We start from the raw sequence: 230,686 nt of genomic DNA, 5'->3' as shown, positions 1-230,686 counted from the left end.
CACCACCGACCCTGCCACGTGCGCGGGCGCCATCACGGCGAACGGCGTCGCCCGGCCGGTGCGGCCGACCGACACGACGATGTCGAGCAGCTTCGTCTGCACTTCCTCCGGCGGGTATTTGTAGGCGATGGCCCACCGCGGCGCGCGGCTGGTCTGTCCGAGCTCGGCGTGCAGCGCGAGCTCATCGACCTTCACGACGATCCCGTCGAGCTCGTGCTCGATGTCGTGCCGATGCTCGCCGTAGTGCGCCACGAACTCGATGACCTCGTCGATCGTGCGGCAGACCCTCGTGTGCGGGCTCGTCGGCAGACCCCACTGCGCGAGCAGTTCGTAGACCTCACTCTGGCTGGCGACGGGTGGGTTCTCCCAAGCGCCGATGCCGTGCACATACAGCGAGAGAGACTCGACCCGCAGCATCCCCGCCTCGTGCTCGAGGCCCTCCTTCTTGTCGAGCTGCTGACGCAGTCCGCCGCTGGCGGCGTTGCGCGGATTGGCGAACGCCGGAAAGCGCCGCGCTGCCGCCGCCCTCGCCTTCTCTTCGTCGAACGGCCTCATCGCGCCGCCGCGAGCCGTCCAGCGTGCCAGGGCGTCGTCGTGGGCGCGGTCGCGGAACACCGCCTGGGCGGCGTTCAGCCGCTCGAACGCCGCCACCGGGATGAAGACCTCACCGCGCACCTCCACGATCGGCGGGTGCCCCGTGCCGGACAGTCGCTGCGGGATGTCGGCCAGGCGCAGCGCGTTCTCCGTGACGATCTCGCCGACCCGTCCGTCGCCGCGGGTCGCTGCCGAGGTGAGCACGCCGTCCTCGTAGCGGAGGCTGATCGCGAGGCCGTCGATCTTCAGCTCGGTCAGCCAGGCCACCTCACGACCGGCCGCCGCCTGCGTCTTCACGGCCCAGTCACGCAGCTCCTCGACCGAGAACACGTTGTCCAGGCTCAGCATCCGCTCTGCGTGCTCGATCGTGTCCAGACCCGTCGCCTCTGCGGCCCCCACCATCTGCGTCGGCGAATCCTGGCCCTGCAGTTCCGGGTACAGCCGCTCGAGCTCGGCGAGCCGACGCATCCATCCGTCGTACGTCGCGTCGTCGACGAGTGAGGTGTCGCGCCCGTAGTACGCGTCCTTAGCCTCGAGGATGCGGGTGGTGAGGTCTTCCGCCTCGGTGCGAGCGTCGTCCCGTGAGATGTTCTGCGCCACGGCTCGAGTCTACGAGCGGCCGCCGACGTTCACGCGTCGACGGGGACGGCCGAGACCGTGCGGTCGATCGTGAACTGCCCGATCACCCGAGTGCCGTCGTAGAGCACCGCCGTCTGCCCCGGTGCGACGCCGTCGAACGGATGCGTCGGTCGCACGGTGAGCACGCCGTCGGCGAGCTCGGCCTGTGCGGGCACCGGGTCGGCGTGCGCGCGGATCTGCACGTCGCAGTCGAATGTCCCCTCGGCCGGCGCGCGACCGGCCCAGCTGAACCGCTCCCCCGCGATCTCGGCGCACGCGAGCGCCTCCTTCGGTCCGACGACGACGGTGTTCGAGACGGGCCGCACCTCGAGCACGAAGCGCGGCTTGCCGTCCGCCGCGGGCACACCGATCTTCAGGCCGCGCCGCTGCCCACCGTGTACGCATGCGCGCCCTCGTGCCCGCCGACCACGGCGCCGGTGCGGTCCACGATCTCGCCCGGCTCGGCGCCGACCTTGTCGGCGAGCCAGCCCCGCGTGTCGCCGTCCGGGATGAAGCAGATGTCGTAGCTGTCGGGCTTGCGCGCGACCGCGAGCCCCCGCCGTTCCGCCTCGGCGCGCACCAGCTCCTTGGACGGGGTGTGCCCGAGCGGGAAGTACGTGTGCGCGAGCTGCTCGGCGGTGAGCACGCCCAGCACGTACGACTGGTCCTTCGCAGCATCCGACGCGCGGTGCAGCTTCCGGCCCTGCGGGCCGTCGACCAGCGAGGCGTAGTGGCCGGTGCAGACGGCGTCGAATCCGAGCTCGAGCGCCCGCTCCAGCAGGGCGGCGAACTTGATGTGCTGGTTGCAGCGCATGCACGGGTTCGGGGTGCGCCCGGCCTGATACTCGGCGATGAAGTCGTCCACGACATCCTGCCGGAACCGCTCGGAGAAGTCCCATACGTAGAACGGGATGCCGAGCACGTCCGAGACGCGGCGCGCGTCTATTGCGTCCTCGATCGTGCAGCAGCCGCGGCTGCCGGTGCGCAGCGTGCCGCCGGCGCGGGAGAGCGCCAGGTGCACGCCGACGACGTCGTGCCCCGCCTCGACCGCGCGTGCCGCGGCGACGGCGGAGTCCACGCCGCCGCTCATCGCCGCCAGAATCCGCATGGGCTCCAGTCTAGGAGCGGCCGCCTGGGCGCGGGCCGGGTTCCGTCCCGCGGTCAGCGCCGGGCCGCTGCCCGTGCGCGCTCCACCGCGTCCGGCAGCACAGCGAGGGCGGCGTCGACGTCCGCCTGCGTCGAGGTGCGACCCAGCGTGAACCGGAGCACCTGGCGGGCCTCGGTATCCGTCCGCCCCATCGCTGTGACGACGTGCGACGGCTCGGGGATGCCGGCCTGGCACGCCGATCCGGTGGATGCGCAGACGCCGGCCTCGTCGAGCAGGAACAGCAGCGTCTCGCCGAGCGCGCCCGGGAACAGGATGTGCGCGTTGCCGGGCAGCCGCTCCTCCGGGTCGCCGAGCAGCGCGGAGCCGTCCACGGCGTCCCGGATGCCGCGGACCAGCCGGTCGCGCAGCGCGGCCAGGCGCACGCCCTCCGCGTCGCGCTCGGCCTCGGCGCGCTCGGCCGCGACCGCGAACGCGGCCGCCCCGGCGATGTCCTGGGTGCCGCTCGCGAGCGCGCGCTGCCGCCGCCGCCGTGCAGCAGCGCCTCGGGTGCGGCGGCCCGCGAGATGACCAGGGCGCCGATCCCGACCGGCCCGCCGAGCTTGTGCGCCGAGACGCTGAGCGCGCACAGGCCGCGCTGTCCGCGCGCATCGCCCCGCCACCGCCGGAACGAGACCGGCAGGTGTCCGAACGCGGCGATCGCGTCCAGATGCAAGCGGCACTCCGGCGCCGGCGGATGCCGCGGCCAGCCCGGCCGCGTCGTTGATCGTGCCGACCTCGTTGTTGGCGACCAGGGCGGTCGCCACCGCCGCGCCGGGCAGCGCCCGCGCGAATGCGTCGACGTCGATCGCGCCCTGCGCATCCAGCCGCACCGGCCGCACCGGGGCGTCCTCGTGCGTGCGCAGCCACTCGACCGCGTCCATCGTGGCGTGGTGCTCGCCGTCCGGCAGGACCACGGTATCCGTTCCCGTCGCCCGCGCCCACCACAGGCCCTTCACCGCGGCGTTGACCGACTCGGTGCCGCCGGAGGTGAACACCACCTCGATCGGATCGCAGTCCAGCACGGCCGCGAGCCGCTCCCGGGATTCCTCCAGCACCCGGCGGGCGCCCTGGCCGTCCCGATGGATCGAGGACGCATTGCCGCGGTGCTGCGCGGCGGCCAGCCACGCATCGCGCGCCTCGGGGCGCAGCGGCGTGGTGGCCGCGTGATCGAGGTAGACCGTCACCGGTCCACTCTGCCACGCCGCGACGCCGGTCAGGCCGCCGGTGCGCCGCGGCCGGCGACCGCGCGCACCCGCAGCGCGCCGATCAGGCCGAGCACGAGGAACGCCATGGCCACCAGCAGCGAGCTTGCGCGTGGCATCCGCGAACCCCGCCGACAGCGCCGCCACGAGCGCGTCGGAGTGCTGCGCACGCAGCTGCGCGATCGTGGCGCCGGCGCTCTGCCGGGTGGCGTTGACGAGCTGATCGATCTTCGGGCCGGTCAGGCCCGCGTCGGATGTCGCCGCCGGGAGCGTGAGGGCCAGCGCGATCGCCAGCGCGGCCCCCGAGACGGCGGTGCCCAGTGCGCTGCCCACCTGCCGGACCGTGCTCTGGGTCGCCGAGCCCTGCCCGGACTGGGCGGGCGGAACGTCGCGCAGCACCGTGCCGGTCAGCTGCGCCGACGCCAGCCCCAGGCCGAGCCCGTAGACGACCAGGGGCGCCGCGATCAGCCAGGCCGCGGCATCCGGTCGCACCACCAGCGCGACCACCAGGATGCCCACCACCTCCAGCGCGAGCCCGAGGATCACGACGCCCGGGGCGCCCAGCCGCGCGGCGAGGTGCCGCGCGAGGGCACCGGACACGAACGCGCCGACCGCCATCGCGGCCAGCACCAGCCCGGCCGTCATCACAGGCAGCCCCATCGCGTTGACCAGGAAGAGCGGCAGCACGAACACCAGCGCGAACTCGCCGACGGCGACCGTTCCGGCGGTGACGTTGCCCCAGGTGAAGGTGGGCAGGCGGAACAGCGTCAGATCCAGCAGCGCCTGCCGGCCCGCGCGTGCCCGCGACCGCTCCCATCCGATGAAGCCGACCAGCGAGACCGCCGCCACCACGATCAGCACCGGCACCGGCGAGATCGCCGCGGTCTGCGGCCAGGTCAGCCCGAACACGGTGAACGACTCCTGCGGTCGCCACCACCCCAGATCGGGGCCCTCGATCACGACGAACACCAGGGACGCGAAGCCGACCGCGCTCAGGACGGCGCCGAGGATGTCGGGGCCGCCGCGATCGCCGGAGTCGGCCGCCGGGGCGCGGGTCTCACGGACGGTGAAGACCGCAGCGACGAACACGATCGCCCCCAGCGGCACGTTCACCAGGAAGATCCACGGCCACGACGCGTACTGGGTCAGCGCCCCGCCAGCCAGCGGGCCGATCGCCGCCGCCCCCGAGATCACCGCCCCCCAGACGCCGAACGCAGCCGCGCGCGACGGCCCGCGGAACGTGGCGTTCACGCTCGAGAGCGTCGTGGGCAGGATGAGCGCGGCCCCGAGCGCCTGCACCGCGCGCGCGGCGATCAGCACCCCCGCGGCCCCGGCAGCACCGGCCCACACGCTGCCGGCGACGAACACTACGATCCCGGCCAGGAAGAGCCGCTTGCGCCCCCATCGGTCCGCGAGCCGACCGGCCGACAGCAGCAGGGCCGCCAGGACCGCGGCGTACAGGCTGCCGACCCACTGGGCGTCGCTGAGGGTGAGGTGCAGATCCCGGACGATGTCGGGCAGGGCGACGCCCACGATCGTCCCGTCCAGGACGATCATCCCGAGCCCGGAGGCCAGCGTGGCAAGGCCCAGCCAGTCCCGCCGCGTCGGGCCCGACTCGACCGCGGTCTCGACCGTGCGTGCGCCGGTCATCGCGAGTGCGCGACCATGGTGAGACTCCCAACCTTCAGCAATACTGAGATGGCTTCAGTGTAGCTGAAGGATGGCGATGTGTCATCCCAGTGTGATGTCGAAGAGCGGCCCAGCCCGTAGGTGACCGCCGCGGCGGCGAAGCCGATGAGCAAGCTGCCGCAGCGCACGGCGCAGCGGCGGCGCGCCGGACAGCAGCCCCACCATCGCACCGGTGCCCAGAAGGGCCAGTCCCACCAGCACCAGCGCCAGCACCACCGCTGCCGGGCCGGTCAGTCCGAAGATCCAGGGCAGCACCGGGATGATCGCGCCCGAGGCGAAGCAGAGGAAGCTCGAGATCGCCGCCCGCCATGCCCCGCCCACGACCTCGCCGATGTCGCCGGTCGAGACCGGGCCGGTGCCCGGCGCGGCCGGCTCCGCGGCGCGGGCGCGGTCCAGCACGCGCTCCGCACGCTCGATCGCGTCCTCCTGGGTCATCCCCCGACTGCGGTACACCAGGGCGAGCTCGTTGGCGTCGAGGTCGAGGTCCGGAAGGACGCCGTCGGCGAATTCCCCCGGCTCGGTGGCCTCCAGCAGCTCGCGCTGCGAGCGCACCGACACGTACTCGCCGGCGCCCATCGAGAGGGCCCCGGCCAGCAGCCCGGCCACCCCGCTGAACAGCACGAAGGACGAGGGGACCCCGGTCGCGCCGATGCCCATCACCAGGGCGAGGTTCGAGACCAGCCCGTCATTGGCGCCGAACACGGCGGCCCGGAACCCGCCGGAGAGCCGCCGCCGCCCGCGGGCGGCGAGGCCCCGCACGACCTCCTGATGCACCTTCTCGTCGGCGGCCATCGCCGGGGTCGCGTGCGGGTCGGTCTCATACGGCGAGCGCCCCTCGGCGTTCTGGGCCAGTGCCAGGACGAAGATCGAGCCGAAGTGCCGGGCCATCCAGCCCAGCAGGACGGTGCGCGCGGACGCACGCGGGAGCGAGGCGGGCTCTGCGCCCAGCAGCTCGAGCCAGTGGGCCTCGTGCCGCCCCTCGGCATCCGCCAGCGCGGTGAGGATCTCGCGCTCCTCGCCGGTACGGCGACCGGCCAGTTCGCGATAGACGCGCGCCTCGGCCCGCTCGTTGACCAGGTACTGCGCCCAGCGTCGGCGATCGCGGCTGCCTGGGCTCGGCGCGGGGCGCGGTCACATCTTCTCCCGGGGTCGACAACCGTTCGAGGCTATCGGCGACGGATGCCGCGCCCGGGCGATTCCGCGGGATTGCCAGCATTTCGGAGCTCCGAACGGGACGCGGCCCGCGGCATCGGGGCCCGGACGGGCGACGGCCCCGCGGCTACGAGTGCACGCGGCCCCGGAGCACCTCGATCCGCTTCTGCAGCTTGCGCGACCGTGGCCTGGGCGACGGCGGGTCCGCCGCAGACCCGCCGCAGTTCGGCATGCACGGCGCCGTGCGGTTCGCCGGACTGGCGGGCGTACAGCCCGACCAGGCTGTTCAGCAGCTGACGCTGCTCCTTCAGGGTGCGGTGCAGCGCCTGCGGCGGCACCGCGTCCCGGGCGTCGGTGGAGCCCTCACGCGCCTCGCGGGTGGCCCGGTGGCGCCCCTGGCGGGCCTGACGCTGCATCAGCAGCTCGTGCACATGCTCGGGTTCGAGCAGACCGGGAAGGCCGAGGAACTCCTCCTCCTCCGGGGTGCCGGGGACGGCGAGCTGGCCGAACTCCTTGCCGTCGTACAGCACCCGGTCGAAGTGCGCGAGCGATCCCAGGGCCTGGTAGCTGAACTCCTCGGTGAGCGCGTCCGAGGCCTTCTCCTCGCGCTCCGCGGCATCCATCAGGTCCTCTTCGGCGTCCCACTCGTCGCCGTCGGACTCGCGGTCCAGCGCGTGGTCGCGCTGTCGCTCCAGCTCGCCGGCCAGCGCGAGCAGCTGCGGCACGTTCGGCAGGAACACGCTGGCCGTCTCGCCGCGACGCCGGGCCCGCACGAACCGGCCGATCGCCTGCGCGAAGAACAGCGGCGTCGAGGCGCTCGTCGCGTACACCCCGACCGCCAGGCGCGGGACATCCACCCCCTCCGAGACCATCCGGACCGCCACCATCCATCGAGCCTCGCTCTGCGCGAACGTCTCGATCCGGGCGGATGCCTCGGCCTCGTCGGAGAGCACCACGGTGGGCGCCTCCCCGGTGATCTCCCTGAGGATCGCCGCGTAGGCGCGGGCGGCGGTCTGATCGGTCGCGATCACCAGCCCCCCGGCATCCGGAACCTGCTCGCGCACCTCGGTCAGTCGGCGGTCAGCGGAGCGGAGCACCGCCGGGATCCAATCGCCCTCCGGGTCGAGCGCGGTGCGCCAGGCCTGCGCAGTGATGTCCTTCGTGTTGTCCTGGCCGAGCTGGGCCTCCATCTCGTCGCCGGCCTTGGTGCGCCACCGCATCTGCCCGGCGTAGACCATGAAGATCACCGGCCGGACGACCCCGTCCAGAAGCGCCCGCCGGTATCCGTAGGAGTAGTCGGTACGCGAGATGCGGATGCCGTGCTCGTTCGGGTGGTATTCGACGAACGGGATCGGCGCGGTGTCGCTGCGGAACGGGGTGCCGGACAGCAGCAGTCGGCGGGTGGCACGTCGGTACGCCTCGCGGAGGGCGTCGCCCCAGCTGAGCGCGTCGCCGCCGTGGTGCACCTCGTCGAGGATCACCAGCGTGCGCTTGTCGAGGATGAGACGCTCGTGGACGGATGCCTTCACCGCCACCTGCGCATAGGTGACGGCCACGCCGTGATAGTGCCGGGCCGGGGCGGCGTGGCGGTTGGAGAATGCGGGATCGAGCCGGATCGATGCCCGGGCCGCGGCATCCGCCCACTGCGTCTTCAGATGCTCGGTCGGGGCGACCACCACGATCCGGTCGACGACATCCCGCCGCACGCCTCGCTGGCCAGACGCAGCGCGAACGTGGTCTTGCCGGCGCCGGGGGTGGCCGCCGCGAGGAAGTCGCGCGGGCCCTTGCCCGGACCGTCCGGGCCGTCCAGCTCGAAGTAGCGGTCCAGCGCCTCGGCCTGCCAGGCGCGCAGGCGCTGGGCCGTGCCCCAGGGCGCGCGCTGCGGGTAGGTCGGTGAAAGGTGTTCGGCGGCGAAGCTGCCCAGAGAGGTCTGCTCCTCCACCCGCACCCCTTCCCGCCGCCGGACGAGATTCCAGCCTAAACCGAGCGTGCGACCCTGCCCGAGATTAGTCTGAATGTCGGTCACGAATCGGAAGGATGCTGATGCCCGCCACCGAGGATCGCCGCACCCCGTATGTCGACAACGCCGGCCCGCACCCCTGGCGCCGGTTCGTCGCCCTGGGCGACTCGTTCACCGAGGGGGTCGGCGATCCCGATCCGACCCAGCCGGGCGCCTTCCGCGGCTGGGCCGACCGGGTCGCCGAGGTGCTCTCGAGCCAGGTCGACGACTTCGCTTACGCGAACCTCGCGGTGCGCGGCAAGCTCATCCGGCAGATCGTGGACGACCAGATCGAGCCCGCGCTCGCGCTGAAGCCGGATCTGATCACCCTGTGCGCAGGCGGCAACGACGTGATCCGGCCGCGGTCCGATCCGGACGCGGTCGCCGCGCTGTTCCGCGACGCCGTGGCCCGGCTGGCCGGGAGCGGCGCGACCCTGGTCGTGTTCACCGGGATCGACACCGAGTTCACCCCGGTGTTCCGCGGCATCCGCGGCAAGGTCGCCATCTACAACGAGAACATCCGGGCGGTGGCCGAGGAGTTCGACTGCGTCGTGGCCGATCAGTGGGCGCTGAAGACCGCGCAGGACCCGCGGTTCTTCGCCGACGATCGGCTTGCACTTCAACGTGCTCGGACACCACGAGGTCGCCCGCATGGTGCTGCGAGCGCTGAACGTGCCGAACGATCTCGCCCCGATGCAAGCCCGACCCGCTGCCGGTGCGCACCTGGCGAGAGGCGCGCACCGAAGACCTGGTGTGGGCGCGCGCGTACCTCGTGCCGTGGGTGCTGCGTCGGCTGCGGCACCAGTCCTCGGGCGACAACATCACCGCCAAGCGGCCCGACCCCCTGCCGGTGCAGGTGGTCGCGCCGGGCGCGGATCCCGGGGCCGGTCGGGGCGAGGAGGCGTAGCTGCTCGTCGCGGAGGATGACAGCGCCGTCGTCGCCGCTCGGCGTCAATGGGTGAGATCAGTCTTCGGCATGCCGTTGCCGCGCACGAGCGTCGCGATATCTCCGAGCGTCTTGAACTCCACCCCATCCGGGCACAGCTGTGCGATCAACTCGTCGATGCGGCTCACGATGCCTCTTCCGTGAGCATCCTGGCCACCAGTGCGATCATGACGTCCTTCTCCTTCGGGTCGCTCATCGCCACCATCAGAGTGATGGCCGCCAGCGCGTTGTTCGAGATGCGGGCTGTGCCCGCGGCATCCGCCAGCGCGCCGTTGTGAGCAAGGAAGTGCACGAACAACGCAGCTGCGCTGCGCTTATTGCCATCGCTGAGGGGGTGGTCCTTCACCACGAGGTAGAGCAGATTCGCCGCCTTCAGCTTGCACGGTCGGGTACAGCTCCAGCCCACCGAAGCCCTGGTAGATCGTGGCGACGACACCGCGCAGCGCATCGCCGCGCTCTACGCCGAACAACGCGTCGTTGGGAAACTCGGCACGGATCGTGTCGATGACCGCGCGTGCGTCGTCGTAGCTGAGCGTCCATGTCGCGGTGGCGCCCGAAGGTGCGGCATCCAGCAGCCCTCGTCGTAGTCGCGAAGCACACGGAGGCTCGGCATGTAGCCCGAGAGCACTTCGGCGACACCCGCGAGGACCGTGTCTGATGATCGTGCGAGCACCCGCACGATAGATCCCACCTGTTCGAGGCGCCGCTCGTTGACCACGACACCGTGGACGACATATTGCTTGAGAACAGTGCTGGCCCACCGCCGGAACATGATCGCACGACCCGAGTTCGCACGGTAGCCGACCGCGAGGATCACGTCGAGGCTGTACAACGTGACCGGCCGGTCCACGCCGGCAATATGCACTTTTTGCATATTGCTCTCCGGCTCGACCTCAGCATCGTGAAAGATGTTGCGGATGTGCCGTGACACGCCCGACTGGTCTACACCGAACAGCTCCTGGATCTGTGCCTGCGAGGCCCACACGGTCTCACGCTCAGGATCCATCGGCAGCGCCAACTCGACACCATCGGCGATGTAGACGACGATCTCCTGCTCGTTCACGGCGTCACCTCCAGGTCGGCGACGATCGCCCACCCGTCGACACAAACGCGGAGGTCGTTCACGATGCGCCGCATCGTCTTGTGCAACTGAGCGCGCTGCGCCTCTTTGGTGGTCGGTGCCATGTTGTCGTTCTCCCGAGCCCGAAGGCGTGCCTCAGTTGCGACTGCGTGTCGATCTCAACGTACCGGTGCGCACAGACACGGCCTGGGTGCCATACCGGACGGAGGAGCACAGCATCACTACCTCGTCGCGTAGAACGCCACCGCCGACGAGGCCGCCACGTTGAGCGAGTCGACGCCGTGCATCATCGGGATCGTCACCCGGCGGTCGAGCAACCGGTCGGTCGCCGGCGTCAGGCCATGGCCCTCGGCGCCGAACACCAGTGCCAGGTCGCCGTGATCCTCGGCGACCAGCTCGTCGAGGGTGATCGAGTCCTCCCCCAGCGACATACCCGCCACGACGTAACCGGCGTCTTTGAGCAGCTGCATGCCGTCGCGCGGCCAGCCGTCGATCCGCGTCCACGGCACCTGGAACACCGTGCCCATCGACACGCGCACAGCTCGCCGATAGAGCGGGTCCGCGCAGCCAGGCGTCACCAGCACGGCGTCGACGCCCATCGCTGCGGCGTTCCTTATTGCACCACCGACGTTCGCGTGGTCGGTGAGATTCTCAAGGACGGCGATTCGTGAATGTGGTCGCCGCCGCGCGCCCGCGAGCACGTTGCGCACCGTCGGCAGGTCGGGCCGGTGCATCGCCGCGAGAACACCCCGGTGCACGGGGTAGCCGGTCACCTGTTCGGCGACGGAAGCGGGCACCACATACACCGGGACATCGGGCAGCGAGCCGAGCAGGGCCGCAGCATCCGGCACCCACTTCTCCTGGACGAGCACCGACCGCGGGCGGTGCCCGGCCTCCAGTGCCCGGGCCAGGACCTTCGCCGACTCGGCCATGTACAGGCCCCCGGCCGGCTCGAGCGCGCGGCGCAAGCGCGACATCCGTCAGATCGCGGTAGTCCGCCAGGCGCGGGTCGTCGGGGTCGCCGATCGGGATGGTGATCACCGTCCCAGGATGCCGCATGGCGGGGCGTAGCCTGGTGCGGTGCGGATGACGGACGCGATCGACGACGCGACGGCGGCGCTGTCGGGGCGCCGGGTGGCGGTCCTGACCGGAGCCGGCGTGTCGACCGACTCCGGCATCCCGGACTATCGCGGCGAGGGGGCGCCGGTGCGCACGCCGATGACCGTGCAGCAGTTCCTCGGTTCGGACCATGCCCGTCGCCGATATTGGGTGGGCAGCCACCTCGGGTGGCGGCGCATGTCGTCCGTGCATCCCAACGCCGGGCACGCGGCACTGGCTTGCGCTCGAGCGGCGCGGGGTGGCGAACGGCGTGATGACCCAGAACGTGGACGGCCTGCATCTGCAGGCCGGCTCCGGGCGGGTCGTCGAGCTGCACGGCACGCTGCGGCGGGTGGTCTGCCTGCATTGCGGGCAGGTGTTCGACCGGCGCGACCTCGCGGCGCGCATCGACGCCGACAACCCGTGGCTGGTGACCTCCGAAGACGCGATCCTGCTGCCGGACGGCGATGTGCGCCCCGATTCGGTCGACGGCTTCCGGCTGCCCGTGTGCACGATCTGCGGGGGATGCTCAAGCCCGAGGTGGTCTTCTTCGGCGAGACCATCCCGCCGACGCGGTTCGCCGCGGCCGAGCGGCTGCTGGCCTCGGCCGAGGCGCTGCTGGTGGCCGGATCCTCGCTCGCGGTCAACTCCGGGATGCGGCTGGTCCAGCGCGCCCAGCGTCGCGACCTGCCGATCGTCATCGTCAACCGGGGACCGACCCGGGCCGACCCGCGTGCCACCGTGCGGATCGAGGCGGGCACCAGCGAGGTGCTCGGTGCGCTGGCCGAGCGGCTCCCCGTTCCCTGATCCCGGCACACAGGGCGCCGGGCGCCCAGCGTCCTGTGATCCGGCGCCCGGTACCCTCGAACAGTGACCTCCCTCATCTTCGTGCGCCACGGCGAGACCGACTGGAACCTGACCGGACGCATCCAGGGCAGCTCCGACATCCCGCTCAACGACACCGGTCGGCGGCAGGCCCGCGAGGCGGCCGCCGATCTGCGCGAGCAGGCTGCACGGGCCGGTGGCGATCGTGGCCAGCGACCTGTCGCGGGCGGGCGAGACGGCCGAGATCATCGCCGGCGAGCTCGGACTCGAGGCGCCGCGGCTGTATCCGCAGCTGCAGGAGCGCGCCTACGGCGAGGCCGAGGGCAAGACCGGCGAAGAGGTCGCGGCTCTGTGGGGTCCGTGGGTGACGGCACGGGTCCCGGGCGCCGAGACGCCCGACGAGATGCGACGCCGCGGACTGGCCGGCGTGCGCCGGGTCGTGCGCGACGTGCGCCGCGCGACGGCCCCGGCCGCGACATCCGTCATCGTCGTCTCGCACGGCGGACTCATCCGCGAACTCGTCCGGCACGCGACCGGCGGCAGCCTGCCCGAGCCCGGCACCTACCTGCCCAACGGCGGCGGCTACTCGATGCTGTACGAACGCGAGCGGCTGCGCCTGGTCGAAGCGGCGCGCAGCGCGGCGTTCGCCCCGGCGACCCGCTGAGTCGGCACCCTCCGCGGCCGCGCCGAGGACGGATGCCTCAGGCCCGCGTGAGCACCGCGCGGGCGTGCCGCAGGCACGGGCTCGTCGACCATCCGCCCCTCGAAGGCGAACACGCCCCGCTGCCCGGATGCCGCGGCCAGCACGGCCCGCGCCCACTCCACCGTCGCGGCGGAAGGCCGATATGCGGCCCGGATCAGCTCGACCTGCCCGGGGTGGATGCAGGCGGTCGCGGCGAATCCGCTGGCCACCGCATCCTCTGCTTCCCGGGTCTGCCCCTTCGCATCGCCGATGTCCAGGTGCACCGCGTCGATCGCGGCCTTGCCGTGCGCCCCCGCGGCCAGCAGCACCCGCGAGCGCGCGTAGCGGGTGACATCGCGGTAGCGGCCGCTCTTCCTGCGGCTGGACGTGCCTCCGAGCGAGGCCACCAGGTCTTCGGCCCCCCACATCAGGGCGACCACGTTCTCGAGCGCCGCGATCTTCTCGGCATGGGCCACTCCGCGCGCGGTCTCGCACAGGGCGATCACCGCGAAACGCGGATCGAGCCGCCCGATCTTCTTGGCCGACTCGCTCTTGGCCACCATCACGGTGCGGTAATCGGTCTGCGCCAGGGTCGACAGATCGGATGCCGTGTGCTCGGTGTCGAGCGGATTGATGCGCACGATCGTGGTGGCGGGGTCCAGCTCCGACTCGATCAGGTGCCCGCGGGCGGCGGCCTTGGCGGCCGGCGCGACCGCATCCTCCAGGTCGAGGATGACCGCATCCGCGCGTGCGGCGGCCTTCGCATAGCGCTCGGGCCGGTCGGCGGGGCAGAACAGCAGAGCAGGTCCCATGGTGAAGCTCATGCGTCCCCCTCGGGCAGACACCACATCAGCGCGACCCGGGTGGCGGTGGCCACCACCTCGCCATCCTGGTTGCGCCCGGTATGGGTCATCGTGACAAGTCCCTGGCCGGGGCGCGAGTTCGACAGGCGCTTCGCGACGATCTCGGTCTCGGCGTACAGCGTGTCGCCGGCGAACAGCGGATGCGGGAAGGCGATGTCGCTCAGCCCGAGCTGGGCGACGAGCGTGCCCTGCGTGATCTGGGTCACCGACATCCCGACGATCGTGGCCAGCGTCCACATCGAGTTCATCAGCGGCTTGCCGAACGGCTGCGTGGCCGAGTACGCGGCGTCCACGTGCAGCGCCTGGGTGTTCATCGTCAGCGCGGAGAAGAGCGTGTTGTCGGCCTGCGTGATGGTGCGGCCGGGGCGGTGCAGATACCTGGCCCCGACCTCGCACTCCTCGTAGTACAGCCCGCGCTGGACGATCTCGCTCATACCGTCACGCTAGCCCGAGCGCGCGGGCGATGACCAGCAGCTGCACCTCGGTGGTGCCCTCGCCGATCTCGAGGATCTTCGAGTCGCGGTAGTGCCGCGCCACCGGGTACTCGTTCATGAACCCGTTGCCGCCGAAGATCTGGGTGGCGTCGCGCGCGTTGTCCATCGCCGCGTCGCTCGCGGTGAGCTTCGCGACGGCGGCCTCGGTCTTGAACGGCTTGCCCGCGTCGCGCAGCCGGGCCGCGTGGTGCCAGGCGAGCCGGGCGGTGTGCACCCGGGCGTGCATCCGCGCGATCATGAACTGGATGGCCTGCCGGGTCGCCAGCTGCTCGCCGAACACCGTGCGCGAGTGCGCATACTCGGTGGCCGCCTGCACGCAGCCCTCGGCCGCCCCGGTGGACAGCGCGGCGATCGCGATGCGCCCCTCGTCCAGGATGTGCAGGAAGTTCGCGAACCCTCGGCCCCGTTCGCCGAGCAGATTGCCCTCGGGCACCCGCGCATCGGTGAACGTGAGCGGGTGCGTGTCGGACGCGCGCCACCCCACCTTGTCGTAGGCCGGCTCGACGGTGAACCCGGGCGTGCCGTTCGGGACGACGATGGTGGAGATCTGCTTGCGACCGTCCTGCTCGCCGGTGACGGCGGTGACGGTGACGAACCGCGTGATGGCCGTGCCCGAGTTCGTGATGAACTGCTTGGCGCCGTTGATCACCCATTCCCCGCCGTCCAGGTGCGCGTTCGTGCGGGTGGCCCCGGCATCCGAGCCGGCCTCCGGCTCGGTCAGGCCGAAGCCGGCCAGCGCACGGGCCGCCAGCAGGTCGGGCAGCAGCTCCTGCTTCTGCGATTCATTCCCGAATCGGAATACGGGCATCGCGCCGAGGCTCACGCCGGCCTCGAGCGTGATCGCCAGCGACTGGTCGACCCGGCCGATGGCTTCGATGGCCAGGCAGAGCGCGAAGTACGTGCCGCCCTGCCCGCCGTACTCCTCCGGGAACGGCAGACCGAACAGCCCCAGTTCGCCCATCTGCGCGACCACGTCCAGCGGCAGCGTATGGGTGCGGTCGGCCTCGTAGGCGATCGGGGCGATGACGTCGTCCGCGAACCCGCGCACCAGGCCGGCCAGCTCGCGCTCGTCGTCGCTGACGTCGTAAGAGGAGTAGGTGTCCATGGTGTCCTTCATTCGGCGTTCATTCGGTGGATTCGGGGGTGACGCGAGCCAGCACCTGGTCGCGGCGCACCTGGTCGCCGGCGGCGGCCGCCAGCGTCACGATGCCGTCGTGCGGGGCGGCCAGCGGATGCTCCATCTTCATCGCCTCGATGGTGATGATCCGGTCGCCGGTGACCACCCGCGCACCGTCGGCGACGTGGACGGCCGCGACGGCGCCGGGCATGGGGGCGCGCAGCTCCGGGTCGGATGCCGCATCCGCCCGCTCGCGCTGGGCGAGGCGACGCTCCATGGCCTGGCGGCGGGTGACGGGCTCGAGCGCGCTGGTGACGCCGTCCGCATGCACCCAGACGATGCCGTCCGGAGCGCATTCCGCCTCGCCTGCTCGGTCGATGCCGCCGGCGCCGGGCGCGGCCCCGGCCGTCGCGGGGCGCAAGCGGGTCACGACGACCTCACCCGCAGCCGTCCGGAACCGGATCGTGGGTGCCGCGGCATCCGCACCCATCCGCCAGCCCGAGCGGGCCCGCCACAGCGCCGAGGCGTGCGGCGGTGCCGGGGATGCGGTGTCCCCGGCGGCTGCGACCCGTGCGGCCGGAGCCAGCGCCGCGGTCGTCGGGGCGGGATCGACGAAGGGCGGCATCCGGTCGATCAGTCCGGTGTCCATGGTCCCGGCCTGCACGGCCGGGTCGGCGATCAGCGTGCGGAGGAAGTCGATGTTGGATTCCACCCCGAACAGCACCGTGTCGGCCAGCGCGGCGTCCAGCTTGCGCGAGGGCGTCGGCGCGGCCGGCTGCGTGGGCGATGACCTTCGCGATCATCGGGTCGTACTCGGCCCCGACGGTGCTGCCGGTCTCGACCGCGGCATCCGTCCGGACGGTGCCCGCAGAGGGCCCGGAGGCCGGCTCCCACCGCAGCACGTCTCCGGTGGCCGGCAGGAACCCGCGGGCCGGGCTCTCGGCGTACACGCGCGCCTCGATGGCATGCCCGGTCGGTGTGATCTCGCCGAGGGTGAGCGGCAGTCCGGCCGCGATGCGCAGCTCTTGCTCGACCAGGTCGATGCCGGTGACCGCTTCGGTGACCGGATGCTCGACCTGAAGGCGGGTGTTCATCTCCATGAAGAAGAACTCGTCGGGGCGGTCGGCCGACACGATGAACTCGACGGTGCCCGCCCCGGTGTAGTCGACGGATGCCGCGGCCGCACAGGCCGCCTCGCCCAGACGGGCGCGCGTGGTGGCATCGATCAGCGGCGACGGCGACTCCTCGATCACCTTCTGATGCCGACGCTGGAGCGTGCATTCGCGCTCGCCGAGGTGGATCACCCGGCCGTGCGCGTCGCCGAGCACCTGCACCTCGATGTGCCGCGGGTGCAGGATGAGGCGCTCGAACAGCAGCGTGTCGTCGCCGAATGCGGCCTTCGCGACCCGGCGCGCCGTGGCCACGGCGTCGGGGATCTGCGCGGCGGAGTGGACCTCCTCCATGCCCTTGCCGCCGCCGCCGGCGGACGGCTTGATGAGCAGGGGGAAGCCCGCCTGTTCAGCGGCGGTCGCGATCTGATCGTCCGTCATGCCGGCGGCGCTGAAGCCCGGCACGATCGGCACCCCGGACGCGCTGACGTGGTCCCGGGCGCGGATCTTGTCGGCCATGACCTCCAGCGCCTGCGGGCCGGGCCCGATGAAGACGATGCCGGCCGCGGCGCATGCGGCACCGAACGCGGCGTTCTCGGAGAGGAAGCCGTAGCCGGGGTGGATCGCCTGGGCCCCGGTGTCGCGGGCGGCGGCGATGATCGCGTCGATGTCCAGGTACGAGCGGGATGCCGCGGCCGGGCCGATGCGCACGGCGACATCGGCCTCGCGCACATGCGGCGCGGCGGCGTCGGCGTCGCTGTAGACGGCGACCGAGCGGATGCCGAGGGTCCGCAGGGTGCGGATGACCCGGCGTGCGATCTCGCCGCGGTTGGCGACCAGGACGGTGTCGAACACTTCGTCTCGCTTCGCTCGCTCAATGACCGGCACGGGTCACATCCGGAAGACGCCGAAGCGCGGGTCGGGCAGGGGCGAACGGGCGACGACATCGAGTGCGAGGCCGAGCAGGTCGCGGGTGTCGACCGGGTCGATCACGCCGTCGTCCCACAGACGTGCGGTGGCGTAGTAGGGATTCCCCTGCTCCTCGTACTGCGCACGGATCGGCGCCTCGAACGCGGTCTGGTCCGCGGCATCCCACTCCTGCCCGCGCGCCTCGTACTGGTCGCGCTTGACGGTGGACAGCACGGAGGCGGCCTGCGGGCCGCCCATCACCGAGATGCGGCTCGCCGGCCAGGTCCAGAGGAACCGCGGCGAGTACGCCCGGCCGCACATCGAGTAGTTGCCGGCGCCGAACGATCCGCCGATCACGACGGTGAGCTTGGGCACCCGCGTGGTGGCAACGGCGGTGACCATCTTGGCGCCGTCCTTCGCGATGCCGCCGGCCTCGGCATCCCGCCCCACCATGAACCCCGAGATGTTCTGCAGGAACAGCAGCGGGATGCCGCGCTGGTCGCACAGCTCGATGAAGTGGGCGCCCTTCTGCGCCGACTCGCCGAACAGCACGCCGTTGTTGGCCACGATGCCGACCGGATGGCCGTGGATGCGGGCGAATCCCGTGACCAGCGTGGTGCCGTACTCCTTCTTGAACTCGTGCAGCTCGCTGGCATCCACCAGGCGGGCGATCACCTCGCGCACGTCGTAGGGCTGGTTCACATCCACCGGCACCACGCCGTACAGCTCGCCCGGGTCGGCGGCCGGCGGCTCGGCCGCCAGCACCTCCCAGGCCGGCTCGGCGGGCGGCGGCAGCGTCGCGACGATGTCGCGCACGATCTCGAGGGCGTGTTCGTCGTCCTCGGCGAGGTGGTCGACCACCCCGGAGCGGCGCGCGTGCAGCTCTCCCCCGCCGAGCTCCTCGGCGGTGACGATCTCGCCGATCGCGGCCTTCACCAGCGGCGGCCCTCCGAGGAAGATGGTGCCCTGATTGCGCACGATGACCGTCTCGTCGCTCATCGCCGGCACGTAGGCGCCGCCGGCCGTGCACGATCCGAGCACGGCGGCGATCTGCGGGATGCGCGCGGCCGACAGACGCGCCTGATTGTAGAAGATGCGGCCGAAGTGGTCGCGGTCCGGGAACACCTCATCCTGCATCGGCAGGAATGCGCCCCCGGAGTCGACGAGGTAGATGCACGGCAGCCGGTTCTGAAGCGCCACCTCCTGCGCGCGCAGGTGCTTCTTCACCGTCATCGGGTAGTAGGTGCCGCCCTTGACTGTGGCGTCGTTGCACACAACCATGACCTGACGGCCGTGGACCAGGCCGATCCCGGCGATGACGCCGGCGGCCGGAGCCTGACCGTCGTAGAGACCGTCGGCGGCCAGCGGCGCCAGCTCGAGGAACGGGCTTCCCTCGTCCAGCAGCCGGTCCACCCGGTCTCGGGCAGCGCTTGCCGCGGGCGACGTGCCGCTCCCGCGAGCGCTCCGACCCGCCGACCGCGGCGACGGCGAGTCGCTCGCGCAGGGTCTGCGCCAGCTGCTGCTGGGCGACGCGGTTGCGCTCGAATACCTCGTCATGCGCCGGTGCGGTGCCGATCGCGGGTGCCCGACCGCTCATCTCATCTCCATCGACTGTCACGTCCTGTTAATGTGGACTAACTGAGTTTCAATGTTAGCGAGGACTAACCGAAATGGCAACGGCATCCACCGACCGCGCGCGCGCCAAGTCGCGCCGCCGTGCCGAGCTGATCGCCGCAGCGGCCCGGCTGTTCGCCGAGCGCGGCTTCACCGGGGTGAGCCTCGAGGACATCGGCACCGCCGTGGGCATCAGCGGGCCCGCCGTCTACCGCCACTTCGCCAGCAAGCAGGCGCTGCTGGCCGCCATCCTGGTGGGGGTCAGCGAGCACCTGCGCGACGGCGGAGCCGCGGTCCTGGCCGCCGAATCGGATGCCGCGGCCCGCCGGGACGCGCTGATCCGATTCCACGTCGACTTCGCGCTCACCGACGCCGACGTCATCCGCGTGCAGGACCGCGATCTGTCCTCGCTTCCCGACGCCGACCGGCACCGGGTGCGCCGACTGCAGCGCGAGTACGTCGAGGTGTGGGTGGGCGTGCTGCGTACGCTCGAGCCCGGTCGCACGGACGCCGAGCTGCGGGTGCGCGCGCACGCCGTGTTCGGCCTGATCAACTCCACGCCGCACAGCGTGCGCGCACTGCGCTCCGCGCCGTCCGACGACGACGTCCGGACGATCCTCGAGCAGCTGGCCCGGGCGGCGCTGGCCGCCTGAACGCCCGCTCTGGTCCGGGCTCAGCGCATCAGCATCGCGCGGCCCGGCTCGACCAGGATGCTCCCGACGTCGGCGAGGAACCGCGATCCCTCGGCGCCGTCCACCAGCCGGTGGTCGAACGACAGGCTGAGGGTCATGACCTCGCGCAGGGCGATCCCGCCCTCGTGCTCCCAGGGGCGGCGCTGCACCGAGCCGAGGCCGAGGATTCCGGCTTCGCCCGGGTTGAGGATGGGAGTGCCCGCCTCGATTCCGAACACGCCGAAGTTCGTGATCGAGAACGTGCCGCCGGTCATCGCCGACGGCGGCGTCTTCCCGGAGCGCGCCGTCTGCGCGAGCTCGGTGATCGCGTCCGCGAGCTCGACCAGCGTCAGGGCGTCGGCATCCGGGATGACCGGCACGATGAGCCCCCGGTCGGTGGCGGCGGCGATGCCGAGGTTCACATAGTGGTGCTCGACGATCTCGCCGGCAGCAGCATCCCACTTCGCGTTCAGGCTCGGGTTGCGCCCGAGCGCAAGGCACACTGCCTTGGCCGCGATCGCCATCACGCCGATCCGGTGGTCGGCCAGCGCGCGGTCGGACTTCAGCGAGGCGACCAGTTGCATCGTGGCGGTGACGTCGACGGTGTGGAACGTCGATACGTGCGGTGCGGTGAACGCGCTGGCGACCATCGCCTCGGCCGTGGCCTTGCGCACGCCGCGGATGGGCCGGCGGGTGGTGCGATCGCCGTCCTGAGCGGCGCGGGCGGATGCCGCATCCGCCGCCTGCGCGCGTTCCCGACCGGCCTCGGCCGCCGCGGTCGCGTCGGCGACACCGACCCGGGCCGCGTACGCCTCGACGTCGGAGCGCGTGATCAGCCCGGCCTGTCCGCTGCCCGACACGAGCGCGAGATCGACGCCCAGATCCTTCGCGAGCTTGCGCACCGGCGGTGTGGACCGCGGGCGCTCCATCGGGCGCTCCGGCGGCTGCTCCACGATCGCGTCGTGCGGCGCGGCCTCCAGCACGGCGGTGTCGGGGCCGCGTGCGTCGTCGGCACGGGCGACCCGCGTCCGCCGCTGCGGACGGGCCGAGCGCCGGGGTGCGGCGCCGTAGCCGACGAGGTTGGGGGTGGCCTTCTCGGTCTCCTCCTCTCCTTCGGCGGTCGCCTCGGAAGCCGCAACCGCAGCATCCGCCGCATCCTGCCCGCCGAACGTGATGAGCACCTCGCCGACCTCGACCACGTCGCCGGCGGCGTGGTGCAGCTTCTGCACGGTGCCGGCGAACGGACTGGGCAGTTCGATGACGGCCTTGGCGGTCTCGACCTCGGCGATGTTCTGGTTCAAGGCGACCTCGTCGCCCTCGGCGATCAGCCACGACACCAGTTCGGCGTCGGGAAGCCCCTCGCCGAGGTCGGGAAGTCGGAAGTCCTGGCCCATCACAGCGCTCCCCCTTCCGCGGCCGCTTCGCGGCCGGGGCCGACGCCCGTCACAGTTCCACCCCGGTCAGGCTGTTCGGGCGGTCCAGCACCCGGTCGACGGCATCGAGGATCCGGTCGAGGTCGGGCACGTGGTGCTTCTCCAGCTTGGCCGGCGGGTACGGGATGTCCCATCCCGTCACCCGGACCGGCGGCGTCTCGAGGTGGTAGAAGCAGCGTTCGGTGACGCTGGCGATGAGCTCGGCGCCCATCCCCGCCTCGCGGGCGGCCTCGTGCGTGACCACGAGCCGCCCGGTCTTGCGCACCGAGGCGGTCACGGTCTTGTAGTCCACCGGAGACAGCGAGCGCAGATCGATCACCTCGATCGAGATGCCCTCGTCCTCGGCGGCGGTGGCGGCATCCATCGCCGTGGACACCTGCGCGCCGTACGTGAGCAGCGTCACGTCGTCGCCGGGGCGCGCCACCCGGGCGAGTCCCATCGGCGGCGCATCGGCGATGTCACCGTCCAGGTCGACCTCGCCCTTGGCGTGGTAGAGGCGCTTCGGCTCGAAGAAGACCACCGGGTCGTCGCAGGCGATGGCCTGGCGCAGCACCGTGTACGCGTCCTGCGGGTTCGAGACGGCGACCACCCGCAGTCCCGCCGTGTGCACGAAGTACGCCTCGGGCGACTCGGAGTGATGCTCGGCGGCGCCCACGCCGCCCGCCCACGGGATGCGGATCGTGATGGGCATCTTCACCGTGCCCTGCGAGCGGTAGTGCAGCTTCGCCACATTCGAGACGATCTGGTCGAACGCCGGGTAGACGAAGCCGTCGAACTGGATCTCGACCACCGGCCGGTACCCGCGGTAGGCCAGGCCCACGGCGGTGCCCATGATCCCGGACTCGGCCAGCGGCGTGTCGACGATGCGCTGCGCGCCGAACTCGGACTGCAACCCGTCGGTGATGCGGAACACGCCGCCGAGCTTGCCGATGTCCTCCCCCATGATGAGGACCTTGTCGTCGTCGCGCATCGCGCGGCGCAAGCCCTTCATTCAGGGCCTTCCCCATGGTGAGCTCGGTCATCGTCCGGCCTCCTGCCCGGCATCCGCGAACCCGTCGAGGTAGGCCGAGAACCACGTGCGCTCCTCGTCGAGGCCGGCATGCGGCTCGGCGTACACGTCGTCGAGGATGCTGAGGGCCGGTGCCGTCGTCATGGCCAGGCACGTGCTGCGCACGGCGGCGGCCGTCTCGTCGGAGGCCGCGGCAACCTCGGCCTCGAACGCCTCGTCGAACGCGCCCTGGGTGCGCAGGTAGGCCTCGACCCGGGCGAGCGGGTCGCGGGCGCGCCAGCGCTCCAGCTCGTCCTTGTCGCGGTACCGTGTGGGGTCGTCGCTGGTGGTGTGCGGGCCCATCCGGTAGGTGACCGCCTCGATGAAGGCCGGACCCTTGCCGCTGCGGGCGTGCTCCAGCGCCCACCGCATCGCGGCGTACACCGCCAGCACGTCGTTGCCGTCCACCCGCATGCTCGGGATGCCGAAGCCCGGCGCACGCCCGGCGATCGGCGCCTGCGCCTGCACGCCGACCGGCTCGCTGATCGCGTACTGGTTGTTCGTGCACACGAACACCACCGGTGAGCCGTACGAGGCGGCGAACACGAGCGCCTCGCTCACGTCGCCCTGGCTGGTGGCGCCGTCGCCGAACCAGGTCGCGACGACCTGGTCGGTTCCGTCGCGCTGGATGCCCATGGCGTAGCCGACCGCGTGCAGGGTCTGCGCGCCGATGATGATCTGCGGAATCGCGGCGCCGATCTCGTGCGGGTCGTAGCTGGAGTGGGCCTCGCCGCGCCAGGCGCGGACGTACCCCTCCGGCCCCGCACCCCGGGCGTAGGTCACGCCGGTCTCGCGGTAGCTGGGGAAGGCGAAGTCGTCGTCGCGCAGTGCGCGTGCGCTGCCGATCTGGGTGGCCTCCTGGCCCTGGCAGGGCGCCCACAGGCCCACCTGCCCCTGGCGCTGCAGGGCCATTCCCTCGGCGTCGATGCGCCGCAGGATCACCATGTCGCGGTAGAGCGCCCGCAGCGCGGCGGCGTCCACGTCGCGGACCCAGGGGTCCAGGTCGGCGTTGGGGATCCGCTCCCCGCCGGCGGTCAGCAGGCGCGCGACATCGTCGATGTCCGTCTCGAGGTCGGCGGCCGGGGTCAGGGTGTGCACCATCGTCATCCCTCCTTCTCGCGGGTCCCTCGTGGGGCGTTCCGCGTGATGAGCCCGGCGTCTTCGCCGGATGCTCTGAGGCTACGTCGATCTTGCACCTAGCTCAAGCATCCCAAAAGACACTGAGCATGTTGCGCAGATTTCCCCACCTGGGGCGTGCTAGTGTTTCGCACTATGGCCCACCTGGACAGCGTCGATCTGGAGCTCCTGGCGACTCTCTCGCACGAACCCCGCGCGACGGTGGTCGCCCTGGCCGACAAGCTCGGGATGAGCCGGAACACGGTGCAGGCCCGGATGGCGCGGCTGGACAAGTCCGGCGTCTTCCTCTCCTACGAGCGCGCGATCTCCTCGAGCGCGCTGGGCTTCCCGATCGAGGCGTTCATCAGCGTCACCGTCCGCCAGGCCGACCTGCCGTACATCACCGGCGAGCTGCACCGGATCCCCGAGGTGCTGCAGGCGCACGGGCTGAGCGGCCAGATCGACCTGCTCGTGCGGGTGGCCTGCCGCGACACGCAGCATCTGTTCGACACGGATGCCCGCATCCTCGCGATCGAGGGCGTCGAGCGCACCGAGACGTCGCTGGTGATGGGCGAGGTCATCGGCTACCGGGTGCGGCCCCTGATGGAGATGGCGCGCGAGACCGCCTGATCCGCTACCCGACGAATCGGCGGATCGCCGCGGCGGCCGGCTTGCGGCGTCTCGTAGTGGATGAGGTGGCCGACCTCGGGGATCTCGACGAGCTCGGCATCCGGGAAGATCTCCGCCAGTTCGCGCTCCTTCTCGATCGGCGTGATGTCGTCCCGCTGGGCGGCGATCAGCAGCGTGGGCTGCGCGATCCGCGCCGCCGACTCGCGCACATCGTGCGAGACGCTGGTCACGAACGCCTCGCGCAAGCACGTCCCGGTCGGCGAAGCGCGAGAAGTAGGTGTCGTGCTGGCCGTGCACGAAGCGTCGCAGGTCCGGGTCGCGGGTCTTGACCATGGCGATGCTCATCACCCGCACGATCAGTCGGTTGCGCGAGCGCATCGCCGATCCGGGCGGGCAGCTTCGCCCCCATCCAGTAGTAGAAGACCGCCAGTCGGGTCAGGATGCCGCGCGGACCGGCCAGTGCGGGCGCGCCGATCGGATTGATCAGGATGAGGCGCGGGGTCGGCAGCCCGGCCGCGACGGCGGCGGCGGCCACGATCGAGCCGAAGCTGTGCCCGAGCACCACCGCGCCCGGCGCGACCTGCGCGGCGAACGCCGTGAGCCAGTCGACGTAGGCGGCCAGGTCGTGCGCGCGACCCGGCAGCGGCGGAGTCTCGCCGAAGCCGGGCAGATCCGGCGAGACGATGCGGACGTCGGGCAGCTGGGCGACGATCGGCTCGAGCCCGTGATGCTCGCCGCGGAATCCGTGCACGGCCAGGATCGTCACGGCGGCGTCATCCGGTCCGTACACCCAGTAGGCGGTGGTCGATCCGGCGACCGCCGCCTCCTGCCGGCGCACCGGGATGACCGCCAGCTGCGCGGCGTACGGGCTGTCCACACTCACCCGTCGAGTCTACGGACGATGCCGCGCGTCGCGATCACGGATGTCGGCGGGTGCGCATACCGTGAACGGCATGGACATGCTGCCGCTCTTCGACTCGCCGGAATGGTCCCGTCGGGTGGGCGTCTTCGACCTGGAGACGACCGGCATCGACGTCGCCTGCTCCCGCGTGGTCACCGCGCATGTGGGGGTGCTGGACGACACCGGCGCCGTACGGGGCGCGCAGGACTGGCTGGCCGACCCCGGCATCGAGATCCCGGATGCCGCGACCGCCGTGCACGGGGTGAGCACCGCCCACGCCCGGGCGCACGGGCGCCCCGCCGGCGAGGTGGTGGCCGAGATCACCGCGGCGCTGCGCGGGCTGTTCGCGGCGGGGATCCCGGTGGTGGCCTACAACGCGCCGTACGACTTCTCGCTGCTCAAGCACGAGGCGATCCGGCACGGCGTCGCCCCGATCGCCGACCCGTCCCCGGTGATCGACCCGCTCGTGCTCGACAAGGCGGTGGACCGCTATCGACGCGGCAAGCGGACCCTTGCCGCGGTCGCCGAGCACTATGCGGTCCGACTGGACGACGCCCACGCCGCTGCAGCAGACGCCGTCGCGGCCGGACGGGTCGCACTGGCCCTGGCCGAGCGCTTCGGCACCGAGCTGCCGACATCCGCCGGCGAGCTGCACACCCGCCAGATCGGCTGGGCGCGCGACCAGGCCGACAGCCTCACCGACTACTTCGTGCGGATCGGCCGGATCGACCCCGCCGACCCGGTGGACGGCAGCTGGCCCATCCGCTGACCCGACCGCACGGCAGGTCTCCGGGGTGACACCCCGGAACGACGAAGACCCCGCTGTGCGCGGGGTCTTCGCAGGGAGAACGACTACTTGCCGCCGCCGAAGCCCTTGAAGCGCTGGTTGAACTTCTCGACGCGGCCGGCCGAGTCCATGATGCGCTGCTTGCCCGTGTAGAACGGGTGCGACGCGGACGAGATCTCGACGTCGATGACGGGGTACTCGACGCCGTCGAGCTCGATGGTCTTGTCGCTGCCCACGGTCGAACGGGTCAGGAAGGTCTCGCCCGAGCCGAGGTCGCGGAACACGACGGCGTGGTAGTCGGGGTGGATGTCAGTCTTCATTGGGTTTCCTTGCGAGTGCGGAAGGGAAATCTGCGGTGCCGTGGCACCTGCCGTGGCGCCGACCGGGGCGCCAAGGATCGATTCTATCAGTCGTCGGCGTGATCCTGCGACGCCGCCCGCGCGGCATACCGGCCGTCCGCGACGGTGAGCACGATCGGCATGCCGAACGTGCTGCTCAGGTTCTCGGCGGTCAGGGTCTGCTCCAGCGGGCCCGCGGCGATCACGGCGCCGTCCCGGAGCAGCAGCACGTGCGTGAATCCGACCGGGATCTCCTCGACGTGGTGGGTGACCATGACCATCGCCGGCGTGGTCGGCGCCTGCGCATAGCCGCCCAGCAGCTCGCAGCTCCTCGCGTGCGCCGAGATCGAGGCTCGCGCTCGGCTCGTCCAGGAGCAGCGCTCGGGGTCGGTCATCACCGCCCGGGCGATCTGCACCCGCTTCTGCTCCCCCTCCGACAGCGTCCCGAACGTGCGGTCGGCGAGGTGGTCGAGCCGCCACTCGGCGAGCACCCGCAGCGCGCGGCGCTCGTCGATGTCCTCGTACGCCTCGTTCCAGCGGCCGAGCACCGAGTACGCCGCCGTCATCACGACGTTCAGCACGGTCTCCTCCGGCGGCACCCGGCGGGCCATCGCCGAGGACGCGAAACCGATCCGCGGGCGCAGCTCGAACACGTCGGTGCGGCCCAGGCGCTCGTCCAGGACCGTGACCGCGCCGCTGGTGGGATCGCAGCGTGGCCGCCAGCTGCAGGATGGTGGTCTTGCCTGCGCCGTTGGCGCCGAGCACGACCCAGCGCTGGTTGTCATGCACCGACCAGTCGACGCGATCGACGATGTTCCGGGCGTTCCTGCGGACGATGACGTCGGAGAACTCGAGGACCTGGGCCATGGCACCAGCCTAACGGCCGGAGCCGGTCACCTCCGCGTACAGCGCCGCGGTCTGGGCGGCGATCGTGTCCCAGCCGAAGTCCCGTGCGGCGCGCTCGCGTCCGGCGGCGCCGTAGGCGGCGGCGCGCTCCGGATCCCGGACGACCTCGGTCAGCACGGCCGCCATGTCGGCGGCGAACTGCTCCGGATCGTTCGGCGTCCCGGTGCCGTCATCGGACTGGTCGATCGGCACCAGGCGTCCGGTGACCCCGTCGATGACGACCTCGGGGATGCCGCCCGTCGCGGTGCCGACGACGGCGGCACCGCAGGCCATCGCCTCGAGATTCACGATCCCCAGCGGCTCGTACACCGACGGGCACACGAACACGGTCGCCGCCGTCAGCACGGTGCACAGCTCGTGCCGACTCAGCATCCGGTCGATCCAGATCACCCCGTCGCGGGTGTCCTGCAGCTCGTGCACCAGCTCGGTGACCTCGGCCATCATCTGGGGAGTGTCCGGGGCGCCGGCGCACAGCACGACCTGCACGTCGGGCGGCAGCATCCGCACGGCCCGCAGCAGGTGCGGCAGTCCCTTCTGCCGGGTGATGCGGCCGACGAACACGACCGACGGGCGCGCGGCGTCGACTCCGAGTGCGGCCAGCAGCTCCGGATCGACGGTGGGATGCCACTCGTCCACGTCGATGCCGTTGTAGATCACGCGCACGGCCCGGGGGTCCAGGGACGGGTAGCTGCGCAGGATGTCGGAGCGCATGCCGTCGCTGACGGCGACGATCGCGGCGGCGGACTCGTAGGCGGTGCGCTCGACGAAGCTCGAGACGGCGTACCCGCCGCCCAGCTGCTCGCTCTTCCACGGGCGCAGCGGCTCGAGGCTGTGCGCGGTGATGATGTGCGGGATGCCGTGCAGCAGCGAGGCGATGTGCCCGGCGAAGTTCGCGTACCAGGTGTGCGAATGCACGAGATCGGCCCCGGCGACGTCCGGGATGATCTCCAGGTCGATGCCCAGCGTCTGGATCGCCGCGTTCGCCTCCCGCAGTGTGTCCGGCACCGGATACGACGTCGTGCCCTCCTCGTCACGGGAGGCGCCGAACGCCCGCACCCGCACCTGTGCCGGCTCTTCGCCGTCCCGGGCCCGCAGTGCCTTCACGAGCTTGCGCGACGTGCACGCCCGCCCCGCCGTAGATCTCCGGCGGGTACTCCTTCGTGACGATGTCGACGCGCATGTCACGAACGCTAGTACAGGCGCGCACCCGGGCATAGTGTGGTGGCATGCCCGCGGCACCCAAGGTCTTCGGAATCATCCTCGCCGGCGGCGAGGGCAAGCGACTCATGCCGCTGACGGCCGATCGGGCCAAGCCCGCGGTGCCGTTCGGCGGGCAGTACCGACTCATCGACTTCGCGATCTCGAACCTCATCAACTCGGGCCTGAGACAGATCGTGGTGCTCACCCAGTACAAGTCGCACAGCCTCGACCGGCACGTGTCGCAGACGTGGCGGATGTCGGCGCTGCTGGACTCGTACGTCGCCTCGGTCCCCGCCCAGCAGCGGCTCGGCAAGCGCTGGTTCTCGGGGTCCGCCGACGCGATCCTGCAGAGTCTGAACCTGATCACCGACGAGCAGCCCGACATCGTCATCGTCATCGGGGCCGACCACGTGTACCGGATGGACTTCCAGCAGATGCTGGACGCGCACATCGCCTCCGGCGCCCGCGCGACGGTCGCCGGCATCCGTCAGCCGATCTCGCTGGCCGACCAGTTCGGCGTGATCGACGTCGACCCGGACAATCCCGACCGCATCCGCCGGTTCCTGGAGAAGCCGCAGAACCCGGACGGCCTGCCCGACGCGCCGCACGAGGTGATCGCGTCGATGGGCAACTACATCTTCGACACCGAGGCGCTGATCGAGGCCGTCACCACCGACGGCGAGGAGCCCACCAGCAACCACGACATGGGCGGCGACATCGTGCCGTACTTCGTGGACCGCGGCGAGGCCGGCGTCTACGACATGAAGCTCAACGAGGTCCCCGGCTCGACCGCACGCGACCGGTCGTACTGGCGGGATGTGGGGACGATCGACTCGTTCTTCGACGCGCACATGGACCTGATCTCCACCCTTCCGGTGTTCAACCTCTACAACACGGACTGGCCGATCCACTCGCAGACGGTGAACTCGCCGCCGGCGAAGTTCGTCCGCGACTCGGTCGGCCGGATCGGCAACGCGATCGACTCGATCGTCTCGCTCGGCTCGGTGCTGTCCGGCACCCACCTGGAGCGCAAGCGTCGTCGGTCCGTGGACGCTCGCCGCCGGCGGTTCGACCATCACCGATGCGGTGCTGTTCGACCATGTGCGGGTGGGGCAGGGCGCGCGCGTGCATCGCGCGATCCTGGACAAGAACGTGGTGCTGGCCGACGGCGCCACCGTGGGGGTGGACCGCGAACGCGACCTGTCGCGGGGCTTCACCGTCACCGACTCGGGCATCACCATCGTCGGCAAGGGCGTGCACGTCGACCTCTGACCGCGCCGGTACTGTGGACGGGTGCCCGCGCGTCTGCTCGTCGTCCTCGATGCCGATTCCACGCTCATCCGCAACGAGGTGATCGAACTCATCGCCGACGAGGCCGGCCGCGGCCGGGAGGTCGCGGCCGCGACGGAGGCCGCGATGCGCGGCGAGGTCGACTTCGCCGCGAGCCTGCGCTCGCGCGTCGAGGCGCTGCGCGGGTGCCGGTGTCGGCGTTCACGCGGGTGCTGGCGCGGATCGAGCCGACGCCCGGCGTGCGCGAGCTGATCTCCGCCGTGCATGAGCGCGGTGGGGTCGTCGGGGTCGTCTCGGGCGGTTTCCACGAGATCCTCGACACCGTCGCGCCGCGGCTCGGCGTCGACGTCTGGCGGGCGAACCGGCTCGAGGTGGACGCGGGCGCGCTGACCGGGCGGGTCGACGGCCGGATCGTGGATGCCGACGGCAAGGCCGCGGCGCTGCGGGAGTGGGCGACCGCTCACGATGTCGCCCCCGCCCGCACGATCGCCATCGGCGACGGCGCGAACGACCTGCGGATGATGGCGGCGGCCGGGCTGGGCATCGCCTTCAACGCGAAGCCCGCAGTGCGGGCGCAGGCCGACCTCGTGGTCGGTCCCGTCGACCTGCGCGAGGTCATCCCGCTGCTGCCGTGAAGCCGACCTCGGCTCGTGGGCGCGCTGCTGATGGGCGACTCACTCCGGACGGGTTCGCGATCCGAGGCGTGCCGGCGCGATGAATGCCGGTCAGTGGCCCATGCCCAGTCCGCCGTCGACCGGGATCACGGCGCCGGAGATGTACGCGGCGTCCTCCGACGCCAGCCAGGTCACGACGCCGGCGACCTCGTCCGCGCTGGCGTACCGTCCGGCGGGGATCGCCTTCTTGTACTCGGCCTTCTTCTCCTCGGGCAGCTCGGCCGTCATCTCGGTCTCGATGAAGCCGGGGGCCACGACGTTGGCGGTGATGCCGCGGGCGCCCAGCTCGCGGGTGAGCGACCGGGCGAACCCGACCAGCCCGGCCTTCGAACTGGCGTAGTTGATCTGACCGGCCGAGCCGTACAGGCCGACCACCGACGAGATGAGGATGACGCGACCCCAGCGGGCCTTCAGCATCCCCTTCGATGCCCGCTTGACCACGCGGAACGTGCCGCCCAGGTTGGTGTCCACGACACTGTCGAAGTCGTCCTCGGTCATGCGCAGCAGAAGGGTGTCCTTGGTGATGCCGGCGTTGGCCACGACCACGGCCACGGGCCCGAGCTGCTGCTCGACCTCGCTGAACGCGGCGTCGACGGACGCGGCGTCCGTGACGTCCGCACGCACCGTCAGCGTGCCCTCGGGGCCCTGGCCGGAACGGGCGGTCACGGCCACCGGGTATCCGGCGGCCACGAAGCGCTCGGCGATGGCGCGGCCGATGCCGCGATTCCCGCCGGTGACGAGGACGACGCGGTCTGCGGACATGAGGCACTCCCGGGGTTCTCGGTCGGATGCTCGCACCAGCCTAGTGGCGACCGTTCCGCACACTCGGCGTAGGCTGGGAGCACCGTGAAGACCTCCTCGCATCCGCAGTCGGCGACCTCTCTGCCGCGTCCCCCGCGCGACGAGCTCGGCGCGCGCTCGCAGCGCTATCTGATCACCATGGGCGTGCGCGTGGTCTGCTTCCTGCTGATGGTGTTCGTGCAGCCGTTCGGCTGGTACACGTGGGTGTTCGGCGTCGGCGCCGTCTTCCTCCCCTACATCGCCGTGGTGCTGGCCAACGTCGGCCAGGACAGCAAGACCACTGATGCGGTGACCCCCGAACGCGCCCTCGATGCCAAGCCCGACACCGAGCCGGCAGAGCCGGTGATCCGCGTGCGGGAGACCCCCGCCGTCACGTCCTCGACGCCCGACGCGGCCGGGCAGGACGCGGCCGGGCAGGACGCGGCCGGGCAGGACGCGGCCGGGCAGGACGAGACCGGGCAGGACGAGACCGACCAGGAGACGGCCGAACAGCGGCGCACGCCGGACGAGCGGTCATGAGCGATCGCGTGCCGCCTCGCGAGGCGGCCGATGCCGACGTGCGCGCAGTCGACGTGCGCGCAGTCGACGTGCGCGCAGTCGACGTGCGCGCAGTCGAGGTGTGCGCACGAGCGGGCTGTCGTGCGCCGGCGGTCGCGCAGGTGGTCTGGCGCAACCCGCGCATCCACGACGCCGCCCGGCGCAAGATCTGGCTGGCCTGCGACGAGCACGTCGAGTACCTGCGCGACTACCTCGCCTCCCGCCGGTTCCCGGTCGCGGTGCACCCGTTCCCGTCGCCGCCGACCGATCCCCCCGTCACCGACCCGGTCCCCCTCGAGGAGCCCCGATGAGCCGCCGACAGACCGCCCCGGCCGCGGTGCGCTGGACCGCCTACGTGGGGGTGGCGATCGTGTTCGCCATCGCCTGCGCGTTCCTCTCCCACTGGCAGCTGAGCAAGAACGCCGCCCGCACCGAGCAGCTCGACCTGATCGCGCGCAACTACGACGCCGCACCGGTGCCGCTGGCCGACCTGCTCGCACCCGATGAGCACCTCCCCGCCGAGGCGAAGTGGCTTCCGGTGACGATGACCGGCACATATCTGACCGATCAGGCAAGCCTCGTGCGCAACCGCGTGCACGGGGGCACGGCCGCGTACGAGATCATCGTCCCGCTGCGGATGGACGACGGGCGGGTGTTCCTCGTCGACCGAGGCTGGAAGCTGCCCGGCAACCGGCAGCCCACCCCCGACAGCATCCCGTCCGCACCGTCGGGCACGGTGACCGTCGTGGCCCGGCTGGTGCCGGGCGAGACGCTGCCCGGCTCCGGACCGAACGCCCCCGAGGGGCAGGTGCCCTCGGTGAACCTGCCGCTGATCGCCGAGAAGATCGGTGGGGCCGACGGCGCCGCGCTCGATCAGGGCGCCTACGGTCAGCTCGTCTCGGAGGATCCCGCTCCGGCGACCTCGCCGCAAGCCGTTCGAGGCGCCCTCGGCCGATCCGGGCCCGTTCCTGTCGTACGGCATCCAGTGGATCATGTTCGCGGTGATGGGGTTCATCTTCATCTGGTACGTCATCCGCTCCGAGCGGCGGGCACGGCGCGAAGAGGCGGAGGATGCCGCGGCCATCGCCGCGCTCGCGGTCACGGATCCCGAGGCCGCGCAGCGGCTGCGCGACGAGACGACCGTGCGCCGGGCGCGCGCCAAACGGGCGGCCCACGACGACCGGGACTCCCAGGACGAGGACGCCCTGCTGGATCGCGCCGGCCGCTGAGGCTAGGCCAGCGCGACCAGGTCCGCGTAGTCGCGACCCCAGATGTCCTCGACGCCGTCGGGCAGGATGAGCACGCGCTCGGGGTTCAGCGCCATCACGGCGCCCTCGTCGTGCGAGACCAGCACGACCGCGCCCTCGTAGTGCGCGAGCGCGTCCAGGATCTCCTCGCGCGAGGCCGGATCGAGGTTGTTGGTCGGCTCGTCGAGCAGGAGCATGTTCGCCGACGAGACCACCAGCGTGGCCAGCGACAGGCGGGTCTTCTCGCCGCCGGAGAGCACCCCGGCCGGCTTGAGCACGTCGTCGCCCGTGAACAGGAACGATCCGAGCACCTTGCGCGCCTCGGTGGCGGTGATGTGCGGGGCCGCGCCCATCATGTTCTCCAGCACCGTGCGCGAGATGTCGAGGTTCTCGTGCTCCTGCGCGTAGTACCCGATCTTCAGGCCGTGCCCGGGCTCGAGCTGTCCGGTGTCGGGCTGGTCGACCCCGGCGAGGATGCGCAGCGCGTGGTCTTCCCCGCGCCGTTCAGACCCAGCACGACGACCTTCGATCCGCGGTCGATCGCCAGGTCGACATCCGTGAAGATCTCCAGCGATCCGTACGACTTCGACAGTCCCGAGGCCATCAGCGGAGTCTTCCCGCAGGGCGCCGGCTTGGGGAACCGCAGCTTGGCGACCCGATCGACCTGGCGCACCTCTTCCAGCCCGCTGAGCAGCTTCTCGGCCCGGGCGACCATCTGGTGCGCGGCAGCGGCCTTGGTGGCCTTGGCCCCGAACTTCGCGGCCTGCTGCCGAGCGCGGTCGCCTTCTTCTCGGCGTTGGCCCGCTCCTTCTTGCGACGCTCCTCGTCGGCGACCCGCTGCCGCTGGTAGTTGCGCCAGTTCATGTTGTAGATGTCGATGAGCTGACGGTTCGCGTCCAGGTAGAACACCCGGTTGACCGTCTCGCCGACCAGCTCGACGTCGTGGCTGATCACGATCAGCCCGCCGCGGTAGCCCTTGAGGAACTCGCGCAGCCACACCACGCTGTCCGCGTCGAGGTGGTTGGTCGGCTCGTCCAGGATCATCGTCTCGGCGTCCGAGAACAGGATGCGCGCCAGCTCGATGCGCCGGCGCTGGCCGCCGGACAGCGTGCGCAAGCGGCTGGTCCAGGATCCGGTCCGGGAGGGCCAGGTTGTGCGCGATGGTGGCGGCCTCGGCCTCGGCGCCGTAGCCGCCCAGGGCCTCGAACCGCTCGGTGAGGTTCGCGTAGCGGCGCATGGCGCGGGCGGCGGCATCCGCGTCGTCGTCGGCCATCGCGAGGGATGCCTCGTGCATGCCGATCGCCAGGCTCCCCAGTCCCCGCGCGTCCAGGATGCGGGTGCGGGCCAGCATGTCGGGGTCGCCCGAGCGCGGGTCCTGCGGCAGGTACCCCAGCTCTCCCGTGCGCTCGACCTTGCCCTCGGACGGCAGCACGTCGCCGGCGAGCACCTTGGTGAGCGTCGTCTTGCCGGCGCCGTTGCGGCCGACCAGCCCGATCTTGTCGCCGGCGCCCACGCGGAACGACACGCCCGACATGAGCGTGCGAGCGCCCACGCGGATCTGGAGGTCGTGCACGGCAAGCACAGCGGAACGTCCGTTCTCTCGGGGAAGGCGGCCGAATGGCCAGCCACCCAGTATACGACGCGGACCGGAAAGACCCCTCCAGGGTATGACCCGGACGATACCCCGGAGTGATGTGCACGGCGGCACCGCCCACCTACGGTTCGGGGGTGGACATGATCAACGCCTTCATCCTGACCGCCGCCGCCTCGCCGTGGGTGCTGCTGGTGATGTTCGTCGTGGCGGCGGTGGACGCCGTCTTCCCGCCCGTGCCGAGCGAGACGGTGCTGGTGGCCGCGGCCGCGGCAGCCGCGGCATCCGGCCAGCTCATGATCGTGCCGCTGCTGTGCCTGATCGCCGCCTGCGGCGCGGTGCTCGGCGACAACCTCACCTACGCGCTGGGCCGGGTCGTGGGCACCCGGCGCTTCGCCTGGATGCGCCGTCCGCGCGTGGCGGCCGCGGTCGAGCGCGCACAGAGCTCGCTGAGCCGCGGCGGGGGCGCGCTGATCATCGGCGCACGCTACATCCCGGTCGGCCGGGTGGCGGTCAACATGACCGCCGGCGCCGTCGGCTACCCGTGGCGCCGGTTCCTGCCGATCAGCGCGCTCGGCGGGATCACATGGGCGGTGTACGGAACGGGCATCGGCCTCGTGGCCGGCAGCTGGTTCGCACGGCAGCCGCTGCTGGCCGCCGCCATCGGCGTGGCCGTGGCCGTCGCGGTCGGCATCGCGGTCGACCGCGTCTCGGTGGCCCGCCGTCGCCGCCTCGAGGCGCACACCGCCACCGCGGGTGACGAGGACAGCGCGGTCGCGGTGCGCGAGATGGCAGGATGAGCCCCATGCGTGCGAAGCCGGCGAGACGTGGGGCGCGTGCGGAACGGGTGAAGCAGCGGCGGCCCCGGCGGCCGCTCCCGCCCTGGCTGCGCGACCAGCGCACGGTGATGCTGATCGTCCTGGGCGTGGTCGCCGCGGCGCTCTACGCGGTGCTGGTCCCGGTGCACGCGACCGTCTACGGCGCCCCGGTCCCGGCCACCATGCTGCTGGGCGCGGGCGCGGTCGCCGCCCCCCTGATCGCCCTGAAGCGCCCGACCATCGCGATCGTGGTGTTCACGGCATCCGCCGCCCTCAGCCCCCTCACCGTCGCCCGCGATCACCCGCTGGGCGCACCGTGGCCCTGGTCGGTGCCGATGATCATCGCGTTCGCCGTCTGCCTGCTCGCCGTGACCGTGCCGCACGGGTGGCGCCTCGGACTCATCCTGCTGGGGGCCGGCACGGCTGCCGGGCTGATCGTCGCGCTGATGATCCCCTCGATCCCCAGCGCGAACGACCTCATCGTCACCACCTCGATCTCGGCCGGCGTCTACCTGATCGCCGTGCTGCTGGCCGGCCGGCTGCGCCTGGGCGCCGAGCTGAGCAGCCAGCGCGCCCTGACCGCGCAGGAGCAGGGGCGGCGCGAGCTCGTCGAGGAGCGCACCCGGATCGCCCGCGAGCTTGCACGACGTGGTCGCCCACGGCATGTCGCTGATCCAGGTGCAGGCCTCCACCGCCCGCTACCGCCTTCCGGATCTGGCGGACGAGCCGGCCGCCGAGTTCGACGAGATCGCGGCGACCGCGCGCACATCGCTGGCCGAGATGCGGCGGATCCTCGGCGTGCTGCGCACCGAGGACCACGCCGTCCCGCTGGCCCCGGCAGCGCGGACTCGGCGACATCCCTGCGCTGGTGGAGACGACCCGGCGCGCCGGTGCCGAGATCGCGCTGACCGAGATGCCCGACGACGGGGCGCGCGGCGATGTCGACGCCGCCACTCAGATCGCCGCCTACCGGATCGTGCAGGAGGCCCTCAGCAACGCCGTCCGGCACGCGCCGCGCGCCCCGATCACGGTGTCGGTGATCGCGGATGCCGCCGATGTGACGATCCGCGTCCGCAATGCGCAGGCAACCGCGGTCGCCGGCGTCCCCGGCGGACACGGACTGCGCGGCATGACCGAACGCGCCCACCTGCTCGGCGGTAGCCTGGAGGCGGGAGCGGACCCGGACGGCGGGTGGACCGTCACGGCACGCCTGCCGCGGCATCCGGCACCCGAGGCCTCGGAGGGCACGCTGTGAGCATCGACGTCCTGGTCGCCGACGATCAGGCGATCGTGCGGGCCGGGTTCGCCGCGCTCCTGGACGCGCACGAGGGCATCACCGTGGTCGGGCAGGCCGCGACCGGCGCCGAGGCCGTCGCGCTCTCTGCCCGGGTCGACCCGGACGTGATCCTGATGGACGTGCGGATGCCGGAGATGGACGGGATCGAGGCGACCCGGCGGATCGTGGGCCCGTCCTACCCCGCCGCGAAGGTGCCGCGGATCATCATGCTCACCACGTTCGACATCGACGACTACGTGTACGACGCGCTGCAGGCCGGTGCCAGCGGGTTCCTGCTCAAGGACGCCCTGCCGGACGAGCTCGTCAACGCCGTGCGCGTGGTCGCCGCCGGAGACGCGCTGCTGGCACCGCGGGTCACGCGCCGGCTCATCGCGCAGTTCGCCGCGCAGAAGCCGAGGGCCTCCCGCACCGGGGCGGTGGAGGGTCTGACCGAGCGCGAGCGCGAGGTGCTCACCCTCATCGGCCAGGGGCGGTCCAACGGCGAGATCGCCGCCGCCCTGTTCATCGCCGAGCAGACGGTGAAGACCCACGTCGGCAAGATCCTCGCCAAGCTGTCGCTGCGCGACCGGGTGCAGGCGGTCATCCTCGCCTACGACGCCGGACTGGTCGAGCCCGCCTCCTGAGCGGTTCGCACCGGCTCGTCGCCGACTGGCATCCGCGAATGATTCCGAGTGCTGTTCAGGGTAGCCTTACCAACCCCCGCACCCCGAAGGAGTCCTCCGTGCCCATTCGCCGCGCGCTGTCACTGGCCGCCCTCTCCGTGGTCGCCGCCTCGACCCTCCTGCTGGCCGGCTGCGCGAGTGGGGCCGACGCCCCCGCCTCCGCCAACCAGCAGGGATCCGAGGCCGGCTTCCCGGTGACCATCGACCACGTGTACGGCACGACGACGATCCCGAGCAAGCCGAAGCGGGTCGCGACGGTCGCCTGGGGCAACGGCGAGGTGCCGCTGGCGCTCGGCATCGTGCCCGTCGGCATGGCGAAGTCCACGTGGGGCGACGACGACCATGACGGCATCCTGCCGTGGTCCGAGGATCGGATCGCCGAGCTCGGCGGCAAGACCCCGGCGCTGTACGACGAGACCGACGGCGTCGACTTCGAGGCGGTCGCCGACACCAAGCCCGATGTGATCCTGGCCGCATACTCCGGCCTGAGCCGCACCGAGTACGACACGCTGTCGAAGATCGCCCCCGTCGTCGCCTACCCCGGAACCGCGTGGGGCACCTCCTACGAGGACATGATCCGGATGGACTCGAAGGCGCTCGGCCTGGCCACGGAGGGCGACGCCCTCATCGACACGCTGCACGGAGAGGTCGATGCCGCCCTCGCCGACTTCCCGCAGCTGAAGACCGCGAAGGTCCTCTTCTCCTACATCGATCCCTCGGACTTCAGCAAGATCGGCTTCTACACCGACCACGACACCCGCCCGGGCTTCCTGCACAGCCTCGGGATGCCGGAGCCGCAGATCGTGCAGGACGAATCGGCCAAGACCGACCAGTTCTACATCACCGTCAGCTCCGAGCAGGCCGACCGGTTCAAAGATGTCGACCTGTTCGTCACCTACGGCGATGACGCGGCGACCATGATCAGCAAGCTGCAGGCCGATCCGCTGCTGTCCAAGATCCCGGCGATCAAGGCGGGTCACATCGCCGTCCTGCAGAACGACACTCCGCTGGCGGCGTCGGCGAACCCGTCGCCGCTGTCGATCGGGTGGGGCATCCACGACTACTTCGCACTGTTGGCGAAGGCCCTCGGCTGATGACCGCGACGGCGCAAGCGCGGCGCGACGCTCGCAGGGGCGGCCCCGACCGAGCGCAGCCACGCCGCGACGGCGCGCCGGCACGGGCCTCTCACGCGTGGGCTGTGGCTGCTGGTCGCCTTCTGCGTCCTGGCCGCGCTGTGCGCGGCGTCGGTGGCGCTCGGCGTGCGCGTCGTCTCGCCGGGCGAAGTGGCGGCGGCCCTGGCCGGACACACCGACACCATCGGCGAGGCCGCGGTGATCGCACGGCTCCCCCGCACGGCGCTGGCGGTCCTCGTCGGCGCGGCACTGGCGCTGGCCGGCGCGTCGATGCAGGCGGTGACCCGCAATCCGCTCGCCGACCCCGGCATCCTCGGCGTCTCCGGCGGCGCCGCGTTCGCGGTCGTGGTGTGCATCGCCCTCCTCGGGGTGTCGTCGCCGGGCGTGCTGATGGGCGCGGCCGTGATCGGCTCGGCGGTGGCCGCCGTCTTCGTCTATGCCGTGGGCTCGCTCGGCTCGGGCGGGGCGACGCCGTTGAAGCTCACCCTGGCCGGAGCCGCGACATCCGCCGCCTTCGCCTCGCTGGTGCAGGCCGTCCTGCTCCCTCGCGCCGATGCGATGGAGAGCTTCCGCTTCTGGCAGATCGGCGGCGTCGGCGGCGCCACCTGGGACCGGATCGGCCTCGTGCTGCCGGCGCTGGCGCTGGGCGCGGCGATCTGCCTGCTCAGCGCGCGGGGCATGAACGCGCTCGCCCTCGGCGACGACCTGGCCGCCGGGCTCGGCGCCCATGTCACCCGGACCCGCCTGGTGACCGCCGCGGGCGCCGTGATCCTGTGCGGCGCCGCGACCGCCGTCGCCGGCCCGATCGGCTTCGTGGGCCTGATCGTTCCCCACCTGTGCCGGCTGCTCGTCGGCACCGATCACCGCTGGCTGCTGCCGTTCTCGGCGGTCGCCGGCGCCGGGCTCCTGGTCGCATCCGACGTGATCGGCCGACTCGTGGCACGCCCGAGCGAGCTCGACGTCGGCATCGTCACCGCGCTGGTGGGCGCGCCGTTCTTCATCTGGATCGTCCGCCGGCAGAAGGTGCGTGAACTGTGAGCGTCACCGGGACGGCGGCGGATGCCGCAAGCCGTGCGCACGATCGCCGACGGCCGGAGCCGGCGCCGCGGACGTCGCGCCGCGGTCGTGGCGATGCTGGCGGCCGCGGTCGTGGTCGTGTTCGCGGTCAGCCTGATGATCGGCGAGACCTTCTACCCGCCGGCCGAGGTGCTGCGCGTCCTGTCCGGGCAGACGGTCCCGGGAGCCTCGTTCACGGTCGGCGATCTGCGCCTGCCCCGCGCCACCCTTGCCGTTCTCGCCGGCTTCGCCTTCGGCGCCGCCGGGGTCACGTTCCAGGGCATGCTGCGCAACCCGCTGGCCTCGCCCGACATCATCGGCATCAGCGCGGGAGCCAGTGCCGCCGCCGTCGTCGGCATCGTGCTGTTCGCGCTGGACACGGTCGCGGTCTCGCTGCTGGCCCTGGTGGGCGCGCTCGTCACCGCCGCAGCCATCTTCCTCCTCGCCCATCGCGGCGGGTTCGCCGGCACACGGCTGATCCTCATCGGCGTCGGGGTGGCGGCCATGCTCGACAGCGTCATCACGTACGCGCTCTCCCGGGCCGCGTCCTGGGATCTGCAGGCCGCCATGCGCTGGCTCACCGGCAGCCTGAATGCGGCCGACTGGACGGCCATCGCCCCGCTGGCGATCGCGTCCGTCATCCTCGTGCCCGCGCTGCTGTCCCAATCCCGGGCGCTGGACACGCTGCGCCTGGGCGACGACACCGCCGCCGGCCTCGGCGTGCATCCGCAGCGCACCCGCATCGTCGCGCTGGTGACGGCCGTCGCCCTCCTCGCGTTCGCCACCTCGGCGGCTGGACCCATCGCGTTCGTCGCCTTCATGTCCGGCCCGATCGCGGCGCGGCTGGTCGGCCCCTCCCGGGCGCTGCCGGCGGCATCCGGACTCGTCGGCGCGCTGCTGGTGATGATCGCCGACCTCATCGGACAGTTCGCGTTCGACAGCCGCTACCCCGTCGGGGTGGTCACCGGTGTCCTGGGCGCGCCGTTCCTGATCTTCCTGCTGATCCGCCTCAACCGTTCGGGAGCATCCCTGTGACCGCATCGCACACCCTGACCGCCGCATCCCTCACCCTCGGCTACGGCGACCGCACGGTCGTCCACGATCTCGATCTCGAGGTGCCCGCGGGCCGGATCACCGCCGTCATCGGCGCGAACGGATGCGGCAAGTCCACCCTGCTGCGGGCGATGGCCCGACTTCTCAAGCCCCGGGCCGGCGAGGTGCAAGCTGGACGGCGTGCCGCTGCACCGTCAGCACACGAAGCAGCTCGCCCGCACGCTCGGCCTGCTCCCGCAGAGCCCGGTCGCCCCCGAGGGCATCGTCGTGGCCGATCTCGTCGGCCGCGGACGTCAGCCTCATCAGCGGCTGCTGGCGCGATGGAGCGCCCACGACGACGAGGTGGTCGCCCGGGCGCTGGAGACGACGGGGATCACCGACCTCGCCGACCGGAGCATCGACGAGCTGTCCGGCGGGCAGCGACAGCGGGTGTGGATCGCGATGGCGCTGGCCCAGCAGACCGACATCCTCCTGCTGGACGAGCCGACCACCTTCCTGGATGTGGCCCACCAGATCGAGGTGCTCGATCTGCTCACCGATCTCAACCGCGAGCACGACACGACGATCGTCATGGTGCTGCACGACATGAACCTCGCCGCGCGCTACGCCGATCACCTGTTCGCGATGCGCGACGGCCGGGTCGTGGCTGCCGGAGCGCCCGCGGACGTCGTGACCAGCGCACTGATCCGCGAGGTGTTCGACCTGGACTGCCTGGTGATCGAGGATCCGATCTCCGGCGCGCCCATCGTCCTCCCCGCGGGCGGCACCGTGTGCGGCACCCGCTCGATGCCCCGACCGGAGCCGTCCATGTCTGAGAGTCGCTTCTTCCGCGCCCGGGTGAGTGCGATCGCCGACCTGACCCCGAGCTTCCGGCGCTTCACGTTCTCCGGCGACGAGCTCGACGACTACGGCGACCCCGGGTTCGACCAGCGGATCAAGATCGTCTTCCCCTCCTCGGCCGTCGGGATCGATGCGATGCCGACCGGCGACGACTGGTATGCGCAATGGCGTGCCCTGCCCGAGGAGGAGCGTCCGCCGTTCCGCACGTACACGACGCGCGCCGTGCGCCCCGCAGCGCAGGAGGTGGATGTCGACATGGTCGCGCACGCCGTCACCGGGCCGGCGTCGGCGTGGATCGCGCGAGCGGAGATCGGCGACGAGGTGCTCATCTTCGCGCCGGCCGCCGCCCGCTCCGAGGCACCCGCGGTCAGCCTCGGCATCGACTTCGTGCCGCCCGCGCAGTGTGCCGGCATCCTGCTGGCCGGTGACGAGACCGCCGCACCGGCGATCGCCGTGATCCTGGAGAGCTGCCGGATTCGGCGCGCGGCACCGTGGTGCTCGAGGTCCCCCATCCCCGCGACGTCGCGTACCTCCCCCGGCATCCCGGCTTCGACTACCGGGTCGCCGCCCGCGCGGGACGCGACCGGCACGCGCACCTGGTGCCGGCGGGCCGGGATGCCGCGGCCGCCCTCGTCCCGCCGGGGCGCGGGTCCGAGGTCGAGGAGGTGGACATCGACTCCGGCCTGCTGTGGGAGGTGCCGCGGACCGCGAAGGGCGGCGCGGCCCTGAAGAGCGCACCCCTGTACGCCTGGCTGGCGGGCGAGGCGGGCGCCATCAGGCAGCTGCGCCGCCACCTGGTCGCCGAGCACGGGGTGGACCGCCGCGCGGTCGCGTTCATGGGCTACTGGCGGCTCGGGCGCGCCGAGAACTGAGCTCAGCCGACGAGCGCGCCGATCCGCCGCACCGCCTCGCGCAGCACCTCCGGCGCGCAGCCGATGTTCACCCGCACGTGGCCGTTCCCCTCCTGCCCGAAGTGGGGGCCGAAGTGCAGGGCCACCTTCGCCTCGCGCAGGATCTTCACCGCGGGGTTGTCGCCCCAGCCGAGCGCCGACAGGTCCACCCAGGCCAGGTAGCCGGCATCCGGGATCCGGTAGCGCGCCCCCGGGACGTGCGCCTCCAGCAGCTCGGCGAGCAGGCGACGGTTGCCGTCCAGGGTCGCCAGCAGCCCGTCCAGCCACGGATCGCTGGCCTCGTCGAACGCCGCCACGGCCGCCATCGCGCCGAACAGCCCGGTGCGCCACTCCACCTCATCCGGCAGCGACGCCACCACCGCGGCCGACCCGGCGCCGGCGGTGACCATGAGCGCGCACTTCAGCCCGGCGAGGTTGAAGGCCTTGCTCGCACTGGTGACCGCGAACCCGATCTCCCCGGCGGCCGCGGATGCGTCCAGGAACGGCGTGAAGACGGCATCCGGCTGGGTCAGCGGCGCGTGGATCTCGTCGCTGATCACGCGCGCGCCGTGCCGCAGCGCGATCTCGGCCAGTGCGGCCAGGCTCCCACGCGCATGCACGGTGCCGGTGGGGTTGTGCGGGTTGCACAGCAGGATCGCCCGCGCCCCGTCGGCGAACGCCGCCTCGATGCCGTCCAGGTCGAGCTCCCAGCCGTCGCCGGTGGGCCGCAGCGGCACCCGCTCGACCACGCCGCCGGCCTCGGGCACCGTGTCGTAGAACGGCGGATAGACCGGCGGAGTGACGACGACGCGGTCGCCCGGTGCGATGACCGCACGGAGGATCTCGACGACCCCCATCATCACATCGCACGTGGTGCGCACGCGGGCGGGGTCGATCTCGGAGCCGAACCGGCGCTGGGCGAAGGCGACGTACGCGTCGCGGACGCCGGGGTCCGGCGGGGTGTAGCCGGTGTCGCCGAGCGCCACCGCCTCGGTCAGGCGGGCGGTGATCGCGGGGGCAAGAGGGAAGTCGGTCTCGGCGACGAACAGCGGCAGGATCTCGGCGGGGTACTTCCGCCACTTCGTGCTCGAGCGCTGACGCAAGCTGATCGATCGGCAGGGCCTGAAGCGGGGTGACACTCACCCGTCGAGCCTACCGATCGCGCCCACCGGAGGCGTCTCCGGCGTCACGCTTCGTCAGATGGCGAAGCCGAGGGCGCGCATCATGTCGCGCCCGTCGTCGGTGATCCGCTCCGGCCCCCACGGCGGCATCCAGACCCAGTTGATCCGGAACCGCTCGACCACCTCGTCCAGCGCCTGGGCGGTCTGCTCCTCGAGCACGTCGGTGAGGGGGCATCCGGCGCTCGTGAGCGTCATGTGGATGACGAGGGCATCGTTCTCGTCGTCCCAGGCCAGATCGTAGATCAGGCCCAGGTCGACGACATTGATCCCCAGTTCGGGGTCCATGACGTCCTTGAGCGCCTCGGTGACCTCGTCGAACTTCTCGGGTGACAGCGTCGCGGGCATGTGTCGAGTCTACGCGTCGATCACGGCGTCGGGCTCGGGCTCGCCCGCGAGGTAGCGGTCGTAGCCCTCCTCCTCGAGGCGCTCGGCCAGCTCCGGCCCGCCCTCTTCGGCCACGCGGCCCTGGACCAGCACGTGCACGAAGTCCGGGTGGATGTAGCGGAGGATGCGGGTGTAGTGGGTGATCAGCAGCACGCCGAGGTTCGTCTCGTCCTTGGCGCGGTTCACGCCCTCGGAGACGATCTTCAGCGCGTCCACGTCCAGCCCGGAGTCGGTCTCGTCCAAGATCGCCAGCTTCGGCTTGAGCAGCTCGAGCTGAAGGATCTCGTGCCGCTTCTTCTCACCGCCGGAGAAGCCCTCGTTCACGTTGCGCTGGGCGAACTTCGGGTCCATCCGCAGATTCTTCATCGAGACCTTGAGGTCCTTCATCCAGCTGCGGATGGCGGGCGCCTCGCCGTCGATCGCGGTCTTCGCGGTGCGCAGGAAGTTGGTGACCGTCACCCCGGGGATCTCGACCGGGTACTGCATGGCCAGGAACAGCCCGGCACGGGCGCGCTCGTCGATCGTCATCGCCAGCACGTCCTCGCCGTCGAACGTGATCGAGCCGCCGGTGACGGTGTACTTCGGATGGCCGGCGATCGTGTAGGCCAGCGTGGACTTGCCGGAGCCGTTGGGCCCCATGATGGCGTGGGTCTCGCCGGTGCGGATGGTGAGGGTGACGCCGTTGAGGATCGGGGTGACCCCGGCCTCCGTCTCCACGCTCACGTGCAGGTCGCGGATCTCAAGGACAGACATTCAGGATTCCTTCGTCAGGCTTGCGGTTCAGGGGCGACGGCGGCGGCTATTGCGCCGGCTTCGTCACGGTGGGGTCGATGAGCACGTCGTCGCCGTCGATCTGGACGACGTACACCGGCACGGGCTCGTAGGCGGGCAGGTTCAGCGGCTGGCCGGTGCGCAGCGAGAAGCGGGAGCCGTGCGCCCAGCACTCCACGGTGTCGTCCTCCACGAACCCTTCCGAGAGCGAGACCTCGCCGTGGGTGCAGGTGTCGCCGACGGCATGCACCTCGGCGGCGGAGTCCAGCACGACGCAGATCGGCACGTCGTCGACCACCACGCGCAGGGGCAGGTCCTGCTCCAGCTCGCTCAGCGCGCACACGCGGGTCGCGCTCATGCGGGCGCTCCCGCCTGCTCGAGCACGCCTCCGGCCAGTTCCCGCTCGATGTTCGCGATGAGCTCGGTCTCCAGCTCCGGGATGCCGATGCGCTGCACGACCTCGCTGAGGAAGCCGAGCACGACCAGCCGGCGCGCCTCGTCCTCCGGGATGCCGCGCGCCTGCAGGTAGAACAGGTGCTCGTCGTCGAACCGGCCGGTGGCGCTGGCGTGGCCCGCGCCCCGGATGTCGCCGGTCTCGATCTCCAGGTTCGGGATCGAATCGGCCCGGGCGCCCTCGGTGAGCACGAGGTTGCGGTTGGCCTCGTACGAGTCGGTGGCCACGGCATCCGGTCCGATCAGCACGTCGCCGATCCACACCGTGTGGGCCGACTCGCCCTGCAGCGCGCTCTTGTAGAGCACGTCGGCGACCGTGGACGGTCCCTCGTGGAACACGTACACCTGACTCTCCAGGTGCTGGTCGGCGTCGCAGAAGCCGATGCCGTAGACGTCGGCGCGCGAGCCGGCGCCGGACAGCCGCACGCTGGGGTTGACCCGGACCACCGAGCCGCCGAAGCTGACGACGAAGTGCCGGAGTGTGGCATCCCTGCCCACCGTCGCCTGGTGCGTGGCGAGGTGGACCGCCTCATCCTGCCATTCCTGGATCGTCACGACTTCGAGGTGCGCCCCGGCGCCCACGATGATCTCGACGTTCTCGGCGAGCGAGGCGCTGCCCGTATGCCGGAGCACGACGATGCCGTGCGCGTTCGGGCGCGCTTCGATGACGATGTGCTCGTGCGCGACGCCGCCGTGGCCGGCGACCTCCACGAGGATCGGCTTGCGCGAGCTCGCCGTCGACCAGGATGTGCCGGGCATCGGATGTCCGGGCCCAGGCGATCGCCGCGGGCAGGTCCTCCGGCTCGAACGCGCTGCCGCGCGGCGCCTGCCCGATCGGCAGGGTCGGCGCGGCGCCGCCGTCGACACGGACCGACACCGCACCGTCGTCGCCGGCCGCGGCATCCAGCAGCGCCCCGATCCGGCTCATCGGCGTGTGCTTCCAGTTGACCTCGCGGCCGGTGGGCGTGCCGAAATCGGCCGGATCGTACGAGCGCGGTCGGTCCGAGCGGGTCTGGACCGGTGCGTCGTACCCGCGCAGGCGCGCCGCCGGGTCGACGTGCGCGTGGGAGTTCTCCGTCTGCGCGGCCGAGGCCTGTGCAGACGCTGTCGTCGGGGCCGCCATCTAGCCGACCGATCCTTCCATGCCCATCTCGATGAGCTTGTTCAGTTCCAGGGCGTATTCCATCGGCAGTTCTCGTGCGATCGGCTCGATGAAGCCGCGCACGATCATCGCCATCGCCTCGTCCTCGGGCATGCCGCGCGACTGCAGGTAGAACAGCTGCTCGGCGCTCACCTTGGAGACAGTGGCCTCGTGCCCGAGTTCGACGTCGTCGACCCGGATGTCGATGGACGGGTAGGTGTCCGAGCGCGAGATGGTGTCCACCAGCAGCGCGTCGCAGCGCACCGTGTTCGCCGAGTGGTGCGCGTTCGGCTCCACCCGGACCTCGCCCCGGTAGCCGCTGCGGCCACCGCCGCGGGCGATCGACTTCGAGATGATCGAGGACTGCGTGTACGGGGCGAGATGGATCATCTTCGCGCCGGCGTCCTGGTGCTGTCCGGGGCCGGCGAAGGCGACCGACAGGGTCTCGCCCTTCGCGTGCTCCCCGGCGAGGTAGATCGACGGGTACTTCATCGTCACCTTCGAGCCGATGTTGCCGTCGACCCACTCCATCGTCGCGCCCTCGTGGGCGATGGCGCGCTTGGTGACGAGGTTGTACACGTTGTTCGACCAGTTCTGGATCGTCGTGTACCGCACCCGGGCGTTCTTCTTCACGACGATCTCGACGACCGCGGAGTGCAGCGAGTCCGACTTGTAGATCGGCGCGGTGCAGACCCTCGATGTAGTGCACGTACGAGTCCTCGTCCGCGATGATCAGCGTCCGCTCGAACTGGCCCATGTTCTCGGTGTTGATCCGGAAGTACGCCTGCAAGCGGGATCTCCACGTGCACGCCCTTGGGCACGTAGACGAACGAGCCGCCCGACCATACGGCCGTGTTCAGCGCGGCGAACTTGTTGTCGCCGGTCGGGATGATGGTGCCGAAGTACTCCTCGAAGAACTCGGGGTGCTCCCGCAGCGCGGTGTCGGTGTCCAGGAAGATCACGCCCTGGGCCTGCAGGTCCTCGCGGATCTGGTGGTACACCACCTCGGATTCGTACTGCGCGGCCACACCGGCGACCAGTCGCTGCCGCTCGGCGTCGGGGATGCCCAGCCGCTCGTAGGTGTTGCGGATGTCCTCCGGCAGGTCCTCCCACGACTGGGCCTGCTTCTCGGTCGAGCGGACGAAGTACTTGATGTTGTCGAAGTCGATCTCACTCAGATCGGCGCCCCAGGTCGGCATCGGCTTGCGCTGGAACAGCTCGAGCCCCTTCAGCCGGCTCTTCAGCATCCATTCCGGCTCGTTCTTCATCCGCGAGATGTCGCGGACGACCGCCTCGGTGAGGCCGCGCGTCGCGCTGGCCCCCGCGGCGTCTTCGTCGTGCCAGCCGAACTCGTAGACCCCCAGGCCGTCGAGTTCCGGACGTTCGATCAGGACATCGGACATGACGTCACACACTCTCCTCTATTGGGCCGCTACGGTGTCATCCGTCCCGGCATCCTGCTCCCCACGGGAGTGCTGGGGGAAGGGTGCCGCTTTCCGGGCCCGCTCATTCGGCGCATCTCGCACGCCTAGACTGTCAGTGATGCGACGCGCTCGCACGGCGCATCCGACCCCTCGATTCTATAGGGTCCGCATGACGGGCGGGCCGGGCTCCGCCGGCATCCGATCCGCAGGCGGATCCGAGACCACCATGCGGCGGCGCAAGCGCGCCGACAGGAGACGATCACCCGACATGTCCGCGAACGAGCCGGCGACGGCCGCCCCCACCCTGTGGCAGCGATTCCGCAACTGGCTCCCGGACCACGTGGATCGCCGCGTGCGCGTGGCCGCGTGGATCTCGCTCGTCCTCGAGATCGCGATCGTCGGCAGCGGCGGTGCCGTCCGCCTCACCGGTTCCGGGCTCGGCTTCGAATGGCCGCTGTGCACGCCGGATTCGCTGTTCCCCACCGCAGAGCAGAGCTATCACAGCCTGATCGAGTTCGGGAACCGCGCGCTGTCCTTCTTCGTGGGGCTGGCCGTGGTCGTGCTGATCGTGCTCATCTCCCGCCTGCGCCGGCAGCGGCGCGAGCTGTGGACCATGGCCTGGATCGTGTTCGGCGGAGTGCTCCTGCAGGGCATCGTCGGCGGCATCCTGGTCATCTTCGATCTGCGCCCGAACCTGGTGTCGTTCCACTACATCGTCTCGCTGGTGCTGGTCGCCGTCTCGGCCGCCTTCGTGGCGCGGATGCGGCAGCCCGTGGGTCCGCGGGAACGCGTCGTGCCGCGCTGGTTCGGGATCGTGACGCACGTCGCGTCGGTGGTGCTGGCACTGACGGTCGTGGTCGGGGTCCTCACGACCGGGGCCGGGCCGCACTCCGGCGATCCGGCGGTCACCCTGCGCAACGGCTTCGATGCGACCCTGCTGGAGCACGTGCATTCGTGGCCCGCCTACGCGCTGTTCGCGCTCACCGTGGTCCTCGTGATCGGCGCCGAGCTGATCCGTCCGCGCGTGCCCGCCCTGCGCCGCTGGACGATCGCGCTGCTGGTGATCGAGCTCGCACAGATCGCCGTCGGGCTCTACCAGGCGCGCAACGCCCTGCCGCCGCTGGCGGTCGGAGTGCACATGGTGCTGGCGGCGATCGCCGTCGCGACGATGACCGCCCTCATCTTCCAGCTCAAGCGGCCGGTGGCGATCCAACCGGCCGCCTGACGGGACCACCCGCCGGCTCATAGCTCGCTCATCGGCGGCGCACACGCGTCTGCCATGCCGGCGCGAGAGGATCGGGGACACCGCGGTCGCCTCGTCCCGAGGATGCAGCACCGCTCCCCCACCCCCAAGGAGAATCCACGTATGTCCGCACGTCCCCGTCTTGTCCGCAGCATCCCGTTCTGGTTCCTTGTGGCGGGCTCGCTCGCCGCTGTCGCCGTCGGCGGCTGGCTGGTCCTGGAGAAGCTGACCACGATGATCGTGGGCCTGGACGCGAACAGCGCGACCGCTGCCGACGTGTACGGCGGACAGTCGTGGATCGTCGTCGGCGCGGCGTTGGCGGTCGCCGGACTGGTCGGCCTGGTGACCGTGCTGGCGCTGGCCGTGCTGCGCTCCTTCGTGCCTGCCACCGCGACCGCCGCGGATGCCGAGGCCGCGGATCCGATCGTCGATGCGAGCGGCGACGCCCCGGCCGAGGGCGAGCCGCGGGCCGTCGACGGACCCGCCGAGTCCGAGGCCGAGCCGGTCACCGCCCGCTAGGGCGAGTTGCTGAACCCGCCGGGGCATTGCGGTGAGATGGATGCCGGAGTGGTAGTGGGGCGCGGTGTTGTCTGAGCACACTGCGATGCCGCGCTGCTGCTCGAGCTTGGTGAAGCATCGCTCGACGAGGTGCCGCCCGCGCTAGGGCGTGTCTCCCAATAGGCGTTGCCAGGTGAGGATGGCGCAGAGGGTGACGCCGGCGCGGTAGGTGATTGCGAGTTTGTCGTAGCGGGTGGCGATGCCGCGCCATTGCTTGGCGAGGGCGAAGAATCGTTCGACGACGTTGCGGCCCTTGTATGCCTCGGCATCGAGCGCGGGCGGGCGACCACCGTGGCGGCCGCGGCGTTTGCGCGCTGCGGCTTGGTCGCGCTTGTCGGGAATGACCGCCTTGATCGCCCGCCGCCGCAGTTCGCCGCGGATCACGCCGGTTGCGTACGCGCGATCGGCGAGCACCGCGTCGGGGCGGGTGCGTGGCCTGCCACGGCCGAGTCGGGGAACGTGGATCTGGGCGAGCACCTCGATCAGCATCGCGCCGTCGTTGCGCTGCCCGCCGGTAACGATCATGCCCAACGGTCGGCCGTGCCCGTCGACGGCCTGATGGATCTTCGTGGTCAGGCCGCCGCGGGAGCGGCCGATGCCGTGACCGGGCGGCTCAATCTCCTGCCAGGGCAGATTCTTGTGATTCGATCCCGCCCCCTGTGTCCTGCTCGGGGCGGGTGGTGTTCGTCGCGTGCTGATGTGCGCGGGCGATCGTGGCATCGATCGAGACTGCCCAGTCGATCTTGCCGGCCGCGTCGGCCTCCGCGAGGATCTGCGTCAGCACGCGATCCCACGTGCCGTCGCCGGCATAGCGGCGGTGCCGTTTCCACACCGTCTGCCACGGACCGAACTCATCGCGGGGCAGGTCACGCCACGGGATCCCGGTGCGGAACCGATACGCGATCCCCTCGACGATCCGCCGGCTGTCTCCGAACGGGTGCCCACGCCGGCCTGAGTTCGAGGGCAGCAATGGCTCGATCCGCGCCCACTGCTTGTCCGTGAACACCCGATACCGCGACCCCGTCGACCTCACCCAGCCAGCATCCCGCGAGCCTCACCAAACATATGGGAGACACGCCCTAGCGGGTTCACTGCGTGTCGCCGAAATCGATGGGTCGCCCCTCTTGCAGCCCACCCGTTGGAGCTCGTGTGCGTCGGTCACCGGAGCGCGCTGATGATAGCCAGCGCCGCCGCGGTGCCGTGCTCTGCCCGCATCCGCCGCGCCGCCGCATCGACCGGGTCGCGGTATTGCGGCGCCGCGTCGAGTGCCATTCCGATGCGCGCTGCGGTCGCCCGGCCTTGCGCCACGGGGCGGGGCGCGAGTCCGCGTCGATGCAGCATCGCGGCCCAGAACGGCTGGTCGGCGATGAATGGGATGACGACGGACACCGTGCCCGCCCGTGTCGCGGCCTGCACGGTCCCGACTCCGCCGTGGTGCACGGCAACGGCGGCGTGCGGCAGCACGAGGTTGTGAGGCGCGGAGCGCACCACGAGCACGTCGTCGCCACGCAGTTCAGGGGCGATCTCGATGCCGCCGAGTCCCGTCGCGACGAACAGGCGCTGCCCACGGGCGCGCGCAGCGTCGACGAGGGCGCGTCCGCGCGCGGCCGGGTTGCCCGACACCATGGAGCCGAACCCGGCGTAGACGAACGAACCACCGGCAATGAACGCTGCGACATTCGGTTCGAGAGCCGTGCCTGAATCGGAGCCGACCCAGGCTCCGGTGAGGTGCACGCTGACCGGCCAGTCCTCGGGTCGCTCCAGCAGTGCGGGGCTGATCGGCATCAGCGTGGCCGTCGGCGGCGGCATCCGGTCGCTACGCGGCACGCCAAGCAGGCGGGCCGCCTCGTCGAGGGCGACGCCGAACATCGACGACGCGGCCGAGGCGGCGAGGTAGGTGAGTCTATTGAGCGGTCCGAGATCCGCGGTGACCGTGCCCGCCGCCGGGAATGCCCGCGTCGGCGTGACCGCCGGCACCATCTCGACGCGCACGTGCGGGATGCCGAGCGAGGCGGCGATAAGCGGCGCCGAGAGGACCTTGGGGTGCGCCACGATCATGTCCGGCTGGAACACAAGCGCCGCACGCGCGGCACCCACGATGACGCCACGCATGATCGGCTTTACCACCGTGCGGTAGTTGCGCAACGCTGCGCCGAATGAGACTCCCTGGTCCTCGATCATGGCGGAATAGTCGACGCCGAGGCTGATGAGGCTGATGCCGTCCGTCGCGACGCCCGAATTGTCGGGGGCGGCGACTCGCACCTGATGCCCCGCCGCTTTGGCTGCCCGCGCGAGCGTGACGAACGGCTCGACATCGCCGCGTGATCCGGCTGTGACGAGCAGCAACCTCACGAGCGGCCGCCGACCGCGGCCGCCGCGTTGAGGAGCGCGTCATTCACAAGCAACCCTGCTCCGCTGCTGGCTCAGAACGGCAGCAGGGTCGGCGGCGACCGCCAGGAAGAGCAGCGTCAAGTAGGTGATCGACGCGTGGAACACGCGCATCGGCTTCGGGTCCTGCCCGCGGACGGCGCGGTTGTACAGCAGGTGCGACTCCCAGACGAACCAGCCGCCGAACGCCACCGCCGACACGGTGTAGACCAGGCCCATCTGCGCGATCGGGATCAGCAGCAGAGAGCAGATGACCGTCGCCCAGGCGAACAGGATGACCTGGAGGCCGACCTGCGCGCCGGCGCGGGTGGCGCCCAGCATCGGGACGTGCACGTCCTCGTAGTCGTCCTTGTACTTCATCGACAGCGGCCAGTAGTGCGGCGGAGTCCACAGGAACACCACCGCGAACAGCACGAACGGCGCCCAGTCCAGCGTGCCGGTCACGGCGGTCCAGCCGATCAGCACGGGGAAGCAGCCGGCGATCCCGCCCCAGACGATGTTCTGCTCGGTGCGGCGCTTGAGCAGCATCGTGTAGATCACGACGTAGAAGAAGATCGCGACCGCCGACAGCACTGCCGCCAGCCAGTTGGTGGTCAGCCAGAGCCAGATCGTGGAGACGACCGCCAGCGTCCAGGAGAAGATCAGTGCGCCGCGCGGCGAGACCTCGCCGGTGACCAGCGGGCGATTCTCGGTGCGATGCATGTGCACGTCGATGTCGCGGTCCAGATACATGTTGAACGATGCCGCCGAGCCGGCCGACATCGCGCCGCCGAGCACCGTGGTCAGCACCAGCCAGAGATCGGGCAGCCCGCCCTGCGCCAGGAACATGACCGGCACCGTGGTGACCAGCAGCAGCTCCATCACCCGGGGCTTGGTGAGCTGGAAGTAGCCGCGCACGGTGCGTCCGAGCGTCCGCGGACGGCGGGGAGAAGCTGACGGCACCGGAATGGCGCGGGACGTCGTGGTGATGGCGATCGCCTCCTGAAAAGCCGCCGCGGGAACCTCACAAGTCTATGGCATGCGGCCGGGTCGGCGGCCGACGTCACGCCTTGTCACGAACAGCGATGCGACGCAGCGTCGATGGGTATGCTGAAAGCAGACGCGCGCCCTGCGCCGAATCCCTGCCGTGGCGACGTTCTCGCTCACCGGTCGCCGGGCGCCCCTACCTGTTGAAAGGCGGCCCCGTGTCGGAACTGCGTTGGGAAGAGATCGATGAGCGTGCAGTGGACACCGTGCGTGTCCTCGCCGCCGATGCGGTGCAGAAGGTGGGCAACGGCCACCCGGGCACCGCGATGAGCCTGGCGCCGGCCGCCTATCTGCTCTACCAGCGCGTCATGCGCCATGACCCGGCCGACACGCACTGGATCGGGCGCGACCGCTTCGTCCTGTCCTGCGGCCACTCCTCGCTCACCCAGTACATCCAGCTGTTCCTGGGCGGCTTCGGCCTCGAGCTGGAAGACCTGGAATCGCTGCGCACCTGGGGGTCGCTGACCCCGGGGCACCCCGAGTACCGGCACACCAAGGGCGTGGAGATCACCACCGGTCCGCTCGGCCAGGGCCTGTCCTCGGCGGTCGGGTTCGCGTACGCCGCACGCTACGAGCGCGGGCTGTTCGACCCGGATGCCGCGGCCGGCACCTCGCCGTTCGACCACTTCGTCTACGTCATCGCCTCGGACGGCGACCTGCAGGAGGGCGTGACCAGCGAGGCGTCGTCGCTGGCCGGGCACCAGCAGCTGGGCAACCTGGTGGTGATCTACGACGCCAACCAGATCTCGATCGAGGACGACACGAACGTGGCGTTCACCGAGGACGTCGCCGCCCGGTACGAGGCCTACGGCTGGCACGTGCAGACGGTGGACTGGAAGAAGACCGGCCAGTACGTCGAGGACGTGCACGAGCTTGCACGCGGCCATCGAGGCGGCGAAGGGCGAGAGCGATCGCCCGTCCATCATCGTGCTGAAGACGATCATCGGCTGGCCGAGCCCGGGCAAGCAGAACACCGGCAAGATCCACGGCTCGGCCCTCGGCGCCGATGAGGTCGCCGCCACCAAGAAGGTGCTCGGCTTCGACCCCGAGCGCAGCTTCGACCTGCCCGACGGCGTGCTGGACCACACCCGCGAACTCGGCGAGCGCGGCGCGGCCGCGCACCGGGAGTGGCAGGAGTCGTTCGACGCATGGGCGTCGGCCAATCCCGAGCGCAAGGCGCTGCTGGACCGCCTCGAGGCGCACGAGCTGCCGGCGGACATCGCCTCCGTGCTGCCCGTGTTCGAGGCCGGCACGGATGTCTCCACCCGCGCCGCCTCCGGAAAGGTGATCAACGCCCTCGCCGGCGCGCTGCCCGAGCTGTGGGGCGGCTCGGCCGACCTCGCCGAGTCGAACAACACCACCATCACCGACGGCGGATCGTTCAACCCGGCCGAATGGTCCACGCATGAGTGGACCGCGAACCCGCACGGCCGGGTGCTGCACTTCGGCATCCGCGAGCACGCGATGGCCGCCATCCTGAACGGCATCACGCTGCACGGGCCGACCCGCGCCTTCGGCGGCACGTTCCTGATCTTCTCGGACTACATGCGCCCGGCCGTCCGCCTGGCCGCGCTGATGGACATCCCGTCGACGTTCGTGTGGACGCACGACTCGGTGGCCCTCGGCGAGGACGGCCCCACGCACCAGCCAATCGAGCAGCTCGCCGCGCTGCGGGCGATCCCGAACCTCACCGTGGTCCGCCCCGCCGACGCGAACGAGACCGCGCACGCGTGGCTCGAGATCCTGCGCCGGCACGGCGGCCCGGCCGGCATCGCGCTGACCCGCCAGAACGTGCCCACGTTCGAGCGCGGCGAGGGCGAGGCATCGGGTGAGGTGCTCGCGTCGGCGGCCCACACGGCCCGGGGCGCCTACATCCTGGCCGAGGCGGCCGGCGGCGCGCCGGATGTCATCATCATCGGCACCGGCTCCGAGGTGCAGCTGGCGATCGCTGCCCGCGAGCGGCTGCAGGCCGAGGGCGTGGCGGTGCGGGTCGTGTCCGCTCCGTCGCTGGAGTGGTTCGCCGAGCAGGACGCGGCGTACCGCGAGAGCGTGCTGCCCTCGACGGTCACCGCGCGGGTGTCGATCGAGGCCGGCATCGCGCTGACCTGGCGCGGAATCGTCGGCGACCGCGGGCGCTCGGTCTCCATCGAGCACTTCGGCGCATCCGCCGACTACAAGACCCTGTTCGAGAAGTTCGGCATCACCGCCGACGCCGTCGTCGAGGCGGCACGCGAGACCATCAAGGAGAACGCATGACCACTCCCACCCAGCAGCTGTCCGACCAGGGCGTCAGCATCTGGCTCGACGACCTCGCCCGCCGCCGCATCACCACCGGCAACCTGGCTGACCTGATCGTCAACCGCAATGTCGTCGGCATCACCACCAACCCGACGATCTTCGCGAACGCCATCAGCCACGGCGAGGGCTATCAGGAGCAGATCGCCCAGCTCGCCGCCGACGGCGCGTCTGCCGATGAGGCGATCTTCCAGATCACCACCACCGACGTGCGCGACGCCTGCGGGATCATGCGGCCGGTGTACGACGCGACCGACGGGACGGACGGGCGCGTGTCGATCGAGGTCTCGCCCGAGGTCGCGCACGACACCGCCGCCACCATCGCGCAGGCCGCGCAGCTGGCGCAGGCCGTCGACCGGCCGAACGCCTACATCAAGATCCCCGCCACCAAGGCCGGCCTCGAGGCGATCACGCAGACGATCGCCGCCGGCATCTCGGTGAACGTGACCCTGATCTTCTCGCTCGCCCGCTACGCCGAGGTCATCGACGCCTACCTGGCCGGTCTCGAGCAGGCGCGGGCGGCCGGCCGCGACCTGTCGCAGATCTTCTCGGTCGCGTCGTTCTTCGTGTCCCGCGTGGACACCGAGGTCGACAAGCGGCTCGCCGCCATCGGCACGGATGCCGCGGCCGCCCTGCGCTCGAAGGCGGGGATCGCGAACGCCCGTCTGGCCTACGAGCTGTTCGAGCAGACGTTCGCCGGCGATCGGGCCACGGCGCTCGCTGCAGGCCGGGGCTCGTCTGCAGCGTCCGCTGTGGGCCTCGACCGGGGTCAAGGACCCGGCCCTGCCGGACACGCTGTACGTCACCGAGCTGGTCGCGCCCGGCACCGTGAACACGATGCCGGAGAAGACGCTCGAGGCGGTGTACGACCACGGAGTGATCGGCGGCGACGCCGTCACCGTCAACTACGCGGACGCGCACGGCGTGATCGACGGCCTCGCCTCGGTCGGCGTCGACTTCGACGACGTCACCCAGGTCCTGGAGGACGAGGGCGTGGAGAAGTTCGTCGTGTCCTGGCACGAACTGCAGGACACCGTCTCGCAGGCGCTGTCGGACGCGCAGGACGACGCGCGGTGAGTTTCGACATCCGCGTCAGCGGGCACGTCAAGGCGGTCGTCGACGAGACCCTGACCGAGCTCGTCGGCAGCCTCGTCGCCTCCGGCATCACCGCACAGGACCCCACGCTGTGGGGCGCGGACGCCGAGGCCGAGGCATCCCGTCGCCTCGGCTGGGTGCAGGCGGTCTCGGTCTCGCGCCCGCTGGTCGACGAGATCGCCGGTCTGCGGGCCGAGCACCGCGCCAAGGGACTGACCCGCGTGGTGCTGGCCGGCATGGGCGGCTCGTCGCTGGCGCCCGAGCTCATCGCCCGCACGGCCGCGGTCCCCCTGACGATCCTGGATGCGACCGCGCCCGGGCAGGTGCTGGCCGCGCTGGACGGGGACGACCAGGGCACGCTGGCCCAGACGGTGCTGGTGGTCTCGTCCAAGTCCGGGACCACGGTGGAGACGGATGCCGCGCAGCGGGCGTTCGAGGCGGCGTTCCGCGACCTCGGGATCGACCCCGCCGAGCGCATCGTGGTGGTCACCGATCCCGACTCGCCGCTGGACCGCTCGGCGACCGCGAACGGGTACCGGGTCTTCCGCGCCGACCCGACCGTCGGCGGCCGCTACTCGGCCCTGACCGCGTTCGGGCTCGTCCCGGCGGGCCTTGCCGGCGCCGACCTGGGCGAGCTGCTGGACGAGGCCGACGCGACCCTGCTGGAGGTCGCGATCGACAGCCCGGAGAATCCGGCGCTGGTCCTGGCGGCCGCCATCGCAGGCGGCTCGCCGCGGCGCGACAAGCTCGGGCTGATCTCGGACGGCACGCACATCGAGGGGCTGGAGGACTGGATCGAGGCAGCTGCTGGCCGAGTCCACCGGAAAGGACGGCACCGGCATCCTGCCCGTCGTCCTGCTGTCGGTCTCGCCCGAGCTGGACACGCGGCCGGACGACCTGCAGATCCTGCGTCTGGTCGACGAGGCCGACGAGTTCCACCTGTTCGACCGCCATGAGGGCGAGATCCTGGTCAGCGGGTCGCTCGGCGGCCAGTTCGTGGTGTGGGAGTTCGCCACCGCCGTGGCGGGGCGGATGCTGGGGATCGATCCGTTCGACCAGCCCGATGTGGAATCCGCCAAGGCCGCGACCCGGGCGCTGCTGGAGCGCCGCCCGGCACCGTCCGCCCCGGCGTTCGTTGTCGACGGCGTCGAGGTGCGGGTCACCGATCCCGCGCTGGCGGCATCGGGCACGATCGCGGGGGTGCTGGACGCGCTGTGGTCCCGGCTCGGCCCGGACGGCTATGTGGCGGTGCAGGCATACGTCGACCGCCTGCGTCTGCCCGAGCTTGCGCGGACTGCGCGAGATGGTCGCGGCCGATTCGGGCCGCCCCGCCACCTTCGGCTGGGGACCGCGCTTCCTGCACTCCACCGGGCAGTACCACAAGGGCGGTCCGGCCACCGGCGTGTTCCTGCAGATCACCGAGCGCACCGAGGTCGACGTGCAGATCCCGGGCCGCCCGTTCACGTTCGGACAGCTCATCGCCGCACAGGCCGCGGGCGATGCCTCCGTGCTCGCCGCGCACGGGCGACCGGTGGTCACCCTCACCCTGACCGATCCGCAGGCCGAGGTGCTCTCGCTCTTCGAAGCCGCCCAATAGGAGGCCACCGATCCATGACCGTGGAGATCACGCGGGACCACAATCCGCTGCGCGACCCGGATGATCGCCGTCTGCACCGCATCGCCGGCCCCAGCGCGCTGGTGATCTTCGGCGTCACCGGCGATCTGTCCCGCAAGAAGCTGATGCCGGCCGTCTACGACCTGGCCAACCGCGGCCTGCTGCCGCCGGGGTTCGCCCTCGTCGGCTTCGCCCGCCGCGACTGGGAGGATCAGGACTTCGCCCGCGTCGTGTACGACGCCGTGAAGGCGAACGCGCGGACGGAGTTCCGCGAGGAGACCTGGAAGGCTGCTGGCCGGGATCCGGTTCGTGTCCGGCGAGTTCGACGACCCGGATGCGTTCCGGCGCCTGCGCGAGACCGTCGAGAAGCTGGACGTGGAGCGCGGCACGATGGGCAACCACGCGTACTACCTGTCGATCCCGCCGCGCGCGTTCGCCGTGGTCGCCGAGCAGCTGAAGAGCTCGGGCCTGGTCGATGACACCGCCGATCAGCCCGACCGCTGGCGACGTGTGGTGATCGAGAAGCCGTTCGGGCACGATCTGGCCTCGGCCCGCGAGCTGAACAGCGCGCTCGCAGCGCCTTCCCGGCCGACTCGATCTTCCGCATCGACCACTACCTGGGCAAGGAGACGGTCCAGAACATCCTGGCGCTGCGCTTCGCCAACGAGCTGTACGAGCCCATCTGGAACCGCAACTACGTCGACCACGTGCAGATCACGATGGCCGAGGACATCGGCGTGGGCGGCCGTGCCGGCTACTACGACGGCATCGGCGCGGCGCGCGACGTCATCCAGAACCACCTGCTCCAGCTGCTCGCGCTGACCGCGATGGAGGAGCCCATCTCGTTCAACGCCCGCGACCTGCGGACCGAGAAGGAGAAGGTCCTGGCGGCCGTCACCCTCCCCGACGACCTGTCCCTGGCCACCGCCCGCGGCCAGTATGGCGGCGGCTGGCAGGGCGGCGAGCAGGTCCGCAGCTTCCTCGAGGAGGAGGGGATGGACCCGCAGTCCACCACCGAGACCTACGCGGCCATCAAGGTCGGCATCAACACCCGGCGCTGGGCGGACGTGCCGTTCTACCTGCGCACCGGCAAGCGCCTGGGACGCCGCGTCACCGAGATCGCGGTCGTGTTCAAGCGGGCCCCCGAGCACCTGTTCAGCCGCAACCAGACCTCCGGCCTGGGGCAGAACGCGCTGGTGATCCGGGTGCAAGCCGGATGAGGGGGTCACCATCCGCTTCGGTTCGAAGGTGCCCGGTGCGGGCACCCAGGTGCGCGACGTGACGATGGACTTCGGCTACGGGCACGCCTTCACCGAGGCCAGCCCCGAGGCGTACGAGCGGCTCATCCTGGATGTGCTGCTGGGCGACCCGCCGCTGTTCCCCCGGCACGAGGAGGTCGAGTTCAGCTGGAAGATCCTCGACCCGATCGAGGAGTACTGGGCCGCGCAGACGGGTCCGCTCGAGCAGTACACGCCGGGCGGCTGGGGTCCGCGCTCGGCCGACGACCTGCTCACCCGCGACGGCCGCACCTGGAGGCGCCCATGATCATCGATCTGCCCGACACCACCGTCAGCAAGATCGCCAAGTCGCTGGTCAGCGTCCGCGAAGAGGGCGGTGCGGTGGCCCTCGGCCGCGTGCTGACCCTCATCATCCTCATCCGGCACGGCGCCGAAGAGGAGGTCATCGAGGCCGCCAACGACGCCTCGCGCGAGCATCCGATGCGGGTGATCGTGCTCATGAGCGATCCGCATGCGCCGGATGCCGATGCCGAACCGCGGCTGGATGCCGAGATCCGCGTCGGCGGCGACGCCGGCGCCAGCGAGGTGATCGTGCTGCGCGCGTACGGCGCCGCCGGCAACAACTCGGAGAGCCTGGTCACCGGGCTGCTGCCGGACGCGCCCGTGGTCGCCTGGTGGCCGCGCGAGACCCCCAAGCAGCCGTCGAGATCCTCGATCGGCCGGATCGCGCAGCGCCGCATCACGGATGCGGCGACCCAGCCGGATCCGGCGGGGTGGGTCGCGGGACTCGGCGGGCACTACGCGCCCGGCGACACCGACTTCGCGTGGACCCGCGTCACCTACTGGCGCGAGCAGCTCGCCGCGGTGCTCGATCAGCCGCCGTACGAGCCGGTCACCGCGGTCGAGGTGCGCGGCGCGGCCGACTCGCCCTCGACGGCCTTCCTGGCCGCCTGGCTGCGCCTGGCCCTGGACGTGCCCGTCGACTGGGAGTATCTGGGTCCCGAGGAGTGGGTCGGCGGCATCAAGTCGGTCCGGCTGGTCCGGCCCGGCGGCGACACCCTGCTGGAGCGCCCCGAGCCGGGTGTGGCGGTGCTGACCCAGCCGGGGCAAGCCCTCGCACGAGCTGGCGTTCCCCCGGCGGACCCTGCGCGAGTGCCTGGCCGAGGAGCTCGCAGCCTCGATCCGGACCTGCTGTATGGTCGTGTCATCACCGAGGGGTGGAGCCTGCTCCGGCAGGCCGACGGCGGGGAGGACCATGTCTGACAGCGGGGCGGACAAGCGGGTGGTGGTCCGGACCGATCCGGACGACCTCGCCGCGGCGGTGGCCCGGCGTTTCGTCGACCGGGTCGCCAAGCGCTCCCGCGCCGGCAAGACCGTGCACGTCTCCCTCACCGGGGGTGGCATGGGAACGGCCGTCCTGGCGGCTGTCGCCGCACACCCCGAGCGGGATGCGGTCGACTGGTCGCGGGTGCACTTCTGGTGGAGCGACGAGCGGTTCGTGCCGGCGCGCTCCGCCGACCGCAACGACCGCGGCGCCGACGAGGCGCTCCTGGATCAGCTGGCGCTGCCGGCCGGCAACATCCACCGGATGGCCGCGAGCGACCAGGGGCTGGAGCTGGATGCCGGTGCCGAGGCGTACGCCGCCGAGCTGGCCGCCTACGGCCCCACCGCGACCGCCGCGACCGGGATGCTCACCGGCCCCTGGCCCTCGTTCGACATCTGCTTCCTCGGCGTCGGACCGGACGGGCACATCGCGTCGCTGTTCCCCGATCGCCCGGAGATCCGGATCACCGACCGCACCGCGGTGGCGGTGCGCGACTCCCCCAAGCCCCCGCCGGAGCGGATCACGCTGACCCGGCCGGTGATCAACTCGTCCAAGCGGGTGTGGCTGGTGCTGGCCGGCGCCGACAAGGCGTCGGCCCTGGGCCTGGCCCTGGCCGGAGCCAGCTATCACAGCGTCCCGGCAGCGGGCGAAGGGTCGCCGACGCACCATCTTCTTCGTCGACGAGGCGGCCGCCGCCACGGTGCCGCCCGAGCTGATCGACGGCTCCTACTGACGGCCTCGCGCCCACAGGCGGGGCTCGCGCGCCGGGCTACTGTCCGCGGCGCTCGCGCAGCTTGCTTGAGCGCGTCATCGAGGAGCGCTTCGGCCTCTTCGTCGGTGCGCCGCTCCTTGACGTAGGCGAGGTGGGTCTTGTACGGCTCGGCCTTGGTCATCGCCGGCGGGTTGGCCTTGTCGCGGCCGGCGGGCAGACCGGAGTGCGGCGAGTCGATGGTGTCGGGGATCTCCTCCTCGGGGATCCCGGCGGCGAAGTACCGGACCGTCTCGTTGCCCAGTCCGTCCCAATACGACACCGCGACGCGCTCGGCGTGGTAGCCGTGGTCCTGCTCGCCCATCGGCCCTGCGCCCACTCGGGTCCCGCGAATAGCACTCCCACCGGCAGCCATGTCAGATCCCCTGCAGTTTCGTGATCAGGCCCAGCGCCACGATCGCCACGAACCAGGCGAGGGCGAGGACGACGGTGAAGCGGTTCAGGTTGCGCTCGGCGAGGCCGGACGATCCCAGCGAAGAGCTCATCCCGCCGCCGAACATGTCGGACAGACCGCCGCCGCGGCCCTTGTGCAGCAGGATCAGCAGCGTCAGCAGGAGGCTCGTGATGCCGAGCACCACCTGCAGGACGAACTCGAGGATTTCCACGCTTCAGGCCTTTCGCCGCGACCGGGCGGTCGCACAGACGTCAAGTATACGGGAGGGGGTCCGCCGGGCCGGTCGGCCCGGCGGATGTCACACCCCGACGTGCTTCTGGTACCGCACGATCGCGGCGAACTCGTCCACGACCAGGCTCGCGCCGCCGACGAGGGCGCCGTCCACATCCGGCTCGCGCATGAAGCCGGCGATGTTGCCGGACTTCACCGATCCGCCGTACAGGATCCGGGTGCGGTCGGCGGCGTCGCCGCCGATCGCCGCGGCGGTCACCTCGCGCAGCTTGGCGCACACGTCCTGCGCCTGCTCCGGAGTGGCGGCCTGACCCGAGCCGATCGCCCAGACCGGCTCGTACGCCACCACGATGTCGGCACCGGCGGCCACGCCGTTCAGTGCGGCCGTCAGCTGTCGGACCGGCACGGCGCTGGCGCCGTGCTCCTCCAGGTCCTCGGCGGTCTCGCCCACGCAGATCACCGGCACAAGACCGTGCCGCAGCGCGGCCTGGACCTTCGCGGCCACGACCTCGTCGCTCTCGTGGTGGTAGGCGCGCCGCTCGGAGTGGCCGATGATGACGTACCGGCAGTCCAGCTTGGCCAGGAACTGTCCGGACACCTCACCCGTGTAGGCGCCGGAGTCGTGCGCGGACAGGTCCTGCGCCCCCAGCGAGAACGGGATCTTGTCGGCGTCCAGCAGCGTCTGCACGGTGCGGATGTCGGTGAACGGCGGGAAGACGGCCAGTTCGACCGTGCCGGCCTCGTGCTTGGCGTCCTTCAGCGCCCAGTGCAGCTTCTGCACCAAGGCGACCGCCTGCAGATGGTCGAGGTTCATCTTCCAGTTGCCGGCGATCAGCGGCAGCCGGCGGCCGTTGGTGGTCACTGCGCCCATCCGAGCACCTCCAGTCCGGGCAGTGGTTTGCCCTCCAGGAATTCCAGGCTGGCGCCGCCGCCGGTCGAGATGTGCCCGAACCGGTCGTCGGCGAAGCCGAGCTGTCGCACCGCCGCGGCGGAGTCTCCCCGCCGACGACGGACAGCCCGTCGACCTCGGTGAGCGCCTGCGCGATGGTCTTGGTGCCGGCGGCGAACGCCGGCATCTCGAACACGCCCATCGGCCCGTTCCAGAAGACCGTCGTGCGCTGCGGATGGCATCGGCGAACTGCTCGGCGGTCCGCGGGCCGATGTCCAGCCCCAGCCCGTCGGCGCCGAACGGGGTGTCCTCGAGCGCGTCCGCGTCGGCCACGACGTGATCGGCGTCCGCGGCGAAGGATGCCGCGACCACCGCGTCGACCGGGAGCACGAGTTCGATCCCGCGTTCCTGGGCCGTGGCGATGTAGCGGCGCACGGTGTCCAGCTGGTCTGTCTCCAGCAGGCTCTTGCCGACCTTGTGGCCCTGGGCGGCCAGGAACGTGAACATCATCCCCCCGCCGACCAGCAGCTTGTCCACCCGTGGCAGGAGGTGCTCGATGACGCCCAGCTTGTCGCTGACCTTCGAGCCGCCCAGCACGACGGCATACGGTCGCTCGGGCCGTTCGGTCAGGCGGTCCAGCACGTCCACCTCGGCGGCGATGAGCAGCCCGGCCGCGGACGGGAGCAGCTCGGCCAGCTCGTAGACGCTGGCCTGCTTGCGGTGCACGACGCCGAAGCCGTCCGAGACGAGCGCGTCGCCGAGTTCGGCCAGGCGGCCGGCGAACTCCCGGCGCCCGGCGTCGTCCTTCGCGGTCTCGCCCGGGTCGAAGCGCAGGTTCTCCAGCACCGCCACGTCGCCGTCGGCGAGAGCGGCGACCGCCTCGTGCGCGGACTCGCCGACGGTGTCGCGGGCGAACGCGACCGGCTTGCCGAGCAGCTCGGACAGCCGCTGGGCGACCGGGGCGAGGCTGAACGCGGGATCCGGGGCGCCGTCGGGGCGCCCGAGGTGGGAGCAGACGACGACGCGGGCGCCCTGGTTGATGAGGGCGTTGAGAGTGGGCAGCGACGCACGCACGCGGCCATCGTCCGAGATGACCCCGTCCCGCAGGGGGACGTTCAGGTCACAGCGGACGATGACGCGCGTGCCTGCGAGCGAACCCCCTGCGCGCGCCGGAAGGGTGTCGAGGGTGCGCAGCGGCATGACGACTCAGAGACGCTCGGCGACGTACTCGGTCAGGTCGACCAGGCGGTTGGAGTAGCCCCACTCGTTGTCGTACCAGCCGGACACCTTCACCAGGTTGCCGCTGACGTTCGTCAGCTCGGCGTCGAACACCGAGGAGTGCGGGTTGAGCTGGATGTCGCTGGAGACGATCGGGTCCTCGGTGTACTGCAGGTACCCCTTCAGACGCCCGTCTGCGGCGGCGGTCCGGTAGGCGGCGTTGACCTCGTCGACGGTCAGGCCCTCGCGGTCGGTGACGATGGTCAGGTCGACGATCGATCCGGTGGGCACCGGCACGCGGTACGACGAGCCGCTGAGCTTGCCGTTCAGCTCCGGCAGGACCAGGCCGATCGCCTTGGCGGCGCCGGTGGAGGCGGGGACGATGTTGATGGCGGCGGCGCGTGCGCGACGCAGGTCGCTGTGCGGGCCGTCCTGCAGGTTCTGGTCGGCGGTGTACGCGTGAGCGGTCATCATGAAGCCGCGCTCGATGCCGAACGCGTCGTTGAACACCTTCGCCAGCGGGGCGAGGCAGTTCGTGGTGCAGGACGCGTTGGACAGGATGTTCATCGTGGCCGCGTCGTAGGTGTCCTCGTTCACGCCCATCACGAACGTGCCGTCCACATCCGTGCCCGGCGCCGAGATGATGACCTTCTTCGCACCGCCGGCGATGTGCTTGCCGGCATCCGCGGCCTTCGTGAAGCGGCCGGTGGACTCGATCACGATGTCCACGCCCAGCTCGCCCCACGGCAGGTTCGCGGGGTCGCGCTCCTCGTAGACCTTGATGGTCTTGCCGCCGACGGTGATCGCGTCGCCGTCGAAGCTCACGTCCTGGCCGAGCGGACCGCCGACGGAGTCGTACTTCAGCAGGTGCGCGAGCGTCTTGTTGTCCGTGAGGTCGTTGACCGCGACGATGTCGAGGTCAGCTCCCTGCGCGAGCGCTGCGCGGAGGAAATTGCGTCCGATGCGGCCGAAGCCGTTGATCCCGATCTTGACGGTCACGGAATGTCTCCCAGATGTGTTGAGCGCGAGTGCGCTGATTCTTCACGGACGGACGACGGCGTCCCAGCGGTCATCCCGCCGGGACGCCGCACTTGGCTATGACAGTACCAGCAGGCCCGCCGTCTTCTCGCGTGCGGCCTCGAACCGAGCCGCGACGTTCTCCCAGTTCGCGATGTTCCAGACCGCCTTGACGTAATCGGCCTTCACGTTCAGGTAGTCCAGGTAGAACGCGTGCTCCCACATGTCCAGCTGGAACAGCGGGATCGTGCCCTGGGCGGTGTTTCCCTGCTGGTCGAACAGCTGCTGGATGATCAGCTGCGCGCCGATCGGGTCCCAGCTGAGCACGGCCCAGCCGGAGCCCTGGATGCCGGTCGCGGCGGCGGTGAAGTGCGCCTGGAACTTGTCGAATCCGCCGAAGAACTCGTCGATGGCCGCCTTCAGCTCGCCCTCCGGCTGGCCGCCGCCGTTCGGCGACAGGTTGGTCCAGAAGATCGAGTGGTTGACGTGACCGCCGAGGTTGAACGCGAGGTCCTTCTCGAAGCGGTTGACGTTGGCCAGGTCGCCGGAGTCGCGGGCCTCGGCGAGCTTGTCCAGCGCGGTGTTGGCTCCGGTCACGTACGCCTGGTGGTGCTTGTCGTGGTGGAGCTGCATGATCTTGCCGCTGATGTGCGGCTCCAGCGCGGCGTAGTCGTAGGGCAGGTCGGGCAGCGTGTACTTCGCCATGTTCTCTTCTTCCTGTCGGCGTCGCGCCGATGCGGAAGCGGTGTCGCTCCCTGACGCGGCGAGGGTGACAACTTCATCCTACTGAGCGGCAACGCACACGGCGGGCCGTTGCTTCCCCGATCACCGCGGGTTCACGCGGGGTTCAGTCCTCTGCGCCGGCGGGGACGGATGCCTCGGTCCCCGGGATCCCCTCGGTGTCGGCCTTCTTGTCCGCCATCGCCAGAAGCCGCCGGATCCGGCCGGCCACGGCATCCTTCGTCAGCGGCGGATCGGCGTGGTGGCCCAGCTCGTCCAGGCTCGCGTCGCGGTGCGCCAGCCGCAGCCGCCCCGCCTGCTGCAGATGCTCGGGGACGTCGTCGCCGAGGATCTCCAGGGCGCGCTCCACGCGGGCGCAGGCGGCGACCGCGGCCTGTGCGGAGCGACGCAGATTCGCGTCGTCGAAATTGACCAGCCGGTTCACGCCGGCGCGCACCTCACGGCGGGCGCGCAGCTGATCCCACGCGGCCGCCGCCCGCGGCGCCCCCATCGCTGCCAGCGCGACGCGGATCGCCTCGCCGTCGCGCACCACGACCCTCGGCACCCCGCGCACCTCACGCGCCTTGGCGGCCACCCCGAGCCGGTGCGCGGCGCCGACCAGCGCCATCGCCGCCTCGGACGACGGGCAGGCGATCTCCAGCGCCGCCGAGCGGCCCGGGTCGCTCAGGCTGCCCGAGGCCAGGAAGGCCCCCCGCCACACGGCGGCCAGGTCGGGGCGCGATCCGGTGGTGAGCTTGTTCGGCAGGCCGCGCACCGCGCGCCGACGCTGGTCGAGCAGCCCGGTCTGACGGGCCAGCGTCTCGCCGGCCTCGATCACCCGGACGGCGAACCGGGCGCCCGAGGGCGACCCGGATCCCTGCACCTGCACGAGCTCGGGCCGCACGCCGTACAGGTCGACGAGTTCGCGCGCCGTCCGCCGGGCCAGCAGCTCGGAGTCGACCTCGGCCTCGACCGCGACCCGGTTGGCGATCGAATGCAGTCCCCCGGAGAACCGCAGCAGAGTGGTCAGCTCGGCCACCCGCGCGGTGGGTCGCGGATCCCGCAGAGCGATCAGCTCGGCCTTCACATCGGCTGTCAGCGGCACGGTACTCCTCGAGGCGGCGATCGATACATCGGGACGGCCACCCAGCCTACCGGGCTACTCCCGGCCCAGATCCCGGTGCTGCACGCGGACGGCGACGCCGGGAACCTCGGCCAGCCGCTCGCTGAGCGCCCCGGCCATCACGACCGATCGGTGCTTGCCCCCGGTGCAAGCCGATGGCCACGACGCTGTGCCGCTTGTTCTCCCGCTGGTAGCCGGCCAGCACGGGCACCAGGACCGCGGTGTAGGCGTCCAGGAACTCGGATGCCCCCTCCTGGGCCAGCACGAAGTCCCGGACCCGCTCGTCCTCGCCGGTGAGGGCCCGCAGCTCGTCCTCCCAGTACGGATTGGGCAGGAACCGCATGTCGACCACCATGTCGGCGTCCACCGGCAGGCCGTACTTGAATCCGAAGCTGAGGATCGTGAGCGAGTGGCGGGCGGTCCCGCGTTCGCTGAACAGCTCGACCACGTGGGTGGCCAGCTGATGGATGTTCAGATCGGTGGTGTCGATCACCACGTCCGCGCTGGAGCGGATGGAGGCCAGCCGCTCCCGCTCGCGGCGGATGCCGTCCACGATCGTGCCGTCGCCCTGCAGCGGATGCGGTCGGCGCACCGCCTCGTAGCGGCGCACCAGCACATCGTCGGAGGCGTCCAGGAACACCACCCGCAGCTGCTCCCGCGCACCGCGCAGGGCCCGGGTGACCTCGGGCAGGTCGGTGAACAGGCTGCCGCCGCGCACGTCGACGACGGCGGCCACCCGCGGGAGCGCACTGGCGGCGAGCCCGGACAGGTCCAGCAGGGGCTTGAGCATCTGCGGCGGCAGGTTGTCGACCACGTACCAGCCCATGTCCTCGAGCGCGTTGGCGACGGTCGATCTGCCGGCGCCGGACATGCCCGTGACGATCAGGATCTCGCTGCCCGCGCGATCGCCGCCATCCGCCATCATTCCCCCGTCGCTGTCCCAGTCCACCCTACCGAGGCCCGCGCGGTCTGCGCGAGGTGCACGTGCACCGCCTCGGCCAGTGTCGGCCCGATGCCGGGGAGCTGGGTGATCTCGTCCGGCGTGGCCGTGCGCAGGGCCGCGACCGAGCCGAAATGGCGGAGCAGGGCGCGGATGCGTGCCGGTCCGAGGCCGGGCACCTCGGCCAGCACGGTGGTGATGTCGCGCTTGCGGCGCGCGCGCTGATGCGTGATGGCGAAGCGGTGCGCCTCGTCGCGCAGCCGCTCGAGCAGGTAGAGCGCCTCGGAGGTGCGCGGCAGGATCACCGGGTAGTCCTGTTCCGGCAGCCACACCTCCTCGAGCCGCTTGGCGATGCCGCACAGCGCGATCTCGGAGTGTCCGGACGCGGCCAGGGCGCGCGCGGCCGCCGCGACCTGCGGCTGCCCGCCGTCCACCACCAGCAGCTGCGGCGGGTACGAGAACCGCCGCTTCTTGCCATCGGCGACGGCGTCCTCCTGCTCGCGCGGGTCGTCCAGCCGCGCCAGCCGCCGGGTCAGCACCTGGTTCATCGAATCGGTGTCGTCGGTGGTCTCGGCGACCGTGAACGAACGGTACTGGTCCTTGCGGGGCAGGCCGTCCTCGAACACCACCATCGAGGCGACCACGTTCGTGCCGGCCAGGTGGGAGATGTCGTAGCACTCGATGCGCAGCGGCGCCTCGGCCAGGCCGAGCGCCTCCTGCAGATCGGTGAGCGCCTGCGTGCGGGCGACGTAGTCGCTGGTGCGGCGGGTCTTGTGCAGCATCAGCGCCTGCCGGGCGTTCAGGGTGGCCGTCTTCATCAGCTCGGCCTTGCGGCCCGCTGCGCGACCGAGATCGCCACGTTCCGACCCCGCCTTCCGCGCAGCCAGGCCTCCAGATCGGCGGCGTCGTCGGGCAGGTGCGGCACCAGGATCTGCCGCGGGATGTCGGCGGCCGCGGCATCCCCGTAGACCCGCTGCAGCACCTGGTCGACCAGCTCGCCGCCGGCGATGTCCAGCTCCTTCTCGATCGTGGTCGCCCGCACCCCGCGCACCCGCCCGCCGCGGACGACGAAGTGCTGCACGGCGGCGGACAGCTCGTCCTCGGCGATGCCGAACAGATCGGCGTCCATGTCCGGCGCCAGCACGAGCGCGCTGCGGCTGAGGACCGCGTCGATCGACTGCAGCTTGTCTCGGTACTCGGCGGCGGCCTCGTAGTCCAGCGCGGCGGCGGATTCCCGCATCCGGCGCGTGAGCTCGGTACGGAACCGCTCGTCGCCGCCGGAGAGGAACGCGACGAAGTCGTCCACGATCGCGCGGTGCTCCTCGATCGTGACCTTCATCGAGCACGGCCCACCGCACCGCCCGATCTGACCGGGGAAGCACGGCCGCCCGGTGGCCATCGCCTTCTTGTACGACGCATCGCTGCAGGTGCGGATCGGGAACACCTTGATCATCAGGTCGATCGTGTCGTGCACCGCCCACACCTTCGGGTACGGGCCGAAGTACTTGGCGCCCTTGATCCGGTGGTTGCGGGTCACGATCACCCGCGGCGCCTCGTCCGCGAGCGTGACGGCCAGGTAGGGGTAGGACTTGTCGTCCTTGTACCGCACGTTGAACGGCGGCTTGTACTCCTGGATCCACATGAACTCCAGCTCGAGCGCCTCCACGTCGCTGCCGACGACGGTCCACTCGACGGATGCCGCCGTGGTGACCATGCGGCGGGTGCGCTCGTGCAGGGTGTGCAGCGGCGCGAAGTAGTTCGACAGGCGCGCGCGCAGGCTCTTCGCCTTGCCGACGTAGAGGATGCGGCCGTCGCGGTCGCGGAACCGGTACACCCCGGGGTCGGTCGGGATCTCCCCCTGCTTCGGCTTGTACGGGAGCTGGTCGGCCATCCGCGCTCAGCCCGCCTTGCGCTGGGATCCGGCCGGGTCGAGGATCTCGGAGAGGAAGGCGCCGGTGTACGAGCCGTCGGCACGGGCGACCCGCTCGGGCGTCCCGGTGGCCACGATCGTGCCGCCGCCGGAGCCGCCCTCGGGACCCAGGTCGATGATCCAGTCCGCGGACTTGATCACGTCCAGGTTGTGCTCGATGACGATCACCGTGTTGCCCTTGTCGACGAGCCCGTTGAGCACCTCGAGCAGCCGCTGCACATCCTCGAAGTGCAGGCCGGTGGTCGGCTCGTCCAGCACGTACACCGACCGGCCGTTGGACCGGCGCTCGAGCTCGGTGGCCAGCTTGACGCGCTTGCGCCTCGCCGCCGGACAGGGTGGTGGCCGACTGACCGAGACGGACGTAGCCCAACCCGACGTCGACCAGCGTCTTCATGTAGCGGTGGATCGCCTGGATCGGCTCGAAGAACCCGGCCGCCTCGGAGATCGGCATCTCGAGCACCTCGGCGATGTTCTTGCCCTTGTAGTGCACGGTGAGGGTGTCGCGGTTGTACCGCTTGCCGTGGCACACCTCGCAGTCGACGTACACGTCGGGCAGGAAGTTCATCTCGATCTTGATGGTGCCGTCGCCGGAGCAGGCCTCGCAGCGGCCGCCCTTGACGTTGAAGCTGAACCGGCCGGGGCGGTAGCCGCGCGCCTTCGCCTCCGGCGTCTCGCTGAACAGGGTCCGGATGCGGTCGAACACCCCGGTGTAGGTGGCGGGGTTGGACCGCGGGGTGCGCCCGATCGGCGCCTGGTCGACGTGCACGACCTTGTCGAGGTTGTCCAGTCCGGTCACCCGGGTGTGCTTGCCCGGCACCGTGCGCGCGCCGTTGAGCCGGCCCGCGAGGACCTGGTACAGGATGTCGTTGACCAGCGACGACTTGCCCGAGCCGCTGACCCCGGTCACCGCGGTCATCACGCCGAGCGGAAAGTCGACGCTCACGTTCTGCAGGTTGTTCTCGCGCGCGCCCACCACCGACAGCTGGCGCTTCTTGTCGATCTTGCGGCGCCGGGTCGGCGTCGGGATCTCGCGTCGCCCGGACAGGTAGTCGGCGGTCAGCGACGCGCGCTCCTGCAGGAGTGAATCCAGCGGGCCGGAGTGCACCACGGTGCCGCCGTCGACGCCGGCGCGCGGACCGATGTCGACGACCCAGTCGGCGGCGTGGATGGTCTCTTCGTCGTGCTCGACGACGATGAGCGTGTTGCCCAGGTCGCGGAGCGTGAGCAGGGTCTCGATGAGCCGCCGGTTGTCGCGCTGATGCAGCCCGATGGACGGTTCGTCCAGCACGTACAGCACTCCGGTCAGGCCGGAGCCGATCTGGGTGGCCAGCCTGATGCGCTGGGCCTCGCCGCCGGACAGCGAGCCGGCCGAGCGCCCCAGGTTGAGGTAGTTCAGCCCGACCTGGATGAGGAACTCCAGGCGCAAGCCGGATCTCGCGCAGCACCTGGGCCGCGATCTTCGCCTCGCGGGCGGTCAGCTCGAGCGTGGCGAAGTAGTCGTGCGCCTCGGCCAGGCTCATCCGGGAGGCCTCGGCGATGGAGTGGCCGTGGACCTTCACCGCGAGCACCTCGGGCTTGAGCCGGTCGCCGTTGCAGACCGCGCACGGCACCTCGCGGAGGAACTCTGCCCAGCGCTGGCGCTGGGTGTCGGACTCGGCCTGCAGGTACTGCCGCTCGATGTACGGGACCACGCCCTCGAAGCCCGAGGTGTAGCGCATCTCGCGCCCGTAGCGGTTCTTCCACCGCACCGTCACCTTGAAGTTCTCGCCGTGCAGCACGGCGTCCTTCACCCGCTGCGGAAGCATCCGCCACGGGGTGTCCAGGGAGAAGTCGAGGTCGTCCGCGAGCCCCTCCAGCAGGCGCTCGTAGTACTGGAACAGCCCCTTGCCCTGGGTCGTCCACGGGATCACGACGCCTTCGCGCAGCGACAGCTCGTCGTCGCCGAGCATGAGGTCGACATCCACCGACATCCGCGTGCCCAGGCCGGAACATGTGGGGCAGGCGCCGAACGGCGCGTTGAACGAGAACGTGCGCGGCTCGATCTCGGTCAGCTGCAACGGGTGGCCGTTGGGGCAGGCCAGCTTCTCGGAGAAGCTCTGCCAGGCGGCATCCCCCTCTTCGTCGACGAAGTTGACCTGCATGATCCCGTCGGCCAGGCCCAGCGCGGTCTCGACCGAGTCGGTGACCCGGCTGAGGATGTCGGGGCCGGCCACGAGCCGGTCGACGACCACCGCGATGTCGTGCTTGTAGCTCTTCTTCAGCGCGGGCGCCTCGGCCAGCTGGACGAGTTCGCCGTCGACCACGGCGCGGGCGTAGCCCTTGGCGCCGAGCTCTTTGAACAGGTCGACGAACTCGCCCTTCTTCTGCGTGACCACCGGCGCCACGATCTGATAGCGGGTGCGTGCGGGCATCTCCATCAGCTGGTCGGCGATCTGCTGCACCGTCTGCCGCTGGATCACCTCGCCGCACTCGGGGCAGTGCGGGATGCCGACGCGTGCCCACAGCAGGCGCATGTAGTCGTGGATCTCGGTGATGGTGCCCACCGTCGAGCGCGGGTTGCGGTTGGTCGACTTCTGGTCGATCGAGACGGCCGGGCTCAGCCCCTCGATGAAGTCGACGTCGGGCCGGTCCACCTGCCCCAGGAACTGGCGGGCGTAGGCGCTCAGCGACTCGACGTACCGGCGCTGTCCTTCGGCGAAGATCGTGTCGAACGCGAGGCTGGACTTTCCGGATCCGGACAGGCCGGTGAACACCACGAGCGCGTCGCGGGGGATGTCCAGGTCGACGTTGCGCAGATTGTGGACGCGCGCGCCGCGGACGCTGAGCTTTCCCGAGGTGTGGGCAGGGCTGGCGACAGGGATGATGGGCACCGGTCAAGTCTATTTGCGGCCTCCGACACCGGCCGCGACGTGCTCTGCGCTCCCCGCGAACGGCACCGGATCGAGCTCCCCTGGTCAGCGACGCGCGGCGAGCACGCGCAGCACGACCACCACCGCGACCGCGCAGACCGCGGTCGCCAGCACGACCGCCGCGGGCGGCAGCGCGTCGCGCACGGGCGCCTGCGCCAGCACCAGGCCCGCGAACAGCACCGGCTGGGCGACGACCTGCACCACCAGGTATCGGCGGGCGGGGTGCGCCAGCACCCGCAGGCGCACCCGGCCGAGCGCAGGCAGCGCGAGGTTCAGTCCGCCGAGCACGTGCAGCGCGTGCACCAGCGCCAGCACCAGGTAGGGCCGGACGTCGGCGGGCGCAAGCCGGGTGCATCAGCGGGACCAGCGCGATCACCAGGGCGACGCCCCAGGTGGCCAGCGTGGCCGGCAGGAGGGCGCCGAGGACCGCGAGCACGAGGGCGATCACGGCATAGGGCACGGGGAGCAGGGCGAACGCGCAGCAGGCGAGGACGACCGGGATCGCCCGGAGCACCGGCAGCGGGATGCTCGCGGCCGGCCGACTCCAGCCCGCTCGACCCCGGCCCGCTCGACCCCGGCCCGGTGCCGCCGGACCCGGTGCCGTCGAACCCGGCTTGGTCGCCGGCACGTCGTCTCGCCGGCCACTCATCCGCGGCGCCTCATCCGTGACAGCGTCCGCAGCCGGGCGGTGCGGGCACCGGCATCCCCATCCCAGGCCAGGACGTCCGCGCCCATCGCGGTGATGTCGCGCAACCGGTCGGCGCGCAGGCCGAGCACCATCCGCGATGCCGCGATCTCCTCCCGTCGCAGCCGCTCGGACTGCAGCCTGGGCAGGGTGTCCACCGCCAGCACCCGGTGCCCGGCCGCCCGCCACACGCCCGCCAGGCGCACCGTCTCGTCGTCCAGGAACGTCGACAGCAGCACGATCAGCGCCCCGCGCGCCACCTGCGGCGTGCGGGTCCGGCTGAGCCGCGGCTGCGGCGGCGAGGCGGCGATCGCGGCGCGGAGCCGCTCGCGGTGCCGGGCGCCCGAGCCCCGCCGGACCGCGCCGCCGGGCCGGGACAGCTGCTGGAAGGACACCTGGTCGCCCGCGTCGAGGTAGGCGGCGGCCAGAGACCATGCGGCGCGGCGGGCGATGTCCATCGACCCCGGAAGTCCGAGCGAGCGGTCGCCGTGCGCCCAGTCGCCCACCCGCCCGGTGATGTCCTCGCCGTCGTCCAGGATGAGGGCGACGTCCACGTCCGAGGTCGCGAACGTGCGCCGCACGAACAGCTCGCCCGGGCGCCGGGCCAGGCGGGCGGTGGCCTTCCAGTCGATGCGCTGCAGCCGGTCGCCGGGAGCGAACGGATGGATGTCGCGGAACTCGCCCCCATCCCCCGGCCGCGAGGCGTCGTGCGCTCCGGTCAGCCCCGCGGGGTCGGGCGGCAGCGGCAGGAACCGCACCGGCTCGGCCGGCGGCTGGACCCGCGCCGAGAGTCTGGTGCGCGTCGGCGCGATGCTGGTCCATGCGCCGTCCGGGCCGATGGCGACGGCGTCGGCGCGCACGAGCTCCTGATCGCCGGAGTGCGGGGTGCGGATCCGCAGCAGGGTGCGCGCGACCGGCCCGGCGACCGCGATCCGACGGGTGCGATGCTCCAAGCTCGGTGACGGTGACCAGGATCGTCTCGACGCCCGCGGCCTGCACGCTCATCGTCACCGGGACGACCACCGGGCCGTCCGGTGCGGACTCGGGGTCGCCCCGCTCCAGGCCCAGCTCGACCTCCGTCCGCCGGCCGCCGGCGGCCAGCGCGAGCGCCGCCGCCACCAGGAGCACCACGCCGGGCACGGCCAGGTCGACCCGGCCGAAGGCCAGCGCGACCCCGAGCAGGACGATGCCCACGCCGATCCCCGCGATCGGCGCCGGCGACAGCATCCGGGTCATCACGCGCCCGCGGCGGACCAGGCCACCGTCGGCGGCACCGGCACCTTCTGCAGGATGGCCTCGATCACCCGCGCGGGATCGGTGCCGGCCGCCCACGCGCCCGGGGTGAGCGAGAGCCGGTGGGCCAGGGCGGGCACGGCGACGGCCTTGACGTCGTCGGGCGTGACGTAGTCGCGGCCGTCGATCACCGCCCGGGCGCGGCCCACCAGCATCAGGGCCTGCGAGCCGCGCGGCGAGGCGCCGACCTCGACCGACGGATCGCTGCGCGTCGCGGCCGCCAGCTCGACGCAGTACCGCAGGATGTCGGGGTCCACGTGCACCGCTTCGACCCCGGACTGCATGGCCCGCAGCTGCGCGGCGTCGATCACCCGGGCCACCTGCGCGGACTCGGTGCGCCGTGCGATGCGGTTGGCGAGGATCTGCTCCTCGCCGTCCCGGTCGGGGTAGCCGACGCTGAGCCGCACCAGGAACCGGTCCAGCTTGCGCCTCCGGCAGCGCATACGTGCCCTCGTACTCGATCGGGTTGGCGGTGGCGATCATGTGGAACGGCCGCGGCAGCGGGTAGCTCGTGCCCTCGACCGTCACCTGTCCCTCCGCCATCGCCTCCAGGAGTGCGGACTGGGTCTTCGGCGCGGTGCGGTTCAGCTCATCGGCCAGGAACAGCCCGGTGAACACCGGCCCGGGGCGGAACTCGAACGTCCCGGTGGCCGGCGCGTACACGTACGAGCCGGTGATGTCCGACGGCAGCAGGTCGGGTGTGCACTGCAGGCGGCGGAAGTCCAGCCCGCAGGCCTGCGCGATCGAGCGTGCGGCCAGCGTCTTGCCGAGCCCGGGGACGTCTTCGAACAGCACGTGCCCGCCGGCCAGGATCGCCGCCAGCGCCAACCGCAGCGGCTCCTGCAGGCCGACCACGGCCGTGCCCACCTCGGCGAGCACGGCGGCGGCGAGCTCGCCGACCCGCTCGGGCGGGTAGGACGGCTCCGGGGGCACGTCGGCTTCGGTCACGGCTCATCCTCTCCCTTGCGTCGCCCGCGTCTGCGGGCCGTCCGCGGTCGTCTCCTCGAGCGCCTCCAGCGCGTCCAGGCAGCGTTCCACCTCGGCGATCGAACGCACGTGCCCGCCGAGGAGGGGGTCGGCGGCGGCCGGGCCGAGCCTCAGGCGGATCTGTGCGGCATCCCGTTCGTCGTCCAGGTCCAGGCCGTGCCGGCCGAGCCGGGCCCGGGCGAAGGCGCGCAGCCGCTTCACGCCGCTGTCGCTGATCTCGCCGTTGCGGCCGCGCAGCGACCACGCGATCTGGGTCATGTCCGACCGTGTTCCCGGTCGCGGCTCGGCGTGCGTGCGCGCGTACAGCGGCCGGTCGCCGCCGGCGAACCCGGCCCAGGCGATGCCCCCGGCCAGTCCGAACAGCGCCACGGCGACCCCGGCCGGCCACGACATGCCCAGCCCCCACAGGACGAACCCGGTGATCGCGCCGAGCGCCGTTCCGGCCACGACCGGTCCGGCGGCGGCCCGGTTCATCGTTCGCCTCCGGGGGACGGCGCCGATGCCGTGGGCCGATCGGCCGGGTCGTGCCAGGACCGCTGGAGGTGCAGCAGGCACTCCCGCGCGGTGCGCACGGTGCCCTCGTCGGCGTGCCGGCCCCCGAACCGCACATCCTGGTACAGGCGCAGCAGGATGTCGGTGGCCGAGCTGTTCGTCTCGAAGCGGCGGATGATCCGTGCGGCGTACTCGGCGGGCGTCTCCGACGCCGCCCGGCGCGCGCCCGCCTGTCGGGCCGCGTCCTCCAGCCCCAGCCAGGCCTGCACGATCGCATCGTCGGGTGTGCGCTCCTCGTCCAGGATCTGAAGGGCGCGCGCGATGCCCCGCTGCACGACGGGCGCGGCGACGGCGGTGTCGGTGACGGTGGCGGCGCCGGATTCGGATGCCGCCTCGGCGGCACGCCGCACCCTCCGGCGTCGCTGCCGGAATCGGCGCACCAGGACCACGACCACGACGGCCACCAGCAGGGCGACGGCCAGGGCGAACACGATGGCCAGGATGATCCGGATGACCCCGGCCGCCCCCTCGGCGCCGGCCAGCGACGGCGGCGGTGTGGCCTGCCCGGTCAGCGTCGGCCGGGGCTTGCGCAGTGCGCACCGGAGGTGCGGGATTCCACCGCGGCGCCCCCACCTCCAGCGGGCCGGCCAGGACGACCCCGAGGACGGCGACGGCACCGGCGGCGACCACGGCCGCCACGAGCAGCCTGCGGCCGTTGCGGGTCCTCACACGCTCACGCTAGCCGATCCCGCCGATCACGCGTGACCGGCGTTCTCCATCGCGCGCAGCTCCTTCTTCAGGTCCTGCACCTCGTCACGCAGGCGTCCGGCCAGCTCGAACTTCAGCTCGCCGGCGGCCGCGAGCATCTGCGCGGTGAGGTCGGCGATCGTGTCCTCCAGCTGGGTGGCCCCTTCCGCCGCGATGCCCTCGCGGCGCAACCGCGGCGTCGGGCTCTTGCCCTTGCCGGACTTCGACTTGGCGGCATCCCGCTTGGACATCATCGCGGCCGTGTCGGCGCCCTCCCGCGCCAGCACGTCGGTGATGTCGGCGATGCGCTTGCGCAGCGGCTGCGGATCGATCCCGTGCTCGAGGTTGTAGGCGACCTGCTTCTCGCGCCGCCGGTCGGTCTCGTCGATCGCGGTCCGCATCGAGTCCGTCATGTTGTCGGCGTACATGTGCACCTCGCCGGAGACGTTGCGGGCGGCGCGGCCGATCGTCTGGATCAGCGATGTGCCCGACCGCAGGAACCCCTCCTTGTCGGCGTCCAGGATCGCCACCAGCGACACCTCGGGCAGGTCGAGCCCCTCCCGCAGCAGGTTGATGCCCACCAGCACGTCGTACACGCCTGCGCGCAGCTCGGTGAGCAGTTCGACGCGGCGCAGCGTGTCGACGTCGGAGTGCAGGTACCGCACGCGCACCCCGTGCTCGCCGAGGAAGTCGGTCAGCTCCTCCGCCATCTTCTTGGTCAGCGTGGTGACCAGCACCCGCTCGTCGCGTTCGGCGCGGACCCGGATCTCCTCGAGCAGATCGTCGATCTGCCCCTTGGAGGGCTTGACCACGATCTGCGGGTCGACCAGCCCGGTCGGCCGGATGATCTGCTCCACCACGCCGTCGGCGATGCCCATCTCGTAGCGGCCGGGCGTCGCGGACAGGTACACGGTCTGGCCGATGCGCTCCTTGAACTCGTCCCAGCGCAGCGGGCGGTTGTCCAGGGCGCTGGGCAGCCGGAAGCCGTGCTCGACGAGCGTGCGCTTGCGCGAGGCATCCCCCTCGTACATGGCGCCGATCTGCGGCACCGTCACATGCGACTCGTCGATGACCAGCAGGAAGTCGTCCGGGAAGAAGTCCAGCAGCGTGTGCGGCGGCTCGCCGGGCTGCCGGTCATCCAGGTGCCGCGAGTAGTTCTCGATTCCCGAGCAGAACCCGAGCTGCCGAGCATCTCGAGGTCGAACGTGGTGCGCATGCGCAACCGCTGCGCCTCGAGCAGCTTGCCCTGCCGTTCGAGCTCGCCCAGGCGCTCGGCCAGCTCGGCCTCGATCGTGCCGATCGCGCGCTGGACGACCTCGGTGCTGGCCACATAGTGCGACGCCGGGAAGATCGGCACCGAGTCGAGCTTCTGCACGACGTCGCCGGTGAGCGGGTGCAGCATGTACAGCCCCTCGATCTCGTCACCGAACAGCTCGATCCGGATCGCGTACTCCTCGTACACCGGGATGATCTCGATCGTGTCGCCGCGCACCCGGAAGTTGCCGCGGGAGAAGTCGACGTCGTTGCGGTTGTACTGCATCGAGATGAACTGGCGGATCAGGGCGTCCCGGTCGTACCGCTCCCCCACCTGGAGCGCCACCATGGCGCGCATGTACTCCTCGGGCGCCCCGAGGCCGTAGATGCACGAGACGGTGCTGACCACGACGACGTCCCGGCGGGACAGCAGCGAGTTGGTGGTGGAGTGGCGCAAGCCGTTCGACCTCGGCGTTGACCGAGGAGTCCTTCTCGATGAAGGTGTCGGTCTGCGGGACGTACGCCTCGGGCTGGTAGTAGTCGTAGTAGCTGACGAAGTACTCCACCGCGTTGTGCGGCATGAGATCGCGGAACTCGTTGGCCAGCTGGGCGGCCAGCGTCTTGTTGTGCGAGAGCACCAGCGTCGGACGCTGCACCTTCTCGATCAGCCACGCCGTCGTCGCGGACTTGCCGGTGCCGGTGGCCCCGAGCAGGACGACGTCGGTCTCGCCGGCGTTGATGCGCGCGGCGAGCTGCTCGATGGCCTGCGGCTGGTCGCCGCTGGGCACGTATTCGCTGACGACCTCGAACGGCCGGACGGAGCGGGTGGTCTGCATCCCTCCAGGCTACGTCGCGCCTGGGACATCGTGGCGGCCGGGGATGCCGGAGCTCAGTCGCTCCCACAGCGCATCCGTCTGCTCCTCGGTGTGGGCCATCGATCCGGAGGTGTCGATCACGACGTCGGCGACCGCCAGCCGCTGCGCATCCGTCGCCTGCGACGCGATCCGCGCGCGGGCGTCGTCGGCGGCCATGCCGCGCAGCTCGACCAGGCGCCGCTGGCGGATCTCGGCCGGGGCGTGCGCGACGACGACGAGGTCCCAATCGCCGGTCCCCCGCGCCTCCACCAGCAGCGGCACGTCGTACACCACGACCGCATCCGGGTCCGCCGCCCGGGCCTGCGCGAACCGGCGCTGCGACTCGGCCGCGACGGCCGGATGCACGATGGCGTTCAGCCGTGCGATCCGGTCGGGGTGGCCGAAGACCCGGGCCCCCAGCGCGGCGCGGTCCAGCGACCCGTCCTCCCGCAGCATGCCGGCCCCGAACTCCGCGGCGATCCCATCGAGCACCGGCGAACCCGGCTCGCTGCACCTCGCGGACGAGCGCGTCCGCATCGACGACGACCGCGCCGTGCGCGGCGAGCCGCCGTGCGATCGTCGACTTCCCCGAGGCGATTCCGCCGGTCACTGCGATCAAAGGCATGACTACGAGGATGCCACGCCTCAGCATCCGCTCAAGATCCATACCCTTGGGCGGCCTTGAGCCGCGCCTGAGGGGCGCTTGAGGACGCCGTTCTACCGTCATCTCATCGCACATCACCGGAGCACCGCACCCGACGGCCCGGACCGCAACTTCTGAGAGGCAGCAACCATGAACGACACCACCACTCGCACCGCCCGCCGCACCGCCCGCCAGGCCCGCAAGCGCCGCCCGATCATCGCCGGCGCCCTCGCCCTGCTCGCCGTGGGCGGCATCGGTGCGGCCGTGACCAGCGCCGCCTGGACCGACAACGTGTTCTTCTCCGCGCCGGCCCAGGCCGCCACCTTCAACCTCCAGGGCTCGCTGGACGGCGGCAGCTGGGTCGAGTCCGACAACGCCGGCAGCATCCAGCTGGTGGTTCCGGCCGCGACGTTCGCCAACATGCTGCCGGGCCAGACCCGCACCGTCACGCTCCAGGTGAAGAACACCGGCACCGCGAACGCCGCGCTCACCGCCACCGCCGCGTGGACCGCCGGCAGCACCTTCACCACCGCCCCGACGCTCACCGCGGCCCCCGCCACCGGCACCCTCACCGCCGCCGGCGGCGCGGGCGCCACCACGACGGTCACGCTGACCGTCGCTGCCCCGGCCGACTGGGCCGCAGGCAACCAGGGCAAGAGCGGCACCGTCCAGGTCACCATCGCCGGCACCGCCACCGCCTGATCGCCGACACCCACCACGAGAGGAGCACATCATGGTCGTCCTTCACCGCTTGCGCACTCGCCGTCCTGTGGACGCTGGCCGTCGCCGGCGTCGCCTGCGGCCTGGTCTGGGGCGCCACGGCGGCCGGCCTGATCAAGCCCCTCATCGTGATCTCCGGCTCGATGGAGCCGGGGATCATGACGGGCGACCTCGTGGTGGACACGCCGGTCGCCGCCGACACCCTCGCCCCCGGCGACGTCGTCAGCCTCCCCAACGCGCTCACGCACGATCTGGTCACGCACCGGATCGAATCGATCGCCGCGCACGGCGAGGGCTACACCATCACGCTGAAGGGCGACAACAACGAGTTCGCGGACGCGGTCGACTACCAGGTCGGTGCCGAGGTCTGGGCGCCGAAGGTGCAGCTGGCGGGGGCGGGCGCCCTGCTCCAGCGGCTGATGGCCCCGGGTGTCATGATCGCGCTGCTGGTCGGCGTGCTGGCTCTCATCGCGTTCACCTGGATGACCCCGGCCACCCGTCCCGAGCCCACGCCGACGCCGACCGCTCCCGCGGCCGGTTCGCGCCGCGAGCGCCGCACGCTGCAGGAGGCGACCGCACCGTGAACCCGGCAGAGCACGGCGCCCTCACCCGACCGACGGCGCACCGGCGTGCGCTCGTCGTCGCGCTGATCGCCGCCGTGTTCGCGGTGCTGCTCGGCGGCGCCGCGGTCGCCGACACCAGCGCAAGCCTGGACCGACCGCGGCTACGCGGCCGCCACCGTCTCGGCCGGCACCTGGCCGACCTACGGCACCTGCACCGCGATGACGGCGCAGGGCACGCCGGTGGGCACCTGCACGATCACCGCCATGACCTACGACGCGTGGGGCACGAAGAAGCAGCATCAGCGCAACGTGTACCTGACCTTCCGGGTGTCGGCACCGGCATCCACGTCCTCCATCACCGTGCGGGCCGATCTGTCCGCCGCGACCGTCACCACCGACACGAGCGAGGGCGCGTGGAACTGGGCCACGGCCGTGACCCTGCCCAGCCTGCAGTTCACCCCGACCTCGACCTGCGCGGCGCTGCCGTCGATCACCGGACGCACCGTCGCCGGCTGGAACTGGGCCGACAGCCCCAAGGTCTTCTTCTCGCTCGCCGACTCCTCCGGCAGCTACCAGGGCAAGCCCAGCTGCTCATGAACGGAGTGTCGACCATGGCAGCCGAGGGCTTCCGCAATGTGTTCTGGGATATCCTGGCGGAGGTCGCCGAGCCGGGGCGCATGGCGACTGCGGCTCAGGAGGGGGAGCGCGTGGATCAACAGGGGGACCCCGGGCGTGTCGCCGTGGTGATCGAGGACGAGGACGACATCCGCTCCCTGCTCGCCGACGTGCTCCAGCAGGCGGGCTTCCGCGTCCACACCGCCGGCACCGGCCAGGACGGCGTGGACCTGGTCCGCCGGGTCGATCCGATCGTGACCACGCTGGACGTGAACATGCCCGGCATGGACGGCTTCGCGACCGCCCGCAGCATCCGCGCGATCAGCTCGACCTACATCGTCATCCTCACCGCGCGCGCCGAGGAGATCGACGCCCTGCAGGGGCTGGAGGCCGGAGCCGACGACTACGTGACCAAGCCGTTCCGCCCCCGCGAGCTGCGTGCCCGGATCGAGGCGCTGCTGCGCCGGTCGCGGATGCCGCTGCCCGGCGGGCAGCGCCCGGCCGAGCCGTCCGATCACCCGGCGGACGCCGCCGCGGCCACCGCCGGCACCGACTGGCTCGAGCACAACGGGCTGCGGCTGAGCATCGAGATGCGGCTCGCCTCGGTCGACGGCGTGGCGCTGGAGCTGACCCGCAGCGAGTTCGACATCCTCTCCGAGCTGATGTCGGCCCGGCGGCGGGTGGTCGGCAAGGGCGAGCTGGCCCTCATGCTGCGCGGCCAGCGCTACACCGGCAGCGAGTACCTCAGCGACAGCGATTCGCGGGTCATCGAGGTGCACATGGCCAACCTGCGCCGCAAGCTCGGCGAGTCCCCGTCCCGCCCCCGATGGATCGAGACCGTCCGCGGCGTCGGGTACCGGCTCACGGCCCGCTGACGTCGGCGGGATCGCCGATCAGGACCGAGGTCCCGATGGTGTCGGCGGCGCGACGAGCGGCCGCACGTGCCACGGCCACCACCGCGTGCGCGTCCTCGGCGCCCGGCCCGGACAGCCCGATGCCGACGCCCACCACGGGGATGACGCCCCCGACACGCCGCCCAGGTCGTCCACGAGGCCACGCGAGACGATCGCCCCCTGCCGCCGGGCATCCGGCTCGGACAGGGCCCGGAGGGCGAGCAGGAGCCCGCTCCGACCGTCCTCGCCGACCAGGGCCAGCGCGGGCACGTTGCGCACCACGCTGGCGCGGCAGGCCTCGGCCACGGCGCGGGCGGTCTCGGCGCCGAAGGCCGAAGCGATCTGAGGCAGGTCCTCGACCCGCACCGCGATGACCGCGATCTGCTCGCCGCGCCCGGACGCCCGTGCGAGGGCCTGGTCGAGCAGGCGGAGGAACGAGCCGTGCGGCAGCACGCCCTCGGTGCCCAGGAGCGAGACGGACGCCGTCAGCAGCGGCCCGCGGTCCACGGCGCGGTCGGCGCGCAGGACGGAGGTCACCACCAGCGCCACGATGGTGAGGATGACGGTCAGGACGCTGGTCACGGCCGTGCCGAACATGGTCTGGAACAGCGGGCTGTCGAACCCGGCCAGGAGCGCGACGATCGTCCGGCCCACGTAGAACAGCGACTGCAGCCCCAGTACGGCGGCGAGCGCCCGCGCCGTGCGGTAGCGGCCCATCTCGCCGCGCAGGGACTCCCCCGCGCCCAGCCCGGCGAATACCATCAGGCAGACGAACATCCACAGCGCGCCGGCCCACGCTCCGCCCTCGGGACCGGCCGCCAGCACCGCGACCGACGCGCCGACCGCGGCCACACCGACGACCAGGGCCGTGACGGTCATCCGGCGCGCGTTGAAGCGCCGGCATCCCAGCCACATGCACCCCGTCCCGGCGACGAACGTCCCGTTGCCGATCACCACACCCCAGGTGATGGCCGGGTCGGCGGCCCACACCATGTACGACAGGCTGGTGAGCATGGCCCCCAGGAACCCCAGCGACCACACCCGCCCGGCGCCTTCGTCGCGCCGGGCGAACGTCTCGATGATGAAGTAGATGCCGCTGACGACCACGACCAGCGCGGTCACCGCCGACAGCGTCACCTGATCCAGGAGGATCATCGTTCCTCCACGTCTGGCGCCGGTGCGCTCTCGAGCTCCTCCGGCTTGCGTCACGGCGACGCGCGGTGCCGGCGCGGCCGCCGCGCGGGTCGCCGGCAGCCGGACGATGAAGGTCGAGCCGACGTCGGGCGTGCTGCGCACGGTGATGTCGCCGCCGTGCGCGCGCGCCAGCCTGCCGGCTGATCGCCAGCCCCAGTCCGGTCCCGGTGCGGGCACCCGAGCGGATGCGCTGCGCACGGTAGAACCGCTCGAACAGTCCGGACATCTCGGCCTCGGTCATCCCGATGCCGCTGTCGCGCACGAGGATCCAGGTGGAGTCCTCGCTGGTCGTGCATCCGAGTGTCACGACACCGCCCGGCCGGTTGTATTTGATGGCGTTCACGATCAGGTTGTCCAGGATCTGTCGCACCCGCAGCGGGTCCGCGTAGGCGACCGCGGGCTCGACCCCGGACGTGTCCAGCGTCACGGCGACCTCGGACGCACGGTTCTCCAGCGACTCGGCGGCAGCGTGCACGACGTCGGCGACGTCGGTGTCGACCGGGGTGATCGTCAGATCGACCGACCGGCCCGAGTCGCTGGAGGCGGCGAGGATGTCGGCGATGATCCCCAGCAGCCGCTCGGCGTTGCGCTCGGCGATCTCCAGTCCCCGACGCGCACCGGCCGGCACGTCCGGGTCGTCGATCGCGAGGTCCAGGTAGCCGAGGATCGAGGTCAGCGGCGTGCGCAAGCTCGTGCGACACCGAGGCGACCAGCTCGTCACGCGCCCGCAGCGCCCGCAGCTCGCCGGTGACATCGCGCGAGACCAGCACCGCACCGGCGTCGGCGCCGTCCCGGTCCTTCAGCCGCCGGACCGAGATCGCCAGCGCGATGCTGTCCGGCCCCGGTTCGCCGAACCACAGCACCTGGGTGTCGAACGCCTGCCCCCGCAGCGCCCGCTCGAGCGGCATCTCGTCGTCGGCCAGCGGCGTCGTGCCGTCGGCCCCGAAGACCGGCGGTCCGCCGTCACGGGACCCCTGCACGAGCGTGCGCTCGCAGCGGTGCGGGCGCCTCGTTCGCAATCGAGACCGCGCCGTCCTGCGCGATCCGGATCAGGCCGAAGTCGACCGCATCGATCAGCTCGGCGACCTCCTGCTCCTGCCGTCGCGAGCGGTCCAGGGCGGTCGCCAGCACCCGCGCCTGCTTGCCCAGCAGGCATCCGCTGCGCCGCCGAGCGACGCGCCGTCGCATAGCTGGTCCCGCTGACGATGACGATGACCAGCGGAAGCGGCAGCGCCGAGTACCCGGACGGCAGTCCGGTCGGCCCGATCACGGTGACCGCGAAGGCGGCCAGGATCGTCGCGCTGCCGCCCACCGCGCCGACCAGGCCGAAGGTGGAGGACAGCCAGATCGCGGGGAACACCCACAGCAGGCCGATCCCGGATCTCGGATCGGCGAGCCGCATGAGGGTGATCGCCAGGATGTCGGCGACCGGGACGGCCGTGAGCCACCACGCGTTGATCCGGTTCCACGGCACGATGACCGCCGCACCGGTGGCGATGAAGACCAGCACGATGCCGGCGAAGAACAGCGGCATCCCGGACGCCGCCGGCGACGCGACGAGCATCACCGTGATCACCAGCACGACCAGACCGAGCAGAAGCTGGTTCAGCGCGGCGGCGCGTTCGAAGCTGCGGTCGCGACCGCCCGCCGTGTCGCCGAAGCCGCCGAAAGCCATATCGCAGACGCTATCGCGTCGGGATCGAAGAAGGGGCCGGAACCCGCGGGTTCCGGCCCCTTCTCACGGGGTGCGTCTGCCGATCAGCGACCGGAGAGCTTCTCACGCAGCGCGGCCAGCGCCTCGTCGTCGGCGAGGGTGCCACCACCCTGGTTCGACGACGACTCGCCGGCGAAGGCGGCCGGCTCGACGGCGGCGAAGCCTGCGGCCTCGGCCTCCTGCGCCTTGGCGACCTGCGCCTTGTGTGCCTCCCAGCGCGCCTGGGCAGCCGCGTACTCCTGCTCCCACTTCTCGCGCTGCTCGTCGAAGCCTTCCTTCCACTGGTTGGTCTCCGAGTCGAAGCCCTCGGGGTACTTGTACTCCCCGTTCTCGTCGTACTCGGTGGCCATGCCGTAGAGGGCCGGGTCGAACTCGGTGCCGAACGGGTCGACCGCGTCGTTCGCCTGCTTCAGCGACAGCGAGATGCGGCGACGCTCCAGGTCGATGTCGATGACCTTGACGAAGACCTCTTCGCCCACCGACACGACCTGCTCGGCGAGCTCGACGTGCTTGCCGGACAGCTCGGAGATGTGCACGAGGCCCTCGATGCCGTCCGCGACCCGCACGAATGCGCCGAACGGAACCAGCTTGGTGACCTTGCCCGGTGCGATCTGGCCGATCGCGTGGGTACGGGCGAAGACCTGCCACGGGTCCTCCTGGGTCGCCTTCAGCGACAGCGAGACCCGCTCGCGGTCCAGGTCGACCTCGAGGATCTCGACCGTGACCTCCTGGCCGACCTCGACGACCTCGCTGGCGTGCTCGATGTGCTTCCAGCTGAGCTCGGACACGTGCACCAGGCCGTCCACGCCGCCCAGGTCGACGAACGCGCCGAAGTTGACGATCGAGGACACCGTGCCCTTGCGGACCTGGCCCTTGTGCAGGTTGTTCAGGAAGTTGGTGCGCGACTCGGACTGGGTCTGCTCCAGCAGCGCGCGGCGCGACAGCACCACGTTGTTGCGGTTCTTGTCCAGCTCGAGGATCTTCGCCTCCAGCTCCTGGCCCAGGTACGGGGTCAGGTCGCGGACGCGGCGCAAGCTCGATCAGCGAGGCGGGCAGGAAGCCGCGCAGGCCGATGTCGACGATCAGACCGCCCTTGACGACCTCGATGACCTGACCGGTCACCACGCCGTCCTCTTCCTTGATCTTCTCGACGTCGCCCCAGGCACGCTCGTACTGGGCGCGCTTCTTGGACAGGATGAGGCGGCCTTCCTTGTCCTCCTTCTGGAGGACCAGGGCCTCGACCAGGTCGCCGACGTTCACGACCTCGTTGGGGTCGACGTCGTGCTTGATGGAAAGCTCGCGGGAGGGGATCACACCCTCGGTCTTGTAGCCGACGTCGAGGAGGACCTCGTCGCGGTCGATCTTGACGACGGTTCCTTCGATGAGGTCGCCGTCGTTGAAGAACTTCAGCGTCTTCTCGACCGCGGCCAGGAAGTCCTCGGCAGATCCGATGTCGTTGATCGCGACCTGCTTGGCGGCCGGGGCGGTCGTTGCGGTAGTCATGTAGTGGGTTGTCCTTGTTGGGTTGGATGTCGGGCCCCGGACGCCGACCTCTCCCATTCACAGTGCGAACGGGCGAGCGGAACGTGCCGGAGCGAAGCGGATTGTGTTGCGGATGCCACGAGCGCGTGCGAAACGAGCCACACGAGTGACGATCTACAGTATCAGAACGCCCCGGGCATCCGCGATGTTCCCGGGCGCCGTGATCCGGCGCAGACGCGACCGCGCTCCCCGTAGCCTGGAGGGGTGACCGCGTCCACCGAACCGCTGAAGATCGTCTCGTCCCGCCGCACCCTCATCATCATGCTCGTGGTGTGCGTGCTGTTCGCCGCGATGGGCGTGGTCGTCCTCGCCCTCGCGCCGACCAAGACGCTGAACCTCATCGTCGGCGTCGGCGCGATCGGATTCTTCGGCGTGGGCGGCGGAATCGCGTTCGCGCAGCAGTGGCGGCGCAAGCGTGGCGATCGTCGCGGACGACGACGGGCTGCGACTGGGCGCCGGCGGGCGCATTCCGTGGGCGGACGTGGACCGGATCGGCTCCACCTCGACGATGCTGGGGTGCGGCTGCGCCGCTACGACACGTTCCTGGCCAGCCTCCCGCGCGCCACCGAGCACACCACCGAGAGCCTGCGCGCCTCGCGGGCGCAGAACACCGGCTGGGACCTCACCTGGGCGAACCGGCTGCTGGATCGCCCTCCGGGCGAGGCCGCCCGCGACCTGCAGCGGCGCCGCCCGGCGTCGTGAGGGCGCGCACGCCCGGCGAGCCGATCAGCCGCCGGCGCGCTCGGCACACGTGACGCACAGCGTCGCCATCGGCCGCACCCGCAGCCGCCCGACCGGGATGGGACGCCCGCACCCCTGGCAGATGCCGTAGTCCCCGGCATCCCACCGCGCGAGCGCGGCGTCCAGCGCATCGCGGTCGCGCTCCTGCGCCACGCGCAGGCCCTCCAGCCGCGACCACTCCCCGGAGAGGGTGACGCCCTCCGGATCGTGCTCGTCGTCGGCGGTCGTGTCGGTGCGCGCCGAGGCCAGCGCCGCCAGATCGGCGGCCAGCGCGGCGAGGGTCTCATCGACCGATGCGCGCCGTTCGCGCAGCAGTGCGCCGAACTCGGCCCGGTGTGCGTCGTCCATAGTCGATGACTATAGGACGCGCGGCGACGGCCGGCGCAATACCGTGGACCCATGCGCATGACCGCGACCTTCCGGGCCAGCCGTCGCTCCCCGCTGCTGCAGGTGCTGAAGTCGGCGGTGGCCACGGTGGCGGCGTGGCTGCTCGCGGGCTGGCTCCTGCCCGGACCGCTGCCGGTGTTCGCCGCGATCGCCGCGCTGCTGGTGGTGCGAGCCGAGCCTGAACCAGTCGTTCTCCAAGGCGATCGAGCGCACGGTCGGGGTGATCGTGGGCGTCGCGGTGGCCAGCGTCCTGGGGCTCGCTGCTGGGCAACGGGACGTGGATCATCCTGCTGGCGATCCTCATCGCGCTGGTGCTCGCCTGGTCGCTGCGGATGACCGCGGGCACGGCGAACCAGGTCGCGATCAGCGCGATGCTGGTGCTGGCGCTGGGCACGGGCACGCAGGGGTACGCCGTGGATCGGATCATCGAGACCATGCTCGGCGCGGTCATCGGCTTCGTCGTGAACATCGCCCTGGTGCCGCCGGTGGCCGTCGTGCCCGCCCACCGCGCCGTGGATCGCCTGGGCGCCGAGCTGGCCGCCACGCTGGACCGCCTGGCCTGGGCGCTGATCCGGCCGCAGTCCCCCGCCGACCTCACCGAGCTCATCGTCACCGCCCGCCTCCTGCGGCCGATGCGGGATGCCGCGGGGGTGGCCATCCAGGACGCGGTCGAATCGCTCACCCTGAACCCGCGCGCCGGACGCCATCGGGCCGAGCTGACCGAGCTGGAGCGCCTGCTGGACCGCTTCTCCACCGTGGTGACCCAGACGATCGGGATGACGCGCACGGTCTACGACCGGTACGACGACAGCCTGCACGGCGAGCCGACGGCGGCGGCGATCGCCGAGCAGCTTGCGCCGGGCGGCGCACGATGTGCGGCTGCTCGTGCACCGACTCGAGGACGAGAGCGAGCCGGCCCCGGTGGACGAGGAGGAGCCCGCCCTGACCCGGCCGTTGACCGTCTCGGCGCCGAGGTCGGGGCACTGGGTGCTCGTGGGGTCGCTGCTGGTCGACCTGCACCGCATCCACGACACCCTCGCCGAGGACGCGGACTGAGGGCCGTCCCCGTGCCGTGGCATGCTTGCCGCATGCCCGCGCCACGCTCCGAGAAGCTGCTTCTGCTCGATTCCGCGTCCCTGTACTTCCGGGCGTTCTACGGGGTCCCCGACTCAGTGAAGGCACCCGACGGCACGCCGATCAACGCCGTGCGCGGGTTCCTGGACATCATCGCGAAGCTCGTGGCGGCCTACGCCCCCACCGACCTGATCGCCTGCTGGGACGACGACTGGCGCCCGCAGTGGCGGGTCGACCTGATCCCGACGTACAAGGCGCATCGCGTCGCCCGGATCGTGGAGGGCGGCTCCGACATCGAAGAGGTGCCCGAGGCGCTGACCGCGCAGGTCCCGCTCATCCGCGAGACCCTGGACGCGCTCGGCCTGCCGATCGTCGGCGCCCCCGGATTCGAGGCGGACGACGTCATCGGCACGTTCGCCGCCCGCGCCGACATGCCGGTGGACGTGATCACCGGCGACCGCGACCTGTTCCAGCTCGTCGACGACGACCGCGCGGTGCGGGTCGTGTACACCGCCCGCGGGATGAGCAATCTCGATGTGATCACGGACACGGCGATCCGCGATCGGTACGGCATCGGCGCCGCACAGTACGCCGACTTCGCCACACTGCGCGGCGATCCCTCCGACGGCCTGCCGGGCGTCTCCGGGATCGGCGAGAAATCGGCCGCGACGCTGCTGAACGCCTATGGCTCGCTGGCCGCGATCATCGCCGCCGCCGCGCAGGACGACCCGGGGATCACGCCGCGCATCCGCGCCAAGATCGGCGCGGCGCACGACTACCTCCAGGCGGCCCCCGCGGTGGTGCGCGTCGCCGACAGCGCGCCGGTGGCCGTGGCATCCACCCGCCTTCCGGTGATGGATGCCGCGACCCGTGCGCGCGCGGCCGAGATCGCCGAGCGGCTCGGCCTGGGCACCTCGATGACCCGTCTCGTGGACGCACTGGCCGCGGCGACGGCCGCCTGACCGCGGGGACCCGTGCAGAACTCCGGAGTTTCCGGATCGACCCGCCGGATCCACCGCGGAGACTCGGCGACGCGCCCGGGTTCTCCGGAGTTCTGCACGTTCGCGCACGGCACGGTCGCCCGCGCGTCCTCGACGCCGAACACCGGCCCGCCGGCTGACGCGTACTCCCCGGGAGTACGCGCGGCCACTCCGCCGGGCCGATGAGCGCCACCGGCCCGCGCGAGTAGCCTGGCCGCATGCCGGAGCAGCGCCAGGACGACACCGCGCGCCGGTTCGGCCCGCCGCCCGGGGTGACGCTGTACGTCCCGGTCGTGGTGGCGTTCCTCGTGCAGGTGCCGGCGACCGTCGCGGTCTCGCTGTGGATGCACGTCGCGCCGCGCTGGGTGCTGCTGGGCACTGTGCTGGCGGCGGCCTCCGCCCTGGCGCTGCTGGCCGCCCGCGCCCTGCCGGGGCCGACGGTGGCGGCGGTGGCCGCGTTCACCGTGGCCGATCTGTTCGTTCCGCCCGATGCGGGACCGCCGTTCATCGCCCTGGCGTTCGCCATCGTCGGCGCCGTCGTGCGCGGCGCGCTCGGCTGGGCGCTGGGCGCGGTCGGCTCGGCCTGGCTCGTCGCCGTGGTGGCCAGCGGCATGAGCGGGCACCTGTGGCATCCGTTCCGGATCGCCCTGACGACGCTGCTGATCGGCCTGTGCTTCGCGATCGGCGTCGGGCTTGCGCACCCGCCTGGATCGCGCGGCGCGCCGCCGCGCCCAGATCGTCGAGCGGCGGCGCGCGAGCGAGCAGGAGGAGCGCACCCGCATCGCCCGCGAGCTTGCACGACGTGCTGGCGCATTCGCTGAGCCAGATCGCCGTGCAGTCCGGCGCGGGACTGCATCTGTTCGACCGCGAGCCCGAGCGCGCCCGCGAGGCGCTGGCCAACATCCGCGGTCTGGCGGCCACCGGACTGGACGAGGTCCGCAGCGTGCTCGCGATTCTGCGCGGCGACGGCGCCGACGCATCCGGGGCCGCCCCGCTCACCCCGCAAGCCGCAGCTGGCCCAGCTCGCGCCCCTCGTGGCCGAGCGCACCGGTCACGGGCTCGAGGTGACCCTCGAGGACCGGCTCGACGGGCACCTGCCGCGCAGCAGCGTCCAGACGACCGCGTATCGCATCGTCCAGGAGGCGCTGACCAACGTCGTGCGCCACTCCGAGGCCGCGCACGCGGTCGTGCGGCTTGCACCGCGACGGCGACCGGCTCGTGGTCGTCGTCGACGACGACGGCACCGGCACCGGCGCCGGCGCCGGTGCGGAGGGCGGCGGCATGCGTGGGATGCGCGAGCGCGCCGGTCTGCTCGGCGGCACCGTCGAGGTCCAGCCGGGGCCGGACGGCGGCACCCGCGTCCGTGCCGACTTGCCCTGGGAGGGATCCGCATGATCCGCGTCGCCATCGCCGACGACCACCAGCTCGTCCGCGCCGGGTTCCGCGCCCTGCTCGACTCCGAGCCCGACATCGAGGTGCGGGTGGAGGCGTCCGGCGGCGAGGAGCGCTGCGGCGGGTGCGCGAGACTCCGGTGGATGTCGCGCTGCTGGACATCCGGATGCCCGACGGGGACGGCCTGTGGACGACCGAGCAGATCGCCGCCGATCCGGCGCTGGCCGAGCTGCGGGTGGTGATCGTGACCACGTTCGAGCTGGACGAGTACGTGGCCCGCGCCATCCGTGCCGGCGCGAGCGGGTTCCTGGTCAAGGACACCGAGCCGGTCGACCTCATCCGCGCGGTGCGGGTGGTCGCCGCCGGCGACGCGCTGCTGTCGCCCGGCGTGACCCGCCGCCTGCTCGAGCGGGCGGCGGGCGGGCTGCGGGATGCCCCGGACCGGCGCATCCTCGCGGAGCTGACCGAGCGCGAGGCCGAGGTGCTGCGTCTGGTGGCGCACGGCCTGACCAACGACGAGATCGCCGCCCGCCTGTTCCTGTCGCCGCTCACCGCGAAGACGCACGTCTCGCGGATCATGCAGAAGCTGCATGCGCGCGATCGCGCGCAAGCTGGTCGTGATCGGCTACGAATCCGGGATGATCACCCCCGGCTGGCAGTAGCAGTACTCCCCGCGGAGCAGCGCACAACACTCCCCTCGGCGGATTCGCGGATGCCGCGACCCGCGTTCACTGGATTCCATGAGCTGCGATCGTCGCGGCTTTCGAATCACGAGAGGGTCATCATGATCACCGCACTCGCCACAGCGGCCGCTCCGGCCGTTCACGCCGCCCACTGGGGCGGCCCGTTCTTCGGTCCGTGGTTCCTGCTCATCCCGCTGTTCTGGATCCTCGTGTTCGTCGTGCTGTTCGCCGTCTTCGGACGGCGGTGGCGGCGCCGCGCGATGGAGGGCGGCTACGGCCCGTACGGCCGGATGAACCCGAGCCGACAGGCCGAGACGACGCTCGCCGAGCGATACGCGCAGGGCGACATCGACGAGGTCGAGTACCGCAAGCGCCTCGAGGTGCTGCGGGCGAACGCGCCGGTGCCGCCCGGGCACTGAGACCGGGCACAGACCCTGATTCCGCCGCCCGGCCGACCTGGATCGGCCGGGCGGCGCTGCGCGTCAGCGGGCCCGCCCCGTCCATTCCCGCAGCCGTGCGAGCGGCCACGTGGTCACGATCCGCTCGGCCGGTACGCCCGCCTGCGCGGCACGCGCCGCGCCATGGTCGATCAGCGACAGCCTGCCCGGCGCGTGTGCGTCGGAGTCGATCGAGAACAGGCAGCCCAGGTCGAGGGCCAGGGCGAGCAGGTCATCCGGCGGATCCTGCCGCTCCGGGCGCGAATTGATCTCCACCGCCACACCGTGCGCCGCGCACGCCTCGAACACCGCGCGGGCGTCGAAATCCGACGGCGGGCGCGTGCCCCGGGCTCCCTCCACCAGCCGTCCGGTCACGTGGCCGAGCACGTCCACCTGGGGGTGGGATGCCGCGGCCACCAGCCGCGCCGTCATCGGCGCCCGCTCCATCCGCAGCTTCGAATGCGCGGACGCCACGACCACGTCGAGCGCTTCCAGCAGCTCGGTCTCCTGATCCAGCATCCCGGTCTCGAGGATGTCCACCTCGATGCCTGCCAGCAGCGTGAAGCCCCCTTCGCCCTCCGCGTTCGTCTGGGCGACCACGGCCAGCTGCTCGCGCAGCCGCTGCGGCGACAGTCCGTTCGCGACCCGCAGACGCGGCGAGTGGTCGGTCAGCGCCAGGTACTCGTGTCCGAGGGCCCGTGCCGCCTCCACCATCGGCGGGATCGGCGTGAGCCCGTCCGACCAGTCGCTGTGCGCGTGCAGATCACCGCGCAGCTGCGGCCGCAGCGTCGAGGCGAGCACCGTCCCGGACTGCGCGCGCAGTTCGGCCAGATAGTCCGGCACGGTGCCGGCCAGCGCCTGCCGGATCACGGCGAACGTAGAGTCCCCGATCCCCTTGCGGCGGCGCAAGCGCCGGGTCGCGCAGCTCGTCCTCGGACAGCCCCTCGATCGCCGTCGCGGCGGTGCGGAACGCCTTCGACCGGTACCGTGAGGCGCGCTCCCGCTCCAGCAGCGAGGCGATCTCCTCCAGGGCCGCGCGCGGGTGCATCGCCTGCTCAGTCCACGTGCGCGTGGGTCGCCGAGACCCATTCGTCCAGCTTGGCGGCCGCCGCACCGCTGTCGATCGTCTCCTCCGCGGTGCGCACGCCCTCGGCGAGCCGGTCCAGGATCGGACGCTGCACCTCGGTCGGGTCGCGGAACAGCCGGTAGGCGACCAGGCCGGCGGCCGCGTTCAGCAGCACGATGTCGCGGATCGGCCCGGTGCCTCCGCGCAGGGTCTGCCGCACGACCTCGGCGTTGTGCTGCGGGTCGCCGCCGAGCAGATCGTCCAGCCGCGCCAGCGGAAGGTCCAGGTCCGGCGGGTAGATGTCGTGCTCATGCACGTCGCCCAGACTCACCTCCCACACCCGGCTGTGCCCCGTGGTGCTCATCTCGTCCAGCCCGTCGTCGCCGCGGAACACCAGGGCGGTCGCGCCGCGGGTCTGGAACACGCCGGTGATCAGCGGCACCCGGTCCAGTTGCGCGACGCCCACGGCGTTGGCCTCGGCGCGGGCGGGGTTGCACAGCGGCCCGAGGAAGTTGAAGACGGTCGGCACCCCGAGCTCGGCACGGGTGACGCCGGCGTGGCGGAAGCCGGGGTGGAACGCCGACGCGAACGCGAAGGTGATCCCCGTCCGGCGCAGGGTCTCGGCCACTCGGTCGGGCTCGAGCGTCAGGTCCAGTCCGAGCGCGGCGAGCACGTCCGATGACCCGGACGACGAGCTGGCCGCCTTGTTCCCGTGCTTGACGACCGGCACACCGGATGCCGCGGCCACGACCGCCGCCATGGTGGAGATGTTGACCGTGCCCACCCGGTCGCCGCCGGTGCCGACGATGTCCAGCACATCCGCGTCCACCGGCAGCGGAACGGCGGCCTCCAGGATCGCGTCGCGGAAGCCGACGATCTCGTCCACCGTCTCGCCCTTGGCGCGCAGGGCCACCAGGAACCCGGCCAGCTGGGACGGCGTCGCGCTGCCCGACATGACCTGGCGCATCGCCCAGGTCGCCTCGGCGACACTCAGGTCGCTGCCCTTCAGGAGGGTGGTCAGGAGTTCGGGCCACGACGTGAGATCTGCCATGACTGAAGATCCTAGCGAGGCCGGGTGCGCCGCCGTTCACCGGGGATTCCCAGCGCGTTCCCAGCGCACCGAGGGTCGATACCCGACCGATGTGCGGCATCCTCTTAGGCTCCCCTAAGTGCGCGACAGCGTCCAACCGGGCACGTCGATGCGAATATCCCGCCTCAGAATCGGCCATAATGGGAGCGTGACGACCCCAGCGACTTTCAATCAGGCTCTGCGCACAGTGAAGCGACCAGACCCGGTCGCCGTGGGCACCATCGTCTGGCTCGGCAGTGAGGTGATGTTCTTCGCGGGACTGTTCGCGATCTACTTCACCCTGCGCAGCACCTCGCCCGATCTGTGGGCGGAGATGACACAGCACCTGAACGTGCCGTATGCCGCCGTGAACACGATCATCCTCGTGCTCTCGTCGGTGACGTGTCAGATGGGCGTGTTCGCGGCGGAGCGCTTCCAGCCGTACTCGACGAAGAAGCGCGGACCGCTCGGCTGGGGCATGGTCGAGTGGTTCTTCCTCACCTTCGCGATGGGTGCGGTCTTCGTCTCCGGCCAGGTCTGGGAGTACGCGCAAGCTGACGATGGAGGGGATGCCGATCTACGCCAACGCGTACGCCTCGGCGTTCTACCTGACCACCGGCTTCCACGCGCTGCACGTGACCGGCGGCCTCATCGCCTTCCTCCTCGTGATCGGCCGCGCTTACGCCGTGAAGAACTTCGGGCGCAAGGAGGTGACGACCTCGATCGTGGTGTCGTACTACTGGCACTTCGTCGATGTCGTCTGGATCGCGCTGTTCCTCGTCATCTACTTCCTGAAATAAGAAGAAGGCTGCATCCGAAATGGCACGTGAGAAGAAGCGTCGCGCCTCTGGGCGCCGCAGCCCGCTGGCAGCCGTCGTCCTGATCGGCGCCGGACTGCTGATCACCGGCGGCGTCTACGCCGGCGCGTCGGCCGCCATGGCCGCCACCACCGACAGCCCGACCAGCGCCACCGCGCTGACCGTGGACGACGGCAAGAAGCTGTTCCAGGCGAACTGCGCCACCTGCCACGGCATGGACCTGCAGGGCACCGAGAGCGGTCCGTCGCTGTACGGCGTCGGCGAGCTGGCGGTCGAGTTCCAGGTCTCCACCGGGCGGATGCCGCTGGCCATGCAGGGCCCGCAGGCTCCGCAGAAGCCGGCCCAGTTCACCGAGGACCAGATCAAGGCCATGGCCGCCTTCGTGCAGTCCATCGCACCCGGTCCGACCTACCCGTCCGAAGAGACCCTGGACGGCAAGGGCGACGTCGCCAACGGCGGCGACATCTTCCGCACCAACTGCGCCATGTGCCACAACGTGGCCGGCGCCGGCGGCGCGCTGACCGAGGGCAAGTACGCTCCGGCGCTGGGTGGCACGAGCGCCCTGCATATGTACGCCGCGATGGTGACCGGCCCGCAGAACATGCCCGTGTTCAGCAACCTGAACCTGAACCTGGAGGAGAAGCGGGACGTCATCTCGTACCTGCTGTACCTCCAGAATCACGAGTCCGCCGGCGGATTCGGACTCGGTGATCTCGGGCCCGTCTCCGAAGGCCTGTTCATCTGGATCTTCGGCATCGGCACCCTCATCGGGGTGACGGTGTGGATCACCGCGAAGTCCAACTGATCGATCACTGAATTCCACGCACGAGGAGCACCATGGCACACGAGGAAGACCCGCTCGAGCACGAGAGGGCTTCGTGGAAGCCCTCCCCGGGCTCGCCGTCGCGGTCCCCGATCCGGTGCAGAACGACGTCCTGCCCGCGCATCGCGAGCGCGTCACGGACACCGATCCGGCCGCCATGAAGCGCGCGGTCCGCACGGTGTACACGCTGTTCTACCTGTCGGCCGCGTTCAGCATCTGGGCCGTCGCCGCGTACATGATCTTCCCGATCGAAGACGGCCGGGTCACCAGCATCCGCCACAACAACCTGTTCATCGGTCTGGGGATCGCCCTGGCGCTGCTGGCACTGGGCATCGGCGCCATCCACTGGTCCAAGGCGATCATGTCGGACAAGGAGTTCGTCGAGCCGCGGCACGCCACCCGCGGCCGGGACTCCACCCGTGAGGCCACGGTCGCGGCGTTCGCCTCGGCCAACGAGGAGTCCGGCTTCGGCCGGCGCGCGATGATCCGCAACTCGCTGTTCGCCGCCCTCGTGGCCTCGATCATCCCCGGCATCACGCTTTTCCGCGGTCTCGCGCCGCAGGACACCCCGGCCAACCCCCGCGGCGGCGACCCGGTCTACCTGCTCAGCCACACGATGTGGAAGAAGGGCATGAAGCTCGCGCACGACCCGAGCGGCATCCCGATCAAGGCCTCGGACGTCACCCTGGGATCGGCGTTCCACGTCATCCCCGAAGACCTCGCCAAGCTCGACCACAGCCAGGGCTACCTCGATCAGAAGGCCAAGGCCATCGTGCTGCTGATGCGGCTTCCCGTCGACGCGCTGCACCCCGCGCCGGGCCACGAGGACTGGGGATTCGACGGGATCGTCGCCTACTCGAAGGTCTGCACCCACGTCGGGTGCCCCGTCGCCCTGTACGAGCAGCAGACGCACCACCTGCTGTGCCCGTGCCACCAGTCGCAGTTCGACGTGTCGCACGGCGCCCGCGTCATCTTCGGCCCGGCGGCGCGTGCGCTGCCGCAGCCTGCCGATCGAAGTCGATGACGAGGGCTACATCGTCGCCAAGAGCGACTTCCACGAACCTGTCGGCCCGAGCTTCTGGGAGCGCCATTGAGTACCGCAACCACCCCCTCCCGGTTCGAGGAGGAGACGAAGGAGAAGCCCCTGGGCGGCCGCTTCGTGGGCTGGGCGTCGAACTACATCGATGAGCGCACGAGCCTGTCCGGCTTCGTCAAGGAGCTCGGACGCAAGATCTTCCCGGACCACTGGTCGTTCATGCTCGGCGAGATCGCGCTGTGGAGCTTCGTGGTGATCCTGCTGTCCGGCACGTTCCTGACGTTCTTCTTCCAGGCCTCCATGGTCCCCACGCACTACGCCGGGGCGTTCGTCCCGATGCGCGGCGTGGAGATGTCTGCGGCCCTGGACTCGACGCTGCGGCTGTCCTTCGACATCCGCGGCGGACTGCTGGTGCGCCAGATCCACCACTGGGCCGCACTGGTTTTCGTGGCCGGCATCGGCGTGCACATGCTGCGCATCTTCTTCACCGGTGCATTCCGCAAGCCGCGCGAGCTGAACTGGGTGATCGGCTTCATCCTGTTCATCCTGGCGATGGCCGAGGGCTTCACCGGCTACTCCCTGCCCGACGACCTGCTGTCGGGCAACGGCCTGCGCATCATCGACGGAATGGTCAAGGGCATCCCGGTGATCGGCACCTGGACCTCGTTCCTGCTGTTCGGCGGGGAGTTCCCCGGCGACCAGATCGTCGGACGCCTGTACACCCTGCACATCCTGCCTGCCGGCGATCCTGGTCGGACTGCTCGTGGTGCACCTGATGCTGATGGTGATCAACAAGCACACCCAGTTCGCCGGGCCGGCCCGCAAGAACAACAACGTCGTCGGCTACCCGATGATGCCGGTGTACATGTCCAAGATGGGCGGCTTCTTCTTCATCGTGTTCGGGCTGATCGTGCTGATCGCCTCGCTGTTCACGATCAACCCGATCTGGAACTACGGGCCGTACGACCCGTCCCCGGTCTCGGCGGGCACCCAGCCCGACTGGTACATCGGCTTCGCCGACGGCGCGCTGCGCCTGGTGCCGCCGCACCTCGAGTTCGTGTGGCTGGACCACACCTGGTCGTTCAACATCATCCTGCCGCTGCTGGTCCTCGGCGTGTTCATCATCCTGGTGCTGATCTACCCGTTCATCGAGGCCTGGGTCACCGGCGACAAGCGCGAGCACCACATCGCGCAGCGTCCGCGCAACGCCGCCACGCGCACCGCCATCGGCGTGGCCGGCGTCATCTTCTACGCGGTCCTGTGGGCGGCGGCATCCTCCGACCTCATTGCGACGCACTTCCAGCTGACCATGGAGGGCGTGATCCACACGCTGCAGGGCATGCTGATCCTCGGCCCGATCATCGGCTACTTCGTCACGAAGCGGATCTGCATCGCGCTGCAGAAGAAGGACCGTGAGATCGTCCTGCACGGCTACGAGTCCGGGCGCATCGTCCGCCTGCCCGGCGGCGAGTTCATCGAGGTCCACCGGCCGATCGAGCACTTCGACCGGTTCAAGCTCGTGGACTACGAGACCTACGAGCCGTTGATCGTGCGTCCCAACGCGAAGGGCCGGATCGGGTTCTGGCAGAACGCGCGCGCCAGCCTGTCGCGGTGGTTCTTCGAGGATCGCCTCACGCCGGTCTCGCAGTCCGAGATCGAGGCCGCCGTGGCGCACCAGCACCACGCGCTGCACGAGATGTCCGAGACCGCGGACGCCGAGATCCAGGGCGCTCACGAGCGCGCCGGACACCCGGATGCCCCGCTGCGCCCGGCAGAGCTCGAGGAGAAGACCGGCGAGATCCCGGTGCGTCCGACCTCGATCCTGGCCGACGACGACGATACCAAGCACCACCACGAGAAGGACCCCGGCCAGTAGCCCTTCCCGTCCCTCTCCCCGGGCCCCGTCGCACTCCGTGCGCCGGGGCCCGCGTCGTCCCCCACCTGCCCCGCCCCGCCCCGCCCCGCCGAGGTTGTCCTCCGTGCGCCGAGGTTGTCCTCCGTGCGCCGAGGTTGTCCTCCGTGCGCCGAGGTTGTCTTCGGTTCAGGCGGCCAACGGGGCGCCGAAGAGGACGCCTTCTCCCCCGTCGAACGGCACGCCACGGAACTGGGCACCGCGCGCCAGCTCACGGAACCTCCACCGGCGGTGTGCGGCGATGGATGCCTCGTTCCGGGCATTCGTGAAGTAGTAGGCGTGCTCTGCCCCATCGCGGCGGAGCAGCTCGAGACGGGCAGCCACCAGCACCGCGGCGACGCCCCGGCGACGGTGGGCGGGAGCCACGGTGATCCCCATCAGGTAATGGCCTGAAGGAGCGTCGTCCTGACGGTCTCGGAAGAGACGTGTGGCGGCCCAGCCGAGGACCGCCCCCTGCTCGAGCGCCACGCAGAGGTGCTCATCGCCCCCGTCCACAGCGCGACTCGCCCAGTTCCGGAAGCGATCGGATGTCGATCTGCCGGCGGCGGTCTGCACCTCCAGGATCGCGTCGACGTCGGATGGCTGCGCAGTGCGGACGGCGAGAGACACGCGAGCCAGCCTACCGGCCGGCCGACGACAGGCCACGCCGCCCTCAGGGGTGCGAGGAAGGCCCCGGTCCGGAGTCAACCGGGCCGGGGCCTTCAGAACGCGCGTGTCAGCGGGCGAAGTATCCGCGGTAGTACTCGTACACCCAGCCGACGATCGCGACGGCGAAGATGCCCAGTCCGATCGGGAGCAGCCAGGTGCCCACGGCGAAGCCGATGGCGGCGAACGCGGCCGCCAGCGCCAGCACGAGCGGCCACCACGACCATGGGGCGAACTCGCCCACTTCCGGGTCGCCGTCGTCGATGTCAGCGGTGAGCACGTCTTCGGCAGCTCGCCGCCCTGGGCGCGGTGGACGCGACCGATGTAGAACGCGATGAGCGCCGCCATCAGCGCCACGAACAGCAGACCGACGGTACCCACCCATTCGACACCGTGGTTCCAGGGCAGATCGGGGTGCGGAAGCACCGACCAGGTCGTATAGACGCCGCAGACCACCAGGAAGAAGCCGCAGATCACCCACCAGAGGCCCGCATTGGTACGCATCTACTTCGCCTCTCCGGTCGCCCCGACGAGATGGAGGCCGTCGGGTGCCGCCTCGGGGTGGTTCAGGTCGAATGCGGGCCGCTCGCTGCGGATCCGCGGGATCGACGTGAAGTTGTGCCGCGGCGGCGGGCAGCTGGTCGCCCACTCCAGCGACGCGCCATAGCCCCACGGGTCGTTCACCGTCACCTTGGGCGCCTTGCGCGCGGTGATCCACACGTTCAGCAGGAACGGGATCATCGACGACCCCAGCAGCATCGCGCCGATGGTCGACACCTGGTTCATCCATGTCCAGCCGTCGGACGGCGCGTAGTCCGCGTACCGGCGCGGCATGCCGTCGACGCCTGCCCAGTGCTGGACCAGGAACGTCATATGGAAGCCGATGAACAGCATCCAGAAGTGCACCATCCCGAGGCGCTCGTTCAGCATCTTACCGGTCCACTTCGGCCACCAGAAGTAGAACCCGGAGAACATCGCGAACACGACCGTGCCGAACACGACGTAGTGGAAGTGCGCGACCACGAAGTACGAGTCGGACAGGAAGAAGTCCAGCGGCGGGGAGGCGAGGATGACGCCGGTCAGACCGCCGAACACGAACGAGGCCAGGAAGCCGATCGCGAAGACCATCGGCGTCTCGAACGTCACCGATCCGCGCCACATGGTGCCGATCCAGTTGAAGATCTTCACCCCGGTGGGCACCGCGATCAGCATCGTCATCAGCGAGAAGAACGGCAGCAGCACCGCCCCGGTGACATACATGTGGTGCGCCCACACCGACACCGACAGCGCCGCGATGGAGATCGTCGCATACACCAGCGTCTTGTACCCGAAGATCGGCTTGCGGCTGAAGACCGGGAAGACCTCGGAGACGATGCCGAAGAACGGCAGCGCGATGATGTAGACCTCCGGATGACCGAAGAACCAGAACAGATGTTGCCAGAGCAGCACACCGCCGTTCGCGGCGTCATACAGGTGCGCCCCCAGGATGCGGTCGGCCGCGCCCGCGAAGACGGCGGCGGCCAGGACCGGGAACACCATGATGACCAGGATGCTGGTGATCAGCGTGTTCCAGGAGAAGATCGGCATCCGCCACATGGTCATACCGGGAGCGCGCATCGTGATCACCGTGGTGATGAAGTTCACCGAACCCAGGATCGTCCCGAACCCGCTGATCCCCAGGCCCATGAACCAGAGGTTGCCGCCGGCGCCCGGCGAGAATGTCGCGTTGGCCAACGGCTGATACGCGAACCAGCCGAACGCCGCCGCACCCTGCGGGGTCAGGAACCCGGCCACCGCGATGATCGACCCGAACAGGAACAGCCAGAACGCGAACGCGTTCAGCCGCGGGAACGCGACATCCGGCGCCCCCAGCTCGCAGCGGCAGGATCGCGTTGGCGAACCCGGCGAACAGCGGCGTCGCGAACATCAGCAGCATGATCGTGCCGTGCATCGTGAACAGCTGGTTGAACTGATCCTTCGTCGGGATGATCTGCATCCCCGGCTCGAACAGCTCCGCCCGGATGATGAGGGCCATCACGCCGCCGAGCATGAAGAACATGACGGAGGCGATGAGGTACATGTACCCGATCGTCTTGTGGTCGGTGGAGGTGATCCACCGGACGACGATGTTGCCCTTCTGCTCGACACGGGAGGCGCTCATCAGCGCCGCCTGCCGAGGCGGGAGGGTGCCGGATCGGTCCTTGGTGGGGTCCTGGAGGGGGAGCGTGGTCGCCATCTCAGTTCTTTCCCTCGCTCGACGCGCCGGTACCCGGCTCGTTCGAGAGTCTGTCGTACCGGTCCGTGATGTCACCGGTGTTGCCTGCGTCGCGCAGCTCCTGCAGGTGCTGCTGGTAGTCGGCTTCGCTGACCACCTTCACGCGGAACAGCATCGCGGAGTGGTATTCGCCGCAGAGCTCCGCGCACTTGCCCTGATAGGTGCCCTCGCGCGTCGGGGTGAACGACCAGGAGTTGTCCCGGCCGATGTAGAGGTCCTTCTTGTACAGGAAGTCGATGATCCAGAACGAGTGCGCCACGTCGCGCGACTCGAGGTCGATCCGCACGGACTTGTCCACCGGCAGGTAGAGCGTCGGCAGCGCGTCCTGATCGACGTTGCCGTTCTTGTCCGGCTCGGCCTGAGTGCCCATGGTCCACACGGCGTCCGAGTCGTCGGCGGCCTGGCCGTTGTACTGGAAGTCCCACGACCACTGCTTGCCGATGGCGACGACCGAGACATCCGGATTCTGGTCCTGGGTCTCGAGGATCGTCTGGTCCCGGGCGGTGAAGGCGAACATGCCGGCCACGAGGATCACCGGGATGATCGTGTAGAAGATCTCGATCGGCATGTTGTAGCGGAGCTGGACCGGCAGCCCGGTCTGCCCCTTGCGGCGCCGGTAGGCGACCATCGCCCAGAGCATGAGGCCCCAGGTGATCAGGCCGACGACCAGGAGCACGATCCAGGAGTTGACCCACAGGCCCGACACCATCTCGGTGCGGTTGGTGGCCGGTGCGGCGCTGGGGTCCTCGAAGCCGGGCAGGAACCCGTGCAGCTGCGTGGGGGTGCACCCGGCGAGGAGGACGGCTGCGGCCGTCCCCAGCGGCAGGGCGACCCAACGGAGGCGACGTTTCGACGGCACAGTGCACCTTTCCGGATCAACGATCTGACAGTGGCCAGTCTAGAGCAACCTCCCACCGGATTCTGGCCATTCACCCAGGCGGGCGACCGCGGAGCACGGTTCGAGGGGCGTGTCGCGCCCACGTCGAACACCGGCCTGGGCCGGTCGCCTGCGCAGTCGGGGAATGCTCAGTGGAAGCTGTCGCCGCAGGCGCAGCTGCCGGCGGCGTTGGGGTTGTCGATCGTGAACCCCTGCTCCGAGATGGTGTCCTTGAAGTCGATCGTCGCACCGTCCAGGTACGGGGTGCTCATGTCGTCCACGATCACCTCGACCCCGCCGAAGTCGACGACGTGGTCACCGTCGAGGGAGCGCTCGTCGAAGTAGAGCTGGTAGATCAGGCCCGAGCATCCGCCCGGCTGGACAGCGACGCGCAGACGCAGATCGTCGCGGCCTTCCTGCTCGAGCAGGGTCTTCACCTTGTCGGCGGCCGCGTCGGTCAGCAGCACTCCGTGCGCGTGGACGGACGTGTCAACGGTCATTGCGGTGTCGGTCATGTGATTCCTCCGGTGTGGGACTTCGCCTGGAGCGGACTCCTCGAGTCTACGCCCGGACCGCACGATCGGGCCCGGGTCGCCGCGTGTCTCCGGTGTCAGAGCGTGCGCGCGTCCAGCCGCTCCAGCAGCAGCGCCTCGGCCAGCAGCGCGTGCCGGAACGTGTCCAGGTGCAGCGACTCGTTCGGGCTGTGCGCGCGGGCGTGCGGGTCCTCCACCCCGGTGACCAGGATCTGCGCCTCGGGGAAGGTGCGGACCAGATCGGCGATGAACGGGATCGATCCGCCGACGCCCAGGTCCACCGGCTCGACGCCGTAGCCGTCCCGGAACGAGTCGCGGGCGTCGGCCACCGCCCAGCCGCTGGTGTCGACCAGGAACCCGTCGCCGAGGTCGACGTCGCCGAATTCCAGCTGCGCGCCGAAGGGCGCGTGCGCGCGCAGATGGGCGGCGATGGCCTGATAGGCGTCGCCGGCCGCCTGGCCGGGCGCCACCCGTGCGCTGATCACGACGCTGATCTCGGGGCTGAGCGTGTTGGACGCGTTGCGCACGCTCGGCGCGTCGATCCCGGTGACGGTGATCGACGGCTTGTTCCAGATCCGGCTGAGGATGCTGTCCCGACCCACCGGCTGGACCCCTTCCGGCAGCCCGGCCTCGTCGCGCAGGGTCTGCTCGGTGTACGTCGTCGGGGTCGCGGCATCCCGAACCGTGAGCCCCTCGACGGCCACCGCGCCGTCCTCGTCCCACAGGGTGGACAGCAGCCGGACGGTCGCCATCATGGCGTCCGGCACCGCTCCGCCGAACATGCCGGAGTGCGAGGCGTGCTCGAGCGTGCACACGGTCATCGTGAAGCGCGCGTTGCCGCGCAGCGACACGGTCAGCGCCGGAGTGACAGCATCCCAGTTGCCCGAGTCCGCCACCACGATCACGTCGGCGCGCAGCGCATCGGCGTTATCGGCGAGGAACGAGGCGAAGGACCGCGATCCGGCCTCCTCCTCGCCCTCGATGAACAGCGCGACGCCCAGGTCCAGGTCGTCGCCGAGCGCTTCGCGCAGCGCTCGCAGCGCGCCGATGTGCACCATCACCCCGGCCTTGTCGTCGGCCGCGCCCCGGCCGTACAGCCGCCCGTCGCGCACGGTGGGCTCGAACGGCGGCGAGTCCCACAGGGTCTCGTCTCCGACCGGCTGGACGTCGTGGTGCGCGTACAGCAGGATGGTCGGCCGGCCGTTGCGCGCGGCCCGCGTGGCCAGGACGGCGGGCATGCCGCGCTCCTCGGTCCCGGGGATCGCGGCATCCCGGATCTGCACGGATTCGAAGAGGCCGGTGCCCTCGGCGAGGGCCTTGACCGCCTCGGCGCTGCGCTGCACCTCGGCCCGGTCGAAGCCGGGGAACGCAACCGACGGGATCCGCACCAGCGCACCCAGGTCTGCCAGCGCCGCGGGGATGCCGCCGGTCGCGGCGTCGCGGACAGAGGCGGGACGGGACGGTTCAGAGGTCATGCGGGTAATCTTAAAGGGACCGCTCTGATCGAACCGAGGATATCCGTGTCCAAGAAGACCTCCGCCCCCGCCGAGGAAGTCGCCGACGGCGAAGAGACCGCGACCGGCAAAGGCCGGCCGACGCCGTCGCGCGCCGAGCAGGAGGCGGCGCGCAAGCGCCCCCTCGTGCCGGACACGAAGGAGGCCCGCCAGCGGCAGAAGGCCGATGCCGCCTCGCAGCGGGAGAAGGCCCGCATCGGCATGGCCAACGGGGACGACAAGTACCTGCCGGTCCGTGACAAGGGGCCGCAGCGCCGGTTCGTCCGCGATTTCGTCGACGCCGGATGGCACCTGGGCGAACTGATCATGCCGCTGATGATCGTGGTCATCCTCGTCACGTTCCTGCAGTCGATGCCCTGGCTCGCAGATGTACGCATTCATCATCCTCTGGGTGTTCGTGCTGCTGGTGATCCTCGACATGGTGATCACGTCGTTCCGGATCAAGCGCGCCGCCTTGCGCAAGTTCGGCGACCGTCGCGAGAAGGGTCTGGGCTGGTACGGCGCGATGCGCACGATCCAGATGCGCTGGATGCGTCTGCCCAAGGCACAGGTCAGGCGCGGGCAGCACCCGCGGTGAGCGCCAGCAGCCCGCGGTTGATCTGACGCGCCCAGAACGGGCCGCGATACAGGAACGCCGTGTAGCCCTGCACGAGGTCGGCACCGGCATCCAGCCGCTCCCGCACGTCCTGCGCGGTCTCGACGCCGCCGACGGCGATCACGGTGAACGCCGCCGGGACGGTGGCGCGCACCAGCCGCAGGACCTCGAGCGCCCGGGCCTTCAACGGCGCTCCCGACAGCCCGCCCTCCCCCGCAGCCTCCACCACCGTGGGATCGGTGATCAGGCCGTCGCGCGAGATCGTCGTGTTCGTGACGATGATGCCGGAAAGCCCGGTCTCGACCGCCATCTGCGCGATCGCGGCGATCTCGTCATCGGGCAGATCCGGCGCGATCTTCACCAGCAGCGGGGTCCGGCCCGCGGCATCCTGCACCGCCTGCAGCGCGGGCGCAGCGTCTGGACCGCCTGCAGCCCGCGCAGGCCGGGCGTGTTCGGCGAGGACACATTCACGGCGAGGTAGTCGGCCAGCGGCGCCAGGAGCGTCGCGCTGCGGACGTAGTCGGCGGTCGCATCGGCGACGTCGACCACGCGGCTCTTGCCGATGTTCACCCCGATCAGCGCGCGGTGCCGGCGACGCCGGCGCATCCGTGCCAAGCGCGCCGCGGCGGCCGCGGCCCCGCGGTTGTTGAACCCCATCCGGTTCACCAAGGCACGGTCCGGGATCAGCCGGAACAGGCGCGGCTTCGGGTTGCCCTCCTGCGGGACGGCCGTCACCGTCCCCACTTCGACGTGCCCGAATCCGAGCGCGGTCAGTCCCGGCACGCCGACGACGTTCTTGTCGAAGCCGGCGGCCACCCCGAACGGCGAGTCGAAGACCAGGCCCAGCGCGCGGGTCTGCAGCCGGTTCGCCGGCCGGGTCAGCGGACGGGCGATCCAGGCGAACGGACGAATGCCGACCAGGCGGACGACGAGCATCCCGCAATGGTGGGCGAACTCGGCGTCCAGGCGCGACAGGACCGTGCGGAAGAAGAAGGGATACATCCGCTCCAGCGTAACGGTCAGGCGGTGCCGTGATCGGCGCGCAGCTGCGCGATGGACTCCTCGAAGTCCTCCAGCGAGTCGAAGCCCTGATAGACGCTCGCGAACCGCAGGTAGGCGACCTCGTCCAGGTCGCGCAGCGGCCCCAGGATCGCCAGGCCGATGTCGCCGGTCTCGATCTGGGACGCCCCCGTGCCGCGGACGGACTCCTCCACCTTCTGGGCCAGCAGCGCCAGATCGTCCTCGGTCACCGGACGTCCCTGGCACGCCTTGCGCACGCCGGCGGCGACCTTCTCCCGGCTGAACGGCTCGGCCACGCCCGACCGCTTGAGCACGCTCAGGCTGGCGGTCTCCACGGTCGAGAACCGGCCGCCGCACTCGGGGCATTGGCGACGACGGCGGATGCTCAGGCCATCCTCGCTGGTGCGCGAGTCGATGACGCGAGAATCGGGGTGGCGGCAGAACGGGCAGTGCATCAGCCGACAGACTACCCCGCGAACCTGGCCTGCACGGCCTCGCCGTGCGCGGGCAGCGCCTCGGCGTCGGCGAGCGTCACGATGTGATCGGCGACCTCGGCCAGCGCCTCGCGGCTGTAGGTGATCACCTGCTGCGGCCGTAGGAAGGTCGCCGCCGAGAGTCCCGGCGCGTAGCGCGCCTGCCCTCCGGTGGGCAGCACGTGGTCGCTGCCGGCGAGGTAGTCCCCGAGGCTGACGGGCGAGTACGGGCCGACGAAGACCGCACCGGCTCCGGTGAAGCGCTCCGGGTGCGGCTCGGCCAGGTGCAGCTCGAGGTGCTCGGGCGCGTACGCGTTGCTGAAGGACGTCGCCGCGGCCAGGTCGTCCACGAGCACGATCGCCGACTGCACGCCCTCGAGCGCCTGCCGCGCACGGACGCCGTTGCGGGTGGCATCCACCCGCCGGGCGACCTCGGCACGCACCCGCTCGGCCAGGTCCGGGCTGTCGGTGACCAGCACGGCCGCCGCCTGCTCGTCGTGCTCGGCCTGGCTGATGAGGTCGACGGCGACCCAGGCCGGGTCGGCCGCCGCGTCGGCGACCACGAGGATCTCGGTCGCGCCGGCCTCGGCATCCACCCCGACGATCCCCGCCACGGCGCGCTTGGCCGCCGCGACGAAGTTGTTGCCGGGCCCGCTGACGACGTCGACCGGGTCGAGGCCGATCGATGCGACGCCGTGGGCGAATGCCCCGATCGCGCCGGCTCCGCCCATGGCGTAGACCTCGTCGATGCCGAGCAGGTGGGCGGCCGCGAGGATGTCGGGGTGCACGCGGCCGTCGAACTCGGCCTGCGCGGGCGAGGCCAGCGCCACGCTGCGGACGCCGGCGACCTGAGCGGGCACGACGTTCATCACGACGCTGGACGGATAGACGGCCTTGCCGCCGGGGACGTACACGCCGGCACGCCCGACCGGCTGCCAGCGCTGCCGACCTCTCCCCGTCGGCCAGAACGGTGACGGTGCCCGCGGGCACCTGGGCGGCGGACGCCGCGCGCACCCGCCGGATCGACTCCTCCAGCGCGGCGCGCACGGCGGGGTCGAGTCGGTCCGCGGCCTCGGTCAAGTGTTCCGCCGGCACCCGGAGGGCGTGACCGGTGACATGGTCGAAGCGCTCGGCCTGCTCGCGCAGGGCGGCCTCGCCTCGAGCGGCGACGTCGTGGACGAGCTCCGCGGCGGCGGTCAGCGCGTCGGCGCGCGCCGCGCGCGCCCGCGGCACGGCGGCCAGCAGCTCGGCGGGGCTGTGCGAACGGCCTCGGAGATCGATGGTGCGCAGCATCCCTCCAGGTTATCGGGTGGGATGCCGCGCCCCGACGCGATGCTCCGGGGAGCCGGGTTCAGCCCCGCGTGACGCCCGAGATGTCGTGCAAGCTGTCCCACGCGGCCGTCCTCGTGCCGGATGACGTACGACGATCCGCGATCCTCGATGACCAGCGCCCACGCGGTCGGGCCGATGCGGAACAGCGGCGTGCCGTTCTCATCGACCACGTCCCGCTCCTGGGGGACGAGGGCCCAGAACGCCTGCTGCGCCGGCGCCTGCGCCACCGGCTGTGCGCCGGTGTCGGTCGCGGGGGCGAACGAGTCGACGGAGAAGCCGGACTGCTCGGCGCCGCCGTCGGGTGCGGCGTCGTACGAGCCCGTGTCGGCGGCCCCGGCATCGTACGCGGCCGTGCCGCCGTCCAGCGCCCGCCCCGATGCGGCCGATGCGCCGGCCGAGGATGCCGCACCGCCGACCGGGTGCGGGCGTGCGGTGATCGGACGCACGGTGCGCGCGGCACGGTGCGAGACCGTCTCGGCCCGGTGCTGGAAGTCCTCGGCCAGGCCGGGGATGAGCACGGCGCCCACGGTGAGGACGACGCCGGCGAGCATGAGGATGAATTCGACCCACGACACCCAGGTCAGCACCCAGGGGCCGCCGGCGATCGCGACGGCGACCTGCGACCACAGCTGGCCGAGCCAGATGACGGCCGAGACCGAGAACGCCACCGAGGCGAACTGGTCGATGCCGAGGGATCCGACCCGGCGGATCCCGGTCGGGGACAGCCGCCGCAGCACGAGCAGGAAGACGGCCACCGTGGGCACGCCGATGGTGAGGATCCAGTCGATCCCGCTGGTCCAGACCGAGCTGAACACGAACTCCCGAGTGGAGAAGAACGAGATCACGAAGGCGACCAGCCACACGCCGGCCAGGATCACCTCGCGCAGCGAGAACGGGCCCACGCCGTACTGGACGGGCACAGCGCCCGCGGCGCCGGTGCCACCGGCCGTGTCGGAATCGGCGGTCTCGTCGGCCGCACCGAACGCGTCCGCGCCGGTCCCGAGGAGCGCGCTCGCATCGTGCGTGTCGTCCAGGGCGGCGTCACCGGGGGCGGTCGCGGCGTTCTCGGACTCGGACAGTTCGTTCGGGTCGGTGGGGTTTTCGTCCGTCACGTGCGTTCCTTCCGTTCATCGCGCCTGCGCGCGTCGTCAGATCCTACCCGAGCGTCATGTCAGGCAGTTCGGGCCGAGCAGCCCCTTCAGCTCGCCGTACAGATCGGCGGTGACCCGCACCGGCATGGGCACGTCGAAGACCTTCGCCACCCCGCTGCGGTGCAAGCCGGAGCGAGACTTCGGTGTCGCCGCGGTGCCGCTCGAGCATCTCGGCCAGCTCGGTGATCACCCGCTGGGTGGCGCGCGACTCGGGGATCGTGACGGCGAGCGGACCCGAGGCATCCACCACCCCGAGGTCCGGGGCGAACGCCGACTGGGCGTGCAGGTTCAGCCCGTCGTCGCGCCGCGACACCCGGCCGCGCACGACGAGGATCGAGTCGGCCTGCAGCATGAGCTGGAACTCGGTGTACGTCTTGCCCATGAACATGACGGTGACCTCGCCGTCGAAGTCCTCGACGGTGATCATGCCGTACGGGTTGCCGCTGGACTTGGCCACGCGATGCTGGACGCTGGTGACCAGGCCGGCGACCGTCACCTGCTCGCCGTCGCGGATGTCCTCGTTCGAGAGGAGGTCGTGGATGTTCATCGAGGCGTGCTTGGCGAGCGGGATCTCGAGCCCGGCCAGCGGGTGGTCGGACACGTAGAGCCCGAGCATCTCGCGCTCGAACGCGAGCTTGTCCTTCTTGGTCCACTCCGGTCGGTCCGGGACCTTGGCGTCGTTCTGCGGCTCGTCCTCACCCCACAGCGAGTCGAAGTCGAACCCCACCTCGCCGTTGGCCTCGCGCCGCTTGTCCAGCACCGCGGCCTCGGTCGCGTCCTCGTGGATCTCCACCAGCGCACGGCGCGTCACCGCGAACGAGTCGAACGCCCCGGCCTTGATCAGCGACTCCACCGTGCGCTTGTTCGCGACGTGCACGGGCACCCGGCGCAGGAAGTCGTGGAACGAGGTGTACGGACCGTCGGCGCGCGCCTTCACGATCCCGTCGACCACGTTCGAGCCGACGTTGCGCACGGCGCCCAGGCCGAAGCGGATATCCTCGCCGACGGCCGCGAAGTACTTGATCGACTCGGACACGTCCGGCGGGAGCACCTGGATGCCCATGCGGCGGCACTCGTTCAGGTACAGCGCGAGCTTGTCCTTCGAGTCGCCGACGCTGGTCAGCAGCGCGGCCATGTACTCGGCCGGATAGTGCGCCTTCAGATACGCGGTCCAGTACGACACGAGTCCGTACGCGGCCGAGTGCGCCTTGTTGAACGCGTAGTCCGAGAACGGCAGGAGGATGTCCCACAGGGCCTTGATCGCCGGCTCGCCGAAGCCGCGATCGATCATGCCCTGGTGGAAGCCCTCGTACTGCTTGTCCAGCTCGGACTTCTTCTTCTTGCCCATCGCCCGACGCAGGATGTCGGCCTGGCCGAGCGAGAAGCCGGCGACCCGCTGCGCGATCGCCATCACCTGCTCCTGGTAGATGATCAGCCCGTAGCTGGTGGAGAGGATCTCCTCCAGCGGCTCGGCGAGCTGCGGGTGGATCGGGGAGATCTCCTGCTGCCCGTTCTTGCGCAGCGCGTAGTTGATGTGCGAGTTGGCCCCCATCGGGCCGGGCCGATACAGCGCGATGACGGCGGAGATGTCCTCGAAGTTGTCGGGCTTCATCAGCCGGCAGCGACCGCATCGGGCCGCCGTCGAGCTGGAACACGCCCAGCGTGTCGCCGCGGGCGAGCAGGTCGTACGACTCCCGGTCGTCCAGCGGCAGCTCCTCCAGGACGAGGGGGTGGCCGCGGTTGGCCTCGATGTTGTCCAGCGCGTCGTTGATGATCGTGAGGTTGCGCAGCCCCAGGAAGTCCATCTTGATCAGGCCGAGCGACTCGCAGGTCGGGTAGTCGAACTGCGTGACGATCTGCCCGTCCTGCTCGCGCTTCATGATCGGGATGATGTCGATCAGCGGATGGCTGGACATGATGACGCCGGCCGCATGCACGCCCCACTGGCGCTTCAGGTTCTCCAGCCCGACGGCGGTGTCGAAGACGGTCTTGGCCTCGGGATCGGTCTCGATGACCGTGCGGAACTCGGAGGCCTCCTTGTAGCGCGGATGCTGCGGGTCGAACATGCCGCCCAGCGGCATGTCCTTGCCCATCACGGCGGGCGGCATCGCCTTGGTGAGCTTCTCGCCCATGCTGAACGGGAAGCCGAGGACCCGCCCGGCGTCCTTCAGCGCCTGCTTCGCCTTGATCGTCCCGTACGTCACGATCTGGGCGACCCGGTCGTCGCCGTACTTCTCGGTGACGTACTGGATCACCTCGCCGCGGCGGCGGTCGTCGAAGTCGACGTCGAAGTCGGGCATCGATACGCGGTCGGGGTTGAGGAACCGCTCGAAGATGAGGCCGTGGTCCAGCGGGTCGAGGTCGGTGATCCGCATCGCGTACGCGGCCATCGAGCCGGCGCCGGAGCCGCGGCCCGGTCCGACGCGGATGCCGTGGTCCTTGGCCCAGTTGATGAAGTCGGCCACCACCAGGAAGTACCCCGGGAAGCCCATCTGCACGATGACGCCGCACTCGTAGTCGGCCTGCGTGCGGACCGCGTCGGGGATGCCGTCGGGGTAGCGGAAGTCCAGCCCGTTCTCGACCTCCTTGATGAACCAGCTCTCCTCGGTCTCGCCCTCGGGGACCGGGTAGCGCGGCATGTAGTTCGCGCCGGTGTTGAACTCGACATTGCAGCGCTCGGCGATCAGCAGCGTGTTGTCGCACGCGTCCGGGTGGTCGCGGAAGAGCTGGCGCATCTCGGCCGGCGACTTGATGTAGTAGCCGTCGCCGTTGAACTGGAACCGCTTGGGGTCGTCCAGGGTCGAACCGGACTGGACGCACAGCAGCGCGGCGTGGCTGGTGGCGTCGTCGCGGTGCGTGTAGTGCGAGTCGTTCGTGGCCAGCCGCGGGATGTTCAGGTCCTTGGCGATCTTCAGCAGGTCGTCGATCACGCGGCGCTCGATCGACAGGCCGTGGTCCATCATCTCGGCGAAGTAGTTGTCGCGGCCGAAGATGTCCTGGAACTCGGCGGCGGCGGCCCGGGCCGCGTCGTACTGCCCCAGCCGCAGCCGGGTCTGGATCTCGCCGGACGGGCATCCGGTGGTGGCGATCAGCCCCTTGCTGTAGCTCTGCAGCAGTTCGCGGTCCATCCGGGGCTTGAAGTAGTAGCCCTCCAGACTCGCCTTCGACGACAGGCGGAAGAGATTGTGCATCCCCTCGGTCGTCTCGCTGAGCAGCGTCATGTGCGTGTACGCGCCGGAGCCGGACACGTCGTCGTCGCTCTGGTCGGGGCCGCCCCAGCGCACGCGCGCCCGGTCGGAGCGGTGGGTGCCCGGGGTCACATAGGCCTCGACGCCGATGATCGGCTTGACCCCGGCATCCTTGGCCGCCTTGTAGAACTCGAACGCGGCGAACGTGTTCCCGTGGTCGGTGACGGCGATCGCCGGCATCTGCAGCCGGGCCGCCTCTTCCACCATCGAGCCGATGCGGGCGGCGCCGTCCAGCATCGAGTACTCGCTGTGGACGTGCAGGTGAGCGAAGGAGTCGGATGCCACGTCTTCGAGTCTACGGATCGGCGCCGACGTCCGCGGCCCGCCGATGCCCGTCCGTGCCCGGACCGGCCGTGTGCGCTACTGGTCGCCCAGGATGTCCAGCGCGTGCTGCAGATCGGCCGGGTAGGGCGAGGTGAACGTCACCGGGTCGCCGGTGCCGGGATGGACGAACGCGAGCCGGTGCGCGTGCAGCCACTGCCGCTGCAGGCCGAGCCGGGCCGACAGCGTCGGGTCGGCGCCGTACAGCGGATCGCCGACGCAGGGGTGCCGGTGCGCGGCCATGTGCACGCGGATCTGGTGGGTGCGCCCGGTCTCGAGGTGGATCTCGAGCAGAGATGCCCCGCGGAAGGCCTCGATCGTCTCGTAATGCGTGACCGAGTCCTTGCCGTCGGGGGTCACCGCGAACTTCCACGGATGCGTGCGGTGCCGCCCGATCGGCGCGTCGATGGTGCCGGCCAGCGGGTCCGGGTGTCCCTGCACCACGGCGTGATACACCTTCTCGACCGTGCGCTCCTTGAACGCGCGCTTGAGGAGGATGAACGCCCGTTCGCTGGAGGCCACCACCATCAGGCCGCTGGTGCCGGCATCCAGCCGATGCACGATCCCCTGCCTCTCGGGCGGACCCGATGTCGCGACCCGCAGCCCGGCGGCGGCCAGCGCGCCGAGCACCGTCGGGCCCTCCCAGCCGAGCGAGGGGTGCGCGGCGACGCCCGCGGGCTTGTCGACCACGATGATGTCGTCGTCCTGGTGCACGATGCGCAGGTCGGGCACCGCGATCGCCTCGACGGTCGGGGCCGACTTGGGCGTCCACGTCACCTCGAGCCAGGAGCCGGCGTGCAGCCGGTCGGACTTGCCGACCTCACGGCCGTCCAGCGCGACACCGCCACCGTCGGCGATCTCCGCCGCGAACGTACGCGAGAAGCCGAGCATCTTGGCCAGGGCGGCATCCACCCGGACGCCGTCCAGACCGTCCGGCACCGGAAGCGTGCGGGACTCCACCTCAGTCCTCGGTGGAGGCCGCGGACTTCGCGTCCTTGCCGCTGTTCGCGTCCTTGCCCCTGTCGCGGGTGCCGTCCAGTCGCACGCCCAGCAGCACGAGGATCGCCACGCTGACCATCATCGTCGTGATGAACATGTCGGCGACGTTGTAGGTCGCGGGCATCATCCACGGGGTGTTGATGAAGTCGACGACGTGGCCCACCCCGAAGCCCGGCTCTCGGAACAGCCGATCGGAGAGGTTCCCGAGCACGCCACCCAGCAGCAGCCCGAGGATGATCGCCCACGCCCGAGAGCGCACCCGCGAGCCGACCAGCCAGATGATCACCAGCGCCACCACCGCCAGCGCGATCGTGAACAGCCAGGTGACGTCACTGCCGAGCGAGAACGCCGCCCCGGCGTTCTTGATGAGGAAGAAGATCAGAAAGTTGCCGATGACGTGCACCGGCTGCCTCGAGCGGCAGATTCTGCAGCGCGAGGTACTTCGTGAACTGGTCGGCGGCCAGCACGACGGTCGCGAGGATCACGACGATCGTGCCGGTCGCCGCCGTACGCAGAGGCGAGCGGCCGCTCAACGGCCGGGCCTACAGCCCGACGGCCGAGACGGGCGTCGCGCCCGAGGACGTCGCGGTGGTCTCGAGGTCGCGCAGCTTGCCCTCGATGTCGCTGCGCAAGCTGAGCGCGGTAGTCGCGCTCGAAATCGCGCAGCTGCGTGATGCGGCCCTCGAGGGTGGTGCGCTCCTTGTCGAGACGGGCGATCTCCTCGCGGCCGCGTGCCTCGGCCTCGGAAACGATGGCGGTGGCCTGTGCCTGCGCCTCGGCGATGAGCTTGTCGTGCTGGGCCTTGCCCTCGGCGACGTGCTCGTCGTGCAGACGCTGGGCGAGCTCGATGATCCCGGCGCTCTGGTTGGCGCCGTCGGTCGGTGCGGCGGCCTGTGCTGCCGGCTGCTCGGCGGCCACCGGGGCGGGCGCGGGCGCGGGTGCCTCGGCCGCCTCGGCGGCGGGGGCCTCGGCCGGGGCCGCGGCGGGCGCCTCGGCGCCGGACTCGTAGGCGGCCAGCTTCGCCTTCAGCTCGTCGTTCTCGGCGATCGTCTTGCGCCACTCGACCACGATCTCGTCGAGGAAGTCGTCGACCTCATCGGGGTCGAAGCCCTCCTTGAACCGGACGTGCTGGAACTGCTTGGTGACGACGTCATCCGGAGTCAAAGGCATTTCTTCCTCTTTCGGGGCTCGTTCTCCAACATGATGCTGGCCGATGTCAGGATAACCGGCGTTGTCGACCGGTCGTACCAGGAAAGCATAGCCGCCGTGCTCTCGCCGTGCGAGGTCGGCGGGGGCGCGCCGCGGCCGTCACACCACCATCAGGACCCGGGTGATGGACAGCAGCACGAAGCAGGCCAGGAGCACGATGGTGAACGCGAAGTCGATCGCGACCGGTCCGATCCGCACCGGTTTGAGGAAGCGACGCAGGAACCGGATGGGCGGGTCGGTGACCGTGTAGACGACTTCGGCGACGATCAGCCACGGTCCGGTCGGGCGCCATCCACGATTGAACATCGGGATGTAATCCAAGACCATCCGGGCGAGCAGCACGAGGACATACAGCAGGAGGATCCCGTTCAGGATCGTCGCGACGAGGTGGACTGCTCCCACGTCGACTAGGACTGCGCGAAGGGCGTCACTTCGGGATCCGCCTGGGCGACGGTCCCGTCACCGGAGAGCGCGACGTTCTCCGGCGAGAGCAGGAACACCTTGCTGGTGACGCGCTCGATGCGCCCGTACAGGCCGAGCGACAGTCCGCTGGCGAAGTCGACCAGTCGACGTGCGTCGGCGTCGCTCATCTGCGACAGGTTGATGATCACCGGGATGCCCTCGCGGAAGTTCTCGGCGATCAGCTTGCGCGTCGCGGTACTGCTTGGGGTGCACCGTGAGGATCTCGCTGACCACGCTCGGCGCCGGCTGACGCACGACCGCCGGACGGTGGATGGGCGTCACGGGAGCCGCCGGCTTCTCGACGCTCTTCGAGGAGCTGCGGGCGGCCGGCTGGTGCACGGGCTCGTCCTCGTAGATCTCTTCCTCATCGGCCAGGCCCAGGTACACCATGGTCTTCTTGAGCGGGTTCGACATCGCATCCTCCGTTTGCTCGTCTGATTCGAGGCTAATTGCGCGTGGGGCGCTGACCCGTGATTGCCGTGCCGATCCGCAGGTGTGTCGCGCCTGCGGCGATCGCCTCGGCGAAGTCAGCGGTCATGCCCGCCGACATCCAGTCGGCGTCCGGGATCACCGTGCGCACCCGGTCGGCGTGTCCGGCCAGACGTTCGAACGCGGCCGCCGGTGCTTCGTCCAGGGGCGCGACCGCCATGACCCCGCGCACGCGCAAGGTGCGGCATCCGGCCACGTGCGCGGCCAGTCGCTCGATCTCGGCCGGCGTCGCCCCGCCGCGGTCGGGGTCGTCGGTCAGGTTGATCTGCAGGCACATCGAGGGTGTCCGCGCCCTCGCCGGCCTGCTCGAGCGCATCGGCGAGCCGATCGCGATCGACGGAATGCACGACGGATGCCGCGGCCCGGATGGCGCGGGCCTTCTTGGTCTGCGCCTGGCCGATGAAGTGCCAGCGCAGGTCGGTGAGCGCGGTGAGCTCGCCGGCCTTGGCCGTCAGCTCCTGCTGGCGGTTCTCGCCGACATCCCGGACTCCGAGGCGGTGCAGGTCGGCGACCAGCGACGCCGGGTGGAACTTGGTGACCACGATCCGGGTGATGGTGGACGGATCCCGCCCCGCCGCCCGCGCCGCATCCGCGATGCGCGCGTCGACGTCGGCCAGCCGCGAGGCGAGATCGTCCACTTACTTCAGGAAGTCCGGGATGTCCAGGTCGTCCTCGCCGAACGCCGAGTCGTATCCGGACTCGGCGACGACCGGCACCGGGATGCCGGCGACCTTCTCCTCTTCGGCGTCGACGTCCGGGGCACGCACGGCGGCCTCCTCGGCCGGGGTCGTCGGCAGCGCCGGGGCGCCGGCCGACCGGGACGTGACCATCGGCTCGATCCGCTGCATCGGCTCGCCGCCGTCGAAGCCGGCCGCGATCACGGTGACCCGCACCTCGTCGCCGAGCGTGTCGTCGATGACGGTGCCGAAGATGATGTTCGCCTCGGGGTGGGCCGCCTCCTTGACCAGCTTGCGCGGCATCGTTGATCTCGAAGATGCCCAGGTTGGACCCGCCCTGGATCGACAGCAGCACGCCGTGCGCGCCCTCGATCGATGCCTCCAGCAGCGGCGATTCGACCGCCAGCTCGGCGGCCTTGATCGCCCGGTCGGCTCCGCGAGCGGAGCCGATGCCCATCAGCGCGGATCCGGCGCCCTGCATCACCGACTTGACGTCGGCGAAGTCGAGGTTGATCAGGCCGGGGGTCGTGATCAGGTCGGTGATGCCCTGCACGCCGGCCAGGAGCACCTGGTCGGCCGTCGCGAACGCCTCGATCATCGAGATGCCGCGGTCGCTGATCTCCAGCAGCCGATCGTTCGGCACGACGATGAGGGTGTCGACCTCTTCCTTCAGCTTGCCCACGCCGGTCTCGGCCTGGCTCTGCCGGCGACGTCCTTCGAACGAGAACGGCTTGGTGACCACGCCGATCGTCAGCGCCCCGATCGACTTCGCGATCTTCGCAACCACGGGGGCGCCGCCGGTGCCGGTGCCGCCGCCCTCGCCGGCGGTCACGAAGACCATGTCGGCGCCCGCGAGCGCTTCCTCGATCTCCTCCGCGTGATCCTCGGCGGCACGCCGGCCCACTTCGGGGTCGGCCCCCGCGCCGAGTCCGCGGGTGAGTTCGCGTCCGACGTCGAGTTTGACGTCGGCGTCGCTCATCAGCAGCGCCTGCGCGTCGGTGTTGATGGCGATGAACTCGACGCCGCGCAGCCCCAGTTCGATCATGCGGTTCACGGCGTTCACACCGCCGCCGCCGACCCCGACCACCTTGATCACTGCGAGGTAGTTCTGGTTCTGGCTCATTCCGGCCTCCGTCTCGTTCCGAACCAAGCTCTTAAACCTTCAACTTCATCTAGAAGTTTAAAGAATTGCCCGGTATGCAATTCCTGAGACTGAAGCTACGTGGCCGAGGGCGCGCAGCCCGCAACCCGCTGGGCGTGTCGTGCAAGTCGCGACGGATTCACCGGTTCCCGGCATCCAGGCGACGGCCCGGGTCAGCGGACGACGACCGCGCGCGGCGATGAGACGTCGTAGAACGACGTCTTCGATGCGGGCTTGCCCTTCATCAGCTTCTGCAGGACCAGCGCCTTCATCGCGGAGTCGTCGGCGCTGCCCCACCGGATCTTGCCCGGTGCCGCCGAGGGTGAGCGTGACGTCGTCCGGGGTGGTGGCCGTGACGGCCGTCACCTTCGTGCGGATGCTCGCCGGCAGCGAGCGGACCACCTGGCCGGCGGCGCGGAACGCCTCGGACGTGGTCCCGGCGCCCACGGTGATCGTGGGCTGGCCCTTGGGCGCCGTGGCGGTGGTCGCCAGGGCGACGCCGGCCGCGTCGACCAGCGTGTAGCCGGCCGGGCCCTTGATCACCCCGACCGGTGTGCGTTCGACGATCCGCACCACGAGCTCGTGCGGCGGGCGCGCCTCGAGCGAATACGACTGCACGAGGGGGAAGGCGACCAGCGCCGCCTTGACCTCGCCGGCGTCGACGGACGGCAGCGGCGTCCCGAGCTGGCCGCTCAGCGCGTGCTCGACCTCACCGGCGTCCAGGCTCCGGGTGCCCACGACGTTGATCGTCTTCACCGCGAACAGGGGGCTGTACGCGGCGCCGAACGACCCCGCCACCAGCAGGACGATCGCGGCCGCCACGGTGATCCAGATCGTGCGCCGCCGGCGCTGCCGACGGTGAACCGGCGCATCTCGGCGCGCAGCGCCCGGCGCCGTGCCCGGGCCGCCTTCCACACATCCCGGACGCCGACGTCCCCGTCCGGATCCGCGCCGGCGGATGTCGCGCGGCCGGATGCGGCGGGGTGGGATGCGGTCGGGTTGGATGCGGTCGGGTCGGATGCCGTGGGACGGGATGCGGCGAGCCCGGCGACCGGCGGGGACGAGGCATCCGATGCCGACGCGTCGCTGCGGGCGTCGGCCAACGGGATCACCGGAGCGGCGCGGTGCCGGTCGGACGGATCGACGGCGGTGCGCTCGAGACGCTCCGACGCGGGCGACCCGGGATCGGTGGCGGACGGAGCGGACGGAGCGGACGGAGCGGACGGACTCCGCTCGGCGGACCGCTTCGGCTCGCGCGGTCGCTCCGCGCGGGGAGCGGCAGGCAGCGGAGAGGGCCGGCGCACGGGCTACTCCCCCACGGCCCGTTCCGTGCCGCGCGCCAGCGCGTCCAGGACCTGCGGGATGATCTGGTACACGTTCCCGCAGCCGAGCGTCACGATGTAGTCGCCGTCCCGCGCGACCGAGGCGGTGTAGTCCGCGGCATCCTGCCAGTCGGCGACGTAGTGCACGTGCGCCGGGTCGGCGAAGTCGTCGCTGACCAGCCGGCCGGTGACACCGGGGATCGGATCCTCGCGCGCGCCGTAGACGTCGAGCACGACGGTGTGATCGGCGTGGGACTCGAGCACGTGGGCGAACTCGCGGTGCATCTGCTGTGTGCGCGAATACGTGTGCGGCTGGTGCAGGGCGATGATCCGCCCGTTCCCGACGACCGTGCGGGCGGCCGCGAGTGCGGCGGCGACCTCGGTGGGGTGGTGGGCGTAGTCGTCGTACACGCTGACGCCGCGCTGGACGCCGTGCAGCTCGAAGCGGCGGACGGTGCCGGTGAAGTGCTCGACCGCCCGGACCGCGGCATCCAGTCCGTATCCCAGGGTGAGCAGCACGGCGACCGCACCGGCGGCGTTGACCGCGTTGTGCGCACCCGGGACCGCCAGCCGCGCGTCCACGGTGGTGCCGGCATGGGTCAGGGTGAACGCGACCGGGCCCTCGGCGCGGACGGCGCTCAGCCGCACATCGGCGTCGGCGGCAAGGCCGAAGGTGATCACGTTCGGGTGCGCGATCTCGGCGGCGACCCGGCGCGCGCCCGGGTCATCCGCCGAGATCACGACCGCCTCGCGCGCACGGTTCGCGAATGCGGCGAATGCGGCGTAGAACGCCTCGTCGGTGCCGTAGTGGTCCAGGTGGTCGGGGTCGACGTTCGTGACCAGGGCGATCGCGGTGTCGTAGAGGAGGAACGTGCCGTCGGACTCGTCCGCCTCGATCACGACGAGGTCATCCGATCCGGTGCCGCTGGAGGACCCGAGGCCGGCGATCACGCCTCCGTTGACGAACGTGGGGTCGGCGTCCAGCTCCTGCAGGGCGGTGACGATCATGCCGGTCGAGGTGGTCTTGCCATGGGCGCCGGCGACCGAGACCAGGCGGCGCCCGCCGATCAGCCAGTGCAGCGCCTGGGAGCGGTGGATGACGGCGAGGCCGCGCTCCCTGCCCGCCACGTACTCCGGGTTGGTCGGCCAGATCGCGCCGGTGTGGATGACCGTGTCGGCGTCGCCGAGGTGGGCGGCGTCGTGGCCGATGTGCACGTCGGCGCCGAGTGCGGCCAGCGCCCGCAGGTTCGCGCTGTCGGCGCGGTCCGAGCCCGAGACCCGGATCCCGGCCTCCAGGAACATCCGCGCGAGCCCCGACATCCCGGAGCCGCCGACGCCGATGAAGTGCGCGGAGCGGATGTGCTCGGGGATGGGAAGGCTCAAGTCGGGTCTGATCATGTCGGCTCCCATCCTAAGTTGGCGGCCCGATGGCGCCGGTCTCGGCGCGCTGGGAGGTCCCTGGGCACCGGGTGGCGTCCGCGTAGCGGGTCACGTCCGCACCCAGGGCCTTCGCCCGGCTCGCGCTGCCGTTTCCTGCTTCCGCGTCCGAAACTTTCATGCGCGGATGCCGGAAACAGGCGCGCGAGCGATGCACCCGGCGGATCTGTATTGACACGTTCACACAATCGCTGGTACACATGTCGCGTTCCCCATCCGACTCCGCTCGCGTGTCGGCCGCCTCTGCGCCGACCGCGTCCGACGTGCAGCGAGAGCGCCATGATCACCATCGATCCCACCAGCCCGACGCCGCCGTTCGAGCAAGCTGCGTGCATGGGTGGTCGCGGCGGTCGCCACCGGCGAGCTCGCGCCCGGCGAACGGCTCCCCACGGTGCGCCGGCTGGCCGAAGACCTCGGCCTCGCAGCGGGAACGGTCGCCCGCGCGTACCGCGAGCTCGAGACATCCGGCGTCATCGAGACCCGCGGACGCGCCGGCACCTTCGTGACCTTGGATCGCGACCCGGTGCGGCAGCAGGCTCAGCGCGCGGCGGCCGCGTTCGCCGAGCAGGTCCGCGGACTCGGACTGGCCGCCGACGAGGCGCTCGCGATCGCCGCGGCAGCCTTGCGCGCGCGTGCGTGAGGGCCGGCTGTGCAGAACTCCGGAGATCGGGCGCCCGAGTCCGCGCCGTCTCGCGAGATTCCGCGGTGTTCGCCCGCGCGAGTGCACGGATCTCCGGAGTTCTGATCGCCCGGACAGTGAACGGCGTCAGGCGCGGCCGAGCGCCCGGTCGATCAGGGCGATGACGTTCGCGGTGCCGGTGCGGGTGCCGACGGATGCCGCGGCCCGCCGCATCGCATCGATCCGGTCGGCATCGTCCAGCAGCGGCACGATCTCGGACCGCACCCGCTCGGCGGTGAACTCGCCGTCCGGGATGGTGCGCGCGGCTCCCGCGCGCACGCTGGAGGCGGCGTTCAGCGCCTGCTCCCCGTTGCCGACGGCATACGGCACGTAGACGGCCGGGATGCCGAGGGCGCTGATCTCGCTGACCGTGGCCGCCCCGGACCGCGACACGATCAGGTCGGCGGCGGCGAATGCGAGGTCCATCCGGTCGACGTACCGGCGCAGCGCGTATCCGGGAACCTCGGGGTCCGGCAGGGCGCTGCGCTCACCGGTGACGTGCACCAGCTGCCAGCCCGCGTCCAGGACGTCGCGCCATGATCCGGCGAACGCCTCGTTCAGCCGCTGCGCGCCCAGCGACCCGCCGAACACGAGCAGCGTGGGCTTGTCGGCATCGAGGTCGAAGAAGGCGGATGCCTCGGCCCGGGCGGCCGCGGCATCCAGGTCGACGATCTCGCGCCGCAGGGGCATGCCGACCACGTCGCCGCCGCGCAGCCGGGTGCCCTCGAACGCGACCCCGACCGCGGCGGCGCGCCGGGCGCCCAGCACGTTCGCCAGGCCCGGCTTCGCATTCGCCTCGTGCACGACGAACGGCGCCCTCTCGCGCCGCGCGGCCAGGTACGCGGGCGCGGCGGCGTAGCCGCCGAAGCCGACCACGATGTCCACGGTGCGCTCCCGGATGTGCGCGCGCACCTGCCCGACGGCCCGACGCAAGCCGTGCCGGGAACACGGCGGCGGCCCGGTTCGGCCGACGCGGGAACGGCACCTTGTCGACGAACAGCAGCTCGTACCCGCGCTCGGGCACCAGCCGCGCCTCGAGTCCCTCGCGGGTGCCGAGCACCAGGATGTCGGCGTCCGGCTCACGCTCACGCAGACCGTCGGCGACCGCCAGCAGCGGATTCACATGCCCGGCGGTGCCGCCGCCGGCCAGGAGGTACGTCGTCACCCATCGACCCTAACCGGTGCCGCTGAAGGCCGCCCGGAGCCCGGACCCCACCACCCGATGCCCGCCGCCCGGCGTCACCGACCGGCGGCGGTCGTGCGCGTCGGGATCGTCCGGGCGAACGAGAGGAGCACCCCGCAGGCGATCAGCACCGAGACCAGCGACGTGCCGCCCTGCGACATGAACGGCAGCGGGACGCCGAGCGCCGGGGCGAGCCGCAGCACGACCGCGACGTTCAGCAGCGCCTGGCCGACGATCCAGACGGTGATGGCACCGGCGACGATGCGCACGAACGGGTCGTCGGTCTTGCGGACGATGTGGAACGCGCCGACGGCGAACAGCGCGAACAGCAGGAGCACGACGCAGCATCCGATCATCCCCATCTCCTCGCCGACGATGGAGAAGATGTAGTCGCTGGAGGCGGCCGGCAGCCAGTCGTACTTCTGCTTCGAGTTGCCCAGGCCCAGGCCGAAGACGCCGCCGCTGGCCAGGCCCCAGATGCCGTGCAACGGCTGATAGCAGGCGTTGTAGTAGTCGGTGCAGACCGGGTCGAGGAAGCTCATGATCCGGCCCATGCGGTTCGGGCTGGTCACCGCGAACGCGACCAGCGCTCCGGCGGCGAGGATCAGCGGGATCACGAAGATGCGCAGCTTGACGCCGGAGAAGAACAGCGCGGCCAGCACCACCAGGACGAGGATGCTCACGGTACCCAGGTCGTGCCCGGCCAGCACCGTGGCCATCACCGCGACCGAGACCGGCACGACCGGGATGAACACGTGCCGCCACAGCCCGAGCAGGGTCTGCTTGCGGAACAGGACGTATCCCATCCACAGCGCCAGGGCGAGTTTGAGGAACTCCGAGGGCTGGGCCTGCAGGCCCGCGATCTTGATCCAGTTGGTGTTGCCGTCGTTGTCCACGCCCAGCGGCGTGAACACGAGCATCTGGAAGGCCGTCGCGCCGATCAGCACCGGCCACGCCATCCGCTTCCAGAACCCGATCGTGAACCGGCTGGCGATGAACATCAGCGGGATGCCGATGACGGCGAACACGGACTGCTTGATCAGCGACTCGTACGGCGCGTCGCCGTTCGCGGTGCCGACTGCCGAGGTGGCGGACAGGACCATCACCAGGCCGAAGCCGGTCAGCAGCAGTGCGGTCGAGGCGATCAGCAGGAACTCGCTGGGCACCGGTGCGAACACCTTGCCCAGCACGACGCGGGCGGTCAGCCCGGATCGGCGCGGTTCGGCGTCAGGCGCCCCCGCCGGAGGCCGGGTCGTCGTGCTCGTCATCGGCCCCCCTCGTGCTCAGCTCCCGCACCGCGGCGGCGAAGCGCTCGCCGCGGTCGGCGTAGGACGAGAACTGGTCGAACGACGCCGCGGCGGGGGCGAGCAGCACCACGTCCCCGTCACGCGCCACCCCGGCCGCGATCTGCACGACCCGCGCCATGACATCCTCAGTCTCACCGGGGTCGACCTCGATCACCGGGACCGACGGCGCGTGTCGCGCGAACGCCGCGACGATGGGGGCGCGATCCACGCCGATCACGACCGCCGTCTTCGCGGTGCTGCCGCGGCCGGCCACCAGTGCGGCGATGTCCACGCCCTTCAGCAGTCCCCCGACCACCCAGATCGCGCCCGGATAGGCGGCGAGCGAGGATGCCGCAGCGTGCGGATTCGTCGCCTTCGAGTCGTCGACCCAGGTCACACCGCCGGCGGTGGAGACCACCTCGATCCGGTGCGCGTCCAGCCGGAAGCCGCGCAGGGCTTCGCGCACGGCCGTCGGGTCCACGTCCAGCGAACGGGCCAGCGCGGCTGCGGCGAGGGCGTTGGCCACCACGTGCGGGGCGGCCAGCCCCTGCCGGGCGAGCTCGGCGACCGTGCCGAGTTCGAGGGCGCTGGTCCGGCGGGCGTCCAGGAACGCGCGATCGACGAGGATGCCCTCGACCAGCCCCAGGTCGCTGGGCCCGGGCACGTCCAGTCCGAAGCCGATGGCCCGCGCGCCTTCGACGACCTCGGCGTCCTCGACCATCCGCATGGTCGCCTCGTCCGCCCGGTTGTAGACGCACGCCACCCTGGTGTGGGCGTAGACGACGGCCTTCGCATCGCGGTACGCCTCGAACGAGCCGTGCCACTTGAGGTGGTCGGCGGCCAGGTTCAGGCACACGCTCGCGTGCGGCGACACCGGGTCCGGCGAGTCGACCTGATGCGAGAGGTACCAGAGCTGATGGCTGGAGATCTCCACGACGAGCGCGTCGAAGCCGGCGGGGTCGCGCACGGCGTCCAGGACCGGGATGCCGATGTTCCCGCACGGCGCCGCGCGCAGGCCGCCGGCGACCAGCATCGCGGCGGTCATCTGCGTCGTGGTGGTCTTGCCGTTGGTCCCGGTGATCAGGATCCAGTCGGCCGGCGCGCCGTCGGGGCGGGTGACCTTGTCGCGCACGCGCCAGGCCAGCTCGACATCCCCCACAGCGGGATGCCGGATGCCTGGGCCCACTGCACGAGCGGATGCCGCGGTGCGAACCCCGGCGACGCGACGACCACCTCGGGGGCGAATGAGATCAGCGCCGTCGGCACCTGGTCGAGCGGGCCGGTGTGCAGCGCCGCGCCGATCACCGGCAGGCCTGCTCGTACTCGGGGGCGGCGTCCTCGGTGACCACCAGGACCTCCGCGCCGAGCTCGGCCAGCGTGTCGGCGACCGAGAAGCCGGTGACCGAGAGCCCGAGCACCGCGACCCGCAGCCCGGACCAGTCGGCGTACCAGCTGGTCAGGGATTCCGGCCGGCCGCTCATGTGCGGGAGAGCCATTCGACGTAGAACAGCCCGATGCCGGTGACCGCCAGCATCCCGGCGATGATCCACATCCGCACCACGATCGTGATCTCCTGCCACCCGCGCATCTCCAGGTGATGGTGGAACGGGCTCATCAGGAACAGCCGCTTGCCTCGGCTCAGCTTGAAGTACAGCCGCTGCAGGATGACCGAGCCGGGGCCGATGATGAACGCGCCCGCCATCAGCACGGCCAGCAGCTCGGTGTGCGACAGGATGGACAGGGCCGCGATCACCCCGCCGATCGCCATGGACCCGGCATCCCCCATGAACACCTTGGCCTTGGGCGCGTTCCACCAGAGGAACCCGACCAGGGCGCTCACGAACGAGGCCGCGATGATGGTGAGATCCAGCGGGTCGCGCGTGGTGTAGCAGGCCGGCTGGTAGTTCGGCACCAGCGCCTGCCCGACGCAGGTCTGCTGGAACTGCCAGAACGTGGACAGGCTGATCGCGGCGATGGTGAAGATCCCGATGCCGGTGGCCAGCCCGTCCAGGCCGTCGGTCACGTTCGTGCTGTTCGACCAGGCCACGCCGATGAAGGTGATCCAGATCAGGTAGAGGATCCACCCGACGACCACGCCCAGCGCGAACAGGTTCAGGACGGGGATGTCGCGGAACACCGAGACGTAGCCGGATGCCGGGGTCTGGTGGTACGCGTCGGGGAACTGCAGCGCGAGGATGCCGAAGGGCACGGTGACCGCCACCTGTCCGACGATCTTCCGCCAGCCGGTCAGGCCCAGGCTGCGCTGGCGGCGCACCTTCATGAAGTCGTCGATGAAGCCGACCGCGCCGAAGCCCACCATCATCCAGATGACCAGCAGACCCGAGATGGTGGGCGGGTTGTTCCCGACGAAGCAACCGACGAGGTAGCCGACGATGGCCCCGACGATGAAGATCGTCCCGCCCATGGTCGTGGTGCCGCGCTTCGCGGAGTGGCTGGGGTTGTGGATGTCGTCCGGGGTGCGGATCACCTGGGCCCAGCCCCAGCGGCGGAACAGCCGCAGGAAGACCGGGGTGAGGAAGAGCGTGAAGGCCAGGGAGACCGCCGCCGCTGTCAGAAGGGATCTCACGAGAACGATTCTCCCAGACGATCGCCGAGGAACCGCAGTCCCGCCGAGTTGGACGACTTCACCAGCACCCGGTCGCCGTCGCGCAGCTCGGTCAGCAGATAGTCGTAGGCTTCGTCGGCCGTCGCGAACCAGACGGCCTCGTCATCCCACGACCCCTCGCCGACGGCGGCCAGGAACAGCCGCCGGGCGTCGGCGCCGATCACGACGATGCGCTGGATGCGCAGCCGGACGGCGAGCTCGCCGATGCGGTCGTGCTCCTCGCCGGCGTACTCCCCCAGCTCGCTCATCGCGCCGAGCACCGCGACGGTGCGCTCGCCGGGACCGGTGATCTGGGCGAGCGTGCGCAGCGCGGCCGCCATCGAATCGGGGCTGGCGTTGTACGCGTCGTTGATGATGCGCACCCGCTCGCTGCCCAGCGGCTTGCATCCGCCACCGCTCCGCGAGCTCGACCGTCTCCAGCCGGGCCACGGCGTCGCCGGGGGCGACGCCCAGGGCGACCGCGGCCGCCAGGGCGGCCAGGGCGTTCATCACGTGGTGGGCGCCGAGCACCCGCAGTCGCAGCGGCAGGGTCGCGGCGTCCACGGTGACCAGGCACCGGGTGCCTGCGGCATCCGTCTCGATGTCGGCCGCGCGCACGTCCGCGTCCTCTCCGGTGCCGAACCACACGACCCGGATGCCGCGCTCGGCCGCGATCTGCGCCATCGACGCGACGCGCGCGTCGTCGCGGTTCAGGACGGCCAGTCCGCCCGGCCGGACGGCCCGGATGAGCTCGGACTTCGCCTTCACCGTGCCGTCGATCCCGCCGAACCCGCCGGCGTGGGCCATCCCGATCATCAGGACGATGCCGATGTCGGGTTCGACCAGACCGGCCAGGCGCGCGATCGCCCCCGGCCCGCTCGCGCCGAACTCGCTGACCAGATAGCGGGTGGACTCGGTGACGCGGAGCATCGTCAGCGGCGCGCCGACCTCGTTGTTGAACGAGGCGCGCGGTGCGACGGTCTCGCCCTCGTCCTGCAGGATGCGGGCGAGCAGGTTCTTGGTCGTGGTCTTGCCGTTGGACCCGGTGATGCCGACGATGCGCAGATCGCCGCGCTCGCGCACGCGGGCGACCACCTCGCGGGCGAGGTCGGCCAGCGCCTGCACCGCGTCGGGGACGACGATCTGCGAGACCGGCGCGTCCACCGGGCGCTCGACGATCGCCAGGACGGCGCCGGCGGCGACCGCGGCGTCGACGAACAGGTGGCCGTCGGTGGCCTCGCCGGGCTTGGCGACGAAGATCCCGCCGGACCGGATCTGCCGGGAGTCGGTGTCGACGTCGCCGGCGACGACCGTCTGGTCGGTGTCGCCGTCGGCCGTGCGGAGTTCTCCGCCGATGGCATGGGCGATCTGGGCGAGGGTGAGAGCGATCATGGGTGCAGGTGCGAGTCAGCCGAACTTCGGCAGCATCGTCGGCTTGGTCGTGGAGGGCATCACCCGGTAGGTCTTCAGGACCTGGGTCATCGCCTTCTGGAAATAGGGCGCGTTGGCCGAAGACGACCTTACCTTAGTGGGCTCGTTCAGCGTGATCGCGACCAGATACTGCGGGTCGTCGGCGGGCGCGAAGCCGATCATCGTGGTGTAGTAGACGCCGCTCTTGTACCGGCCGTTCTCGGCGATCTGCCCGGTGCCGGTCTTGACCCCGATGCGGTAGCCGGGGATCTTGATCATGCTGCTGTAGGTGGCCTGCAGCGCGACGTTCTCCAGGATCTCGCGCATCTGCCCGGAGGTCTTCTCGCTGATCACCCGGGTCGGCTTGGGCTCGGTGGGGGCGACCACCGTGCCGTCGGCCTTCGTGCACGACTCCACCAGCTTCGAGCGGCATCTTCACGCCGTCGTTGATGATCCCGTCGTAGGCGCCGAGCAGCTCGGGGATCGTGGTGGTCAGACCCTGCCCGTACGCGGTGTCGTAGAGCATCTGGTTGTCCCATTGGCCGACCGGGTGGACCAGCCCGTGCTGCTCGCCCATGAAGTGGACGGCGCTGCCGGATCCGATCCCGAACTTCTTCAGGTAGTCGTACCGCGTCTGCGCGCTCACCCGCTGGCTGAACACCGACGCCCCCGCGTTCGAAGAGTCCATCAGCACGCCGGCGAGGGTGTAGTCGTAGGTGGGGTGGGATGTCGCGTCGCGGACGACCGCGCCGTTCTTGAAGTGCACCGTGCTGGGCACCACAGCGGTGGACAGCGGCGTCTGCCCGCCGGCATCGATCAGGGTCGAGGCGGTGATGCCCTTGAACGTCGATCCGGGCTCGAACCGGCTGCCGAAGATGTGGCTGTTCAGGAAGGTGCCCGAGGCGGTGATGTTGTTGGGATCGACCGTGGGGTACTCCGCGGCAGCCTTGATCTTGCCGGTCTTCACCTCGAGCACGGTGGCGGTGGCGTATTGGGCGTGCATCTCCTGCTTGGCCTGCTTGGCCAGCTGGGTCATGTACCACTGCAGGTCGCGATCGATCGTGAGCGTGACGGTGCCGCCGTCGACCGCCGGCTTCTCGGTCTCGGTGCCCGGGATGATCACGCCGTCCTTGCCGGCCTGAAAGCTGAGGGTGCCGTCGGTCGGGGCCAGGCAGGAGTTCTCGGTCCCCTCCAGCCCGGCGAAGTCGCCGTCGCCGTACTCGTACCCGATCAGATTGCCCCCGACCGCGCCGTTGGGGTACGTGCGCGAGGGCTGGGCGGTGCCAGCTGATGAAGTCGGCGCCCAGCTCGATCAGGGCGCGGTACTGCTCGGTGCTGAGCCCCTTCTTCAGCAGGGCGTACTGGGAGTGCGGGTCCGAGGTGAGGGCGTCCGACACGATCTGACGCACCTCGTCACCGGTCTGCCCGGTGATCTTCGCGATCTCGTCGGCCAGCTGCGGCCACGGGACCTTGACCTTCTCGCCGTCCGCGGTCTGCCGGGTGATGGTTCGCACGTTCACCGGGGTGAACTGGCAGTCGTAGGTGAGCACGCTGGTGGCCAGGGGCTGGCCGGCCGCGTCCACGATCGAGCCGCGGGTGCCGGTGAGCTTCTGCTCCACGCCGAGTCCGTGCGACATCGCGTTGGAGATGTTCTCCTGCGCGTTGACGACCTGGATGTCGATGAGGCGCACCACGAAGGCGCTGAGGACGGCGAGGACGACGACGAGCGCGACCACGGTGCGGCGGCGGGGGCTTCGGGTGCTTCGGCTCGTCATGGTCTCAGTGTGTGCGCACGCTGGGCAGTCCGTCGGTCACGGGCACGGGTGTCACCGATTCCGTGGTGGTCTTCGTCGCGTTCTTGGCTCCGTCGATGGTCGCGTCGGTGTCGGTCACCAGTGGGGTCTGGGCGATCAGCCGGTTGGCCACGGCACCCTGGCTCAGCGGGTTCACCGACGACCGGTTGGGCGCCGCCTTGCCCGCTCCGAGCAGCTTGCCGTCGCTCAGTCGCAGGTAGCTGGGCGATTCGTCGATGACCATGCCCAGCGCCGAGGCGTTCGCGGCGAGGTACTGCGGTGAGCTGAGGCCGGTGATCTCGTCGCCCAGGATCTGCTTCTCCCAGGTGAGCTGCCGCGCCTGCGAACTGAGCCGCGAGATCTCGTACGAGCTCTGCGTGTTCATCACCGACAGGACCATCTGCGCGCCGACGATCGACAGGGCGCCGGCGACCGCGACGAGGCCGTACATCAGCCGCGGGCGACGACGGCGCCGCGGCAGCTCCAGCGCGCGCAGGCGGTGCTCGGCTCCGGGTCGCGGGACGGCAGCGACCGTGCGAGGGCGGCGTCGGTGCTCATGCCCTCTCCTTCCCGTCGGGTCGAAGGCGCTCGGCCGCGCGCAGCCGCACCGGCGTCGCGCGCGGGTTGCGCGCGCGTTCGGCGTCGGTCGCCAGCTCGGCGCCCTTGACGAGGGCACGGAATCGGGGGGCGTGCTCGGGCAGCTCGACCGGCAGGCCGGCCGGGGCGGTGGATGCCGATGCCTGTGCGATCGCCCGTTTGACCAGACGATCCTCCAGCGATTGATAGGCCAGGACGACGATGCGGCCGCCCACGGCGAGCGCGCCGAGCGCGGCCGGGATCGCCCGTTCGAGCGCGGCCAGTTCGCCGTTGACCTCGATCCGCAGCGCCTGGAACACCCGCTTGGCCGGGTGGCCGGCGCGCTGTGCCGCGGCGGGGGTGGCCGCGACCAGGATCTGCACGAGGCGACCGGAGCGCAGAATGGGCGTCTCCTGGCGCGCCGCGATGATCGCCCGAGCGTATCGACCGGCGAGCTTCTCCTCGCCGTACCGCTCGAAGATGCGGCGCAGGTCTCCCTCGCCGTAGGTGGCCAGCACATCGCCCGCGGTCATCCCGGTCGACTGGTCCATCCGCATGTCCAGGGGGGCGTCCTGTGCGTAGGCGAAGCCCCGGTCGGCCTCGTCCAGCTCGCAGCGACGACACGCCGAGGTCGAAGAGGATGCCGTCCACGGCGCCCCGGTCGGCCACGGCATCCGCGATCTCGTCGTAGACGGCGTGCACGAGCGTGATCCGGTCTCGGAAGCGGGCCAGGCGCTCGCCGGCGATGCGCAGCGCGTCCTGGTCGCGGTCCAGGCCGATCAGGTGCAGCCGGCCAAAGCGCTCCAGGAACGCCTCGGCGTGGCCGCCCATGCCCAACGTCGCATCGACCATGACCGCGCCGTCGCGGTCGATGGCCGGCGCCAGAGCTCGACGCAAGCGGTCGAGCATGACAGGGGTGTGGATGTCGCGGATGTCCATGAGCAGAAGGGGTCCGGTTCCCGGATCCTGATCCCCATCCGCTCTACCTGACACCGGGGAAGGTGCGGCAGGGCGTGAGCGGCTGGGCATCACGAACAGGGATCAGAACAGTCCCGGAATCACCTCCTGCTCCATCTCGGCGTAGGTCGATTCGTTGTCCTCGGCGTAGGCGTTCCAGGCGTCGGCGTCCCAGATCTCGGCGTGGGCGCCGACGCCGGTGACGACCAGCTCCTTCTGCAGGCCGGCGTACGCGCGCAGCGGCGCCGGCAGGGTGACGCGATTCTGTCCGTCGGGCTGCTCGGCGCTCGCTCCGGACAGGAACATGCGCAGGAAGTCGCGCGCCTGCTTGTTGGTCAGGGGTGCCTCGCGGATGCGCTCGTGGATGCGCTCGAACTCCTCGGCCGCGAAGACGTAGAGGCAGCGCTCCTGGCCGCGGGTGATGACGACGCCTGCGCCCAGGTCGTCGCGGAACTTCGCCGGCAGGATGACCCGGCCCTTGTCGTCCAGCTTCGGGGTATGCGTTCCGAGCAACATCGCCGATCACCCCCCTTCGTCCGGCCCCCCGTGAGGTTGTCCGCCACTTTACTCCACTATCCTCCACTTCACCACCACCTGATGTGCGTTTCCTCCACCGGTCCTCCCCGAACGACGAAACCGCCTCCGGCGGAGGCGGTTCGCGGGCACAAAAAACACCGACCCGAAGGTCGGTGTTCATCGACTGCCGATGGAGATCAGTGCCCTTGCTGGCGGCGATCCCAACGGTCGTTCATCCGGTCCATGAAGGATGCGGACGGTTTTCCGGATGCGGGGCGCCGGTTCTCGGTCTCGCCGCGGGCGATGCCGCGGGTCGGAGTGACGGCGAGCACGACCCCTGCGAGCATCACGACGAAGCCGAGAACGCCCAGGAAGACGAGCGGGACCGCGACGCCCGCGATCAGACCGCCGAGTCCGATCAGCACGAGCACCGTGCCGTAGACGATATTGCGGTAGCTGATGGACCGGCCGTCGCGCGATGTGTGCACGACGTCGGCATCATTGTGCATGAGATGGCGTTCCATCTCATCGAGCAGACGCTGCTCTTGTTCGGAGAGTGGCATGCATCCCCCTCGGGTGAACCTGTTCCCACCAGTCTACTCGTGGCTCCGATCACTAGGCTAGGCCCGTGGCATCCTCCCCTGAGCCGATCGCGGCGCTTTCCCAGCAACTGGATGCCTTCTTCACATCGCAGCGCGCCGACACCGCCGAATTCGGTCCCGAAGCGGCGATGCTGATGGATGCCGCGGCCGGCGCGGTGGCCGGGGGAAAGCGCCTGCGCGCCCAGTTCTGCCTGAGCGGATGGCAGGCGGTCGCCGAGGCCGGATCGACCGCGACCGCGACGCCGGATGCGGCGGTGATCACCGCCGCGGCGGCCCTGGAGGTCTTCCACGCCGCCGCCCTCGTGCACGACGACATCATCGACAACTCCGACACCCGCCGCGGGCGCCGCTCCGCGCACCGCCGGATCGAGTCCGCCCACCGCGACGCGGGATGGAGCGGGGACGCCGCCGCCTTCGGCCGGGCCGGCGGCATCCTTCTCGGCGACCTGCTGGTCGCCCTCAGCGACGACCTGTTCGAACAGTCGCTGCGCCCGGTCGCCGCGGATCGCGCGGGCGCCGCCCGCGCGCAGTACGCCCGGATGCGCCGCGATGTCACCATCGGCCAGTTCCTGGACGTCGCCGAGGAGTCCGCGCACGTCCGGGCCGCGGACGACGAGCACGCCCGACGCGCACTGCGGGTGGCATCCCTCAAGTCCGCGCGCTACAGCGTCGAACAGCCGCTGCTGATCGGCGGCCGGCTGGCGGGCGCCGACGAGGAGCAAGCTCCGCGCCCTGTCGGAGTTCGGGCATCCCGTCGGCATGGCCTTCCAGCTGCGCGACGACGTGCTCGGGGTGTTCGGCGATGAGCAGGTCACGGGCAAGCCGTCCGGCGACGACCTGCGCGAGGGCAAGCGCACTGTATTGATCGCGTACGCGCGCGAGACGCTTCCCCTCGGCTCACGCCGCGTGATCGACGAGCTGGTCGGCGATCCGGACCTGGACGACGCGCAGATCGCGATGCTGCAGCGCACCATCCAGGACAGCGGCGCGCTGGAGCGGGTCGAGACGCTCATCGCCGACTACGTGCGCCGCGCCGACCGGGCGCTGTCCGGCGCCCGGCTGGGGAACGCGGCGGTCGGCCGCCTGCGCGATCTCGCCCGCGCCGCCGCGGTGCGCGCGGCCTGACCGGCACTCAGGCCAGGGTGGCGGCGACGCGGCGCACTTCGCTCTTGCGTCCCTGACGCAGTGCGTCGATCGGCGGGACGCCGATGGTCTCCTCCGGCGCGAACAGCCAGTCGATGGCCTCGTCGTCGGTGAATCCGGCGTCGTGCAGCACGAACAGCGTCCCGCGCAGGGACGACAGCGGACGACCCTCCACGACGAACGCGGCGGGGACCCGCAGCACGCCGTCGCGACGGACGGCTGCGAACTGGCGGTCGTCCAGCATTCGTCGCACGCGACCGACGGTCTCGCCGACCGCCTCCGCCAGCTCGGGCAGGGTCAGCCATTCGATCGGAGCGGATGCTGCGTTCTCACCGGTCACCAGCCCACTATCTCACGCTCGATCGAGGACCACATCATTCACATAAGCCACAAGCATCCCTCCTATATCACCAGTTGACACGAATGCTCATCCGTGACACGGTGTCATGGTCACCGAGGGGGAAACTCGTGCCGATCTCGCACAACTTCATTCGCCGCACATCCGCTCGCTGCCCGCTGCCATCGTGGGGTCGCTCGCGCTCTCGCTGGTGGGCGCACCCGCGCACGCCGCCGAGCCGCAGAGCCGCGCACCGCTCGCGCCGAAGTCGCCGGCCTCGGCGCTGCCGCCGGTCTCGCCCGCGGCGCTGCTGGCCCATGGCACGAGCGCGGCGGCGATCCTGGGCGCCGGCGCCGCCGCGATCGCGGCGCCCGCGCCGACGGCCCGGCGAGTGCCGACGACATACCGGATCGTCCGCGGCGACACCGTCAGCGCCATCGCCGCACGCTACGGGCTGCGCACCGCCGACGTCCTCGCCTGGAACGGGCTGGGCTGGTCCACGGTCATCTACCCGGGCCAGGCCCTGCGCCTGAAGCCGCCGAGCGGCGCCGCGGCGTCGAAGGCGCCCGCGGCCAAGGCTCCGGCGAAGTCGACCGCGAAGCCGGCGGCGAAGGCCGCCCCGCGGGCCGCGACCACGGCGCGTGCGGCGGCCAGCTATACGGTCCGCTCCGGCGACACTGTCAGCGCGATCGCGCAGCGCCACGGCCAGTCGACTCAGGCCGTGCTGACGGCGAACCGACTGCAGTGGTCCTCGATCATCTACCCGGGGCAGAAGCTGGTGATTCCCGGGGCCGCCACGGCCGCGACATCCTCTCGGCCGGTGAAGACGGCCGCCAAGACGCCGGTCAAGACGACGCCGAAGCCGGCGACGAAGGCTCCAGCCAAGGCGGCGCCCGCCTCCACGGGGTCTTCGGCCGTGACGGTCGCGCCCGGCGCGTCGTACGTGATCCGTGCGGGCGACACCATGTCGGCGGTCGCATCCCGGCATGGCGTCAGCGTCACCGCGCTGCTGCACGCCAACAACATGGACTGGAGCTCGATCGTCTACCCCGGGCAGAAGGTGAAGATCCCGACCAGCGGGATCGCCGGGCTCAGCACCGAGCAGGCGGCGAACGTGCGCCTGATCGTGCGGGTCGGCCGGCAGCTGGGCGTCTCGGACCGCGGTGTGGCGATCGCCCTCGGCACGGCGATGCAGGAGTCCGGTCTGCGCAACCTCGACTTCGGCGACCGCGATTCTCTCGGGCTGTTCCAGCAGCGGCCGAGCACCGGCTGGGGCACGGCCGCGCAGGTGCGGAACGCCGAGCGCTCGATCCGCGCGTTCTTCGGCGGACCGGGCGACCCGAACGGGTCGACGACCCGCGGTCTGCTCGACATCCCCGGCTGGGAGAAGATGGCGTTCACCGAGGCGGCGCAGGCGGTGCAGATCTCCGCGTACCCGAACGCCTATGCGCAGTGGGAGAAGCCCGCGTACGCGTGGCTGAAGGCCGTCGGCTGAGGCTCCCGCCCCGCCGCACCGGTGCGCTCTGCAGGTGAGCCGCTCCCCGGGCTTGATGCCTCTCGTCCGTAGACTCGCAGGGTGAGCACGAGTCAGCAGGCCGACCCGCTGATCGGACGTCTGGTCGACGGCCGATACCGGGTGCGCGCGCGCATCGCGCGCGGCGGCATGGCGACCGTGTACGTCGCCACCGACCTGCGGCTGGAACGGCGGGTCGCGCTCAAGGTGATGCACAGCCATCTCAGCGACGACGCCGTGTTCCAGGGCCGGTTCATCCAAGAGGCGCGGGCGGCCGCCCGCCTGGCCGATCCGCACGTGGTGAACGTGTTCGATCAGGGCCAAGAGGGCGAGATGGCCTACATGGTCATGGAGTACCTGCCCGGCATCACGCTACGCGAGCTGCTGCGCGAGCAGAGACGGCTCACGGTCCCGCAGACGGTCACGATCATGGACGCGGTGCTGTCCGGGCTGGCCGCGGCCCACCGCGCCGGCATCGTGCATCGCGACGTCAAGCCCGAGAACGTGCTGCTGGCCGAGGACGGGCGCATCAAGATCGGCGATTTCGGGCTGGCCCGCGCGACCACCGCGAACACCGCGAGCGGCCAGCTGCTGCTGGGCACGATCGCCTACCTCGCGCCCGAGCTCGTGACCCGCGGCACGGCGGATGCCCGCAGCGACATCTACGCGCTCGGGATCATGCTCTACGAGATGCTCACCGGCGAACAGCCGTACAAGGGCGAGCAGCCGATGCAGATCGCGTTCCAGCACGCCACCGACTCGGTGCCGCGCCCGAGCGCGAAGAACCCCGGCGTGCCCGAGCCGCTGGACGAGCTCGTCCTGTGGGCGACCGAGAAGGTCCCGGACGAGCGGCCGGTGGACGCAGACGAGATGCTGCGCCGACTGCGCGAGATCGAGCAGCAGCTGGGAATCGCGCCGCAGGTGCAGCGCACCCTGGCCGTCTCGGGTGCCGTGGCCACGGATCGGCTGGATTCGGATGAGGTCACCAAGGTCCTGCCGTCGGCGGTCGCGGCATCCGCGGCCCCTCCCGCCGAGGACGACGACAACGCCACCCGGCTACGACGGCGCACCCGCAAGCGGCGTGCCGCCGGCATCTGGATGCTGGTGCTCGTGCCTGCTGGCCGGCGGCGCGGCCGGGGCCGGGTGGTGGTTCGGCTCGGGACCGGGGTCGCTGATCGCGGTGCCGGATGTCGCGGGCAAGACGTTCGCCCAGGCCGCGCAGCTCCTGCAGGAGGACTCGCTGACGGCCGTGCGCAAGAGCGAGACCAGCCTCGACGTCGAGAAGGGCACGGTGATCCGCACGCGGCCGGATCCGGGTACGCGGGTCGACAAGGACACCCGCGTCGACGTCGTGGTCTCGCTCGGGCCGGCCGAGGTGACGATCGGCACGCTCATCGGGAAGAAGGAGGGCGACGCGCGCTCCCAGCTCGCCGCGCAGCACGTGTCCGTCGACGACAAGAGCACCACGTTCTACACGGATCGCGCGAAGGACACAGTCGTCGGCACGCTCGTGCATCCCGCCGGCGGCGGCAAGGACATCGAGTGCGGCGAGGGTTGCACCGCGCACGAAGGCGACTCGGCGACGCTGTGGGTCTCGCTCGGCACGCTGCCGAGCGTCGTCGGGATGCCGGCGGACGACGCGGTCGCCACGCTGAAGGACGCCGGCATCTCGGTCTCATCCCAGAGCGAGGCGTACAGCGACGGCGTCGCGAAGGGCTCCGTGATCAGCATGGCCGCGCGCAGCCCGGCGGGATGGTGGCGCCCCGGCGACTCCACGACGCTCGTGGTCTCGAAGGGGCCGCAGCCCGTGGAGGTGCCGGATGTTGCGGGACAGAAGCTGTCCGACGCCATGGCCACGCTCAAGGCTGCACGGCTGAACCCTCAGTCGTCGATCCCCGAGGCGCTCTGGGGATTCTTCACTGCGACCGAGACCGACCCCGCCGCCCACACCTACCTGCTCCCTGGCTCGGACGTGAAGGTGAAGTCTTCGGGGTTCTGACGCGCCCCCGAGGCATCCCTTACCGCTGCCCTCGAGCTCCTGGGCGACCAGGAAAGCCAGTTCCAGGCTCTGCATGTGGTTCAGCCGCGGGTCGCACAGCGACTCGTACCGGGTGGCGAGGGTCGCCTCGTCGATGTGCTCCGACCCTCCCAGGCACTCGGTCACGTCGTCGCCGGTCAGCTCGACGTGGATGCCGCCGGGGAACGTGCCGACCGCCCGGTGCGCCTCGAAGAAGCCGCGCACCTCGTCGATCACGTCGTCGAAGCGGCGGGTCTTGTAGCCGGTCGGGGTGGTGATGCCGTTGCCGTGCATCGGGTCGGTGACCCACAGCGGCGTCGCGCCCGAGTCCTTGACCGCCTCCAGCAGCGGCGGGAGGGCGTCGCGGATCTTGCCCGCACCCATCCGCGTGATGAAGGTCAGCCGGCCCGGCTCGCGGTTCGGGTCGAGCTTGTCGATGAGCGCGAGCGCCGTCTCGGGGCTGGTCGTGGGGCCGAGCTTGACCCCGATCGGGTTGCGGATGCGCGAGAAGTAGTCGATGTGCGCGCCGTCCAGGTCGCGGGTGCGCTCCCCGATCCAGAGGAAGTGCGCCGACGTGTTGTACGGCAGGCTCGTGCGCGAGTCGATCCGGGTCATCGGCCGCTCGTAGTCCATCAGCAGGCCCTCGTGGCCGGTGTAGAACTCGACCCGCCGCAGCTCTTCGAAGTCGGCGCCCGCGGCCTGCATGAACTTGATCGCCCGGTCGATCTCGCCGGCGAGCCGCTCGTACCTCTGGTTGGCGGGGTTCTTCGCGAAGCCCTGATTCCAGCTGTGCACCTCGCGCAGGTCGGCGAACCCGCCCTGGGTGAACGCGCGGATGAGGTTCAGCGTCGCCGAGGCGGTGTGGTAGCCGCGCAGCAGTCGCTGCGGGTCCGGCGTGCGCGAGCCCTCGGTGAAGTCGTAGCCGTTGACGATGTCGCCGCGGTAGGCCGGCAGGGTCACGTCGCCGCGGGTCTCGTCCTCGCTGGAGCGCGGCTTGGCGAACTGGCCCGCCATGCGGCCCATCTTGATCACCGGCAGCGAGGCACCGTAGGTGAGGACCACGGCCATCTGCAGCACCGTCTTGATGCGGTTGCGGATCTTGTCGGCCGTGGCGCCGGCGAACGTCTCGGCGCAGTCTCCGCCCTGCAGCAGGAACGCCTCTCCCGCCGCTGCGCGGCCGAGCTTGTCGCGCAAGCTGGTCGACCTCGCCGGCGAAGACGAGCGGCGGCATGGAGGCGATCTCGGCGGATGCCGCGGCCACCGCCTCGGGATCGTTCCACTGCGGCTCGCTGCTTGATGGGAAGCGTGCGCCAGTGGTCCAGGTCGTCGAGGGGAAGCAGCATCCGCTCAGTCTACTGGGCGGCCTCGGTCATGCTCTCGCAGATGACGCCAGACGGTCCTTCACCGTCGAGGCGTAGACATCCTCGTATTCCTGCTGCCCGAGCCGCTCGAGCGCGACCATGATCTCGTCGACCACCGATCGCAGGATGTAGCGGTCGTTCTCCATGCCGGCGAAACGCGAGAAGTCCAGCGGCTCGCCGATCACGACCCCGATCCGCACGATGCGGGGTAGGCGCCGGCCGATCGGCATCATGGTGTCGGTGTCGACCATGATCACCGGCACGATCGGCACCTTGGCCTCCAGCGCCATCCGGGCGATGCCGGTGCGCCCGCGGTACAGCTTGCCGTCGGGCTGCGCGTTCCCTCGGGGTAGATCCCCAGCAGTTCCCCGCGGCCGAGCACCTGCAGCCCGGTGTTCAGCGAGGCCTCCGACGCCCGGCCGCCGGAGCGGTCGATCGGCAGCTGGCCGGTGCCCTTCATGAACACCCGGGTCGCCCAGCCGCGCAGGCCGCGGCCGGTGAAGTAGTCGCTCTTGGCCAGGAACGCGACGGGTCGGTCGACCATCAGAGGAAGGAAGACCGAGTCCGCGAACGAGAGGTGGTTGCTGGCGAGGATCGCCGCCCCGGAGGCCGGCACGTTGCGACGCCCCACGATCCAGGGCCGGAAGACGGCTTTGACCACCGGTCCGATGAACACGTACTTCATCAGCCAGTAGAACATGTCGCATCCCCTCCCCCGTGCACCGCTGCAGTCTATCGGCGGGGGCCGGCGGCGGTGCGGACCGGCGAGGCTGACCCCCGAGGCGGCCCGGATAGACTCGAAGCTCAGCAACCCGAACGGTACCGAAGGAGATGCCGAACATGGTCCCCGTCGAGTTTGACATACCCGCGCTCGTCCCTGCCGACCCGCAGGCCAACATCGCCGACCTGCTCGAAGAGCGGGTCAAGGCCACGCCCGACCTCGCACTGTTCGCGGTCCCCGACGGCGACGGGTGGCGGGATGTCTCGGCCACGCAGTTCCGCGCCGAGGTCATCGCCCTCGCCAAGGGACTGGTCGCGGCCGGCATCGAGCCCGGCGACAAGGTGGGCTTCATCGCCCGGACCACCTACGAGTGGACCCTCGTCGACTTCGCGCTGTTCTACGTCGGCGCGGTGATGGTGCCGATCTACGAGACCAGCTCGGCGGGGCAGATCCAGTGGAATCTGTCCGACTCCGGCGCCATCGCGTGCATCACCGAGCTCCCGGAGCACTCCGAGCGGCTCGCGGAGGCGCGCGGCGATCTCCCGCTGATCCGCAGCGCCTGGCAGATGCACGACGGCGCCCTGGACGCGCTGCGGGCGCAGGGCACCGACATCCCGGATGCCGAGATCGAGCGCCGCCGGCAGCTGGCCGACGGCGACGACATCGCCACGCTGATCTACACCGCCGGGACGACCGGCCGCCCCAAGGGGTGCGTGCTCACGCACAGCAACTTCGTCGAGCTGGCGCGCAACTCCGCGCGGTCGCTGCACGAGGTGGTCGAGACCCCCGGCGCGTCCACCCTGCTGTTCATCACGACCGCGCACGTGTTCGCCCGGTTCATCTCGATCCTGGACGTGCACGCGGGGGTGAAGACGGGGCACCAGCCCGACACGAAGGCGCTGCCGGCGCTCGGCTCGTTCAAGCCGACGTTCCTGCTGGCGGTGCCGCGGGTGTTCGAGAAGGTCTACAACTCCGCGGAGCAGAAGGCCGAGTCGGGTGGGAAGGGCAAGATCTTCCGCACCGCCGCGCGCACGGCGATCGAGCACTCGCGGCATGTGCAGGACGGCACGAAGGTCCCGTTCCTGCTCGGGCTGAAGTTCAAGATGTTCGACCGGCTCGTGTACAGCACGCTGCGCACGGCCATGGGCGGCAACGTCGTCTACGCGATCTCGGGATCGGCGCCGCTCGGCGACCGGCTCGGCCACTTCTTCGCGAGCCTGGGCATCACCGTGCTCGAGGGGTACGGCCTGACCGAGACGACCGCCCCGGCCACCGTGAACCAGCCGTTGAAGACCAAGATCGGCACGGTCGGACCGGCGCTGCCCGGAGTGGGCGTGCGCATCGCCGACGACGGCGAGATCCAGGTGCGCGGCATCAACGTGTTCAAGGAGTACTGGCACAATCCCGAGGCGACCGCCGCCGCGTTCGAGGGCGACTGGTTCCGCACCGGCGACATCGGCGCGTTCGACGCGGACGGGTTCCTCACGATCACCGGGCGGAAGAAGGAGATCATCGTCACCGCGGGCGGCAAGAACGTCGCCCCGGCGTCGCTGGAGGATCCCATCCGGGCCAATCCGGTCGTCGGGCAGGTCGTGGTGGTGGGAGAGCAGCGCCCGTTCATCGCGGCGCTGATCACGCTGGACTCCGAGATGCTCCCGACCTGGCTCGGCAACAACGGCCTGTCTGCGGACATGTCGCTGGCGGATGCCGCGGCCCACCCGCAGGTGCGTGCCGAGGTGCAGCGGGCCATCGACGAGGCGAACAAGACCGTGTCGCGGGCGGAGTCCATCCGCAAGTTCACGATCCTGCCGACCGAGTGGACCGAGGCCAGCGGCCATCTCACCCCGAAGCTGAGCATCAAGCGGAACGTGATCATGGCGGACTTCGCCGCCGACGTGGACGAGATCTACAACGTCCCCGTCGCGACCACCAACACCTCCCTCAAGTAACGCGAAATCGTACGATTTGGCCGAGTGCACATCAAACTTGGCCGGGTTTGATGTGCAGTCGCGGGTTTGATGTGCAGTCGCGTGGCGGGGCGCTCTCCCGGGTGGGGGGCGCGTGCGCGGTGCGGGCGCGGCGCGGCGATGCGGGCGCGACGCGTGCGCGGGCGCGGCGCGGCGGGGCGGGTCGGGCTCCAGCACGTCGGCCGCGCACCGGTTGCGCCACGCCGCGCGGCCCGCGTGCCGCCCCGAGTACTACCGGAAGATCGGGCCCGGGTCGGGCGACGGCCGGCACTGAGGTGGCTGGATGCCGTAGACGGCGAGCCTGCGCCGGAACTCCCCGGTCGTCACGATGTGCTCGTCGCCCACGCGCACCACGCGGCGGTCGGTCTGCGCGCGGATCCAGTCCTCACGCTTCTTCTCGTCCAGCAGCACCTCTTCCAGCGGTGCTCCGTCGCGCATCGCCTCGTCGAGGTACTTCGTCTTCCCGTCGAACTCGAGCCACCATTCGTCCGTGGCGAGGTCGATGTACAGCATGGTCCCGTTCGGTCCCGCCACAGCGACCTGCAGCCCGGTGATGACGAAGCCCAGCTGTGACATCCGCAGTCGGGTCACGCTCTCCCCGGCAGGCCTGCGCCCGGCCGTCCGCGAAGGCGATGACCCATCGTGCCCGACGCGCCCCGCGTGCCCGCGGCATCCGGTCGAGGATCCCGTGCATCGCCAGACGCAGCTCCTCTGCAGCATCCTCGTCATAGTCCCATGGTCCCTCCCCCGCGGCGACCGAGCGCAAGCGCAGCATCCGCGGCCGCCACGGCGACCTCGGTCGAGCAGGTCCGCGCGACGTCCACCACCGTCCGCGCGAGGGAAGTGCAGCGGATGCCGTCGACCTCGACGATCTCGGAGGCCTCGAGCGGACCGAAGTGGCGCACGACGTCGCGGGTGCTGGAGACGCGCACGCCTTTCTCGCAGATGACGTGGACGCGGTCGGGCAGGTAGTGGAACAGCGGGAGCCCATGCGCGACGGCCGCCGACTCGTTCGCGATGATCGGGCCGGGATCGCCGGCATCCGCGACCACGGCGGCCACGTGCGCGAGATGCGCTGCTCCCAGAACAGCGACTCCCACAGCTCGAACGCCATGTACCAGCCGTGGTGCAGGCGCCGCACGACTTTATCGCGAACGGCGGCGCGGATGCCGTCGTCCGTCCATCCCTCGGCGATCAGCGTCGCGCGGGAGAACACCGAGGAGTGGATGGTGGTCGGATCCTGGGCGGTGCGCATGGCTTCGATGATGGCCTGGCCCACGGGCCTCCGGGCATGCCGCCAGTGAATCCGTGGACAACGGGCGCGGATGCCGTGTCTGGGGAGGAAGCGGCGTCCGGTCTCCGATGCCGACCCCGTCGCCGGCCAGGCCCGCTTCCAACCACATCAATTCGCCCACTGCACATCAAACTCGGCCAGGTTTCATGTGCACTCGGCCAGATCGTACGATTTCGCGCAGAAGAGGCGGGGCAGAGGAGCGGGTCAGAACCAGGGGGACTCGCGGATCTCGCGCATCGCCTGGCGGCGGGCGGCGGGCTCGAGCCGGTGGATGTAGAGCGTCCCGTCCAGGTGGTCCGTCTCGTGCTGGAGCGCCTGGGCGAGCACCCCGTCCCCGCTCACGGTGATCGGCTCGCCGTCGACGTCGACCCCGGTGACCGTCGCATGCGGGTAGCGCGAGCACCTCGTGCCACAGGCCGGGCACCGAGAGACATCCTTCGCCCATCCGCTCGGGCTCACCCGACACCTCGGTGAGCACCGGATTGAGCACGTAGCCGATTTCGCCGTCCACGTTGTAGCTGAACGCCCGCAGGCCGACCCCGATCTGCGGGGCCGCCACGCCGGCCCGCCCCGGAAGCTCGACCGTGTCGACGAGGTCGCGCACGAGGGCATGGATGCCGTCGTCGATGTCGCCGATCGGCTCGCTCGTGCTGCGCAGAACGGGGTCGCCGAAGAGGCGGATCTGTCGGACCGTCATCGGCTAGGCGGCCGCGGCCAGCGAGCGCAGGCCCTCGACGACCGTCACCGCGAGCTCGCGGGCGGCCTCCCGGGTGGCCGGCTGCAGGTCGCGGAAGCTGATGGCGCTGCCGGTCGCGATGAGCGGGTCGTACGGCATCCGCACCACCGTGCGCACGCGCGTGCTGAAGTGCGCCTGCAGCTCGTCCTCGCTGACCAGCGGTGTGCCCGGCCGGGAGTTGTTCAGCACGACGACGGCGCTCCGCGTGAGGTCCGCGTACCCGTTGGCCTCGAGCCACGTCAGGGTCTCGGACGCCAGACGCGCCTCGTCGATGCTGAGTCCGGACACGATCACCAGCTGATCGGCGAGTCCCAGCGTGGCCCCCATCACCGAGTGGACGATGCCGGTCCCGGTGTCGGTGAGCACGATCGAGTAGTAGTGCGCGGCGAGCGCCGCGACATCCTCGTAGTCCTCGTCGCTGAACGCCTCCGAGACATTCGGGTCGGCATCGGACGCGAGCACGTCCAGCCGCGTCTCGTCGCGCGCCACCACGGTGGACACGTCGTTGTAGCCGTTGACGGCGCCCTTCATGCGCACCAGATCACGCACGGTCTTGCCGCTCGGCCGGGCGATCCGCTCGGCGAGGGTGCCCCGGTCCGGGTTCGCGTCGATCGCGATCACCCGGTCGTCGCGCGCGTCGGCCAGTGCCATGCCGAGCAGGGTCGTGATCGTCGTCTTGCCCACGCCGCCCTTGCGGGACAGCACCGGCACGAACCGGGCGCCGCCGTTGAGCGGCGCCGCGATGCGCCGGGTCAGCTCCTTGCGCGCCCGCGCCCGCTTGCCGTCGCCGAGGTTGATCCGGCCGCCGGAGAGGGAGTAGACGAAGTGCCTGCCACGTGCCCTCGGGCTCGCCGCCGGCGGTCCCGTGCTCGAGCAGGCGATCCGCGGTGAGCAGGTCGGAGGTCTCCTTGCCGACCTCGAACTGGTCGAGCCGCTTCGAGGTCAGCGTCTGCTCGAACCGGGGCGGGTGCACGCGCTCCACCTCATGCGTGCGGGCGCGTTCGTGGGCGCGCCCGGAGCGGGTCTCGTCCATGGATGCCTCCTCTGCGGCGGTCGCGAACCGGTCGCCGGTGACCTTCGCACTGGACCCAGTCTGCTCTGCTTCGACCGGATCCGCATCGACGACCTGCTCCGAGGCGTCCGACGCGGAGCCGACCGTGTGCAGTCGGGTGGCGGGCGGGATGTCGCTGTCGGCGGATCCGTCGGCCGCGGCCGCCGCATCCTGGGCGGCGGCGGGGTCGGCGTCGGCGTCTTCGGCGAGCGGGCCGGCCGCGGCATCCGCGCCGGCGTCCTCGTCCTCGTCCTCGGCGTCGTCATCGGCAGCGTCGTCATCAGCGAGGTCGTCATCGGCGACGCCGTCATCAGCGACATCGCCCGTCGCGGCATCCGGCACGACATCGTCCTCGAGGGTCTCGGCGTCGTCGTCCTCGATGACCTCGGCCTCGACGATCTCCGCCTCGAATCCGTCGTCGACCGGCTGGTCGTCCGGCGCGTCGCCGGCGGATGCCTCGGCCTCTGGCGCGTCGTCGACGGCGGCGCCGTCGTAGGCCGCACCGTCGTCGTCGGCGCCGTCGACGGCGCCGAAGTCGACCTCGTCGTCCACGACATCGTCGTCGAGCAGGTCGTCATCGGCGGTCACCGGCAGCGACACGCTCACCTGTGCGGTGGCGCCGCCGAGGATGCCCAGCACCGCGGTGTCGGAGCTGGCGGCGTCGGACAGCACGCCCCGATCCTCGGTGGGATCGGGCGTGGAATCAGGGTGATCAGGCGTCAAGGCAGAACTCTCCAGAACGGGCGGGCCGGGCGAACCCGCCCTTCAGGTTACTGCCGAGGGTGGATGACGACCAAAAGGTCGCCCGCCTCCACCTGTGCCGTCCCGGTCACCACGAGCCGCTCCACGACGCCGCCGACGGGCGCGGTGATGGCCGCTTCCATCTTCATCGCCTCGATCGAGGCGACCGGCTGACCGGCTTCGACCTCGTCCCCTTCGGCCGCCTTCATGGTGACCGCACCGGAGAACGGGGCCGCGACCTGCCCGGGCCGGGAGGTGTCGGCGCGCTCGGCCTGGCGGGCCTCGACCTCGACGCTGCGATCGCGGACGAACACCGGGCGCAGCTGCCCGTTCAGCGTGGTCATCACCGAGCGCATGCCCTTGTCGTCGGCCTCGCCGATGGCCTCCAGACCGACGAACAGCTGCACGCCGCGCTCGAGCTCGACCACGTGCTCGGTGCCCGGGGTCAGACCGTACAGATAGTCCGCCGTGTCGAGCACGCTGAGGTCGCCGTACTGCTCGCGGCTGTCTCGGAACGCCCGGGTCGGGGCCGGGAACAGCAGCTCGTTGAGCATGCGCCGACGCTCACCGGATTCGCCGTTCAACGACGCCTCCTGCGCGGCGTCGATCGGGGTGAACCCGATCTTGACGTCACGGCCGGCCAGCACCTTGCTGCGGAACGGCTCGGGCCACCCGCCCGGCAGATCGCCGAGCTCGCCGGCCATGAACGAGACCACCGAGTCGGGCACGTCGAAGCGCTCCGGGTGCTCCTCGAACTCGGCCGGGTCGGCCTTGACGGCCGCCAGGTGCAGGGCCAGGTCGCCCACCACCTTCGAGGACGGGGTGACCTTGGGCACGCGGCCGAGGATGTCGTTCGCGGCCGCGTACATGTCCTCGATCAGCTCGAAGTCGTCGGACAGCCCCAGCGCGATGGCCTGCTGGCGCAGGTTCGACAGCTGCCCGCCCGGGATCTCGTGGTGGTAGACGCGGCCGGTGGGGCCGGGCAACCCGGACTCGAACGGGTGGTACAGGTGGCGCATCGCCTCCCAGTACGGCTCGAGGTCCGAGACCGCATCCAGCGACAGGCCGGTGTCGCGCTCGGTGTGCGCGAGGGCGGCGACCAGCGCCGACAGGGAGGGCTGACTTGTGGTGCCCGACATCGGGGCGGCCGCGGCATCCACCGCGTCCGCACCGGCGGCACTGGCCGCCATCAGGGTGGCCAGCTGCCCACCGGCCGTGTCGTGCGTGTGCACGTGCACCGGCAGGTCGAACCGCTCGCGCAGCGCGGCGACCAGCGTGGCGGCCGCGGACGGGCGCAGGAGCCCCGCCATGTCCTTGATCGCGAGGATGTGCGCGCCGGCCTCGACGATCTGGTCGGACAGGCGCAGGTAGTAGTCCAGCGTGTACAGGTCCTCGGCCGGGTTCAGCAGGTCTCCGGTGTAGCAGACTGCGACCTCGGCGACCGCCGTCCCGGTCGCGAGCACGGCGTCGATGGCCGGCCGCATCTGCGAGACGTCGTTGAGGGCGTCGAAGATGCGGAAGATGTCGATGCCGGATGCCGCGGCCTCACGTACGAACGCGTCGGTGACCTCGGTCGGGTACGGCGTGTAGCCGACCGTGTTGCGCCCGCGCAGCGCATCTGGATGGCGAGGTTCGGCATGGCCTCGCGCAGCTTGTCCAGCCGCTCCCACGGGTCTTCGCCGAGGAAGCGGAGGGCGACGTCGTACGTCGCCCCGCCCCACGCCTCGACCGACAGGCAAGCCGGGTGAGCCGGGCCACATACGGCGCGACCGCCACCAGGTCCTTGGTGCGCACCCGGGTGGCCAGCAGCGACTGGTGCGCGTCGCGGAAGGTGGTCTCGGTGACGGCCAGCTCGGTGCGCCCGCGCAGGTCGGCGGCGAAGCCGGCGGGACCCAGGGTGAGCGACCGCTGACGCGACCCGTCCGGCGCGGGCACGGTCAGGTCGACGTGCGGCAGCTTGACGGCCGGCTCCATGCTCAGCGGGTTCACGCCGTTGGGCTTGTTGACCGTGGCGTCCACGAGCCAGTTCAGGATCTTGGTGCCGCGGTCTTTGGACACCCGGCCGCGAAGCAGCTCGGGACGCTCCTCGATGAACAGCGTCGAGACGTCGCCGGCCAGGAACTCGGGGTCGTCGAACACCGCCTGCAGGAACGGGATGTTGGTGGCTACGCCCCGGATGCGGAACTCGGCGAGGGCGCGGCGGGCGCGGACGACCGCCTGCCGGAAGTCGCTGCCCCGGCAGATGAGCTTGGCCAGCATCGAGTCGAAGTGCGGGCTGATCTGCGAGCCGGCCGCGGTGGTCCCGCCGTCCAGGCGGATGCCGGCGCCGCCCGGCGACCGGTAGGTGGTGATCTTGCCGGTGTCCGGCCGGAAGCCCTGGGACGGGTCCTCGGTCGTGATCCGGCACTGCACCGCCGAGCCGCGCAGGTGGATGTCCTCCTGACGCAAGCCCGAGCTGGTCGAGCGTCTCGCCCGAGGCGATCCGCATCTGCGACTGCACCAGGTCGACGTCGGTGACCTCTTCGGTGACGGTGTGCTCGACCTGGATGCGCGGGTTCATCTCGATGAAGACGACCTCGCCGGCGCGTTCCCCCGCCGTCTCGAGCAGGAACTCGACCGTGCCGGCGTTCTGGTAGCCGATCGACCGGGCGAACGCGACCGCGTGCCGGTGCAGCTCCTGTCGGATGCCGTCGTCGAGGTTGGGGGCCGGCGCGATCTCGACCACCTTCTGGTGGCGGCGCTGCATGGAGCAGTCCCGCTCGAACAGGTGCACGGTGCTGCCCTGAAGGTCGGCCAGCACCTGCACCTCGATGTGCCGGGGGCGGATGACCGCCTGCTCGAGGAACATCCGGGCGTCGCCGAACGCGCTGCCGGCCTCGCGCATGGCCTCGGCCAGAGCCGGTGCGAGCTCGCCCTTCTCTTCGACCCGCCGCATCCCGCGCCCGCCGCCGCCGGCGACCGCCTTGGCGAACAGCGGGAACCCGATCTCGTCGGCCTGCGCGAGCAGCGCGTCCACGTCGTCGGATGCCTCGGTGGAGCGCAGCACCGGAACACCGGCGTCGATCGCGTGATGCTTGGCGGCCACCTTGTTGCCGGCCATCTCGAGCACCGACGCGTCGGGACCGATGAACGTGATCCCGTTCGCGGCGGCCTTCTCGGCCAGTTCGGGGTTCTCGGAGAGGAATCCGTACCCCGGATAGATGGCGTCGGCGCCGGACTCCCGCGCCACGCGGATGATCTCGTCGACGTCGAGGTAGGCCCGCACCGGATGTCCCGGCTCGCCGATCTGGTACGCCTCGTCGGCCTTCAGCCGGTGCAGCGAATGGCGATCCTCGTACGGATACACCGCGACCGTGCGCGCTCCGAGCTCATACGCCGCGCGGAACGCGCGGATCGCGATCTCACCGCGGTTGGCGACCAGGATCTTTCGGAACATGCGACCCCCAATGGGAGGCGATCGCCCGAGGCGCAGGCGACCGACCGACGTGGCTGAGTGTGTTCTCAGCCTAGAGGACGGTAACGTAGAGCCTTGTGCACGTCCTCTCCGTCAGCTCACTCAAGGGCGGCGTCGGCAAGACGACCGTGACGCTCGGCCTTGCCTCCGCCGCTTTCGCGCGTGGCGTGAAGACCCTCGTCGTCGATCTCGACCCGCAGTCCGACGTGTCCACGGGCATGGACATCCAAGTCGCGGGGCGGTTGAACATCGCCGACGTCCTGGCCAATCCCAAGGAGAAGGTGGTCCGTCAGGCGATCACCTCCAGCGGCTGGGCCAAGGTGCACCCCGGCATCATCGACGTGATGATCGGCAGCCCGTCGGCCATCAACTTCGACGGTCCGCACCCGAGCGTGCGCGACGTCTGGAAGCTCGAAGAGGCGCTGGCCGCGGTCGAGGCCGATTACGACCTCGTGCTCGTGGACTGCGCGCCCTCGCTGAACGCGCTGACCCGCACCGCCTGGGCCGCCAGCGACCGGGTGATCGTGGTCACCGAGCCGGGACTGTTCTCGGTCGCCGCCGCCGATCGCGCGCTGCGCGCGATCGAGGAGATCCGCCGCGGCCTGAGTCCGCGACTGCAAGCCGCTGGGGATCGTCGTGAACCGGGTGCGCCCGCAGTCGATCGAGCACCAGTTCCGGATCAAGGAGCTGCGCGACATGTTCGGCCCGCTGGTGCTCTCCCGCAGCTGCCCGAGCGGACCTCGCTCGAGCAGGCGCAGGGTGCGGCCAAGCCTCTGCACATCTGGCCGGGCGACTCCGCACAGGAGCTGGCGGCCGACTTCGACGCCCTGTTGGACCGGGTGATGCGCACCGGGCGCATCCCGATCCCGGGCGAAGTGACGGCGTCCTCCGCCACCTGAGCCGGTCGCGGCATCCGCCGTCACACGGTCGGGATTCCGGCATCCCCACCGATCCGCGCCAGCGGGTCAGGCCGTGCGCTTGGCGCGATGCGCCGCCAGCTCGTCGACCGGGTCGGGACGCTGCGGGTCGAAGTCCAGCAGCGTCGACTCGACCTCGGTGAGCACCTTGCCCACCGCGATGCCGAACACGCCCTGGCCGCGGCTGACGAGGTCGATGACCTCGTCGTTCGACGTGCACAGGTAGACCGAGGCGCCGTCGCTCATCAGGGTGGTGCCGGCGAGGTCGCGGATGCCGGCGACCCGCAGTTGCTCGACGGCGGTGCGGATCTGCTCGAGCGAGATCCCGGTGTCCAGCAGCCGCTTGACGAGCTTGAGGACCAGGATGTCGCGGAAGCCGTAGAGCCGCTGCGATCCGGAGCCGCTGGCCCCGCGCACGGTGGGCTCGACGAGCTCGGTGCGCGCCCAGTAGTCCAGCTGGCGGTAGGTGATGCCGGCCGCGCGGGCGGCGACGGCGCCGCGGTAGCCGACCTCGTCGTCCATGGCCGGAAGGCCGTCGGTGAAGAGGAGGTCCACAGCGAACCGCTCGCCTGCCGAATCGTCGTCGGTCATCGACATCCCCCTTCGCCGGAGTCCAATGGCGTTCCCTCCACGGTACGGGAGCAACCCCCCTCCGGCAATGACATCCGCGCGCAGGGTCGCGGCGTGTCGCCCGCGGCCCTCACCGGACGAGCCGCTCGAGCGCGGCGCGCACGAAGTGTCCGCGCACGTCGCCGATGCGGGCGGCGATCTCGGGGGCCAGCTCGCCGGCACGGCCGCGTGACGCGGCATCCGTCCGCCGCAGCGGCGCCAGCGCGGACTCGATCAGCGCCACCTCGCGCTCGGCGGACTGTCGCAGCGTGCGCATGTGCCGCGGTTCGATGCCGTGCCGCTCCAGCGCGACCAGCGCCCGCAGCACCCCGAGCGTCTGCTCGCTGTAGCTGTCGGCGGCGATGATCACCCCGGTGCTGATGGCGTCGTTCAGCAGCTGCCGGGCCGGCGCCGGCCGCGGCCAGCAGCTCGGCCCGGCGGTACCGGCGGGGAGCGGGGGTGATCGACGGGGGCACGGCGGCCGGAGGCGACGGATCGCGGCCGGCGTCGACATCCTCGATGTAGTCGCGGATGCGGGCCAGCGGCAGATAGTGGTCGCGTTGCAGGGTGAGGGCCAGGCGCAAGCCGTTCGACATCCTCGGGGGTGAATTTGCGGTAGCCGGACTCGGTCCGCAGCGGGGTGACGATGCCCTGCATCTCGAGGAAGCGCAGCTTGCTGGCCGTCAGCGCGGGGAATTCCGGGCTGAGCCGCGCGAGGACCTGACCGATGCTCAGGACTCCCCCGTTCGCGCGTGCGCGGCGGGGGGCGGGGGCGGCGGGCATCAGCTGTCCGCGGACCCGGCGAGGTCGGCCGGCGACACGAAGAAGTTCAGCCGGAACTTTCCGATGCGCACCTCGGCGCCGTTGACCAGCTCGGAGCGGTCGACCCGCTCGCCGTTCACATAGGTGCCGTTGAGCGATCGCTGGTCTACGATCTCGAATCGCCTGCGCTCGCGGGTGATCTCGGCATGGCGGCGCGAGACGGTGACGTCGTCGAAGAAGATGTCGGCTTCGGGATGCCGGCCCACGGTCATCACGTCGTTGTCGAGCAGGTAGCGTGCACCGGCGGTCGGACCCGACCGCACGATCAGCAGCGCAGAACCCGCCGGCAGCGCCTCGATCGCGTCGAGTTCGGCGCTGCTCAGATCGCTGCCGAACGGCACGAACGAAAGGTCGGAATCGTGACCGAAGGTCTGCGTCGAGTCGCTGGAGACGGGGCGGCCGTGCGCGGCGCCGTCGCGCCGGATGTCGCCCGCTCCGGGTCGGCGGTTGTCGTCCACGGTCGTCCTCCCTTTCCCCCAGACTAACCGATACGGCACTGCCTGTGAGAGCGAAAGCACCGGGTTCGACACTATTGAACCGGATGGGTCCGTGTCCACTCGGCGAACCCGGGTCCGCACCCCCGGGCAGACCCGGTCATAGAGGCGGCGGGTAGGCTCACGGCCGTGAGAATCCGTACCGCTGCCGCCGCCCTCGCGCTGGCCGCCGTCGCCGTACTCGGCGTCGCCGGACCGGCATCCGCCCACGATCAGCTGCTGTCCACCACGCCCGCGGACGGATCCTCGGTCGATGCCCTGCCGGCGGAGGTGACGCTGACCTTCAACGACACCGTGACGGATGCCGGGGGTGAGGCGAATCAGGTGCGGGTCCTGGACGCCTCCTGCCAGGTCCTGGACGACGGGGCGCTCAGCATCCAGGACAACGTCGTCTCGCAGGCCATCAGCGGGTCGGCCACCGGCCCGGTGCACGTGCTGTGGCGGGTGGTCTCCCGCGACGGACACCCGGTCTCCGGCGAGTTCACCTTCACGGTCGCCGGGGGCGAGGCATCCGCACCCCAGCCCTCCCGCACGTGCGACACCGCGGCATCCGCCGCCCCCGCGCCGACCGCCGGTCAGGGCGTGACGCCGCTGCCCTGGATCATCGGCGGAATCGTCGTGGTGATCGTGATCGCCGGAGTCGCCTATCTGCTGGTGACCCGCTCGCGCCGCACCGACGACCATTAGGCTGGGGACCATGCCACATTTCGACGTCGTCATCCTCGGCGCCGGCCCCGGCGGTTATGTCGCGGCCGTTCGCAGTGCCCAACTCGGGCTTTCCGTCGCAGTCATCGAAGAGAAGTACTGGGGCGGTGTGTGTCTGAACGTCGGATGCATCCCCTCCAAGGCGCTGCTGAAGAACGCAGACCTCGCCCACCAGGTGCTGCACAAGGCCGACCTGTTCGGCATCTCCGGCGACGTGCACTTCGACTTCGGGGTCGCGTGGGATCGCAGCCGCAAGGTCGCCGATACCCATGTCAAGGGCATCCACTTCCTGATGAAGAAGAACAAGATCACCGAGTTCGAGGGGCGGGGCTCGTTCACCGGCTCGAACGCCATCACGGTGACCAAGGCCGACGGCTCCACCGAGGAGGTCACGTTCGACAACGCGATCATCTCGACCGGCTCGAAGGTGCGCAGCCTGCCCGGCGTCGAGATCGGCGGCAACATCGTCACGTACGAGGAGCAGATCCTCACCCGCGACCTGCCCGGCTCGATCGTCATCGTCGGCGCCGGTGCGATCGGCATGGAATTCGCCTTCGTGCTGCGCAACTACGGCGTGGAGGTCACGATCATCGAGTTCCTCGATCGCGCCCTGCCCAACGAGGACGCCGAGGTCTCGAAGGAGATCGCCAAGCAGTACAAGGGCTACGGCATCGACATCCTCACCTCGACGAAGGTCGAGAAGGTGGAGGACGCCGGCGACAAGGTCACCGTCAGCTACACCGCCAAGGACGGATCGACCGGATCGCTCGAGGCCGACAAGGTGCTCATGTCGGTCGGGTTCGCCGCGAACGTCGAGGGCTTCGGGCTGGACAAGACCGGGGTGAAGCTCACCGAGCGCGGCGCCATCGACATCGACGACCACATGCGCACGAACGTGCCGCACATCTACGCGATCGGCGATGTCACCGCCAAGCTCGAGCTCGCGCACGTGGCCGAGGCGCAGGGCGTCGTGGCCGCCGAGACGATCGGCAAGGCCGAGACCATGACGCTGGGCGACTACCGGATGATGCCGCGCGCGACGTTCTGCAGCCCGCAGGTCGCGTCGTTCGGCCTCACCGAGCAGCAGGCGCGGGATGCGGGCTACGACGTCAAGGTCGCGAAGTTCCCGTTCTCGGCGAACGGCAAGGCGAACGGCCTGGGCGAACCGGTCGGGTTCGTGAAGCTGATCGCCGACGGCGAGCACCTCGAGCTGCTCGGCGGGCACCTGATCGGCCCGGACGTGTCGGAGCTTCTGCCCGAGCTGACCCTCGCGCAGAAGTGGGATCTGACCGCGCTCGAGGCAGCCCGCAACGTGCACACCCACCCGACGCTGTCGGAGGCGCTGCAGGAGGGCTTCCACGGCCTGGTCGGGCACATGATCAACCTCTAGACTGAAGGCCAGTCTCCCGGTTTCCGGGAACTCGTGACGCCGCCCTGGATCGAAGCCGAGGGCGGCGTCACTGCTTCCCCCTCCCTGCTTCCCCGTCCTGCTTCCCCGTCCTGCTCTCTCGCCCTGCTTCCCCGTCGTGCTTCCCCGTCGTGCTTCCCCGTCCTGCTTCCCCGTCGGGATCGTACGATCTGGCCGAGTGCACATGAAACTTGGCCGAAATTGATGTGCACTCGGCCAGATCGTACGATTTCGAGGAAGAAGAGGCGGGCGGGCCGGGGCGGGCCTGGGCAGGCGGGCGGGTCAGGCTCCGAGGGCGCGGGCGAGCTTCGAATCGGATGCCGCGGGGCGGCCGCCGGCGCGAGCCACGAGTGCGTCCACCGCGCTGAAGAATGCGTCGACATCGGCCGGGGCCGCCGGGCCGAGCTCGACCTCCCACTCGCGCCACGACGACTCGGTGCCGGCACGCTCGTCGCGGGCGCTGACCTGGTCGTCCACGACCTCGGCCACCAGCGCACCCTCGGCATCCCGCAGCGTGTAGGCCGTGCGCCGGTTGCGGATGCGCGCGAGCGGCTGGAACGGGCCGGCCGACCACTCCGCGAGGATCGCCGCGACCTCGGCGGGGACGCCTTCCTCGGCATCCGCCCCCAGGGGCCAGTGCCATTCATGCCGGCCCTCGGCCGCCGACGCCTTCACGTGCCAGCCGGCGTCCGGCCCGCCCTCACGCCGGCGCACCGCGATCCGCTGCCGGGCGAGCGTGCGTTCGGCCGTGTCCAGGTAGCGCGCGTCGAGCGCGCGGTGCTCGGGCTCGTCCACCCGCGCCACGTCGGGCAAGCGTCCAGTCCGGCAGCGCCGTACCCTCGTCGACGTCGTACTTGCGCTCGATCTCGAGGGAGTGCGTCGGCCGGGTCATTCGTCGCGCTGGTCGGGATCCGGATCGATGTCGGCCGTCGCCTCGACGTACACGAACGTGGCGGCCGTCGGGCCGTCATGCGCACCGGTGTTCGCGTCGGCGCCGGCGCGCTCGTAGATGAGCTGTCCCTCGCCGTACGGCATGATCAGCGAGTCTGACGCTCCCGGCTCGAGCGGAATGATCTGCCCGTCGAGCGGGCCCCCGGAAAGACGTGCGATGGCCATGCTCACAGCGTAGTGCGCTCGCGGCCGATCGCCGCGTACTTCGCGGCCCGCTCGAGGCGGCGCCCTCAGTGCGTCGGGAAGCCGAGGCTGATCTGGCTCTCGCTCGGCTCGGGCCAGCGGCTGGTGACGACCTTGCGGCGGGTGTAGAAGTTGAACGCCTCGGACCCGTACATGTGCGTGTCGCCGAACAGCGAGTTCTTCCACCCGCCGAACGAGAACGACCCGACCGGCACCGGGATCGGCACGTTGATGCCGACCATGCCCACCTCGATGTCGTACTCGAACTGCCGGGCGGTCTTCCCGTCCCGGGTGAAGACGGCCGTGCCGTTGCCGTACGGGTTCTCGTTGATCATCCGCACCGCCTCGTCGTAGGTGTCCACGCGCAGCACCGACAGCACCGGGCCGAACACCTCCTCGTCGTACACCCGCATCCCGGGCTTCACCTCGTCGACGAGGGATGCCCCGAGGAAAAAGCCCTCGGAGTCGAACTCCTGCTCGCGCCCGTCCACGACGAGGCGCGCGCCCTCCCCCTCGGCGCCGTCCACGAATCCGCGCACGCGGTCGCGGGCCGCCGCGGTGATCAGCGGGCCGATCTCGTTGTCCGGGTCGAAGCCGTCGCCGATGCGCAGGTTCTTCATCCGCTCGGCGACCTTGGCCACCAGGGCGTCGCCCACGCCGCCCACGGCGACCACGGCCGAGATGGCCATGCAGCGCTCGCCGGCCGAGCCGAACCCGGCCGACACGGCCGCGTCGGCCGCGGCATCCAGGTCGGCGTCCGGCATCACCACCATGTGGTTCTTCGCGCCGCCCAGGGCCTGCACGCGCTTTCCGTGCGCGGCGGCCTCGGTGTAGATGTACTTCGCGATCGGGGTCGACCCGACGAACGACACGGCCTTGATGATCGGGTCGGCCAGGATGGCGTCGACCGCCTCTTTATCGCCGTGCACGACGTTCAGCACGCCATCGGGCAGGCCGGCCTCGGCGAACGCGTCGGCGAGCCAGACCGCGGCCGACGGGTCGCGCTCACTGGGCTTGAGGATGACGGCGTTGCCGGCCGCGATCGCGGTCGGCACCATCCACAACGGCAGCATCGCCGGGAAGTTGAACGGAGTGATGCAGGCGACCACGCCCAGCGGCTGCCGCACCTGGTGCACGTCCAGCCCGGTGGCGATCTGCTCGGAGTACTCGCCCTTCAGCTGGTGCATCAGGCCCGTGCAGAACTCGACGTTCTCCAGCCCGCGGGCCACCTCGCCCATCGCGTCGGGGACCGTCTTGCCGTGCTCGGCGGTGATGATCCGGGCCAGCTCTTCGGCACGGGTCGTGATGATCTCGCGCAGCCGGAACATCAGCTTGCGCACGCTTGACCAGTCCGACATCCCGCCACTTCTTCTGCGCCGCGGCGGCGGTGCGGGCGGCCTCGGCGACCGTCTCGGCCGACGCGAGACCGACCTCGCCGATCGGCGCGCCCAGCGACGGGTTGTAGACCGCGCCGCGCCGCGGGCCGGGCTCGACGCGCCTGCCGCCGATGACGTGCGGGATCTGAGTGAGGGTGGGGGTGTCGATGGTGGTGCTCATGATGTTCCTTCGTGGGGATGCCGGGGTTCGGGATGCTGGGGTTCGGGATGCTGCGGGGATGGCGTGCTCGGGCTCAGTGACCGCTCCAGCCGCGCAACGTGCCGTCGGGCGAGGCGAACTTCGTGACCAGGGTGCAGTCCTTGCCGCCGAAGCCCTCGGACACGAGCTCGTCCAGCTGCCCGAGCGCGAGCTTCGCGGCCGGCAGATGGACGCCCGTGGTGTCGCCGGCCTGCACCGCCAGCGCGCAGTCCTTGCGGGCGAGATCCACCGAGAAGGTCGCGTCGAAGTCGTGGTTGGCCGCCGCGGTCGGCACGATGTCGGGAACCGGATACCAGGTGCGCTGCGCCCAGGACTGACCGGACGCCGCATTCGCGACGTTCCAGAACACGGCGTGGTCCAGGCCCAGCTGCTCGGCCAGTTGCGAGCCTTCGGCGACCGCCATCGTGGAGATGAACAGCATCATGTTGTTCACCAGCTTGGCGGCGATGCCCGCCGTCGCCTCGCCGCAGGCGATCACGTTGCCGGCCATCGGAGCGACGTACCCCCGTGCGCGCTCCACGTCATCGGCGGCGCCGCCGAGCATGAAGGCCAGCGAGTGCGCCTCGGCCCCCGCCGTGCCGCCCGAGACGGGACTGTCGACGAACGTGAAGCCGCGTGCGGTCGACTCGTCGTGGCACCAGCGCGAGGTCGCGACATCCACCGTCGAGGTGTCCATCAGCAGGGTGCCGGCCGCCGCGTGCGCCCAGATCCCGTCCGGCCCGTCGTATACCGAGCGCACATGCTGCGGCATCGGGAGGGAGGTGAAGCACGCCTCGGCGCCTTCGAGCGCCTCGGCGATCGAGCCGACCGTGGTCACGCCCCGCGCGGCCGCGACGGCGGCGCACTCCTCGGAGATGTCGTAGCCGCGCACGGTGTGTCCGGCAGCCACCAGGTTCCCGCTCATCGGCGCACCCATGTGCCCGAGTCCGATCCACGCGATCGTCGACATCCTGCCTCCTCGAAGGTGTCCGCGCGACGTCCCGCCGATGCGGATGCCACGTCGAAGCCAGGATAGGCACGAGAGGCACTGCAGATCAATGCACGAAGTTGCGGCATCCTTGCACCCTGAGTGTGCATTCCTGCACACTGGTCCCATGGTCCGCGAACCGGAGCCCGAGGCGCTGATGACGTTCCTCGCCGTCGCGCGCCTCGGGCGCTACACGGCCGCCGCCGAGGTGCTCGGGGTCAACCACTCGACCGTGTCGCGGCGGATCGCCGCCCTCGAGGAGGCCATGGGCGGACGCATCCTGGTGCGGACGACCGGAGGGTGGGAGATCACCGACCTCGGCCGGCGCGCGCTGACCACCGCCGAGAGCATCGAGGCGTCGCTGCGGGCGCTCGGCGAGGAGACCGGCGGCGACCCGGTGCAGGGGATGGTGCGCATCGCCGCGCCCGAGGCGTTCACCTCGGCGTTCCTCGTGCCGGCCGTGACCGCGCTCGCAGCACCGGCACCCGGGGCTGGCGGTCGAGCTGCTGGCCGCGACGCAGCGAGTGCGGCAGAACCGCTCGGGCGTGGACCTCGAGGTGGTCGTGGGACGACCGGCCGTGCACCGCGCGTTCGCCACGCCGGTGTGCGACTACTCGCTGCGGCTCTACGCGAGCCCGGCGTACCTGGAGCGCTGCGGGACCCCCGCCGCCCTGGACGAGCTGTCGCAGCGATCCGCTGATCTACTACGTCGAGTCGTCGCTGCAGGTGGACGAGCTCGACCGGGCGGTGCAGTCGCTGCCGACCTCTCCCCCGTCGATCCGGTCCACCAGCGTGTTCGCCCACGTCGAGGCCACGGCCGCCGGCGCCGGCATCGGGATGCTGCCGGACTTCCTGGCCGATCACGATGACCGGCTGGTCCCGGTGCTGCGCGACGCGTACGCGCACCCACTGTCGTACTGGGCGGTGGTCCGCGACGAGGGGCCGCGCAACGCCGCGATGGCCGCGACGCTGGACGCGGTGCACGAGCGCGTGCGGTCAGTGGCGGGGCTGCCCGAGTTTCCGGGCGTCTGCTCGCCGGCGCGCGCGTGGTCGAGCTCGGCGACCGCGGTGCGGACGGCATCCTCGGCCCGCTGCACCCGCCGGTGCGCCATCGTGGGGCTGCCGTGGCGGGCGCGCACCCGGTCCTGCTGCTCGGCGACGCCGACGATGATGTACGAGCAGGCGATCAGCAGCACCTGCGCAGACAGGTTCAGCCACAGCAGCAGCGCGATCAGCGACGCGAACGACGCCAGCAGCGGGTTGGATGACGCGCCCCGCACGAACAGGAACGACAGCTCGCCGAGCACGGTGAGGCCGACGCCGCCGACCAGCGCCCCGGGGATGATCGCGCGGGCGTTCGCGCGGACCCCGGCCAGCACGATGAACAGCAGCGCGACGATCACCGCGTCCAGGACGAACACGATCACGACCGAGGCCACTTGGGTCAGGACGACCGCGACCCCGGCGGAGGCCGGCCCGGCCCACTCACGCACCCCGTCCGCGAGCTGGGAGACCAGGAACGTGGCACCGGCGGAGGCCGCGAACCCGACGCCGATCGCGATCGCCAGCCCCAGGTTGCGCAGGCAGCACCCAGACGAAGAACACGTCGTCGTGGATCTGGTCGGCCAGCGTCCGCAGCGCGGTCCGGGTCGATGAGATGGCGCCCAGCGCGGCGCCCACCAGACCGACCAGACCGACGATCCCGGCGATCGTGAGCCCGGTGGGGGCCGTGATCGTGGACGGGTCGACGAGACCGCCGCTGCCCACCAGTCCGGGGATGACGGCGTTGACCGTCGTCTCCAGCCGCCGCATCGCGTCGGGGTTGCCGGCGAGCCAGGCCGCGGCGGCGCTGAAGCCGAGGAGCACCGCCGCGAACACGCTGAACAGAGTGCGGTAGGTGATGGCGTCCGCCAGCTGCGGCCCGCGGTGCTCGGTGTAGTGCAGGAAGGCGCGCACCGGCTTCAGACTGAGAGCCCACGCCGTGATCTTCCGCATCCGCTCGCGCACGGCACCACCCTAACCGCGACACGCCGACGCGTCTCCCCCGGGGCGCACGTCGACGGGATCCGGGTCGCCTAGGCTGGCGGAGGTTGCACGCGGCCGTCGACAGCCGGGCCCCCAGCCCGACGATGCGCTCGTTCCCCAGACGGGTCGTCGCGGCCGTCAACCGTGCGTGGGTGCCGCAACGTGTCGCGAGTCGGCGCGCGCGACACCCACGCACCTCTCGCACTCGCAAGTGCGGTGTCGAGCGCCTCGTGCGGCCCCCCAGAAGAACGGCCACACCGCTACGCCGCGGCACCCGCCTCCCCAGTTCGGCGGTGCGGCTTCACCCTAGCCGATCGGCGGCGCCCGGCGGCAGGAGACCGCGCCGGTTCACAGCGAACCACGAGGTTCGGCCGTGCCATCGCGCCCTATCCGCGCCGGGGGCTGACCGGTAGGATGAGCGTCGGGGAATGGGGAACGGGGGTTCACCGTGAGGGATCTTGCTCAGACGCTGGTGGAGGCTGGGGCCGTGGATGCCGCGCGGATGTCGACGCTGGTGCGCGACGTCGGCGACGGCGACCAGCTGCGCGAGAAGCTGCTGGAGGCGCGCCTGGTCACCGACCGGCAGATCGCCGAGGCGATCGCGCTGCACAGCAACCACCGGTTCGTCGACCTGACCGGCGCGACGCTCGACCCCGACACCATCGCCCTGGTTCCCGGGGCCCTGTGCCGCAAGTATCAGCTGATCCCGCTGCGAGCGGCCGCGCAACCGCCTCATCGTGGGGATGCTGGATCCCACCGACCTGATCGCCATCGACGACGTGACCAGCGTGGCCGACACGCAGATCGAGCCGGTCGTGGTGGCCGCCGACGCGCTCCAGCAGGCGTTCGAGCGGTATCTGCGCTCGGACGAGGAGCTGAGCGACCTGTCGGTGCAGATCGGCGAGGCGATAGCACCGGCCTCGTCGGCCGCGCACACCGAGTCGCTGGACGACGGCGACGACACCCCGATCATCCGGTTCGTGAACCTGCTGATCGCCCAGGCGATCAACGACCGGGCCAGCGACATCCACGTCGAGCCCGGCGAGCAGTACCTGACCGTGCGGTTCCGCATCGACGGGGTGCTGCACGAGATGCAGCGGGCCGACCCCGCGATCCAGGACGGCGTGATCTCGCGACTGAAGATCATGTCGTCGATCGACATCGCCGAGCGCCGCAAGCCGCAGGACGGGCGCCTGTCGGTGCGGCACGACGGCCGCCAGATCGACCTGCGGGTGGCGACCCTGCCGACAGTGTGGGGCGAGAAGATCGTGCTGCGCATCCTCGACACGACCGGCCAGGCCCTCGCGATGAGCGACCTCGAGTTCTCGGTCACCAACGAGCGCCGGTTCACCGCCGCGATCACCCGCCCGCACGGCATGGTGCTGGTCACCGGTCCGACCGGGTCGGGCAAGTCGACGACCCTGTACACCGCGCTTGCGCACGGTCGCCGATCCCACCGTCAACGTGATCACGGTCGAGGATCCGGTGGAGTTCCGGATCGCGGGGATCAACCAGGTGCAGGTGAACCAGCGGGCCGGGATGACGTTCCAGGCCGCGCTGCGGTCGATCCTGCGTGCCGACCCGGACGTCGTGCTGGTCGGCGAGATCCGCGACAACGAGACCGCGACGATCGCGATCGAGGCGGCGCTGACCGGCCACCTGCTGCTGTCGACGCTGCACACCAACGACGCGCCCAGCGCGATCACCCGCATGACCGAGATCGGATGCGAGCCGTTCCTCGTCGCCACCGCTCTGCAGGCGGTGGTCGCGCAGCGGCTGGCGCGCAAGCTGTGCACGCACTGCAAGCTGCCGTACACCGAGAACTCCGAGACGCTCGGCAGGCTGCGCTTCCCGCACGAGCACAACGATCCGCCGCAAGCTGTACAAGGCCGGCGGCTGCCCGTCGTGCTCGGGCACCGGCTTCCGCGGCCGGATCGCGCTGCACGAGGTGATGACGATGTCGGACGAGCTCGAGCAGCTGATCACCACGCACGCGACCGGCACCGCCCTGCGCCAAGTGGCCCTCGATCAGGGCATGGTGTCGCTGCGCGACGACGGCTGGAGCAAGGTCACGCAGGGTCTCACGACGATCGACGAGGTGCTCCGCGTCAGCGTCTGACGAGGGGCGGATGCCGCATCCCGGTCACTGTCGCACGCCGGGGAGTTTTCTCCCTTCCGCCGCGCGCCGGGCGTTCGTAGAGTGAGGCGTCACCGCCGGAGGCAGCGTCGTCACCAGCATCGGGACCGTCACGGTCATGCATCTGGGGAGCAGGCGCCGGATCGTCCCGTGATGCGTGCCACGCGCGGCCCACGGACCGGCACCGGCATGTGACCGACGCGGAGGAGTGGGGAGATCTCGCCGCGTCGGTCCGCGCCCGGTCTCTCCCGCGCGGGCGCGAACCCGGCCACCGCATCCGCGCGGCGCCGCTGGAAAGCGCCCGCGCATCCGTACACTGATGCTCGAGCATGGAAGCCGAGCACGTCATACGGGTGATCCTCGTGGAGGACCAGGCGCTTTTCCGTTCGCTGCTGGGTGATCTGATCCGTCGTGAGGACGGTTTCGCGCTGGTGGCGGCAACGGGAAGCGTCTCCGAGGCGCGCGCTCTGGCCAGCACCCGCGCGGTGGACGTGATGCTGATGGACGTCGAGCTTCCCGACGGGAACGGCTTCGCCCTGGCCCGCTCGCTGCGCGCCGCCCGCCCCGAGCTGGGCATCGTGCTGCTGAGCGGCCACGACGTGATGGACCTGCTGCTGGCCCTGCCCGAGTCCGAGCGGGCCGGATGGAGCTATCTGTCGAAGACGACATCCACGTCCCGACCCCTGCCGCTGCGCGCCCTGCACGCGAGCGCACGGGGCGCCAGCGTGCTCGACCCCGAGCTGATCGCCCGCCTGGCTCCGCGACGCGGCAGCGCCCTCGAAGCCCTCACCCCGCGTCAGCTGGATGCCCTGCGGCTGGTCGCCGAGGGGCTCTCCAACGCGGCCATCGCCCGCGAGATGGGCATCTCGGCGCACTCTGTCGACAACCTGCTGAACGCGGTCTACACCGCCCTCGGGGTGCGCAACGACGGCGAGCTGAACAGCCGGGTCGCCGCCGCGCTGCAAGCTCGTGCGCGACGGCGCCAGCACGACCGGCCGGTCGGGATGAGCCCCGCGTCGCCGCCGGCCGCCGCCGACCGCGACCGTCGCGAAGACCTCCGGGTGCTGCTTCTGACGGCGGGCGCGCTGCTGACCACGTTCGCGATCGGGTCGACGGTGCAGGCGGTCTTCGTGTTCCGCCCCCTGCGGCTCAGCGCCGCGCAGCTCGCCGCGCAGGACGCGCTCCTGCCCACCCGGCTGCTGATCGGCCTGGCGACCGTGGGGTTCGTCCTGCTGGTGTGCGCGCTCGTGCGCCTGCCCGAGCGCCGGCTCGGCGCCGTGTTCGCCCTGCTCATGGGCACCGCCGTCATCGCCGGCGTCGGGCGTCACCTCGTCCAGCTGTGGATCGGCGTCTACGCGCAGCCGTCGGTCAACGCCGGCGTCACCGAGATCGCCTCGGTCTTCGTGGTCGTGATCGTCTCGCTCCTGCTGGCGCTTGCGCAGGTGCGCGCCCGGGTGCGCCTGCGCGAGCACGAGCGCGCCGCCGCCGAGCAGCGCACGCGCGCCTCGGTCGCCCTCGCCGAGCTGGCCGCCGAAGAGATGCGCGTGCGCCGCGAGGTCGCCGAGGGACTGCACGGCACCCTGCAGGGCCGGCTGGTGCTGACCCAGACCGCGCTCGGCGGGCTGATCGACCACGGCCGGGACGAGGGATGGGATGCTGCCGCACTCGATCGGCTCGACGGCATCCGTCGTGACCTCGACACGATGCGTGAGCACGACGTCCGCGAGCTGAGCCAGCTCGTGTACCCGGTCGGCGTCGATGTGAGCCTCGCGCACGCGGTGCGCAGCCTGGTGCGTCGGGTGCCCGCCGACATCGCCGTGACGGCCCAGGTCGCGCCCGAGGCCGATCACGCCCTGGACGGCGATCACGCCGATGCCGTCAGCGCGCGCATCGCCCTGGTGCGCGCCGTCGAGGAGGGCATCACGAACGCGCTCCGGCACGGTGCGGCGACCGGCATCGACATCCTCATCCGGCTCGACGGCGCGCCCGGGGCCGAGCGCGTCATCCTCACCGTCGACGACGACGGTGCCGGCCTGCCGGCACTCCCCCGGTGGAACGGCCTGGCCCGCCTCGCGGAGCGCCTCGAGCGGCACGGCGGCCGCGCGGTGCTGGAGGCGTCGCCGCGGGGCGGGGCCCGCCTGCGCGTGGAGCTGCCGGCCGCCGGTCGGTGAGCGCCGCCGGTCGGCGCGAGGTCAGCCGGTCTGGCTGAGGTCGCCGTACAGGGTGAAGATCGGCAGGTAGAGCGAGATGACCATGCCGCCGATGATCACGCCGATGCCGACGATCAGCACGGGCTCGATGGTGGAGGTGAGCTGGGCGGCCGCCGTCTCGACCTCGTTCTCGTAGAAGTCCGCGATGCTGGCGAGCATCTCGGCGAGCGTGCCGGACTCCTCGCCCACCGCGACCATCTGGGCGACCATCTGCGGGAAGACCTCGGCCTTGGCCAGCGGGCCGGCGAACGACTTGCCCTGGCGCACGGAGTCCTGGATGTCGGCGACGGCCCGCTCGATCTTCCAGTTGTTCGAGGCCTGGCCGACGATCGACAGGGCGTTCAGCAGCGGAACGCCGGCGTCGAGCATCATCGACAGGCTGCGCGAGAACCGCGCGACGGCGATCTTGGTGGCCAGCGGCCCGAACACCGGCATCTTCAGCTTGATCGGGTCGACCCGGCGCCGCACGGCCTCGGTGTCCTTCTTGGCCTGCCACCAGACCGAGCCGCCGATGACCAGGACGATCAGCAGCGGCAGGATCCACACCATGTTGTGCGAGGTCACGACCAGGATCTGCGTGGGCAGCGGCAGCGACTTGCCGATCCCGGCGAACATGCCCTCGAACACCGGCACCACGAACGTGACCATCGCGACCACGCCGAGGATCGCGATGATCAGCACGACCATCGGGTAGGTGGTGGCCGACTTGATCTTGTTGTGCAGGTCGGCCTCTTTGGCGTACGTCTCGGCCACCGAGGTCAGCGCGTCCCCGAGGAAGCCGCCGGTCTCACCCACCCGGACCAGGCTCACCAGCAGCGGCGGGAACACCTCGGGCTGACGGGCGAGGGCCGCCGAGAACGCGGCGCCCGATTCGACGTCGGCCTGCACCGCGACCAGCGCCGACTGCAGCCGCTTGTCCTCGGACTGCTCGACGAGGATGCCGATGGTCCGCATCAGCGGCAGTCCGGCGTTGATCAGCCCGGCCATCTGCTTGGTGAACACGGCCAGCGTCTCGGACTTGACCTTGCGGCGGAATCCCGGGATCGAGATGTCCATGTTCAGCCCGGTCTTCGAGACCGCGGCCACGTCCAGCGGGGTGAGCCCCTGCGCGCGCAGCTTGTTCGCGACGGCCGTCTCGCTGGCCGCCTCGAGGGTGCCCTTCACGATGCCGCCGCCCGCGGCGTCGTGCGCCCGGTAGGAGTACTCCTGGATGAGTGCCATGATCCTGCCTCACTGCCCCCGGGTGAGCTGCCAGCTGTCGGCGTTGCTCGACCATGCCTCGGCGTCGAAGTCGCGTGCGCGCATGCGGACCCCTTCCAGCGAGGACGGGTCGACCGCGTAGGCGGTCGCGACCTGGCGCGAGATCGTGCCCTCTTCGACCAGGCGCTTCAGGTCCTGGTCGAGGGTGTGCATGCCCAGGGCCGAGCCGGACTGCAGCGCCGAGTACAGCTTGCGCGATCTGGCCCTCGCGGATCATGTTCGCCACCGCCGGGGTGTTCACCAGCACCTCGGTCGCGATCGTGCGGCCGGTGGTCTGCGCGCGTGGCAGCAGGGTCTGGCTGATGATGCCCTGCAGGGTGTCGCCGAGCTGCGAGCGCACCTGGTCCTGCTGGTGCGACGGGAACGCGTCCACGATGCGGTTGATGCTCTTGGTGGCGCCCTGGGTGTGCAGGGTCGACAGCACCAGGTGGCCGGTCTCGGCGGCCGACAGGGCGGTCGCGATGGACTCGGGGTCGCGGAGCTCGCCGACCAGGATGACGTCGGGGTCCTGGCGGAGCACGCGGCGCAGGGCTTCGGAGAAGGATGCCGTGTCCGAGCCGATCTCGCGCTGGTGGATGAGCGCGGTGCGGCTGGAGTGCTGGAACTCGATCGGGTCCTCGACCGTGATCACGTGGGCCGGCAGGGACGAGTTGATGATGTCGACCATCGCGGTGAGGGTGGTCGACTTGCCCGAGCCGGTGGGGCCGGTGACCAGGACCAGCCCGCGCGGCTTGAGCGCGAACTCGCGGATGATCGGCGGGGCGCCCAGCGCGTCGAGCGAGAACACCGTGCTCGGGATGAGGCGCAGCGCGACCGCGACCGCCCCGAGCTGCCGGAACACGTTCACGCGGAATCGGCCGACCCCGGCGACGGAGTACGACAGGTCGACCTCGCCGGACTCCATGAACTCGGTGAACCGCTCGCGCGGCATGATGCGCGACAGTGCCGGTTCGAGCCAGTCCATCGTGAGCGCGTCGGGGAACTCGGGGATCGACACCAGGTCGCCGTCCACGCGCATCAGCGCGGGCTGGTTCTCGGTGAGGTGCACGTCGGAGGCGCGCGCCTCGGCGGCTGCCTTCAGCAGCAGGTCGACGGGGGGACGGTCTCGAACATGGGATTCCTCACTCGGCCGGGCTGATGAAGGCGAGGGCGTCGACGGTCAGCGTGTAGGTGGCGGCGGTGTCGCCCGATGCCGCCGTCCCGGTCAGCGCCGAGTGCGTGACGGCGATCAGCCGCGGCCCCTTGCGCAAGCTCGTCCAGGAACCTCGCCGCCGCATCCGGAGACGGCACGGTGACGGTGATCGTGAACGGCGCCTGGCTTGCGCGGGTCGGCGGCGGGTGCCGGCGCCGGGGTCGCCGCGCCGCCGGCGGCTGCGGCATCCGTCGTCGCCGCATCGGTGGCGGAAGAGCCGGATGCTGCCGCGTCGGTGGAGCTGGTGGCGGCGGGCGCCGGGGTCGGCGCGGCGGCCTTGCCGTCCTCGCCCACGGTGGTGCGCGGCGCGAACGACTCGGTGTCGGCGGCCGTCATCTGCGTGATGGTCGACTTCGTGGCCGCGGCGGCCGTGATCGCGATCTCGAAGGCATCGTCCAGTCGGCCCTGCGCGGTGATCTGCCGGCGCAACTGGGCGACCTCCTGCTGGGTCTGCGGCAGGTTCTTCTTGGCCGCCTGCAGCGCCTGCACCTGGATGTCGTAGCCCTGGTTGGTCTGGGTCACCTGGGCGGTCTGGCCGTCGGTGGTGACGGACTGCGAATACAGCGGCAGGGCGACCGCGACGACCCCGATGACGACGACCGCGAGGACGACGAGCAGACCGAGGAGGTTGATGAGCTGCTTGGGAGCGACATCACTTCTCCTTCTTCGCGTACAGGCCGGTGTAGGCGGTCTGGTCGAGCGTGGCCGACAGCTGGTAGGTGTATGTCGGCTTCTCACCGTCGGCGGTGGCCGCGGTGAGGTCGACGGCGTCGGCGTCGATGACGCCCTCGGCGCTGCGGATCCCGCGCACCGTCGCGACGATGTCTATCGGCGTGGTGCTGGTGACGGTAAGGGTCGCGGTGACCCCGGCCTGGGTGTCGGGGGCGTCGCCGTCGGCCGGCAGCGCGCCGGTCGTCATGTCCCACCCGGTGACCTGCGCGTTGCCGGGGACGAGGTGCTCGAGCTTGTCGAAGACCGGCGCCCATGCGACATCCGTCCCCATCGCCTGGGTGCGGTACGTCTCGAGGTCCTTCTGCAGGGCGCGGGTCTTGCTCACGTCCGAGAGGCCGGAGAGCTGTCCGAGCAGATCGGTGGTCCGGGCGTTCTCGGTCGCCAGCCGCTGATCGGCGAGGACGTTCAGCGCATAGGTGCCGGCCGAGGCGGCTGCGACCAGGACGACGGCCAGGACGACGCCGCCGAGCCAGCGGCGGGCCAGCCCCGAGCGGTCGCGGCGCTCGATCTCGCTGCGCGGCAGCAGATTGACGCGCGGGACCGGATTGAAGCCGGGCAGGGCGGCGGCACGTGAGAAGGCCATCAGCGCCCTCCGTCCAGGGCGATGCCGGCGGTGCCGACGAGGTTGAGGGCGAGGTCGGCCGAGCCCAGCTCGATCGAGCGCGAGTGGACCACCTCTTCGGCGGTGACCGGCGCCAGTCGCGCATCGATCGCCGAGGCGAGGGCGTCCACGACTCCGGGCACCGCGACGCCGGCGCCGCACAGGCGCACGGTGTCGACGCGCGCCCCGCCGGGGCGGTTCGCGTGGAACTCGAGGGTGTTGCGGATGCGGGCGGCGAGGTCGGTGATCGCGGCGCCCGAGGCGGATGCGGCGCGCAGGGCGGCCCGGCCCGCGCAGCGGGGTCTGCTCCGGCGGCACCGTCTCGAGGATGGCGTCGGCCTCGGCGACCGCCTGCATGCGGGCCGCGACGGCGGCCGTCTCGAGGTCGGCGGGGATGATGCGCACGAACTGCGGGGCGCCGTCGACGGTGACCACGACGTAGCTGGTGTGGTCGCCGATGTGCACGACGGCCAGGCACTCCCCCGGTTCGGCGAGGACCTTCGCGGCGCGGGCGAGTCCGAACGGCACCAGGTCGACGGCATCCACGTGCAGCTTGGCCTTGGCGAGCGTGGTGATGAGGTCTTCGATCGTCTCTGAGACCGCGGCGACCAGCAGGCCGTGCAGCATCCCGTCTGCCTGCGCCATCGGGTAGAAGTCGAGCACGGCCTGGTTGACCGGCACCGGCAGCAGCTCCTGCACCTGGAACGGCAGCGCCTGCTCGAGCAGCTGGGGGCTCATCGCCTGGGTGGAGTGCTCGCGCACGATGATGCGGCGGCTGCCGACGCCGAGGGTGACGTTGTGCGCACTGATGCCGGCGCGGCTCCACAGCTGCCGGAGCGCGAGGGCCACGGCATCCTGGTCGAGGACCTCGGAGTCCTTCGCGGCGTCGGGCGGCAGCGGGATCTCTCCCGCCGCGACGATGCGCGGGTTGCCGCCGCGGGTCAGCTCGACCGCGCGGACGCTCTCTTCGGTGATCTCGACGCCGACGATCGTCTTCGCCATCTCACACGTCCCTTCCGGCGCTGTGGCGCCTCACGTCATCCATGCAGCAGTCCCAGATACCAGGCGCCGAGGGCGGGGCCGGCGAAGATGCCGACCCAGGCGCCGGCGAGCATCCACGGCCCGAACGGGATCGCGGTGCGCCGCGAGGCGCGTCGGCTGACCAGCAGGGCGATGCCGAAGATGCCGCCGAGCAGGAACGCGGCGAATGCGCCGACGATCAGGCTCGCCCAGCCGAGCCAGCCGAGGTAGAGGCCGAGCACGCCGGCAAGCTTGACATCGCCGCCGCCCATGCCGCCGGGGCGGATGAATCGGAGCAGCGCATAGAAGAGGTACATCACGACCATGCCGACGCCCGCGCGGATGAGCGCGTCCCAGTCGGCGGTGAACAGGGATGCCGCGCCCAGCAGCACGATCGCGACGATATAGCTGGGCAGCACGATGCTGTTCGGCAGCCGGTGCACGTCCAGGTCGATCAGCGTGAGCGCGATGCTGATCGCGGCGAGGTAGAGGAAGGCGACGAGCACCAGCCACACCGCCGGCTCAGCGAGCGAGATCCCTGAGCGAGCGAAGCGAGACGAAGGGCCGAGACCTCCCAGCATCCACCACGCCACCGCGACGAAGGCGATGCCGGTGGCCAGTTCGATCGCCGGGTACTGGGCTGAGATCCGCTGTCCGCAGTCGGAGCATTTGCCGCGCAAGCGCGAACCACGAGACGACGGGGATGTTCTGCCAGGGCTTGACCGTGGCGTCGCAGTTGGGGCAGCGGCTCTCGCGCGTGAGCGGGATGCCGGCGGGGACGCGGTATGCGACCACGTTCAAGAACGACCCGATCACGAGGCCGAACAGGCCGGCGAAGACCAGGGTGAAGGCGAGGACGGGGGTGGTCATGGGATGTCCCGCTGGGAGATGAGGCCACCGAGCACGGTCATCGTGGCGCCGGATCCCGAGCCGCCAGGGCCCGTGCCCCATTGCCCGGGAAGCGCCATCTTCGACGTGTAGATCGTGATGTCGCCGCCGTCGTTCAGGCTGCCGCTGTACATCGCTCCGGTCCACGTGCCGCCGTTGCCGACGGTGATGTCGCACGGCGTGTACATCATCGTGTTCACCGTCACCGAGATGGAGGCGTCCGTGACGATCTTGTAGTCGGGCGTGTTCTTCTTGCCCGTGGCCGCACAGGTCGGAGTGTTGTCGGCCGTCGTGTCCGGGACGATGAACCAGGACTGCGGGTCCGTACCCGGCTTCGGCGAGAGATTGAGCGTGCCCAGCGTGTAGTGGTTCGCGATGAAGACGAGGTTGACGCCGAGCGTGGCCGTCGAGTTCGCGCCCTGCGCGGTGTCCATCCCGCCGCTGCAGGCGCGGGCGTCGACGACCGTGTTCTTCGTCAGGCCCGTCACATACGAGGTCCAGAACGTGTTGAACTTGCCCGTCCAGTTGGTGCAGTTGTACGGAGTAGACGTACTCGTCAGCGTGACGATGTCATACCCCGGCCAATCGGCGCTGAGCGTCGAAGCCGGGTAGTCGAACCACGGCTCGAGGCTCGGCTGGCCCAGTGTCGTCGACCAGAGGATGCCGCCCTTGACGTGGGTGTTCTCGGATGCCGGCGACTTCAGGTTGTTGCCCCAGCCGGCCGTCACCGTCGCCGTGGAGGGCACCGTGAGCGACCCGGTGATCCCGGGCGAACCTGCGACCAGCACGTTTCCGACCACCGCCGCTCCCCCCTGAACCACGTCGCTGTTGTTGAGGTAGAGCGCGTATCCGCTCGCCGGGTTCAGCCCGCCGGCGTACACGCTGCCCTGAATGGTGCATCCTGACTGACCCTGGATCGACCCCTTCGTGATGATGTTGCCCGGCACGATCGTCTTGCACTCGAACAGCCCACCGCCGGGGAACAGGATCGTGGCGAGATCCCCGCCGGTCTGTGCCATGACGTGATTGGTGAAGTACACCGAGTCCGAGCCGGAGTTGAAGAAGACGAGTTCCGCCTCGCCCGACATCGCCGGCGAGATCGTGTAGTCGTAGACCGCCTGCAGGGTGGTCGTACGACCATCGGCACCCGTACCGATCGAGCGGAAGGTCACCTTCCCACCTTCGCAGGTGCTCGTGACGGAGTAAACGGGGACGGTGCCGGAGAGGTGCACATCGCAGACGGCGCCCGTGCGGTGCGCGCCGGTGATGGCCGCGGCCATGCCGGCGTCGGCGGCAGCGCGGGACTGAACCGTCCCACGACTGTGCACGAGACCGCTCGTCGTGTTCGTCACGATGGCGGCAAGAGCGAGGCCGCCGATGCTCAGCACCATCATGATGATGAGCACGACGACGAGCGTCGAGCCGCTCTCATCGTGTATGCGTCGCATGGCACGCTCTCTCACCAGCACGAGCTCACCGCGCCGTCGGTCTTGGCCTGTGCGATCACTGATCCGGTGATCGGCAGGGTCACCGTCCCCGCCGTCACGGTGAATCGATAGTCCAGTTGCGTGCCGGTGAGCGTGAAGGGCACTCCCCCGCCCTCCACGCTCACCGACGCGTTGTCCCCTTGAGCATCCGCTGGACCGATCAGCGGAGTCCATGTTGTGTCGACCGTCCCGGGCGCGGCGGTGCCGTGCTTGTAGACGATCGCCTTTTGGTCGGTGAGAGCCCAGGCTCGGCACTCCCACCCCGTTGTTCCGGTCGCGACCCGTGCCACCAGCATCCCGCCGTCCACGTGGACGGCGTCCGCGTTGCGGATGGATGCCTGCAGCATGTCGGTCACGACCTGAGCCTTTCCTGTCGCCACATCCCGATCACGGGTGTTCGTCTGCGACGTGATCCCCGAGATGAACAGTGAAGCGAGAATCCCTGCGAACAGGGCCCCGACGGCGATGTAGATGATGAGTTCGACGAGTGTGATGCCCGCGTCCCAGCCGCGCGGCGCCGTCTTCGAGCTGGTCATGTCGCGTTCACCACGATCAGCGTGGGCAGCGACACGAGCGTGTGACCGCCCTTGTCCGTCACCGCCACCGTCATCGCCACCGTTCCCGGCAGCGTGCTCGGGCACCCGGACGTGGTCACCTTCGCCGACAGGCCACTCCCGGTCGGTCCGGGAATGCCCGAGATCAGCGGCTGAGACGATGCGAGCGTGATGCCCGTGGCATCCGCCCCCGTCTTCAACTTCACGATGCTCTGCGCGAGCGCCGTGCAGGTGGACGTCGTCGAGTCGTTGGGATACAAGGTGCGGATGGCCGAGACCTGCGCGTTCGCGAGGCTCGTCGCCGCCACCAGCGACTTGTTCGTGGAACTTGTCCGGGTCACTCCCACCAGCAGAGGGAGCAGGGCGAGTGCGATGACCGCAAGCAGGAACATCGCGATGATCAGTTCGACCATGCTGAAGCCGTCGGCCGTGCCGCGACGATGTTCGTGTTGACGCATTGCGCTCACCCCCTCCCCACAAGGCAGTGCTGGCTTATCCCGGGGTCGGCGTTCGGGTCGCCGGCCCCGGGAAGTGGTGGGCTGCTGCAGGCCGGGGCCCGAAGCGATTGCCTTCGTACCCGCCGCCAGGTGATCGGCATCCACGCCACCACCGGAAGTGATCTTGACGCAAACGGTGTCGACCTTGCCAGTCGTACCCGACACAGCGAATACGAGCGCCGGGCTGAAGTTCTTGTTCAGGCCGGACAGATCGGCCGCCGTTCCGGCGGTTCCTGAAGTCGGGTCCAGCGTCGGGTCTTGCGCCATGCCGGACGTCAACTGAGTCGCAGCATTGGCCGCGGCGGTCGCGGCAGCGTTATTGCGGGCATCCTGCTGGACGTTCAGGAAGATCGGGATGGCGATCGCGGCGAGGATGCCGAGGATCACGACGACGATGATGAGCTCGATGAGCGAGAAGCCGGCTTCGCCGTCTTCCTTGCGGGCCTTGTCGGCCTCGATCATGTTGTGGATGGTGCGCATGGAATGCTCCTGATTGGTGTAGGTCGATGCCGACCACGGGCGCGCCAAAGCGAACGCAACCGCAGCCAGAAATGGCATCCAGAGCTGCTCCCCATGACCAGCCCTCTGACGCTGAACATTAGAGCGTTCTCATGTTAACCGTCAAACGATTCCATGGTAACGATTCCGTAACGGCAAATAAACACCCGTTCAAGTGCTACTTCCGGGGTCCGAAGAAATCCGCCCAGGCAAGGAGATCTCTCCTCACGTGAGCGGTTTCTCATCTTCGAGTCCGGGCGCCAGCATCCCGTGCGGTCGTGACACAGTGAAGGCATGCGTGCACAAGAACTCGACCGCGTCGTCGACGCCTCCGTCACCGCCGGAGCCCCGCTCGTCATCGCCGGCCTGACCGATCCGGATGCCACCACCTACCTGCACGCGGCCGGCGCCGATGCCGCCGCCGATACGGTGATCGCGCTGTATTCGGCGACCAAGGCGTTCACCGCCACGGCCGCGCTGCAGTGCGTCGAAGACGGGCTCATCGACCTCGACGCCCCCGCCCGCGAGTACGTCCCCGAGATCGCCGAGCTGCAGGTGCTCACCGAGCTCGACGATGACGGCGCGGTCCGCACGCGGCCCCCGGTGCGCGACATCACATCGCGGATGCTGCTGCTGCACACCTCCGGCCTTGCGTACGACATGTTCGACAAGCGGTATGCGATCCTCGCGCGCGAGCGGATGCGGCATCCGTCTGCCACTCCGCTTGCGGGATTCGCTCCACACGCCGCTGCTTCATGACCCGGGCGAGCGGTGGACGTACGGCACATCGATGGACTGGATCGGCCTGATCGTCGCGGCTGTGCGCGGAAAACGGCTGGAGGATGTCTTCGCCGAGCGGATCTATGCTCCCTGCGGCATGACCTCGACCTCGTTCGACGTGACGCCCGCCATGCGCACCCGATTGGCGACCGTCCACCGTCGACAGCGCGACGGGTCGATCGTGCCGACGAAGGTGTCGCCGCCGGACACGCCTGAGCTCGATATGGGCGGCCAGGGGCTGTTCTCGACCGTTCCCGACCTGCTGGCGCTTGCGCGTGTGGCTCGGCGACGGCTCGGCACCGGGCGGGCAGGTGCTCCGGCCCGAGACCATCCGGTGGGCTGTGCAGGGAGCGCCCGGGATTCACCCCACTCCCCTGCCCTCGGCGATTCCGGCGCTGACGCGCGAGGCCGACTTCTTTCCGGGCAGCGCAGAGTCGTGGGCGTACTCGTTCCTGCGCAACGACGACGATGTGCTCGGCGGGCGCCGGGCCGGCTCGCTCACGTGGGCCGGCCTGCCCAACGTCTTCTACTGGATCGACCGCGCCTCGGGCGTGGCGGCAGTCTGGGCCGCTCAGCGCTTGCCGTTCTTCGATCCGGTGGCGGAGGAGGGCGTCGCGGCGTTCGAGCGTGCCGTGTATGCGTAGGTGGTGCCGTCAGCGCGTGCACGCAGCGGGTGTCAGAGAGCGAGTGAGAGACGAAGCCCGGCCGCGATTTCATCACGGTATGCCGGAGGCAGCACCGCAACCGTCTCGACGATGCGGGTGACATCGACTGTCGCCAGCTGGGTGACCACGGCGACCGAATCGCGGCGCAACCGGGTCACGGCCGATGGCAGCAGGACGTTTCCCGGATACTCAGCCAGATCGAGGTTCGATGTGAGCGCAACCAGCATGGTCGTAGCCAGCCGCGATGCGTTGAACCGATCGTCCTGGATGATCACGGCCGGACGCCGCTTGGCAGATCCGCTGTCGATGGCGGCTCCCAGATCGACGATGACGACCTCACCGCGCCTCACCACGCGTCGTCGTCCAGCACGCCGAACACAGCGGCGGCATCGGCGGCCCACGCCCGCCGTTCTTCGGTGGCACGTGCCCCAGATCGGGCGATGGCCGCATCCAGTCGCGCCGTGACGTCGTCGCCGTCAAGCTCGGCGAGATACCGCTGTGCGGCGGTCGCGAAGAACGCCGAGCGGCTCACTCCGAGACGCTCGACTTGTTGCTCCACCCGACGGAACACGTCGTCAGGGAGCGAGATCGCAGTCTTCACGATCCAAGTATAACCCGGTATGACTCAGTCTCGGAGGGCCCTGGCGTTCGAGCGTGCCGTGTACCACGAGTGACGTAGCTGCGTTCGGACTACATCGCTTCCTCCCCAGGCGGGGCCTGAAATCGGTTCTCCACAGATTTGCGCATTTCCTTGATCCTGTCTCGTAGCTCTGTACCATTGAAGTATGGAGAACGGGCTCAGCGGACTCGCCACCGACCTCGCCGCGCTGCAGGCGGCGTGGGCGGGCAACCGCGCGGTCCCGGCATCCGAGCTCACCCGCCCCCAGCTGGTCGAGGTGCTCGATCGCCTCGGCGACATGTCGCGCCGGCTCGACAGCGTCCGGGCCGAGGTCGCGACCGAAATCGATCGTGAGTCGAGGCCCGAACTCGGCGCCGATTCCCTCGCCAAGCAGCAGGGTATCGAAGCCCCGCCGCGATGATCGCCGCCACCACGGGAATCGGCACCGGCGACGCCAACCGGCTCGTGACCGTGGGCAAGGCCATCGCCCCGCGACAGACACTCACCGGCGAACCGCTCCCCGCCCGGCATCCGCATGTCGCCGCCGGCGTGAAGGCCGGTCGACTCGGGCAGCAGGCCGCCTCGATGATCATCGGGATGCTGGAGCGCGTGGCGGTGCGATCGTCAGCGGAGGAGCGCGAGGTCGCCGAACGCACCCTGGTGGAGCGGGCGCCCGGGCTCTCGCTCGATCAGCTTGCGCAAGCTCGTCGTCCATGCCGAGGCCTGGCTCGACCAGGACGGCGCCGCGCCCTCTGAGCGTGAGAAGCACGGCGAACGCTTCCTGCGGATGTACGAACGTGACGGCTTCCTGTACTTCGACGGCAAGGTCGAGATCGTCTCCGGCGCACCCCTGAAGACGGCGGTCGAAGAACTCGTCTCGGCGGCGTTCCGTGCGACCAAGCAGGACGTGGTCCAGGGCGACGACGATGCGATCCGCCCCACGGTGGCGCAGCTGCAGGCGGATGCCCTCCTCCTCCTCGCCGAGCACGCACTCGGATGCGAGCACGACGACCTGCCGCTGAACGGAGCGACGGTGGTCGTCCGGATGACGCTCCAGACGCTCACCGACGGCCTGGGGCTGGCGCAGATCGACGGGGTCGACAAGCCCATCTCTCCCAAGGCGGCCCGGCATCTCGCGGCGACGTCGGGAATCATCCCGGTCGTCCTCGACGGAGCCTCCGAGGTCATGGACTGGGGTCGCGAGAAGCGCCTCTTCACCAAGGCGCAGCGTCTGGCTCTCGCCGAGCGGGACGGCGGTTGCGCGATGTGCAACCTCCCAGTGCACATGACCAAGGCGCATCACCTGAACTGGTGGCTGCGAGATCGCGGCAGAACCAACATCGACGAGGGCGTGCTGCTCTGCGAGTCGTGTCATCATCGGATCCACGACAACGGCTGGGAGATCGAGATCGAAGGCCGCGGCGTGACCGCGCGGGTCTGGTTCATCCCACCGCCGACGGTCGACTCGTCACGCACTCGGCGTCTGGGCGGCAGAGCCCGGTTCGACTACGCCGCCTGATGCCGGGGGTGGGGTGTGCCTGCGCCGCGCCGCCGTCTCCGCGCCGTCTCAGCGCCGTCTCCGTGACTCAGCGTGACCGCCGCGCCGCCGCCCTCTCAGCACCGCGTCATCGCCGTCTCAGCGCCTGCCTCGCACGCAGCGCCGCCTCACCACTGCGGGTGGATCTGCTCCCGCAGGCGCCGGTCGTACACGTCGTGCACGACGGCGTCGAACGCCGACAGGTCCAGCGCCGAGCCCGGCTCGAGCAGAGCGGCCGCGTCAGCATTCGCCGTGGCCTGGGCCACGCTGCGCGCACCGGGGATCACGGCCGTGATGCCGGGACGCGACGCGATCCACGCCAGCGACGCCGCCGGCAGACTCACGCCCTCCGGAAGAGCGGCCGCGAGCTCATCTGCGGCGACCAGCCCGGTCTCGTACTCGACCCCCGAGAACGTCTCGCCGCGGTCGAACGCCTCACCGTGCCGGTTGAAGCTGCGGTGGTCGTTCTCCGCGAAGCTCGTCGTGGCCGTGTACCTGCCGCTGAGCAGCCCCGACGCCAGCGGCACTCGCGCGAAGATCGCCACGCCGGCAGCGGCGGCGGCCGGCAGCACCTCGTCGAGCGGCTTCAGCCGAAACGGGTTGACGATGATCTGCACGTTCGTCACGCCGTGCGCGATCGCGGTCAGCGCCTGCGCACACGTCTCGACAGAGACGCCATAGGCGGCGATGGCGCCGTCGGCGACCAGGGACTCCAGAGCGTCGTAGGTCGCGGCATCCTCGATCACCTGGGTGGGCGGGCAGTGCAGGCTGCACCAGATCCAGCGTGTCGACGCCCAGGTTGCGCCGGCTGCGATCGGTCCACGCGCGGAAGTTCTCGGCCGAGTAGTTCTCCGGCCGCTGATCGAGGCGGCGGCCCATCTTGGTCGCCACCGTGACGCCGTGACCCCGCCGCGCCGCGAGGAAGCGCCCGATCAGCGCCTCGGACCGCCCATCACCGTAGACGTCGGCCGTGTCGAACAGGGTGACGCCATGATCGGCGGATGCCGCGAGCACGGCGAGCGCGTCATCCTCACTGACATCTCCCCAGTCCGCGCCCAGCTGCCAGGTGCCCAGTCCGATCGCCGAGACGTCACGCCCGGTGCGGGCCAGGGAGTTGTATCGCATGGATCCAGCCTGGCACAGCCGATCGAAGTGCCGCACATCGCCGGCCGGCGTCAGTTCGTGCGGTTGAGCTGTCGCTGTTGCGCATGATGAGGCGGGATCGTGTGCAGCGGCGACAGATGAACCGGGGGTCCGGGCGCTTCGTCTCGTCGCTGCGCTCCTCGCTCAGCGAGCTGTCATCTCCCGGGCGCTTCGTCTCGTCGCTGCGCTCCTCGCTCAGCGAGCTGGCGGGTGCTGCGCTCCTCGCTCAGCGAGCTGGCGGGTGCTGCGCTCCTCGCTCAGCGAGCTGGGGTGCGGGCAGCTGTGGACAGTCTGCGCTGTGAAGGAACCAGTTCCCGATATGCTCTGGCCGTGCGACTTGGCGCAGATGAGACCTTCTACGTCCTGGGGCTTCCCTGGTGGCCATTCGACGGCGCCGTGACCGCCGCTCTGATCGCCGGGCTGTTCGGCCTGATCGCCGGCTGGTGGGGGTATCGCAGGCTGAAAGCCTCAGAGAACCAACAGGTCGCGACACAGCGGCAGGTCCAGGGGGAAGCGCAGGACTTCCAGCAGAAGCTGCACGACGAGGTCATCGATGCGACGACGCGCAAGCTCTGAGCGCGAGCAGATGTTCGTCGATCTGCGCAGAGCGGAAGATGCATTGTCCCGCGAAGACCCCACTGGATGGGTGTTCGCCGGAGTCATCTGCCGCGATATCACGAAGCACCCTTATGCGTCCCCTCGCGAGAAGCGGCGCGCCAATGCCGCCCTCACGGAAGTCCTGAAGCGACACTCGGTATAATGCAAGGCTCGGTGACACAGTGACACTGCTGCGGAGGTCCTGATGGCGATCAGCAAGCATGACGCGCTCGCGTTCATCGCCGCCGTGCAGGCAGAGCTTGCAGATGATCTCGGTGAGCCCACGTTCCGTTGGGATGACGAGCCCACTCCCGCCGTGACGGATCCAGCGCCCGATGCCGAGGCGCTGCGCACCGAACTCGAGGCGGCCCGGCAGAGTGTGCAGGCTTCCGAGACCGCAGTCACGGAGGCCGAGGAACGCGCGGATCGCGCCGAAGAGCGGCTCCACGCCGCCAGGAAGGTGGCACGCGCCGAACGTGAGAAGGCCGGCTTCACCTCGAGGGCCTTCGGAGCGGCGCGTCGGGGTGCACGGACCGGCATCGTCCGTCTGCAGGTCGACGGCAAGACACAGATCGTCCGGCCCGGGGCGACTGTCGTGGTCAAGGGCGTGCCCGAAGAGGATGTCGTCATCGTGCCGCCCCCCGTGACGCGCCACGCGCAGGGCTGATCAAGGCGACGCGGTCAGCGGTAGTCGCGATCGAGGTGCTGACCCGCGGCATCCCCCGCCACGACCCGCGCAGCCTCGCGCGCACGCAGATCCACTCGGCGGATCTTGCCCGAGATCGTCTTGGGCAGATCGTCGACGAACTCGATGATCCGCACCCGCTGATGCGCCGAGAGCCGCTCACGCGCGTGGGCGAAGATCGCCGAGCTGCGGCATCCGGGTCCGCCGCCGCCCCGGCCGTCAGACAGATGTAGGCCTTCGGCACCGCGAGCCGCAAGCTCGTCCGGACTCGGCACGATCGCCGCCTCGATGACAAGATCGTGCTCGAGCAGCACCGACTCGAGCTCGAACGGCGAGATCTTGTAGTCCGACGCCTTGAACACGTCGTCGGCCCGACCCACATAGGTGAGATACCCGTCGGCGTCGCGCGACGCGATGTCGCCGGTGTGGTGGAACCCGCCGGCACGCGTGGATGCCGTCGCCTCCTCATCCTCGTAGTACCCGGCCATCAGGCCCAGCACCGGCCGCGACAGATCCAGGCACACTTCGCCCTCGTCCGCCGCGATCTGACCGGTCACGGGATCCACCAGCACCACCGGGTAGCCGGGAAGCGGCCGCCCCATCGACCCGTCTGTGACCGGCTGTCCGGGCGAGTTGCCGACGCAGCAGGTCATCTCGGTCTGGCCGTATCCGTCCCGGATCGTGGAGCCCCAGGCATCCCGCACCCGATGGATCACCTCGGGATTCAGCGGCTCGCCCGCGCCCACCAGCTCGCGCGGCGGGTGCGTGAGCTGGCCGAGGTCGGCCTGGATCAGCATCCGCCACACCGTCGGCGGCGCACACAGCGTGGAGACGTGGTGCGTCTCCATCACCTGCATGAGCACCCCCGCGTCGAAGCGGTCGTAGTTGAACACGAACACCGTCGCCTGTGCCAGGAACGGCGAGTAGAAGCTGCTCCACGCATGCTTGGCCCAGCCCGGAGACGAGATGTTCAGATGGACGTCGCCGGGCCGCACGCCCAGCCACCACATCGTCGACAGGTGTCCGATCGGGTACGACACCTGCGTGTGCGCGACCAGCTTGGGGCGGTTCGTGGTGCCCGAGGTGAAGTACAGCAGCCCGGTGTCGGCCGCCGGCGTCGGCGCGTCCGGCTCGAAGTCCGTCGCGGCGTCGGCCGCGGCATCCCACCCCGTCCAGCTCTCGGGCAGATCGTCGCCGATGCCGATGCGGGCGACGGATGCCGGGACCTCCGACAGCCGGTCGGCCAGCGCGGTCAGCGTCACGATCGCGTCGACCGCGCCCTTCGAGACCCGATACGCCACGTCGGCGGCCGACAACAGCGTCGAGGTCGGGATCGAGACGGCGCCGATCTTGGCGATGCCCAGCATCACCTCCCATAGCTCGATCGTGTTGTTCAGCATCACGATGACGTGCGAGCCGCGCTGCACGCCGAGGGTGCGCAGCCAATTGGCCACCTGGTCGCTGCGTGCCGACAGCGCGCCGTACGACCACGACTGCGCCGACAGGTCGGCCTCGACGATCGTGACCGCGGCCCGGTCGGGATGCTCGCCGGCGACCACGTCGAACCACTCGAGCGCGAAGTTGAACTCGGACAGCTCGGGCCAGGCGAACCCGCTCACCGCCCCGTCGTAGTCAGTGGCGTGCGCGAAAAGGAAGTCCCTCGCCTCGCGGACGGACTCCGTGCCCGCCGTGGCCGCTCGTCCCTGCGCTGGCATGTGCACTCCCTTGCTCGTCCGACGAACGGAAGCCTACTCAGATGAACCGTGCCGCACCGGGTCCGAACGCGATAGTGTTTTTACACACGAATTCGTATGGAAATTACGCAGACGATGGGAGCGACATGAGCCTCGCGGTACGCAATGCGACGACGACATGGGACGGCAGCCTGGCCGCCGGGACCGGCACGTTCGGGAACACCAGCAGCGGCGCCCTCGACGGCCAGCAGGTCACCTGGGCATCACGGACCGAGGCGCCGGGCGGCAAGTCCAGCCCCGAAGAGCTGCTGGCCGCCGCGCACTCCTCCTGCTTCTCGATGGCACTGGCGCTCACGCTGGGCGAGCACAAGACTCCCCCGCAGCGACTCGTCGTCTCCAGCGAGGTCACCCTCGACCCGGTCGACGGCGTGCCCACCATCACCACCTCGAAGATCACCGTGCGCGGACAGGTGCCGGGCGTGGATGCCGCGACCTTCGCATCGATCGTCGACGAGGCCGCGGCGCTCTGCCCGGTCTCGCGCCTGTTCGCGGGCGCGACGATCACCGTGGATGCGCAGCTCGAGGACTGATGTCCGACGGCACGCAGCTCGCCGATGCGCTGACCGGCGAGCACCACGCCATCGACGCCGGCATCGAGGCCTCCCTCGCAGACCCCGATGCCGGCCCCGGCCCCCTGCGCGAGGCGATGACCGCCCTGCGCCGCCACATCTATCTCGAGGAGGAGTTCCTCTTCCCGCCGCTGCGGGCCGCCGGCATGATGATGCCGATCCTGGTGATGGAGCGCGAGCACGGCGAGCTGTGGCGGCAGATGGACAGCCTCGAGGACCTGCTGATGGATGCCGCGGCCGACGCGGCGCAGCAGGCATCCCGCGAGCTGCTGGCGCTGCTGGACAGCCACAACAGCAAGGAGGAGCCGATCGTCTACCCCCGGGCGGATGCCGATCTGTCGGCGGAGCAGCGGGAGCAGCTGGCCCGGTTCCTGGATGCCGGGACGATCCCCGACGGCTGGGTGTGCGCGAAGGCCTGATCAGCAGGTCCCTGAGCGAGCGCAGCGAGACGAAGGCCGGTCCCTGAGCGAGCGCAGCGAGACGAAGGGCCGGCCAGCAACCACCGCGCTTCGTCTCGTCGCTGCGCTCCTCGCTCAGCGACCTGCAGGCAGGTCCCTGAGCGAGCGCAGCGAGACGAAGGGCCGGCCAGCAGCCACCGCGCTTCGTCTCGGCGCTGCGCTCCTCGCTCAGCGACCTGCAGGCAGGTCCCTGAGCGAGCGCAGCGAGACGAAGGGCCGGTCAGCGACCTGCGCGGCTCAAGCGACAATCGCGCGCGTGCGGGACAGGAACGCGTTCACCAGCCCGGTGGCCACCACCACGGCCGCCGAGACGATCGGCAACGGCAGGGATGCCTCGGTGCCGGCGCGCGCGGCGACCTCGCCGGTCACCGCCGAGCCGATGGCCTGGCCGACGATCACGGCCGAGCCGAGGATCGTCATCACGGTGGCCGAGCGGCCCACCGGGCTTGCGCTCGGCGCCGAAGCTGTACTGGGTGACCAGAGTCGGCCCGATCCCGATCCCGATCACGGCGAGCGCGGCGATCATCGTCCCGACGCCGGTCACGAACGGCAGCGCGAGCGTGCCCGCCAGGATCACGGCGCCGAAGACGAGCCAGCGCGCGGACCGACGGAACGACTCGGGGAACACCGCGACCGCCAGCGCGAGCGTCGCCGATCCGATCCCCATCACGCCGTACAGCAGCCCGGCCTGCTCGGGCGCGCCGCGATCGTCCATGAACGCGGTGAGTGAGGTGAGCATCGAGCCGAAGAACAGCCCGACCCCGAGGATGCCGACCACCACCACGAGCAGCGTGGGCCGGAACAGCTCCGACACCGGGCCGACGGCGGCGCCGTGCGAGCGGGTCTGCGGCGGCGGCGAGGTGGGATGCAGGGCGAACGCTCCGACGAACACGACCGTCAGCACGGCGGCCCCGACCAGCGGCGCCCACGGTGCGATCAGCGAGGCGAGCACGCCGACGATGAACGGCCCGATGACGAACACCGTCTCGTCGGCCGCCGATTCGTAGGCCATCGTCGCGTTGAAGACGCGGTCGCGGCGGTCCGGGGCGATGCGGGCGCCGATGATCGTCACCAGTCGCGAGCGCGACAGCGGCGCCACCTGGGGTGCGGTCGCCCCGATAAGGAACGCGCAGACGAGCATGGCCGCATCGGGCAGGGTGCTGTAGGCGATCCAGGCGAACAGCGCCAGCACGATGCCGTTCGCGGTGCCGACCAGCAGCGAGCACCGCCCGCTGCCCGAAGCGATCGGCCGCCGCGCCCAGCAGCGGACCGAAGCAGGCGGTGCCCAGGCCCACGGCGGCCGAGGTGAGTCCGCCCAGCGACAGCGATCCGCGCGCCGAGACGACCAGCGTGAGCACGCCGACCACCATCATCGCGAACGGCAGCCGCGCGATGAACGCGACGACGAAGTAGGGCAGGCCGGTCTGGCGCAGGAGGGTGGTCCCCACCGGCGGCGCGGAGGCGTCGGTCATGGGTGGGGGGTGCGCTCCTCGACCTCGGTGCGGCCGGACAGATGCGCGACGCACACGTCGGGGCGCTCGTGCCGGACCAGGCGCTCCACCTCGGTCGAGGCATCCCATTCCTGAAGCGCCCCCTGCATCAGTCCCAGGTGGACCGAGCACACGACCTCGGGATGCTGCTGGGCGAGCTCGAGGAACGGGCAGTGGCACACGCTCAGCTCGTCGGCGGCCTCGCCGCGGGTGGGGCAGAATCCCACCCGCTCGAGCATCAGCACCAGCCCGCTGACCGGATCGTCGGTCGGCGTCTGGGCCGCTTCACGCCGGCCCCAGCGTCGTCCGGCGGCGATCGCCGAGCCGGCGGGTTCGGGGGTGCGGGCGAGCTCGTCGACCAGGATCTCGGCCAGCATCCGATACCGGCGGGCGGCCGCACCATCCATCTTCCGCACCCGTCGGAACAGCTTGCGCGGGGCGGCCCGGCAGGCCCCGGTCGTCGACGGTGCGCTCGACCTGACCGTCGGCAAGGAGCCGCTCGAGGTGGAAGCGGACCGTGTTCGGGTGAGCGCCGAGCCGGTCGGCCAGTGCCGCGATCGTCTGCGGCTCCCCCGCTTCGTCGAGGAGGCGCAGGACGTCCTCACGTCTGCTGGCCCGGATGCCGGATGCCATGTGGGCCATTTTACGGGCCGGAGCCGCCCGGAGGGTCGTCGGCCGTCCTAGAGTCGAGCCCATGGCTCCTCTGCGTGTGTGGACCATCGGCCATTCGACCCGCTCGGTGGACGAGCTCGTCGCGCTGCTGGAGGCGAACTCAGTGCGCGGCGTCGTCGATGTGCGCACCGTCCCTCGCTCGCGGCACACGCCGCAGTTCAACGAGGACGCACTGGGTGCGTCCCTGGCCGAGCGCGGCATCGCATACGAGCATCTGGCCGCCCTGGGCGGCTTGCGGCACACGACCAAGGCATCGGTGAACACCGGCTGGCGCAACGCGAGCTTCCGCGGCTACGCCGACCACATGCAGACACCGGAGTTCTCGGCCGGCCTCGACGAACTGCTGCGCATCGCGCACGCGCGCCCGACGGCGATCATGTGCGCCGAGGCGGTGCCGTGGCGCTGCCACCGGTCCCTGATCGGCGACGCGCTGATCGTGCGGGGCGTGTCGGTGCTCGACATCATCGGGCCGGGGCCGGCGCGGGAAGAGACCCTCACCTCGTTCGCGCGCGTCGACGAAGAGTCGATCACCTATCCGGAGGAGAAGGATGCCTGAGCTGATCGCCGTGCACGGCGACATCACCCGGCAGGACGTGGACGCGATCGTCAATGCCGCGAACAACGCGATGCGCGGCGGAGGCGGCGTCGACGGCGCGATCCATCGCGCCGGCGGCCCCGACATCCTGCGCGACTGCATCGCGCGCTTCCCGCACGGGCTGGCCACCGGAGACGCCGGCTGGACCACCGCCGGGCGCCTGCCTGCCCGCTGGGTGATCCACACGGTGGGACCGAACCACACCGCCGGCGAGCGCGACCGCTCGCTGCTGGTCTCGTGCTACCGGCGCAGCCTCGAGGTCGCCGACGAGCTGGGCGCTGTGAGCGTCGCGTTCCCGCTGATCAGCGCGGGTGTCTACGGGTGGCCGAAGCAGGATGCCGTGGCCGCCGCCGTCGAGACCGTCAGTGCCACCTCGACCCGGGTGGCCGAGGTGCGTCTGGTGGGATTCGACGAGCGCACGTACCGCGACATCCGCGACGCGATCCGGGTGCTCGGCTGAGCACAGGGCTGAGCGCTACAGCCAGGCGTTGCCGTGCCGCTGCCGCAGATCGCGGTACGCGACCGCGAGTGCGACGACCACGATCACGACGATCGCGGTGAACCCGAGCATGAACGCGACGGACCAGTTGCTCACGGCCAGCACGGCGAACGCGAGCGCCGTGATCACGGCGATCCCGACCGAGGTGCCCACGCGCTGCCCGTCTGCATGACGCCGCCGAGCTGCCCGCGTACTGCAGCGGCACCTCGGCGAGCGTGAGCGCCTGGTTCGGGCTGATCACCGCCCCCTGCGCGATCCCGACGAAGACGAGGCTGCCCAGCAGCCACCACTCGCTGGCCAGCCCGCGCGCGTGCAGCCACACCACCAGGATGCTCAGCACGAGTCCGACGATCGCGCTGTAGAGGCCTCCGATCACGACCTTGCGGCCGAGCTTGGCGACGCTGCGCCCCGCCCAGAGCGCGGCGAACGCCGACAGGATCGAGCTGGGCAGCCGACCAGCCCCGATTCCAGGGCGGTGTGGCCGAGCCCCTCCTGCATGTACAGGGCGACCAGGATCCACACGCTGGTCACGCCGAGGAAGTAGAGGCTCACCAGCAGCGTGCCGTTCGCGAAGCTCGTCACCCGGAAGATGTGCAGGTCGACCATCGGCTCGCGGCCGCGATCCTTGTACCGGTTCTCCCACCAGACCCACAGCAGCAGGATGCCGATGCCGACCGGCAGCGCGAGCCAGACCAGCGGCGTGCTGCGGGTCTCCAGGAACGGCAGCATCACCGCCAGGACGGCGAGCCCGAGCAGGACGGACCCGATCGGGTCGAGGTCGCGGCCGGTGGCCGGGCGGAGCGGATCGGCGGGGAGGTTGCGGTTCAGCAGCGGCTTGGGGATCCAGATGGCGGCCAGGACCAGCGCGATGATGCCGATCGGCACGTTGACGAAGAAGATCCACCGCCACCCGGCATCCGGTCCGCCGGCCTGGATCAGCAGCCCGCCCAGCAGCGGGCCGATCGAGACCGACACCCCCACCACGCTGCCGAAGATGCCGAACGCCCGCCCGCGTTCGGCTCCGCGGAAGTACTGCTGGATCATGCCGACGGCCTGCGGACTGACCAGTCCCGACCCGATGCCCATCAGCGCCCGGGAGAGGTTGAGCGAGAGCGGGTCGGCAGCCAGGCCCGACCAGATCGAGGTGGCCGTGAAGATCGCGACGCCGATCATGAACAGCGGTCCGCGCCCGTAGATGTCGCCGGCGCGGCCGGCGATGACCAGTCCGATGCCGAACGTGAGCGCGTACCCGGACAGCACCCACTGCGAGCTCGGACTGGGTGGCGCCGATGCTGTGCTCGATGGTGGGCAGGGCGACGTTGATGCTGCTCACGCTCATCAGCGACATGAACAGCACGACGACCAGGACGCCGAGCACCCGCCAGCGACGCGGGTCGGGCGTGTACTGGTCTGGTCCCCGGGCGTCCGTCATCCGTACACAGTATCGCCGCGGGTCGCCGCGCCGACGGGCCGTCGGCGCGGTCGGGGTCGGCCGTGCTCGGGTCGATTCAGCCCGCTGCGCGCGCGGCGAGCAGCGCGCGCTCCTCGTCGTCCGTGAGTCCGGCGCCGAGCGCCTGCATGCCGCGCGCGTCCTGCCCGGCGGTCGCGGCGAGCACGTCGGCGAGCGTCTCGGCCAGGGGCCGCAGCGCGAGACCGGCGGCCCGGGCGCGGGCGTTCGATCGGTCGCCCATGCCGTAGGCGTCCCGATCGGCCAGCCACAGCGGCAGCGAGCGGGGCCCGGCCCACTCGTCCACGTCGTGCGCGCGCAGCCAGTCGGCCGAGGCGGCGGCGAGCGCGCCGGTGTGGCCGGCGACGTCGCGGGCGGTCTGCAGGTGCGCGGGGAACGGCATCGAATCGCCGACCGCGTTGAAGGTGCCGGCCGTCCGCTGGGCGGCCAGCCGCACGAGCCAGTCGGCCAGGTCGCGGACGTCGATGACGGATGTCGGCAGGTCCGGGGCATCCGGCACCAGCACCGTGCCCGGCGGGTTCGACGGATGGGCGAAGCGCCTCACCCAGTATGTGGTCCGGCCGCTGCCGTCGCCCGGCCCGCCGATCAGCCCGGGACGGACGATCGCGCTGCGTTCGGGCCCGAAGCCGGCCAGGACGGCCTGCTCGCAAGCGACCTTGGCGGGCCCGTACTGCTCCAGCACGTCCATCACGTCGGCATCCAGCGGCGCGAGGGTCTCGGAGCTCTCGTCCCCGCCGCGCTCGGCGTGCGACGCGTAGACGCTGACGGTCGACACGAACACGTAGGTGCCGGCCACCGGCTCGAGCGCCTGCACCGCCCGCCGCACCTGCCCGGGCTGCCGGGCGACGTCGATGACGGCATCCCACCTCGTCCGGGCGAGGGAGGCGAGCGCGTCGTCGCGGTCGCGGTCGGCGTGCACCAGCGCGACGCCCGGGGGGACGTCCGAGCCGCGCGCCACGCAGGTCACGTCGTGACCCGCGTCGCGGGCCGCCGCGGCGACCGTGCGGCCGAGCCAGGCGGTGCCGCCGAGGAGGAGCAGCTTCATCCCGCCAGTGTGGCAGACGGCCCGCTCACCCGGCCGGGTACGGATCCGCCCGCAGCAGAGTGTCGTCCAGCGGGCTCGACGTCGAGGGGTGGACGCCGGTTCCGCCCGACAGCGCGGCGATGGTCGACCTCGCCACGCGCGAGATCACTCAGCTTCCGCTTGCTCCCGACTGACGCGGCCCCTGCTCAGGGGCACGCGGCGGCTACTTCTGGCGCGCCTCGCGCGTCTCGCGCTTGTTCGCCTTCTCGATGGCGTCGACGAGCTGATCCTTCGACATCGAGCTGCGTCCGTCGATGTCGAGCTTCTTCGCCACGTCGTACAGGTGCTCCTTCGAGGCGTTCGCGTCGACGCCGCCGTGGGAGGTGCCGGACGAGCCGCGCCTGCTCTTCGCCTTGCTGTCGCTCGGGCCGGCGCTGTCCTTCTTCTCCCAGTGATCGCCGACCTTCTCGTACTCGTGCTTGAGCGCGGCGAAAGCGGTGCGGTGGGCGCGCTCGCCCTCGCCGTACTCGTCGACGGCGGAGTCGTGGCTCTTCGACCAGATCTCCTGGGCGTGCTTCGGCGAGCGCTTGAGCGTGTCGGGCATTTCCTTCGATGCGGGCATGAGATCTCCCTTCCGTTGCTCTCACGGTACGACGGCCGTCGCCGTCCGGTCAGGCCCTTGCGCGGGGAGCCGGAGCATGGCAGGCAGGGGGCCGCGCATGGCTCCCCCGCGACTCCCGCTATCCGGCGGCGCGACCGTCCAGCGGCGTCACCCGCAGCTGTGTCGCCAGTGCGTGCGCGGCAGGGACGTCCGCGTCGTCGGCGACGAAGACGCGCCCGATCACGAGCATCGCGTGACCCGGCGCCAAGATGCGGGTCATGTCGGCGGGGACGATTCCGGTCCACCCCGGACCGGTGATCAGGTAGTCCCCCGCACGGCTGCCGGTCGTCCGCGTTCCCACGTAGGCGAAGTTCGCGCTCGTCGACGGGTCGGTGAACTGCACGCTGAAGTAGCGATCCGCCATGTCGGGGTGTGCAGCACCTGCGGGCCGCGTGTCACATCGAGCCAGCCGGCGACGTAGAGCACGTCGTCGGTGCCGGTCGCGAGCAGGCTGCCGCCGGCGGCCGATGCGGACGAGGTGCGCGGCGCCGCATACAGCGTGTTGACCGGGATGGGACCGTCGCCCATTCCGCGCTTCAGGATGGCCCGTTTGAAGCCGCCGATGGTGATCCGCGGCCAGAAGACGATGAACACGACGGTCCCCGCCACCCAGACGACCGCGGCCGCGACGGCGAGCGGGACGATGTCGTGCCATCCGCTGGCGAGTCGGCGATACACCACCCACGCGAAGATCACGAGGATGACGATCACCACCGGGACCGCGTACTTGAGGATCAGGCGGTTCACCTCACACCGCCGTCGCGAGTTCGGCCGCGCGGACCACCGGGGCCACCCGGTAGCTGCCGTCGAGGATCTCGGACCCCGGCAGATAGACCCGGAGCATGAGCGAGAACCGCCCCGACGGCACGGCCAGCCAGTTCTGCGGCGCACCGGGCGGCGGATCGTGGCGGAGCACGATGTCGACCGCGCCGTCCGCGCCCTGCGCGAGCTCCCCCGATCGTCGATGCCGGCCGGGCCGGCGGCATCCGCCACCATGTATCCGACGGTGTCGGTCACGGTCAGCGACCAGAAGGCGCGGTGGGGCGGCAGCTGCCCCGGCGGGAAGTGCAGCAGGTAGCTCTGCGCTCCGGTGAGCGGCCGGCCCGCGGCATCCCGAGTCGCCTTCCAGTACGCGGCCTCTTCGAACACGTTGACGGCCGGCAGCGCCTTCGCGCAGGCCGCCCGCGCGAGCACGCCGTTGTCGAGCCGGCCGCAGCGGCGGATGCTGCCTCCATCCGTTGTCCGTGGTGGTCAGCCGCCTGGCCACGAGGTTCAGGATGAGGATCGCCGTCAGGAACGCGAGCGTGGCGCCGATGATGATCCCCTGCACCACACCGGACTGCGCGATCCACGCGAGGATCCCTGCCATGTCTGAACCGTAACACCGGGTGATCGCCGCGTCGCCGCCGATCGATGCGCGCTGGTCCGGACGGCCGAGCGCGGCGCTACCTCGCGGTGCCGCGTGCCGGGTCGGCGCCGGCAGCCGGGAGCACTTCGTAGGTGAGGTGCACGAATCCCTGGCCGACGCCTCGCGAGGCCAGAAGGCGCAGGGGCATCTTGCCGTGGGCTCCGCCGAACAGGCGCTCGCCCGAGCCGAGGACCACGGGGAACACGACCAGGCGCACCTCGTCGACCAGACCCTGCTCCATCAGCGTCTGCACGAGCCGACGGCTGGCGTAGACGACGATCTCACCCTCCACCACCTGCGTCTTGAGTCGGGTCACCTCTTCGACGACATCGCCCCGCAGCACCGTCGAGTTGCGCCACACCGGCTCGGTGATGGTCGACGAGACGACGTACTTGGGCAGAGAGTTGAGCCGATCCGGCCATTCGCCGCTCGCGTCGTTCCACCGCTCCCCGAAATACGCGTCCGACGTGCGGCCGAGCAGCAGCGCCGACGCCGCCTGCGCCTCGGCGAACTCCACGCCCGCCCAGGCGCCGCGGTCGGCCGCCATGTACTCCTCGAACCAGCCGCCGTGGGCGAAGCCGCGCTCGCCGGTCGGGTCCTCGACGACGCCGTCGAGCGTGACGTTCTCACTGATCACCAGTGTGGCCATGTCATTCCTCCATCGTGTTGTGTCGTGCTTCCCGGATATGGACACCGCAGCATCCGGAAACCGGGCACGTTCGGCCGCCCAGTTTCCGTCGGCGCCGGTGTCCATACAGCGCGGCGACGCTCTGCCCCTCATGGCTGACCGGGCGTGCCGGAGCAGAGAGGGCAGCGGAGGATCATGGGAGATGCGATCATGACGACTGTGGTGGAGGAGCTGATCGCGGAGGCACGCGCGGGCGACGACGATGCGTTCCGCGAGATGGTGGCGCCGCACGTGCGTGAGCTGCAGGTGCACTGCTACCGGATGCTCGGCTCGCTGCAGGACGCCGAGGATGCGCTGCAGGAGACGCTGCTGGCCGCGTGGAAGGGGCTCGGCGGATTCGACGGACGCGCCTCGCTGCGCACCTGGCTGTATCGGATCGCCACCAACCGCTGCCTCAACGTCCTGCGGTCGACGAACCGCCGCCGCGCCAAGGAGTGGGACATCCCGGGCGTCCGACCGCCGACGCCGACCCGGCATGGTGAGGCGGTCTGGCTCGAACCGTACCCCGACAGCCTCCTCGACCGCGGCGGTGCGCCGGGGCCGCTGGGTCCCGAGGCCCGCTATGAGCAGAGCGAGTCCATCTCGCTCGCGTTCGTGACGGGGCTCCAGTCCCTCCCGCCGCGTCAGCTCGCCGTGCTGATCCTGCGCGATGTGCTCGGCTTCCGGGCGAAGGATGTCGCCGGGATGCTGGATTCCACGGTCGAGTCCGTCACCAGCGCGCTGAAGCGGGCGCGCGCGACGCTGGCTCGGCGCGCCGGGAACGACGGGGACCGACGTCCTCCGCACCCGGGCTCGGCGGAGGAGAGGTCGCTGGTCACCCGATTCGTCGCGGCGTACGAGTCCGGCGACCTCGATGCGCTGGTGGCGCTTCTGACGGACGACGTGTTCATGTCCATGCCGCCGATGACGCTCGAGTACGAGGGGCGGGATCTCGTGGCGGAGTTCTGCGCGCTCCTGTTCGGCTCGGGCCGCAGGTTCGAGCTCGTCCCGACCCGCGCCAACGGCGGACAGCCCGCGTTCGGCCTGTACGTCCGCACTCCCGAGGGCACCGGGCGGAGTACCGGGCTCATCGTGCTCAGCCTGGCCGGCGAGCGGATCTCCAGGATGGTCCGCTTCGAGGCCGGCCTGCTCCCCCGGTTCGACCTGCCGGCATCGTTGCCGGCCAGGTAGCCGAGGCGCCGCCCGGGCTGGCCGAGGTCAGGACTCGGCCACCTCGCTCGCGAGCGGCAGGGTCCGGGTGCTGCGAAACCGGCGCGGACGTCCGTCCACCGGATCGACGAAGCTCAGCTCGTCGGCCAGCAGCTCGAGCGGCGTGCGGAAATCGTGCACCGGGACATCCTGCACGGTCGGGTAGAGCGGGTCGCCGAAGATCGGGATGCCGAGGCCCAGCATGTGCACGCGCAGCTGATGGGTTCGCCCGGTGTGCGGCGTCAGCCGGTACACGGCGCCGTCGGCCAGGATGCTCTCGCGCTCGACCAGGGATTCGGCGTTGGGTGCGGCATCCGGCACGACCTCGGCCTGCATCCGGCCGCGGTGCTTGACCAGATGGTTGCGCACGGTGACCGGCAGGGGCAGGTCTGGCCGGTGGGCCGCCATGGCCCGGTAGACCTTGCCGACCTCCCGTCGCTCGAACAGCGACTGATATGGCCCGCGCCAGCGCTTCTCGGTCGCCAGCAGCACGAGTCCCGAGGTCACCCGGTCGAGCCGATGCAGCGGAGAGAGCTCGGGCAGTTCCAGCTCGTCGCGCATCCGCACCACCACGCTCTGCCGCACGTGCTGGCCGCGCGGGATCGTCGACAGGAACGGCGGCTTGTCGACCACCACGATCCGCTCGTCGCGGTAGACGATCCGGATGCGACCCGGGACGACCGCTTCGTCCGGAAGATCCCGATGGAACCAGACGAACGTGTTCGACCGGTAGGGGTCGTCGCCTCTGACGGGGCTGCCGCTCTCGTACACGAAGCGCAGTTCCGCCAGGAGGGCGCTGACGTCCACGCGCGCACCGAACCGCTCGCGCAGCCACCCGCCCATCGTGGTCGGCTTGCGGCATCCTGCCCGGATCTCGGTCCCGATCCGGAGTGCGCGCCCACGCGGCATCCAACCCCAGTCGCTGCGGCAGCGGGGAACGGGGAGGCATGATCCGAGCGTACGCGGCGCGGCGACGGCCCTCGGCGGGATGTCGGAAGCTGCCAGGTGCTACGGCTGGGCCGGCACGGGCGTCTGCTGGTAGAGGGCGAGGCGCCAGCTTCCCTCACGCCGGGTGTACACGCTCGACATGAGCGCGATGAACGCGGGTTCATCCTCATCGCGATAGGCACGACCGGTGTAGACGAGGATCGCGTGATCGTCGCCGAGCGTGATGAGCCGCTCATCGGCGATTTCGTACGTCCGCCAGGGGGCGCATCGTTGAGTGAGGCGATGACGGCCTCGCGATCGAACACCTGGCCGTGGGCGAGGACCATGACGGCGTCGCTGGTCATGATGTGCCCGTAGAAGTCCGCGCCGGTGCTGGTGCAGAGGGATTCCCATCCCCGATGTTCGAGGTCGAGCAGCTCCTGGATCACTATGTGCCTCCTTCGATCGCCACGACCTTCTATGCGGTCTGAGTCGCTGCCTGCGCGGGTCGGTATCGCACGGCGACCGCGCCCGACGTGAACTCACGGCGATCCACGAGCTCGAGCTGGATGCGCTCGCGCAGACCGGCGAGCAGCGTCGGTCCGTGCCCGGCGAGGACCGGCTCGCACCACGAACTCGTACTCGTCGATCAGCCCCAGATCCGCCAGCGCCGAGGGGAGCGTCACACCGCCCACCCACAGTCCCTCACCGGGCTGCTGCTTGAGCCGCTGAACCGCCTCGCCCAGGTCGCCCTGCACCAGCTCGGCGTTCCAGTCGACCGCGCTCAGGGTGCTCGAGACGACGTACTTCTTCGTCCGGTCGATGGACTCGGCGAACGGGATCTCCCACTCGTCCATCCACTCCGGCCAGGTGCCGGTGGCCGGCCGCCGCCACGCCGACTCCATCATCTCGTAGGTCACCCGGCCGAACAGCAGGGCATCGGCTCGTTCCATCTCCGCAGCCCAGTAGCGCATCGACTCCTCGTCCGGAGGAAGCCCCGCCTCGTGATGGAGCGAGCCGTCGAGCGTGACGTTGATCGAGTATCGAAGTGGTCTCATCTGGCCGGTCTCCCTTGATCCGCGCAATGCGTTTCACCGGAAGGTATCCAGATTCGCCGAGCCGTTCAAGAGACGATCAGCGGACGAGGGGGCAAGCGGCGGGTGGGATGTCGGCGGAGCCGACCAGACTGGACCGGTCCCCAACCACAGAGAGGTCCTCATGCCCTTCGCTTCCATTCGCATCATCACCGACGACGTCGATCGACTGGTGAGCTTCTACGAGCTCGTCACCGGCACGGCGGCGATCCGGCCGGCGCCGGTGTTCGCACAGTTCTCCGGCCCGGGTGCCAATCTCGCGATCGCCGCGCCCGCGACGGTCGCCATGCTGGGCGACGCGGCGAGTCCGGCATCCAATCGATCGATCCTGGTCGAGTTCGAAGTGACCGACGTCGACGCCGAGTTCGCGCGCCTCCGCGACCAGCTCGATGACGTCGTGCTCGAGCCCGCCACGATGCCGTGGGGAAACCGATCCGCGCTCTTCCGGGATCCTGACGGCAACCTCGTCAATCTGTTCACCCCACCCGCGGGCTGAGGCGTCCGCGGTGTAAAGCCACCGCACGCCGCGGAGACGCCCGTCGGGGAACGAAGAGGAACGTGGGGGCGGCCGCTCTTGCCGACCCACCGGCCCATCTCAGGGCGTAGGATGCGGCAAGACCGATGAGGTGACCCGTCCGGCATCCGAGTCGACGGCGCTCGTGGTCCTGGGGAAGAACGGCGGATTGACATGGGGCTGTCCAACGCGAAGGTCGAGCCGGCGATTCCGGTGTCCGACATGACGAAGGCGCGCGAGTTCTACGAGGGGAAGCTCGGGTTGTCGGGCGGCCGGCCGATCGGCGACGGCGGCATCACCTACCCGGTCGGGTCTGGGCGTGAGCTTGACATCTACCCGTCTCCGGCCAATGCCGGGGCATCGGGGGGCACGATCGCCGCGTGGGAGGTCGAGGACCTTGCGAAGACCGTGGACGAACTCACCGCCGCCGGTGTCGTCTTCGAGCACTACGACGGCGAACGGCTCAAGACCGATGCTCGCGGCATCGCGACGATGGGCGAGGACCACATGGCGTGGTTCAAGGATCCGGACGGCAATTTCTTCGGCATCGCAGAGCTCTGAGACTCCGCGCGAGTCCGAGATTCTTTGGCAGTGAGAGTAGTGAGGCTCAGCGCGGCGACGGCGCGATCGTAGCGCGCCGATTCACACGACAACACAAATACCCTTTGTCGGGCATTCTCTCTTTGGTCGGGATGACAGGATTTGAACCTGCGCCCCCCTGACCCCCAGGTATCCCGTTCAAGCCAGATCGTTGATTTTCCGGGCATCTCTGCCCTTCAAACGCCGTGATTTCACGTCATGGCTTGCATGCATTGCGTGGTTCTGGTCCCGGTTTGGTCCCGGTTGGTTCGCTGTCTAGAACGAGAGTCTTGCGGGCCATGGCGCTTGCGGAATCTCATCGCAAAGGCACGGCTTGCGCCGCGTGGCTCGAACATGACTCGCCTTGAGACTCTCACCTAGGTCGACCATCGCGGCAGCCTGCGGTTGTCATCGTAGGCCGTGGTCGGACGCTTGCGCGACATCGAGCCACGGGAGAATATGCACATGAGCAGCCCTGAGCGAGCGGTACGAGATCCTCGACGTGTTCGGCGTACCCACTGGGCACGCGATCGTCGGACGTGGCCGCGATCTGACGACAGGGATCGAGTACGCGGTCAAGATGCGCCGTGGCGCGGGGAACGTCGAGCGCAGGTTCACACGTGAGGTCGAAGCGATGCGGGCAGCCTCTAGCCCGAACGTTATGCCTGTGATCGACGTCGACCCGGATGGCGAGTGGTACACGATGCCAATCGCAAGGGGTGAACTCACCCCCGCCATCAAGGGCCTCTCCCTCAGCGACCGTGAGGAGCTCGCGCTCGCTGTCGTGCGAACGGTGGCTCATGGGCTACACAGTTTCCATAGGGAGGGTCGCGTCCATCGTGATCTGAAGCCGCAGAATATCCTGTGGCTCGACGATGATAACGGTGCCCGATGGGTGGTCTCGGACTTCGGCATTGCTCGTAACGCGCCAGGATCGACGACCGCAGACCTCACTCGACAAGGCAACCTGGTCGGGACGGAGCGGTGGGCCGCTCCCGAGCAACATGCCGACGCGCACTCCGCCACCCCGCGAACCGACGTGTACAGCCTCGGTGCCATTGTGGGCTGGATCATGACCGGCGAACTCCCGACGCCCGTGTACGTACCGCTGCCGTCCGAGAGATATCGCACGGTGGTCACACGCGCTACCCGCAGGGCCCCAGGGCAGCGATATCCGACTGTCGACGACATGCTCCAAGCAATGGAACGTGAGCTCGAGGGCGTGAGCGGGCCGTTGAGCACTCAACTCGAGCGACTCCTCACTGACCCGCTCGACGTCAAGGCGTTCAACGATTTCGCTCTCGCACATCGGGGGAACGGTGCTCTGTTCCTTCCCGAACTTCGCCGTATCGAACGATCGACGGTGAACACTTGGTTCGATGCGGATCCGGAGGGGATGACGCAGTTCGCGGAGAGTATGTGTGATCTCCTGAAAGACGGTCAGGACGTAGGCGGGCTTCAACGAGAGGGACTCCGCCCTCCCTTGTTGTGGCTTCTCGACGTGCTCCGCCACCTGGTGCGCAGACGAAGGCTTGATCTTGCAGAGTCATTGGCGAACGCGCTGTTCACTGCAAGCGGAAGCCTGCGATCAATACCCGGTCGGCGACGCCATCGCGCGTTGGCTAAAGGCTCTGTCGCATGAAGCTCGGTGCAGGTCATGCTCAACGCAGTAGTTGCGTCATCCACGGAGAGCTATGTTCGTTCCATCCTCGAAAATGACTGGAACGAACCTTCGAGCACGACGCTTCGTCGCTGGATGCTCTAGATCTCTCGGAGCGCGGGTGATCAGGGGTTGCACCGAGATCTCGCCCTATTGGCGCGCTCAGGCATCAACCGGGTCGTCGACGACAATCTCGTACCCTTCAACTCGTGAGACGTACCCCCGTTTGCGCAACCTGACGAGGTACCGGATCACACGGAATGCGAGCACGCAGAAGAGCGCCACGGCATAGAGCACAGTCGCGCCAAGTATCAGGGCGGACAGCAGAAGTGGTGATGTTGCGAGGGTCTGCATCAGCGACCAGAAGCCTGCTTCCGGATCGGCCTGGCGTTGCTGCTCTATGAGCGTGAGGATGGACGGGATCGCCGGAATCGCTGCGAAAACTGCGACCGTCAACCCGAGCAGCGCGAACCTGTTCGCCGCGCGCGCGGCACGTAGGCTCGCGCGCGTACTCGCGCGTTCACCGAGCATGCTCGCGCCGTTGCGGACAACTTCTAGGATCTCGAAGGCACCCAGCGCAGTCAGGACGTGGCGAGAGATGTCGCGTGCCGTTCCTGCGCGATGATGCGCGCCACGCACTTCCTTCTCCAGTTCCAACACTCTGCGGTAAGTGCGCAATATGTCACGCTTGCCCGTCTGGAAGTCTGAGATCCGCTGTTCCAGCCTGCGCAGCCGCACGCAGACAAGCCCGATTCGTTCGTACAGCAGGGTGTGGTGGAGGTCCAGGATGCCGGCACGCCAGGCGCGCAAGTGAAGCAGCAGCACAGAGCCGCCGGTGGCGTGAATTCGCATGCCTGCGTGGATGCTCAGGTTAGGACCGGGGTCCAGTGTGATTTGATCGCTGCCGCGCGGGACCTTGCGGATCGCGAGGTGCACGACGTCCTGGGCGTGGTTGTCGACCCAGTCTGTGCAGCATGCTCCTGCCTGGACCATAATCATCGGATAGGTATAGAAGGGGCCGCCGACGAAAGCGCGGATTCCCCGCAAGATTCGACTGACAAGAACTTCCAGCCAGTCGTAGAGCGACGCGGGTTCCTCATGCTCGAAGACTCGGACCCTAACCCCTCCCTCTTGCCTGCTCTGCCCACTCTCCCCCGGCCCATTTGGCACCCCGCGACGCATACGGCTCGGGCACTCGCGACGAGTGGAACAGCGGTGATCCTGGGAAGGATGCGTCGATCGCATCTGCCGGAGCGCAACCTGGAGGTAGATGCACGCCGACGGTAATCTGCACAACACCCTCACGGTGCAGGCATCAGCCGAGGCTCAAGAGTGATCGACCTTTCTTTGTCACCGATTCGGATAGTGTGCTGCGTCGTTCGCAGGAACAACCGCACATAAGCATCGAGGTCTTCTTGTTCGTTCCAGAAGAGATCAGCCTCTATCTCTTTCTCCATGAGCGTGACCTTCTGTGCGTCCACGAGGATCTTCTCGACCTCGACACGCACAGTTTCGAGAGACCAGTTTTCCTCGTCCTCGTCCGGAACGTCGTTGCGCTTTACCTTAAGCAATCGGAATGCTCGGAACGCAGTCACCGGATGCGAGACAACGCCCCTCACCAACGACGGCAGCCCGTTCAGGTTGTCGGTCCATGTCTTGAGCCGTTGAAGGCGGGGCAGGTCTCGTTCAATCCTCTCTAAGGACGGAGGCAGTCGCGCTGACCTGTCCGATGGCCACGCTGCGCTCACTGCGAGTTCAGTATCAAGGAGGTGCTTCGCCGCCTTACCGAGATCAATGGGTTTCGAAGTCGGAACGGTATGGGCGAAGTAGACAACCGCCTCTCCAAGCACCGCTTGGTGGAGGTTCTTGGACCTTGCCGGTACTGGCACGGCGTCTGTTGGGAGGTTCAGCGCTCGTCGGATCCAGTTCAGCACTCGTGCTCCCCTCTGCTTGCTCGCGTTCGCGTCGAGTCCATTCTCCCGTGGGGCGCAGACAGAACTTCTTCTCGCTCGCCCACACGCGCGGCATCCCACGCAGAGGCCCGATTGCGAGGACACACCGCCCGCCGTCGCACCGCGTTACGGCATTGGGAAGTCAACGGTCCTGCGCCTACTGAAAGACACGAACGTGCCCATGCGCCGACAGCCGATCACGCCCAACCAAACTGTCCAGGTAGTCGTCCTCTACAAGGCGGGCAAGTCCTTGACGGCTGTCGCGCGGGAGCTCGGCCTCGCCAAGCAGAGTGTGCGCCTTGCGCTTCTACGGCCGAAGTGGCGATGAGACCCAGTGGTCGCCGACACACAGGTCAACCGCCCGGTGATGCAATCTAAGTACACAAAGTCCACAATCCGCTATACTGATGGTATGGAGAGTGAAGATGGAATGAAGCCATTCCTGAACGTTCGTGAGACCGCGAAGCTCCTTGGGGTGCACGAAAACACAGTCAGGAACTGGGTCACAGCAGGCACCCTCGTGTCAGCTCGTGTTCCTGGCTCGACGCAGGCATCGTTTTGCTCGAGAAGAGGTCCTGCGCCTTCAGAAGGAACGCGGCTCAAGCGCTTCGTCGGTCGCACCCGCGCTCCGCACGGACGGGCCTGAGCTCATCACCGCCAACGAACTGAACACCTGGGCTGCCCGCGATGATGCGAAGACCGCCTTTCCCGAGCTGATGCGTCGTCTTCTCGCGGTGACTCCCGGGATCAGCAATCTGCAAGTCCGTGCCCACGAGGGTGTGGCTGCCTCTGGTTGGGACGGCACCGCCACGTCTGCAGGTAGTGCGTACCTTCCAGTCGGCGAGTTGCGCTTCGAGTTCGGCACGGACGCCAACCCGAAAGGAAAGGCTCAGAACGACTACGACAAGCGGGTGCTCGCGCTCCCCGCTGACGCGAGTTCAGTCTTTGTCTTCGCCACGCCGAGGAACTGGGCTGGCGGTAGCGCGTGGGCTTCGGATCGCGCCGCCGAGAAGAAGTTCTCTGACGTGAAGGCCATCGATGCGCACGCTCTGGAGAGTTGGCTCCAAGAATCGCCGTCCGTACATCGTTGGATTTCGGAGCGATTAGGCTATCGACCCCGAGACGCACAGACCATCGAACGGTGGTGGCATGCTTTTCAGGGTCGCACGACGGTGGCGCTCCCGGCTGACTTCTTCGCGGCTGGACGCACCGCTGAGGCCGAAGAGTTGCGTGCAACCCTTACTGCTGCAGGATCCAGCGATGCGATCTTGGCCATTCAAGCGCCGTGGCGCGATGAGGCCCTTGCCTTCACGTTCGCCGCCTTGGCTTGCGCAGAACGACCTTCTGTACCGGGCCATTGTTGTCACCGACAGCGCCGCCTGGCAGCGGCTGACCGAATCGCGGTCTCCTCTGATTCTCGTTCCGTTGTTTTCCGATGCGCCCGACCTCGCGGCCGCCGTCGACCACGGACATCGGGTGATCTTGATCGCCGAGCCTGGCGACATCATTCGAAACGCCAAGAAGATTGAGCTCCGCAAGGTAGACCGCGCAACCGCTCGCGAGGCGCTTAAGGCCGTCGTGTCCGACTCGAACAAGGCCGAGGCGATGGTGGCCCTCGCGCGTCGCAGTGTGCCCGCGCTCGTTCGTTCGATCGCGCGCGAACCACGCTTCCGAGCCCCAGAGTGGGTCACCAATACCGATCAAGCCGCTATCCTCGCACCGCTCGTTCTGGTTGGTTCGTGGACGAGAGCTGAAGGCGACCTCGCAGTGATCGAAAGGCTGACCGGACGATCACGCGACGATATCGATCGCCTTCTGAAAAGTCTCGCCGGCCATGCGGATGCACCGTTCGTTCGTTCGGGCGGCACCTGGCGTGTCACCTCGCCGGCAGAGGCTGCTCTTCTCCTCCTGCCGACGCTCACTGATGGTGAACTAGCGCGGTGGGCCGAGGTTGTCGCAGATGTCCTGTTGACACCGGACCCCTACCAGGGCATGGATGCCGTCGCTCGTCTGACCGCGAGCGCCCAAGGTACCAACCCGACCCATTCGGAGACGCTCAGGAAAGGCGTGGCGGACGGACTAGCGCTCGCCGCCGCGAGCGACGTCGAGCTTCCCGCTGACCTAGCCATGCAGGGGCGGGTCAGCCGGCTCGTTCACGATCTACTTCAAGCTGCAAACGCCGACGACACAGGAACGATCTGGGCTCGACTGGCCAGTATCCTGCCCAGCTTGGCGGAAGCCGCCCCGGAGGTATTTCAGGATGCGGTTGAACTCGACTTGGACCGCACCGATCCGATTCTTCGCACGATGTTCCAAGACAGCGGCGCGGACACTCTTTTCGGACCATCGTCGCCACACCCCAACTTGCTGTGGGCACTCGAGACGCTGTGCTGGTCCACGACCTATTTCGGTCGGGCGGCAGCGCTTCTTGGAAGGCTGTCCGCACTGGATCCCGGTGGTCGGCTAAGCAATCGTCCGATTGAGAGCCTGCAGAATGTCGCCGCGGGCTGGTTGCCTCAGAGCGGCGCGAGCGTCGACGACAAACTCGCCGTCATCGCGCGTCTCATGCAGCGCGAACCCGATGTCGGCTGGACGCTTGCCCTCGGCGTCTGGCCTCAGAGTCACGCAGTTGCTTTCCAGCCGCACGCTCCGACGTATCGCGACTGGTCGCCCGTCCGGCAATCGGTCACCTATGCGGACTGGGGGCATTTCGTTCATGAGCTCGTGATCCTCGTCACCGCCGCTGCTGGGACCGACGCAAGCCCACTGGAAAGAGCTTGTTCCGCAGATCGATGAACTGCCACCCCAGGAACGGGTCGCAGTCCTAGCCAAGCTCCGCGAGGTCATCGGCGCTCAAGACTGGTCGCCCGAAGACGTGTATGCGGTTTGGGAAACGCTGAGCAGCGAGGCAGATCGGCACGAGGAGTACTCCGACGCCGAGTGGGCTATGCCCGCTGAGGACGTGGTCACGTTCCGCGAACTTGCCGACGCCCTCGCGCCCACGCAGGACGGGCGACGGTTCTCCAGTCTCTTCGACTGGCGGGCTCACGTACCCAATCTCAAGCTGGGCGACGAAGGATACGAGATCGAACTCGCGCGACTTCAACGCGAGGCGCTCGACCACGTACTTGTGCTCGGCTCAGACGCACTGCGCTCGCTCGCCATCGATGTCAAGACACCCCATGTCGTGGGACGGCTGCTCGCAGGCACGGCCAATGCACCAGGTCAAGAGATTCTCGGGTGGCTGAGTTCATCGGAGCCCAACTTGAATCAAGCAGCGTTGAACTACGGGAGCGTGAAGATCCACGAAGGCGGGATGGAGTGGCTGAAGGAAGCCTTCGCAAGCCCGGCGCTTCAGGAGGCCGAAGCTCGAGAGATTCTGATGGCGGCAGTGCCCCTCTCCCGCCAATACTGGACTGAGGTGTCCTCGCTGGGCGAAGGACTCGAAGAGGCCTATTGGAAGCGAGCTCAGCCCTTCGCTTGCGGCCTCTGACGATCGGGCGGAGGGTGTTCGGCGGTTCGTTCAACATGGTCGCCCCTGGGAGGCGATGGCACTTCTGAGCATCATGCTGCACGAGCATCAGGAACCGGAGATCAGTCTCGTCAAGGAGGTGTTCGACGCACTACGTCGAGGAACGGAGCCTCCCCAGGACACCACGATGAGCGGCTACTACGTCGGTAAACTTCTGGAATACATGGAACAACGGGTGCCCGACGACGACGAGCTCCCAGGCTACGAGTTCATGTTCTTTGAGCTTGTCCACGACCATGAGCCTTCGGGCGCCCTCTATCGGGCGCTGAGTAAGGATCCCACTGACTTCGTCAACATGGTGAACGCCATCTTCCGCGCGGAAGGGGAGCCCAAGCGAACACCCACACCACAGGAGCAGGCCTTCGCGCACCTATCCTTCTCAGTGCTCCGCAAATGGCGCACGCTCCCCGGACTCGCGGACGACGGCAGTATCGACGCCGACCACCTCACGGAATGGGTACGCGCCGCCCGCCTTGCCCTCGCGGATAGTGGACGAGCATCGATCGGCGACGAGCAGATCGGGCAGGTACTTGCCTCGAGCCCTGTTGGGTCAGACGGGGTTTGGCCGGCCGAAGCCGTTCGGGAAGTCATCGAAAACGTTGGCAATGCACGGATCGATACGGGCTTGCACATCGGCAAGACCAATCAACGTGGTGTGACTTCGCGTGGCGTGTTCGATGGCGGCGATCAGGAACGTGTGCTCGAACAGCAGTACCGGGAGATGGCTAGCAAGATCGCCACACGATGGCCACGCACGGCTCGCATCCTGCGGGGCATCGCGGATAGCTATCAGCATGAAGCCCGCCGTAACGACGCGGAAGCGGAGCGAATGGGCGACGACGGATAAGGCTCACCTCCTCAACCACGATGGATCACTGGGAAGCCTCCGCGATCAACTTCCGCACGACTCGATCCACGCCGGAAAGATCCCGCCGACTGGCTGGCTCCGCCAATCGGTCATGTCGCTCAAGCACTTCGATGTCGTCGAGCGTCTCGATCCACTTTCGGATGACCTCCGGGTCGGACTTGACGGGGTGCAAGCGCCAGGGTCTCGGCGAGTTCGTCACGTATGAAGTCAGCTTGAAGGTGCTCGACGAGCGGGTGGCCGCGGGGACATGACCGGCGGCCAAGAGGGCGGCAGGGAGGTCAACGTGCCCGACGGTGGTGTCGAGTTGGGGCGGCAATGGGTCGACGTCGTGGTGTCCGAGAATCAAGTGCGGAATCGCGACGGTGCATACCCACTCTTCGATCTCCCCGAGCTCCGTCATGAGAACGTGCCAGGTGCCGCTGTGCGGTCGCTGGATTGACACCTTCGGCCAGATCGAGAGCGGCACGTACGTATCACGCGGGCCGCTCGCCAGGACATCACCTACCACCAGCGGCCGATCTTCGCCGGTCGGCAGAACAAGCGTCGGGTCCTGCCAGTCGGGGATGACGGCGCCGATCAGCGTCGCCGCAACTGCGGGCGTGCGATGTTTGGCGAGGTTGGTGTGTTCAGCGAGAACGCGTAGCGGATGCTGGTCGACGTCGCGGCGGTGGTACGGCTGCAAATCCCGAATCCTGCCAGCCAACACTGAGCCGGTACGAAATGGTTCCAGTTCGGGACGACGACGACCCGCCAGCCACTTCTTGAACTCGTCCTCCGTCAGACAGGCCGGCATCTCGATTCGCCGAGCCTCCTCCTCGGTGAGTCCTCGTCCGAGCTGGTACTCGACCTCGGCGAAGATCGTGTGCTCGATCGCGGCTCGAAGCTGCGTCAGAGCGTCTGCGGCAAACCGCGCCACTGCAGAAGGAAGCACCGCGACGCCGGCCACGGCGACGTGCGCGAGATCACCATCCGCAACGTTGGCAAGCTCAAGCGGTCCGGGCTTGAGGTAATCGAAGAGCACCTCCGCCGCCTGGGCGATGAGGCTATCGGCGTGGGCAAGCGTGTAGGCGACATGCTGCTGGTGGAGAGGCAGCCACGAGTAGTCAGGTTGAGTCATCTGCCGGTCAGAAAAGCGAGCTACTTGAACAGATCGAGGTCGTCGAGCAACTTGTCGACCTCGCGGTCGGTCGCAGCCCGAATGAGGTGCTCTTTCTCGGCAGCGCTCACACCCTCCGGGATGAGGATCTCAAACTTCCGCTCAATCTCTTCGCTGGACATGGGTCTCGTCTCGTTGGGGTGGACTGGTTCTCGCTCAAGCATCCACCCGTCCTCCGACAACGCCGTGAGACGCACGCGCTGCGCTATCCCTTCGGCGGATACGGGTCCGGCTTCTTGTACGAATTGCGCTGACCGATCGTGCCGTCCTTCTTCTTGATGACGTGCTCGACCTTGCGGTCCTTCGCCATCTCTCGGCCCTTCTGCTGAGCTTCCGACTTCCTAGGCGCAGTATTGGACGCCCGCTCGTTGCCCTGCGGTCGGTTCTTCCAGACCCCGTCTTCGAAATACGTCTCGATGTCGCCTTTGACCATCAGTCGCTCCCTTCCGGTATCCATTCTCTCGCGAGAACCATTCGATGTTGAGTGGATCGATAGTGGACGAGCTGCGATCCGAATCGCTTGGCTAGGAACGTGAAGATTCCGGCGGATGTGGCGGCGGGCGCGGAGCGGGTTCGTCAGGCAATCGCGGAGCTGGTCCCGGCGAAGTCGTCCTCGAACCGGCTGATCGCCACCTGGAACCTGCGCGTCTTCGCCATCGCGTCGGCGAGCTCCGCGTAGGTGGGGTCGCCGTGGTAGGTGGCGAACCAGCGGGTCAGACTCCCGCCTGCTTCGCCTGCTGGATTCCTGCGTCCGAGACCGGCTCGTTCTCCATCGCCATGCTCGCGGCAACCCGGTCAACCACCACGGCGAGCCGCGCCGCGCGCTTCTGCTCATCGCTGAGCGCACGCCAACGAGCCAGCGACTCCGCCGCTGGCTGACTGATCTGGATCGTGGTGCTCATGATGCGGCCAGTCTATTCCTGGTGTATCGGACGCCCCGAAGTCTCGCGTGCAGCCTTGGGGCCCGCCCGCAGCTCCCTCGCGCGGTAGCGCGACTTCTCTGCCAGCTTCGAGCAGATGAACACCAATCACCGTCACATCCCGCCCATCGGAGTACACCTCACGCAAGACGTCGCGAATCGCCACGGTCGGTTCCGGGCTCGCGCCCGGTGAGCGATCCCGTTTCACGCGAGCGGTGAAGCTACTCGGCCACGTTCGACAGCGAAGACATGGCCAGGACGTTCCTGGAACAACTCCAGTCACGAACGCACATCGCTAGTGACCCGCTGATCTCACTCGCGACTACGTCACCCAGATCGGGAACCGGTATCTTCGAGGACTCGATCCGTCGTCGACGGCGAGCGGCTATCGCGGCAGCATCAGCATCCGTGCGCTTCCTGCTCTGGGGCACTTGGCCGTGCGATCGATCAGCACGGCCGTCATCGACAGGACGATCGACCGGTGGGAAGGCGACTGCTCGCCATCGACACTGAAAAACACGGTGTCCGCACCCACACGGGTGCTCGACGAAGCGGTGCGAGATGAGATCATCGCCGCGAACCCCGCGCGAGTACGCGCAAGGCGGCGGGCGCGGTCGTCGGCAGCCGATCTCGGGCGCAAGATTCCGACTCTAGGCGAGGTTCAGAGCCTTGCGGACGCGTGCCGCAGTATTCACGCGGCATATGGCGACTTCGTTCTCCTCTCCGCGCTTCTCGCGGCGCGGGTGTCGGAGGTCGCGGGTCTGGTAGTCGGCGATATCGATTGGGACAACCTCCTGGTCACCATCGCTCGACAATACTTTCCCGGCTCGAAGGGCCTATGCCTCAAGCCCACCAAGAACAGGCAAGCACGCAAGGTACCGATCCTCAAGCCGTTGGAGCCCGTGCTCCGACGCATGACCGACGGCCGGGAACATGATCATCCGCTGCTCCGGGGCCCCCGGGGCGGGGTTCTCACCACCGGAACGCTCTCGCGAGCGACCGACTGGACCAACCTGGTGCAAAGACTCGGCCACCCCGGTCTGCGACGACACGACCTCAGACACGCCGGGGCCACATGGTTCGCGAACGCAGGCGTCCCGCTTCACATCGTCAGCGACATCCTCGGGCATGCCTCGATCGAGACGACCAAGGGCTACTTGCACACCAGCACCTCGGAGCTCATGCTCGCCGCAGAAAGGACGAACCAGCATCTCAGGCAGGCCGAGTCAGCCCGCTAAGCCACTTGACTTTGATTCGGAAGGATTAGGGCTCTGGGAACGAGTCGGGACCGGTGGACTCATTCGAAGATCGGACGCCCAGTATCATAGGAAATACTAATCGGGACCACAGAATCATCCGAGAAAGGTGTCGAGCTAGCGATAATCGGACATCAATAAATGCCTTCTCATCAGGCTTTTTCTGTCGGGATGACAGGATTTGAACCTGCGACCCCCTGACCCCCAGTCAGGTGCGCTACCAAGCTGCGCCACATCCCGATGCCCGCCGAAGCGGACAACTCCCTCATCCTACCTGCTCGCGATCACGGCGGCGAACCGCCCCGTTGATGATGTCGGACGCGTCAACTAGCGTCGCGTGCATGTCCACGATCACGATTGAACCCGCGACGCAGAGCCGGTTCGAAGACGCCGAGCATGCGCTCAGCGGTGGCGGCGACGGTGCCAGCTGCCAGTGCCAGTGGTGGCTCATGCGCGGCAAGGACTGGGATGTCACCACCCGCCCGCAGCGCGAGCAGATGCTTCACGACGAACTGGCGAGCGCCCCGACCCCTGCCCTCATCGCGTACGTCGATGGCGAGCCCGCCGGCTGGGTGCGTGTGGGACCCCGCGTGCGCCAACCCCGCCTGGCGCACACCCGCGCCTTCGCCGCCACTCCCCACGCCTGGGACGACCCGGACGTCTGGGCCGTCACCTGCTTCGTCGTGCGCAAGGAGTACCGCGGGCAGGGGCTGAACGCGAGGCTGCTCGACGCCGCCATCGCCCACGCCCGCGCGAACGGCGCCCGGGTGCTCGAGGCGTATCCGACCGACACGACCGTCGGCAAGACGCCGGTCAACGACCTCTACATCGGCATCCTGTCGGTGTTCCTGGCCGCCGGGTTCCACGAAGTCGCACGCCCGAAGCCGCACCGGACCATCGTCGAGCTCGACCTCGCCCAGCCCGCCTGACGGGCGGCATCGGCTCGAGCGGGGTCAGTCCGGATGACGTGCCCGGTCCACCTCGAGCACGACCACGACCAGCGCCAGCAGCACGACCGTGACAGCGACGGCCGTTGCCGGGATCAGCGCGCTCGCCACGATCGCGAGCGCGGCGATCACCATCACCGCCGACGCGGCGGTCGAGATCAGCGGGCGGAGCATGACGACCCACACCGCCAGCAGGAACACGCCGACCGGCAGCGTCAGCGCCAGCACCGCCGCCCGCGGCGCGAGCTCACCCTGGCCGACGGCGACATCCACGCACGCCCCGATCCCGGCCGAGACCGCGCCGGCCGCCGCGAAGATCACATAGTGGGAGTAGCCGAATCCGAATCCGCGGCCGGTGCGGGCCAGCCGCTCGCCCTGCTCGTGCACGAAATAGACCCACCACATGCCGGCCGTGATCGCCAGTCCGGCCACAGCCAGGCCCACCAGCTCCCACCCATGCGCCGACCCCCGTGCCGCGAATATCCCGGTCGCCGAGGCCAGCAGACTCTCACCGAGCAGGATCAGGGTGAACAGGCCGTACCGCTCCGCGATGTGATGCGGGTGCCACGACGTGCGGCCTTGCCGCTCCGCGATCACGGGCACGATCATCTCGGCCGCCATGAGCACGAAGAACGTGACCAGCTGCCACGTCGCGTCCAACATGCAGATGCGAGCCACCCACAACACCTGCACGATGCCGATGCCGATCCCGAAGGCCAGCGCAGTGCGCCGCACCGCGGCATCCGACGCCGCCGCCCGCAGCCACTGCGCCACCATCGCGAGCCGCATGATGACGTAGCCCCACGTCACCAGCGTGAAGTCGTACGAGACCATCGCATCGTGCACGCCGGCGGCCAGCACCAGGACGCCGCCCATCTGCACGATGGTCAGGACGCGATACGCCCAGTCGTCGGTGTCGAACGCGGACGCGAACCAGGTGAAGTTCATCCACGCCCACCACACCGCGAAGAACACCATCAGGTAGGCGAGCACACCCTGCCCCACACTGCCCTCGCTCAGCAGCTCGTGCAGATTCTCGGATGCCTGAGACACCGCGATCACGAACACCAGGTCGAACAGCAGCTCGAGCGAGGACGCCACGCGATGCGGTTCGCCGCTGTCGCGCGACGACATCCGGAGCAGGCCGAGCGAGCCGCGGGCAGCTGTCACAGTGCGAGCATACGATGTGTTCACGACCCGAAGGAGGGCCATGTCCGTCGAGGTGAATGCCGCGCGCAAGCCGGCCGGGCACCCGTGTCGCCCGCTGGGCCTTCCTCCCGTACATCGTCGTGGCGGCGGTCCACGTGGTCGCGCTCGCGCTGCACAGCGACGCCGTCGCCGCGCCCACCAAGCTGCTGCCCATGCCGCTGCTGGCATTCGCCGTGCTCGCCGGGGCGGCCGGGGTGCGCGCGAGCGCGCCGGTCGTCCTCCTGCTGACGGCCATCGGGTTCTCCTGGCTCGGCGACGGTGTGGGCGCATTCCTGCCGTTCCTGCCCACGCTGCCGATGATGCTGCTGTTCTTCGCCCTCGCGCACCTCGCCTACATCGTGCTGTTCGCCCGCCACCTGCGGCGACGCCGCTTCGGCTGGTGGGTCGTCGTGTTCGTCGCGTGGTGGGTCGGGATGCTGGTGCTGCTGGCCGGACACACCGGCGCGCTGCTCCCGGCCGTCGCGATCTACGGGATCCTGCTCGGGGCGACGGCCGCGTTCGCGCTGCGCTTGCCCGCCGACCGTGGCGATCGGCGCCCTGCTGTTCCTGGCCAGCGACACGCTCCTGGCCTTCCGGCTGTTCCTGCCGGACGCGATGCCGGGCTGGACGAGTCCGGTGGTCATGCTCACCTACACGGCCGGGCAAGGGCTCATCGCCGCCGGCGCCCTGGCGGCCCTGCGCCGTGAGCCGCGTGCGAGGATCGCAGGGTGAGCGATTCTGCACGAGTGGATGCCTGGCTCTGGGCGGTGCGCGTGTACAAGACCCGGTCGGCGGCCACGACGGCATGCCGAGCGGGGCATGTGCGGGTGAACGGAGAGAAGGCGAAGGCCGCGCAGCCGGTGCGGCCCGGCGACGAGCTGCGCGTGCGGGTCGCCGGCTTCGACCGGATCCTCGTGGTGCGCCAGCCGATCGCCAAGCGCGTGGGCGCGGCGCTGGCCGCCACCGCGGTGGACGATCGCACCCCGGCCCGCGATCCGATGCCGGTGGTGGCTCAGCGCGACCGCGGCGCCGGGCGGCCGACCAAGCGCGAGCGCCGCGAGATCGATCGCTTCCGCGGGCAGGAGTGAGCGCCCTCGCGCGGTGCGGCGTGGTTCCCCTGTGACGAATCGCGTACTGTGGCCGGCGAATTTCGTTTGCACCGGCCCTTCGTCTCGTCGCTTCGCTCCTCGCTCAGGGAGCTGTCACGCGGGCAGGCAGAGCGCGCAGCCACTTCGGGCCGTGCACCTCGGCACCCAGCGCCGTGCAGCGGTCGCGCAAGCTCACGGTCGCTCGTGACGACGGTGACCGTGGCACCGGCATCCACCCGGCGCTGCGCCTCGGCGACGATCGCGTCGTCGCCGGATGCCTCGGCCCGCACCACGCGCACGTCGGCCTGGTCGGCCGCGGCCTTGGCCTGTCCTTCGATCACGACCGACGCCTCCGGGAACCAGCGATGCTCGGCCAGGCCCAGCGCGTCGGCGTCCACCCCGCCGCGCACGAGGCCGGCGACGTCCGCGATCAGCCGGCCGGCGGCCCCGGCACGATCGCGCCACCAGCCGTCGGGCACCGAGCCGACGACGTTCGCGGCATCCACCACGATCGCCGGATGCACGTCGAGCAGGCCGCGCAGGCGCGCCCACGAATCCGCGAAGCCCGGATGCAAGCGGGCGCCCCGTGACCTCGGCGACCGGCACCCACTCCAGCGCCCGGCTCTCCGGATCGCTGATGACCGGCTCGAACGGGGCGATGACATCGCCGATCAGGGTCGTGTAGGTCCAGACATCCAGATCAAGCACGCTTTCGACCCGAGCGCGCACCGCGCCGTCGGGCACGCCGGCCTCTTCCTGCGCCTCGCGCACGGCGCCGTCCTGCGCCGATTCACCCTGGTGTCGCGCACCGCCGGGCAGCGCCCAGGTGTCGCCGTGGTGACTCCACTCCACCCGGTGCTCGGCAGCACGCCCCGCGCGGGATCGTAGGCCAGCAGCCCGGCGGCGCCGTAGCGCCCCCAGTACCGCTCCCCCGAGTCCGCGATCACCCAGGCGTCACCCGGATCCCGCGGTCCGCGCGGGCGACGGAATTCGCCCGGCCGCGGATACTGGATCGTCACCCTCCCAGACTGTCACAGTGGGCGGATGCCGGGGGCCGACCACGTCACAGAGGGAAGCACGCCTCCGGCCCTTCGTCTCGCTGCGCTCGCACAGGAACCGGAGCGCATCGACGAGACGAAGGGCGCTCAGGGACCTATCGCCGTCAGCGCTGGCGACGCTCGCGCACCCGCATGTTGACCACGATCGGCGAGCCCTCGAAGCCGTACAGCTCGCGCAAGCCGCCGCTGGATGAACCGGCGGTAGCCGGGGTCGAGGAATCCGGTCGTGAACAGCACGAACGTCGGCGGGCGCGTGCCGGCCTGCGTGCCGAACAGGATGCGCGGCTGCTTGCCGCCGCGCAAGCGGGTGCGGGTGCTCGGCGACCAGCTCGGCCAGGAACGCGTTGAACTTGCCGGTGGGGATGCGGGTGTCCCAGCTGTCCAGCGCGGTCTCCAGCGCCGGCACCAGCTTGTCGAGGTGCCGGCCGGTCCGCGCGGAGATGTTCACCCGCGGCGCCCACGAGACGTGGGCCAGGTCCTGCTCGATCTCGCGCTCGAGGTAGCGGCGGCGCTCCTGATCCTCGAATTCGGGGGTGTTCAGCACGTCCCACTTGTTGAACGCGAGCACGAGGGCGCGGCCCGACTCCAGCACCATGTCGATGATTCGGACGTCCTGCTCGCTGATCGACTGCGACACGTCCAGCACGACCACCGCGACCTCGGCCTTCTCGAGCGCGGCCGAGGTGCGCAGCGAGGCGTAGAAGTCCGCGCCCTGCTGCAGGTGCACGCGACGGCGGATGCCGGCGGTGTCGACGAACCGCCACAGTCGCCCGCCGAGGTCCACGATCTCGTCCACCGGGTCGCGGGTGGTGCCGGCCAGCTCGTTGACCACGACGCGCTCTTCGCCGGCGGCCTTGTTCAGCAGCGACGACTTGCCGACGTTCGGGCGCCCCAGGATGGCGACCCGGCGCGGGCCGCCGATCTCCTGCTTGGCGACGGCCGAGACATCCGGCAGCACCTTCATGACGGCATCCAGCAGGTCTGCGACGCCGCGGCCGTGGATGGCCGACACGGCCAGCGGCTCACCGAGGCCGAGGCCCCACAGGGCGGCGGCCTCGGGCTCCTGCCGCGCGTCGTCGATCTTGTTGGCGACCAGGAACACCGGCTTGCCGGCCCGGCGCAGCATCCGCACGACGTGCTCGTCGGTCGAGGTGGCGCCCACCTTCGCGTCCACGACGAACAGCACGACGTCGCACAGGTCGATGGCGATCTCGGCCTGCGCCGCGACCGAGCGGTCGATGCCGCGCGCGTCGGGCTCCCACCCGCCGGTGTCGACGATGGTGAAGCGCCGGTCGAGCCACTCCGCCTTGTACGTCACCCGGTCGCGGGTGACGCCCGGGGTGTCCTCGACGACGGCCTCGCGGCGCCCGAGGATGCGGTTGACCAGGGCGGACTTGCCGACGTTCGGGCGTCCCACGATCGCGACGACCGGAAGGGCGGGCAGGTACTCGACCCCGTCCTCGCCGAGTCCGACGCCGGCCAGCAGCGCAGCATCCTCGTCCTCGAGCTCGTAGTCTCCGAGCGAGGTGCGCAGGGCCTCGGCCCGCTGATCGGCGAGTTCCTCGTCGATGTCGGCGAGCCGCTCGGCCAGATGGTCCGGACCGGGTTCGTATTCGTCTTCAGTGCCCATCACGGGCCTCCAGCTTCTGATGCACGACGCCGAGGACGGCGTCGACGGTCTGCGCGAGATCCAGGTCGGTCGAATCGACCACCTCGACGCCCGGCGCGGCGGACAGGAAGTCCACCACCTGGGCGTCGGATGCGTCGCGCTTGTGCAGGGCCGCCGCGACGGCCGCGGCGTCCTGATCGGTCAGTTCGGCGCTGCGCCGCGCGGCGCGCACCTCGGGCGCGGCGGTCAGCAGGATCCGCACCGGGGCGTCCGGGGCGACCACCGTGGTGATGTCGCGCCCCTCGATGATGACGCCCGGGCGGTCGGATGCCGCCGCCAGCGCCCGGAACAGCTCGCCTGCCTGCACGCGCACCGCGGGCACGCGGGCCACGCCGCTGACCGCTGCCGAGACCCGCGGCTCGCGGATCGCCTCGGTCACGTCGACCTGGCCCACCCGCACCCAGTACTCGTCGGGATCCAGCGAGATCGCGTACGGGAAGTCGGATGCCGCGGCCAGCACGGCATCGGCGTCGGCGGTGTCGGCACCCCGGTCGAGCACGTGCCAGGCCAGGGCCCGGTAGGCCGCGCCGGTGTCGAGGTAGCCGTAGCCGAGCGCCCGGGCGGTCTGCTTGGACACGCTCGACTTACCGGACCCGGCCGGTCCGTCGATGGCGATGATGGTCACGTCAGTCATTCGGGGTGCTCGCCATCCGCCAGCCGCGCGAGACCAGGCCGTCGACCGCACGGCGCACGGCGCCCGGGTCGATGCTGATCTCGGCCAGGCCGAACTGGGCGCCGGGCGAGTGCTCCAGGCGCAGGTCCTCGACGTTCACGTCCAGCTCGCCGAGTTCGCCGAACAGCCGGCCCAGCTGGCCGGGGGTGTCGTCGACCATGACGACCACCTGCGCGAACCGGCGGTTCTGCCCGTGCTTGCCGGGCAGGCGCTCGACGCCTTCGTTGCCGCGGCGGATGGCGTCGGCGACCGTGCGGCGTGCGCCGGGCGCGTCGGGCTGGCGCAGCGCGTCGGCGACCCCGGTCAGGTCGGATGCCAGCTGGTCGAGCACGTCCACCACCGGTGCCGCGTTGGATCCGAGGATCTGCACCCACAGCTCGGGGGCGGATGCCGCGATCCGCGTGGTGTCGCGCACCCCCTGGCCGGCGAGTCGCAGCGAGCCCTCGGGTGCGGTCACGAAGCGGCCGGCGAGCAGGCTCGCGACCAGCTGGGGCACGTGCGAGACGAGGGCGACCGAGCGGTCGTGCTCGGCCGGGTCCATCTCCAGCGGCATCGCGCCGAGGTCCAGTGCCAGCCCCTCGATGACCGCGAGGTCGGCGGGGCTGGTCTCGTCGTCGCGGCAGACCACCCACGGGCGACCGATGAAGATGTCGGCGCGCGCCGAGACGGCGCCGCCGCGCTCGCGCCCGGCCAGCGGGTGCGAGCCGATGTAGTGCGTGAGGTCGACGCCCCGGTCCTGCAGCGCGCGCAGCGGCTCGAGCTTGACGCTGGCGACATCCGTCACCACCGCGTCCGGGTAGGCGGCCAGCTCGTGCGCGATCACGTCGGCCGTGACATCCGGCGGCACCGCCACCACGACCAGTCGCGGGGCGTCGTCGTCGCGGGGCGCACGGCCGGCGCCGTAGTCGATCGCCAGCCGAGCTGCGCCGGCGAGGTGTCGAACAGGGCGACGTCCACGCCCAGTGCGGTCAGGGCGTGGCCGATGCTGGCGCCGAGCAGGCCTGTGCCCACGATCCGGACCGTCCCCGAGGTGCGCGCGGCCGCGCGTGCGGGCACGGTCGTGTTCTGGCTCACGGGGTCTCCTGATCGGCTCCCGGCGGTGTCGTCTCCCCCGGCGCGCGGCGCGACAGAGTCAGCAGCGCGCCACGCTCCACTGTAGTCAACTCACGGGCCTCCCCCGCCGGGAGACTTCCCAGGTGGAGCGGCCCGAATCGACGCCGGACGAGCTCGTCGACCGGATGCCCCACCTCGGCCATCATCCGGCGCACGATGCGGTTGCGCCCCGAGTGCAGGGTCAGCTCGACCAGGCTCGTGTCCTGCGAGGTGTCCAGCAGTCGCGCGCGGTCGGCGGCGATCGGTCCGTCCTCCAGTTCGACGCCGCGCGTGAGCCGCCCGATCGTCTGCGGCGAGACGCGTCCGGAGACCTTCGCGATGTACACCTTCGTCACCCCGAACGAGGGATGGGCCAGGACGTGCGCGAGCTCGCCGTCGTTCGTGAGCACGAGCAGGCCGCTGGTCTCGGCATCCAATCGCCCGACGTTGAACAGCCGCTCCGGCCAGGCATCGGTGAACCCGCGCAGGTCGGGGCGGCCGCGGTCGTCGCGCATCGAGCTGACCACGCCGGTGGGCTTGTTCAGCATCACGTAGCGCTTGGTCGCGTCCAGCTGCACGGCCACGCCGTCCACGTCGACCAGATCGGTCTCGGGGAAGATCCGCGAGCCGAGTTGGTCGACCACGGCGCCGTTGACCCGCACCCGTCCGGCGACGATCATGTCCTCGGCGACGCGGCGCGACGCGACCCCCGCGGCGGCCAGCACCTTCTGCGAGCCGCACGCCCTCGGCATCCGTCATCGTCCGATCCCTTCGTCCACGACGCTGCCGACGGTGTCGACGTCATCCAGCAGCGGCGAGATGTGCGGCAGCTCGTCGAGCGAGTTGATGCCGAGGTTCACCAGCAGCGCGTCGGTGGTGCCGTAGAGGATCGCGCCGGTCTCGGCGTCGTTGCCCACTTCGGTGACCAGGCCCCGCGCCAGCAGCGTCCGCACCACCGAGTCGACGTTCACCGCGCGGATCGCGGCGACCTGCCCGCGCGAGACGGGCTGCTTGTAGGCGATCACCGCGAGGGTCTCCAACGCCGCCTGCGACAAGCGCGACGGTGCCTGGGTGTTGACGAACTCGGCGACCAGGTCGTCGTAGTCCTCGCGCACGTAGAGCCGCCAGCCCCCGCCGACCTCGCGCAGCTCGAACCCGCGACGCGGCCCGCCGGTCTCGCCGTCGTAGTCGGCGACGAGTCCTTCGATCGCCTGCCGCACGGCCGGCACCGGCGCACCGACGGCGGTGGCCAGCGCCACCAGGCTCTGCGGCTCCTCGACGATCATCAGGATCGCCTCGAGTTGGCGGGCGACGTTCGGCCCGGCGGTCGCGGTCGGCTCATCGGTCATAGTCGGCTCCCAGGGACGCGAGATTCTCTTCGGACCAGCGCTCGGCGGTCCACCGCAGGGTCAGCTCGCCGAGCGGCTCGAGCTGCTCGAACGAGATGGCGGAATGACGGTACAGCTCCAGGACGGACAGGAACCGTGCCACCACGATGCCGGTCTGGGTGACGCCCGAGACGAGCTCGCGGAACGACAGCGTTCCGGAGGAGCGCAAGCGTCACCACCACGGCGGCCTGCTCGCGGATGCTCACCAGCGGCGCATGCAGGTGGTCCAGCCCGACGACGGGGATCTCCTTGGGCGCGAAGGCCAGCATTGCGATCGCGGCGAAGTCGTCGGCCGACAGCGTCCAGACCAGCTCCGGGGCGGCGCGCCGGTACTTCTCGTCCAGCCGCACGGCCCGCGCCTGCCGGTGGTCCTCACGCTGCAGGCAGCGGGCGAACCACACCGAGACCTCTTTGAACGCCCGGTACTGCAGCAGGCGGGCGAACAGCAGGTCGCGCGCCTCGAGCAGCGCGACCGACTCGGCGTCGACCAGCTCGCCCTGCGGCAGCAGGCCGGCGACCTTCATGTCGAGCAGGGTCGCGGCCACGACCAGGAACTCGGATGCCTCGTCCAGCTGGTCGTCGGACTGCAGCTCGCGCAGGTAGGCGATGAATTCGCCCGTGACGCGCGAGAGCGAGACTTCGGTGATGTCCAGCTCGTGCTTGCCCAGAAGCGTCAGGAGCAGGTCGAACGGTCCGTCGAACACTCCCAGCGAGACGCGGAATCCGGCATCCTGGCCCTCGCCCTCGGGCTCGCCGTCAGGTCCCTGAGCGAGGGAGCGCAGGCCGTCCTGTCCGTCAGGTCCCTGAGCGAGGGAGCGCAGCGACCGAGACGAAGGGCCGTCCGCCCCGTCAGGTCCCTGAGCGAGGGAGCGCAGCGACCGAGACGAAGGGCCGTCCTGTCCGTCAGGTCCCTGAGCGAGGGAGCGCAGCGACCGAGACGAAGGGCCGTCGTCTGCGACATCCTCCTCAGACGAGCGCGCTTCGTCGTCAGGCCACGGCGCCACGGGCGACCAGCTCCCGCGCGAGCCGCAGGTAGGCCTGTGCGGCCGCATGCTCCGGCGCGAACTCGGTGATCGGCATCCCCGACACCGATGCGTCCGGGAACTTCACCGTGCGACCGATGACGGTCTCGAGCACGTCGTCGCCGAACGCCTCGACCACGCGCTCCAGCACCTCGCGCGAGTGCAGCGTGCGCGGGTCGTACATGGTGGCGAGCACGCCGTCCAGGGTGATCGCGGGATTGAGCCGGTCCCGGACCTTGTCGATCGTCTCGATCAGCAGCGCGACGCCGCGCAGCGCGAAGAACTCGCATTCCAGCGGGACGAGCACGCCGTGGCTGGCGGTGAGCGCGTTGACGGTCAGCAGTCCGAGCGACGGCTGGCAGTCGATCAGGATGACGTCGTACTCGCCGGCGACGCCGCGCAGTGCACGAGAGAGGATCTGCTCGCGGGCGACCTCGTTGACCAGGTGCACCTCGGCGGCCGACAGGTCGATGTTGGCGGGGATGACGTCCAGGTTCTCGACGGAGGTGTGCACGATGACCTCGTGCGGGTCGCGCTTGGAGTCCAGCAGCAGGTCGTAGATCGTCGGGATCTCGTGCGTCGCGATCCCGAGACCGGCCGACAGCGCGCCCTGCGGGTCGAAGTCGACGGCGAGCACGCGGCGGCCGTAGCTGGCCAGTGCGGCGGCGAGGTTGATCGTGGTCGTCGTCTTGCCGACGCCGCCCTTCTGATTGCACAGGGCGATGATGCGTCCGGGGCCGTGGCCCTTCAGCGGCGCAGGGGTGGGGAAGCCGTGGTACGGACGGCCCGTCGGGCCCATGGGGACGTCGTTGAGACCCTTCGCCTTGGTCGTCTTCTTCGTCGCGCTGCCCGCCACCGGTCTCCTGCTCTCGTCCATGCTGTCCGGTCGATTCTAGCGATCTCGCGGCCGCGGCACGGGGCGCAGGCCGGGGATGTCGCGGACCGGCCGCGGGGCATGCTCGCCCGCGCCTCGCCGAGCGGTCGTTCCGTGGCGAGCCGCGTGCTCGCGAATGTCTCTGCGACGGTGCTCGCGACGGGACGCGAGAGGTCTCAGAATCCGGAGATGAGAGAATTGCCATCGTCACCCGGAACCGCGTATTTTTCTTCGAGAGTGTCGGTGGTGGTGGGCATGATGGAGGTATGGACGAGCTGAGCGCGGAGGACCTGGATCTGCCGGGGATCGACGCGCTGGTCACGGGGCTGGTGGAGACGCGGCGGGCGATCGCGCGGCTGCAGGCGTTCGAGGCGTCGCTGCTGTCTTCGACGGTGGATGTCGTGGCCACGTGTGCCGCGGCCCGCGGGGTCGATGATGACCGGGATCTGCCCTGGCGGGAGGTCTCGGCCGAGATCGGTGCCGCGCTGCGGATGAGCGATCGGACCGTGCAGGCCCGGCTCGGGGAGGCGGCCGTGCTGGTGACCCGGTTCCCGGCCACGCACACCGCCTGGGCGGACGGACTGCTGGACCAGTCCCGGGTGCGGGTGATCGTGGAGGTCGGCGCCACCCTGCCCGATGCCCAGACCCGTACCGTCTACGAGCAGACCGTGCTTCCACGGGCGGCGGAACTGACCCCGGGCCGGTTGCGCCCGGTGTGCCGGACGGTCGCGGACCGGGTCCACCCGGACTCGATCAGCACCCGGCACAAGCAAGCCCGGCAGTCGCGCACCACCCGGGTGATCGATCTGGACGATGACATGTCCCGGCTCCTGCTGGACGGACCGGCAACCCTGATCCACGCGATCTTCGACCGCGCCACCCAGATGGCCCGCACCGTGCAACAGGCCGCCACCGGCCCCGACCCGGACGCGACGACCACCCCCGAACACGAGGACGGGCTCCCCGTGGGCGATGATCGCACCCTGGACCAGCTGCGCGCGGACGTGCTCACCGACCTGCTCCTGACAGCGGCACCCACCGGCCACGGCCCGGCCGACGCGTTCGCCGGCATCACCGCGCGAGCTCCAGGTCACCATCCCCGCCACCCTGCTCCACCCCGACTCCCCCAACGACACCAGCACCCCGGCCCCCGGCGATCCCGCGGACCGCGACCCGGCGCACGAGACCCCCGCGATCCTGTCCGGGTACGGGCCGATCGACACCCACACCGCCCGCATCCTCGCCGCCGCCACCACCACCAGCTGGACCCGGATCTTCACCGACCCGCACACCGGCATCCACGTCAGCGCCGACCGGTACCGACCCCACCCCGCCCTGGCCCGACTCCTGGACGCCCGCGACCAGCGCTGCCGCTTCCCCGGCTGCCGGCAACCCGTCCACCGGTGCGACCTGGACCACACCCACGACCACGCCCTCGGCGGAACCACCGCGCACGACAACCTCGAACACCTCTGCCGCCGACACCACGTCCTCAAACACCACACCCGGTGGACCGTCCGACAACTGCCCGGCGGAATCCTGGAATGGACCAGCCCCACCGGCCGCGTCTACCACGACCACCCCACCCCAACAGTCCACTTCACCCCCGCCCACCCCCACCCTTCTGAACCCACCCCCACCCGCGGGAGAACCGGACTGCGACTTCGCCGGTTCGTCGCTGTGGCTACCCCCCGGCACCACGCTGACGATCCCTCCGGCCGGCGCCGTCACCACGCACACGGCGGGCACCGGGTCAAGACACCGCGCGCTCTGCTCGCAGGGCGTCAGGTCCATGCGCCCTGGTCTCAGAGGTAGACCTCGTCGGCGAACACCATCCGCTGTTCCCACGTCGGCGGGCGCCCCCGCGCGACGCGGGTGCGCATGACAGGCGGCAGCGGGTCGCCTTCGAACCGCTCCCACTCCTCCACCACGACCCGCCAGCCGGAGGCACCGGATGCCGGCGTGCGCAGCACGACGTCCTGGTCGGCCCGCAGCTCGTCGCCCCACGAGACCGTCCGGGTGGCGGCATCCATCGCCTGCACCGGCAGTTCGCTTACATCGACGGTGATCCAGCCGAGGTCGCCGGCCAGTTCCGGGTCCTTGCGCTGCAGACGCGCCACCACCACCCGTTCGACGCCGAGCAGGGCGCGCGCGTCGGCAGCGTCGAAGGTCCAGGTGCGGCGGGGCACCGGCCCGGTCACGACCACCCGCGCGCAGCGCTCATCGGTGCGGCTGACCACCAGCGCCCGCTCGGGCGGCATCTGCACGTAGTCGCACCGCACCGGGGCGGACAGCTCGAGACCGGCCAGGCTCTCGGGCTGGTACCGGGCTACCGCCAGCCGAAGGAACGGCCACGCCGAGGCGCCCGGGCTCACGGCGACATCGACGTACCAGAGCCCGCGCTCCTCGTTGAACTCCGGACGATATCCCCACGCCCTGGCCCGGTAGGTCTTGGCGCCGTCCGCGGTGAGGGGCAGCGTCAGTCCGTCGGCGACGGTGATCGGCCGCGCGGGTTGCACCTCGTCGTCCAGGCCGAGACCGTGCCACGGCTCTTCGAGTTCGGTGTTGCCCAGCGAGACGGAACGGACCGAGGCGTCGTCCGCCCAGATCGGGTCCTGCGCCCAGGCCGAGACCGGCCCCGCCGAGCTGACCGCGTTGCCCGTGAGCACCGCCAGCAGTTCGCCCTCTCCGCTGGAGAACCACGGACGCTGCAGGTAGATGCGCACGCCCGCGAGTCGCTCGTGCCGCACGGCGATGGGCTGGCCCGGCTGCCCGACCCCCTCGTCGACCGCCACCGGTCCGCCGCCCGCCGGATCGTCGTGGGACCACCGGAACAGCGGGATCGCCGAATGCACGATCGGGGGCGCCGGCCGCGCCGACGACGGCACCGAGACCGCGAGTTCGGCGCTGACCGTGCTGGCGCCGTCGTCGAACGCCACGGTCGGGTCGCCCACCAGCAGTGCGGGCGGGAAGTACTCGCGGAAGCGCGTGGACGCACGCAGTCGATAGCTGACGCGACGATGCTTGGTGTCGCCGAAGTCATGCGCGACACGATGGAACCACACGGTCGGGTCGTCGAGGTCGGCCTGCTCGCGCGGCATCCCCTCTTCCGGGCGCGGCTCGAAGACCGCCAGCCGCTCGTGCTCGTTCGTGACCGTCGTGAACGCATGGCCGCTGCTGGGACGCTCGCGCCAGCGCGTGTCGCCGGGGTTGTCCACGATGTCGGTCCAGGATGCCTCGGCGGTCAGCTGCTCGGTGCTGGCGCCGTGCAGCCGCACGCTGCCCTCGAACCAGGTGTCCGTGGCGGCCGGCTGCCTCGCAGCCCGGAATCTCACCGGGTGCGGCGCCTGCACGGGGCGCGGCACCGCGTGCACCAGGCGCAGCGGCTTGCGCCGGGGTCAGCGCCCACAGGTAGCCGTCGAGCGCAGCCTCGACCACGGCCGCGTTGGAGCGGAGCGTCGCGGGGAACGAGTTCCACACTCCCAGCATCCGCAGCGCGCGCTCGGGCAGGCGCTGCCGATGCGCGCCCGCTCGCACCGTGCCGGCAGGCAGCGTGAACGCCAAGACGCGGCCCGCCACCTCGACACGAGCGGTCGTGCCGGTGGCCAGCGTGAGCCGCCAGCTCTGCACGAGCGGCCATCCGCGATCCTCGACCGGGTAATCGGCGGTGAATCCCTCGATGCCGAACGGCATCGGCAGCGCGGGCGACAGCGCCGCGTCGGGGAAGACGATCGAGACCCCGCGGGCGAGCGGATCGGGCAGGTAGGGCAGCACCAGATCGTCGACGTCGTGCACGACATATTGGCCGGCGGCGGGCGCATCCCCCGCCGGCAGCGGAAGGGTGACCAGCGGACCGGCCGCGGTCGCATCGGCGACGAGCGCGACGCCCGCCACCGCATCGCGGACGCCGGGGATGTCGGGGCTGGCGACATCGAGGTCGAAGAAGCTGCCGTTCTCGCGCAGCGCCACCGCGAGCGCGGCGCGCAGCGTGTCGGGAGTGGGACTCGGGCCGAGGATCGGGTCGAAGGCGCCGTGCAGCTCTGCCTGCGTCTGGCTCGTCTTGGGCGGCGCGACATGGCGCTCGGCGACCGCGGCCAAGGTGGAGTCGGCCAGGGATGCCGCGGCGGACGCCGCGTATTCGCCCGGGTCCTGCACCGAGACGGCGAGCGTCGCCGGGTCCTGGTGCACCCCGCTGCGGATCACCAGCACCCGCACCGACTCGCCCTCGCTGTAGCGGGCGCGCGGCACCAGCGCGGGCGGGGCGACCGGGTCCCAGCGCAGGAATGGGCGCGGTGCGGTGACCGTCTCGGCGGCGAGCATGTACCCCGCGGCGGCGGCACCGCCGACCGCAGCACCGGCGGCGGCAGCAGCACCGGCGCCGGAGTGCCCAGCAGCCGCATGCGCGGCGGCATGCGCAGCGGCGGAGGATGCGCCGAGGTCGTGCAAGCTGGCTGTCCAGCAGCCGGCTCAGTGCCTGCGCCACGGGGCTGCGATCGGCTCAGCCGCGGTGGGCTCGGCATCGCCCGCAGCCACTTCGGGTCGGGCGGCGATCGCGCGAAGGTGGTCGCGGAACGCGGCCTCGACCGCCCCCGCCCGGGTGGCCGCGCGCGCGACGAGCGGGGGGCGCGGCAGCTCAGCCGCCCGCGCCCCGCTGACCGGACCGACCGCGCCGGTGGCCCGGCGCGCCCGGGTGCGGGATGCCGCGGCTTCGGCTTTGGCGGCGTTGTCGCTGCCGTGACCGCCGACGTCGCGATGAACCGATGGAGCGCCGAGGCCGCGCCGACCGCCGGCGGCTCGACCAGGAGTGCGCGCAGCCGCGGCATGTCACGCAGCACGTCCAGGAGGTCGACCGGGCCCCCGCCGGCCGGGCTCGGGGCGGGCGGAAGCGGCACGGGCCGCACGTTGCCGGCCAGATCGACCAGCCAGGCACGGAAGGCGTAGCGGCGCCCGAACCGGAGCGGGGCAGCGTATCAGGGGTGATCCGATGCACGAAGCGGATGCGGTGCGGCGCCTCGGCGGGCACCAGTTCGGGGGTGTCTTCGACCACCTCGTCGATCTTGGCTGTGCCATCCGGCTGCGGCACCGGCACCTCGCGCACCCGCCGCCCGGGCCGCGCCACCGACAGGCTCCAGCCCTCCCAGCCGAAGACCGCCTCGTGCACGTGGATCGGCGCCGCATCGACGTTCGGCGACTGTTCGGCGGGCGCGGTCTGGATGAAGCCGAACCCGTCACCGAGGTCGAGCGGCTCGGCCAGCCCCTCGATGAACGCCGTCGTGTGCCGAGCGTGCAGCGATCGCCACGTGGTGCCGCCGGCATCCCACACCTCCACCCGCAGCCCGCGCGCGACGTCTTCGCTGGACAGGGTGGGCGGGGTCGTCGGGACGACGATCTGCTCGGACGGCTCGCCGCGCCGTGGCCGGCGCCGAACCGCCGGAGCGAGCTTGCGCGGCGAGCGCCTTCTGCGCGTCGAGGCGGTCCTGCAGGATGCGCGCCTGCCCGCGCCGGGCGACGGTCAGTCCGGACGCGCGCAGCGCCGGGGTCGCGGCATCCACCGGCTCGGTGTTCCGCTCGCTGTTCCACAGGTGCGGGAGCTCGCGCAGGTACATCTCCATCTTCAGCGCGGTGCCGTCGGTCTCGGTGTCGAGCACGGTGAAACGTCCGGTCCGGCCCAGAGCCAGGGCGCCGTCGATCCATTCGTCCGATGCCGGGACGGTGACCAGGGCGCCGTCCGCGGTGGCATGGCAGGCGACCCGCGGGGCGGTGTTCGTGACGGTGGGCGCGCCCGCGACCGTCACCGTCGCCCGCAGCCAGTCGGACCCGCGCAGGCGGGCCGGTTCGAGCACGACGAGATCGATCACCAGGCCGAGGGCGCGCAAGGCGCGGGGTGATCGCCGAGGTGGGCGACGCGCTCGTGGAACTCGGCGCCGGGAACGGGCATGGGCGCCGACGCCGTCGTGGGCGCCTCCTGGTACGCGGTCTGGGCCTCGGGGCGGGTGTAGTAGCCGCGGACGGCGTGGAAGGCGGCCAGCAGGGCGGAAGGGTCAAGTGCCGCACCGCCGGCGCTCGGCGCCTCGCGGGGCGGCAGGCTCCCCGTGCGCCGGTCGAGGGCCGCCGTGAGGCGCTCGTCGTCGATCGGGATCTTCTCGCCGCGGTCGCCGCGCGGGCCCTGACGGTCCGGCGGCAGCTCGCGCGTGGCGAGCGCCGTGATCGCGCGGGTCAGCGGATGCCCCGACGGACTCGGCGGCGTCACCGGAGAGAGCGTCGCGGTCGCCGTGACCACCGCCTTGCCGAGCTGGTCGGCCGCGGCGGCGTCGAAGCTGCGCCACTGCCGGTCCGACCAGTCCGGCACCTCGTTCACCCGCACCGGGGTGTCCCCCGGAAAGAGCGCGGCCCAGGCATCCGGGCGCAAGCGGATCGAGCACGGCACGGCTGCCGATCTCGCCGGTCTGGTCGCTCAGCGTGACCGTGACGCCCTCCTGCACGGCCCGCGTCCAGGCCGCGAAGCCGGCATGGTCGGCGAGCACCGTGCCCGCACCCGTCAGCTTCGGCGTGATGAACACGGACACATGCACGGTGTCGCCGTCGCGCGCGGAATGCGGAAGCGCGATCGAGATCGCATGCTCGCTCATTCGCCGACTCCCGCCAGGGCGAAGGCGCCCCAGTAGTCGTCCCACGCGGCCGAGCCGGTGCCGCCCGGGTCCATCATGATCTGTGCGAACGACGGGTCGCCGTTCGAGCCGGCGAATTCGCGCCGCGCCGAGATCGAGACGCTCCCCGAGAAGCAGAGCACCGAGACCGACACCGTGATGGTGGCCTCGCCGACCATCTTGCCGGTGTCGAACTGGTACGTCAGCGACATGTACAGCTCGATCGAGGCCGACGCGATGCCGAGCACGTCGACCTCGCCGCGCAGTCGGAAGTACCCGGTCAGCTGCCCCTTCTTCGACTCCAGACGCAGGTAGATCCCGATCATGCACGAGATCGAACCGGATGCCACGCCGAAGTCGACCGAGAGCGTCGCTCCCGCCTCGAGTCCGAGCTCGAGCACGTCCAGTCCCTCGGGCGTCAGGCGGATCAGGAACCACCCGCCCCCGCCGATGAACAGCACCGCGAGTGTGAACGGCTGCTCGCGCGTGCAGAAGCTGAAGCCGAAGCTCAGCGACTTGCCCAGGAACGGCACCTGCACGTCGGCGCCGAGGGAGATGTTCGCGAGCGAGAACACGCCGATCGCGACGCTCGGGATCGCCAGGGTGAAGCCCGCGCGCAGTCCCGCGGTGTCGACCTCGACGAACGGCGGATCCGAGAACCCGTCGAACGGGATGAAGTCCTTGAGCACCTCGACGAACGAGAGGATGCCGACGAACTCGAGTTCGCCCAGCACCACATCGACCTCGGCCTTGCCGTCGGAGCCGGACGAGAACGCGATGTGCTCGAACGGGATGCGCACCAGCGGGGCGCCGGACTCGCCCTCCTTGCCGAACAGATGCAGGGTGAGGTTGCGGATCTCGGCCATCGCCGTGATCGCCGGCGCACCCTGGCCCGATACCCGGCCCTCCACCGAGACCGTGAAGGCGCCCCGGGGCATCTCGATGAGCGTGAGCCCGGTCGCCGGCCAGCGCTCGACCAGCCGCGGCTTCCAGTCGTAGCGGAAGACGCCCTCGAGCATCGCGGGGTCCAACAGCGCGAGGATGCTGCGCACGTCGTCGAGCACCGCGATGATCGCCGCCGGCGAGAGGGTCTTCCGGATGGTGGCGATCAGCCCGTCGATCCGCTTCCGCAGCAGCGGCGGGATCCTCGGGTTCGCCGACGGGATGCCGGCGATCACGGCGTCCATCGCGGTGAGTTCGCTCTCCACGGCGGTGATGCGGGCGTCGATGTCGGCCACGCTGCCGAGGGTCGTCGGATCCAGCAGCGGCGGGATCGCGGCGAGGTGGGCGGCGAGGTCCGCGGCGAAGGCGGCGACGGATGCTGCCGGGTCGAGCCGCTGCGCCTCATCGAGCGCCGAGCGCAGCGTATCGAGGTCCTTCAGGATGCGGCCGACGCCGTCCATCGTCTCGGTGATGACGCTGGGCATCGCATCCAGCTCGCCGACGACGCCCTGGACGAGGTCGGTGAGGCTGACCAGCCCGAACAGCTTCGGCAGCGCGCCCGCGAAGAAGGCCATCGGGTCGAACGACCCCGTCTGCATGCCGGCGTTGTCGCCGACCGCACCGGTGACCAGCGACAGGCCGCGGATCGGCAGATCCGGCTTGCACGAAGCCCCCGGCGCGGTCGCTGCCCGCGTGCGGTGTGCCGAAGGACATGCTCGGCGCCTCGGTGAGATCGACCTCGCCCGGCAGCTGCCGGTCGGTGGCGGTCTCGCCCAGCAGGGTGCCGGCCCACACCTGGCCCGCGTTGACCGCGGCATCCCACCCCTTCTCGAGATAGGTGGGGGTGTACTGGATCCGCACGGCGGGCAGCCCGGCGAGGCGCTTGGCGACGTCGACGACGACGTCGGCCGAGCTGAGGTACGGGGTCGAGGTGCCCAGCGCGGCGCGGCCGCGCACGTGCAGCGTCGCGGTCTCGGTGCGGGCGTCGCCGGCCTCGGTCTGCGGGGCGAAGGCGACCCGCTGCCCGGCCAGGTCCATGATGCGGTGCGCGCTCTGGTCGTATTCCGCGTCGACCGCGGCGAAGTCGTGCACGTGCTCGGCGACCCACAGCAGCGGGGTGCGCCACGCCTGATGCTGCCCGTCCTGGTCCCACGCATCGATCCCGAAGCGCAGCGGCTCGGTGCCGAGCGAGGGCCAGAAGAAGCTGTCGATGCCGTTCCCCGGGTCGGCGATCGGCGGCGTCACGATCGGCGAGAGATCCACCCGGGTGTGGCTGAAGCCGCGCGCGTCGTCGCCGCCGTAGTCGCGGCGCGGGTCGCTGATCACCAGGAACGAGAACTGGTAGAGGCTCGCCGTGTTGGGGCTGGTGGTGATGCGGCGTTCGGTGATCTTCACCACGGCGGTGGGCTGCCCGAACGGGTAGAGGTAGCCGGGGTACACGACGCGCACGAACTGGTCCCGCCCCATCGGCGCGACATGGTCCCACGCGAGGATCGAGGGCAGGTCGTGCGCCGAGTACTCCTTCGTGTACCACGCGCCGTGCAGGTCGAGCCATGCGCCCAGGGAGGAGAGCCAGAGCTTGTCGACGCCGACCGGGGCAAGGCCGCGCGGGTCGGCGATCCCCGGCCAGCGCTCGGCGCTCTGGCGCACGAGGCGGTGCCGGTCCGAGCGATTGAGCGAGCCGCGGAACGGCTGGTCGGCGCCGGCGGCCGGCGTCGAGAGCGGGTGCGAGGTGCTGCCGTCCTCCGGCGTGCGCCATGCGGCGGCCGGGATCCCGTCACGATCACGGGTCCAGATCGCCCGCACGACCCGGCTTGCGCGAGACGCGCTCGTCGGGGGCGCCGTCGGCGCCGGCGACGGCGAGCCGGCTGTGCCAGAGCTCGACGTGCCGACCGGACGCCGCGTCGACCGGCTGCTCGGCGTGCACCCAGCGACCGTCCCTGCTGGGCGAGATCACCAGCCGGTACGGCGCCTCGATCGCGGTCTGCAGCGCCGTCGGGCTCTGCTGTACGTGCCGAAGCGGATGCGGTCGATGTGCGAGCGCGCCTCGTCGATCAGGCGCCCCAGCGGCGCCGGCGCGGCGGCGGCCGGGACTCCGCGCGCCAGGGTGATCCCGACATCCAGCCCCTGGGCGACGGTCTGCCGGATGCCGCGCGCGATCGCCAGCGCGCCGCTGACGGTGCTCGGGTCGGGTGGTGGACTGTGCCGCTTCTGCGCGGCGGTGGCCTTCCGGACCACGACGCCGCTCGCGGTGTGCACCGCGACGAGATCGGGGTGGACCCACACCAGACGCCCGTCGCTGGTGCCCGCGACGTCGCCGCGCACGCCCGGTGCCTCGGCCCGCGGGTGCAGCAGAGGTGAGAGGACGGTGATGGCCCGCAGGATGCCCGAGCGCGTGAATTCGACCGTGTCCTCCGCCCCGATCGTGAACACCAGCCGGCTCGCGCGGGCGGCGCGGAACCCGACCGGCAGGGTCGGGTCGATCGAGTTCGCCACCGGCGGGGTGTTCGCATCGAGGACCGGCTTGCGCGACGGATCCTTCGGATCGGGCACGTACTGCGCGGTGTCGGCTCCCGCCTCGACCACGTACTGCGCCGCTTCGTGCCCGTGCTGGAACGAGTACTCGATCGCCAGGACATGCGGCGCCGCCCCCTCCGGCACCACCCGAGGGGGATCCTGCGCACCATCGAGGCGCACTCCCCAGAACCGTGCGGTCAGCGACACCAGGTCACGGCCGCGCACGACGTCGACGATGAGGTCGGGCGGACTGTTCCCGGGCCCCTCCCACGGCGCGGAGGTGAGCGTCGCCGCGAGCGTGGGAGCAAGATGAAGGGCGCCCGCGAAGCGCTGATCCGACGTGACCTCGGTCACCCGGTTGCGAAAACTGTCCTGGGGCATGTCGCGTCCCGTCGAGGAACTGCCGCGGTTCGGAGCTCCCGCCGTCGGCGCCGGCGGGCGGGAGGTTGGCGCAAACTATATACCCTCGCGCTCCTGGCGGCTATGACTGTCTGCCGCCAGCATCCCCGCCTCTACCGCGCCCGCGGATGCGATGTCGCGTACACGTCGCGCAAGCGCATCCACGCTCACGTGCGTGTAGATCTGGGTGGTGGCCACCGAGGCGTGGCCGAGAAGCTCCTGCACCACGCGCACGTCGGCGCCGCCCTGCAGCAGGTGCGTCGCGAACGAATGCCGCAGCGTGTGCGGCGACACGTGCGCGCTCAGCTGGGCGCGCTCGGCGGCCGCCTGGATCACCAGCCACACGCTCTGCCGCGACAGCGGCGCGCCGCGGGCTCCCAGGAACAGCCGCGGCGTCGCCCTGCCCCGGGCCGACAGCGCGGGCCGCACCCGGGTCAGGTAGGCGTCGACGGCGTCGCGCGCATAATCGCCGATCGGCACGATGCGCTCCTTCGACCCCTTGCCGCGCACGCGCAGCACGTCTCCGTGCGCGAGGTCGTCGACATCCAGCTTGCACGACCTCCGAGACCCGCGCGCCGGTCGCGTAGAGCAGCTCGAGCAGCGCCCGGTCGCGCAGCCCCAGCGGCTCGGTCGGGTCGGGCGCGGCCAGAAGCCGTTCGACCTGGTCGATCGTCAGCGCCTTCGGCAGACGCTGCGGCAGCTTGGCGGCCGCATCCGTCCGGTCGGATCGGCCTCGTCCAGCCCCTCCCGCACCAGGAAGCGGTGCAGCCCGCGCACCGAGGACTGCAGGCGTGCCAGAGAGGATGCCGCCGGCAGCGGCCGCGCGCCGGATCGATCGGCGATGAACCCGGTCACCAGCTCCGTCGTGATCGCCGCGGTGTCGTCGATGCCCCGCGCCGTCAGCCACTCGGCATAGCCGGCGAGGTCCCGACGGTAGGCGGCGACGGTGTGCGCCGACAGCCCGCGCTCGACCGTGACGTGCCGCAGGTACGCGTCCACCGCCCGATCCAGGCGCATGTCACACCCCGGAGGCGGCCCGCCGCAGATGCTCGGCCGCCGCCAGGACCCCCACCGACAGGATGCCGTTGCGCATCCGCCCCTGCAGGACGGCGGTCACGACATCCGCGATCGGAACCCACTCGACCCGGATGTCGGCCTCTTCCGCGCCGCGCACGTACCCGCCCGGCACCGGGCTGAGCCCGCGCGCCAGGAAGATGTGCACGACCTCGTCGTTGCCCCCGGGAGTGGTGAAGACGCTGGCCAGCGCGGACCATTCGGTCGCGGCGATGTCGGCTTCCTCGGCGAGCTCGCGGCGCGCCGCGTGCTCGGGCGGCTCGCCGGAGACATCCAGCAGTCCGGCGGGGATCTCCCAGTCCCGGTACCGGATGGGATGGCGGTACTGCTGGATCAGCAGCACCCGGTCGTCCTCGTCCATCGCCACGACCGCCGCCGCTCCGGTGTGGGCGACGTACTCGCGCACCAGCTCGTCGCCGTTGTAGCCGAACGTGTCGCGGCGCACGTCCCACACCTTGCCGTCGAAGACGAGTTCGCTCGAGACGGCTTCCGGGGTGAACGGCTCGTCCCGCAGCGCCGCCGGATCAGTCGCCATTGTCGACGTCGAACAGTTCGCTGGCGCGGTGACGCTCCACGGCCGCCTCGATCAGACCGCGGAACAGCGGATGCGCATGGGTGGGACGCGAGCGCAGCTCGGGGTGGGCCTGGGTGGCGATGTAATACGGGTGCACGTCGCGCGGCAGCTCGACGTACTCGACCAGGTTGCGATCCGGCGACAGCCCCGAGAACACCAGCCCGGCCTCGCTGAGCCGATCCCGGTACGCGTTGTTGACCTCGTAGCGGTGGCGGTGCCGTTCGGATGCGCTGGTCGAGCCGTACAGCTCGGCAGCCAGCGACCCCTCGGCCAGATCGGCCGGGTACAGCCCGAGTCGCATGGTGCCGCCCAGATCGCCGGCGGCCAGGATGTCCACCTGCTCGGCCATCGTGGCGATGACCGGATCGGACGAGTCCGGGTCGAACTCGCTCGAGGACGCCCCGGCGATCCCCGCGACGTGGCGGGCGTACTCGATGACCATGCACTGCAGTCCGAGGCAGATCCCGAGGGTCGGGATGCCCTGCTCGCGCGCGAAGCGCAGCGCGCCCAGCTTGCCCTCGATGCCGCGGATGCCGAAGCCGCCGGGCACGATGATGCCGTCGACGCTGGCCAGCGCCGCCTGCGCGCCCTCCGGCGTCTCGCACGTGTCGGAGGGGATCCAGCGGATCTTCACGTGCGTCTCCTGTGCGAACCCGCCGGCGCGCAGCGCCTCGGTGACCGACAGGTAGGCGTCCGGCAGGTCGATGTACTTGCCGACCAGCCCGATCGTCACCTCGTGCTTGGGGTTGTGCACCGCGTTGAGCACCTTCTGCCAGCGCGACCAGTCGACCTCGGCGGCGCGGGTCAGCCCCAGCGCCCGCACGATGTAGGCGTCCAGGCCCTGGTCGTTGAGCATCGACGGGATGTCATAGATGCTCGGCACGTCCACCGCGTTCACGACCGCGCGCTCGTCCACGTCGCACATCAGCGCGATCTTGCGCTTGTTCGCGTCGGTGACGGGCCGGTCGCTGCGCAGCACCAGCGCGTCGGGCTGGATGCCGATCGAGCGCAGCGCGGCCACGGAGTGCTGGGTGGGCTTGGTCTTCTGCTCACCGGACGCGCCCATGTAGGGCAGCAGCGACACGTGCACGAAGAACACGTTGTCGCGCCCCAGCTCGTGCCGGATCTGCCGGGCCGATTCGATGAACGGCTGCGACTCGATGTCGCCGATCGTTCCGCCGACCTCGGTGATGATGACGTCCGGCTTGGGAACGGCGTCGGCCTGCAGACGCATGCGGCGCTTGATCTCGTCGGTGATGTGCGGGATCACCTGCACCGTGTCGCCGAGGTACTCCCCGGCGCGCTCGCGCGCGATCACCCGCGAGTAGATCTGCCCGGTGGTGACGTTGGCGGCCTGATTCAGGTTCACGTCGAGGAAGCGCTCGTAGTGCCCGATGTCCAGGTCGGTCTCGGCGCCGTCGTCGGTGACGAACACCTCGCCGTGCTGGAACGGGTTCATGGTCCCGGGGTCGACGTTCAGGTACGGGTCGAGCTTCTGCATGACCACGCGCAGTCCGCGCGCCGTGAGCAGATTCCCCAGGCTCGCGGCGGTCAGTCCCTTGCCCAGAGACGAGACGACACCACCGGTCACGAAGATGTGCTTGGTGGTGTCGTCGGATTCCGTGGTGTCGGACTTCGTGGTGTCGGAGACGGGATCGAAACTGCCTGCGTCTGAACTATGCATCACGGGCTTTAATCCTATCAGTGACTCGGCCGGGTCCGCTGTGCGAATGCCGACGGCGCGTGCGGGTCCACACCAGGACGAGCACCGTGGCGGCGACGCTGATGCCGAGCAGGAGCAACGGCACCAGGAACGTCGCCTCGTCGCCGTACAGGTCCTGCGTCATCCAGACGAACAGGATGCCCTGGGCGAGCGTGAACCCGACGGGCAGCCACCGCGCGACATCCCGTGCGAGCCCCTGCACCGGCCCGCGACGTGCGCGCACGACTCCGATCGCCGCGCACACCAGCGTCCCCAGGGTCAGCGCGACGGCGAGGATCATCGGCAGCGCGCGCGCCAGGGCGTCGCCCACGTAGGCCATCGGCGATCCGGCCGCGTACGTGCCGTCGGCGAACTGCAAGCTGGACGCCCTGGAAGTCGTCGTCCGGCAGGAACGGCCCGTTCTCGTCCCCGACGGCCTGCCACATCCCGTCCTCGTCGACGGCGTACTCCTGCTGATACCGCACCGTGCCGCCCGGCCCCGCCGTCGTGC

The 230,686-nt window shown here is 70.5% G+C and carries 175 protein-coding genes, 1 tRNA gene and 88 pseudogenes (2 of these 264 only partly in view); 93 read left to right on the top strand and 171 right to left on the bottom strand.

Annotation, left to right across the window (positions count from 1 at the left end):
* From L2X98_RS22535 to L2X98_RS18340, 6 genes and pseudogenes are all read right to left on the bottom strand, one after another.
* Positions 1–1,194, bottom strand: partial view of a DNA ligase LigA-related protein gene (locus tag L2X98_RS22535; RefSeq protein ID WP_435526223.1) — the 5' portion only. The gene continues 138 nt to the left of window position 1, outside the view; the window shows 1,194 of its 1,332 coding nt (coding positions 1–1,194); its start codon is at positions 1,192–1,194; its stop codon lies beyond the left edge, outside the window.
* Between the two features lie 29 nt (positions 1,195–1,223).
* Positions 1,224–2,320 (bottom strand): annotated as a pseudogene (gene mnmA / locus L2X98_RS18360) (tRNA 2-thiouridine(34) synthase MnmA).
* A 53-nt stretch (positions 2,321–2,373) separates the two neighbouring features.
* A pseudogene (locus L2X98_RS18355) lies at positions 2,374–3,543 on the bottom strand (cysteine desulfurase family protein).
* 29 nt (positions 3,544–3,572) lie between these two features.
* A pseudogene (locus L2X98_RS18350) lies at positions 3,573–5,211 on the bottom strand (MFS transporter).
* Positions 5,212–5,292: 81 nt separating this feature from the next.
* Positions 5,293–6,327 (bottom strand): annotated as a pseudogene (locus L2X98_RS18345) (VIT1/CCC1 transporter family protein).
* A 202-nt stretch (positions 6,328–6,529) separates the two neighbouring features.
* A pseudogene (locus L2X98_RS18340) lies at positions 6,530–8,344 on the bottom strand (DEAD/DEAH box helicase).
* Positions 8,345–8,445: 101 nt separating this feature from the next.
* On the opposite strand from L2X98_RS18340, the pseudogene L2X98_RS18335 reads away from it, so the two are divergent.
* A pseudogene (locus tag L2X98_RS18335) lies at positions 8,446–9,308 on the top strand (SGNH/GDSL hydrolase family protein).
* Between the two features lie 44 nt (positions 9,309–9,352).
* On the opposite strand, the gene L2X98_RS18330 reads toward L2X98_RS18335, so the two are convergent.
* The 5 genes from L2X98_RS18330 to L2X98_RS18310 form a co-directional block, all read right to left on the bottom strand.
* Entirely contained in the window at positions 9,353–9,475 is a 123-nt protein-coding gene (locus tag L2X98_RS18330; RefSeq protein WP_259611825.1) for a hypothetical protein, read from the bottom strand.
* Entirely contained in the window at positions 9,472–9,795 is a 324-nt protein-coding gene (locus L2X98_RS18325; RefSeq protein ID WP_259611824.1) for a Fic family protein, read from the bottom strand. The genes L2X98_RS18330 and L2X98_RS18325 overlap by 4 nt, the downstream gene beginning before the upstream one ends.
* A 9-nt stretch (positions 9,796–9,804) precedes the next feature.
* Positions 9,805–10,410: a RhuM family protein gene (gene rhuM, locus L2X98_RS18320; RefSeq protein WP_259611823.1), complete on the bottom strand. Its 606-nt coding sequence runs from the start codon at positions 10,408–10,410 to the stop codon at positions 9,805–9,807.
* Positions 10,407–10,532 (bottom strand): hypothetical protein, encoded by a 126-nt coding sequence (locus L2X98_RS18315; RefSeq protein ID WP_259611822.1) that lies wholly within the window; start codon positions 10,530–10,532, stop codon positions 10,407–10,409. Before L2X98_RS18315 ends, rhuM begins: the two co-directional genes overlap by 4 nt.
* A gap of 117 nt (positions 10,533–10,649) precedes the next feature.
* Complete coding sequence (locus L2X98_RS18310; protein WP_354002851.1) at positions 10,650–11,396, bottom strand: TrmH family RNA methyltransferase; 747 nt, start codon at positions 11,394–11,396, stop codon at positions 10,650–10,652.
* 281 nt (positions 11,397–11,677) lie between these two features.
* On the opposite strand from L2X98_RS18310, the pseudogene L2X98_RS21940 reads away from it, so the two are divergent.
* From L2X98_RS21940 to L2X98_RS18290, 4 genes and pseudogenes are all read left to right on the top strand, one after another.
* Positions 11,678–11,893 (top strand): annotated as a pseudogene (locus tag L2X98_RS21940) (Sir2 family NAD-dependent protein deacetylase); the annotation flags it as partial.
* A gap of 56 nt (positions 11,894–11,949) precedes the next feature.
* Positions 11,950–12,333, top strand: a complete 384-nt coding sequence (locus tag L2X98_RS18300; RefSeq protein WP_259613386.1) for a Sir2 family NAD-dependent protein deacetylase — start codon at positions 11,950–11,952, stop codon at positions 12,331–12,333.
* A gap of 63 nt (positions 12,334–12,396) precedes the next feature.
* A pseudogene (locus L2X98_RS18295) lies at positions 12,397–12,474 on the top strand (histidine phosphatase family protein); the annotation flags it as partial.
* A gap of 73 nt (positions 12,475–12,547) precedes the next feature.
* Positions 12,548–13,015 (top strand): histidine phosphatase family protein, encoded by a 468-nt coding sequence (locus L2X98_RS18290; protein WP_259611821.1) that lies wholly within the window; start codon positions 12,548–12,550, stop codon positions 13,013–13,015.
* A 37-nt stretch (positions 13,016–13,052) separates the two neighbouring features.
* Here the strand turns inward: L2X98_RS18290 and L2X98_RS18285 are convergent.
* The 5 genes and pseudogenes from L2X98_RS18285 to L2X98_RS18265 all read right to left on the bottom strand — a co-directional run bounded on the left by L2X98_RS18285 (position 13,053) and on the right by L2X98_RS18265 (position 19,122).
* Positions 13,053–13,857 (bottom strand): annotated as a pseudogene (locus L2X98_RS18285) (HpcH/HpaI aldolase/citrate lyase family protein).
* Entirely contained in the window at positions 13,854–14,330 is a 477-nt protein-coding gene (locus tag L2X98_RS18280; RefSeq protein WP_259611819.1) for a MaoC family dehydratase, read from the bottom strand. The pseudogene L2X98_RS18285 and the gene L2X98_RS18280 overlap by 4 nt, the downstream one beginning before the upstream one ends.
* A 4-nt stretch (positions 14,331–14,334) precedes the next feature.
* Positions 14,335–15,495: an acyl-CoA dehydrogenase family protein gene (locus L2X98_RS18275; RefSeq protein ID WP_435526290.1), complete on the bottom strand. Its 1,161-nt coding sequence runs from the start codon at positions 15,493–15,495 to the stop codon at positions 14,335–14,337.
* Positions 15,496–15,514: 19 nt separating this feature from the next.
* Positions 15,515–17,471: pseudogene (locus tag L2X98_RS18270) on the bottom strand (acetyl/propionyl/methylcrotonyl-CoA carboxylase subunit alpha).
* A 36-nt stretch (positions 17,472–17,507) separates the two neighbouring features.
* Positions 17,508–19,122, bottom strand: a pseudogene (locus tag L2X98_RS18265) (carboxyl transferase domain-containing protein).
* Between the two features lie 73 nt (positions 19,123–19,195).
* Here L2X98_RS18265 and L2X98_RS18260 point away from each other — a divergent pair.
* Positions 19,196–19,792, top strand: coding sequence for an SACE_7040 family transcriptional regulator (locus L2X98_RS18260; protein ID WP_259611817.1), 597 nt, complete (start codon positions 19,196–19,198; stop codon positions 19,790–19,792).
* Positions 19,793–19,812: 20 nt separating this feature from the next.
* Here the strand turns inward: L2X98_RS18260 and L2X98_RS18255 are convergent, their stop codons facing one another.
* The 3 genes and pseudogenes from L2X98_RS18255 to pdhA form a co-directional block, all read right to left on the bottom strand.
* A complete protein-coding gene (locus L2X98_RS18255; protein ID WP_259611816.1) occupies positions 19,813–21,204 on the bottom strand; it encodes a dihydrolipoamide acetyltransferase family protein in 1,392 nt (463 codons plus the stop codon).
* A 49-nt stretch (positions 21,205–21,253) separates the two neighbouring features.
* A pseudogene (locus tag L2X98_RS18250) lies at positions 21,254–22,265 on the bottom strand (alpha-ketoacid dehydrogenase subunit beta).
* Positions 22,262–23,398 carry a pyruvate dehydrogenase (acetyl-transferring) E1 component subunit alpha gene (gene pdhA / locus L2X98_RS18245; RefSeq protein ID WP_259611815.1) on the bottom strand — a complete coding sequence of 379 codons (1,137 nt, stop codon included), beginning with the start codon at positions 23,396–23,398 and terminating at the stop codon, positions 22,262–22,264. The pseudogene L2X98_RS18250 and the gene pdhA overlap by 4 nt, the downstream one beginning before the upstream one ends.
* 165 nt (positions 23,399–23,563) lie before the next feature.
* Here pdhA and L2X98_RS18240 point away from each other — a divergent pair, with 165 nt between their 5' ends.
* On the top strand, positions 23,564–24,037 hold the full coding sequence (locus L2X98_RS18240; protein WP_259611814.1) for an Lrp/AsnC family transcriptional regulator: 474 nt from the start codon (positions 23,564–23,566) through the stop codon (positions 24,035–24,037).
* On the opposite strand, the gene L2X98_RS18235 is transcribed toward L2X98_RS18240, so the two are convergent.
* A complete protein-coding gene (locus L2X98_RS18235; protein ID WP_259611813.1) occupies positions 23,992–24,282 on the bottom strand; it encodes an alpha/beta fold hydrolase in 291 nt (96 codons plus the stop codon). The genes L2X98_RS18240 and L2X98_RS18235 overlap by 46 nt on opposite strands.
* A complete protein-coding gene (locus L2X98_RS18230) occupies positions 24,264–24,920 on the bottom strand; it encodes an alpha/beta hydrolase (protein WP_259611812.1) in 657 nt (218 codons plus the stop codon). Before L2X98_RS18230 ends, L2X98_RS18235 begins: the two co-directional genes overlap by 19 nt.
* A gap of 70 nt (positions 24,921–24,990) precedes the next feature.
* Between L2X98_RS18230 and L2X98_RS18225 the strand changes: the two genes are divergently transcribed.
* Positions 24,991–25,707 carry an exonuclease domain-containing protein gene (locus L2X98_RS18225; RefSeq protein ID WP_259611811.1) on the top strand — a complete coding sequence of 239 codons (717 nt, stop codon included), beginning with the start codon at positions 24,991–24,993 and terminating at the stop codon, positions 25,705–25,707.
* Positions 25,708–25,790: 83 nt separating this feature from the next.
* On the opposite strand, the gene L2X98_RS18220 is transcribed toward L2X98_RS18225, so the two are convergent.
* From L2X98_RS18220 to glgA, 3 genes and pseudogenes are all read right to left on the bottom strand, one after another.
* Positions 25,791–26,045, bottom strand: a complete 255-nt coding sequence (locus tag L2X98_RS18220) for a type B 50S ribosomal protein L31 (protein WP_259611810.1) — start codon at positions 26,043–26,045, stop codon at positions 25,791–25,793.
* A gap of 86 nt (positions 26,046–26,131) precedes the next feature.
* Positions 26,132–26,930: pseudogene (locus L2X98_RS18215) on the bottom strand (ABC transporter ATP-binding protein).
* A 9-nt stretch (positions 26,931–26,939) separates the two neighbouring features.
* Positions 26,940–28,149 (bottom strand): annotated as a pseudogene (gene glgA / locus L2X98_RS18210) (glycogen synthase).
* Between the two features lie 46 nt (positions 28,150–28,195).
* Here glgA and glgC point away from each other — a divergent pair.
* Both glgC and serB read left to right on the top strand, forming a co-directional pair.
* Positions 28,196–29,441 (top strand): annotated as a pseudogene (glgC, locus tag L2X98_RS18205) (glucose-1-phosphate adenylyltransferase).
* Between the two features lie 21 nt (positions 29,442–29,462).
* Positions 29,463–30,094 (top strand): annotated as a pseudogene (serB, locus tag L2X98_RS18200) (phosphoserine phosphatase SerB).
* A gap of 90 nt (positions 30,095–30,184) precedes the next feature.
* Here serB and fabG read toward each other — a convergent pair.
* A complete protein-coding gene (fabG, locus tag L2X98_RS18195) occupies positions 30,185–30,895 on the bottom strand; it encodes a 3-oxoacyl-ACP reductase FabG (RefSeq protein WP_259611809.1) in 711 nt (236 codons plus the stop codon).
* Between the two features lie 84 nt (positions 30,896–30,979).
* On the opposite strand from fabG, the gene L2X98_RS18190 reads away from it, so the two are divergent.
* From L2X98_RS18190 to L2X98_RS18175, 4 genes and pseudogenes are all read left to right on the top strand, one after another.
* The gene (locus tag L2X98_RS18190; RefSeq protein ID WP_259611808.1) at positions 30,980–31,453 is read left to right on the top strand and encodes a DUF3099 domain-containing protein; all 474 of its coding nucleotides are present in this window, start codon (positions 30,980–30,982) and stop codon (positions 31,451–31,453) included.
* A gap of 83 nt (positions 31,454–31,536) precedes the next feature.
* The gene (locus tag L2X98_RS18185) at positions 31,537–31,782 is read left to right on the top strand and encodes a hypothetical protein (RefSeq protein WP_259613384.1); all 246 of its coding nucleotides are present in this window, start codon (positions 31,537–31,539) and stop codon (positions 31,780–31,782) included.
* Positions 31,779–32,330 (top strand): annotated as a pseudogene (locus L2X98_RS18180) (SURF1 family protein); the annotation flags it as partial. The gene L2X98_RS18185 and the pseudogene L2X98_RS18180, both read left to right, overlap by 4 nt.
* Positions 32,320–32,700 carry a hypothetical protein gene (locus L2X98_RS18175; protein ID WP_259611807.1) on the top strand — a complete coding sequence of 127 codons (381 nt, stop codon included), beginning with the start codon at positions 32,320–32,322 and terminating at the stop codon, positions 32,698–32,700. The pseudogene L2X98_RS18180 and the gene L2X98_RS18175, both read left to right, overlap by 11 nt.
* A 2-nt stretch (positions 32,701–32,702) precedes the next feature.
* Here L2X98_RS18175 and L2X98_RS18170 read toward each other — a convergent pair.
* Positions 32,703–34,300 (bottom strand): annotated as a pseudogene (locus tag L2X98_RS18170) (ABC-F family ATP-binding cassette domain-containing protein).
* Positions 34,301–34,410: 110 nt separating this feature from the next.
* Here L2X98_RS18170 and L2X98_RS18165 point away from each other — a divergent pair.
* The 10 genes and pseudogenes from L2X98_RS18165 to L2X98_RS18120 all read left to right on the top strand — a co-directional run bounded on the left by L2X98_RS18165 (position 34,411) and on the right by L2X98_RS18120 (position 42,040).
* A complete protein-coding gene (locus L2X98_RS18165; protein WP_259611806.1) occupies positions 34,411–35,109 on the top strand; it encodes a DedA family protein in 699 nt (232 codons plus the stop codon).
* 681 nt (positions 35,110–35,790) lie between these two features.
* Positions 35,791–35,883: pseudogene (locus L2X98_RS21930) on the top strand (hypothetical protein); the annotation flags it as partial.
* A 112-nt stretch (positions 35,884–35,995) separates the two neighbouring features.
* Entirely contained in the window at positions 35,996–36,382 is a 387-nt protein-coding gene (locus L2X98_RS18155; RefSeq protein WP_259611804.1) for a sensor histidine kinase, read from the top strand.
* Positions 36,379–37,047 carry a response regulator gene (locus L2X98_RS18150; RefSeq protein WP_259611803.1) on the top strand — a complete coding sequence of 223 codons (669 nt, stop codon included), beginning with the start codon at positions 36,379–36,381 and terminating at the stop codon, positions 37,045–37,047. The genes L2X98_RS18155 and L2X98_RS18150 overlap by 4 nt, the downstream gene beginning before the upstream one ends.
* 104 nt (positions 37,048–37,151) lie before the next feature.
* Positions 37,152–38,180: an iron-siderophore ABC transporter substrate-binding protein gene (locus tag L2X98_RS18145; RefSeq protein ID WP_259613383.1), complete on the top strand. Its 1,029-nt coding sequence runs from the start codon at positions 37,152–37,154 to the stop codon at positions 38,178–38,180.
* A gap of 102 nt (positions 38,181–38,282) precedes the next feature.
* Positions 38,283–39,257, top strand: a complete 975-nt coding sequence (locus tag L2X98_RS18140; RefSeq protein WP_259613382.1) for a FecCD family ABC transporter permease — start codon at positions 38,283–38,285, stop codon at positions 39,255–39,257.
* A 21-nt stretch (positions 39,258–39,278) separates the two neighbouring features.
* On the top strand, positions 39,279–40,310 hold the full coding sequence (locus L2X98_RS18135) for a FecCD family ABC transporter permease (protein ID WP_259611802.1): 1,032 nt from the start codon (positions 39,279–39,281) through the stop codon (positions 40,308–40,310).
* Positions 40,307–41,090: pseudogene (locus tag L2X98_RS18130) on the top strand (ABC transporter ATP-binding protein); the annotation flags it as partial. The gene L2X98_RS18135 and the pseudogene L2X98_RS18130, both read left to right, overlap by 4 nt.
* Positions 41,091–41,114: 24 nt before the next feature.
* A pseudogene (locus tag L2X98_RS18125) lies at positions 41,115–41,453 on the top strand (siderophore-interacting protein); the annotation flags it as partial.
* Between the two features lie 206 nt (positions 41,454–41,659).
* A complete protein-coding gene (locus L2X98_RS18120; RefSeq protein ID WP_354002848.1) occupies positions 41,660–42,040 on the top strand; it encodes a siderophore-interacting protein in 381 nt (126 codons plus the stop codon).
* A gap of 2 nt (positions 42,041–42,042) precedes the next feature.
* On the opposite strand, the gene L2X98_RS18115 is transcribed toward L2X98_RS18120, so the two are convergent.
* The 6 genes and pseudogenes from L2X98_RS18115 to sufB form a co-directional block, all read right to left on the bottom strand.
* Positions 42,043–43,161: a MalY/PatB family protein gene (locus L2X98_RS18115; RefSeq protein ID WP_259611800.1), complete on the bottom strand. Its 1,119-nt coding sequence runs from the start codon at positions 43,159–43,161 to the stop codon at positions 42,043–42,045.
* Between the two features lie 93 nt (positions 43,162–43,254).
* Complete coding sequence (locus L2X98_RS18110) at positions 43,255–43,584, bottom strand: metal-sulfur cluster assembly factor (protein WP_259611799.1); 330 nt, start codon at positions 43,582–43,584, stop codon at positions 43,255–43,257.
* A 9-nt stretch (positions 43,585–43,593) separates the two neighbouring features.
* Positions 43,594–44,376 carry a Fe-S cluster assembly ATPase SufC gene (gene sufC / locus L2X98_RS18105; RefSeq protein ID WP_259611798.1) on the bottom strand — a complete coding sequence of 261 codons (783 nt, stop codon included), beginning with the start codon at positions 44,374–44,376 and terminating at the stop codon, positions 43,594–43,596.
* Between the two features lie 46 nt (positions 44,377–44,422).
* Entirely contained in the window at positions 44,423–44,752 is a 330-nt protein-coding gene (locus tag L2X98_RS18100; protein WP_259611797.1) for a non-heme iron oxygenase ferredoxin subunit, read from the bottom strand.
* Positions 44,749–45,970, bottom strand: a pseudogene (gene sufD, locus L2X98_RS18095) (Fe-S cluster assembly protein SufD). Before sufD ends, L2X98_RS18100 begins: the two are co-directional and overlap by 4 nt.
* Positions 45,971–47,391: pseudogene (sufB, locus tag L2X98_RS18090) on the bottom strand (Fe-S cluster assembly protein SufB).
* A 289-nt stretch (positions 47,392–47,680) separates the two neighbouring features.
* On the opposite strand from sufB, the gene L2X98_RS18085 reads away from it, so the two are divergent.
* Both L2X98_RS18085 and L2X98_RS18080 read left to right on the top strand, forming a co-directional pair.
* Entirely contained in the window at positions 47,681–48,637 is a 957-nt protein-coding gene (locus L2X98_RS18085) for a COX15/CtaA family protein (protein WP_259611796.1), read from the top strand.
* A 141-nt stretch (positions 48,638–48,778) separates the two neighbouring features.
* The gene (locus L2X98_RS18080; RefSeq protein WP_259611795.1) at positions 48,779–49,174 is read left to right on the top strand and encodes a dinucleotide-utilizing enzyme; all 396 of its coding nucleotides are present in this window, start codon (positions 48,779–48,781) and stop codon (positions 49,172–49,174) included.
* 141 nt (positions 49,175–49,315) lie between these two features.
* On the opposite strand, the gene L2X98_RS18075 is transcribed toward L2X98_RS18080, so the two are convergent.
* The 3 genes from L2X98_RS18075 to L2X98_RS18065 form a co-directional block, all read right to left on the bottom strand.
* A protein-coding gene (locus tag L2X98_RS18075; protein WP_259611794.1) for an IS5 family transposase occupies positions 49,316–50,246 on the bottom strand; the annotation gives its coding sequence in 2 pieces (ribosomal slippage) (positions 49,316–49,870 and positions 49,872–50,246; 930 coding nt in all).
* 125 nt (positions 50,247–50,371) lie between these two features.
* Complete coding sequence (locus L2X98_RS18070; protein ID WP_259611793.1) at positions 50,372–51,559, bottom strand: glycosyltransferase; 1,188 nt, start codon at positions 51,557–51,559, stop codon at positions 50,372–50,374.
* A 45-nt stretch (positions 51,560–51,604) separates the two neighbouring features.
* Positions 51,605–52,549 (bottom strand): heme o synthase, encoded by a 945-nt coding sequence (locus tag L2X98_RS18065; RefSeq protein WP_259613381.1) that lies wholly within the window; start codon positions 52,547–52,549, stop codon positions 51,605–51,607.
* 236 nt (positions 52,550–52,785) lie between these two features.
* On the opposite strand from L2X98_RS18065, the pseudogene tkt reads away from it, so the two are divergent.
* From tkt to pgl, 6 genes and pseudogenes are all read left to right on the top strand, one after another.
* Positions 52,786–54,883: pseudogene (gene tkt, locus L2X98_RS18060) on the top strand (transketolase).
* Positions 54,880–55,999: pseudogene (gene tal / locus L2X98_RS18055) on the top strand (transaldolase). The pseudogenes tkt and tal overlap by 4 nt, the downstream one beginning before the upstream one ends.
* Positions 55,996–57,614 (top strand): annotated as a pseudogene (locus L2X98_RS18050) (phosphoglucose isomerase-related protein). The pseudogenes tal and L2X98_RS18050 overlap by 4 nt, the downstream one beginning before the upstream one ends.
* Positions 57,615–57,628: 14 nt before the next feature.
* Positions 57,629–59,177, top strand: a pseudogene (zwf, locus tag L2X98_RS18045) (glucose-6-phosphate dehydrogenase).
* Positions 59,174–60,133, top strand: coding sequence for a glucose-6-phosphate dehydrogenase assembly protein OpcA (locus tag L2X98_RS18040; RefSeq protein WP_259611792.1), 960 nt, complete (start codon positions 59,174–59,176; stop codon positions 60,131–60,133). The pseudogene zwf and the gene L2X98_RS18040 overlap by 4 nt, the downstream one beginning before the upstream one ends.
* Positions 60,126–60,927, top strand: a pseudogene (gene pgl, locus L2X98_RS18035) (6-phosphogluconolactonase). The gene L2X98_RS18040 and the pseudogene pgl overlap by 8 nt, the downstream one beginning before the upstream one ends.
* 36 nt (positions 60,928–60,963) lie before the next feature.
* Here the strand turns inward: pgl and L2X98_RS18030 are convergent.
* From L2X98_RS18030 to coaE, 17 genes and pseudogenes are all read right to left on the bottom strand, one after another.
* Positions 60,964–61,318 (bottom strand): annotated as a pseudogene (locus tag L2X98_RS18030) (RNA polymerase-binding protein RbpA).
* 1 nt (position 61,319) lies between these two features.
* A complete protein-coding gene (gene secG, locus L2X98_RS18025) occupies positions 61,320–61,568 on the bottom strand; it encodes a preprotein translocase subunit SecG (RefSeq protein WP_259611791.1) in 249 nt (82 codons plus the stop codon).
* Between the two features lie 87 nt (positions 61,569–61,655).
* Positions 61,656–62,459 carry a triose-phosphate isomerase gene (tpiA, locus tag L2X98_RS18020; RefSeq protein WP_259611790.1) on the bottom strand — a complete coding sequence of 268 codons (804 nt, stop codon included), beginning with the start codon at positions 62,457–62,459 and terminating at the stop codon, positions 61,656–61,658.
* Positions 62,447–63,677 (bottom strand): annotated as a pseudogene (locus L2X98_RS18015) (phosphoglycerate kinase). Before L2X98_RS18015 ends, tpiA begins: the two are co-directional and overlap by 13 nt.
* A gap of 6 nt (positions 63,678–63,683) precedes the next feature.
* Positions 63,684–64,694, bottom strand: a complete 1,011-nt coding sequence (gap, locus tag L2X98_RS18010; protein ID WP_259611789.1) for a type I glyceraldehyde-3-phosphate dehydrogenase — start codon at positions 64,692–64,694, stop codon at positions 63,684–63,686.
* Between the two features lie 96 nt (positions 64,695–64,790).
* Complete coding sequence (locus L2X98_RS18005) at positions 64,791–65,417, bottom strand: superoxide dismutase (protein ID WP_259611788.1); 627 nt, start codon at positions 65,415–65,417, stop codon at positions 64,791–64,793.
* A 142-nt stretch (positions 65,418–65,559) separates the two neighbouring features.
* A complete protein-coding gene (gene whiA, locus L2X98_RS18000; RefSeq protein WP_259611787.1) occupies positions 65,560–66,537 on the bottom strand; it encodes a DNA-binding protein WhiA in 978 nt (325 codons plus the stop codon).
* A gap of 54 nt (positions 66,538–66,591) precedes the next feature.
* Positions 66,592–67,477, bottom strand: a pseudogene (gene rapZ / locus L2X98_RS17995) (RNase adapter RapZ).
* Positions 67,477–69,386 (bottom strand): annotated as a pseudogene (uvrC, locus tag L2X98_RS17990) (excinuclease ABC subunit UvrC). Before uvrC ends, rapZ begins: the two co-directional pseudogenes overlap by 1 nt.
* Positions 69,387–69,392: 6 nt before the next feature.
* Positions 69,393–72,295, bottom strand: a pseudogene (gene uvrA / locus L2X98_RS17985) (excinuclease ABC subunit UvrA).
* 84 nt (positions 72,296–72,379) lie between these two features.
* Positions 72,380–72,649: a hypothetical protein gene (locus tag L2X98_RS17980; protein ID WP_259611786.1), complete on the bottom strand. Its 270-nt coding sequence runs from the start codon at positions 72,647–72,649 to the stop codon at positions 72,380–72,382.
* A gap of 330 nt (positions 72,650–72,979) precedes the next feature.
* Positions 72,980–73,972, bottom strand: a complete 993-nt coding sequence (locus L2X98_RS17975; protein WP_259611785.1) for a DUF58 domain-containing protein — start codon at positions 73,970–73,972, stop codon at positions 72,980–72,982.
* Positions 73,973–74,254: 282 nt separating this feature from the next.
* Positions 74,255–75,245: pseudogene (locus tag L2X98_RS17970) on the bottom strand (AAA family ATPase).
* 18 nt (positions 75,246–75,263) lie between these two features.
* The gene (locus L2X98_RS17965) at positions 75,264–75,773 is read right to left on the bottom strand and encodes a hypothetical protein (RefSeq protein WP_259611784.1); all 510 of its coding nucleotides are present in this window, start codon (positions 75,771–75,773) and stop codon (positions 75,264–75,266) included.
* Entirely contained in the window at positions 75,770–76,468 is a 699-nt protein-coding gene (locus L2X98_RS17960) for a DUF4129 domain-containing protein (protein WP_259611783.1), read from the bottom strand. Before L2X98_RS17960 ends, L2X98_RS17965 begins: the two co-directional genes overlap by 4 nt.
* A gap of 78 nt (positions 76,469–76,546) precedes the next feature.
* Positions 76,547–78,628: pseudogene (gene uvrB, locus L2X98_RS17955) on the bottom strand (excinuclease ABC subunit UvrB).
* A gap of 9 nt (positions 78,629–78,637) precedes the next feature.
* Positions 78,638–79,271 (bottom strand): annotated as a pseudogene (gene coaE, locus L2X98_RS17950) (dephospho-CoA kinase).
* Positions 79,272–79,439: 168 nt separating this feature from the next.
* On the opposite strand from coaE, the gene L2X98_RS17945 reads away from it, so the two are divergent.
* From L2X98_RS17945 to L2X98_RS17930, 4 genes are all read left to right on the top strand, one after another.
* On the top strand, positions 79,440–79,991 hold the full coding sequence (locus L2X98_RS17945; RefSeq protein WP_259611782.1) for a hypothetical protein: 552 nt from the start codon (positions 79,440–79,442) through the stop codon (positions 79,989–79,991).
* Positions 79,991–80,593: a signal peptidase I gene (locus L2X98_RS17940; RefSeq protein WP_435526289.1), complete on the top strand. Its 603-nt coding sequence runs from the start codon at positions 79,991–79,993 to the stop codon at positions 80,591–80,593. The genes L2X98_RS17945 and L2X98_RS17940 overlap by 1 nt, the downstream gene beginning before the upstream one ends.
* A gap of 198 nt (positions 80,594–80,791) precedes the next feature.
* Positions 80,792–81,169: a hypothetical protein gene (locus L2X98_RS17935; protein WP_259611781.1), complete on the top strand. Its 378-nt coding sequence runs from the start codon at positions 80,792–80,794 to the stop codon at positions 81,167–81,169.
* Between the two features lie 14 nt (positions 81,170–81,183).
* Positions 81,184–82,062, top strand: coding sequence for a response regulator transcription factor (locus tag L2X98_RS17930; protein WP_435526222.1), 879 nt, complete (start codon positions 81,184–81,186; stop codon positions 82,060–82,062).
* Positions 82,063–82,080: 18 nt separating this feature from the next.
* Here the strand turns inward: L2X98_RS17930 and L2X98_RS17925 are convergent, their stop codons facing one another.
* From L2X98_RS17925 to rpsA, 4 genes and pseudogenes are all read right to left on the bottom strand, one after another.
* Positions 82,081–83,235, bottom strand: coding sequence for a hypothetical protein (locus L2X98_RS17925; protein WP_259613429.1), 1,155 nt, complete (start codon positions 83,233–83,235; stop codon positions 82,081–82,083).
* Positions 83,236–83,464: 229 nt separating this feature from the next.
* A pseudogene (locus L2X98_RS17920) lies at positions 83,465–84,028 on the bottom strand (sensor histidine kinase); the annotation flags it as partial.
* A gap of 45 nt (positions 84,029–84,073) precedes the next feature.
* Positions 84,074–84,949 carry a hypothetical protein gene (locus L2X98_RS17915; RefSeq protein ID WP_259611780.1) on the bottom strand — a complete coding sequence of 292 codons (876 nt, stop codon included), beginning with the start codon at positions 84,947–84,949 and terminating at the stop codon, positions 84,074–84,076.
* Positions 84,950–85,032: 83 nt separating this feature from the next.
* Positions 85,033–86,491: pseudogene (gene rpsA / locus L2X98_RS17910) on the bottom strand (30S ribosomal protein S1).
* Between the two features lie 243 nt (positions 86,492–86,734).
* On the opposite strand from rpsA, the gene L2X98_RS17905 reads away from it, so the two are divergent.
* Positions 86,735–87,232: a hypothetical protein gene (locus tag L2X98_RS17905; RefSeq protein ID WP_259611779.1), complete on the top strand. Its 498-nt coding sequence runs from the start codon at positions 86,735–86,737 to the stop codon at positions 87,230–87,232.
* A 24-nt stretch (positions 87,233–87,256) separates the two neighbouring features.
* On the opposite strand, the gene L2X98_RS17900 is transcribed toward L2X98_RS17905, so the two are convergent.
* Positions 87,257–87,619, bottom strand: a complete 363-nt coding sequence (locus L2X98_RS17900) for a TraR/DksA family transcriptional regulator (RefSeq protein WP_259611778.1) — start codon at positions 87,617–87,619, stop codon at positions 87,257–87,259.
* Positions 87,620–87,670: 51 nt separating this feature from the next.
* Between L2X98_RS17900 and L2X98_RS21925 the strand changes: the two genes are divergently transcribed.
* The 4 genes and pseudogenes from L2X98_RS21925 to L2X98_RS21920 form a co-directional block, all read left to right on the top strand.
* Positions 87,671–87,994 (top strand): aromatic acid exporter family protein, encoded by a 324-nt coding sequence (locus tag L2X98_RS21925; RefSeq protein WP_354002846.1) that lies wholly within the window; start codon positions 87,671–87,673, stop codon positions 87,992–87,994.
* A gap of 752 nt (positions 87,995–88,746) precedes the next feature.
* Positions 88,747–89,694, top strand: coding sequence for a 5'-3' exonuclease (locus tag L2X98_RS17890; protein ID WP_259611777.1), 948 nt, complete (start codon positions 88,747–88,749; stop codon positions 89,692–89,694).
* A 236-nt stretch (positions 89,695–89,930) separates the two neighbouring features.
* Positions 89,931–90,533, top strand: a complete 603-nt coding sequence (locus L2X98_RS17885; protein ID WP_259611776.1) for a hypothetical protein — start codon at positions 89,931–89,933, stop codon at positions 90,531–90,533.
* Positions 90,515–90,616, top strand: a pseudogene (locus L2X98_RS21920) (histidine kinase); the annotation flags it as partial. The gene L2X98_RS17885 and the pseudogene L2X98_RS21920, both read left to right, overlap by 19 nt.
* Before the next feature lie 91 nt (positions 90,617–90,707).
* On the opposite strand, the gene L2X98_RS17880 reads toward L2X98_RS21920, so the two are convergent.
* The gene (locus tag L2X98_RS17880) at positions 90,708–90,893 is read right to left on the bottom strand and encodes a hypothetical protein (protein WP_259611775.1); all 186 of its coding nucleotides are present in this window, start codon (positions 90,891–90,893) and stop codon (positions 90,708–90,710) included.
* A gap of 13 nt (positions 90,894–90,906) precedes the next feature.
* On the opposite strand from L2X98_RS17880, the gene L2X98_RS17875 reads away from it, so the two are divergent.
* Positions 90,907–91,107 carry a hypothetical protein gene (locus tag L2X98_RS17875; protein WP_259611774.1) on the top strand — a complete coding sequence of 67 codons (201 nt, stop codon included), beginning with the start codon at positions 90,907–90,909 and terminating at the stop codon, positions 91,105–91,107.
* Positions 91,104–91,766: pseudogene (locus L2X98_RS17870) on the top strand (response regulator). Before L2X98_RS17875 ends, L2X98_RS17870 begins: the two are co-directional and overlap by 4 nt.
* 503 nt (positions 91,767–92,269) lie before the next feature.
* Here the strand turns inward: L2X98_RS17870 and L2X98_RS17860 are convergent.
* Both L2X98_RS17860 and trpD read right to left on the bottom strand, forming a co-directional pair.
* A pseudogene (locus L2X98_RS17860) lies at positions 92,270–93,272 on the bottom strand (PHP domain-containing protein).
* A gap of 7 nt (positions 93,273–93,279) precedes the next feature.
* The gene (gene trpD / locus L2X98_RS17855) at positions 93,280–94,341 is read right to left on the bottom strand and encodes an anthranilate phosphoribosyltransferase (RefSeq protein WP_259611772.1); all 1,062 of its coding nucleotides are present in this window, start codon (positions 94,339–94,341) and stop codon (positions 93,280–93,282) included.
* Between the two features lie 148 nt (positions 94,342–94,489).
* Between trpD and ctaE the strand changes: the two are divergent.
* The 4 genes and pseudogenes from ctaE (at position 94,490) to qcrB (ending at position 98,912) form a co-directional block, all read left to right on the top strand.
* Positions 94,490–95,159, top strand: a pseudogene (gene ctaE / locus L2X98_RS17850) (aa3-type cytochrome oxidase subunit III).
* Between the two features lie 19 nt (positions 95,160–95,178).
* Positions 95,179–95,982 carry a cytochrome bc1 complex diheme cytochrome c subunit gene (gene qcrC, locus L2X98_RS17845; protein WP_259611771.1) on the top strand — a complete coding sequence of 268 codons (804 nt, stop codon included), beginning with the start codon at positions 95,179–95,181 and terminating at the stop codon, positions 95,980–95,982.
* A 32-nt stretch (positions 95,983–96,014) separates the two neighbouring features.
* Positions 96,015–97,094, top strand: a pseudogene (gene qcrA, locus L2X98_RS17840) (cytochrome bc1 complex Rieske iron-sulfur subunit).
* Positions 97,091–98,912 (top strand): annotated as a pseudogene (gene qcrB, locus L2X98_RS17835) (cytochrome bc1 complex cytochrome b subunit). The pseudogenes qcrA and qcrB overlap by 4 nt, the downstream one beginning before the upstream one ends.
* Before the next feature lie 165 nt (positions 98,913–99,077).
* Here qcrB and L2X98_RS17830 read toward each other — a convergent pair.
* The 6 genes and pseudogenes from L2X98_RS17830 to L2X98_RS17805 form a co-directional block, all read right to left on the bottom strand.
* Positions 99,078–99,557 carry a GNAT family N-acetyltransferase gene (locus tag L2X98_RS17830; protein ID WP_259611770.1) on the bottom strand — a complete coding sequence of 160 codons (480 nt, stop codon included), beginning with the start codon at positions 99,555–99,557 and terminating at the stop codon, positions 99,078–99,080.
* Positions 99,558–99,663: 106 nt separating this feature from the next.
* Positions 99,664–100,097: pseudogene (ctaF, locus tag L2X98_RS17825) on the bottom strand (aa3-type cytochrome oxidase subunit IV).
* A pseudogene (gene ctaD / locus L2X98_RS17820) lies at positions 100,098–101,829 on the bottom strand (aa3-type cytochrome oxidase subunit I).
* Position 101,830: 1 nt separating this feature from the next.
* On the bottom strand, positions 101,831–102,727 hold the full coding sequence (gene ctaC / locus L2X98_RS17815; protein ID WP_259611769.1) for an aa3-type cytochrome oxidase subunit II: 897 nt from the start codon (positions 102,725–102,727) through the stop codon (positions 101,831–101,833).
* Between the two features lie 167 nt (positions 102,728–102,894).
* Entirely contained in the window at positions 102,895–103,260 is a 366-nt protein-coding gene (gene erpA, locus L2X98_RS17810) for an iron-sulfur cluster insertion protein ErpA (RefSeq protein WP_259611768.1), read from the bottom strand.
* Positions 103,261–103,355: 95 nt separating this feature from the next.
* Positions 103,356–104,753, bottom strand: a complete 1,398-nt coding sequence (locus tag L2X98_RS17805) for a dipeptidase (RefSeq protein WP_259611767.1) — start codon at positions 104,751–104,753, stop codon at positions 103,356–103,358.
* 45 nt (positions 104,754–104,798) lie between these two features.
* On the opposite strand from L2X98_RS17805, the pseudogene L2X98_RS17800 reads away from it, so the two are divergent.
* Positions 104,799–105,369 (top strand): annotated as a pseudogene (locus L2X98_RS17800) (DUF3043 domain-containing protein).
* Here the strand turns inward: L2X98_RS17800 and L2X98_RS17795 are convergent.
* The 16 genes and pseudogenes from L2X98_RS17795 to murC all read right to left on the bottom strand — a co-directional run bounded on the left by L2X98_RS17795 (position 105,344) and on the right by murC (position 120,629).
* Positions 105,344–106,389 (bottom strand): annotated as a pseudogene (locus L2X98_RS17795) (quinone-dependent dihydroorotate dehydrogenase). The pseudogenes L2X98_RS17800 and L2X98_RS17795 overlap by 26 nt on opposite strands.
* Positions 106,390–106,406: 17 nt before the next feature.
* Entirely contained in the window at positions 106,407–106,862 is a 456-nt protein-coding gene (nrdR, locus tag L2X98_RS17790; protein ID WP_259611766.1) for a transcriptional regulator NrdR, read from the bottom strand.
* A gap of 11 nt (positions 106,863–106,873) precedes the next feature.
* Positions 106,874–108,173 (bottom strand): annotated as a pseudogene (hisD, locus tag L2X98_RS17785) (histidinol dehydrogenase).
* Positions 108,077–109,324 (bottom strand): hypothetical protein, encoded by a 1,248-nt coding sequence (locus L2X98_RS17780; RefSeq protein WP_259611765.1) that lies wholly within the window; start codon positions 109,322–109,324, stop codon positions 108,077–108,079. The pseudogene hisD and the gene L2X98_RS17780 overlap by 97 nt, the downstream one beginning before the upstream one ends.
* 54 nt (positions 109,325–109,378) lie before the next feature.
* A pseudogene (gene dnaE / locus L2X98_RS17775) lies at positions 109,379–112,848 on the bottom strand (DNA polymerase III subunit alpha).
* 123 nt (positions 112,849–112,971) lie between these two features.
* Positions 112,972–113,892 carry an RluA family pseudouridine synthase gene (locus tag L2X98_RS17770; RefSeq protein ID WP_259611764.1) on the bottom strand — a complete coding sequence of 307 codons (921 nt, stop codon included), beginning with the start codon at positions 113,890–113,892 and terminating at the stop codon, positions 112,972–112,974.
* A 1-nt stretch (position 113,893) separates the two neighbouring features.
* A complete protein-coding gene (locus tag L2X98_RS17765; protein WP_259611763.1) occupies positions 113,894–114,334 on the bottom strand; it encodes a signal peptidase II in 441 nt (146 codons plus the stop codon).
* Positions 114,261–114,464: a signal peptidase II gene (locus L2X98_RS17760; RefSeq protein WP_259611762.1), complete on the bottom strand. Its 204-nt coding sequence runs from the start codon at positions 114,462–114,464 to the stop codon at positions 114,261–114,263. The genes L2X98_RS17765 and L2X98_RS17760 overlap by 74 nt, the downstream gene beginning before the upstream one ends.
* 9 nt (positions 114,465–114,473) lie before the next feature.
* Positions 114,474–115,101, bottom strand: a pseudogene (locus tag L2X98_RS17755) (DivIVA domain-containing protein).
* A 138-nt stretch (positions 115,102–115,239) separates the two neighbouring features.
* On the bottom strand, positions 115,240–115,542 hold the full coding sequence (locus L2X98_RS17750; protein ID WP_259611761.1) for a YggT family protein: 303 nt from the start codon (positions 115,540–115,542) through the stop codon (positions 115,240–115,242).
* Between the two features lie 5 nt (positions 115,543–115,547).
* Positions 115,548–116,016, bottom strand: a pseudogene (locus L2X98_RS17745) (cell division protein SepF).
* Between the two features lie 31 nt (positions 116,017–116,047).
* Positions 116,048–116,729: pseudogene (locus L2X98_RS17740) on the bottom strand (YggS family pyridoxal phosphate-dependent enzyme).
* Positions 116,730–117,891: pseudogene (gene ftsZ, locus L2X98_RS17735) on the bottom strand (cell division protein FtsZ).
* Positions 117,892–117,948: 57 nt separating this feature from the next.
* Positions 117,949–118,731 (bottom strand): FtsQ-type POTRA domain-containing protein, encoded by a 783-nt coding sequence (locus L2X98_RS17730; RefSeq protein WP_259611760.1) that lies wholly within the window; start codon positions 118,729–118,731, stop codon positions 117,949–117,951.
* The gene (locus tag L2X98_RS17725; RefSeq protein ID WP_259611759.1) at positions 118,662–119,021 is read right to left on the bottom strand and encodes a hypothetical protein; all 360 of its coding nucleotides are present in this window, start codon (positions 119,019–119,021) and stop codon (positions 118,662–118,664) included. The genes L2X98_RS17730 and L2X98_RS17725 overlap by 70 nt, the downstream gene beginning before the upstream one ends.
* A gap of 195 nt (positions 119,022–119,216) precedes the next feature.
* Positions 119,217–120,629, bottom strand: coding sequence for a UDP-N-acetylmuramate--L-alanine ligase (murC, locus tag L2X98_RS17720; protein WP_259611758.1), 1,413 nt, complete (start codon positions 120,627–120,629; stop codon positions 119,217–119,219).
* A 376-nt stretch (positions 120,630–121,005) separates the two neighbouring features.
* Here murC and L2X98_RS17715 point away from each other — a divergent pair, with 376 nt between their 5' ends.
* On the top strand, positions 121,006–121,308 hold the full coding sequence (locus L2X98_RS17715; RefSeq protein WP_354002845.1) for a GntR family transcriptional regulator: 303 nt from the start codon (positions 121,006–121,008) through the stop codon (positions 121,306–121,308).
* A gap of 126 nt (positions 121,309–121,434) precedes the next feature.
* Here the strand turns inward: L2X98_RS17715 and L2X98_RS17710 are convergent.
* The 12 genes and pseudogenes from L2X98_RS17710 to L2X98_RS17665 all read right to left on the bottom strand — a co-directional run bounded on the left by L2X98_RS17710 (position 121,435) and on the right by L2X98_RS17665 (position 132,236).
* Positions 121,435–122,512: pseudogene (locus tag L2X98_RS17710) on the bottom strand (UDP-N-acetylglucosamine--N-acetylmuramyl-(pentapeptide) pyrophosphoryl-undecaprenol N-acetylglucosamine transferase).
* Between the two features lie 74 nt (positions 122,513–122,586).
* Positions 122,587–123,798, bottom strand: coding sequence for a putative lipid II flippase FtsW (gene ftsW / locus L2X98_RS17705; RefSeq protein WP_259611757.1), 1,212 nt, complete (start codon positions 123,796–123,798; stop codon positions 122,587–122,589).
* Positions 123,758–125,297: pseudogene (gene murD / locus L2X98_RS17700) on the bottom strand (UDP-N-acetylmuramoyl-L-alanine--D-glutamate ligase). The gene ftsW and the pseudogene murD overlap by 41 nt, the downstream one beginning before the upstream one ends.
* Complete coding sequence (mraY, locus tag L2X98_RS17695; RefSeq protein ID WP_259611756.1) at positions 125,294–126,403, bottom strand: phospho-N-acetylmuramoyl-pentapeptide-transferase; 1,110 nt, start codon at positions 126,401–126,403, stop codon at positions 125,294–125,296. The pseudogene murD and the gene mraY overlap by 4 nt, the downstream one beginning before the upstream one ends.
* A pseudogene (locus L2X98_RS17690) lies at positions 126,400–127,813 on the bottom strand (UDP-N-acetylmuramoyl-tripeptide--D-alanyl-D-alanine ligase). Before L2X98_RS17690 ends, mraY begins: the two are co-directional and overlap by 4 nt.
* Before the next feature lie 15 nt (positions 127,814–127,828).
* Positions 127,829–128,158, bottom strand: a complete 330-nt coding sequence (locus L2X98_RS21915; protein ID WP_354003083.1) for a penicillin-binding transpeptidase domain-containing protein — start codon at positions 128,156–128,158, stop codon at positions 127,829–127,831.
* Between the two features lie 151 nt (positions 128,159–128,309).
* Positions 128,310–128,834, bottom strand: a pseudogene (locus L2X98_RS21910) (penicillin-binding transpeptidase domain-containing protein); the annotation flags it as partial.
* A 364-nt stretch (positions 128,835–129,198) separates the two neighbouring features.
* Positions 129,199–129,468, bottom strand: a pseudogene (locus L2X98_RS22715) (penicillin-binding protein 2); the annotation flags it as partial.
* Between the two features lie 142 nt (positions 129,469–129,610).
* Entirely contained in the window at positions 129,611–130,075 is a 465-nt protein-coding gene (gene ftsL, locus L2X98_RS17680) for a cell division protein FtsL (RefSeq protein WP_259611755.1), read from the bottom strand.
* Between the two features lie 103 nt (positions 130,076–130,178).
* Positions 130,179–131,139, bottom strand: a pseudogene (rsmH, locus tag L2X98_RS17675) (16S rRNA (cytosine(1402)-N(4))-methyltransferase RsmH).
* 102 nt (positions 131,140–131,241) lie between these two features.
* On the bottom strand, positions 131,242–131,673 hold the full coding sequence (gene mraZ / locus L2X98_RS17670) for a division/cell wall cluster transcriptional repressor MraZ (protein WP_259611754.1): 432 nt from the start codon (positions 131,671–131,673) through the stop codon (positions 131,242–131,244).
* A 197-nt stretch (positions 131,674–131,870) separates the two neighbouring features.
* Positions 131,871–132,236 carry an SCO2097 family morphological protein gene (locus L2X98_RS17665; RefSeq protein WP_259611753.1) on the bottom strand — a complete coding sequence of 122 codons (366 nt, stop codon included), beginning with the start codon at positions 132,234–132,236 and terminating at the stop codon, positions 131,871–131,873.
* Between the two features lie 65 nt (positions 132,237–132,301).
* Between L2X98_RS17665 and L2X98_RS17660 the strand changes: the two are divergent.
* A pseudogene (locus tag L2X98_RS17660) lies at positions 132,302–133,400 on the top strand (polyprenyl synthetase family protein).
* 7 nt (positions 133,401–133,407) lie between these two features.
* On the opposite strand, the gene L2X98_RS17650 reads toward L2X98_RS17660, so the two are convergent.
* Positions 133,408–133,758: an Rv2175c family DNA-binding protein gene (locus L2X98_RS17650; protein ID WP_259611750.1), complete on the bottom strand. Its 351-nt coding sequence runs from the start codon at positions 133,756–133,758 to the stop codon at positions 133,408–133,410.
* Between the two features lie 169 nt (positions 133,759–133,927).
* On the opposite strand from L2X98_RS17650, the gene L2X98_RS17645 reads away from it, so the two are divergent.
* Together L2X98_RS17645 and pknB are read left to right on the top strand one after the other, a co-directional pair.
* Positions 133,928–135,250, top strand: coding sequence for a LysM peptidoglycan-binding domain-containing protein (locus tag L2X98_RS17645; RefSeq protein ID WP_435526288.1), 1,323 nt, complete (start codon positions 133,928–133,930; stop codon positions 135,248–135,250).
* Positions 135,251–135,331: 81 nt separating this feature from the next.
* Positions 135,332–137,267: pseudogene (pknB, locus tag L2X98_RS22530) on the top strand (Stk1 family PASTA domain-containing Ser/Thr kinase).
* 30 nt (positions 137,268–137,297) lie between these two features.
* On the opposite strand, the pseudogene L2X98_RS17635 reads toward pknB, so the two are convergent.
* Together L2X98_RS17635 and L2X98_RS17630 are read right to left on the bottom strand one after the other, a co-directional pair.
* Positions 137,298–138,628, bottom strand: a pseudogene (locus L2X98_RS17635) (class II 3-deoxy-7-phosphoheptulonate synthase); the annotation flags it as partial.
* Between the two features lie 26 nt (positions 138,629–138,654).
* Positions 138,655–139,346 (bottom strand): annotated as a pseudogene (locus L2X98_RS17630) (lysophospholipid acyltransferase family protein).
* Between the two features lie 140 nt (positions 139,347–139,486).
* On the opposite strand from L2X98_RS17630, the gene L2X98_RS17625 reads away from it, so the two are divergent.
* Positions 139,487–141,316 (top strand): AMP-dependent synthetase/ligase, encoded by a 1,830-nt coding sequence (locus tag L2X98_RS17625; protein ID WP_259613378.1) that lies wholly within the window; start codon positions 139,487–139,489, stop codon positions 141,314–141,316.
* Positions 141,317–141,565: 249 nt separating this feature from the next.
* On the opposite strand, the gene L2X98_RS17620 is transcribed toward L2X98_RS17625, so the two are convergent.
* From L2X98_RS17620 to L2X98_RS17595, 6 genes and pseudogenes are all read right to left on the bottom strand, one after another.
* Complete coding sequence (locus tag L2X98_RS17620) at positions 141,566–141,910, bottom strand: hypothetical protein (protein ID WP_259611748.1); 345 nt, start codon at positions 141,908–141,910, stop codon at positions 141,566–141,568.
* Positions 141,911–142,059: 149 nt separating this feature from the next.
* Entirely contained in the window at positions 142,060–142,395 is a 336-nt protein-coding gene (locus L2X98_RS17615; RefSeq protein WP_259611747.1) for a hypothetical protein, read from the bottom strand.
* A 437-nt stretch (positions 142,396–142,832) separates the two neighbouring features.
* A pseudogene (gene def, locus L2X98_RS17610) lies at positions 142,833–143,325 on the bottom strand (peptide deformylase).
* A 3-nt stretch (positions 143,326–143,328) separates the two neighbouring features.
* A complete protein-coding gene (locus L2X98_RS17605; protein WP_494337237.1) occupies positions 143,329–144,015 on the bottom strand; it encodes a MinD/ParA family ATP-binding protein in 687 nt (228 codons plus the stop codon).
* A complete protein-coding gene (locus L2X98_RS17600; RefSeq protein WP_259611746.1) occupies positions 143,906–145,087 on the bottom strand; it encodes a hypothetical protein in 1,182 nt (393 codons plus the stop codon). Before L2X98_RS17600 ends, L2X98_RS17605 begins: the two co-directional genes overlap by 110 nt.
* 98 nt (positions 145,088–145,185) lie before the next feature.
* A pseudogene (locus L2X98_RS17595) lies at positions 145,186–148,592 on the bottom strand (pyruvate carboxylase).
* 95 nt (positions 148,593–148,687) lie between these two features.
* Here L2X98_RS17595 and L2X98_RS17590 point away from each other — a divergent pair.
* A pseudogene (locus L2X98_RS17590) lies at positions 148,688–149,509 on the top strand (ParA family protein).
* 66 nt (positions 149,510–149,575) lie between these two features.
* On the opposite strand, the gene L2X98_RS17585 reads toward L2X98_RS17590, so the two are convergent.
* The 3 genes and pseudogenes from L2X98_RS17585 to L2X98_RS17575 all read right to left on the bottom strand — a co-directional run bounded on the left by L2X98_RS17585 (position 149,576) and on the right by L2X98_RS17575 (position 151,416).
* On the bottom strand, positions 149,576–150,118 hold the full coding sequence (locus L2X98_RS17585; protein WP_259611745.1) for a MerR family transcriptional regulator: 543 nt from the start codon (positions 150,116–150,118) through the stop codon (positions 149,576–149,578).
* A 109-nt stretch (positions 150,119–150,227) separates the two neighbouring features.
* Positions 150,228–150,919: pseudogene (ftsR, locus tag L2X98_RS17580) on the bottom strand (transcriptional regulator FtsR).
* Entirely contained in the window at positions 150,919–151,416 is a 498-nt protein-coding gene (locus L2X98_RS17575; RefSeq protein WP_259611744.1) for an FHA domain-containing protein, read from the bottom strand. The pseudogene ftsR and the gene L2X98_RS17575 overlap by 1 nt, the downstream one beginning before the upstream one ends.
* 165 nt (positions 151,417–151,581) lie before the next feature.
* On the opposite strand from L2X98_RS17575, the gene L2X98_RS17570 reads away from it, so the two are divergent.
* Positions 151,582–152,139, top strand: a complete 558-nt coding sequence (locus L2X98_RS17570) for a copper resistance CopC family protein (protein WP_259611743.1) — start codon at positions 151,582–151,584, stop codon at positions 152,137–152,139.
* A gap of 10 nt (positions 152,140–152,149) precedes the next feature.
* Positions 152,150–153,547 carry a dihydrolipoyl dehydrogenase gene (gene lpdA, locus L2X98_RS17565; RefSeq protein ID WP_259611742.1) on the top strand — a complete coding sequence of 466 codons (1,398 nt, stop codon included), beginning with the start codon at positions 152,150–152,152 and terminating at the stop codon, positions 153,545–153,547.
* Positions 153,548–153,847: 300 nt separating this feature from the next.
* Here the strand turns inward: lpdA and L2X98_RS17560 are convergent, their stop codons facing one another.
* From L2X98_RS17560 to L2X98_RS17545, 4 genes and pseudogenes are all read right to left on the bottom strand, one after another.
* On the bottom strand, positions 153,848–154,369 hold the full coding sequence (locus L2X98_RS17560) for a CYTH domain-containing protein (protein ID WP_354003082.1): 522 nt from the start codon (positions 154,367–154,369) through the stop codon (positions 153,848–153,850).
* A gap of 84 nt (positions 154,370–154,453) precedes the next feature.
* Positions 154,454–154,681, bottom strand: coding sequence for a response regulator (locus L2X98_RS17555; RefSeq protein WP_259611741.1), 228 nt, complete (start codon positions 154,679–154,681; stop codon positions 154,454–154,456).
* A 65-nt stretch (positions 154,682–154,746) separates the two neighbouring features.
* A pseudogene (locus tag L2X98_RS17550) lies at positions 154,747–156,256 on the bottom strand (CoA-acylating methylmalonate-semialdehyde dehydrogenase).
* A 73-nt stretch (positions 156,257–156,329) separates the two neighbouring features.
* Entirely contained in the window at positions 156,330–157,244 is a 915-nt protein-coding gene (locus L2X98_RS17545) for an NAD(P)-dependent oxidoreductase (RefSeq protein WP_259611740.1), read from the bottom strand.
* Between L2X98_RS17545 and L2X98_RS21890 the strand changes: the two are divergent.
* The 3 pseudogenes from L2X98_RS21890 to L2X98_RS21880 all read left to right on the top strand — a co-directional run.
* Positions 157,210–157,527 (top strand): annotated as a pseudogene (locus tag L2X98_RS21890) (helix-turn-helix domain-containing protein); the annotation flags it as partial. The gene L2X98_RS17545 and the pseudogene L2X98_RS21890 sit on opposite strands and share 35 nt — an antisense overlap.
* Positions 157,528–157,786: 259 nt before the next feature.
* A pseudogene (locus tag L2X98_RS21885) lies at positions 157,787–157,894 on the top strand (LysR family transcriptional regulator); the annotation flags it as partial.
* A 94-nt stretch (positions 157,895–157,988) separates the two neighbouring features.
* A pseudogene (locus L2X98_RS21880) lies at positions 157,989–158,195 on the top strand (LysR substrate-binding domain-containing protein); the annotation flags it as partial.
* On the opposite strand, the gene L2X98_RS21875 reads toward L2X98_RS21880, so the two are convergent.
* The 3 genes from L2X98_RS21875 to L2X98_RS17525 form a co-directional block, all read right to left on the bottom strand.
* Positions 158,123–158,779, bottom strand: coding sequence for a YhjD/YihY/BrkB family envelope integrity protein (locus tag L2X98_RS21875; protein WP_494337248.1), 657 nt, complete (start codon positions 158,777–158,779; stop codon positions 158,123–158,125). The pseudogene L2X98_RS21880 and the gene L2X98_RS21875 sit on opposite strands and share 73 nt — an antisense overlap.
* Positions 158,748–159,269, bottom strand: coding sequence for a YhjD/YihY/BrkB family envelope integrity protein (locus tag L2X98_RS17530; RefSeq protein ID WP_259611739.1), 522 nt, complete (start codon positions 159,267–159,269; stop codon positions 158,748–158,750). The genes L2X98_RS21875 and L2X98_RS17530 overlap by 32 nt, the downstream gene beginning before the upstream one ends.
* A gap of 480 nt (positions 159,270–159,749) precedes the next feature.
* A complete protein-coding gene (locus L2X98_RS17525; protein ID WP_259613428.1) occupies positions 159,750–159,902 on the bottom strand; it encodes a hypothetical protein in 153 nt (50 codons plus the stop codon).
* A gap of 128 nt (positions 159,903–160,030) precedes the next feature.
* Here L2X98_RS17525 and L2X98_RS17515 point away from each other — a divergent pair.
* From L2X98_RS17515 to L2X98_RS17500, 4 genes and pseudogenes are all read left to right on the top strand, one after another.
* Positions 160,031–160,666: pseudogene (locus L2X98_RS17515) on the top strand (GspE/PulE family protein); the annotation flags it as partial.
* 85 nt (positions 160,667–160,751) lie between these two features.
* Positions 160,752–161,057, top strand: a pseudogene (locus L2X98_RS17510) (GspE/PulE family protein); the annotation flags it as partial.
* Between the two features lie 97 nt (positions 161,058–161,154).
* A complete protein-coding gene (locus L2X98_RS22525) occupies positions 161,155–161,406 on the top strand; it encodes an ATPase, T2SS/T4P/T4SS family (RefSeq protein ID WP_435526287.1) in 252 nt (83 codons plus the stop codon).
* Positions 161,407–161,753: 347 nt separating this feature from the next.
* Positions 161,754–163,595: a response regulator gene (locus tag L2X98_RS17500; RefSeq protein WP_259611738.1), complete on the top strand. Its 1,842-nt coding sequence runs from the start codon at positions 161,754–161,756 to the stop codon at positions 163,593–163,595.
* Between the two features lie 21 nt (positions 163,596–163,616).
* On the opposite strand, the gene L2X98_RS17495 is transcribed toward L2X98_RS17500, so the two are convergent.
* The 12 genes and pseudogenes from L2X98_RS17495 to L2X98_RS19495 all read right to left on the bottom strand — a co-directional run bounded on the left by L2X98_RS17495 (position 163,617) and on the right by L2X98_RS19495 (position 172,345).
* A complete protein-coding gene (locus tag L2X98_RS17495; RefSeq protein WP_354002843.1) occupies positions 163,617–164,588 on the bottom strand; it encodes a type II secretion system F family protein in 972 nt (323 codons plus the stop codon).
* 186 nt (positions 164,589–164,774) lie between these two features.
* Positions 164,775–164,855, bottom strand: a pseudogene (locus tag L2X98_RS22710) (hypothetical protein); the annotation flags it as partial.
* A gap of 289 nt (positions 164,856–165,144) precedes the next feature.
* A pseudogene (locus L2X98_RS17490) lies at positions 165,145–165,942 on the bottom strand (type IV pilus twitching motility protein PilT); the annotation flags it as partial.
* Between the two features lie 73 nt (positions 165,943–166,015).
* Positions 166,016–166,144: a hypothetical protein gene (locus tag L2X98_RS17485; protein ID WP_259611736.1), complete on the bottom strand. Its 129-nt coding sequence runs from the start codon at positions 166,142–166,144 to the stop codon at positions 166,016–166,018.
* A complete protein-coding gene (locus tag L2X98_RS17480; RefSeq protein ID WP_259611735.1) occupies positions 166,123–166,824 on the bottom strand; it encodes a hypothetical protein in 702 nt (233 codons plus the stop codon). The genes L2X98_RS17485 and L2X98_RS17480 overlap by 22 nt, the downstream gene beginning before the upstream one ends.
* Positions 166,739–168,421: a type IV pilus biogenesis protein PilM gene (gene pilM / locus L2X98_RS17475; RefSeq protein WP_259611734.1), complete on the bottom strand. Its 1,683-nt coding sequence runs from the start codon at positions 168,419–168,421 to the stop codon at positions 166,739–166,741. Before pilM ends, L2X98_RS17480 begins: the two co-directional genes overlap by 86 nt.
* A gap of 35 nt (positions 168,422–168,456) precedes the next feature.
* Positions 168,457–168,954 carry a prepilin peptidase gene (locus L2X98_RS21870; RefSeq protein ID WP_354003080.1) on the bottom strand — a complete coding sequence of 166 codons (498 nt, stop codon included), beginning with the start codon at positions 168,952–168,954 and terminating at the stop codon, positions 168,457–168,459.
* Positions 168,955–169,065: 111 nt separating this feature from the next.
* A pseudogene (locus L2X98_RS21865) lies at positions 169,066–169,119 on the bottom strand (hypothetical protein); the annotation flags it as partial.
* 61 nt (positions 169,120–169,180) lie between these two features.
* Positions 169,181–169,309: pseudogene (locus L2X98_RS21860) on the bottom strand (prepilin peptidase); the annotation flags it as partial.
* On the bottom strand, positions 169,306–170,775 hold the full coding sequence (locus L2X98_RS17465; protein ID WP_259611733.1) for a type IV pilus modification PilV family protein: 1,470 nt from the start codon (positions 170,773–170,775) through the stop codon (positions 169,306–169,308). The pseudogene L2X98_RS21860 and the gene L2X98_RS17465, both read right to left, overlap by 4 nt.
* An 11-nt stretch (positions 170,776–170,786) precedes the next feature.
* Positions 170,787–171,350, bottom strand: a complete 564-nt coding sequence (locus L2X98_RS17460) for a type IV pilus modification PilV family protein (RefSeq protein WP_259611732.1) — start codon at positions 171,348–171,350, stop codon at positions 170,787–170,789.
* On the bottom strand, positions 171,347–172,345 hold the full coding sequence (locus tag L2X98_RS19495) for a type IV pilin protein (RefSeq protein WP_290427309.1): 999 nt from the start codon (positions 172,343–172,345) through the stop codon (positions 171,347–171,349). Before L2X98_RS19495 ends, L2X98_RS17460 begins: the two co-directional genes overlap by 4 nt.
* Before the next feature lie 312 nt (positions 172,346–172,657).
* On the opposite strand from L2X98_RS19495, the gene L2X98_RS17445 reads away from it, so the two are divergent.
* The 3 genes and pseudogenes from L2X98_RS17445 (at position 172,658) to L2X98_RS17435 (ending at position 173,787) form a co-directional block, all read left to right on the top strand.
* Positions 172,658–173,122 carry a beta-lactamase family protein gene (locus tag L2X98_RS17445; protein ID WP_259611731.1) on the top strand — a complete coding sequence of 155 codons (465 nt, stop codon included), beginning with the start codon at positions 172,658–172,660 and terminating at the stop codon, positions 173,120–173,122.
* Positions 173,040–173,390: pseudogene (locus tag L2X98_RS21855) on the top strand (serine hydrolase); the annotation flags it as partial. The gene L2X98_RS17445 and the pseudogene L2X98_RS21855, both read left to right, overlap by 83 nt.
* Before the next feature lie 22 nt (positions 173,391–173,412).
* Positions 173,413–173,787, top strand: coding sequence for a hypothetical protein (locus tag L2X98_RS17435; RefSeq protein ID WP_259611729.1), 375 nt, complete (start codon positions 173,413–173,415; stop codon positions 173,785–173,787).
* A 32-nt stretch (positions 173,788–173,819) separates the two neighbouring features.
* On the opposite strand, the gene L2X98_RS17430 is transcribed toward L2X98_RS17435, so the two are convergent.
* Entirely contained in the window at positions 173,820–174,158 is a 339-nt protein-coding gene (locus L2X98_RS17430) for a type II toxin-antitoxin system PemK/MazF family toxin (RefSeq protein ID WP_259611728.1), read from the bottom strand.
* Positions 174,155–174,409, bottom strand: a complete 255-nt coding sequence (locus L2X98_RS17425; RefSeq protein ID WP_259611727.1) for a type II toxin-antitoxin system HicB family antitoxin — start codon at positions 174,407–174,409, stop codon at positions 174,155–174,157. Before L2X98_RS17425 ends, L2X98_RS17430 begins: the two co-directional genes overlap by 4 nt.
* Positions 174,410–174,593: 184 nt before the next feature.
* Here L2X98_RS17425 and L2X98_RS17420 point away from each other — a divergent pair, with 184 nt between their 5' ends.
* The 3 genes from L2X98_RS17420 to L2X98_RS17410 are packed head-to-tail and all read left to right on the top strand — an operon-like array spanning position 174,594 to position 175,946.
* Positions 174,594–174,848, top strand: a complete 255-nt coding sequence (locus L2X98_RS17420; RefSeq protein ID WP_259611726.1) for a hypothetical protein — start codon at positions 174,594–174,596, stop codon at positions 174,846–174,848.
* The gene (locus L2X98_RS17415) at positions 174,845–175,183 is read left to right on the top strand and encodes a 13E12 repeat family protein (protein ID WP_259611725.1); all 339 of its coding nucleotides are present in this window, start codon (positions 174,845–174,847) and stop codon (positions 175,181–175,183) included. Before L2X98_RS17420 ends, L2X98_RS17415 begins: the two co-directional genes overlap by 4 nt.
* Positions 175,122–175,946 carry an HNH endonuclease signature motif containing protein gene (locus L2X98_RS17410; RefSeq protein ID WP_259611724.1) on the top strand — a complete coding sequence of 275 codons (825 nt, stop codon included), beginning with the start codon at positions 175,122–175,124 and terminating at the stop codon, positions 175,944–175,946. The genes L2X98_RS17415 and L2X98_RS17410 overlap by 62 nt, the downstream gene beginning before the upstream one ends.
* 146 nt (positions 175,947–176,092) lie before the next feature.
* On the opposite strand, the pseudogene L2X98_RS17405 reads toward L2X98_RS17410, so the two are convergent.
* A pseudogene (locus L2X98_RS17405) lies at positions 176,093–177,089 on the bottom strand (aldo/keto reductase).
* 116 nt (positions 177,090–177,205) lie between these two features.
* On the opposite strand from L2X98_RS17405, the gene L2X98_RS17400 reads away from it, so the two are divergent.
* The 3 genes from L2X98_RS17400 to L2X98_RS17390 all read left to right on the top strand — a co-directional run bounded on the left by L2X98_RS17400 (position 177,206) and on the right by L2X98_RS17390 (position 178,371).
* Positions 177,206–177,409, top strand: a complete 204-nt coding sequence (locus L2X98_RS17400) for a hypothetical protein (protein WP_259611723.1) — start codon at positions 177,206–177,208, stop codon at positions 177,407–177,409.
* Positions 177,410–177,503: 94 nt separating this feature from the next.
* Positions 177,504–177,683: a hypothetical protein gene (locus tag L2X98_RS17395; protein ID WP_259611722.1), complete on the top strand. Its 180-nt coding sequence runs from the start codon at positions 177,504–177,506 to the stop codon at positions 177,681–177,683.
* Between the two features lie 226 nt (positions 177,684–177,909).
* A complete protein-coding gene (locus L2X98_RS17390; RefSeq protein ID WP_259611721.1) occupies positions 177,910–178,371 on the top strand; it encodes a hypothetical protein in 462 nt (153 codons plus the stop codon).
* A 14-nt stretch (positions 178,372–178,385) separates the two neighbouring features.
* Here the strand turns inward: L2X98_RS17390 and L2X98_RS17385 are convergent, their stop codons facing one another.
* Complete coding sequence (locus L2X98_RS17385; protein WP_259611720.1) at positions 178,386–180,104, bottom strand: AMP-binding protein; 1,719 nt, start codon at positions 180,102–180,104, stop codon at positions 178,386–178,388.
* 125 nt (positions 180,105–180,229) lie between these two features.
* Between L2X98_RS17385 and L2X98_RS17380 the strand changes: the two genes are divergently transcribed.
* Together L2X98_RS17380 and L2X98_RS17375 are read left to right on the top strand one after the other, a co-directional pair.
* A complete protein-coding gene (locus L2X98_RS17380; RefSeq protein ID WP_259611719.1) occupies positions 180,230–180,673 on the top strand; it encodes an OsmC family peroxiredoxin in 444 nt (147 codons plus the stop codon).
* A complete protein-coding gene (locus tag L2X98_RS17375; RefSeq protein ID WP_259611718.1) occupies positions 180,673–181,131 on the top strand; it encodes a hemerythrin domain-containing protein in 459 nt (152 codons plus the stop codon). The genes L2X98_RS17380 and L2X98_RS17375 overlap by 1 nt, the downstream gene beginning before the upstream one ends.
* Positions 181,132–181,390: 259 nt before the next feature.
* Here the strand turns inward: L2X98_RS17375 and L2X98_RS17370 are convergent, their stop codons facing one another.
* Positions 181,391–182,362 carry an MFS transporter gene (locus L2X98_RS17370; RefSeq protein WP_354002842.1) on the bottom strand — a complete coding sequence of 324 codons (972 nt, stop codon included), beginning with the start codon at positions 182,360–182,362 and terminating at the stop codon, positions 181,391–181,393.
* Positions 182,363–182,451: 89 nt separating this feature from the next.
* Here L2X98_RS17370 and L2X98_RS21850 point away from each other — a divergent pair, with 89 nt between their 5' ends.
* The gene (locus tag L2X98_RS21850) at positions 182,452–182,583 is read left to right on the top strand and encodes a hypothetical protein (protein WP_354002841.1); all 132 of its coding nucleotides are present in this window, start codon (positions 182,452–182,454) and stop codon (positions 182,581–182,583) included.
* A 55-nt stretch (positions 182,584–182,638) separates the two neighbouring features.
* On the opposite strand, the gene L2X98_RS17365 is transcribed toward L2X98_RS21850, so the two are convergent.
* Both L2X98_RS17365 and L2X98_RS17360 read right to left on the bottom strand, forming a co-directional pair.
* Entirely contained in the window at positions 182,639–183,037 is a 399-nt protein-coding gene (locus L2X98_RS17365; RefSeq protein WP_259611717.1) for a helix-turn-helix domain-containing protein, read from the bottom strand.
* Complete coding sequence (locus L2X98_RS17360) at positions 182,946–183,293, bottom strand: helix-turn-helix domain-containing protein (protein ID WP_259611716.1); 348 nt, start codon at positions 183,291–183,293, stop codon at positions 182,946–182,948. Before L2X98_RS17360 ends, L2X98_RS17365 begins: the two co-directional genes overlap by 92 nt.
* 61 nt (positions 183,294–183,354) lie before the next feature.
* On the opposite strand from L2X98_RS17360, the gene L2X98_RS17355 reads away from it, so the two are divergent.
* Entirely contained in the window at positions 183,355–183,888 is a 534-nt protein-coding gene (locus tag L2X98_RS17355) for a DUF488 domain-containing protein (RefSeq protein ID WP_259611715.1), read from the top strand.
* On the top strand, positions 183,881–184,387 hold the full coding sequence (locus L2X98_RS17350; RefSeq protein WP_259611714.1) for an O-acetyl-ADP-ribose deacetylase: 507 nt from the start codon (positions 183,881–183,883) through the stop codon (positions 184,385–184,387). Before L2X98_RS17355 ends, L2X98_RS17350 begins: the two co-directional genes overlap by 8 nt.
* Positions 184,388–184,402: 15 nt before the next feature.
* Here the strand turns inward: L2X98_RS17350 and L2X98_RS21845 are convergent, their stop codons facing one another.
* Positions 184,403–184,579 (bottom strand): hypothetical protein, encoded by a 177-nt coding sequence (locus L2X98_RS21845; RefSeq protein ID WP_354002840.1) that lies wholly within the window; start codon positions 184,577–184,579, stop codon positions 184,403–184,405.
* Between the two features lie 62 nt (positions 184,580–184,641).
* On the opposite strand from L2X98_RS21845, the gene L2X98_RS21840 reads away from it, so the two are divergent.
* Positions 184,642–184,788 carry a hypothetical protein gene (locus tag L2X98_RS21840; protein WP_354002839.1) on the top strand — a complete coding sequence of 49 codons (147 nt, stop codon included), beginning with the start codon at positions 184,642–184,644 and terminating at the stop codon, positions 184,786–184,788.
* A 10-nt stretch (positions 184,789–184,798) separates the two neighbouring features.
* On the opposite strand, the gene L2X98_RS21835 is transcribed toward L2X98_RS21840, so the two are convergent.
* The 7 genes and pseudogenes from L2X98_RS21835 to L2X98_RS17315 form a co-directional block, all read right to left on the bottom strand.
* Positions 184,799–185,686: an MFS transporter gene (locus L2X98_RS21835; RefSeq protein ID WP_354002838.1), complete on the bottom strand. Its 888-nt coding sequence runs from the start codon at positions 185,684–185,686 to the stop codon at positions 184,799–184,801.
* 248 nt (positions 185,687–185,934) lie between these two features.
* Positions 185,935–186,939, bottom strand: coding sequence for an NAD-dependent epimerase/dehydratase family protein (locus L2X98_RS17340; protein WP_259611713.1), 1,005 nt, complete (start codon positions 186,937–186,939; stop codon positions 185,935–185,937).
* 202 nt (positions 186,940–187,141) lie between these two features.
* Complete coding sequence (locus tag L2X98_RS17335; RefSeq protein ID WP_259611712.1) at positions 187,142–187,540, bottom strand: ChaB family protein; 399 nt, start codon at positions 187,538–187,540, stop codon at positions 187,142–187,144.
* Between the two features lie 118 nt (positions 187,541–187,658).
* Entirely contained in the window at positions 187,659–187,943 is a 285-nt protein-coding gene (locus L2X98_RS17330; RefSeq protein ID WP_259611711.1) for a DUF1254 domain-containing protein, read from the bottom strand.
* Entirely contained in the window at positions 187,838–188,326 is a 489-nt protein-coding gene (locus L2X98_RS17325; RefSeq protein ID WP_259611710.1) for a DUF1254 domain-containing protein, read from the bottom strand. Before L2X98_RS17325 ends, L2X98_RS17330 begins: the two co-directional genes overlap by 106 nt.
* A gap of 1 nt (position 188,327) precedes the next feature.
* Positions 188,328–188,728 (bottom strand): annotated as a pseudogene (locus tag L2X98_RS21830) (DUF1214 domain-containing protein).
* Positions 188,729–189,024: 296 nt separating this feature from the next.
* Positions 189,025–189,636 carry a dihydrofolate reductase family protein gene (locus L2X98_RS17315; RefSeq protein WP_259611708.1) on the bottom strand — a complete coding sequence of 204 codons (612 nt, stop codon included), beginning with the start codon at positions 189,634–189,636 and terminating at the stop codon, positions 189,025–189,027.
* 189 nt (positions 189,637–189,825) lie between these two features.
* Here L2X98_RS17315 and L2X98_RS17310 point away from each other — a divergent pair, with 189 nt between their 5' ends.
* Positions 189,826–190,845, top strand: a complete 1,020-nt coding sequence (locus tag L2X98_RS17310; protein WP_259611707.1) for a sigma-70 family RNA polymerase sigma factor — start codon at positions 189,826–189,828, stop codon at positions 190,843–190,845.
* Positions 190,846–190,872: 27 nt separating this feature from the next.
* Here L2X98_RS17310 and L2X98_RS17305 read toward each other — a convergent pair whose 3' ends face one another.
* The 3 genes and pseudogenes from L2X98_RS17305 to L2X98_RS17295 all read right to left on the bottom strand — a co-directional run bounded on the left by L2X98_RS17305 (position 190,873) and on the right by L2X98_RS17295 (position 192,848).
* Positions 190,873–191,772, bottom strand: a complete 900-nt coding sequence (locus L2X98_RS17305; RefSeq protein WP_259611706.1) for a pseudouridine synthase — start codon at positions 191,770–191,772, stop codon at positions 190,873–190,875.
* A gap of 99 nt (positions 191,773–191,871) precedes the next feature.
* Complete coding sequence (locus tag L2X98_RS17300; protein ID WP_259611705.1) at positions 191,872–192,204, bottom strand: hypothetical protein; 333 nt, start codon at positions 192,202–192,204, stop codon at positions 191,872–191,874.
* A 64-nt stretch (positions 192,205–192,268) separates the two neighbouring features.
* Positions 192,269–192,848: pseudogene (locus L2X98_RS17295) on the bottom strand (dihydrofolate reductase family protein).
* A gap of 160 nt (positions 192,849–193,008) precedes the next feature.
* On the opposite strand from L2X98_RS17295, the gene L2X98_RS17290 reads away from it, so the two are divergent.
* From L2X98_RS17290 to L2X98_RS17280, 3 genes are all read left to right on the top strand, one after another.
* Positions 193,009–193,380 carry a VOC family protein gene (locus tag L2X98_RS17290; RefSeq protein ID WP_259611704.1) on the top strand — a complete coding sequence of 124 codons (372 nt, stop codon included), beginning with the start codon at positions 193,009–193,011 and terminating at the stop codon, positions 193,378–193,380.
* A 192-nt stretch (positions 193,381–193,572) separates the two neighbouring features.
* Positions 193,573–193,959, top strand: a complete 387-nt coding sequence (locus tag L2X98_RS17285) for a VOC family protein (RefSeq protein ID WP_259611703.1) — start codon at positions 193,573–193,575, stop codon at positions 193,957–193,959.
* A gap of 520 nt (positions 193,960–194,479) precedes the next feature.
* Positions 194,480–195,619, top strand: a complete 1,140-nt coding sequence (locus L2X98_RS17280; RefSeq protein ID WP_259611702.1) for a serine/threonine-protein kinase — start codon at positions 194,480–194,482, stop codon at positions 195,617–195,619.
* Between the two features lie 180 nt (positions 195,620–195,799).
* On the opposite strand, the gene L2X98_RS17275 is transcribed toward L2X98_RS17280, so the two are convergent.
* Together L2X98_RS17275 and L2X98_RS17270 are read right to left on the bottom strand one after the other, a co-directional pair.
* Positions 195,800–196,636: a hypothetical protein gene (locus tag L2X98_RS17275; protein WP_259611701.1), complete on the bottom strand. Its 837-nt coding sequence runs from the start codon at positions 196,634–196,636 to the stop codon at positions 195,800–195,802.
* Between the two features lie 302 nt (positions 196,637–196,938).
* Positions 196,939–197,571 (bottom strand): hypothetical protein, encoded by a 633-nt coding sequence (locus L2X98_RS17270; RefSeq protein WP_259611700.1) that lies wholly within the window; start codon positions 197,569–197,571, stop codon positions 196,939–196,941.
* Positions 197,572–197,956: 385 nt separating this feature from the next.
* On the opposite strand from L2X98_RS17270, the gene L2X98_RS21825 reads away from it, so the two are divergent.
* From L2X98_RS21825 to L2X98_RS17255, 4 genes are all read left to right on the top strand, one after another.
* On the top strand, positions 197,957–198,235 hold the full coding sequence (locus L2X98_RS21825; protein WP_354003079.1) for a helix-turn-helix domain-containing protein: 279 nt from the start codon (positions 197,957–197,959) through the stop codon (positions 198,233–198,235).
* A 656-nt stretch (positions 198,236–198,891) separates the two neighbouring features.
* Positions 198,892–200,385 carry a hypothetical protein gene (locus tag L2X98_RS17265; RefSeq protein ID WP_259611699.1) on the top strand — a complete coding sequence of 498 codons (1,494 nt, stop codon included), beginning with the start codon at positions 198,892–198,894 and terminating at the stop codon, positions 200,383–200,385.
* A 79-nt stretch (positions 200,386–200,464) separates the two neighbouring features.
* A complete protein-coding gene (locus L2X98_RS17260) occupies positions 200,465–201,082 on the top strand; it encodes a hypothetical protein (protein WP_259611698.1) in 618 nt (205 codons plus the stop codon).
* Positions 201,083–201,137: 55 nt separating this feature from the next.
* Positions 201,138–201,968, top strand: a complete 831-nt coding sequence (locus L2X98_RS17255; protein WP_259611697.1) for a hypothetical protein — start codon at positions 201,138–201,140, stop codon at positions 201,966–201,968.
* 25 nt (positions 201,969–201,993) lie between these two features.
* Here the strand turns inward: L2X98_RS17255 and L2X98_RS17250 are convergent, their stop codons facing one another.
* The 3 genes from L2X98_RS17250 to L2X98_RS17240 form a co-directional block, all read right to left on the bottom strand.
* Positions 201,994–203,106, bottom strand: coding sequence for a hypothetical protein (locus tag L2X98_RS17250; RefSeq protein WP_259611696.1), 1,113 nt, complete (start codon positions 203,104–203,106; stop codon positions 201,994–201,996).
* Between the two features lie 20 nt (positions 203,107–203,126).
* Positions 203,127–203,267: a hypothetical protein gene (locus tag L2X98_RS17245; protein WP_259611695.1), complete on the bottom strand. Its 141-nt coding sequence runs from the start codon at positions 203,265–203,267 to the stop codon at positions 203,127–203,129.
* An 83-nt stretch (positions 203,268–203,350) separates the two neighbouring features.
* Positions 203,351–203,578 (bottom strand): DUF2188 domain-containing protein, encoded by a 228-nt coding sequence (locus L2X98_RS17240; RefSeq protein ID WP_226532822.1) that lies wholly within the window; start codon positions 203,576–203,578, stop codon positions 203,351–203,353.
* Between the two features lie 99 nt (positions 203,579–203,677).
* Here L2X98_RS17240 and L2X98_RS17235 point away from each other — a divergent pair, with 99 nt between their 5' ends.
* Positions 203,678–203,824 carry a hypothetical protein gene (locus L2X98_RS17235; protein ID WP_259611694.1) on the top strand — a complete coding sequence of 49 codons (147 nt, stop codon included), beginning with the start codon at positions 203,678–203,680 and terminating at the stop codon, positions 203,822–203,824.
* A 34-nt stretch (positions 203,825–203,858) separates the two neighbouring features.
* Here the strand turns inward: L2X98_RS17235 and L2X98_RS17230 are convergent, their stop codons facing one another.
* Complete coding sequence (locus tag L2X98_RS17230) at positions 203,859–204,047, bottom strand: hypothetical protein (protein WP_259611693.1); 189 nt, start codon at positions 204,045–204,047, stop codon at positions 203,859–203,861.
* 455 nt (positions 204,048–204,502) lie between these two features.
* Between L2X98_RS17230 and L2X98_RS17225 the strand changes: the two genes are divergently transcribed.
* On the top strand, positions 204,503–205,303 hold the full coding sequence (locus tag L2X98_RS17225; RefSeq protein WP_259611692.1) for a tyrosine-type recombinase/integrase: 801 nt from the start codon (positions 204,503–204,505) through the stop codon (positions 205,301–205,303).
* Between the two features lie 184 nt (positions 205,304–205,487).
* Here L2X98_RS17225 and L2X98_RS17220 read toward each other — a convergent pair.
* Positions 205,488–205,561: transfer RNA gene (locus tag L2X98_RS17220), tRNA-Pro, on the bottom strand.
* Positions 205,562–205,662: 101 nt separating this feature from the next.
* Between L2X98_RS17220 and L2X98_RS17215 the strand changes: the two genes are divergently transcribed.
* Positions 205,663–206,250 (top strand): GNAT family N-acetyltransferase, encoded by a 588-nt coding sequence (locus tag L2X98_RS17215; protein ID WP_259611691.1) that lies wholly within the window; start codon positions 205,663–205,665, stop codon positions 206,248–206,250.
* Between the two features lie 24 nt (positions 206,251–206,274).
* Here L2X98_RS17215 and L2X98_RS17210 read toward each other — a convergent pair whose 3' ends face one another.
* Positions 206,275–207,438 (bottom strand): low temperature requirement protein A, encoded by a 1,164-nt coding sequence (locus L2X98_RS17210; protein ID WP_259611690.1) that lies wholly within the window; start codon positions 207,436–207,438, stop codon positions 206,275–206,277.
* A 56-nt stretch (positions 207,439–207,494) separates the two neighbouring features.
* Between L2X98_RS17210 and L2X98_RS17205 the strand changes: the two are divergent.
* The 3 genes and pseudogenes from L2X98_RS17205 to L2X98_RS17195 all read left to right on the top strand — a co-directional run.
* Positions 207,495–207,929: pseudogene (locus L2X98_RS17205) on the top strand (lysoplasmalogenase family protein); the annotation flags it as partial.
* A gap of 70 nt (positions 207,930–207,999) precedes the next feature.
* Positions 208,000–208,188, top strand: coding sequence for a lysoplasmalogenase (locus tag L2X98_RS17200; protein WP_259611689.1), 189 nt, complete (start codon positions 208,000–208,002; stop codon positions 208,186–208,188).
* Positions 208,185–208,544, top strand: a complete 360-nt coding sequence (locus L2X98_RS17195) for an RNA-binding S4 domain-containing protein (protein ID WP_259611688.1) — start codon at positions 208,185–208,187, stop codon at positions 208,542–208,544. The genes L2X98_RS17200 and L2X98_RS17195 overlap by 4 nt, the downstream gene beginning before the upstream one ends.
* On the opposite strand, the gene L2X98_RS22520 is transcribed toward L2X98_RS17195, so the two are convergent.
* The 9 genes and pseudogenes from L2X98_RS22520 to L2X98_RS17150 form a co-directional block, all read right to left on the bottom strand.
* Positions 208,469–209,119, bottom strand: coding sequence for a hypothetical protein (locus tag L2X98_RS22520; protein WP_259613426.1), 651 nt, complete (start codon positions 209,117–209,119; stop codon positions 208,469–208,471). The genes L2X98_RS17195 and L2X98_RS22520 overlap by 76 nt on opposite strands.
* A 67-nt stretch (positions 209,120–209,186) precedes the next feature.
* Positions 209,187–209,396 (bottom strand): annotated as a pseudogene (locus L2X98_RS22515) (NUDIX domain-containing protein); the annotation flags it as partial.
* A gap of 310 nt (positions 209,397–209,706) precedes the next feature.
* A pseudogene (gene der / locus L2X98_RS17180) lies at positions 209,707–211,232 on the bottom strand (ribosome biogenesis GTPase Der).
* Complete coding sequence (gene cmk, locus L2X98_RS17175) at positions 211,222–211,905, bottom strand: (d)CMP kinase (RefSeq protein WP_259611687.1); 684 nt, start codon at positions 211,903–211,905, stop codon at positions 211,222–211,224. The pseudogene der and the gene cmk overlap by 11 nt, the downstream one beginning before the upstream one ends.
* Positions 211,898–213,018, bottom strand: a pseudogene (locus tag L2X98_RS17170) (prephenate dehydrogenase). The gene cmk and the pseudogene L2X98_RS17170 overlap by 8 nt, the downstream one beginning before the upstream one ends.
* Entirely contained in the window at positions 213,015–213,788 is a 774-nt protein-coding gene (locus L2X98_RS17165) for a pseudouridine synthase (protein WP_259611686.1), read from the bottom strand. The pseudogene L2X98_RS17170 and the gene L2X98_RS17165 overlap by 4 nt, the downstream one beginning before the upstream one ends.
* Before the next feature lie 3 nt (positions 213,789–213,791).
* On the bottom strand, positions 213,792–214,385 hold the full coding sequence (gene scpB, locus L2X98_RS17160; protein ID WP_259611685.1) for an SMC-Scp complex subunit ScpB: 594 nt from the start codon (positions 214,383–214,385) through the stop codon (positions 213,792–213,794).
* A pseudogene (locus tag L2X98_RS17155) lies at positions 214,375–215,206 on the bottom strand (segregation and condensation protein A). Before L2X98_RS17155 ends, scpB begins: the two are co-directional and overlap by 11 nt.
* A gap of 205 nt (positions 215,207–215,411) precedes the next feature.
* Positions 215,412–216,245: a ParA family protein gene (locus L2X98_RS17150; RefSeq protein WP_259613375.1), complete on the bottom strand. Its 834-nt coding sequence runs from the start codon at positions 216,243–216,245 to the stop codon at positions 215,412–215,414.
* A gap of 341 nt (positions 216,246–216,586) precedes the next feature.
* Between L2X98_RS17150 and L2X98_RS22510 the strand changes: the two genes are divergently transcribed.
* Entirely contained in the window at positions 216,587–217,948 is a 1,362-nt protein-coding gene (locus L2X98_RS22510) for a DUF222 domain-containing protein (RefSeq protein ID WP_435526221.1), read from the top strand.
* A 177-nt stretch (positions 217,949–218,125) separates the two neighbouring features.
* Here the strand turns inward: L2X98_RS22510 and L2X98_RS17135 are convergent, their stop codons facing one another.
* From L2X98_RS17135 to L2X98_RS17085, 11 genes and pseudogenes are all read right to left on the bottom strand, one after another.
* The gene (locus tag L2X98_RS17135; RefSeq protein WP_259611684.1) at positions 218,126–219,598 is read right to left on the bottom strand and encodes a hypothetical protein; all 1,473 of its coding nucleotides are present in this window, start codon (positions 219,596–219,598) and stop codon (positions 218,126–218,128) included.
* Positions 219,599–221,548: 1,950 nt separating this feature from the next.
* Entirely contained in the window at positions 221,549–222,196 is a 648-nt protein-coding gene (locus L2X98_RS17130) for a hypothetical protein (protein ID WP_259611683.1), read from the bottom strand.
* Entirely contained in the window at positions 222,175–222,747 is a 573-nt protein-coding gene (locus tag L2X98_RS17125; protein WP_259611682.1) for a hypothetical protein, read from the bottom strand. Before L2X98_RS17125 ends, L2X98_RS17130 begins: the two co-directional genes overlap by 22 nt.
* Positions 222,748–222,945: 198 nt before the next feature.
* Positions 222,946–224,484 carry a hypothetical protein gene (locus L2X98_RS17120; protein ID WP_259611681.1) on the bottom strand — a complete coding sequence of 513 codons (1,539 nt, stop codon included), beginning with the start codon at positions 224,482–224,484 and terminating at the stop codon, positions 222,946–222,948.
* A 1,208-nt stretch (positions 224,485–225,692) separates the two neighbouring features.
* Entirely contained in the window at positions 225,693–225,836 is a 144-nt protein-coding gene (locus tag L2X98_RS17115; RefSeq protein WP_259611680.1) for a hypothetical protein, read from the bottom strand.
* Positions 225,837–225,862: 26 nt separating this feature from the next.
* On the bottom strand, positions 225,863–226,780 hold the full coding sequence (locus L2X98_RS17110; RefSeq protein ID WP_259611679.1) for a hypothetical protein: 918 nt from the start codon (positions 226,778–226,780) through the stop codon (positions 225,863–225,865).
* A 158-nt stretch (positions 226,781–226,938) separates the two neighbouring features.
* A pseudogene (gene xerD, locus L2X98_RS17105) lies at positions 226,939–227,842 on the bottom strand (site-specific tyrosine recombinase XerD).
* 1 nt (position 227,843) lies between these two features.
* A complete protein-coding gene (locus L2X98_RS17100) occupies positions 227,844–228,434 on the bottom strand; it encodes an NUDIX domain-containing protein (protein ID WP_259611678.1) in 591 nt (196 codons plus the stop codon).
* Positions 228,424–230,157, bottom strand: coding sequence for a CTP synthase (gene pyrG, locus L2X98_RS17095; protein WP_259613374.1), 1,734 nt, complete (start codon positions 230,155–230,157; stop codon positions 228,424–228,426). Before pyrG ends, L2X98_RS17100 begins: the two co-directional genes overlap by 11 nt.
* The gene (locus L2X98_RS17090) at positions 230,150–230,515 is read right to left on the bottom strand and encodes a hypothetical protein (RefSeq protein ID WP_259611677.1); all 366 of its coding nucleotides are present in this window, start codon (positions 230,513–230,515) and stop codon (positions 230,150–230,152) included. Before L2X98_RS17090 ends, pyrG begins: the two co-directional genes overlap by 8 nt.
* Positions 230,473–230,686, bottom strand: partial view of a hypothetical protein gene (locus L2X98_RS17085; RefSeq protein ID WP_259611676.1) — the 3' portion only. 191 nt of this gene lie beyond the right edge of the window; the window shows 214 of its 405 coding nt (coding positions 192–405); its start codon lies beyond the right edge, outside the window — the gene reads right to left on this strand; the stop codon is at positions 230,473–230,475. The genes L2X98_RS17090 and L2X98_RS17085 overlap by 43 nt, the downstream gene beginning before the upstream one ends.

It is taken from the genome of Microbacterium elymi (assembly GCF_021582895.2).
In the GTDB taxonomy this organism is placed as follows: domain Bacteria; phylum Actinomycetota; class Actinomycetes; order Actinomycetales; family Microbacteriaceae; genus Microbacterium; species Microbacterium humicola.
This window is presented reverse-complemented; position numbering and strand designations above follow the sequence as displayed.

Excerpts from the sequence above, each read along its gene's own strand:
- L2X98_RS17285 (WP_259611703.1), top strand. The coding sequence starts at position 193,573 with ATGGGGCTGTCCAACGCGAAGGTCGAGCCGGCGATTCCGGTGTCCGAC.
- L2X98_RS17890 (WP_259611777.1), top strand. The coding sequence starts at position 88,747 with ATGCCCGCGCCACGCTCCGAGAAGCTGCTTCTGCTCGATTCCGCGTCC.
- L2X98_RS17335 (WP_259611712.1), bottom strand. The coding sequence starts at position 187,540 with ATGCCCGCATCGAAGGAAATGCCCGACACGCTCAAGCGCTCGCCGAAG.
- L2X98_RS17585 (WP_259611745.1), bottom strand. The coding sequence starts at position 150,118 with ATGACCGACGACGATTCGGCAGGCGAGCGGTTCGCTGTGGACCTCCTC.
- tpiA (WP_259611790.1), bottom strand. The coding sequence starts at position 62,459 with ATGGGCGCAGTGACCACCAACGGCCGCCGGCTGCCGCTGATCGCCGGC.
- murC (WP_259611758.1), bottom strand. The coding sequence starts at position 120,629 with ATGATCAGACCCGACTTGAGCCTTCCCATCCCCGAGCACATCCGCTCC.
- L2X98_RS17465 (WP_259611733.1), bottom strand. The coding sequence starts at position 170,775 with ATGCGACGCATACACGATGAGAGCGGCTCGACGCTCGTCGTCGTGCTC.
- L2X98_RS21825 (WP_354003079.1), top strand. The coding sequence starts at position 197,957 with ATGCAATCTAAGTACACAAAGTCCACAATCCGCTATACTGATGGTATG.
- pdhA (WP_259611815.1), bottom strand. The coding sequence starts at position 23,398 with ATGACGATGGTGCACACCCTGACCCCGGCCGCCGACCTCGAGACGGAC.
- L2X98_RS18100 (WP_259611797.1), bottom strand. The coding sequence starts at position 44,752 with ATGAGCGCGACCCGCGTGTGCGCGCTGAGCGAGCTGGAGCAGGACCTG.
- L2X98_RS17165 (WP_259611686.1), bottom strand. The coding sequence starts at position 213,788 with ATGCCGAGGGCGTGCGGCTCGCAGAAGGTGCTGGCCGCCGCGGGGGTC.
- L2X98_RS17100 (WP_259611678.1), bottom strand. The coding sequence starts at position 228,434 with ATGGCGACTGATCCGGCGGCGCTGCGGGACGAGCCGTTCACCCCGGAA.
- ftsW (WP_259611757.1), bottom strand. The coding sequence starts at position 123,798 with ATGACGAGCACGACGACCCGGCCTCCGGCGGGGGCGCCTGACGCCGAA.
- cmk (WP_259611687.1), bottom strand. The coding sequence starts at position 211,905 with ATGACTGACGTGACCATCATCGCCATCGACGGACCGGCCGGGTCCGGT.
- L2X98_RS19495 (WP_290427309.1), bottom strand. The coding sequence starts at position 172,345 with ATGCGCACCATCCACAACATGATCGAGGCCGACAAGGCCCGCAAGGAA.
- L2X98_RS17330 (WP_259611711.1), bottom strand. The coding sequence starts at position 187,943 with ATGGCGGATCGCTACTTCAGCGTGCAGTTCACCGACCCGTCGACGAGC.
- mraZ (WP_259611754.1), bottom strand. The coding sequence starts at position 131,673 with ATGTTGCTCGGAACGCATACCCCGAAGCTGGACGACAAGGGCCGGGTC.
- L2X98_RS17245 (WP_259611695.1), bottom strand. The coding sequence starts at position 203,267 with ATGTCCAGCGAAGAGATTGAGCGGAAGTTTGAGATCCTCATCCCGGAG.
- L2X98_RS17120 (WP_259611681.1), bottom strand. The coding sequence starts at position 224,484 with ATGGCCTTCTTCGCGGGCGCGCTGCCGAAGCTGTTCGGGCTGGTCAGC.
- L2X98_RS17620 (WP_259611748.1), bottom strand. The coding sequence starts at position 141,910 with ATGTCACAGCTGGGCTTCGTCATCACCGGGCTGCAGGTCGCTGTGGCG.
- L2X98_RS17915 (WP_259611780.1), bottom strand. The coding sequence starts at position 84,949 with ATGGCTTTCGGCGGCTTCGGCGACACGGCGGGCGGTCGCGACCGCAGC.
- L2X98_RS17900 (WP_259611778.1), bottom strand. The coding sequence starts at position 87,619 with ATGGACGACGCACACCGGGCCGAGTTCGGCGCACTGCTGCGCGAACGG.
- L2X98_RS17310 (WP_259611707.1), top strand. The coding sequence starts at position 189,826 with ATGACGACTGTGGTGGAGGAGCTGATCGCGGAGGCACGCGCGGGCGAC.
- L2X98_RS17355 (WP_259611715.1), top strand. The coding sequence starts at position 183,355 with ATGGCTCCTCTGCGTGTGTGGACCATCGGCCATTCGACCCGCTCGGTG.
- L2X98_RS17605 (WP_494337237.1), bottom strand. The coding sequence starts at position 144,015 with ATGGCACTGGCCGACGCGCGCGACGACCGGGTGATCGCGATCGACGCG.
- L2X98_RS17215 (WP_259611691.1), top strand. The coding sequence starts at position 205,663 with ATGTCCACGATCACGATTGAACCCGCGACGCAGAGCCGGTTCGAAGAC.
- L2X98_RS17380 (WP_259611719.1), top strand. The coding sequence starts at position 180,230 with ATGAGCCTCGCGGTACGCAATGCGACGACGACATGGGACGGCAGCCTG.
- erpA (WP_259611768.1), bottom strand. The coding sequence starts at position 103,260 with ATGACCGACACCGCAATGACCGTTGACACGTCCGTCCACGCGCACGGA.
- L2X98_RS18260 (WP_259611817.1), top strand. The coding sequence starts at position 19,196 with ATGGCAACGGCATCCACCGACCGCGCGCGCGCCAAGTCGCGCCGCCGT.
- L2X98_RS18085 (WP_259611796.1), top strand. The coding sequence starts at position 47,681 with ATGTCCGCGAACGAGCCGGCGACGGCCGCCCCCACCCTGTGGCAGCGA.
- L2X98_RS18110 (WP_259611799.1), bottom strand. The coding sequence starts at position 43,584 with ATGCCCGCGACGCTGTCACCCGAGAAGTTCGACGAGGTCACCGAGGCG.
- L2X98_RS17805 (WP_259611767.1), bottom strand. The coding sequence starts at position 104,753 with ATGACCTCTGAACCGTCCCGTCCCGCCTCTGTCCGCGACGCCGCGACC.
- L2X98_RS17090 (WP_259611677.1), bottom strand. The coding sequence starts at position 230,515 with ATGGCCTACGTGGGCGACGCCCTGGCGCGCGCGCTGCCGATGATCCTC.
- L2X98_RS17420 (WP_259611726.1), top strand. The coding sequence starts at position 174,594 with ATGGAGAACGGGCTCAGCGGACTCGCCACCGACCTCGCCGCGCTGCAG.
- L2X98_RS18315 (WP_259611822.1), bottom strand. The coding sequence starts at position 10,532 with ATGGCACCGACCACCAAAGAGGCGCAGCGCGCTCAGTTGCACAAGACG.
- L2X98_RS17340 (WP_259611713.1), bottom strand. The coding sequence starts at position 186,939 with ATGAAGCTGCTCCTCCTCGGCGGCACCGCCTGGCTCGGCCGCACGGTC.
- qcrC (WP_259611771.1), top strand. The coding sequence starts at position 95,179 with ATGGCACGTGAGAAGAAGCGTCGCGCCTCTGGGCGCCGCAGCCCGCTG.
- L2X98_RS18080 (WP_259611795.1), top strand. The coding sequence starts at position 48,779 with ATGTCCGCACGTCCCCGTCTTGTCCGCAGCATCCCGTTCTGGTTCCTT.
- L2X98_RS17400 (WP_259611723.1), top strand. The coding sequence starts at position 177,206 with ATGAACCGGGGGTCCGGGCGCTTCGTCTCGTCGCTGCGCTCCTCGCTC.
- L2X98_RS17375 (WP_259611718.1), top strand. The coding sequence starts at position 180,673 with ATGTCCGACGGCACGCAGCTCGCCGATGCGCTGACCGGCGAGCACCAC.
- ftsL (WP_259611755.1), bottom strand. The coding sequence starts at position 130,075 with ATGTACGGCCTCGTCGCGGTCGCCGGCGCCCTGTCGATCGTCGGCGCG.
- L2X98_RS17240 (WP_226532822.1), bottom strand. The coding sequence starts at position 203,578 with ATGGTCAAAGGCGACATCGAGACGTATTTCGAAGACGGGGTCTGGAAG.
- lpdA (WP_259611742.1), top strand. The coding sequence starts at position 152,150 with ATGCCACATTTCGACGTCGTCATCCTCGGCGCCGGCCCCGGCGGTTAT.
- L2X98_RS17300 (WP_259611705.1), bottom strand. The coding sequence starts at position 192,204 with ATGGGAATCCCTCTGCACCAGCACCGGCGCGGACTTCTACGGGCACAT.
- L2X98_RS17365 (WP_259611717.1), bottom strand. The coding sequence starts at position 183,037 with ATGCTGGCCGAGATCCTGGTCGACGAGCTCGCCCGCACCCCCGAACCC.
- L2X98_RS18280 (WP_259611819.1), bottom strand. The coding sequence starts at position 14,330 with ATGAGCGAGATCGTCCAGCGCGGGCTGTACTACGAGGAGTGCGAGGTC.
- L2X98_RS17965 (WP_259611784.1), bottom strand. The coding sequence starts at position 75,773 with ATGAACCGGGCCGCCGCCGGACCGGTCGTGGCCGGAACGGCGCTCGGC.
- L2X98_RS18220 (WP_259611810.1), bottom strand. The coding sequence starts at position 26,045 with ATGAAGACTGACATCCACCCCGACTACCACGCCGTCGTGTTCCGCGAC.
- L2X98_RS17495 (WP_354002843.1), bottom strand. The coding sequence starts at position 164,588 with ATGCGGACCATCGGCATCCTCGTCGAGCAGTCCGAGGACAAGCGGCTG.
- fabG (WP_259611809.1), bottom strand. The coding sequence starts at position 30,895 with ATGTCCGCAGACCGCGTCGTCCTCGTCACCGGCGGGAATCGCGGCATC.
- L2X98_RS17290 (WP_259611704.1), top strand. The coding sequence starts at position 193,009 with ATGCCCTTCGCTTCCATTCGCATCATCACCGACGACGTCGATCGACTG.
- L2X98_RS18255 (WP_259611816.1), bottom strand. The coding sequence starts at position 21,204 with ATGGGCCAGGACTTCCGACTTCCCGACCTCGGCGAGGGGCTTCCCGAC.
- L2X98_RS17555 (WP_259611741.1), bottom strand. The coding sequence starts at position 154,681 with ATGGCCATCGCACGTCTTTCCGGGGGCCCGCTCGACGGGCAGATCATT.
- L2X98_RS17545 (WP_259611740.1), bottom strand. The coding sequence starts at position 157,244 with ATGTCGACGATCGCGTGGATCGGACTCGGGCACATGGGTGCGCCGATG.
- L2X98_RS17315 (WP_259611708.1), bottom strand. The coding sequence starts at position 189,636 with ATGGCCACACTGGTGATCAGTGAGAACGTCACGCTCGACGGCGTCGTC.
- L2X98_RS17250 (WP_259611696.1), bottom strand. The coding sequence starts at position 203,106 with ATGACTCAACCTGACTACTCGTGGCTGCCTCTCCACCAGCAGCATGTC.
- L2X98_RS17460 (WP_259611732.1), bottom strand. The coding sequence starts at position 171,350 with ATGACCAGCTCGAAGACGGCGCCGCGCGGCTGGGACGCGGGCATCACA.
- L2X98_RS17255 (WP_259611697.1), top strand. The coding sequence starts at position 201,138 with ATGGCACTTCTGAGCATCATGCTGCACGAGCATCAGGAACCGGAGATC.
- L2X98_RS18135 (WP_259611802.1), top strand. The coding sequence starts at position 39,279 with ATGCCGCAAGCCGTGCGCACGATCGCCGACGGCCGGAGCCGGCGCCGC.
- L2X98_RS17150 (WP_259613375.1), bottom strand. The coding sequence starts at position 216,245 with ATGGGCCCGACGGGCCGTCCGTACCACGGCTTCCCCACCCCTGCGCCG.
- L2X98_RS18040 (WP_259611792.1), top strand. The coding sequence starts at position 59,174 with ATGATCATCGATCTGCCCGACACCACCGTCAGCAAGATCGCCAAGTCG.
- pyrG (WP_259613374.1), bottom strand. The coding sequence starts at position 230,157 with ATGCATAGTTCAGACGCAGGCAGTTTCGATCCCGTCTCCGACACCACG.
- nrdR (WP_259611766.1), bottom strand. The coding sequence starts at position 106,862 with ATGCACTGCCCGTTCTGCCGCCACCCCGATTCTCGCGTCATCGACTCG.
- L2X98_RS17230 (WP_259611693.1), bottom strand. The coding sequence starts at position 204,047 with ATGAGCACCACGATCCAGATCAGTCAGCCAGCGGCGGAGTCGCTGGCT.
- L2X98_RS17930 (WP_435526222.1), top strand. The coding sequence starts at position 81,184 with ATGGCAGCCGAGGGCTTCCGCAATGTGTTCTGGGATATCCTGGCGGAG.
- L2X98_RS22510 (WP_435526221.1), top strand. The coding sequence starts at position 216,587 with ATGGACGAGCTGAGCGCGGAGGACCTGGATCTGCCGGGGATCGACGCG.
- L2X98_RS17360 (WP_259611716.1), bottom strand. The coding sequence starts at position 183,293 with ATGGCATCCGGCATCCGGGCCAGCAGACGTGAGGACGTCCTGCGCCTC.
- L2X98_RS17390 (WP_259611721.1), top strand. The coding sequence starts at position 177,910 with ATGGCGATCAGCAAGCATGACGCGCTCGCGTTCATCGCCGCCGTGCAG.
- L2X98_RS18325 (WP_259611824.1), bottom strand. The coding sequence starts at position 9,795 with ATGCGCTGCGCGGTGTCGTCGCCACGATCTACCAGGGCTTCGGTGGGC.
- L2X98_RS17275 (WP_259611701.1), bottom strand. The coding sequence starts at position 196,636 with ATGATTATGGTCCAGGCAGGAGCATGCTGCACAGACTGGGTCGACAAC.
- L2X98_RS17415 (WP_259611725.1), top strand. The coding sequence starts at position 174,845 with ATGATCGCCGCCACCACGGGAATCGGCACCGGCGACGCCAACCGGCTC.
- L2X98_RS18240 (WP_259611814.1), top strand. The coding sequence starts at position 23,564 with ATGGCCCACCTGGACAGCGTCGATCTGGAGCTCCTGGCGACTCTCTCG.
- L2X98_RS17385 (WP_259611720.1), bottom strand. The coding sequence starts at position 180,104 with ATGCCAGCGCAGGGACGAGCGGCCACGGCGGGCACGGAGTCCGTCCGC.
- L2X98_RS17445 (WP_259611731.1), top strand. The coding sequence starts at position 172,658 with ATGCGTGCACAAGAACTCGACCGCGTCGTCGACGCCTCCGTCACCGCC.
- L2X98_RS18275 (WP_435526290.1), bottom strand. The coding sequence starts at position 15,495 with ATGGACACCTACTCCTCTTACGACGTCAGCGACGACGAGCGCGAGCTG.
- L2X98_RS18165 (WP_259611806.1), top strand. The coding sequence starts at position 34,411 with ATGTGCACGGCGGCACCGCCCACCTACGGTTCGGGGGTGGACATGATC.
- L2X98_RS17350 (WP_259611714.1), top strand. The coding sequence starts at position 183,881 with ATGCCTGAGCTGATCGCCGTGCACGGCGACATCACCCGGCAGGACGTG.
- L2X98_RS17500 (WP_259611738.1), top strand. The coding sequence starts at position 161,754 with ATGGAAGCCGAGCACGTCATACGGGTGATCCTCGTGGAGGACCAGGCG.
- L2X98_RS17925 (WP_259613429.1), bottom strand. The coding sequence starts at position 83,235 with ATGATCCTCCTGGATCAGGTGACGCTGTCGGCGGTGACCGCGCTGGTC.
- L2X98_RS18225 (WP_259611811.1), top strand. The coding sequence starts at position 24,991 with ATGGACATGCTGCCGCTCTTCGACTCGCCGGAATGGTCCCGTCGGGTG.
- L2X98_RS17945 (WP_259611782.1), top strand. The coding sequence starts at position 79,440 with ATGAACGACACCACCACTCGCACCGCCCGCCGCACCGCCCGCCAGGCC.
- L2X98_RS17665 (WP_259611753.1), bottom strand. The coding sequence starts at position 132,236 with ATGCCACTCTCCGAACAAGAGCAGCGTCTGCTCGATGAGATGGAACGC.
- L2X98_RS21915 (WP_354003083.1), bottom strand. The coding sequence starts at position 128,158 with ATGCGCGAGATCCTGGAGAACGTCGCGCTGCAGGCCACCTACAGCAGC.
- trpD (WP_259611772.1), bottom strand. The coding sequence starts at position 94,341 with ATGGCAGATCTCACGTCGTGGCCCGAACTCCTGACCACCCTCCTGAAG.
- L2X98_RS17625 (WP_259613378.1), top strand. The coding sequence starts at position 139,487 with ATGGTCCCCGTCGAGTTTGACATACCCGCGCTCGTCCCTGCCGACCCG.
- scpB (WP_259611685.1), bottom strand. The coding sequence starts at position 214,385 with ATGACCGATGAGCCGACCGCGACCGCCGGGCCGAACGTCGCCCGCCAA.
- L2X98_RS18005 (WP_259611788.1), bottom strand. The coding sequence starts at position 65,417 with ATGGCGAAGTACACGCTGCCCGACCTGCCCTACGACTACGCCGCGCTG.
- L2X98_RS17305 (WP_259611706.1), bottom strand. The coding sequence starts at position 191,772 with ATGCCGCGTGGGCGCGCACTCCGGATCGGGACCGAGATCCGGGCAGGA.
- L2X98_RS17935 (WP_259611781.1), top strand. The coding sequence starts at position 80,792 with ATGACGGCGCAGGGCACGCCGGTGGGCACCTGCACGATCACCGCCATG.
- sufC (WP_259611798.1), bottom strand. The coding sequence starts at position 44,376 with ATGTCTGTCCTTGAGATCCGCGACCTGCACGTGAGCGTGGAGACGGAG.
- L2X98_RS17885 (WP_259611776.1), top strand. The coding sequence starts at position 89,931 with ATGCCGGAGCAGCGCCAGGACGACACCGCGCGCCGGTTCGGCCCGCCG.
- L2X98_RS21925 (WP_354002846.1), top strand. The coding sequence starts at position 87,671 with ATGCGCATGACCGCGACCTTCCGGGCCAGCCGTCGCTCCCCGCTGCTG.
- pilM (WP_259611734.1), bottom strand. The coding sequence starts at position 168,421 with ATGGCGAAGACGATCGTCGGCGTCGAGATCACCGAAGAGAGCGTCCGC.